At 59.7% G+C, this 230686-nt stretch carries 161 protein-coding genes, 4 pseudogenes and 1 riboswitch (2 of these 166 cut by a window edge); of the genes and pseudogenes, 69 read left to right on the top strand and 96 right to left on the bottom strand.

From position 1 onward, the window contains the following. A protein-coding gene (locus MUN80_RS09765; protein ID WP_244722921.1) for a RagB/SusD family nutrient uptake outer membrane protein crosses the window boundary here: on the bottom strand, positions 1 to 816 show its 5' portion. It extends 672 nt beyond the left edge of the window; only the first 816 of its 1488 coding nucleotides appear in the window; its start codon is at positions 814 to 816; its stop codon lies off the left edge, out of view. A gap of 18 nt (positions 817 to 834) precedes the next feature. Beyond that, entirely contained in the window at positions 835 to 4053 is a 3219-nt protein-coding gene (locus tag MUN80_RS09760; RefSeq protein WP_244722918.1) for a SusC/RagA family TonB-linked outer membrane protein, read from the bottom strand. Between the two features lie 375 nt (positions 4054 to 4428). On the opposite strand from MUN80_RS09760, the gene MUN80_RS09755 reads away from it, so the two are divergent. From MUN80_RS09755 to MUN80_RS09745, 3 genes are all read left to right on the top strand, one after another. After that, a complete protein-coding gene (locus MUN80_RS09755) occupies positions 4429 to 9963 on the top strand; it encodes an alpha-2-macroglobulin (protein WP_244722916.1) in 5535 nt (1844 codons plus the stop codon). 117 nt (positions 9964 to 10080) lie between these two features. Next, complete coding sequence (locus MUN80_RS09750; RefSeq protein ID WP_244722914.1) at positions 10081 to 10458, top strand: hypothetical protein; 378 nt, start codon at positions 10081 to 10083, stop codon at positions 10456 to 10458. A 147-nt stretch (positions 10459 to 10605) separates the two neighbouring features. Continuing rightward, on the top strand, positions 10606 to 11385 hold the full coding sequence (locus MUN80_RS09745) for a protease inhibitor I42 family protein (RefSeq protein WP_244722912.1): 780 nt from the start codon (positions 10606 to 10608) through the stop codon (positions 11383 to 11385). A gap of 82 nt (positions 11386 to 11467) precedes the next feature. On the opposite strand, the gene MUN80_RS09740 is transcribed toward MUN80_RS09745, so the two are convergent. The 4 genes and pseudogenes from MUN80_RS09740 to MUN80_RS09730 all read right to left on the bottom strand — a co-directional run bounded on the left by MUN80_RS09740 (position 11468) and on the right by MUN80_RS09730 (position 16588). After that, the gene (locus MUN80_RS09740) at positions 11468 to 11914 is read right to left on the bottom strand and encodes a hypothetical protein (protein WP_244722910.1); all 447 of its coding nucleotides are present in this window, start codon (positions 11912 to 11914) and stop codon (positions 11468 to 11470) included. 75 nt (positions 11915 to 11989) lie between these two features. Beyond that, complete coding sequence (locus tag MUN80_RS25970) at positions 11990 to 12565, bottom strand: SusD/RagB family nutrient-binding outer membrane lipoprotein (RefSeq protein WP_262922072.1); 576 nt, start codon at positions 12563 to 12565, stop codon at positions 11990 to 11992. Next, a pseudogene (locus MUN80_RS25965) lies at positions 12559 to 13446 on the bottom strand (SusD/RagB family nutrient-binding outer membrane lipoprotein); the annotation flags it as partial. The gene MUN80_RS25970 and the pseudogene MUN80_RS25965, both read right to left, overlap by 7 nt. 19 nt (positions 13447 to 13465) lie before the next feature. After that, positions 13466 to 16588, bottom strand: a complete 3123-nt coding sequence (locus MUN80_RS09730) for a SusC/RagA family TonB-linked outer membrane protein (protein WP_244722909.1) — start codon at positions 16586 to 16588, stop codon at positions 13466 to 13468. A gap of 536 nt (positions 16589 to 17124) precedes the next feature. Here MUN80_RS09730 and pbpC point away from each other — a divergent pair. The 10 genes from pbpC (at position 17125) to MUN80_RS09680 (ending at position 33386) form a co-directional block, all read left to right on the top strand. Beyond that, complete coding sequence (gene pbpC, locus MUN80_RS09725) at positions 17125 to 19434, top strand: penicillin-binding protein 1C (RefSeq protein ID WP_244722908.1); 2310 nt, start codon at positions 17125 to 17127, stop codon at positions 19432 to 19434. A 348-nt stretch (positions 19435 to 19782) separates the two neighbouring features. Further along, positions 19783 to 19873, top strand: a riboswitch (SAM riboswitch). 281 nt (positions 19874 to 20154) lie between these two features. Beyond that, entirely contained in the window at positions 20155 to 20916 is a 762-nt protein-coding gene (locus MUN80_RS09720) for a phosphoadenylyl-sulfate reductase (protein ID WP_244722904.1), read from the top strand. Between the two features lie 65 nt (positions 20917 to 20981). Beyond that, positions 20982 to 21893, top strand: coding sequence for a sulfate adenylyltransferase subunit CysD (gene cysD, locus MUN80_RS09715; RefSeq protein ID WP_244722902.1), 912 nt, complete (start codon positions 20982 to 20984; stop codon positions 21891 to 21893). A gap of 88 nt (positions 21894 to 21981) precedes the next feature. Further along, positions 21982 to 23259 (top strand): sulfate adenylyltransferase subunit 1, encoded by a 1278-nt coding sequence (locus MUN80_RS09710; protein ID WP_244722900.1) that lies wholly within the window; start codon positions 21982 to 21984, stop codon positions 23257 to 23259. Between the two features lie 70 nt (positions 23260 to 23329). Next, positions 23330 to 24124, top strand: a complete 795-nt coding sequence (gene cobA / locus MUN80_RS09705) for a uroporphyrinogen-III C-methyltransferase (protein ID WP_244722891.1) — start codon at positions 23330 to 23332, stop codon at positions 24122 to 24124. Positions 24125 to 24203: 79 nt separating this feature from the next. Further along, positions 24204 to 26042 (top strand): assimilatory sulfite reductase (NADPH) flavoprotein subunit, encoded by a 1839-nt coding sequence (locus tag MUN80_RS09700; protein ID WP_244722888.1) that lies wholly within the window; start codon positions 24204 to 24206, stop codon positions 26040 to 26042. Between the two features lie 214 nt (positions 26043 to 26256). Next, complete coding sequence (locus MUN80_RS09695) at positions 26257 to 29196, top strand: TonB-dependent receptor (RefSeq protein ID WP_244722885.1); 2940 nt, start codon at positions 26257 to 26259, stop codon at positions 29194 to 29196. A gap of 93 nt (positions 29197 to 29289) precedes the next feature. Next, positions 29290 to 30081 (top strand): DUF2490 domain-containing protein, encoded by a 792-nt coding sequence (locus tag MUN80_RS09690; protein WP_244722882.1) that lies wholly within the window; start codon positions 29290 to 29292, stop codon positions 30079 to 30081. Continuing rightward, complete coding sequence (gene cysI / locus MUN80_RS09685; RefSeq protein ID WP_244722879.1) at positions 30081 to 31796, top strand: assimilatory sulfite reductase (NADPH) hemoprotein subunit; 1716 nt, start codon at positions 30081 to 30083, stop codon at positions 31794 to 31796. The genes MUN80_RS09690 and cysI overlap by 1 nt, the downstream gene beginning before the upstream one ends. Positions 31797 to 31859: 63 nt before the next feature. Then, positions 31860 to 33386, top strand: a complete 1527-nt coding sequence (locus MUN80_RS09680) for a TSUP family transporter (protein ID WP_244722877.1) — start codon at positions 31860 to 31862, stop codon at positions 33384 to 33386. Positions 33387 to 33543: 157 nt separating this feature from the next. Here the strand turns inward: MUN80_RS09680 and MUN80_RS09675 are convergent, their stop codons facing one another. Beyond that, positions 33544 to 33975, bottom strand: a complete 432-nt coding sequence (locus MUN80_RS09675) for a hypothetical protein (protein WP_244722863.1) — start codon at positions 33973 to 33975, stop codon at positions 33544 to 33546. Between the two features lie 443 nt (positions 33976 to 34418). On the opposite strand from MUN80_RS09675, the gene MUN80_RS09670 reads away from it, so the two are divergent. The 4 genes from MUN80_RS09670 (at position 34419) to MUN80_RS09655 (ending at position 41195) form a co-directional block, all read left to right on the top strand. Beyond that, complete coding sequence (locus tag MUN80_RS09670; protein ID WP_244722861.1) at positions 34419 to 35768, top strand: TolC family protein; 1350 nt, start codon at positions 34419 to 34421, stop codon at positions 35766 to 35768. A gap of 128 nt (positions 35769 to 35896) precedes the next feature. Continuing rightward, positions 35897 to 37033: an efflux RND transporter periplasmic adaptor subunit gene (locus MUN80_RS09665; protein ID WP_244722859.1), complete on the top strand. Its 1137-nt coding sequence runs from the start codon at positions 35897 to 35899 to the stop codon at positions 37031 to 37033. Positions 37034 to 37292: 259 nt separating this feature from the next. Next, positions 37293 to 40526 carry an efflux RND transporter permease subunit gene (locus MUN80_RS09660; RefSeq protein WP_244722857.1) on the top strand — a complete coding sequence of 1078 codons (3234 nt, stop codon included), beginning with the start codon at positions 37293 to 37295 and terminating at the stop codon, positions 40524 to 40526. A 66-nt stretch (positions 40527 to 40592) separates the two neighbouring features. Continuing rightward, positions 40593 to 41195, top strand: a complete 603-nt coding sequence (locus MUN80_RS09655) for a nitroreductase family protein (protein WP_244722855.1) — start codon at positions 40593 to 40595, stop codon at positions 41193 to 41195. Between the two features lie 62 nt (positions 41196 to 41257). Here MUN80_RS09655 and MUN80_RS09650 read toward each other — a convergent pair whose 3' ends face one another. Further along, positions 41258 to 45052, bottom strand: a complete 3795-nt coding sequence (locus MUN80_RS09650; RefSeq protein ID WP_244722853.1) for an RCC1 domain-containing protein — start codon at positions 45050 to 45052, stop codon at positions 41258 to 41260. Positions 45053 to 45464: 412 nt separating this feature from the next. Here MUN80_RS09650 and MUN80_RS09645 point away from each other — a divergent pair, with 412 nt between their 5' ends. Then, positions 45465 to 46379, top strand: a complete 915-nt coding sequence (locus MUN80_RS09645; protein WP_244722851.1) for a DUF4249 domain-containing protein — start codon at positions 45465 to 45467, stop codon at positions 46377 to 46379. A 61-nt stretch (positions 46380 to 46440) separates the two neighbouring features. Then, positions 46441 to 48822, top strand: coding sequence for a TonB-dependent receptor (locus MUN80_RS09640; protein ID WP_244722849.1), 2382 nt, complete (start codon positions 46441 to 46443; stop codon positions 48820 to 48822). Positions 48823 to 48897: 75 nt separating this feature from the next. On the opposite strand, the gene MUN80_RS09635 is transcribed toward MUN80_RS09640, so the two are convergent. From MUN80_RS09635 to MUN80_RS09625, 3 genes are all read right to left on the bottom strand, one after another. Next, positions 48898 to 49956 (bottom strand): T9SS type A sorting domain-containing protein, encoded by a 1059-nt coding sequence (locus MUN80_RS09635; RefSeq protein WP_244722847.1) that lies wholly within the window; start codon positions 49954 to 49956, stop codon positions 48898 to 48900. Then, positions 49947 to 52892 (bottom strand): FG-GAP-like repeat-containing protein, encoded by a 2946-nt coding sequence (locus MUN80_RS09630; protein WP_244722845.1) that lies wholly within the window; start codon positions 52890 to 52892, stop codon positions 49947 to 49949. The genes MUN80_RS09635 and MUN80_RS09630 overlap by 10 nt, the downstream gene beginning before the upstream one ends. A gap of 346 nt (positions 52893 to 53238) precedes the next feature. Then, entirely contained in the window at positions 53239 to 54114 is an 876-nt protein-coding gene (locus tag MUN80_RS09625) for a manganese catalase family protein (protein ID WP_244722842.1), read from the bottom strand. Between the two features lie 555 nt (positions 54115 to 54669). On the opposite strand from MUN80_RS09625, the gene MUN80_RS09620 reads away from it, so the two are divergent. The 5 genes from MUN80_RS09620 (at position 54670) to MUN80_RS09600 (ending at position 61414) form a co-directional block, all read left to right on the top strand. Beyond that, positions 54670 to 56016, top strand: a complete 1347-nt coding sequence (locus MUN80_RS09620) for an SWIM zinc finger family protein (protein ID WP_244722839.1) — start codon at positions 54670 to 54672, stop codon at positions 56014 to 56016. Positions 56017 to 56091: 75 nt separating this feature from the next. Continuing rightward, positions 56092 to 59175, top strand: coding sequence for a DUF6493 family protein (locus MUN80_RS09615; RefSeq protein WP_244722836.1), 3084 nt, complete (start codon positions 56092 to 56094; stop codon positions 59173 to 59175). A 97-nt stretch (positions 59176 to 59272) separates the two neighbouring features. Beyond that, a complete protein-coding gene (locus tag MUN80_RS09610) occupies positions 59273 to 60142 on the top strand; it encodes an alpha/beta hydrolase (RefSeq protein ID WP_244722834.1) in 870 nt (289 codons plus the stop codon). A gap of 165 nt (positions 60143 to 60307) precedes the next feature. Continuing rightward, positions 60308 to 60853: a YMGG-like glycine zipper-containing protein gene (locus MUN80_RS09605; protein WP_244722832.1), complete on the top strand. Its 546-nt coding sequence runs from the start codon at positions 60308 to 60310 to the stop codon at positions 60851 to 60853. A gap of 93 nt (positions 60854 to 60946) precedes the next feature. Continuing rightward, complete coding sequence (locus MUN80_RS09600) at positions 60947 to 61414, top strand: YybH family protein (RefSeq protein ID WP_244722830.1); 468 nt, start codon at positions 60947 to 60949, stop codon at positions 61412 to 61414. 79 nt (positions 61415 to 61493) lie between these two features. Here the strand turns inward: MUN80_RS09600 and MUN80_RS09595 are convergent, their stop codons facing one another. Further along, complete coding sequence (locus tag MUN80_RS09595) at positions 61494 to 61895, bottom strand: DUF779 domain-containing protein (RefSeq protein WP_244722828.1); 402 nt, start codon at positions 61893 to 61895, stop codon at positions 61494 to 61496. A 90-nt stretch (positions 61896 to 61985) separates the two neighbouring features. Here MUN80_RS09595 and MUN80_RS09590 point away from each other — a divergent pair, with 90 nt between their 5' ends. Continuing rightward, positions 61986 to 62720, top strand: a complete 735-nt coding sequence (locus tag MUN80_RS09590; protein ID WP_244722826.1) for a DUF3239 domain-containing protein — start codon at positions 61986 to 61988, stop codon at positions 62718 to 62720. Positions 62721 to 62828: 108 nt separating this feature from the next. On the opposite strand, the gene MUN80_RS09585 is transcribed toward MUN80_RS09590, so the two are convergent. Beyond that, a complete protein-coding gene (locus tag MUN80_RS09585; protein WP_244722824.1) occupies positions 62829 to 64355 on the bottom strand; it encodes an aldehyde dehydrogenase family protein in 1527 nt (508 codons plus the stop codon). A 130-nt stretch (positions 64356 to 64485) separates the two neighbouring features. Between MUN80_RS09585 and MUN80_RS09580 the strand changes: the two genes are divergently transcribed. Continuing rightward, positions 64486 to 65412, top strand: coding sequence for an AraC family transcriptional regulator (locus tag MUN80_RS09580; RefSeq protein WP_244722822.1), 927 nt, complete (start codon positions 64486 to 64488; stop codon positions 65410 to 65412). A gap of 79 nt (positions 65413 to 65491) precedes the next feature. After that, a complete protein-coding gene (locus MUN80_RS09575) occupies positions 65492 to 67981 on the top strand; it encodes a M1 family metallopeptidase (protein WP_244722819.1) in 2490 nt (829 codons plus the stop codon). Between the two features lie 123 nt (positions 67982 to 68104). Here MUN80_RS09575 and MUN80_RS09570 read toward each other — a convergent pair whose 3' ends face one another. Beyond that, positions 68105 to 68626, bottom strand: coding sequence for a GreA/GreB family elongation factor (locus tag MUN80_RS09570; protein ID WP_244722817.1), 522 nt, complete (start codon positions 68624 to 68626; stop codon positions 68105 to 68107). 74 nt (positions 68627 to 68700) lie between these two features. Continuing rightward, entirely contained in the window at positions 68701 to 71685 is a 2985-nt protein-coding gene (locus MUN80_RS09565) for a glycosyltransferase family 117 protein (protein WP_244722814.1), read from the bottom strand. Between the two features lie 152 nt (positions 71686 to 71837). Here MUN80_RS09565 and MUN80_RS09560 point away from each other — a divergent pair, with 152 nt between their 5' ends. Next, entirely contained in the window at positions 71838 to 73046 is a 1209-nt protein-coding gene (locus MUN80_RS09560) for an MFS transporter (protein ID WP_244722811.1), read from the top strand. Between the two features lie 106 nt (positions 73047 to 73152). Here the strand turns inward: MUN80_RS09560 and rfbD are convergent, their stop codons facing one another. The 5 genes from rfbD to MUN80_RS09535 form a co-directional block, all read right to left on the bottom strand. Further along, positions 73153 to 74019 (bottom strand): dTDP-4-dehydrorhamnose reductase, encoded by an 867-nt coding sequence (gene rfbD / locus MUN80_RS09555; protein WP_244722809.1) that lies wholly within the window; start codon positions 74017 to 74019, stop codon positions 73153 to 73155. A 111-nt stretch (positions 74020 to 74130) separates the two neighbouring features. Next, positions 74131 to 75036, bottom strand: coding sequence for a TIGR03915 family putative DNA repair protein (locus MUN80_RS09550; RefSeq protein ID WP_244722806.1), 906 nt, complete (start codon positions 75034 to 75036; stop codon positions 74131 to 74133). 23 nt (positions 75037 to 75059) lie between these two features. Further along, positions 75060 to 75941 carry an alpha/beta fold hydrolase gene (locus MUN80_RS09545; RefSeq protein WP_244722803.1) on the bottom strand — a complete coding sequence of 294 codons (882 nt, stop codon included), beginning with the start codon at positions 75939 to 75941 and terminating at the stop codon, positions 75060 to 75062. Positions 75942 to 75963: 22 nt separating this feature from the next. After that, on the bottom strand, positions 75964 to 76146 hold the full coding sequence (locus MUN80_RS09540) for a hypothetical protein (RefSeq protein ID WP_244722800.1): 183 nt from the start codon (positions 76144 to 76146) through the stop codon (positions 75964 to 75966). 115 nt (positions 76147 to 76261) lie between these two features. Next, positions 76262 to 77527: a putative DNA modification/repair radical SAM protein gene (locus MUN80_RS09535; protein ID WP_244722797.1), complete on the bottom strand. Its 1266-nt coding sequence runs from the start codon at positions 77525 to 77527 to the stop codon at positions 76262 to 76264. Between the two features lie 284 nt (positions 77528 to 77811). Between MUN80_RS09535 and MUN80_RS09530 the strand changes: the two genes are divergently transcribed. The 5 genes from MUN80_RS09530 (at position 77812) to MUN80_RS09510 (ending at position 83834) form a co-directional block, all read left to right on the top strand. Next, a complete protein-coding gene (locus MUN80_RS09530) occupies positions 77812 to 79716 on the top strand; it encodes a BamA/TamA family outer membrane protein (RefSeq protein ID WP_244722795.1) in 1905 nt (634 codons plus the stop codon). Positions 79717 to 79922: 206 nt separating this feature from the next. Further along, the gene (locus MUN80_RS09525; RefSeq protein WP_244722792.1) at positions 79923 to 80759 is read left to right on the top strand and encodes a CvfB family protein; all 837 of its coding nucleotides are present in this window, start codon (positions 79923 to 79925) and stop codon (positions 80757 to 80759) included. Between the two features lie 95 nt (positions 80760 to 80854). Next, positions 80855 to 81529, top strand: a complete 675-nt coding sequence (locus tag MUN80_RS09520; RefSeq protein WP_244722789.1) for an NAD-dependent epimerase/dehydratase family protein — start codon at positions 80855 to 80857, stop codon at positions 81527 to 81529. A gap of 53 nt (positions 81530 to 81582) precedes the next feature. After that, positions 81583 to 82167: a hypothetical protein gene (locus tag MUN80_RS09515; protein ID WP_244722786.1), complete on the top strand. Its 585-nt coding sequence runs from the start codon at positions 81583 to 81585 to the stop codon at positions 82165 to 82167. A gap of 230 nt (positions 82168 to 82397) precedes the next feature. After that, a complete protein-coding gene (locus MUN80_RS09510; protein WP_244722785.1) occupies positions 82398 to 83834 on the top strand; it encodes a T9SS type A sorting domain-containing protein in 1437 nt (478 codons plus the stop codon). A gap of 120 nt (positions 83835 to 83954) precedes the next feature. Here MUN80_RS09510 and MUN80_RS09505 read toward each other — a convergent pair whose 3' ends face one another. From MUN80_RS09505 to MUN80_RS09465, 9 genes are all read right to left on the bottom strand, one after another. Next, positions 83955 to 84971: a DUF4249 domain-containing protein gene (locus MUN80_RS09505; RefSeq protein WP_244722783.1), complete on the bottom strand. Its 1017-nt coding sequence runs from the start codon at positions 84969 to 84971 to the stop codon at positions 83955 to 83957. A 12-nt stretch (positions 84972 to 84983) separates the two neighbouring features. Next, entirely contained in the window at positions 84984 to 87371 is a 2388-nt protein-coding gene (locus MUN80_RS09500; protein ID WP_244722781.1) for a TonB-dependent receptor, read from the bottom strand. 191 nt (positions 87372 to 87562) lie between these two features. Beyond that, positions 87563 to 88225, bottom strand: a complete 663-nt coding sequence (locus MUN80_RS09495; protein ID WP_244722779.1) for an OmpH/Skp family outer membrane protein — start codon at positions 88223 to 88225, stop codon at positions 87563 to 87565. Between the two features lie 99 nt (positions 88226 to 88324). Further along, positions 88325 to 88876, bottom strand: coding sequence for a GNAT family N-acetyltransferase (locus MUN80_RS09490; RefSeq protein WP_244722778.1), 552 nt, complete (start codon positions 88874 to 88876; stop codon positions 88325 to 88327). A gap of 41 nt (positions 88877 to 88917) precedes the next feature. Beyond that, positions 88918 to 89973 carry a succinylglutamate desuccinylase/aspartoacylase family protein gene (locus MUN80_RS09485; RefSeq protein WP_311136280.1) on the bottom strand — a complete coding sequence of 352 codons (1056 nt, stop codon included), beginning with the start codon at positions 89971 to 89973 and terminating at the stop codon, positions 88918 to 88920. A 195-nt stretch (positions 89974 to 90168) separates the two neighbouring features. Next, a complete protein-coding gene (locus MUN80_RS09480) occupies positions 90169 to 90594 on the bottom strand; it encodes a GNAT family N-acetyltransferase (RefSeq protein WP_244722777.1) in 426 nt (141 codons plus the stop codon). Positions 90595 to 90620: 26 nt separating this feature from the next. Further along, positions 90621 to 91577 (bottom strand): 30S ribosomal protein S6--L-glutamate ligase, encoded by a 957-nt coding sequence (gene rimK / locus MUN80_RS09475; RefSeq protein ID WP_244722767.1) that lies wholly within the window; start codon positions 91575 to 91577, stop codon positions 90621 to 90623. A gap of 70 nt (positions 91578 to 91647) precedes the next feature. Beyond that, positions 91648 to 92124, bottom strand: coding sequence for an ATP-dependent zinc protease family protein (locus MUN80_RS09470; RefSeq protein ID WP_244722764.1), 477 nt, complete (start codon positions 92122 to 92124; stop codon positions 91648 to 91650). 212 nt (positions 92125 to 92336) lie between these two features. After that, positions 92337 to 93458, bottom strand: a complete 1122-nt coding sequence (locus MUN80_RS09465) for a PQQ-dependent sugar dehydrogenase (protein ID WP_244722762.1) — start codon at positions 93456 to 93458, stop codon at positions 92337 to 92339. A 136-nt stretch (positions 93459 to 93594) separates the two neighbouring features. On the opposite strand from MUN80_RS09465, the gene MUN80_RS09460 reads away from it, so the two are divergent. After that, positions 93595 to 94731 carry an MBL fold metallo-hydrolase gene (locus MUN80_RS09460; RefSeq protein ID WP_244722759.1) on the top strand — a complete coding sequence of 379 codons (1137 nt, stop codon included), beginning with the start codon at positions 93595 to 93597 and terminating at the stop codon, positions 94729 to 94731. 17 nt (positions 94732 to 94748) lie between these two features. On the opposite strand, the gene MUN80_RS09455 is transcribed toward MUN80_RS09460, so the two are convergent. Further along, positions 94749 to 95051, bottom strand: coding sequence for a 2TM domain-containing protein (locus MUN80_RS09455; protein WP_244722756.1), 303 nt, complete (start codon positions 95049 to 95051; stop codon positions 94749 to 94751). 187 nt (positions 95052 to 95238) lie between these two features. Here MUN80_RS09455 and MUN80_RS09450 point away from each other — a divergent pair, with 187 nt between their 5' ends. After that, a complete protein-coding gene (locus MUN80_RS09450) occupies positions 95239 to 95811 on the top strand; it encodes an O-acetyl-ADP-ribose deacetylase (protein ID WP_244722754.1) in 573 nt (190 codons plus the stop codon). 181 nt (positions 95812 to 95992) lie between these two features. Here the strand turns inward: MUN80_RS09450 and MUN80_RS09445 are convergent, their stop codons facing one another. The 6 genes from MUN80_RS09445 to MUN80_RS09420 form a co-directional block, all read right to left on the bottom strand. Further along, on the bottom strand, positions 95993 to 96787 hold the full coding sequence (locus MUN80_RS09445; RefSeq protein WP_244722751.1) for an alpha/beta fold hydrolase: 795 nt from the start codon (positions 96785 to 96787) through the stop codon (positions 95993 to 95995). 132 nt (positions 96788 to 96919) lie between these two features. Continuing rightward, complete coding sequence (locus tag MUN80_RS09440; RefSeq protein WP_244722748.1) at positions 96920 to 97477, bottom strand: DUF502 domain-containing protein; 558 nt, start codon at positions 97475 to 97477, stop codon at positions 96920 to 96922. Positions 97478 to 97574: 97 nt separating this feature from the next. Further along, positions 97575 to 98462 (bottom strand): 4-hydroxy-3-methylbut-2-enyl diphosphate reductase, encoded by an 888-nt coding sequence (locus tag MUN80_RS09435; protein ID WP_244722746.1) that lies wholly within the window; start codon positions 98460 to 98462, stop codon positions 97575 to 97577. Between the two features lie 58 nt (positions 98463 to 98520). Then, positions 98521 to 99258 (bottom strand): (d)CMP kinase, encoded by a 738-nt coding sequence (cmk, locus tag MUN80_RS09430; RefSeq protein WP_244722743.1) that lies wholly within the window; start codon positions 99256 to 99258, stop codon positions 98521 to 98523. 35 nt (positions 99259 to 99293) lie between these two features. Next, positions 99294 to 99686: a hypothetical protein gene (locus MUN80_RS09425; RefSeq protein WP_244722737.1), complete on the bottom strand. Its 393-nt coding sequence runs from the start codon at positions 99684 to 99686 to the stop codon at positions 99294 to 99296. A gap of 10 nt (positions 99687 to 99696) precedes the next feature. Beyond that, complete coding sequence (locus MUN80_RS09420; RefSeq protein ID WP_244722735.1) at positions 99697 to 100398, bottom strand: hypothetical protein; 702 nt, start codon at positions 100396 to 100398, stop codon at positions 99697 to 99699. Between the two features lie 307 nt (positions 100399 to 100705). Between MUN80_RS09420 and ade the strand changes: the two genes are divergently transcribed. Continuing rightward, positions 100706 to 102358 carry an adenine deaminase gene (gene ade / locus MUN80_RS09415; RefSeq protein WP_244722732.1) on the top strand — a complete coding sequence of 551 codons (1653 nt, stop codon included), beginning with the start codon at positions 100706 to 100708 and terminating at the stop codon, positions 102356 to 102358. A 94-nt stretch (positions 102359 to 102452) separates the two neighbouring features. Here ade and MUN80_RS09410 read toward each other — a convergent pair whose 3' ends face one another. Beyond that, the gene (locus tag MUN80_RS09410; protein ID WP_244722730.1) at positions 102453 to 102878 is read right to left on the bottom strand and encodes a response regulator; all 426 of its coding nucleotides are present in this window, start codon (positions 102876 to 102878) and stop codon (positions 102453 to 102455) included. 56 nt (positions 102879 to 102934) lie between these two features. Beyond that, positions 102935 to 103909: pseudogene (locus MUN80_RS09405) on the bottom strand (PLP-dependent cysteine synthase family protein); the annotation flags it as partial. A 360-nt stretch (positions 103910 to 104269) separates the two neighbouring features. On the opposite strand from MUN80_RS09405, the gene sucD reads away from it, so the two are divergent. From sucD to MUN80_RS09390, 3 genes and pseudogenes are all read left to right on the top strand, one after another. Next, the gene (sucD, locus tag MUN80_RS09400) at positions 104270 to 105151 is read left to right on the top strand and encodes a succinate--CoA ligase subunit alpha (protein ID WP_244722727.1); all 882 of its coding nucleotides are present in this window, start codon (positions 104270 to 104272) and stop codon (positions 105149 to 105151) included. Positions 105152 to 105260: 109 nt separating this feature from the next. Beyond that, positions 105261 to 106391 carry a hypothetical protein gene (locus tag MUN80_RS09395; protein WP_244722724.1) on the top strand — a complete coding sequence of 377 codons (1131 nt, stop codon included), beginning with the start codon at positions 105261 to 105263 and terminating at the stop codon, positions 106389 to 106391. Between the two features lie 78 nt (positions 106392 to 106469). After that, positions 106470 to 106721: pseudogene (locus MUN80_RS09390) on the top strand (succinate--CoA ligase subunit alpha); the annotation flags it as partial. A gap of 98 nt (positions 106722 to 106819) precedes the next feature. On the opposite strand, the gene MUN80_RS09385 reads toward MUN80_RS09390, so the two are convergent. Further along, a complete protein-coding gene (locus MUN80_RS09385; protein ID WP_244722722.1) occupies positions 106820 to 107578 on the bottom strand; it encodes a hypothetical protein in 759 nt (252 codons plus the stop codon). Between the two features lie 151 nt (positions 107579 to 107729). Between MUN80_RS09385 and MUN80_RS09380 the strand changes: the two genes are divergently transcribed. Then, a complete protein-coding gene (locus tag MUN80_RS09380) occupies positions 107730 to 109127 on the top strand; it encodes a mercuric reductase (protein ID WP_244722719.1) in 1398 nt (465 codons plus the stop codon). Here MUN80_RS09380 and MUN80_RS09375 read toward each other — a convergent pair. After that, positions 109117 to 109809: a hypothetical protein gene (locus tag MUN80_RS09375; protein ID WP_244722716.1), complete on the bottom strand. Its 693-nt coding sequence runs from the start codon at positions 109807 to 109809 to the stop codon at positions 109117 to 109119. The genes MUN80_RS09380 and MUN80_RS09375 overlap by 11 nt on opposite strands. A 215-nt stretch (positions 109810 to 110024) precedes the next feature. Here MUN80_RS09375 and MUN80_RS09370 point away from each other — a divergent pair, with 215 nt between their 5' ends. Together MUN80_RS09370 and MUN80_RS09365 are read left to right on the top strand one after the other, a co-directional pair. Then, positions 110025 to 110429 (top strand): hypothetical protein, encoded by a 405-nt coding sequence (locus MUN80_RS09370; RefSeq protein ID WP_244722713.1) that lies wholly within the window; start codon positions 110025 to 110027, stop codon positions 110427 to 110429. A gap of 62 nt (positions 110430 to 110491) precedes the next feature. Next, the gene (locus MUN80_RS09365) at positions 110492 to 110941 is read left to right on the top strand and encodes a hypothetical protein (protein ID WP_244722711.1); all 450 of its coding nucleotides are present in this window, start codon (positions 110492 to 110494) and stop codon (positions 110939 to 110941) included. 190 nt (positions 110942 to 111131) lie between these two features. On the opposite strand, the gene rny is transcribed toward MUN80_RS09365, so the two are convergent. The 5 genes from rny to MUN80_RS09340 form a co-directional block, all read right to left on the bottom strand. After that, positions 111132 to 112829: a ribonuclease Y gene (gene rny, locus MUN80_RS09360; RefSeq protein WP_244722709.1), complete on the bottom strand. Its 1698-nt coding sequence runs from the start codon at positions 112827 to 112829 to the stop codon at positions 111132 to 111134. A 124-nt stretch (positions 112830 to 112953) separates the two neighbouring features. Continuing rightward, a complete protein-coding gene (locus tag MUN80_RS09355) occupies positions 112954 to 113244 on the bottom strand; it encodes a cell division protein ZapA (protein WP_100334524.1) in 291 nt (96 codons plus the stop codon). 31 nt (positions 113245 to 113275) lie between these two features. Further along, positions 113276 to 113572, bottom strand: coding sequence for a hypothetical protein (locus MUN80_RS09350; protein ID WP_100334523.1), 297 nt, complete (start codon positions 113570 to 113572; stop codon positions 113276 to 113278). A 280-nt stretch (positions 113573 to 113852) separates the two neighbouring features. Beyond that, positions 113853 to 116288, bottom strand: a complete 2436-nt coding sequence (gene pheT / locus MUN80_RS09345; protein ID WP_244722706.1) for a phenylalanine--tRNA ligase subunit beta — start codon at positions 116286 to 116288, stop codon at positions 113853 to 113855. A 91-nt stretch (positions 116289 to 116379) separates the two neighbouring features. Next, on the bottom strand, positions 116380 to 117021 hold the full coding sequence (locus MUN80_RS09340; RefSeq protein ID WP_244722703.1) for a DUF1684 domain-containing protein: 642 nt from the start codon (positions 117019 to 117021) through the stop codon (positions 116380 to 116382). Between the two features lie 140 nt (positions 117022 to 117161). On the opposite strand from MUN80_RS09340, the gene MUN80_RS09335 reads away from it, so the two are divergent. Then, positions 117162 to 117518, top strand: coding sequence for a hypothetical protein (locus MUN80_RS09335; RefSeq protein WP_244722700.1), 357 nt, complete (start codon positions 117162 to 117164; stop codon positions 117516 to 117518). Between the two features lie 41 nt (positions 117519 to 117559). Further along, entirely contained in the window at positions 117560 to 118732 is a 1173-nt protein-coding gene (locus MUN80_RS09330; RefSeq protein ID WP_244722698.1) for a hypothetical protein, read from the top strand. Between the two features lie 7 nt (positions 118733 to 118739). Here the strand turns inward: MUN80_RS09330 and radC are convergent. Continuing rightward, positions 118740 to 119368, bottom strand: a pseudogene (radC, locus tag MUN80_RS09325) (RadC family protein). Positions 119369 to 119616: 248 nt separating this feature from the next. Here radC and MUN80_RS09320 point away from each other — a divergent pair. The 5 genes from MUN80_RS09320 (at position 119617) to MUN80_RS09300 (ending at position 124220) form a co-directional block, all read left to right on the top strand. Further along, complete coding sequence (locus MUN80_RS09320; protein ID WP_244722695.1) at positions 119617 to 120861, top strand: metallophosphoesterase; 1245 nt, start codon at positions 119617 to 119619, stop codon at positions 120859 to 120861. 155 nt (positions 120862 to 121016) lie between these two features. Continuing rightward, positions 121017 to 121688 carry a hypothetical protein gene (locus MUN80_RS09315; RefSeq protein WP_244722692.1) on the top strand — a complete coding sequence of 224 codons (672 nt, stop codon included), beginning with the start codon at positions 121017 to 121019 and terminating at the stop codon, positions 121686 to 121688. A gap of 285 nt (positions 121689 to 121973) precedes the next feature. Beyond that, a complete protein-coding gene (locus MUN80_RS09310; RefSeq protein WP_244722689.1) occupies positions 121974 to 122612 on the top strand; it encodes a carboxypeptidase-like regulatory domain-containing protein in 639 nt (212 codons plus the stop codon). Between the two features lie 301 nt (positions 122613 to 122913). After that, complete coding sequence (gene uvsE, locus MUN80_RS09305) at positions 122914 to 123828, top strand: UV DNA damage repair endonuclease UvsE (protein WP_244722687.1); 915 nt, start codon at positions 122914 to 122916, stop codon at positions 123826 to 123828. Between the two features lie 35 nt (positions 123829 to 123863). Then, a complete protein-coding gene (locus MUN80_RS09300; RefSeq protein ID WP_244722684.1) occupies positions 123864 to 124220 on the top strand; it encodes a hypothetical protein in 357 nt (118 codons plus the stop codon). 100 nt (positions 124221 to 124320) lie between these two features. Here MUN80_RS09300 and MUN80_RS09295 read toward each other — a convergent pair whose 3' ends face one another. The 21 genes from MUN80_RS09295 to MUN80_RS09195 form a co-directional block, all read right to left on the bottom strand. After that, a complete protein-coding gene (locus MUN80_RS09295; RefSeq protein ID WP_244722681.1) occupies positions 124321 to 124554 on the bottom strand; it encodes a hypothetical protein in 234 nt (77 codons plus the stop codon). Between the two features lie 156 nt (positions 124555 to 124710). Further along, the gene (locus MUN80_RS09290; RefSeq protein WP_244722679.1) at positions 124711 to 125847 is read right to left on the bottom strand and encodes an acyltransferase family protein; all 1137 of its coding nucleotides are present in this window, start codon (positions 125845 to 125847) and stop codon (positions 124711 to 124713) included. Positions 125848 to 125877: 30 nt separating this feature from the next. Next, on the bottom strand, positions 125878 to 126918 hold the full coding sequence (locus MUN80_RS09285; RefSeq protein ID WP_244722676.1) for a hypothetical protein: 1041 nt from the start codon (positions 126916 to 126918) through the stop codon (positions 125878 to 125880). 175 nt (positions 126919 to 127093) lie between these two features. Further along, positions 127094 to 127813, bottom strand: coding sequence for an SDR family NAD(P)-dependent oxidoreductase (locus MUN80_RS09280; RefSeq protein ID WP_244722673.1), 720 nt, complete (start codon positions 127811 to 127813; stop codon positions 127094 to 127096). A gap of 105 nt (positions 127814 to 127918) precedes the next feature. Further along, the gene (locus tag MUN80_RS09275) at positions 127919 to 128494 is read right to left on the bottom strand and encodes a Crp/Fnr family transcriptional regulator (RefSeq protein WP_244722670.1); all 576 of its coding nucleotides are present in this window, start codon (positions 128492 to 128494) and stop codon (positions 127919 to 127921) included. Positions 128495 to 128823: 329 nt separating this feature from the next. Continuing rightward, entirely contained in the window at positions 128824 to 129333 is a 510-nt protein-coding gene (locus MUN80_RS09270) for a hypothetical protein (protein WP_244722668.1), read from the bottom strand. A gap of 209 nt (positions 129334 to 129542) precedes the next feature. Further along, on the bottom strand, positions 129543 to 130778 hold the full coding sequence (locus MUN80_RS09265; protein WP_244722665.1) for an aldose epimerase family protein: 1236 nt from the start codon (positions 130776 to 130778) through the stop codon (positions 129543 to 129545). Positions 130779 to 130848: 70 nt separating this feature from the next. Beyond that, positions 130849 to 132762: a DUF294 nucleotidyltransferase-like domain-containing protein gene (locus MUN80_RS09260; protein WP_244722664.1), complete on the bottom strand. Its 1914-nt coding sequence runs from the start codon at positions 132760 to 132762 to the stop codon at positions 130849 to 130851. 2 nt (positions 132763 to 132764) lie between these two features. After that, positions 132765 to 133469 carry a 3'-5' exonuclease gene (locus MUN80_RS09255; RefSeq protein WP_244722663.1) on the bottom strand — a complete coding sequence of 235 codons (705 nt, stop codon included), beginning with the start codon at positions 133467 to 133469 and terminating at the stop codon, positions 132765 to 132767. 89 nt (positions 133470 to 133558) lie between these two features. Next, positions 133559 to 136630 (bottom strand): glycoside hydrolase family 2 protein, encoded by a 3072-nt coding sequence (locus MUN80_RS09250; protein ID WP_244722662.1) that lies wholly within the window; start codon positions 136628 to 136630, stop codon positions 133559 to 133561. Between the two features lie 61 nt (positions 136631 to 136691). After that, positions 136692 to 137711, bottom strand: coding sequence for a pectinesterase family protein (locus MUN80_RS09245; protein WP_244722655.1), 1020 nt, complete (start codon positions 137709 to 137711; stop codon positions 136692 to 136694). A 270-nt stretch (positions 137712 to 137981) separates the two neighbouring features. Beyond that, positions 137982 to 138866 carry a pectinesterase family protein gene (locus MUN80_RS09240; RefSeq protein WP_244724870.1) on the bottom strand — a complete coding sequence of 295 codons (885 nt, stop codon included), beginning with the start codon at positions 138864 to 138866 and terminating at the stop codon, positions 137982 to 137984. Further along, positions 138754 to 139752, bottom strand: a complete 999-nt coding sequence (locus MUN80_RS09235; protein WP_244722652.1) for a rhamnogalacturonan acetylesterase — start codon at positions 139750 to 139752, stop codon at positions 138754 to 138756. Before MUN80_RS09235 ends, MUN80_RS09240 begins: the two co-directional genes overlap by 113 nt. Before the next feature lie 186 nt (positions 139753 to 139938). Beyond that, positions 139939 to 140724 (bottom strand): rhamnogalacturonan acetylesterase, encoded by a 786-nt coding sequence (locus tag MUN80_RS09230; RefSeq protein WP_244722650.1) that lies wholly within the window; start codon positions 140722 to 140724, stop codon positions 139939 to 139941. A gap of 298 nt (positions 140725 to 141022) precedes the next feature. Further along, entirely contained in the window at positions 141023 to 142705 is a 1683-nt protein-coding gene (locus MUN80_RS09225) for a sodium:solute symporter family transporter (RefSeq protein WP_244722647.1), read from the bottom strand. Positions 142706 to 142928: 223 nt separating this feature from the next. Then, positions 142929 to 144923, bottom strand: coding sequence for an alpha/beta hydrolase family protein (locus MUN80_RS09220; protein WP_244722644.1), 1995 nt, complete (start codon positions 144921 to 144923; stop codon positions 142929 to 142931). A gap of 99 nt (positions 144924 to 145022) precedes the next feature. Continuing rightward, a complete protein-coding gene (locus tag MUN80_RS09215) occupies positions 145023 to 146540 on the bottom strand; it encodes a tagaturonate reductase (protein ID WP_244722641.1) in 1518 nt (505 codons plus the stop codon). 140 nt (positions 146541 to 146680) lie between these two features. Beyond that, entirely contained in the window at positions 146681 to 148504 is a 1824-nt protein-coding gene (locus tag MUN80_RS09210) for a RagB/SusD family nutrient uptake outer membrane protein (protein ID WP_244722638.1), read from the bottom strand. A 19-nt stretch (positions 148505 to 148523) separates the two neighbouring features. Beyond that, the gene (locus MUN80_RS09205; RefSeq protein WP_244722636.1) at positions 148524 to 151835 is read right to left on the bottom strand and encodes a SusC/RagA family TonB-linked outer membrane protein; all 3312 of its coding nucleotides are present in this window, start codon (positions 151833 to 151835) and stop codon (positions 148524 to 148526) included. Between the two features lie 553 nt (positions 151836 to 152388). Next, on the bottom strand, positions 152389 to 154023 hold the full coding sequence (locus MUN80_RS09200) for a glycoside hydrolase family 43 protein (protein ID WP_244722634.1): 1635 nt from the start codon (positions 154021 to 154023) through the stop codon (positions 152389 to 152391). A gap of 89 nt (positions 154024 to 154112) precedes the next feature. Continuing rightward, on the bottom strand, positions 154113 to 156752 hold the full coding sequence (locus MUN80_RS09195; RefSeq protein ID WP_244722633.1) for a pectinesterase family protein: 2640 nt from the start codon (positions 156750 to 156752) through the stop codon (positions 154113 to 154115). 362 nt (positions 156753 to 157114) lie between these two features. On the opposite strand from MUN80_RS09195, the gene MUN80_RS09190 reads away from it, so the two are divergent. The 3 genes from MUN80_RS09190 to MUN80_RS09175 all read left to right on the top strand — a co-directional run bounded on the left by MUN80_RS09190 (position 157115) and on the right by MUN80_RS09175 (position 161673). Next, complete coding sequence (locus MUN80_RS09190; protein WP_244722632.1) at positions 157115 to 158869, top strand: T9SS type A sorting domain-containing protein; 1755 nt, start codon at positions 157115 to 157117, stop codon at positions 158867 to 158869. Positions 158870 to 159202: 333 nt separating this feature from the next. Continuing rightward, the gene (locus MUN80_RS26095) at positions 159203 to 160501 is read left to right on the top strand and encodes a glycoside hydrolase family 11 protein (protein WP_311136279.1); all 1299 of its coding nucleotides are present in this window, start codon (positions 159203 to 159205) and stop codon (positions 160499 to 160501) included. A gap of 377 nt (positions 160502 to 160878) precedes the next feature. Next, positions 160879 to 161673, top strand: a complete 795-nt coding sequence (locus MUN80_RS09175; protein ID WP_244722631.1) for an oxygenase MpaB family protein — start codon at positions 160879 to 160881, stop codon at positions 161671 to 161673. A gap of 56 nt (positions 161674 to 161729) precedes the next feature. Here MUN80_RS09175 and MUN80_RS09170 read toward each other — a convergent pair whose 3' ends face one another. The 9 genes from MUN80_RS09170 to MUN80_RS09130 all read right to left on the bottom strand — a co-directional run bounded on the left by MUN80_RS09170 (position 161730) and on the right by MUN80_RS09130 (position 172685). Further along, positions 161730 to 162677, bottom strand: a complete 948-nt coding sequence (locus tag MUN80_RS09170) for a Rossmann-fold NAD(P)-binding domain-containing protein (protein ID WP_244722630.1) — start codon at positions 162675 to 162677, stop codon at positions 161730 to 161732. Positions 162678 to 162717: 40 nt separating this feature from the next. Then, positions 162718 to 163269: a hypothetical protein gene (locus MUN80_RS09165; RefSeq protein WP_244722629.1), complete on the bottom strand. Its 552-nt coding sequence runs from the start codon at positions 163267 to 163269 to the stop codon at positions 162718 to 162720. A gap of 82 nt (positions 163270 to 163351) precedes the next feature. Beyond that, on the bottom strand, positions 163352 to 166582 hold the full coding sequence (carB, locus tag MUN80_RS09160) for a carbamoyl-phosphate synthase (glutamine-hydrolyzing) large subunit (RefSeq protein ID WP_244722628.1): 3231 nt from the start codon (positions 166580 to 166582) through the stop codon (positions 163352 to 163354). A 116-nt stretch (positions 166583 to 166698) separates the two neighbouring features. Then, positions 166699 to 167082, bottom strand: coding sequence for a hypothetical protein (locus MUN80_RS09155; RefSeq protein WP_244722626.1), 384 nt, complete (start codon positions 167080 to 167082; stop codon positions 166699 to 166701). A 103-nt stretch (positions 167083 to 167185) separates the two neighbouring features. Continuing rightward, positions 167186 to 168271, bottom strand: coding sequence for a glutamine-hydrolyzing carbamoyl-phosphate synthase small subunit (carA, locus tag MUN80_RS09150; RefSeq protein WP_244722624.1), 1086 nt, complete (start codon positions 168269 to 168271; stop codon positions 167186 to 167188). Positions 168272 to 168807: 536 nt separating this feature from the next. After that, complete coding sequence (locus MUN80_RS09145) at positions 168808 to 169947, bottom strand: aspartate aminotransferase family protein (protein WP_244722621.1); 1140 nt, start codon at positions 169945 to 169947, stop codon at positions 168808 to 168810. Continuing rightward, on the bottom strand, positions 169947 to 170927 hold the full coding sequence (gene argC, locus MUN80_RS09140) for an N-acetyl-gamma-glutamyl-phosphate reductase (RefSeq protein WP_244722619.1): 981 nt from the start codon (positions 170925 to 170927) through the stop codon (positions 169947 to 169949). Before argC ends, MUN80_RS09145 begins: the two co-directional genes overlap by 1 nt. Further along, a complete protein-coding gene (gene argG, locus MUN80_RS09135) occupies positions 170917 to 172104 on the bottom strand; it encodes an argininosuccinate synthase (RefSeq protein WP_244722616.1) in 1188 nt (395 codons plus the stop codon). Before argG ends, argC begins: the two co-directional genes overlap by 11 nt. Next, positions 172104 to 172685 carry a GNAT family N-acetyltransferase gene (locus tag MUN80_RS09130; RefSeq protein WP_244722613.1) on the bottom strand — a complete coding sequence of 194 codons (582 nt, stop codon included), beginning with the start codon at positions 172683 to 172685 and terminating at the stop codon, positions 172104 to 172106. The genes argG and MUN80_RS09130 overlap by 1 nt, the downstream gene beginning before the upstream one ends. An 863-nt stretch (positions 172686 to 173548) precedes the next feature. Between MUN80_RS09130 and argB the strand changes: the two genes are divergently transcribed. Beyond that, entirely contained in the window at positions 173549 to 174331 is a 783-nt protein-coding gene (argB, locus tag MUN80_RS09125; protein WP_244722610.1) for an acetylglutamate kinase, read from the top strand. Beyond that, positions 174319 to 175395 (top strand): M20 family metallo-hydrolase, encoded by a 1077-nt coding sequence (locus MUN80_RS09120; RefSeq protein ID WP_244722609.1) that lies wholly within the window; start codon positions 174319 to 174321, stop codon positions 175393 to 175395. Before argB ends, MUN80_RS09120 begins: the two co-directional genes overlap by 13 nt. 8 nt (positions 175396 to 175403) lie before the next feature. Here MUN80_RS09120 and MUN80_RS09115 read toward each other — a convergent pair whose 3' ends face one another. Next, positions 175404 to 175868, bottom strand: a complete 465-nt coding sequence (locus tag MUN80_RS09115) for a VOC family protein (protein WP_244722608.1) — start codon at positions 175866 to 175868, stop codon at positions 175404 to 175406. A gap of 176 nt (positions 175869 to 176044) precedes the next feature. Here MUN80_RS09115 and argH point away from each other — a divergent pair, with 176 nt between their 5' ends. The 9 genes from argH to MUN80_RS09070 all read left to right on the top strand — a co-directional run bounded on the left by argH (position 176045) and on the right by MUN80_RS09070 (position 185531). Next, the gene (gene argH, locus MUN80_RS09110) at positions 176045 to 177343 is read left to right on the top strand and encodes an argininosuccinate lyase (protein WP_244722607.1); all 1299 of its coding nucleotides are present in this window, start codon (positions 176045 to 176047) and stop codon (positions 177341 to 177343) included. 73 nt (positions 177344 to 177416) lie between these two features. Beyond that, positions 177417 to 177830, top strand: a complete 414-nt coding sequence (locus MUN80_RS09105; RefSeq protein WP_244722606.1) for an Imm50 family immunity protein — start codon at positions 177417 to 177419, stop codon at positions 177828 to 177830. Positions 177831 to 178060: 230 nt separating this feature from the next. Then, positions 178061 to 179005 carry a UTP--glucose-1-phosphate uridylyltransferase gene (locus tag MUN80_RS09100; protein WP_244722605.1) on the top strand — a complete coding sequence of 315 codons (945 nt, stop codon included), beginning with the start codon at positions 178061 to 178063 and terminating at the stop codon, positions 179003 to 179005. Positions 179006 to 179009: 4 nt separating this feature from the next. Further along, entirely contained in the window at positions 179010 to 179630 is a 621-nt protein-coding gene (locus MUN80_RS09095) for a hypothetical protein (protein WP_244722604.1), read from the top strand. Further along, positions 179627 to 182344, top strand: coding sequence for a UTP--glucose-1-phosphate uridylyltransferase (locus MUN80_RS09090; protein ID WP_244722603.1), 2718 nt, complete (start codon positions 179627 to 179629; stop codon positions 182342 to 182344). The genes MUN80_RS09095 and MUN80_RS09090 overlap by 4 nt, the downstream gene beginning before the upstream one ends. 138 nt (positions 182345 to 182482) lie before the next feature. Further along, positions 182483 to 183007 (top strand): acyl-CoA thioesterase, encoded by a 525-nt coding sequence (locus MUN80_RS09085; protein WP_244722601.1) that lies wholly within the window; start codon positions 182483 to 182485, stop codon positions 183005 to 183007. A gap of 81 nt (positions 183008 to 183088) precedes the next feature. Beyond that, a complete protein-coding gene (locus MUN80_RS09080; protein WP_244722598.1) occupies positions 183089 to 184165 on the top strand; it encodes a hypothetical protein in 1077 nt (358 codons plus the stop codon). 131 nt (positions 184166 to 184296) lie between these two features. Next, entirely contained in the window at positions 184297 to 184863 is a 567-nt protein-coding gene (locus MUN80_RS09075) for a sugar O-acetyltransferase (protein ID WP_244722596.1), read from the top strand. Positions 184864 to 184901: 38 nt separating this feature from the next. Beyond that, the gene (locus tag MUN80_RS09070; RefSeq protein WP_244722593.1) at positions 184902 to 185531 is read left to right on the top strand and encodes a DUF1349 domain-containing protein; all 630 of its coding nucleotides are present in this window, start codon (positions 184902 to 184904) and stop codon (positions 185529 to 185531) included. Positions 185532 to 185653: 122 nt separating this feature from the next. Here MUN80_RS09070 and MUN80_RS09065 read toward each other — a convergent pair whose 3' ends face one another. From MUN80_RS09065 to MUN80_RS09040, 6 genes are all read right to left on the bottom strand, one after another. Then, on the bottom strand, positions 185654 to 188314 hold the full coding sequence (locus tag MUN80_RS09065; protein WP_244722590.1) for a glycosyl hydrolase 115 family protein: 2661 nt from the start codon (positions 188312 to 188314) through the stop codon (positions 185654 to 185656). 61 nt (positions 188315 to 188375) lie between these two features. After that, positions 188376 to 189467: an endo-1,4-beta-xylanase gene (locus MUN80_RS09060; RefSeq protein WP_244722587.1), complete on the bottom strand. Its 1092-nt coding sequence runs from the start codon at positions 189465 to 189467 to the stop codon at positions 188376 to 188378. Between the two features lie 273 nt (positions 189468 to 189740). Beyond that, on the bottom strand, positions 189741 to 191300 hold the full coding sequence (locus MUN80_RS09055; protein WP_244722584.1) for an alpha-N-arabinofuranosidase: 1560 nt from the start codon (positions 191298 to 191300) through the stop codon (positions 189741 to 189743). A 95-nt stretch (positions 191301 to 191395) separates the two neighbouring features. Continuing rightward, on the bottom strand, positions 191396 to 194239 hold the full coding sequence (locus MUN80_RS09050) for a bifunctional transaldolase/phosoglucose isomerase (protein WP_244722581.1): 2844 nt from the start codon (positions 194237 to 194239) through the stop codon (positions 191396 to 191398). 480 nt (positions 194240 to 194719) lie between these two features. Then, positions 194720 to 196051: a xylose isomerase gene (xylA, locus tag MUN80_RS09045; protein WP_244722579.1), complete on the bottom strand. Its 1332-nt coding sequence runs from the start codon at positions 196049 to 196051 to the stop codon at positions 194720 to 194722. Further along, the gene (locus tag MUN80_RS09040; RefSeq protein WP_244722576.1) at positions 196029 to 197552 is read right to left on the bottom strand and encodes a xylulokinase; all 1524 of its coding nucleotides are present in this window, start codon (positions 197550 to 197552) and stop codon (positions 196029 to 196031) included. Before MUN80_RS09040 ends, xylA begins: the two co-directional genes overlap by 23 nt. A gap of 518 nt (positions 197553 to 198070) precedes the next feature. Here MUN80_RS09040 and MUN80_RS09035 point away from each other — a divergent pair. Beyond that, entirely contained in the window at positions 198071 to 198643 is a 573-nt protein-coding gene (locus MUN80_RS09035) for a Crp/Fnr family transcriptional regulator (protein WP_244722573.1), read from the top strand. A 226-nt stretch (positions 198644 to 198869) separates the two neighbouring features. Beyond that, entirely contained in the window at positions 198870 to 199628 is a 759-nt protein-coding gene (locus MUN80_RS09030) for an SDR family oxidoreductase (protein WP_244722569.1), read from the top strand. An 80-nt stretch (positions 199629 to 199708) separates the two neighbouring features. Here MUN80_RS09030 and MUN80_RS09025 read toward each other — a convergent pair whose 3' ends face one another. The 7 genes from MUN80_RS09025 to uxuA all read right to left on the bottom strand — a co-directional run bounded on the left by MUN80_RS09025 (position 199709) and on the right by uxuA (position 214133). Further along, positions 199709 to 202420, bottom strand: coding sequence for a glycoside hydrolase family 3 C-terminal domain-containing protein (locus tag MUN80_RS09025; protein WP_244722566.1), 2712 nt, complete (start codon positions 202418 to 202420; stop codon positions 199709 to 199711). A 50-nt stretch (positions 202421 to 202470) separates the two neighbouring features. Beyond that, positions 202471 to 204393 (bottom strand): sialate O-acetylesterase, encoded by a 1923-nt coding sequence (locus MUN80_RS09020; RefSeq protein WP_244722563.1) that lies wholly within the window; start codon positions 204391 to 204393, stop codon positions 202471 to 202473. Positions 204394 to 204775: 382 nt separating this feature from the next. Then, positions 204776 to 206680, bottom strand: coding sequence for a RagB/SusD family nutrient uptake outer membrane protein (locus tag MUN80_RS09015; protein ID WP_244724866.1), 1905 nt, complete (start codon positions 206678 to 206680; stop codon positions 204776 to 204778). A 59-nt stretch (positions 206681 to 206739) separates the two neighbouring features. After that, the gene (locus MUN80_RS09010; protein WP_244722562.1) at positions 206740 to 209838 is read right to left on the bottom strand and encodes a SusC/RagA family TonB-linked outer membrane protein; all 3099 of its coding nucleotides are present in this window, start codon (positions 209836 to 209838) and stop codon (positions 206740 to 206742) included. Between the two features lie 40 nt (positions 209839 to 209878). Next, entirely contained in the window at positions 209879 to 210682 is an 804-nt protein-coding gene (locus MUN80_RS09005; RefSeq protein WP_244724864.1) for an SDR family NAD(P)-dependent oxidoreductase, read from the bottom strand. 38 nt (positions 210683 to 210720) lie between these two features. Continuing rightward, positions 210721 to 212841: an alpha-glucuronidase family glycosyl hydrolase gene (locus MUN80_RS09000; protein WP_244722559.1), complete on the bottom strand. Its 2121-nt coding sequence runs from the start codon at positions 212839 to 212841 to the stop codon at positions 210721 to 210723. A gap of 41 nt (positions 212842 to 212882) precedes the next feature. Next, positions 212883 to 214133 carry a mannonate dehydratase gene (uxuA, locus tag MUN80_RS08995; protein WP_244722556.1) on the bottom strand — a complete coding sequence of 417 codons (1251 nt, stop codon included), beginning with the start codon at positions 214131 to 214133 and terminating at the stop codon, positions 212883 to 212885. Positions 214134 to 214459: 326 nt separating this feature from the next. On the opposite strand from uxuA, the gene MUN80_RS08990 reads away from it, so the two are divergent. After that, positions 214460 to 215638, top strand: coding sequence for a LacI family DNA-binding transcriptional regulator (locus MUN80_RS08990; protein WP_244722551.1), 1179 nt, complete (start codon positions 214460 to 214462; stop codon positions 215636 to 215638). 186 nt (positions 215639 to 215824) lie between these two features. Here the strand turns inward: MUN80_RS08990 and MUN80_RS08985 are convergent, their stop codons facing one another. The 4 genes from MUN80_RS08985 to MUN80_RS08970 all read right to left on the bottom strand — a co-directional run bounded on the left by MUN80_RS08985 (position 215825) and on the right by MUN80_RS08970 (position 221403). Next, positions 215825 to 218302: a TonB-dependent receptor gene (locus tag MUN80_RS08985; protein ID WP_244722547.1), complete on the bottom strand. Its 2478-nt coding sequence runs from the start codon at positions 218300 to 218302 to the stop codon at positions 215825 to 215827. 200 nt (positions 218303 to 218502) lie between these two features. Beyond that, on the bottom strand, positions 218503 to 219744 hold the full coding sequence (locus tag MUN80_RS08980; protein WP_244722539.1) for a sensor histidine kinase: 1242 nt from the start codon (positions 219742 to 219744) through the stop codon (positions 218503 to 218505). Then, positions 219741 to 220418: a response regulator transcription factor gene (locus MUN80_RS08975; RefSeq protein ID WP_244722536.1), complete on the bottom strand. Its 678-nt coding sequence runs from the start codon at positions 220416 to 220418 to the stop codon at positions 219741 to 219743. The genes MUN80_RS08980 and MUN80_RS08975 overlap by 4 nt, the downstream gene beginning before the upstream one ends. Positions 220419 to 220560: 142 nt before the next feature. Beyond that, on the bottom strand, positions 220561 to 221403 hold the full coding sequence (locus MUN80_RS08970) for a phosphatase PAP2 family protein (protein ID WP_244722533.1): 843 nt from the start codon (positions 221401 to 221403) through the stop codon (positions 220561 to 220563). Between the two features lie 253 nt (positions 221404 to 221656). On the opposite strand from MUN80_RS08970, the gene MUN80_RS08965 reads away from it, so the two are divergent. Beyond that, a complete protein-coding gene (locus MUN80_RS08965; RefSeq protein WP_244722530.1) occupies positions 221657 to 222523 on the top strand; it encodes an SdiA-regulated domain-containing protein in 867 nt (288 codons plus the stop codon). 132 nt (positions 222524 to 222655) lie between these two features. Here MUN80_RS08965 and bglX read toward each other — a convergent pair whose 3' ends face one another. Further along, positions 222656 to 224989: a beta-glucosidase BglX gene (gene bglX / locus MUN80_RS08960; RefSeq protein WP_244722528.1), complete on the bottom strand. Its 2334-nt coding sequence runs from the start codon at positions 224987 to 224989 to the stop codon at positions 222656 to 222658. Between the two features lie 937 nt (positions 224990 to 225926). After that, positions 225927 to 226943 (bottom strand): LacI family DNA-binding transcriptional regulator, encoded by a 1017-nt coding sequence (locus MUN80_RS08955; protein ID WP_244722525.1) that lies wholly within the window; start codon positions 226941 to 226943, stop codon positions 225927 to 225929. A gap of 328 nt (positions 226944 to 227271) precedes the next feature. On the opposite strand from MUN80_RS08955, the gene MUN80_RS08950 reads away from it, so the two are divergent. Together MUN80_RS08950 and MUN80_RS08945 are read left to right on the top strand one after the other, a co-directional pair. After that, the gene (locus MUN80_RS08950) at positions 227272 to 230319 is read left to right on the top strand and encodes a SusC/RagA family TonB-linked outer membrane protein (protein ID WP_244722522.1); all 3048 of its coding nucleotides are present in this window, start codon (positions 227272 to 227274) and stop codon (positions 230317 to 230319) included. A 28-nt stretch (positions 230320 to 230347) separates the two neighbouring features. Then, positions 230348 to 230686 carry the start of a RagB/SusD family nutrient uptake outer membrane protein gene (locus tag MUN80_RS08945; RefSeq protein ID WP_244722514.1) on the top strand. Its footprint extends 1092 nt past the window's final position, so the window shows 339 of its 1431 coding nt (coding positions 1–339); it begins with the start codon at positions 230348 to 230350; the stop codon falls past the right edge of the window.

Here is a 230686-nt window from a genome sequence, read left to right as displayed (position 1 = left end):
CGGCGCGGTAGCCGACACAATCTTATCGGCTTCCCGGATAACATCTGCGTAGCGGCCCATGCTCAGGTACACCCGCGTTTTCAGAGCAATAGCCGTGTTACGGTGGGCACGGGTCACGTTCAGCAACGCACTGGTCTGGCTCAGCGGCAGGTTTTGCTCCGCGAAGTCCAGGTCTTTCAGAATCTGAGCGTATACCTCGGCCACGCTGCTGCGGGCCAGGTCGTTATTGCCAAAGTCCATTTCGGCCTGCAGGCGTAGCGGCAGGCCGGGCTTGCTGCCCGCTCCATCAGTGAAAGGCCGGGCGTACAGCTGCAGCAGCGAGTAGTACGTCAGGGCCCGCAGCAACTGCCCCTCGGCCCGGTACTGAGTTACAGTAGCCGTATAATCGGCCGGGAAGGGCGTGGTCGTGAACTTGGCGGCATTTTCGTCGAGCCGGGCCAAAAACACGTTGATCTGGTTGATAGCGGCGTAGCCGGCAACCCAGGTGTTGACTACGTCGTTCTGCGAGGTTTCCGTCAGCGTGTGGTTCCATACTGCCAGGCCGGTTACCCCGTTGGAGGTCCGGTTCAGGAAGTCGTTGGCCCGGATGTCGCTAAAAATCTGGTAGCGGCCACCCAGGAATTGACCGGCCTTTACCCAGGAGTACATATTGTTGACCTGCAGCAGTACCCGGCTTGGGTTATCAAACGCCACGTCGGCCGGAGTCAGCGTAGTGGGAATGGGGGAAAGCTTTTCTTTGTCGCACGAAGTTGTGCCCAGAGCCAGCAGCGCGGCGCAAAGGCCGAGGGCGGTTTTATAAGAAAAAAGAGTCTTCATCAGACGAGAGTACTTGCGTTAGAAACCAATGTTGAAGCCCACCGTGTAGGTGCGCGCCTGCCCGACGGAGTTGCGGTCTACACCTGCACCAGTATTGCTGGCGCCGTTGGTGGAGATTTCCGGGTCGATACCCGAGTACTTTGTCAGCAGCAGCGCGTTCTGTACCTGCGCATAGAAACGGAGGCTGCTCACCCCAAAGCGGGTAATGGCAGTGGTAGGCACCGCGTAGCCCAGCACCACGTTGCGCAGGCGCACAAAGTCGCCCTTCTCCACATTCGACGACATTACCAGAGCCGAGCCGTTGGAAACGTTGTCGCCGTATACGACGCGCGGCCACTCAGCATTGCCCGGGTTTTCGGGGGTCCAGCGGTTGAGGATGTCCACGTCGTTGTTCCAGAAGCGCTGGTCGTGCAGGCCTGATTTGGTGCCGTTATAGATGTAGTTGCCACCGGAGTACTGCACGAACACGCCCAGGTCGAAACCCTTGTAGGTAAAGGTATTATCAACCCCACCGTACCACTTTGGCAGTACTGGCCCATAGAACTGGCCGTCGCCAAGCTGCGTGGGCGAGGGCACGCCCACACCGTCAAGGGTAGTCCAGCCAGTACCGCCGCCCTGGTGGTTGTACTGCACAATAGAGCCATCGGCGCGGCGCAGCATACGACGACCGTTCGCCGGGTTTACACCCTCCGAGGGCACGGCCAGTATTTCGCCTACCGAACGGCCTACTTCCGTGAAGTTTACCGTTTCCAGGCCGGAGGTAGAGGTGGCAATGCGCTGCCCTTCGGTAGCCAGCGCCAGCACCTCGTTTTTCAGGGTCGAGAAGTTGCCGCCCACGGTCCAGGTAAAGCTCGGTTTCCGTATAGCCTGAAACTTCAGGTTTACTTCTACGCCGGTGTTACGCATTTTGCCCACGTTATCCGGAATGGAGTTATTGAGCGAGTTGGCCGGGTCGCCGGGGGCTACGGTGCCGGGAATACCCTTGGAAGGCGCCTGCGGCACGCGCAGAATCAGCCCGTCCACCAAGTTGTTGTAGTAGCTGAAGTCACCGGTGAAGCGGTCTTCCAGCAGGCCGAAGGCAAAGCCTACGTCAGACTTCTTACTGGTTTCCCAGGTCAGGTTTGGGCTGCCGGGGCTGCTGAAGTAAAGCGTGGCGGGGTCGCCGTAGAAGCTATTATCGTAGTAGCGCAGGTAAGCATAGTCGTCGATGCCCTGGCTGTTGCCCACTTCGCCGTAGCTGCCGGTCAGCTTAAAGAAGCTTACGGCTTTGGAGAGGCCGGCATTGTTTTTCCAGAAGCTTTCCTCCGACAGCACATAGCCCGCCGAAGCTCCGTAGAAGATGCCCCACTTGTCGGCCCAGGCCGAATACCCGTCGCGGCGCACGTTGATGGAGAGCAGGTACTTTTTAGCGAAGTCATAGTTCAGGCGGCCGAAAAACGACACCAGATAGTTTTCGCCCTGGAAGTTACCGGCAGCGGCAATGTTGGTAAACAAGCCCTGGTAGTTGCTCAGAAAAGCATCGGCAATGCCGGTCCGGTTGGCGCCCCACCGCTCGGTGCTCGTCTGCTGCTGCTCGTTGCCCAGCAGCAACGACAGGTTATGCCGTTCGCCGAAGAGCCGGTCGTACTGAGCGGTGTTCTGCCAGTTCCAGCGCTTGTTGGTGCGGTAGTAGTTGATGGCCTGCCCGCCTGGGGAGGCTCCGTCGCCAGCCAACGGGGTATAAAAGGCCTTGTCTTCGAAGCTCAGGTTGTTGATGCCGTAGAGCGTACGTATGTTCAGGCCCGGCACCACTTCCCAGTTGGCGTATACACTGCCCTCTATCTGGTTGCTTTCCGAGCGGAAGTAGTTGTTTTCCAGATCTACCAGCGGGTTGTAGTAGCCCGGCAGCAGCGGGGCGTTGTTGGTACCGGTGGGGTTAATATTCGCTCCCGGCCCGATGCCCGAGCCGCTGAGGTTGTAGGTCCCGTCGGGGTTGCGGGCTGGCACGTTGGGCGGCAGCACCAGCGGCAGGCGGCCCAGACCACCGGTTCCGAAGGCTCCGTCGCCTACCGAGCCGGAGTTGGGCGACTGGTTGCGGCTGTTGGAATAGCCCACCCGGGTGCCTACCGTGAACGTTTTGAATACCTTATGATCCAAGTTCAGGCGGGCCGATATACGCTTGAACGTGTTGCCCTCCAGCATGCCTTTCTGGTCGCTGTAGCCCACCGAAGTGAAGTACGTGGTCTTGTCGGTACCGCCCGAAAAATTTACGGTGTTGGCAGTGGAGAAGCCCGTGCGGTAGATGTAGTCATACCAGCGCGTGTCCACGGGGTTACCACTACCATCGAGCGTGGGGCGGAAGCCTTCCACGTTGGTAGCGGGCTGGCCAATGGCGGCGCGGTTGGCGTTCAGGTTGCGTACCGCCTCATTCTTGATATTAATATACTGCTCGGCATTGAGCAGATCGTAGAGCCGCACCGGCTCCGACCAGCCCGCCCAGGAGTCTACCGAAATCTTGCTGGAGCCCCGCTTGCCTTTCTTGGTCGTAACCAGAATTACGCCGCCCGCCGCCCGCGAACCGTAAATGGCCGCCGCCGACGCATCTTTCAGCACCTCAATGCTTTCAATATCGGCCGGGTTGATATTGGCCAGTGGGTTATTGGGTACCGAGCCTACAGCCGAGGTATTGCCACTAAAAGCCGGAATACCGTCGATAACGAACAGCGGCTGCGAACTAAGACTCAGCGAGTTTACACCCCGTACCCGGATAACAGGGGCATTGTTGAGCACGCCGTTGGGCGTGGTGATGTTGACGCCGGTAGCGCGGCCCTGCAAGGCCTGGTCGAAGCTCTGCACCGGAGCCGCGGCTATTTCCTTACCGCTGATAGAAGCCACGGAGCCTGTCAGGTCCCGGCGGGCCTGGGTGCCGTAGCCCACCACGACTACTTCACTCAGCTGCTTGGTGTCTTCTGCCAGGCGAACAGTGAACTTGGATTCGGTGCCAATAACCTGTTCCTGGTTCAGATAGCCCACCGAGCTGATAATGAGGGTACCGCCGCCCTCGGGTACGCTCAGCGTGAATGTCCCGTCTGAGTTGGTCGAGACGCCCGTGGTTGTTCCCTTTACAATAACAGTGGCCCCAGGCAGGCCATTGCCCGACTGATCAACCACCTGGCCTGAAACACTCCTATTCTGCGCCGCTACATGGTGTAGCATGGTCACCGCAAAGAGAGGTGTTATGAGTAAAGCTTTTCTCATGTAAAATGGAGTTAAGAGAGAAGTGAAAGTGAAAGAGCGAACCCCAATCTACATAGTAGTATTCTAATTTTGTTGATTTTAATATTGATTTAATTTTCAATCATATTACTAATTAGCAGCTATAGTTTTATTTTATTATTATTTTTATTGAAATAATATTACATATAAATTCTATTATACTTTCCATAATACATTGGTTAATGACTGAGGATTATGTGCCCTATGCTACCTCCTGCTATTGCTTGTCAAACGCATTGAAAGTCAGCTAATATTTCGCATCCGGAGCCCTAGCTTAGTCTGGTTTCAATTTTTACCTCCTCTGTATATCCTCCTTTTTCTATACCTTCCCGCGTCCATTTTCTTCTCCCTATCCTTATGCTTACCCGCCGCTTATCCCGCCTGCCTTTGCTGGTGTTGCTGCTATTGCTATACGCCTGCTCTAAGTCGGGCACTACCGCTGATTCCAGCCCCGAGGGCGAGGAAATCAGCCCCTATCAGAACATCGTTTTCACTTTCGACGAGCCCGTGGGCGAAGGCCGCGTCAGCCGCTGGGATACCCTGCAGTACGTCGAGTTTGAGCCCGCCGTGCGCGGCAAATTCAAGTGGACCAGTGACCGGGAGCTGACCTTCTCCCCGTCCGAGCCCTTCCGGCCCGCTACGGCCTTTGAGGCCCAATGGAAGCCAGTAGCGCTGGAAGCCCTGAAGCTCAAGAAAGAGCCGCCGCTGAGCAAGCGCAAGTTTCACACCCCCGCCCTACAAATGCACGAGCCCCAGCTGTTCTGGAGCCAGAGCCGGCGGGTGGCGGGCACGGCCGAAATGCGCGCCAACCTGCTCTTCAACTACGCCGTGAAGCCGGCCGACATTCAGCCCCTGCTCAAAGTAACTCAGGATGGCAAGCCCGTAGCTTTCGAAGTCGTGTCGGCTGAAGCCGACAGCATCGTGGGCGTGGCTCTGACCCAGGACGTGCGCCCGGGTTCCCCCGTCACGCTGGAGCTGGCCCCCGGCCTGCACCCGATGGGCTCGGACCGGGCCACCACCCAGCCGTTAACGGCGCAAGTAGCCGTGCCCGACCAGCAAACCTTGCTCGTGCGCGAAGTGGTGGCCTCCATCGTGGAAGGTGACCCGGTTATTACCGTATTGACAAACCAGCCCGTATCGGCGGCGGAAGTACCGGCCCTGCTGAGCGTGGAGCCCGCCGTGGACTACTCCGTGGAGGCCCTGGAAAGTGGTTTTACCCTGAAAGGCGGCTTCGACGTGGATAAGACCTACCAGATCAGCTTGCGTAGCGGGTTGCGCGGGGCCCTGGGCGGACAGCTACCGGAGCCTTTCACCCAAACCGCTTCGTTCGTGGATGAGCGGCCCAGTCTGAGCTTTGCCAACGGCGACAAGGCCATGTACCTCGATGCGCTGGGTACCCGCAACCTGGGCGTGCGCATTGCCGAAATCAAGCAGGTGCAGGTCACCATTGCCAAGGTCTACGCTAACAACATTCAGCAGCTCTTGCGCAACGGCCCGCAGTACGGCTACGACTACGACGAGGACGGCGGCGGGGAAGAAGGCGACGGTGGCGAAGGCGGCTACGAAGACAAGTCGTACAACTACTACGACGTGGAGCAGCTGGGCAACGTGCTGACCGAGCGCACCTACACCGTGGCGGCCATGCCCAAGGAAAACGGCATGCGCCTGCTCAACCTGAGCTTCAAGGACCTGGAATTTACCGGCCCCATGAAGGGCCTCTACGTGGTGAAAGTGCAGGACACCGAGCGGCAGTGGCTGCAGGTGAGCAAGCTCGTATCGGTGTCGGATATCGGCCTGATTGTGAAGCAGGGCAAGGCCGGCCGCACGCTGGTATTCGCCAACTCCATCCGCAACGCCACGGCCCTGAGCGGCGTGAACGTGCGCTTTGTGAGCTCCAACAACCAAGTGATTAGCAGCGCTACTACCAACAGCGCGGGCGTGGCCGTCTTCGACAGCACTGCCGCCACCAGCCGCTTCCGCCTGACGATGGTCACGGCCCAGCGCGAGTCGGACTTCACTTTCCTGAATTTGCCCAGCAGCCGGGTCGAAACCTCGCGCTTTGACGTAGGTGGCCTGCAAAGCAACGCGGCCCGCTACCAGGCCTTCCTATACGGCGACCGGGACCTGTACCGCCCCGGCGACACGATTCAAACCAACACCGTGGTTCGCACCGAGGGCTGGCAGGCCCCACCGGCCAACCTGCCGGTGAAAATCCGTCTGCTGCTACCCACGGGTAAGGAGTACGCCAGTCTGCGCAAAAAGCTCTCGGCCGACGGCTCGTTTGAGTCGCGCTTTATCCTGCCCGCCGGCATCATGACCGGCCTCTACACCCTGGAAGTCCTGACTGGCAACGACGTGCTGCTGACTTCGCGCACCATTTCGGTGGAAGAGTTCATTCCCGACCGGCTGAAGGTGACGGTGAAAGCCGCGCCAGCCGCCGTAGGTCCGGGCCAGGCGGTGAATGCCAACATCACGGCCATGAACCTGTTTGGCCCGCCTGCGTCCGACCGGAAGTTTGAAGTGGAATTCTCGCTCAAGGAAAAGCCCTTCAACCCTAAGAAGTACGCCGACTACAACTTCTACATCTATACCGGCGAAGCGCGCCGCCGCTACTTCGGCCAGCAGGAAAACAGCTCCATTTCCGACCGGTTTGAGAAAACCGTGCGCGAAGGCACCACCGACGCCAGCGGCAACGGCACAGCCACCTACGACGTGCCCGACTACCAGGACCTGGGCACCTTGGAAGGCTCGGCCTTTGCCACGGTGTTCGACGAAAGCGGCCGGCCCGTGAACCGCCTGGCTACCTTCGAAGTGCAGACCCAGCCAGTGATGTTCGGCATTCAGTACCTGCCCGAGCTGGTCAGCACCCGAGAGGCCCAGACCTTGCGCTTCGTGGCCCTGACGCCCAAAACGGCCGAGCCCACGCGGGCCGAGGCCCAGATTAAGATTGTGCGCATGCTGTGGGAAACGGTGGTTGAGCGCCAGGGTGGACGCTACCGCTACACGTCCCAGCGGCGCGAGGTGCCCATCCTGACCCAGAACCGCACCATTGACGGCATGTTCACGCTCGATTTCACCCCGGCTTCGTCGGGCGAGTACGAGGTGCGCATTTCCCGGCCGGGCGCAGCTACGAGCGTAACCAGCCACCTCTACGCCTACGGCTACGGCGACACCCAGAGCAATTCCTTCGAAGTCAACAACGAGGGCGAGGTGACCATTGAAGCCGACAAGGAGAAGTACCAGCCGGGCGAAACGGCCAAGCTCCTGCTCAAAACGCCCTTCGCCGGCCGGGTGCTCATCACCGTGGAGCGCGACAAGGTGCTCGACCATTTCTACGTCAACACCGATGAGAAGTCGGCCCGGGTGAGCATCCCGATTCACGGCAACCACGTGCCCAACATCTACGTGACGGCCACCGCCATCCGCGAAATTACCGACAACCGCCTGCCGCTCACGGTGGCCCGGGGCTTCGTGCCGCTGACGGTGGAAAAGCCCGGCGCCAAGCTGCCCGTAACGCTGACCGTAGCCGAGCAGAGCCGCTCCCAGACCTGGCAGACCCTGGAGGCCAGCACCGCGCCGGGCGCGGCTGTGACCTTTGCCGTCGTGGATGAGGGCATCCTGCAGATGAAGGACTACCGCACGCCCGACCCCTACGGCTACTTCTACCAGAAGCGCGCCCTGGAGGTGAATGCCTACGACGTGTACCCTTTCCTGCTGCCCGAGCTGGGCACTAGCTCCTCCGGCGGCGACGGGGCCGACCTTTCGCGCCGCACCACGCCCGTGCCCTCGCGCCGGGTGAAGCTGCTGGCCAAGTGGAGCGGGGTGCTGCGGGCCGATGCCAACGGCAAAGTGCGCTACAAGCTGCGCATCCCGCAGTTCAGCGGGGCCGTGCGCGTCATGGCCGTGGCCTACAAGGGCGACGCCTTCGGCTCGGCCGAGCAAACCATGCGCATCGCAGACCCGGTGGTTATCAGCACCAGCCTCCCCCGCTTCCTCAGCCCCGGCGACACGATTGACGTGCCCGTCACGCTGACGAATACGACGAAGAGAAAGGTAAGATTGGATGTGATGCCGTTGGTTGACGGGCCTTTGGAGCCAATTGTTAAGACAATTATAGCAGGAGGCCATACCGCCGGACTTACTCCCACAGTAACTCTTAGTCCGAATACCGAAGGGCGGATTCAATTACGTTTTAGGGCTAAACAGCAAATAGGAAATGCTACTGTAAACGTTAAAGTTGCTGCTTTTAATCCGGCAGATGCAGGTAGCCAGGCTTTCGAAACCTTCACTGAAACCATCGAAATACCCGTCCGTCCGGCTTCCCCACTGGAAAAGGTATCCGGTTCGGGCGTGGTGAAGGGTGGCAGCAACCAGGCGCTGAACCTGAAAACAGCCTTTATTCCCTCCACCCTGCGCAGTCAGCTGGTGGTGAGCCGCTCGCCGATGACGGAGTTTGCCAAGGACTTGCGCTACCTGTTGCAGTACCCCTACGGCTGTTTGGAGCAAACCGTGTCAGCTGCCTTCCCCCAGCTCTACTACGGTGATTTGACCGCCACGCTCAGCCAGAAAACCGGCAAGCAGGCCAAGGGCACGCGCTTCAACCCGAACTACAACGTGCAGGAAGCCATCCGCAAAATCGAGTCCCAGCAGCTCTACAACGGCAGCCTGAGCTACTGGCCCGGCGGCGACTACGACAACTGGTGGGCCACCACCTACGCCGCTCACTTCCTGCTCGAAGCCCAGCGTGCCGGCTTTGAGGTGAACAAGAGCCACCTCGACAAGGTGCTGCAATACCTGCAGGCCCGCACCCGCAAGCGCGAAACCGAGGAGTACGACTACTTCGACGTAAGCAGCATTGCCCGCCGCAAGGTCATTGCCAAGAAGGAAATTCCCTACAGCATTTACGTGCTGGCCCTGGCCGGCCGTCAGGATGCCGTGGCGCTGAACTACTACAAGTCGAATAAACAGTTGCTGGCCCAGGACTCGCGCTTCCTGCTGGCGGCAGCCCAGGCCGTGGGCGGCAACCAGAAAGCCTACCGCGACCTGCTGCCCACCACCTTCACCGAAACTGCCGCCCACCGCGCCTTCGACGGCTCGTTCTACTCTCCCATCCGCGACGAGGCCCTGGTACTCAACTCCCTGCTCGAAGTGGACCCCGGCAACGCCCTGGTGCCCAAGCTCACCCGTCAGCTCAGCCGGCAGGTGAAGCAAGCCACGTGGCTGAACACCCAGGAACGGGCCTTCTCCCTGCTGGCCTTAGGCAAAGTAGCCCGGCAAAACGCCAAGAGCACGGCCACAGCTTCCTTATTGGCCGACGCCAAGGAAATCGGCAAGTTCACGGGCACCGATTTGACCGTAAACAACGTGGCCAACCGTCAGGTAGCCCTGCGTACCACCGGCACCGGCAGCCTGTACTACTTCTGGGAAACCGAGGGCGTGTCGCCGCTGAACACCGTGCGTCAGGAGGATTCCTTCCTCAAAGTGCGCCGCGAGTTCCTGGACCGTAACGGCAAGCCCGTCAGCAGCACCACCTTCCGGCAAAACGACCTGGTCGTGGTGCGCATCACGATTCAGTCGGCCGACGCGGCTGGGGAAGTGCCCAACGTAGCCATTACCGACCTGCTGCCCGCCGGCCTGGAAATCGAGAACCCGCGCATCGGGGCCGTGCGCGACATCGACTGGGCCACGGACGCCGCCACGCCCGACTACCTGGACATGCGCGACGACCGGCTCAACCTGTTCACGACCGTTTCGACTTCACCAAAGTCGTTCTACTACGTGGCTCGGGCCGTATCAAAGGGCACTTTCCGCCTGGGCCCGGTCAGCGCCGACGCCATGTACAACGCCGAGTACCATAGCTACAACGGGGCCGGCGTGGTGCGGGTACGGTAAGATTCGAATCACACTGAACACGTCATGCGGCGCAGCAGCGAAGCCTCTTAACCAACTTCGCTGCGCCAGAGAAACCGTCCTGTCTCCCACTGGTCGACAGGATGGTTTCTCTGGTTAATGTATCCCAACCTACCTTCTTTCCTCACACCTAACTACTTCCTCTCGATGGTCAACCTGCGCGTTGTCTTGATTTCTTCGCTTGTCATGCTGCTGGGCATGATACTCTGGATGGGCTACTTCTTCTATTTCCGCACCGACGGCCGCGGCCATTTGTTGCAGGAAGCCGAAAGTCCTGAAGCCGCCGCCCGGGGTCAGCAGCTGCTAGCCCGGGCAGATGCCCTGACCAACCAGCAGCAGTACGACCAGGCCAAAGCCTTGCTCGACTCCCTGCGCGACGCTGATGCCAATCCAGCTATGTTTATCAGCACCGACGAGCTGATGCAGCGCTTCGACACGCTGCGGGTGCGCCGCGCCCGGCAAAAGCAGGCTGAATAAACCCGCTGCCCGTAGCTCAACCGCAGCTTTTTACCGGCGCTACCCGTACGTATTCCTGTCACCAGCCCACAGCCGGCCGCCGTTGCGGTCGGCTGTGGCGTTTGGGGCAACTACGTATAGTCCAGCTACTCTCCATCCGGTATTCTCATGCGCATTCGACGCTACGTTGGGGCTCGGCTCCATTCTATTCTGCTTCGCTTAGTACTCCTGCTTATTGGGGTACTGGCCTACACTTCCCTGCAAGCCCAGGGCATTGTTACGCTCACTGCCGCCGACAACGGCAAAGAAACCCAGCTCAACATCGGCGACCAGCTGATCATCCGCCTGCCCACGGCCCAGCCGCGCTTTGGTTGGCGGCTGGCCCAAGCCTACCCCGGGCAACTAAGCGTGACTAGCAGCCATACCCTGCCGGGACTGAGCAGCGGCGTGCCCGGCGCTCCGGCCACCCACGAGATTCACCTGCAGGCCATTGGCGCCGGGGGCTTTGATCTGACCTTTATTTCGGCTACTCCGGGCTCGGGCTATTCCCCGCTGGGCAACTACTTCCATACCTACGTCACGATAAACCAGCCGGGCGTCGCCAAAAACGTGAACATTTCCGAGTATGGCAACCACGGGCGGGTAACGGTCAACCAGGGCGACCAGCTGCTGATTAAGCTGGGCACTACCGTCGGGTCGGAGTACGCTTGGGAAGCAATTCCCAACGATGCCAGCATCGTGAAGCTGGTTGGTCAGAAGAAGGATGAACCGAAGAAAAACCGTAAGAAACCCAAGCCTGGCAGCTCTGAAGAGGTTACCTACCAGTTTCAGGCCCTAAACCCGGGTCAAACCACCGTGCGGTTTATCTACCGCAATACCGTCAACAACGAAGCTCCTCCCTCCCGCGATTTTGAGCTCGACGTAACTGTGCCGCAGCCGCCCAGGTAAGCCAAGGAACGAAATGCTGCCACAAAAAAAGCTCCGACCTGCCGGCCGGAGCTTTTTTTGTGGCATAACGCACTGAAGCAGCTTATTGCACCACTACGGCCGTAAAGTAGCGCCGGTCGGAACCGCCCTCTGGGTTGATGGCGTCCACGGCCAGCGTAAAGGTGTTGGCGGGCCGGGTCGTGGCATTGGTGGTGGCACCTACTATTGGGGTATCCGACAGCGCAGCCGTCGGGACACTCACAGAAGCCACGCCATCACTAACGGGGAAGGTGCCGACCAGCTTGGTCTTGGCAGCTCCAGCTACGGTGTAGCTGCTCTCAATGCGCACGCTGGTGGCACTGCCCACAATACCCACTTTGAGTGTGAGATTGTTTGCCTTCTTGTAGTCGGCCGTGACCTTGTCGATGTTGTCGTCGAAGATGATTTGCGACTTGGGAGCTACCGTGTATTCGGGGTCATCCTTCTTGCACCCGGCCAGCAGCACCAGGGCTACGAACAGCAGCAGAAAATGAGGAAATATCTTTTTCATGAAATCAAGCTAAAACAAGGCGGTGAAAGCAGGCCGGCAGCATTGTAACGCCGCCAGCCCGCGTAAAACGTCAGGCTATTTGCCCGGGTCCCAGAACACGCTGGGCGTAATCAGGCTGGTGCGTGCCGGCGTGTTGGTCGGGTTAGCAGCGCGGTCGGCATCCGAGTAAGGCAAAATCCGCAGGATGGCCGTCGTCTGGGCCTGAGCCGGCAAAGCCAGTTGCGGGAAGCCGGTGCGGCGGTAGTCGGTCCAGGGCTCGGCCACGACGCCGAAGTTGGCCACGTACTTTTCCTCGATGATTTGCTGAATGGCGTTGGTGGCCGTTAGGGCCGGGCGAGCCGCAATGTAGGCCGTGCGCGCAGCCGCTGGCACCTCTGCCATGGTCATGGAAGCCGTAATACCCGCGTCAAAAGCTGTTTTAGCCTTAGTCAGGTCACTGGTGCGGGCATAGTGTTCAGCCAGAATAAACTGGTATTCGGCATACGTCACCATCCGGATAGGAGCCGAGCCGGCATAGTCCTGCAAACCCGTGCCCGTGCGGGGCCCGCGCAGGTAGGTGTGCATTCGCGAGAAGTCGGTGCTGACCGTGGCGCCAGCCCCGTTGGCGGCACCAGTGTACTGGCCTGCCCCCCGAACTCGGTGAAGTAGGATGCGCGCCGGGGGTCAGCTTTGGTGTTCATGATGCCAACCAGCGTGGTGCTGGGAAAAAACTGGTTGGCCCGGGATGACCGTTCAAACTGGTCAATAGGGTTGGTTTTGCCCACTGCTGACTCGAAACTCAGCTGGAAGTTGTCGGCCACGCTGGTCATCACCGGAGCTTGAGCCGTCAGCAAATCATTAATACCCTTAGTAGCTTCTGCCGAAAATTTGGGGTAGTAATGTACGTAGAGCCGCATTTTCAGCGTGTTGGCAAACTTCTCCCACTTTACCACGTCACCACCGTAGATCAGGTCTTCTGCCGCAGGCTTCAGGGCGCTGGGCTTTTTCAGATCGGCAATACCCGCGTCGAGCAGGGCCAGAATGCCGTTGTACACCTCTCTCGAGTCGTCGTACTTGGGCGCTCCATTGGCCGCAAACTTCAGGGCATCCGTGAAGGGAATATCCCCGAAGCAGTCGGTGGTGATGCCGTACAGGTAGGCCTGCATAATCTTGGCAATACCAGCGTATACCGGGCTGCTTTCCTGAGTTGTATTGATCAGCTGCTGCATGTCGGCCAACGCCGTGGCGTAGATGGCGAAACGGAACGTGTTGTTCACGTCGCTGCCCGTAATCACGCCCCGGTCGTACTGCACAGGCTGCTGGGCGCCCCCACCCTGTCCGGCAAACTGCTGGACAATAAGGGAAGTAAAGCGGTGCAGGTCGGAGCCGGCCATGAAGCCCAGCTGGGTTTGGGCTGCCACCAGCACGTTGCCGGCCGGTGCCACTACCACCGCGTTGGGATTGTCGTTCACGTCCAGGAAACTGTCGCAGGAGCCCAAAGCGCCCACTGCACCAGCCAGAACGATATATTTTGCGAAACGAAACGTCTTCATTCAGATTGGAAGCTAGAAGTTAGAAAGTAAGGCGAATAGAGCCGCCGTACATCTTCGACTGGGGCAGGGAGTTGAACTCGAAACCCTGGGAGTTGCTCACACCGGTCGTGTTTACTTCCGGGTCGATGTGGGGAATGTTGGGAGCGTAGAGGAACAGGTTGCGAGCATTCAAGCTCAGCTCCACGCCGCCCAAGAAGGTTTTGTCGGTCAGGCTGCGGGGCAGCGCGTACGACAAAGCCACTTCCCGCAGACGCAGCCACGAGCCATCGAATACGGCAAACTCGTAGGGGCCCGAGCCCCACAGGTCGGTGAAGTACTGCTCAGCCGTTACCTGCACGTTGTTCTTCGTGAAGGTACCATCAGCCTGCTTGATTACGCCGTCGATGATGTAGGTCTGGTCGCGGTTAGCCGTTTCCTCGCCTACGCCGTTGCGGCGGATGTCGAATACGTTACGCGAAACCACGTCGCCACCCACCCGGATATCAAGCAGGGTATTCAGCGTCAAGCCTTTGTAGGTAAAGGTGTTGGTGATACCACCCGTCCAGTCGGGGTTCGGGTCGCCAATTACACCGTTGTCGAGCTGCTGCTGGGTACGGCCCTGGGCGTTGAGCACCAGCGGGCCGGTGTCGCCGTCCTGACGCAGGAACTTGGAGCCGAAAATAACGCCGTAGGGCTGGCCGGCAATCAGGCGGGTACCAGGCGTGGTGAAGCCGCCCAACTGAATGAAAGTTACGCCGGGAGCCAGTTCCAATACCTTGTTGCGTACCCGCGAGTAGTTGAACGAGTTGCTGTAGGTGAAGTCGCCGATTTTAACCGGAGTGGTGCTGATCATCAACTCGACACCGCGGGCTTCCGAGGTACCGATGTTGCGGTTGACGCTGCTGAAGCCCGAGGTAGCCGAGAAGGGTACGGCGAAGACAATGTCCTTGCTTTGCTGCACGTAGTACGTGGCTTCCAGGGCTACGCGGCCTTTGAAGAAGCGCAGGTCGGTGCCGACCTCGTAGCTGGTCGTAAACTCGGGACCCAGGTCTACGTTGCCACCGGTGTTGTTGTAGGTCAGACCTACTTGACCGAGGAAAGGATAGTTAATAGCTGGACCGAAACCATCGGTTACGCTCGTCGTCTGGTAGGTCGTGTTAGTACTGTATGCAGTTGCCTCACGGCCTACCTGAGCTGCGGCAGCCCGGATTTTGAACTGGTCGAGCACGCTGTTGTCCTTGAGCATCGGCACGGCGTCGCTCACGACGATGCTGGCCGAAGCGCCGGGGTAGAAGTAGCTGCGCTTGTTGGCGCTGAACGTCGAGGACCAGTCATTACGGCCCGACAAGCCCAGGAAGACGAAGTCTTTGAAGCCCAGTTGCAGGTCGCCGTAGAAGCCGACCAGACGACGAGTCGTCTTCTCAAAGAAGGGCGTGTAGTTCTTCGTGTTGGAGATGTTGTTGAAGCCCCGTACCTGAATATCGGAGCCTACAATTGCCAGGTTATCGGTGCGGCGCTGGTTGATTTCGTTACCCAGCAGCAGGCGCGCCGTGAAATTCTCGCTGAAATTGCGCCGAATGTTCAGCGTCAGGTAGGAGCTCAGTTCGCGACGGTTGTAAGTCTCGTCCTGGATGTTGCCCACGGCGGAGCCGCCCCCGGACGAAGTCGTGGTAATACCGCGGCTGTCACGGGCATTCACGTACTTATACTGCTGCGAGTAGGTGTCGGTGCCCAGCTTGTAATCCAACGACAGCCAATCGGTGAAGTCGTAGCCGATGCTCACGTTACCTACAATACGGTTTACCTCGTCGTCGTAGGTGTTGTTTTTGATGGTCCACAGCGGGTTGTCGCTGGTGCCGAAGAACGTGTTGTTGGGCGTGAAGGTACCCACCACAGCGGCGTTCTGCTGGCCGCCGGTCGGCTGCTCAAACGGATACCGATTCACGTCGTACGAGCGGGGCAGTACCCAGGAGTGGAAGAAGGGGTTGGCCAGCTGGTTGCCCTGGGGCGTGCGCTTCGACACGCTGTTGGAGAAAATAATGTTGGTGCCGGTGCGCAGCTTGTTGGTCAGCTGAGCATTACCGTTGAAGGTCACGGTATTGCGCTTCAGGTCGTTGTTGTCCAGAATACCTACTTCGTGCAGGTTGCCGTAGGAGGCGTAGTAGCGCGTACGCTCCGTTGCGCCCGACAAGGCCACGTTGTTCTGGAAGTTGGAGCCGGTCTTGAAAAGGTCCGACACGTTGTCCGGGTTGATGGTCAGCGTTTCGTCCTCGCCGCGGAAGTTCTGCACCGTCTGGCCCGTAACACGCGGCCCCCACGACATCTGGCTGATGCGGTTGAAGTTGCCGTTGATGCCCTGACCGTAGGTGTTCTGGTAGTCGGGCAGGCGGCCCACCTTCACGATGTTGTAGTTAGAAGTAAGCGTTACCGACTGCTTTTTGGTGCCCAGCGTCGCGCCTTTCTTGGTGGTGATAATGATGGCGCCTGAAGCGGCCCGGGAGCCGTAGAGTACGGCTGCAGCAGGACCTTTCAGGATGGACACGCTTTCAATATCGTCCTGGTTGATGTCGATGGCGCGGTTGGAGTTAGCTACCCCACTCTGCAAAGTGTTAGTGCCACCGCCGTTGTCAATCGGAATACCATCTACCACGAACAGCGGCTGGTTGCTGCCCGTAAACGTGGTCATACCGCGGATAAAGATGTTGGAGGAAGCGCCCACCATGCCGCTGGAGCCCTGTACCCGCACACCGGCCACTTTGGCCGTCAGCGAGTTGACTACGTTGGTAGAGCGGGCCTGCACCAGCTCCTGGGACTTTACTTCGGAAACCGAAAAGCCCAGGGCCTTTTTCTCCTGCTCCCGCCCGAAAGCCGTTACCACAACTTCGGTCAGTTGCTTAGAATCAACGGCCAGGCCGATGTTGAGCTGAGTTTCGGTGCCAATGGGCCGCTCGGAACTAACGTAGCCGACGGAGCTGAAAACGATGGTGCCGCCCTCGGTCGGCACGCTCAAGGTATAAGTACCATCCGAGTTGGTCGATACGCCGTTGGTGGTTCCTTTCAACAAAACCGTTACCCCGGGCAGACCTTCCCCCGACGCGCGGTCTGTAACCCGGCCGGACAGGTTCCGGCTCTGGGCAGTCACTTGCTGCAGCAGTGTGAGCATAAGCAAAAAGCTTATGAGTAAAGTTTTTTTCATGCAGAAAAAAGGGTTGGTGAGTGATGGATTGGTGAGTACTGACTTAATGTTCTTCTTTTTTTACTACTGATCTTGCAAAAGCGAAACTCGGTTTTTTTACAAAAAATTGGCAATCAATTTCCGAAATATAGTTCATGACTGCTCAGGTACGAAAGCCTAACATAAGGCAAATACATTATCAAAATTTCAAATAACAAAGTTTTACACCTACTTACTTCCATACTAGTGCCCTAAACTTAACGAAAAGAACTTCATCCATCATCACCTGTTGAGCTATCATTAAGTACAAAATGAATTATTTGTGAGGCAGAGCCAAATTACCCAAACCCCTTAGTCGTAACCCATCGAGTGGCTGGTGCTGGCATTGCGGGGCGGCCAAGCGTATTTGCAACCCTTCCCTAACCGCATGGTCTTTGACAGTTTCGCGGTGCGGTGTATGGGCTGCGGGTGTATCTTGAGCCACCTTTTTTTATGCCAGGCTTAACTTGGTAGCTACTCAACGAATGAAACGCGCGGTCCGGGCTCTGCTCTTCCTCCTCCTGCTCCTAGGCTTGCTCGGGGTCCTCGACGCCGCGTTTCCCCTGCCTTCCGCACCACAGTACTCGCCCCTGGTTCTGGCGGCCGACGGCTCGGTGCTGCACGCCTTTCTGAACCCGACCCAGAAGTGGCGGATGAAAACCGAGCTGCGCGAAATCACGCCGGCCTTGCGTGCCACCATTATTGAGAAGGAAGACCGGTATTTCTATTACCATCCGGGTGTCAATCCACTGGCCCTGCTGCAGGCTGCTGGACGCAACGTGTTTGGCCGGGGCCGCACCACTGGGGCCAGCACCATCACCATGCAGGTGGCCCGCCTGCTGGAACCCAAGGAGCGGACGGTGGGCAATAAGCTGCTGGAAATGCTGCGGGCTCTGCAGCTCGAAGCGCATTACAGCAAGGCCGAGATTCTGCAGCTTTACCTGAACCTGGTGCCCTACGGTGGCAACATCGAAGGCGTGAAGTCGGCGGCCCTGCTCTACTTTCAGCAGCCGCCCGATTACCTGTCTTTGGCCCAAACCGTGACGCTGGCTATCATCCCTAACCGCCCGCGCGGCCTGGTACTGGGCCGGCATAACGACGCCATCCGGCAGGAGCGGAACCGGTGGCTGCGCCGCTTTCAGCAGCAGGGCTTATTTCCTAAACAGGATATTGAGGATGCCCTGCTAGAACCCCTGGACGTGCAGCGCCACGCCGCTCCTACGCTGGCTCCGCACCTGGCCTGGCGGTTGGTGCGGCAGTTTCCGGGCCAGCCCAGCGTAGCTTCTACATTGCAGCGCAGCAAGCAGGCCAAAGCCGAGGATCTGACCCGCAACTACGTGCGCCGCCTGCACGAGCTGGGCATTACCAACGCCGCCGCCCTGGTTATCAACAACCGCACCCGGGCCGTGGAAGCTTACGTGGGCTCCGCCGATTTTCGGGATGCCTTCAACAAAGGCCAGAACGACGGGGTGCAGGCCGTCCGCTCGCCGGGCAGCACGCTCAAGCCCTTTCTCTACGCCCTGGCCCTCGATAAAGGCCTCGTGACGCCCAAGCTGCTGCTGCCCGACGTGCCCACCAACTTTCAAGGCTACCAACCCGAAAACTTCGACAAGCGCTGCAGCGGCGAAGTACCCCTGGACCGGGCCCTGGCGTATTCGCTTAACATTCCGGCCGTGCGCACCCTCTCCGAGCTGGGCGTGCCCACCTTTACCACCCAGCTGCGCGCGGCGGGCTTCCGAACCGTAGCCAAACGGGCGCCCCACCTGGGCCTGAGCACCATTCTGGGCGGCTGCGGGGCTACACTGGAAGAGCTGACCAACCTCTACGTGACCTTGGCCAACGGCGGCCAGTACGCGCCCGTGCAGTGGATTCAGCCGCCCGCTGCTCCGGTAAAAACCACGCCCGGCACGGCCCTTTTCTCAGAAGCATCGGCCTTCCTCATTACCGATATTCTGGCCCAGCTCACCCGCCCCGACTTGCCCGTGGGTTACGAAACCAGCGTCCGGCTGCCCAAAATTGCCTGGAAAACCGGCACCAGCTACGGCCGCCGCGACGCCTGGAGCATTGGCTATAATAAAGAGTACACCATCGGGGTGTGGGTCGGCAACTTCAGCGGGCAGGGCAGCCCGGCCCTTACGGGCTCCGATATTGCCACGCCCCTACTCTTCGACCTGTTCAACGCTGTGGCCTACAATTCACCCAACAACTGGTTTCAGCCCCCGGCCAGCCTCGACTTCCGGCTAGTATGCGCCGAAACCGGCCGCCCGCCCGGCGAGAATTGCCCCAACCAAATTATCGACTACTTCCTACCGGGCGTGTCGGCTAGCCTGCGCTGCCAGCATCAGAAAGAGGTGCTGCTCTCCGCCGATGGCCAATACACTTACTGCCGGGCCTGCGCGCCGGCGGCTGGCTTCCGGCGTGAGTTATACCCGAATCTGCTGCCCGAAGTAGCGGCGTTTAAAGAAGCCCAGGGTATTCCTTACCGCCGCCTGCCACCCCACAATCCCGGCTGCCAGCTTGTGCGCGGGGGCCGGGAAAAGGCGCCCAGCATCACTTCGCCCCTGGCCAATACCGAGTACGTACTTAACAAAGGTGAGCAGCAGCAACTCTTGCTCAGCTGCGCCACCGACAACGAGGTGCGCCAGGTGTCGTGGTACATCAACGACCAATTTTTGCGTACGGCGGCGGCTACCGAGCGGGTGTTTTTCCGGCCGTCAGCCGGCGTACTGAAAATTTCCTGCGCCGATGACCACGGCCGCAACACTAATATTCAGATTGTGGTGAATGAGCTGTAGCGCTCCAGCCACACATCCGGCAGCAGACTTTCTTGTCGGTTGACAATTCTGCCCCACCTACTTTTTGGCAGTGTGTCAGTCTACCAACCGATGCCGAATATGGCCCTATCCCTATTTAAACACATAAAACCAGTCAAAAATCATAGCCGAATGGCATTCGCATTATTACCTAAAGTTATAATGTAAGTTTATAGCACTATCCCCTGCTTTCGCTATTCAACGTTCTAGTATACAAATTGATGCATAGCAATTCACACAAACATTATTACTTCCTTTCACTATAACTTGCAATTATAAAACTCCTGCTATTACCTTTGCAGAGTCAATTCTTTACCCATCAAAGGATTGTTTTTATACAGAGGCGTGGAGAGACAGGCTCGACGAAGCGCCGGCAACCACCGCAAATGCGGAACGGTGCCAAGTCCTGACCATATAAAAACAACAACGTCGTGAAAACCTTGTCCAACGCCCGCACACTCTCTCCCACCTCCGCTGCTCTACAGCCTGGATGTTGTGGCATGATGTGCTGTCGGTGTTGCTAGCAGGTCACGCCCCCTTTTTCTTCCTGCCCGTGCCGACGTTCAGCCCGCTAAGCTGACTTCGCACCACCCTTTCCCGACTACCGCAGGATAGTCTGCCTGATTTCGCACAACTCCGCTGCGCCCAGGCTCTCCACGCCGCCGGCTTTTCCTCCCGGAAAAACCACATCCTCTTCGAAACATGCAAGTAGCCTCTGAGGCGCTGGTTACGCGCCTGCGCCAACAGCTCGCCGGGCTTTCCGCCGCGGAAATACTCGCGGAAGTAGCCGCCCAGTTTCCCGGCACCGCCATTTTCTCGACTTCCTTCGGCCTTGAAGACCAGATTATTACCCACCTGATTTTCGAGCATAACCTGCCTATCAAGGTTTTCACGCTGGATACGGCCCGCAACTTCCAGGAGACCTACTCCACCTGGAATAAAACCTTGCTGCGCTACGGCAAATCCATTGAGCCTTACTTTCCGCAGCAGTCGGCCGTCGAACAGCTTTTGCTCGAAAAAGGCCCAAACAGCTTCTACGAAAGCGTGGGAAACCGCAAGGAATGCTGCGGTATCCGGAAGGTAGAGCCCCTGCGCCGGGCCTTGCTGGGGCAGCAGGCCTGGTTTACGGGCATCCGGGCCGAGCAGTCGGCCAACCGCCAGGATATGCACGCGGTGGAGTGGGACGCGGGCCACCAGCTCATCAAGTTTCATCCGCTTTTCGACTGGACTTTCGAGCAGTGCTGGGACTTTGTGCATGCCCACAGCATCCCCTTTAACCCGCTGCACCAGCAAGGCTTCGTGAGTATCGGCTGCGCGCCCTGCACCCGGGCTATCAAAGCTGGCGAGGATTTCCGGGCCGGACGCTGGTGGTGGGAAGACCAATCGGCCAAGGAATGTGGCCTGCACAGCACCCACAACGGCCCCGACCCGGTGGTGGAGCCCGTCAACGCTTCGACTCTGTAAGCAGCATCCAATTTATACATCAGCGGGCAATCGGGCCTGCCGCGGCACTTAAGATTTACCTGAGCATGAGTACCCCTCACTTCGATTACCTCGACCGGCTGGAAGCCGAAGCCATTCATATTCTGCGGGAAGTTGCGGGCCAGTTTGAGCGCCCGGCCCTACTGTTTTCGGGGGGCAAAGACTCGATTGTGCTAACGCGCCTGGCCGAAAAGGCCTTTCGTCCCGGCCGCTTTCCCTTCCCGCTGGTGCACGTGGATACCGGCCACAACTTTCCCGAAGTACTCCAGTTCCGCGACGAGCTGGCGGCTCAATTGGGCGAAAAGCTCATCGTACGTAGCGTGGAAGACACCATCAAGCGGCAGCGCCTACGCGAGCCGGGCGGCAAGTTTCCCAGCCGCAACCCGCTGCAAACCTACACCCTGCTCGAAACCATCGAGGAATTCCAGTTTGATGCCTGCATTGGCGGGGCCCGGCGCGACGAGGAAAAGGCCCGGGCCAAGGAGCGCATCTTCTCGGTGCGCGACGAGTTCGGCCAGTGGGACCCCAAGCGCCAGCGCCCCGAGCTTTGGAACGTGTACAACGGCCGGATTCAGCGCGGCGAAAACGTGCGCGTGTTCCCGATTTCCAACTGGACCGAGCTGGACGTGTGGCGCTACATTCAGCGCGAAAACATTGCCCTGCCCAGCATCTACTTCGGCCACCCGCGCACCTGTGTGGTGCTGCCCAGCGGGCAGCTGCTCGGCCTCAACGAGCACCTGCGCCTCGACGAAACCGACGAAATCGTGGAGCGCCAAGTGCGCTTCCGCACCGTCGGCGACTCGACCTGCACCGCCGCCGTGGAAAGTGATGCGGCCACTATCGACGATATCATCGAAGACCTGCTCAGCGCCAAAGTCAGTGAGCGGGGCGCCACCCGCCTCGACGACAACATCTCCGAAGCCGGCATGGAAGACCGCAAACGCAACGGCTATTTCTAAGATAGAACGCAGAAGTTAGAGCTTAGAACTGAGAGTGTTCTAGCGCCTGCTTCTAAGTTCTGAGCTCTAACTTCTCAGTTCTACCCTCATGGACCTTCTCCGATTTATTACCTGCGGCAGCGTCGACGACGGCAAAAGCACGCTGATTGGCCGCCTTTTATACGATTCCGACTCGGTTTCCCTGGACGTCTTGGCGGCTCTGGAAAACCGGCCGACTGTGCACGGTACCGTAGACCTGGCTTTGCTAACCGACGGCCTGCGCGCCGAGCGCGAACAGGGAATCACCATCGACGTGGCCTATAAGTACTTCACTACGCCGCGCCGCAAGTTCATCATTACCGATGCGCCAGGCCACGTGCAGTACACCCGCAACATGGTCACGGGCGCTTCTACCGCCGATTTGGCCATCGTGCTGGTCGATGCCCGGCAGGGCGTGGTGGAGCAAACCCGCCGCCACTCGCTGATTGCCTCTCTGGTAGGCATTCGGCACTTTGTGCTGGCTGTGAATAAAATGGATCTGGTAGGCAATGAGCAAGCCGTATTCGACCAGATTGTGGCCGACTACGCCGCCGTGGCCGACCAGCTCAAGCTGCCCCAGGTGACGGCTATTCCCATCAGCGCTTTGCTCGGCGACAACATTGTGACCCGCTCCAAAAACCTGAGCTGGTACACCGGCCCGAGTTTGCTGGAGCACCTGGAAAGCGTGCCGGCCTTTGAGGAAGCCACCATGGGCGAGCCGCGCTTTCAGGTGCAATTCGTGATTCGGCCCCAAACCGACGATTACCCCGACTACCGGGGCTACGCCGGCCGCATCCAGAGCGGAGAGTACCGCCGCGGCGACCGGGTCTATATTCTGCCCAGCGGCCAGGAGTCGGTGATTGAGGCCATCGAGGTAGACCAACGGGAAGTGGAAAGCGCCGCCGCGCCCCAGGCCGTGGTGCTGCGCCTGACCGATGACGTGGACATCAGCCGTGGCGACTCCATCGTGCCGGTGGGCAGCCAGATTCACGTGGCCAAAGAGGTGGAAGCTACTATCTGCTGGATGGACGAGCGTCCGTTGTGGCCCGGCCGCAAGCTGCTGGTACAGCACCATTCGGCCGTGGTCAAGGCAGTGGTGGCGGCTATTACTTATAAGGTGAACGTGCGCACGTTTGGCCGGGCGGCCACAGAATCGGCCCAGCTCAACGACATCGTGGGCATCCGCCTCAAAACCGCTGCCCCGCTCGTGGTGGATTCCTACCAGCACAACCGCGCCACCGGTGCCTTTATCCTGGTTGATGAGCTCAGCGGTGACACGCTGGCCGCCGGCATGGTCGAGGCCATGCAGAACAGCTTCGTGCCCGAGCCCCTGGGCTTCACGATTTAAAGCAGCCCTCAGAATGTCATGTCTCCCGCTGGCCGACATGACAACCAACATCTTTCCTTTTCACCGTACCATGTCCAACTTCCCTTCTCCTCTGCTGCCCCGGCTGACCGTGCTTGGCGCGGGCCCCGGCGACCCGGAGCTCTTCACGCTGAAAGGTGTGCGGGTGCTGGGCGAGGCCGACGTGGTGCTCTACGACGCGCTGGCCAACAACGACCTGCTCCGCTACGTGCGGCCCGGGGCCCCACAAGTTTTCGTGGGCAAGCGCCGTGGTATGCGCAGCTATGGGCAAGATGAAATCAACGCCCTCATCGTGGACAGCGCCCGGCGATACGGCCACGTGGTGCGGCTCAAGGGTGGCGACCCATTTGTGTTTGGCCGGGGCCGGGAGGAAATGCTCTACGCCGAGCAGCACGGCCTGCTCACCGACTACGTGCCCGGCATCAGCAGCGCCGTAGCAGCGGCGGGCAGCGTGGGCATCCCCGTCACGCACCGCGGCGCTAGTGAAGGGTTCCAAGTAATCACAGCTACGACGGCCACCGGCGAGCTGTCGGCGGCCGTAACGGAGGCAGCCCGCTCACGCACCACGTCCGTTATTCTGATGGGTCTGAGTCAACTGGAGCGCATCGTGGAAATATTCAGCCAGAACGGGCAAAGCGAGGTTCCGGCGGCCATTGTGCAGAACGGTACCCTCGCCACGGCCCGCCTCGTGACAGGCCCGGTGGCGCAGCTGCCGGAGCGGGCTGCCGCAGCCGGCCTTGGGGCGCCGGCCATCATTATCATCGGCGAAGTAGCCCGGCTGGCCAAGGCTGATGCAGGAGTGCCGACCGTGTTTTCCGAACTGCTTTCCTACGCCGAAGTGGCCTGATCATAAAAAAACGTCAGGTCGAGCCTTAAGTAATAACGCCCGCCTAGCCTACTCTTTCCGCATTCTATTCCCGCTAGCCATGAGCCTTCTTTCCCAAGACCAGACGCTGCCCCTGGGCCTCGACGATACCACGTTGCAGCGCCTGACCACGGGCCTCTCCGACCAGCAGCTAATCTGGCTGAGCGGTTATTTCTACGGCCGCACTTCGGCGGGCCGCAGTGAGGTGCAGAACGCCCTGCAGGTACAGGCAGCACCGCAAACGGCCGCCGTACCCCCAACAGCTGCCTCCAAGCTCACGATTCTCTACGGCTCCCAGACCGGCAACAGCAAGAAAGTAGCCCAGCAGACGGCCGAAAAAGCCAAGCAGCGCGGCGTAGAAGTAACGGTACAGGACGTGAACGACTATGCCACTCGCACCCTTAAAACTGAGCAGCAGCTCTTGCTCGTGGTCAGTACTCAGGGTGAGGGTGAGCCGCCGGTGGCGGCCGAGGAGCTACACCAGTTTCTGCTCAGCAGCCGCGCCCCTAAACTGCCCGATTTGCGCTACTCGGTGCTGGCCCTGGGCGACAAAAGCTACGTGCAGTTCTGCCAGACCGGCCGGGAATTCGATGAGCGCCTGGCCGAACTCGGGGCCCGGCGCCTGCTGGAGCGGGTCGAGTGCGACGTGGACTACCAGGAAACCGCCCAGCAGTGGGCCGACCGGGTGCTCAACGTCATTGCCGCCGAAACCTCAGCAGCCAATGGTGGGCACGTAAGTGGCAACGGCCACGTAACCGCCACCGAAATACTGACGGCCCCGGAGCAGTATTCCCACCACAACCCGTTTGAGGCTACGGTGCTGGAAAAGATTCAGCTTAACGGCCGTGGCTCCAGCAAAGAAACCTACCACATCGAGTTGTCCTTAGTCGACTCGGGTCTGCACTACGAGCCCGGCGACGCCCTGTCAGTGGTGCCGCGCAACGGCGAAGCGCTGGTGGAGGAAGTCTTGAAAACGGCCCGGCTGGACGGCGCAGCCCCCATTCAGCTCTCGGGCGTGGAGTTTGAGCTGGGCACGGCCCTGACGCAGAAGCTGGAGCTCTCGGTGCTGACCCGCGACGTGCTGGAGCGCTACGCCGCCATAGCTCCGCAGCACAAGCCGCTGGCCGGCATTGTCACCGATATTCCGCAGCTCCAACAGTACGTCTACGGCCGCGACGTGGCCGATCTGCTGCGCGAATTTCCGGCCGAATTGTCGGCCGAGCAACTAGCGGCGGTGCTGCGGCCCTTACCGGCCCGGGCCTACTCTATTGCCAGCAGCTTGCTGGTACACCCGGAGGAAGTACACCTGACGGTGGGCGCGGTGCGCTACGCTGCCCACGGCCGCACCAAGCACGGCGTGTGCTCCTCGCACCTGGCCGACCGGCTGGAAATTGACCATACGGCCCGGGTCTTCGTGGAGCGCAACGAGTACTTCAAGCTGCCCCAGGACGCGGCTACCGACATCATTATGGTGGGCGCGGGCACGGGCGTGGCTCCGTTCCGGGCCTTTGTGGAGGAGCGCGTGGAGCTGGGGGCCGAGGGCCGCAACTGGCTGTTTTTTGGCAACCCCAACTTCACCACCGACTTCCTGTACCAGACCGAGTGGCTGCAGCACCTCAAGCGCGGCACCTTGCGCCACCTCGACGTGGCATTTAGCCGCGACCAGGCCGAGAAAATCTACGTACAGCACCGCCTGCTGGAAAAATCCCGGGACGTGTATGGCTGGCTCGAAAACGGGGCCCACTTCTACGTCTGTGGCGACAAGGCCCGCCTGGGCTCGGCCATTCAGGAGGCCCTCAAGCAAGTGGTGCAGCGCGAAGCCGACTGCTCGGCCGAAGACGCCGCTGACTACCTGCGGGTGCTCAAAAAGCAGCGCCGCTACCTGGAGGATGTGTATTAACCCCAAACAGTTGTCGAGACGCGGCCCGAAGGGTAGGATTTCGACCTGCTCAAAAAGTCACTCCTACTGCCTGCCTCGCTTCCTTTCGGCCAGCCTGCCTGCTCTGGTTTGCCCGAACCGATGTTGTTGTAGCCGCGCCTGAAAACCGGGCGGCCTACCAGCCGTGGCCGACCCGCGCCGCCTGCCTCTTCCTTTCAATCCTGCTTTCCAGATCATGAGAAAAATAGTTACTACTTCTATTGTGGCCCCGCTGCTAGTGGCGGCCAGCCTGGCCCCGGCCCACGCCCAGGACGATATTATTGCCATCAGCGGCGTGGTGCGCGAAAACGGCACCCAGCTGCCCCTGCCCGGCGTGAGCATCAGCGTGAAGAACGGCACGACCGGTGTGCTGAGCGACGCCAACGGCAAGTTTTCCCTGAAGTCGAAGCTGAAGTTTCCGTTTACCCTCGTCTTCAACATGCTGGGCTACGAGGCCAAGGAAGTGGAAATTGTGAGTGCAACCAGCCCGCTGTCGGTGGCCCTGGAGTCGCGGGCGGTGCTGACCAATGAGGTGGTGGTATCGGCTTCGCGGGTGGAGGAAAGCCGGCTTCGCTCCCCGGTAGCCATTGAGAAGCTCGACATCCGGGCTATTAAGGAAACGCCCGCCCCGAGCTTTTACGACGCGCTGGAAAACGTGAAGGGCGTACAGATGACCACGTCGAGCCTCACCTTTAAGGTACCCAACACCCGGGGCTTTAATATCCCCAACAACTTCCGCTTCATGCAGCTCGTCGATGGCGTGGATATGCAGGCGGCCACCCTAGGCGTGCCGCTGGGCAACGCCATTGGGCCCACGGAGCTCGATATTGCCAGCGTGGAAATCACGCCCGGCGCGGCCTCGGCCCTGTATGGCATGAACGCCATCAACGGCATGGCTAACCTAACGACCAAGAGCCCCTTTACCTACCAGGGCCTGAGCGTATACCAAAAAGTGGGCGTAAACCACGTGGATGGCATCGACCGGGACCCGAGCGTGCTGACCGAAACGGCCGTGCGCTGGGCCCAGGTGCTGGGCGCGTCGCAGCGCTGGGCTTACAAAGTGAACGGCAGCTTTCTGCGCGGCACCGACTGGCTGGCCAACACGCAGATTGACCAGAATCCGCAAACGGCCTCGTCGGCCAACCCGCGCTTTGCCGAGCTCAGCGGCGAGCAGAACCCCGCCGCCGACCTTTGGAACCGCTACGGCGACGACAACGCCGGCAACGTGGCCATCACCATTCCCTACAACGGCCGCACCGAAACCTTCAACGTGCGTCGCACCGGCTACTACGAGCGGGATTTGACCAACCCCATCGTGCGCAACGCCAAGGTGGATGCCAGTTTGCACTACAAGCTCACCGACAAGCTGGAGCTAAGCTACGGCTACCGCTACGGGCTGATGGACGGCGTGTTTCAGCGCGGCAACAAGATTCAGCTCGACGGCGTGACGGTGCAGAATCACAAGGTGGAGCTCAAGGGCCAGGACTTCACGGCCCGGGCCTATATGCTCATCGAGGACACCGGCGACTCCTACAACCTCAACCCGCTGGCGCTGAACCTGGATTTGCAGAACGGCGCGACCAGCACCACCAACGTGGCCGGCACCGGCACGGGCTGGGGCGACAAGTTCCGCGCCGCGCTGCTCAGTCAGCTCAACGCGGGAGCATCCCTGCCCGACGCTATGCAGCAGGCCCGCGTGGCCGCCGATGCCGGCCGCGCCGTGCCCGGCACCGCGGCCTTCAACGAGCTGAAAAACCAGATTGTGAAAACCAATAACTGGGACAGCGGCGTGAACGTGAAAGGTGCGCCCGTGCCCGGCGGCGCGGCCCTCACCCAGCGCAGCCACACCTACCACACCGAGGCCATCTGGAACCTGGGGCCGCGCGTCAAGTTTGCCGACGTGCTCATCGGGGCCGACTCCCGGCTCTACGAGGTGATTCCCGACGGCAACAACTTCGTGGATTTCAGCAAGCCCCTGGCCGAGCGCACCCAGGCCGGCGGCCAGAACCAGTACTACAAGAAAGTGGGCGGCTTCGTGCAGGCCAGCCGGGAGTTCTTCAGCAACCGCCTCAAGCTGACCGCCTCGCTCCGGGCCGACTACAACCCCGAGTTCAACCCCAAGCTCAACCCGCGGGTGGCGGCCGTATACACCTTGGCAGCCAAGCACAACTTCCGGGCGTCGTACCAAAACGGCTGGCGCTTCCCGTCGTTGTTTGAGGCCCTGTCGTTCGTCAACAACGGCAACGTGCGCCGCGTGGGCGGCCTGGCCCGCGTGAATGAAGGCCTGAACTACCTCGACAACTCCTACACCCTGGCTTCCATTTCGACCTTCAACGCGGCCGTGAACCAGGCCGTGGCCGCCGACAACGGCACCGGCACCACCGACCAGAAACGCACCCGCGCCGCGCTGGCCAACCGCGCCCTGCTGCAAGTCGGCAACCTGCCCACCGAGCAGCCCGAGCAGATTAATGCCTACGAAGTGGGTTACCGCAGCGTGCTGTTCGACAACCGCGTGTCCGTCGATGCCGACGCTTACTATAATGTGTACTCCGGTTTCCTGGGCCAGGTGGAGGTGAGCGTGCCGAAAAATGCCGCCGGGGAACAGGTGCAGGTCGGCACCGACGAAGCCGTGCTGGCCGCCCTGACCAGCAACCGCGGTGCCCGCCAGGACCGGTACCGCGTGTACACCAACGCCCTGAACAAGTACCGCAGCTACGGCTCCACGCTAGGCCTGACCTACAACTTCTTCCAGAAGTTTACCGTGGGCGGCAACGTGAGCTACAACGACATCCGCACCAACGAGCAGTCTGACATCTTCGTGACGGGCTTCAACACGCCCAAGTGGGCCACCAACCTCAACTTCGGCAACCGCGAAGTAGTGCGCAACCTGGGCTTCAACGTGGTGTGGCGCCGCCAGAGCTCCTTCCTCTGGGAAAGTCCGCTGGCCAACGGCCAGGTGCCCGCCTACCAGACCGTGGATGCCCAGGTAAACGTGCGGATTCCGGCCGTGAAAGCCACCATCAAAGTAGGCGGCGCCAACCTGCTCAACAACCGCTACATCCAGTACGCCGCCGGCCCCACCATTGGCGGCCTCTACTACGTGGCCCTGACGTTTGACAACACGGTAATCCGGTAACGAAGAAACAACAGAAAAAGAACGTCCTGTCGTCCAGCAGGAGACATGACAACGATTTAGCCTCGGTCTTCAAGCTTTTAACCCATTTCTGCCATGAAACGCCTGCCACTGCTTACCATCCTGCTGTTCCTACTGGCCGCCGCTCCGCTGCATGCCCAAAAGGAGTACGTGCGCGAGCAGCAGACCTGGCTGGGCGTGTTCAACCAGACCCGCTTCTCCCAGCACTGGGGCTCCTGGACCGATTTGCACCTGCGCCTGCACGACCATTTTGTGGAGTCGGCTTTCCAAAGCGTGGCCCGCTTCGGGCTGACCTACTACCTCACCGACGACGTGCGCCTAACCGGGGGCTACGCCTACGTGCACCACTTCCCCGACGGGGCCCGCACCATCGGGCAGGCCGAGCACCGGCCCTGGCAGCAGGTGCAGTGGTTTACTAAATTCCCGAAGGCCCGGCTGATGCAGTGGGTGCGGCTGGAAGAACGGTTTCGGCGCACGATTCGCAGCAACGAGCGGCTCGACGAGTTCGACTTCAACTACCGCACCCGCTACAACGCGGCCCTGTTTCTGCCTCTTTCTAAGCGTGGCTTCGAGCCGGGCGGGGTACAGTTTCTCCTGAACAACGAGGTGATGATGAATTTCGGCAAGGAAATCCGCCTCAACTACTTCGACCAGAACCGCTTGTTTGCGGGCCTGGTGTATCAGGTCAACAAGCACGCCCAGCTGCAGGGCGGCTACATGCACCTGTTTCAGCAGCTGCCGGCCGGCAATGTGTACCGTAACCAACACACCATCCGGCTTTTCTACTTCCACAATTTCGATTTGCGGCCCGCCGTAGCCACGGCGCCTACGCCTGCTTCTCCTTCCCCCGTAACTCCCCAACCGTAATGGCTGAGACTATAAAGCTTTCCGAAGTCGAGCACGTCAAGGACGCTAGCAACTACCTACGCGGTACCATCGACGAGAGCCTGCAGAACCGGGTGACGGGTGCTCTGAACCCCGACGACACCCACCTGATTAAGTTTCACGGCTCCTACCAGCAAACCGACCGGGACCTGGAAAGTGAGCGGAAACGCCAGAAACTGGAGCCGCTCTACTCCTTCATGATTCGGGTGCGGGTGCCCGGCGGCGTGGCCTCGGCCGACCAGTGGCAGCGCATGGACGCCCTGAGCGACGCCTACGCCAACGGCACGATCAAGCTCACCACCCGCCAGACCTTCCAGCTCCACGGCGTACTCAAGCGCGACTTACAGCAGACCATTGCCGGCTTCAACCAGGTGCTGATGGACAGCATAGCGGGCTGCGGCGACGTGAACCGCAACGTGATGTGCAGCTCCAATCCCCAGGAATCCGAATTGCACCGGCAGGTGTACGAAACCTCGGTGGCCATCAGCAACCACCTCACGCCCCGCACCACGGCCTACTGGGATTTGTGGCTGAACGGCGAATCGACCTACTCCAGCGCCATCAATGAGGGCGAGCAGGAAGACTTCGAGCCGATTTACGGCAAGACGTATTTGCCCCGCAAGTTCAAGATTGCCCTGGCCGTGCCGCCGACCAACGACGCCGACGTGTTTGCCAACGACATTGGCCTGATTGCCATTGAGCACAAAGGCCAGCTGCTGGGCTTCAACGTGGCCATCGGCGGCGGTATGGGCATGACCTTCGGGATGCCCGAAACGTACCCGCGCCTGGCCGACCTTATCGGCTTCGTACCGGCCGATAAAGTGGTGGACGTGTGCGAGAAAGTACTGACGATTCAGCGCGACTGGGGCAACCGCGAAAACCGCAAGTTTAGCCGCCTCAAGTACACCATCGACAAATTCGGCCTCGACGCCTTCGTGGCTGAACTGCACCAGCGCCTGGGCTACGCGCTAACTCCGGCCCGCCCTTACCGCTTCGAAACCTCGGGGGATGCTTTCGGCTGGAGCGGCGGTAAGGACGGACAGGCCCACGTGACGCTGCACATCGAGGGCGGCCGGGTGTACGACAAGCCGGGCTACCTACTCAAAACCGCCCTGCGTGAAATTGCCGGTTTCCACACCGGCGAGTTTCGCCTGACCGGCAACCAGAACCTGACCATTGCCAACGTAAGTCCCAAGCACCGGGCCCGGCTGCAGACTATTCTGGAGGAAAACGGGGTGTGGAGCAAGACCGAAAAGCAAACTACGCTACGGCTTAACGCCCTGGCCTGCGTTGCGTTAAACACTTGCTCCCTGGCCTTTGCGGAAGCTGAGCGTTACCTTCCGCAGCTGCTCGACCGGATTGACCAGGTCATCCGGGCCAACAACCTGACCGACGACGGCATCCTGATTCGGATGACGGGGTGCCCCAATGGCTGCGCCCGGCCATACCTGGGCGAAATCGGCCTGGTGGGCCGCGCAATTGGCCGATATAACTTATACTTAGGGGCTAACCACGCCGGGGAGCGGCTCAACAAGCTCTACCGCGAGATGCTCGACGAGGACGGAATCCTGCAGGAACTCACGCCCCTGCTCGAAGCCTACGCCGCCGAGCGGCAGCCCGCCGAACGGTTCGGCGACTTCGTGGTGCGCCGCGGCGTCGTGGCCACTACCACCCACGGACAGAACTTCCACGCCTAGCGCCGGGTTCTGTCTGCTCCGCTCCTTTCTGCTCCTATTCTTTCGTTTGCCAATCACCTTTCCATGACCTTGCCTCTTCCTTCCGAAGTAGCCTTGCCTCCGCTGGCCCCGCCCGCCACGGCTGCCCCGGCTGGCAACAACCTGTTTCCGGTGTTCCTGAAGCTGGAGAAGTTTCGGGTGCTGGTGGTGGGCGGCGGCGCCGTAGGCCTGGAAAAGCTGGCCGCCATTCTGGGCAACAGCCCGGCCACGGCCGTTACGGTGGTCAGTGAGACGTTTCTGCCCGGCATCCTGCTGCTCTCCGAGCAGCACCCGCAGCTGCAACTGCGTCACCACGCCTACACCCATGTCGATTTGGTAGGCCACGATATCATCTTCGTGGCCACCGACAACCCGGTGCTCAACCGCGGCATCAAGGCCCACGCCGCCGACCTGGGTCTGCTCTGCAACGTGGCCGACACGCCCGACGAGTGCGACTTTTACCTGGGCTCCATCGTACAGAAAGGCGACCTGAAAATTGCCATTTCTACCAACGGCAAGTCACCCACGGTGGCCAAGCGCCTGCGCACGGTGCTGGCCGATGCCCTGCCCAACGAGCTGCAGGAAGTCTTGCAGCACATGACCATCATCCGGGGCAAGCTGGCCGGCGACTTTGCTAACAAGGTCAAGTCGCTAAACGCCGTGACGGCCGAGCTGGCCGGTGGGCCAGCGTATGAGTCGCCGGCGGCGGCGCGCTGGCGCAAGATTGCCACGGCCTCTCTGCTGGCCTTCGCCGGCATGCTGGTCTTTAATATCCTCTCGTATTACGTCACCTGGGACCAGGTCTGGGGCGTAGCTTCCAATGCCCGGATGTTCTACATCTTCGTGGCCATTGGCTTCGGGGCCCAGATTGTGGATGGGCTGCTGGGCATGGGCTACGGCGTCGTGACAGCCATTAGTCTGATGAGCATTAACATTGCGCCGGCGGCCGTGAGTGCCAGCATTCATACCGCCGAAATGTTTGCCAGCGGGGCCTCGGGCTACCACCACTACCGCTTCGGCAACGTGAATAAGAAGCTGTTCAAGGTGCTGCTGATTCCGGGTGTGCTTGGGGCCATTACGGGTGCTTATCTGCTGTCCCGCTTCGGCGAAACCTATGGGGCCTACGTCAAGCCCTTGCTGGCCCTGTACCTGCTGCTGCTCGGGACTCGTATCCTGACCAAAGCCTTCAGCAAGCCCGGTAAAGCCCGCACCAAGCACAAGAAACTCGGGCTGCTGGCCGCGGCCGGCGGCTTTCTCGACTCCTTCGGCGGCGGGGGCTGGGGTCCATTGGTTACTAGCACCCTTATTGCCGGGGGCCGCACGCCGCAGTACGTCATCGGCTCGGTCAGCGTCACGGAGTTCTTTGTGACCTTTGCCAGCGCCGTTACTTTTTTTGCCACCATCGGCATCACTCACTGGCAGATTATCCTGGGCCTGGTGGTAGGCGGTATTGCCGCTGCGCCATTTGCCGCCCGCCTGACCGGCCGCATTCCCACGCGCTGGATGTTCGTGGGCGTGGGCCTGATGGTGATTGTGTGGAGCCTGTGGGCCCTGCGCAAGCTGTTTATGTAAGGCCTTATTAGCTGCCAGCACTTTAGTTTTAACAGCAGCGACCTACCAGCCCAGGGCTAGTAGGTCGCTGCTGTTAAAACTATTTTATACTCCATTACCGAAGTGGATGGACGAGCCAGGAAAAGCTTACTCTTCTGGCCCAAGGGCCTTTAGGGTGCTATTGGGCCGTCGGCACGGTCTGGGCCTGTACCAGCCACTGCGTGGCGGTGCCTTCATCGGTGGCGTAGTGCAGGCGGTAGGGCAAGGCCGCCCGGTGGGGTGTTACGTGGGTACGCAAGAACTCCTGGGCGCCCGCCAAGTGCTCCGGCGACACGAGGTAGCTAAAGTGCAGGGGGCCCCCGAAGCGGCCGACTACGTTGGGTGCCAGCTCCTCGAAAACCCACTGGGTAACGGTGGCATTGAAGCTGGGCCGGCGGCGGGCGTCAATCAACCAAAACCGACACTCCTGGTCTTCGGCGGTTACTTCCACAGCTTGGTAGATACGCTTGGCCTCGGCTTCTTCCACCGTGTTCAGCCAGCGCATTACCAGAATATGCAAATCGGGACGGTAGGATAAATCGACCAGCGGGGATGGGGACAATAGTTGCATAGGGGTGGAAAGGTCGGCTCTTGGAGCCGCATACGAAAGCTCGGCCCGCCGGGATACAGTCCTGAAAAATGTAGGTCGCGTGCAACCCCCACTCCCCGCCCCGACTTTGAAGCCGTTGCAAAGGCCGGCCCGGTACCGCGCGGAAAAGAGAGCTGAGCGGCATAACTTTTCTTGAGCACTCCGGTTTAACAGGCTTCTGGTCGCCTCCGCCCGCGGTGGGCGGCCGGCAGCGGCAAAACGTGCCAGCTGCTTTCTTATTCCGCAGCACCACGCGCCCGGGCCCCAGACCGCCGCGTAGGCTGCATGCCGACCTATCCTACCGCCGCGCCGGGCTCCCACCCTCTCCCGCGCCCGGCACACTACGTTTATTCTCCGTGCCCCCTGCCTGCGCAGGGACCAACACCCGTGTGCGGCTCCTGTCGGAGCCGTTTAGTTTGCCCGCTATGAAAAAAAATCAACAAGCTGTCTGGTCACTGTTTGGCCTTTTTCTGCTTGCCCCCTTCCTGGCTTTGGCGCAGCCCACCGCGCCGCCAACCACCAGCCAGTACACCCTGGAACAGTGCCTCCAGTTTGCCCTTCAGAATCAGCCCCTACTGCGTCAGGCCCGCATCGATGAGGAAGCCAACGAGGCCACCATCCGCATCGGGCTGGCCGGCTGGCTGCCCCAGGTAAACCTTAACGCCACCGGCCAGCATTATTTCCAGCTGCCCTACACGGTGTTTCCCAACGCTGAGGGCGTAAACGTGCCGCGCCAGATTGGTTTGCGCAACACGTCCACTATTGGTATAGGCGCCACCCAAGCTATTTACAACAATGACGTGCAGCTGGCCTTGCGCAGCGCCCGGCCGTCGCGGCAGTTCTACCAACAGAATTCTACCAACGTCCGCATCAACGTGGTGTCGGACGTGAGCAAGGCGTTCTACGACGTGCTGCTTTCCCAGCGCCAGCTCGACGTGCTCAGCGAGGACATCGTGCGGCTCCAGCGCAGCCTAAAGGACGCCAAGGCCCGCTACGACGTGGGCATCGTGGATAAAATCGACTATAAGCAGGCCGAAATTTCGCTGAATAACTCCATCGTAGCCCGAAAGCAGGCAGTGGAGGCTATCAAGGCTAAGTCGGCCTACCTGAAGGAACTCATGGGCCTAGCCGGCGCCCAGCCCCTGGCTCTGCAGTACGACACCCTGCGGCTGACGCAAGACGCGGTGGTAGACACGGCAGTGGCCCTGGACGCGGCTAACCGCATCGAAATACAGCAGCTCCAAACCCAGAAAGTGCTGCAGCAGGCCCAGATCAGCTATTACCGCTGGGGCTTTCTGCCGGCGCTGTCGGCCTTTGGCAACTACAACTCGGTGTTCCAGAACAACAACTTCGGTGACCTCTACAGCCAGCGCTTCCCCAGTTCCTACGCTGGCCTGCAGCTGAGCCTACCGATTTTCCAGGGCGGGCGGCGCCTGCAGAATCTGCGCCGCGAGCGGCTCACCGACCAGCGCCTCGACCAGGACATCGTAGCTACCCGCAACCGCATCAACACCGAGTTTGAGCAGGCCCTGGCTACCTACAAGGGCTACTATGCCGACTACCTCATCGGGCAGCGCAACCTGGCCTTGTCTAAGGAAGTGTATTCGGTGGTGGATTTGCAGTACCGCGAGGGTATCAAGACCTACCTCGACGTGATTGTGGCCCAAACCACGCTGCGCACGGCCCAGCTCAACTACTACAGCGCCCTGTTCCAGGTGCTCAGCAGCAAAGTCGACCTGCTGCGTGCCCAGGGCAGCCTGCCCGTTGCTTATTAGAACTCAGAGCCGAGAAGTTAGGGCTTAGACTGTATTGGCAGTCTGACCGAAACTCGCGGCACTCCGCTTCTGCCTTTCCTGCTTCTAAGCTCTGAGTTCTGACCTCTGAGCTCTACGCAAACCTGAATATGAAAAAAACGATTCTTGCCCTCTCCTACGCATCCGGCCTGCTGTTTATGGCCAGCTGCGGCAACAAAGAGGCCGACAAGCCCGCCGGTCCGCCGCCAGCTACGCCCGTAACCCTGGTAGACGCCCGCACCACCGACGCGGTGTATTACGACGAGTATCCGGCTACCGTGGTGGCCATCAATAACGTGGAGCTGCGCAGCCAGGTGGCGGGCTTCATTACCGGCATCTTCTTCAAGGAAGGCGACGTGGTGACGAAGGGCAAAACGCTCTATGAAATCGACCGGCGCAAGTACGAGGCCGCCTATCAGCAGGCCCTGGCGGGCCTGCGCAGCACCCAGGCCGTGGTGCAAAACGCTAAAGTGAACCTGGACCGCTACCAGCGCCTGGCCCAGCAAGACGCCATTGCCCGCCAGATCGTCGATAACGCCCAGACCTCCTACGCCACGGCCCAGAGCCAGGTAGCAGTGGCCCAGGCCGGCGTGGCCGCGGCCCGCACCGACCTCAGCTACTCCCTGATTACAGCCCCGTTCTCGGGCCGTATCGGTATTTCGCAGGTGCGCCTGGGTTCCCAGGTTAGTCCGGGCTCGACGCTGCTCAACACCATCAGCGGGGAGGACCCGATGGGCGTGGATTTCGTGATTACCGAGTCGGATTTGGCTCGTTTCGTAGACTTGCAGCGCACCGCTGGCGGCCGGGGCGACTCGACCTTCCGCCTAGTGCTGCCCGACGGTACCCGCTACACTGAGCCGGGCAAGATCCTGGCCATCGACCGGGGCGTCAACCAGCAAACGGGGACTGTGCAGATTCGAGTGCAGTTCAGCAACCCCAAGCGCCAGCTCAAGGACGGCATGAGCGCCGTGCTGCGAGTGCTCAACCGGCAGTCGGGCCGCCGCCTCGTTATTCCCTTCAAGGCTGTGGTGGAGCAGATGGGTGAAAACTTCGTCTTCATTGCCGGCGACTCCAGCAAGGCCCGCCAGCGCAAGGTACAGCTCGGCCCCCGCCTGCGCGACCAGATCGTGATTATGGAAGGCATCAAGGAAGGCGACAAAGTCGTGACCGAGGGCCTGAACCGCCTGCGCGACGGGGGCCAGATTACGACCGCCGCCCCGGCCGCAGCGCCCACCGCCGCTAAGTAACCCCCATGCCTCTCCTTAGATGAGGGGATGCCTGAAGGGCGGGGTGGTTGACCTTGCCAAAACGACCGTTTCGACGATTTCAATCACCGAAACACCGATCCGAATCACTGTTTTGGTCATACGGATCACCAAAATGGTCTTAGCTAGGACCAAAACAGCCTTAGCTAATGCCCAAATGGTCTTCGCTAAGACCGAAATAGCCTTAGGTATCACTAAAACAGCCTTAGCGAAGACCTAAACAGCCTTAAGAGCAGCACTAATGATTGCAGAAACCTTTATTCGGCGCCCCGTTACGGCCATTGTCACCTCGCTGGTGATTGTGCTGGTCGGGGTGCTGGCCATCCTGAGCTTGCCCGTGGGGCAGTATCCGGAAATCACGCCGCCCACGGTATCAGTGAGTGGTACCTATACCGGCGCCGACGCCCAAACCGTGGAGCAAACCGTGGCTACGCCCGTGGAAGTGCAGGTAAACGGGACGCCGGGCATGACCTACCTGCAAAGCAATAGCACCAGCAACGGGCAGATGAGCATGACGGTGAACTTCGAGGTGGGCACCGACATCAACATCGCCGCCCTCGACGTGCAAAACCGCGTGGGCATTGCCCAGCCGACCTTGCCGCAGGAAGTGCAGCGCCTGGGCCTGGTGGTGCGCAAGCGGAACCCCAGCATTCTGATGCTGGTAGCTATGTACGCCCCCAAAGGCTCGCACAATACCACCTTCCTCGACAACTACGCCAACGTCTTTATCAAGGACGCTTTGCTGCGCACCAAGGGCGTGGGCGACATCGTGAGCCGGGCCGACGACTTCTCGATGCGGGTGTGGCTTAACCCCGATAAGCTCAGCCAACTGGGCGTGACGGCCCAGGAAGTGACGGCGGCCATTCAGGAGCAGAACGCCCAGATTGCGGCCGGCTCCATCGGGGCCCCGCCCGCCCAGACCGGGCAGACGTTTGAGTACATCGTCTTCGTGAAAGGCCGCCTGACGAGTACCGCAGAGTTTGGCGACATCGTGGTCAAGACCCGGCCCGACGACGGCTCGGTGGTCTACCTCAAGGACGTGGCCCGCTTGGAGCTGGGCAAGTTCAACTACGCCTCCAATTCCTTCGTGGACGGCAAGCGCGCCGCCTACCTGCTCGTGTATCAGGCTCCCGGCGCCAACGCCCTCGATACCTACGAGAACGTGGTAACGACCATGAACCAGCTCAAAAAGCAGTTCCCCACCGACCTCGACTACGTGATTCCCTTCGAGTCGGCCTCGGTGGTGAAAGTGTCCATCAACGAGGTGCTGCACACGCTGGTCGAGGCCCTGGTGCTGGTCATCATCGTGGTGTACCTGTTCCTGCAAAGCTGGCGCTCCACGCTGATTCCGGTACTGGCTATTCCGGTGTCCATCATCGGCACTTTTATCTTCTTTATTCCCCTGGGCTTCACCATTAACACGCTGACCATGTTCGGCTTCGTGCTAGCCATCGGGATTGTGGTCGACGACGCCATTGTGGTGGTCGAAGCCGTGGAACACAACATGAACGAGCGGGGCCTCTCGCCCCTGGACGCCACGCTGGCGGCCATGCGCGAGATTTCCGCTCCCGTTATTGCCATTGCCCTGATTCTGGCGGCGGTGTTCGTGCCCGTGGGCTTTATTCCCGGCATCACCGGCCGCCTCTATCAGCAGTTTGCCATTACCATTGCCATTTCGGTGATTATCTCAGCCTTCGTGGCTTTGTCGCTCACGCCGGCGTTGTGCGTGCTGCTGCTCAAGCCCCACAAGCGCGACGAAAATTCGCGGGGCCTCGACAAGTTTTTCTACAAGTTCAACACCTGGTTTGACAAGGTGACGGGCAAGTACGGCAACGGCGTGCAGCGCGGCATCAAGAATTCGCGCCTGGTGGTCATCATTCTGGTCTGCATTGTGGCCGGCACGGGGCTTTTGTTCAAGAACAAGGCCGGCGGCTTTATCCCGACCGAAGATGAAGGCCGTCTCATCGTGACCTTCAACCTACCCGAAGCTTCCTCGACCGAGCGCACCGTAAACACGCTGAACGAGGTGATGAAGGAGCTCGGCCAGATCAAAGGCATCCGGCACTACGCCGGTCTGGGTGGTCTGAACGCGGTAAACTTCTCGTCCAAGTCGAACAGCGGCACCGTGTTTTGCCAGCTCGAACCCTGGGAAGACCGCAAAGACAAAGAAGTGCAGCTCCAGGGTCTGATTGCGACGGTCACCCAGCGCCTGAGTCGTCTCAAGGAAGCCAACGTGGTGGTTATTTCCCCGCCCGCTATTCCGGGCCTGGGCAACACCGGCGGCTTTAGCTTCGTGCTCCAGGAGCGCGAGGCCGGCGGCGACATCAAGAACTTCGACGCCACGCTCCAGAACTTTCTAGGTGCCTTGCGCAAACGGCCCGAAATTGCGGCGCCCTTCTCCTTCTTCACTGCCAACACGCCCGGCTACCAGCTCACGATTGATAGAGAAAAAGCCAAGAAGCTCGGCGTATCCATCTCCGACATTGGCACGGCCCTGCGCACCTACCTGGGCTCGGCCTACGTGAACGACTTTACCGTGTACGGCCGCAACTTCCGCGTCGTGACCCAGGCCGACAGCATGTACCGCGCCGACATCTCGAACCTGGGTCAGTACTACGTGCGCAACTCCTCGGGTGGCATGGTGCCCCTGAGCACGCTCACCAGCTATAAGCGCACCGAGTCGGCCCCGCTGATTTCGCACTACAACCTGTTCCGCTCGGCCGAAATCAACGGTAACGCCGCCCCGGGCTATTCTTCCGGCGACGCTATCAACGCCCTCAAAGAGGTAGCGGCCCAGTCATTGCCCCAGGGTTACGGCTACGAATTCTCAGGCCTGACGCGGGAAGAGCAGCTGGCCAGCGGCCAAACCGTCTACATCTTCGCCCTGTCCATTGCCTTCGTGTTTCTGTTCCTGGCGGCCTTGTACGAAAGCTGGTCGGTGCCTTTCTCGGTGCTGCTGGCCGTGCCCCTGGGCGCTTTCGGCGCTATCCTGGCCCTCACGTTTTTGCCCAAGCTCACCAACAACGTCTACGCCCAGATTGGTCTGATTACGCTGATCGGCTTGTCGGCCAAAAATGCCATCCTGATTATCGAGTTTGCCAAGGAGCGGGTAGATAAGGGCATGCCGCTGGTCGATGCCACGCTCGAAGCCGTGCGTCTGCGGCTGCGTCCCATCGTCATGACCTCGTTGGCCTTTATCTTGGGCGTGCTGCCGCTGGTGTTTGCCTCCGGCGCCGGGGCCCAGAGCCGGCAGACCATCGGCTGGACGGTGCTCGGCGGCATGCTCTCGGCTACGATTCTGGCCATTTTTATCGTGCCGGTGCTCTACGTGCTTATCACTCGCCTGGCCTACGGCAAAGCCAAGCTGGCCGAAATGGAAGCCAACTACAAGCCCGACGACGAGCACGGTGGCCACCACGACCAGGACCGCCTCAACCCTGGTCCTGACGACCCCAAGCTGCTGCCGGCCCACTAAGTCAAACCCCACTTTCTCTTGAAGAAGGTGGGGTTTAGTGTTTTCTTCCCAAACTTTCCTTTCCCGATGTCCGATACTTCCCAAACCGCCTTACCTACTCCCGCCCAGTTCGACGCCCTTGTTCGGGCCCGGCGCAGCATCCAAACGGTGCAGTTCGAGCCCGGCCACGTCGTACCCGACAACATTGTGCAGCAGATGCTGGAGAATGCCAACTGGGCCCCCACCCACAAGCGCACCGAGCCCTGGCGCTTCGTGGTGTTCAAGGGCGCTGGGCTGGCGAAGCTGGCCGAGTTTCAGGCCAACCTGTACCGGCAGCAGGCTGGGGAGTTTGTGGATGAGAAGAAAGCCCAGAAGCTGGCGCAGAATCCGCTGCTGGCTTCCCACGTCATTGCCATCGGCCTGAAGCGCCACCACGTGCTGCCCGAAATCGAGGAAGTGGAAGCCGTGGCCTGCGCCGTGCAAAACCTGCACCTGACGGCCGTGGCCCACGGCCTGGGCGGCTACTGGGGCTCGGGCGGCATCACCTACCTGGAAGAAGCCAAGCCTTTTTTCGGCCTCGGCCCCGAGGATAAGCTGCTCGGCTTTTTCTACCTGGGCTACGTAGCCCAGCAGCCCGGCCGCAACCTGCGCAAGCCCATTGAGGAGAAAGTAACCTGGGTGACGGAGTAAGGCACCACAAAAAAAGCCCGCTGCACGCAGCGGGCTTTTTTATTGCAGCTAGTTTTCTGTGCCTATTCGACTATAAGGCGGGCCACCTGCTGACCGCAGCGCACCAAGTAAAGCCCGGCTGGCAACCCCTGTAGCTCCAACTGCGTGGCACCAGCGGCAAAATGGCGTACCACCTTCCCTTGCAGGTTCAGCAATTGCACTTCAGTCCCAGCGGCGGCACCCAGCAGTTGCACGCTCGTGGTAGCCGGGTTAGGCAGCAGCTGCAACACAGCCGCCTCGCCCCCGCCGGCTACGCGGCGCACGGGCGAGTTGGTTTCGGCCTGGTCGGTGTCGCGCTGCACGAGGCGGTAGTAGGCCGCGTTGGTTTCCGGGTCACGGAAGCGGTACTGGTGGGCGGTCGTGCTGGTGCCGTGGCCGGGCACGAAGGTCAGGGCCTGCCACTGCCGGCCATCGTAGCTTTTTTCCACGGTAAAGCCGGCATTCTTCCACTCCTGGGCCGTGGTCCAGGTCAGCGTTACTTGGTGCGGACCGCTGCGCTGGGCAGTGAAAGTCGTTAGCTCGACGGGCAGCGGCTGCACCGACAGCAACGGGCTAACCCGGTCGAAACGGGTGCTCAGGGTGGTGGTGGCGTCGCCGAGCTGGCCGGCACTATTGAGGCCCGTGCTCAAAAAGCCAAAGGCCTGCGGGGTACGCCCCAGGGTGTGAAACTGACCCGCGGCTACCTGCCGCCAGTCGGTGCGCAGGGTAACTTCCTGCACGGGGCTGGTTTTGCTCACGGTGGTACCGTCGCCGAGCTGGCCGGTGCCGTCATTATAGCCCCAGGTCCACAGCGTACCGTCGGACTTCAGGGCGGCGGTGTGAAAGAAGCCCGCGCTAACCTGCGTCCAGGTGCCGGTGCCGATTTGCGTGGGCACGGTACGCTGGGTGCTGGCGCTGCTGCCATCGCCGAGTTGGCCACTACCGTTGCTGCCCCAGGTCCAGAGCGTGCCGTCGGCGCGCACGGCCGTGCTATGCGTGTTGCCGGCGCTGATGCTGGCCCAGCTGGTGGCCGTGCCGATCTGAACGGGGCTGCTGCGCCGGCTGGTGGTGCCGTCGCCGAGCTGGTAGGCTCCGTTGTTGCCCCAGCCCCATAAGCTACCATTGTCCTGCACGGCCAAATTGTGGTTGTTGCCGGCGCTAATCTGCACCCAGTTGGTACCCGTACCAATTCGTACCGGGCTAAGGCGTTGGGTCAGGGTACCGTCGCCAAGCTGGCCGTCGACGTTGTAGCCCCAGGTCCAGAGCGTCCCGTTGGCCTTCAAGGCTACGCTGTGGTACTCGCCGGCACTCACCTGGGTCCAGTTGGTTTCAGTGCCAATCTGCACCGGGCTGGCTTGGTCGTTCTGGGTACCGTCGCCGAGGCGGCCCTGGCTGTTGCTGCCCCAGGCCCAGAGCGTGCCATCGGCGCGCACGGCCAGCGTGTGGCTGCTGCCGGTGCTGACCTGTACCCAGCTGGTGGCGGTGCCTACCGGCATGGGCCGGCTGTTGGCGGTAAAGGAGGTGGTCCCATTGCCGAGCTGACCGCGGCTGTTCTCGCCCCACATAACCAGCACCCCGTTGGGGCGGATACCGGCACTAAAGGAGCTGCGGGAAGCCGCCAAGCTGAGCGTAACAAGGGCCGCATCGGCCTGGCGGGGGGTGAGAATGTAGGTAGCTGTGTAGTCTGTAGTGCCCAACTGGCTGTTTTCATTGTTTCCCCAGGCCCAGAGCGTGCCGTCTACTTTTATCCCTACGCTGTGGTGGGTGCCCGCGCTAACGCTTTGCCACGTGGTGGCGGTCCCGATTTGCGTGGGCGTCCTACTCGGGGTAGTGGTGCCGTCACCTAGCTGGCCTACCTCATTGCGCCCCCAGGCCCAGAGCGTGCCGTCCGCTTTTATCCCTAGGGTGTGGTAGTTGTCCGCGCTAACGCTTTGCCACGTCGTGGCGGTCCCGATTTGCGTGGGCACCATACGCCGGGTAGTCGTACCGTCGCCGAGCTGGCCGTCGGAGTTGTCGCCCCAGGCCCACAATGTGCCATCCGTGCGCATCGCTACACTGTGTCTGTCGCCCGCGTTAACGCTTTGCCACGTGGTGGCGGTGCCGATTTGCGTAGGCACCGTACGCCGGGTAGTGGTGCCATCGCCAAGTTGGCCGTTGAAGTTGTAGCCCCAGGTCCACAACGTACCGTCCGCTTTTATCGCTAAGGTGTGGAAGCCGCCCACGCTGATGCTTTGCCACGTCGTGGCGGTGCCGATTTGCGTGGGCACCGTACGACGAGTAGTGGTGCCATCGCCGAGCTGGCTGTCGGAGTTGTTACCCCAGGCCCACAATGTGCCATCGGTCTTCAGCGCCACCGTGTGGCCGTAACCCACGCCAACGCTTTGCCACGTAGTACCGGTGCCGATTTGCGTAGGCACCGTACGCCCAGTGGTGGTGCCGTCGCCGAGCTGGCCGTTAGTATTATCGCCCCAGGCCCACAACGTGCCGTCCGCTTTTATCGCTAGGGTATGGCCGTAGCTCACGCTGACGCTTTGCCACGTGGTGGCGGTGCCGATTTGCGTAGGCACCGTACGACGGGTAGTGGTGCCATCGCCGAGCTGACCATCTGAGTTGCTGCCCCAGGCCCACAACGTGCCATCCGCTTTTATCGCTAGAGTGTGCCTATCGCCCGCGCTAATGGTTCGCCACGTGGTAACTGTTGGCTCAATAGGATATGGAGTAGCTATATAAGTACGGGAGTTACTCTCCGTACCGAGTTGGCCAAAGGCATTTTGGCCCCAGGTCCACAGGGTACCGTCGGCTCGCAGGGCCACGGTGTGGCTGCCACTGGCCACGGCGCTGACCCACGTACTAGAGGCACTTATTTGCATAGGGGTACTTACATGGCCGGAAGTAAAGCCCACACCTACTTGGCCGAAGGTGTTCGACCCCCAGGCCCACAGGCTGCCGTCGGCTTGGGTAGCTACACTATGGCTGCCGCCCGCTTCCACCGTTGTCCACCTGCCAACACTACTGATACGCACCGGACTGGTGCGGCTGATCAGGGTAGCATCGCCCAATTCGCTGTTCACATTGGACCCCCAGCCCCACAACGTGCCGTCGGCCCGGATGGCCAGGGTGTAATTACCGCCAGCGTCCACGCTTTTCCACGTGGCAAAATCAGTTCGCGTCGGGGAAGATATGTTGGTGGTGGATCCGTTACCGAGCTGGCCGTGGCTGTTGGAGCCCCAGGCCCACAGCGTGCCGTCGGCTTGTAGGGCCACGGTATGGCTGCCGCCGGCGCTGACGCTTTGCCAGGTAGCAACAGTGCTGATTTGCACCGGAGTAGTAAAATTAGTGCCATTGGTAGAGCTGTTACCTACTCTGCCTTGAGCGCCGTTGCCCCAGGCCCAGAGCGTGCCATCCGCTCGGATGGCCACCGTGTGGCTGTCGCCGGCGCTGACACTTTTCCACGTAGCGTTCCCCCCGATTTTTACCGGACTGGTACGAGTGGTCAGAGTACCATCGCCTAATTGACCGTTGCTATTGCTGCCCCAGGCCCACAAGGTGCCGTCGGCCTGAAGGGCCACGGTGTAATTGCTGCCAGCGGCCACGCTTTTCCACGTCGTGGCGGTGCCGACCTGTACCGGGCTGAAGCGTTGGGTCAGGGTACCGTCGCCGAGCTGACCGTTGTCATTGCTGCCCCAGGCCCAGAGCGTACCATCAGGGTGGATAGAAACCGAATGGCTGTAACCAGCATCAAAAGTGCCGCTTAGCACCTGGGCGGAAGCCAGCCGAGTAAAGAGCAGTAACGAGCAGCAGAGGCTGAGAACCAGCCGCCAAGAGAAGAAGTGTTTCATGCAATAGGATAAGAAGCGCGTAAGTCAGATAAGCCGGTAAAGGTCTGGCAAAGAATATTGCTATCCTACGAACGGCTGCCGTTGTAGCATCGCGCATTTCTTCTCATATTCCCGCTGCTTACTGCTACCCTATCTACTTGGCTCGGCGCCTTTTACACAGCGCGCTTACCCGCTGCCCCGGTCCCTGGTTTTATCCTATTATCTCTTCCCTTACCCCGTCCTGTACGACGAACCGTACGACAACCATTGCCGCCACCTGCAAGCCTCACGCGACATGCTGGCCGCCTCGCTCGGTTTAGGCAATACCACCGGGCAGGGAGGAAGCCAGACTCAGCAATTTGCCGCCCGGGCTACACTACGCCGATTCTTCTCCGCGTTATGGGGCTGTCTAGCGTAGTATAGCCCAATTCTTATGCGAGTTTTAAGTAAGTGTGTCATTATTCTGCTTGCGGGTGGAGCCGTCGTATTGCCCGGCTGCATCGACCAGATTGATGCCGATTTGCCCGAGCCGCCGAAGAAGCTGGTTCTCAATTCCATTCTGACGCCCGACAGCGTATTTCGGGTGCAGGTCAGCCGCGTCACGAGCACCTTGGATTCGTCGTCGCGGGTGCTTTCCACGGCGAAGGTGTATTTGCTGCAGCCGGGCCGGCCCGCCGAGCTGTTGGCAAGTGAGGGTAAGGGCCTGTACTCCTTGCCCAGCAAGCCCGCCAGCCTAGCCCCTTACACCCTGCAAGCCGATCTGGAGGGCTACCCCACCGCGCAGGCTTCCGACACGATACCCACCCGGGTGCCTATCGACGAGGCCTGGTACTCCTTCCCGACCGGCACCGACCGCAACAACGAGCTACTCGGCACCATTGTCGTACGATTCACGGACCCGGCTGCCCAGACCAATTTCTACGAAATCAGCTGCTACCAGGAAAACCAGGGCCTCACGCTCGATGTGCGGGGCAACGCGGCGCTGGCTGCCGAAGATGATAAGGAGTTTGAGCCCCAGTCGCTGGTCTTTTCGGATCGGCTTTTCAACGGACAGGCGTTCGAATTACGTGGCTCCTTTTTAACCCACGGCCACACTGGCGGCGGCTCATCCGGCCCGCCCACCACCCGCGACCCGCTCCTGGTGCTGCGCACGGTGAGCCGGGCCTACTATCAGTATCGCAAAAGCTGGACCCGGCACCTCTACAACCAGGGCACCAAAGGCGACACCTACAACTTAAATCAGTTGCTGTTTTTGGGCGACCCCAGCACCATGTACTCCAATGTAGCCGGCGGCTACGGGGTGGTGGCGGGCTATTCCCAGAACACCCAACGCCTACGCCCCCGCTAAGATGGCGCTCTACTGTTACTGTATCTGCCACAGCCGGCTTCTGCGGGCTGGAGGCCTTGTTTTGCTGCTTCTGCTGGTCGGCCGCTGCCCTAGCCTGGCCCAAAGCCGCATCACGCTCAGTGGTACCGTGCGCGACGCCCGGACCGGCGAAAAGCTGCTGGGCGCGGCCGTATTTGTGGCCGGTAGTGCTACGGGCACCACCACCAACGCGGCCGGCTTTTACTCTCTGACCTTGCCCAGCCAGGACTCGGTGCGGCTCACGGCCGGCTACCTGGGGTATCAGCGGCAAACCGTTACCCTTTCGGGCCGCCAGACAGCCACCCGGGCCTTCGCCCTGACGGCCGACAATGAGCTGGCGGAAGTGCGAATTCGGGCTTCGCAGGAAGCTCCGCTGGAGCGCCGGGTGGAAATGAGCACCCTGCAGATTCCGGTGGCCCAGCTACGGAAGCTGCCGGCCTTGCTGGGCGAGCCCGACGTGCTGCGGGCCTTTCAGCTCATGCCGGGCGTGCAGGCCGGCCGCGAAGGCAGCGGGGCCCTGTACGTGCGCGGCGGCTCCCCCGACCAGAACCTGACCCTGCTCGACGACGTGCCGATTTACTACGTGAGCCATATCGGAGGCTTCCTGTCGGTATTCGATGCCAACGCCATCAGCGACATTCGCCTGATTAAGGGCGGCTTTCCGGCCCGCTACGGCGGCCGGCTTTCCTCGGTGCTGGACGTGCGCCTCAAGGAAGGCAACAAGCAAAAGCTGAGCGGCTCGGCCGGGGTGGGCGTGCTGGCGACGCACTTCTCGCTGGAAGGGCCTCTGAACAAAGGCAAGACTACCTTTCTTGTCTCGGGCCGGCGCGGCAACCTGGACCTGTTTTCGCGGCTGGCCAGCGCCCGGTCCTCCGGCGGCAACAGCGTGGTGGGCTATTCCTTCTATGATGCCAGTGCCAAGGTCAGCCACCAGCTTACTCCCCGCGACCAGGTCTTTGCCGCGCTCTACCTGGGCGGCGACCGGCTCTTCATCACCCAAAAGCCCCAAACCATACCCAGCCCCCAGGGCAGCTACACCTACCAGGGCGGCAGCGACCTGCGCTTCGGCAATGCCCTAGCCTCGGTGCGCTGGAACCGGGAACTGACGCCCCGCCTGTTTGGTAATGCCACCCTGGCCTTTACCCGCTTCCACTACGAAAACGGCCAGTATTACCATTTGGAGAGCAGTACGCCGGGGAGCACCCGCAACGAGGACAGTGAGGCCGAATTCACGTCGGGGGTGCAGGACGCGCAGTTCAAAGCCGACTTCGACTATTACCCCAGCCCCTGGCACCAGGTGCGGTTCGGGAGCAGCATTATCCGCCACGGCTTCACGCCCGGCGTCAACTACTTCACTACCCGCACCACCCAGGCCGCCCGGGATACAACCTTTGGCTCCAGCAAGGTGGCGGCCCGGGAGCTGAGCGTGTACGCCGAGGATGAAATCAGGCTGGGTGCGCGGCTGTCGGCCAACGTGGGGGTGCGGGCCGTGCGCTACGCCGTGGCGGGCCGCTCGTTTGGCAGTGTGCAGCCGCGGGTGCTGGCCACCTGGCTAGTGGGCGAGCATACGGCCCTGAAAGCGTCTTACGCCTCGATGCAGCAGTATCTGCACTTGCTTTCTAACAACGGCGCGGGCCTGCCCACCGACTTGTGGGTGCCGGCCACAGCCCGTGTGGCGCCCCAACGGGCCCGGCAGGTAGCCCTGGGCGTGGCCCACACGCTTACCAAATGGGGGCTGGAAATCAGCGTGGAAGCCTTTGCCAAGCAGCTACGCAACCTGATTGAGTTTCGGGAGGGCGCCACCTTTTACAACAGCTCCCAGGATTGGCAGGACAAGGTGGTGACAGGCGGCCGGGGGCGGGTACAGGGCCTGGAAGTGCTGGTACAGCGCAAAACCGGCCGCCTGACCGGCTGGGTGGGCTATACCCTGGCCCGCAACGAGCGGCGCTTCGACCAGCTTAACGGCCAGCAGTGGTACCCCTACAAGTACGACCGGCGCCACGATGCTTCCATCGTGGGTATCTACGCCCTGAGTGCGCGCATTACGCTGTCGGCTACCTGGGTGTACGGCACTGGTAATGCCCTGACCCTAGCCCAGGGTAACTACAGCGTTATCAGCCAGAGCTACGGGTCCACACCGAAATCGTACATCCCCATAAACCGCTACGACTATCTGGCGGCGGAACTCTACGGGCCTAAAAACAGCTTCCGCATGCGGGCCTATCACCGGTTGGATATAGGAGCCACCTTTACCAAGCCTGTGCGGCATGGGGAGCGAATCTGGCGCCTGGGCGCTTACAACGTCTACAGCCGCCACAACCCCTACTACATCTATTATAACCAAACCCCGGAAGGCACCAAGCAGCTCAAGCAGCTGAGCCTCTTCCCGTTTTTGCCCGCTATTAGCTACGAGCGTAGCTTCTAAGCCTTCCGGCCTCAATACAAAAGCCCCGCCGGCCAACTGCCGATGGGGCTTTTTTCAAGTAGGGAGTAGGCAAGCTTATTCGACTACAAGGCGGGCCACCTGCTGACCGCAGCGCACCAAGTACAGTCCGGCTGGCAACCCCTGCAGCTCCAGCTGCGTGGTACCGGCTGGCAGGCGGCGCAGCACCTGGCCCTGCAGATTCAGCAGCTGCACTTCGACCGTGGCGTCGGAGCCAAGCAGTTGCACCGCAGCCGTGGCTGGGTTGGGGAAGAGTTGTAGCGCTGGGGTCTTGCCGCCAGCTACGTAGCGCACCGGGGATGCTGTTTCATTGCCGTCCTGGTCCTGCTGCACGAGGCGGTAGTAAGCCGCGCCGGCTTCGGCATCCTGGTAGCTGTACTGGTGGGCCGTAGTGCTGCTGCCCTGGCCGGACACAAAGCCCAGCGGCTGCCAGCGGCGGCCGTCGCGGCTCTTTTCCACCTGGAAACCGGCGTTGTGCAGTTCCTGGGCCGTGGCCCAGCGCAGCTGCACCTGCCGCGCGTCCTGACGCTGGGCCGTGAACCAAGTCAGTTCCACCGGCAAGGGGCCGGCGTTATTGCCACCGTCGATGTTGAAACGGATGCTCACTGAGTTGCCACTGCTGTTGACTATGGCTAGGTCCAAGTCACCGTCGCCATCTACATCGGCTGCGGCCACGCTGCTGGGGCTAAGGCCTACGCTCACGTCGGTGGTGCCGGTAAACGAGCCGCCGCCCGCGCCCAGGCGGATGCTCACTGAGTTGCCATTGGCGTTAGCCACTGCCAAGTCGGGCTTGCCGTCGGCGTTGAAGTCGGCTACCACCACACTGCTGGGATTAGTACCTACCGCCACGTCGGCGGCGCTGGTGAACGTGCCGTTAGCCGCGCCCAGGCGGATGCTCACTGTGTTGCTGCCGCCGTTAGCCACGGCCAGGTCAGGGCGGCCGTCAGCATTGAAGTCGCCCACGGTCACACTGCTAGGATTAGTACCTACCGCCACATCGGCGGCGCTGGTGAACGTGCCATTGGCCGCACCCAGGCGGATGCTCACCGTGGCACTACTGTTATTGGCTACGGCCAGGTCGGGCTTGCCGTCGGCGTTGAAGTCGGCTACCACCACACTTTGGGGCTATTACCCACCGCCAGGTCGGCGGCGCTGGTGAACGAGCCGCCGGCCGCGCCCAGGCGGATGCTCACCGAACTGCTGTGGCTGTTGGCCACAGCCAGGTCGGGACGACCGTCGCCGTTGAAGTCGGCCACCGCCACGCTAAAGGGTTTATTGCGCACAAACAGCTCGTCGGCAGTAGTGAAGGTACCGTTGCCCGTGCCTGAGAGGATGCTCACTATACTGCTGCTGCCGTTGGTCACAGCCAGGTCGAGGCGGCTGTCGCCGTTGAAGTCGCCCACGGCCACACCGAAGGGATTCGTGCCCACCGCCACATCGGCAGCGTTGGTGAACGTACCATTGGCCGCGCCCAGGCGGATACTCACCGTGGCACTACTGTTATTGACCACGGCCAGGTCCAGGTAGCCGTCGGCGTTGAAGTCGCCCACGGCCACGCTCTGGGGGTTATTCCCCACGGTCATGGCTACGTCGGTGGTACCAGAGAACGAGCCGCTGGCTGTGCCCAAGCGGATACTCACCGTGTTGCTGCTGGCGTTGGCCACCGCCAAGTCGGGGCGGCCGTCGCCGTTCAGGTCGGCCACGGCCACGCTGTTGGGGCTGTTGCCCACGGCCATGTCGGTGGTGCCGGTAAAAGTGCCGTTGCCTGCACCCAGGCGAAGGCTCACTGTGTTGCTGTTGCCGTTGGCCACCGCCAAGTCGGGGTAGCCGTCGCCATTCAGGTCAGCCACGGCCACTCTGCGGGGAGTAGAGCCCACAGCTACTTCGGTGGTGCCGGTGAAGGTGCCGGTGCCTGCACCCAGGCGAATGCTCACTGTGTTGTTGCCGCCGTTAGCTACCGCCAAGTCGAGGCGGCCGTCAGCGTTCAGGTCGGCTACGGTCACACTCTGGGGGATATTGCCTAGGGCCACGTCGGCGGCACTCGTAAAGGTGCCGTCGCCCACGCCCAGGCGGATGCTCACCGCTCTGCCGTTGACGCTCACGGCCAGGTCGGGCTTACCGTCGGCGTTGAAATCAGCCACCGCCACGCTGCTGGGACTCGTACCCACGGCCACGTCGGCGGCGCTGATAAAGGTACTGTTGCCTGCACCCAGGCGAATGCTCACCGTATTGCTGCTGGCGTTGGCAACCGCCAAGTCGGGGTAGCCGTCGCCATTTAGGTCGGCCACGGCCACACTCTGGGGATTAATGCCCACGGCCACGTCGGCAGCGCTGGTGAAGGTACCATCGCCCACGCCCAGGCGGATACTTATCGTTCTGCTGTTTTGGTTGACCACAGCCAGATCGGGCTTACCATCAGCGTTGAAGTCGCCCACGGCCACATTCAGGGGACTATTGCCCACGGCCACGTTGGGGGCGGCGATAAACGAGCCGTTGCCCGCGCCCAGGCGGATGCTCACCGTGTTGCTGCTGATGTTGGCCGTGGCCAGGTCTACGTTACCGTCGCCGTTGATGTCGGCCACGGCCACACTGTAGGGGTTAAAGCCTACGCCCACGTCGCCGGGGAAGGTACTGCCGCCGTTGAAGCAGATGTTTATCGTATTGCTGCTGGTGTTGGCTACGGCCAAGTCGGGGCGGCCATCGGCGTTGAAGTCGGCCACGGCCACACTCTGGGGGTTATTGCCCACGGCCACGTCGGTGGTACCGGTAAAGGTGCCGTCGGCCGCACCCAGACGGATGCTCACCGTTCTGCTCGTGCCGTTAGTCACGGCCAGGTCGGGGCGGCCGTCGCCGTTGAAGTCGGTCACCGCCACGCTGTAGGGGCCAAGGGCCACGGCCACGTTGGGGGCGGCGGTGAACGAGCCGTTGCCTGCGCCCAGGCGAATGCTCACCGTCCTGCTGCCGTTATTGGTCACGGCCAAATCTACGTTACCGTCGGCGTTGAAGTCGGCCACGGCCACGCTGCTGGGGCCAAGGTTCACGGGTACGTCGGTGGCGCTGGTAAAGGTGCCGTCGGCCGCACCCATGCGGATGCTTACGGTGCTGCTACCATTATTAGCCACAACTAGGTCGGGCTTGCCGTCGGCGTTCAGATCGGCCACGGTCACGTTCTGGGGGCTAGTGCCCACAGTCACGTCGGCGGGGCTGGCAGCGGCAGTGGTGAAGGTACCATCGGCCGCGCCCAGGCGGATGCTCACCGTGTTGCTGCCATTGTTGGCCGTAGCCAAGTCGGGCTTGCCATCAGCGTTAAAGTCGGCTACGACCACGCTGTAGGGGGTAGCGCCTGTAGCTACATCGGGGGCGGCGGTGAACGAGCCGTTACCCGCGCCCAGACGGATGCTGACTGTGTTGCTGCCAGTGTTGGCCACGGCCAAGTCTACGTTACCGTCGGCGTTCAGGTCGGCCACGGCCACACTACGTGGCGCAGAGCCCACGGGTACATCGGCAGCACCGGTGAAGATGCCGGCCCCCGCGCCCAAGCGGATGCTTACTGTATTGCTGCCGTTGTTAGCCGTGGCCAAGTCGGGCTTGCCATCAGCGTTAAAGTCGGCTACGGCCACGCTGTAGGGGGTAGCGCCCACGCTCACGGATTCGAACTCGGCGCCGAAGCGGCCACTGCCAGCGGGAGCCTGGGCGGCAAACTGGTACTGGCTGGGCACGGCGATGGTGCTCGTGGCTCGGCTGGTGGCCCGCGTAGTTACGCCCACCGTCATTGGCTCGCCGGGCAGCAGCAGCTTATTGGGCTGGAAGCGGATGGTATTGGTGCCCCCGCCGGAGTAAGTACCCGGCAGCAGTCCGCGCCACTGGCTGACCACGCGCACCGCGTCGGGGGCGGCGGTTTGGGTGCTCATGGCTTCGGAGAAAGTTAGGGCCACCTCGGTGTCGCGCGCGACGGCCGGGGCGTTAGCGGCAGGCAGGCGCGTGACCAAAGTAGGCGCCTGCGCCAAGGCGGCCGTAGGCAGCAGCAGGCCCAATAAGTAAAAGTGTTTCATGCACTAGGTATAGCGAGAAGTACGAGGCGAATAACCCCGCAAAACTCCATCTAAATAAATTACTAACCTATGCTACGCGCCTCTTGTACGGCCCCGCTTTTATGCTAATACCTCAAGCGCTTATTCACAGCATATCTACCTGAACCGTAGCCTACTACACAACAACCTTGCCCCCAGCCCCTGGTTTTATCCTTTTATTTTTCCCCCTACCCCTACGTTATTGGGCACCAGTGCCTAACGTGTACTATGGGCTCAGCAGGCCTCGGGCAGCGGGTGCCGGTCCCAAAAAAGCCCCGCCGGCCAAGTGCCGACGGGGCTTTTCAATGCCGCAAGCGGCAGTTAGCTTTTAGCTGAGCGTATCCTTAATGTTGCCGATGATGGTATCGGTTAGGGTCATCTGCTCGGTTTGGGCGTGGCCTTCCGGTACCGGCGGAGCAAGCTTGGGCTCCCCACCCAGGGGCTGGGCTTTTTTGATGTGAAACTCGCCCTTGCCGTCGATAGACTGACCTTCCGTCCAGCGGCCGGCGGGCGTGCTGCCATCGCCCGAGTTGATGTAGGTACTCACGAAGGCGTAGTTGAAATCCTGCACTTCCTGGCTTTGCGGGAAGGAGTTGGGGATGGGGTGGATGCCCTGCACGCCGCCCAGCTCTTCGAGCACGGCCAGCCACTGGTTCTGGTGCATCGTGTCGCGGGCAATGAGGAAGCTGAGCATGTCTTTCATGCCGGGGTCATCGGTCATTTCCCAGAGGCGGGTCGCCAGTACGCGGCCGGTGCTTTCGGCCATAACGTTGGCGTACATATCGGCGGCCGTGTTGCCGCTGCCTACCACCCAGGAGCCGTTAAACGGAACTCCGTTGGCGTCTACAGCCATAGCGGCCAGACCCGAGGAAAGGAAGTGGCGGGGGTCCATGCCGCCGAGCACGGCGCCAATCATCTTGTCCTTGGCCATCTCATCCTTAAGGCTCGTCGGAGCGCCTTCCAGGTTCAGGGCCACAGCCGTTGCCAGCATCTCGATGTGGGCCATTTCCTCGGTGCCGGTTTCGAGCAGCATGTCGCGGTACTTTACTGGGCCGCGGTTGCCCCAGGCCTGAAACAGGTACTGCAAACACACGCGAATCTCGCCCTCGATGCCCCCAATGGCCTGCTGCAGCATGCGCGCAAATGTGGCGTTAGGCTTCTCAACCCGGACTTTGTACTGGAGTTCTCTATCGTGATAGAACATAATGGTGAAATGGTTAGGTAGGTGGAGCGAATTCCCCGAACAGCCGGGGCTAGCCTTGCTTACGAGGCATTTGGGCTAGGTAATACCTGACAAATACGGGTTTTGCCCTTGCCAACTACGGAATTGACTCCGTATAAAGAACCATTATTAACTTTTGGCTATATAAAGTCTGCCTAGCACCCAACCTTTTCTTCTCTTACCTGTTCTGCATCGTTTGCCCACAGCTCAACCATATCGTAAAGGCCATCCGGCTCACCCCAGACTTCAGGCCAGCCTGCCAACCAGCGGGCAACATCTCGCTGCGGATGCTACAGAGCTAATCATATAGTATTGCCGGCCGGATGTCTCCTGCCGGTCGACAGGACGGGCACAATAGGCATCTACCCCTGAATGCGGCGCGTTGCGCTCCTTCTACTAATTTCCACTAACGAACCCACCCCACCCCGACTAACCTAACTAGCAAAACCTGGGGGCACCAGATTGAGTATATACTAAAAAAGTTAGCAATTGTAACCCAAAGCTCTTACCTTAGAGTCCGAAAACAACGCCTTTGCCATGTCTGACTTTGCGTATGCCTATGCCCGCCCTTCCACCCTGGAAACCCGTCCGGAAGGCAACTCTCTGCTGCTATCGGCTTTTGCCGAGGAGCAAGCCACTACCACTACTGGTTCTGCCTGCTTCTTCTGGGGCCGCCTCCGCGACTCCTGGCTGGCGGCTCGCGGCCTAAGCACTTTAGCAAAAGTGGTGGCCTCCCGCTTCGTGCCCCAGAGCGCCGCCCTGCGCGACCCTATCGTGACGGCCGGGGCCGGGCAGCTCCGCTTCGAGGCCTTCTCGTCCTGCAATGGTGTCTACGCCCGCCTTGACCTGAACTCCGAAGCCCTCGACGGAGAGTTCCTCAGCAGTGGCACCACCAACGTGGACTTCAACGAGCCCATGGTGAATGCCCTGGCCCGCATTGCCCGCACCGAGCCGGTTATCCTGTCCGTCGGCGACAAAGAAGTGACTCTGGAGCGGGCTGCCGGCAAGGTAGTGGAGCGTAAAGTAGCCTTGCCCGAGCGGTGGATCAAGGGCCTAACCAGCGTGCAGGCCTACCTGGCGGTGATGGAGGAAAAGCTGCGTCTAACCCGGGTTCAGGCTCTGCAGTTGGTACAGGGCCTGCCCGCTGGCACGGCCAAGACCGACTTTTTCCTGGTCTTGCGTGGGCCCCGGCCCAGCTTCTCACCGGTGGGCAGCCCCGGGGCCGTGCGGGTAGGCGGCGTGCACCGGCTGCGGCTGCTGGAGGGCTTGCTTCCGCTCTGCGAGGCCCTGCGCGTATACGCCACACCCGACGGGCAGGCTGCGGCCTTCGTGCTGGAGCTGGGTGGCGGGCAGCGGTTTATGCTGGCCTTGTCGGCCGATGTGTGGCGGGGCTTTTCGGGGGAAGGCAACCAACTCGACACCCTGATGGAAGAACTGCCGGCCGAGTGGGTGGCCGGCGCTAACCGCCTGTTCCGGGGCAACGAGGTGTTTAACCCCAGTGTGTTTGCCCTGGAAAATGACCTGGCTCCCAACACCGTTGACCGGCTCTGCGCCAGCCTCTCGGCCATGGGCCTGCTGGGCTTTGACCTGGCCGACAACCAGCATTTCTATCGGCGTTTGCCCTTCAAGCTGGGCCGTATTCTAAGCTTGAATCCGCGCCTGAAAAACGCCCGGGCCCTGCTCGAAGCCGCCGACGACGTGCAGCTCGTGGGCGTGGGCGCCGGGGGGCGCACCGAGGCCCGGGTCCGCGGTACCGACGTGTGGCACACTGTGCTGGTGGGCGGCAACGAGCCGGCCCGCTGCACCTGCCCGTGGTTTAGTGGCCTGCAAGGTCAGCGGGGCCCCTGCAAGCACATTCTGGCCGCTCAGATGCGCTTTGCTTAACTATTTCGGCCCTGGCCTCGCCAAGCGGCCGGCGCGTTACTGCTTATTATCTACCTGTTACCTGACTTTCTAACTATGTCTGCTGTCGAAACATTTGAGTATATCATCCGGCATCAAAGCGCCCGGGAGCTGGTGCCCTTTCTGCTGGCCCTGCCCAAAACCGACATTATCCCCGTGCGCAAGCATACTGTGAAGCTCAAGAAAGAGCTGGAGGCGGTGGTGCAACTCAAGCCCAACACCTGGGGCAGCCGCATCACCCGGAAGCAGAGCATGATGCTGTTTCTCAGCGGCCTGCGCACCTACTCCCGCAAGGAGGCCCTGGCCAATAACTTTATGGGCTGGTGGTCCGACCTGACCAACGAGCCCTACTTCTGGCAGATCCTGGAGCACACTCGCCCCGATTGGGTGTCCGACTGGCTGCAGCGCTGGTCGAGTAGCAATCAGTGGTATAAGCCCAGCTACCGCCTATTGCGCCAGCTCGAGGACCGGCAGATTATTGCCTACGAGGCCCGCCTCTTCAGTGGCTCGGTGCCCGGCCTGCTTTCCGACTTGTGCCAACCGCTGTGCGAAACCGCTCCGGTGCCGGCTCAGGCCGAAAAACTAGTGGCCCAGCAACTGAGCACCGATACGGTGCTGCTCACCCGGGATTTGCCGCTCGTATTCGACTTCGACTCCGCCATCGACTCGCACAATGCCAGCGTGCAGCTGAGGATGGACAAGAAGTGGTGGCAGTCGAAAGAGCCCCTTACGTGGCAGAACTGGAGCGAAAAGCATCCGCCCCAGTTTATCACCTGGCTCGATATTATCCGTGACTTGGCCGCCGCGGGTCACCTCGACCGAGCCGATTTGCTTACCCGCAGCTTGCTGGCCCTGCGCCGCGACTTCCGCCGGCCCCTGCTGACGTGGTTTAAAAACCTATTTGTAGCCCTGCAGCCCATGGCCGCCGAGCGGCTGGCCCGGCAAAGCGAGCTGGTTGAGCTACTGGCTCATCCCCTGCCGCTGGTCGTCAACTTTGCCCTGGACCAGCTCAAGGACCTGTGGGCCAACCCAGGCTTCGAACCGGCGCCCTTGCTGCTTTACGCCGAGGGCTTGCTGACGCGCCAGGACCTAAAAACGGCGCTGCGGGCCTTATTGGGCGCCTTCGAGAAGCTCGTAAAGCGGGAACCCAACCTGGCCCCGACCGTAGCCCGTCTCACTTCCTCAGCCCTGGCCAATGGCGATGCCGGGGTGCAGGAGCGGGCCGCCAAGCTGCTGGCCGGCTTGCTGAGAGCCAAAAATCCGGTACTCAGCTCCGAAGAAGCCGAAGAAGTGACGGCCACTATTAGCCTCTACGCCGACCTGCTCACGGCCGCCGCCCGCACCATCCTGGCTAGCTTTCTGGTGGCCGCCCCCGATTCGGCAGCCACGGCAGCGGTGGCTTATGCTCCGGTGGCCGAATTCGCGCCCGATATTTCGGCTGCTACGGCCATTGCCCCGGTAGCTGACTGGCACGAGCTGCTCTTTTTAACCGGGCAGATGGTACAGCAAAACGAGCCGGCGGCAGCGGAACGATGGCTGGACGGGCTGCTACGCCTGCGTGGGCAGTACCCGGCCGGGTATGCTCAACAGCTGCGGCCTTACCTGCTCCAGATTCTACCCTGGGGCCTGAAAGGCAAAACAGAAGAAGAAACCACCACTTTTCTGCGCGAAACAACCTTTAAAGAAGGTCGCAATGGGCAAAAAGAGCTGCTGTCGGCCTTGCTTATCAGTTGGTATCTGGGCTTTACGCAGGCCAAAGTGCCGTACGTAGGCATCCGGGACCAGCAGTACAGCAACCCTGACCCGCTGTTGCAAGTCGAGCAGCAGCGGCTGGCAGCCGTCGAAGCCCGTCTGCAAGCTGCTGGTGCTCCTTTGCCGCTGCTGAGTACACCCAGCCACGCGCCGCACTGGGTGGCACCCTCGGTGCTGGTGCAAAAGCTGCTGGCTTACCAAGCGGCCGGCCATACGCCCGATACCGCCGATTTAGCCATTGCCCTGGCCCGCACCGCTTTCCAGGCAGAAACCGATACGGCCGTAGCCCGGCAACGCTTACCCGAACTGGAGCACTCCGAGCTGCGTGCTTTGCTTGGCTGGTTCCTGGCTCCGGCCGATGCTGAGCAAGCCCTGCCCATGCCGACGCCAGCCGGCCGGGAGTTGACGTCGGTTGTGCAGACGGTGGCCAAAAAATTCGGGCAGCTCAACCCTTTCCGCCAGACTCCGGCGGCTATGCCCCCTGTTGCGCTGGCTGAAGCCCTACCCTGGCTCTGGGCCGTGGCGGGCCGTACCCGCCGCCCCACGGCTCAGTTGCCGGAGTTGTTGCCGCTAACGACCTGCCCAGGCGTGGCCGAGCCCTGGAGCCCGGAGTGGAAGTTTGAGCAGAAGTCCAACACTTACAAACAAAGCTGGAACAAGGAAAAGCCGGAGGTAACCACCGTCTGGCAGGAACTCAACGTCATTACCAAGCTCCCCGGCAAACGTCCGCCGTCCCCGCTGCTGCTCTATTCACTGCACGCTAGCCTGCCGCACACCAACCACTATTATTTGTGGTTATTAAAGCCCGATTTGCCGTTTCTGCTCACCCTGCTGCCCAATAATCCAGCGCCGCTGCACTGGCACTTGCTGCACACAGCCTGCCACACCGACAGTCAGGGCCCGGAAGGCCGCGACGTAGTGCAGCATTTCCTCAATTCCCTGCTGGTTCCGGGTCCACGATTTGATGACAGCACCTCGGTCCTGCTGGCTATGGGCATCGTGCACAACGCCCCGGTGTGCCGCGCTCTGGCCCTGGAAGTCCTGCTCTCGGCCATTGCCGCCGGCCGCCTGCAGCCCACCTTGCTGGGTGAAGCGCTGGGCAAAATCCTGGCCGTGGAATTTGCTCCCCTGCAGCGCCTGACCGACGTACTGGCCCAGACCCGCGCCATCGACCCACTCACCGACGATGCGGTGCGCCAGCTGCTGGACACGCTGCTACCCATGCTGCCCGCCGCGCCCCTGCGCAACACCCGCAAGCTCATCGAAACCTACGCCGACTTGCAAAGCCGCACCGGCCAGCCCGTGCCCGCAGCGGTGCAGAGCCGCCTGCGCGAGTGGAGCAGCTCGGCCACGCTAAAAAAGGCCGCTGCGGGTCTTGTTATGGCGTAGCAATGCCCGGCGCATCTCGTACTTTCGGTTTTCACCTCCCGGTTTGTCTATGAAAGCACTGGTTTTAGCTGCCCTACTCGGGTTTTCTGCCCATTCTATGTCTGCCCAAAGCATTGTTTCACTCTATTCGGGCACCATTCCCAACTCCATTGCCACCAACTTGCAGGAATCGACCACCACGCTGGCCAACGGCGGAGTGCGGGTTTCCAACGTGGTGCAGCCCACGCTGCAGGTGTTCCGGCCGGCCAAGGAAAAAGCCAACGGCACGGCTGTCATCATCTGCCCCGGCGGCGGCTACGTGCGCCTGTCCATGGACCACGAGGGCACCGACGTAGCCAAGCGCCTCAACGAAATGGGCGTCACGGCCTTCGTGCTCAAGTACCGCCTGCCCAACGACCAGAGCCAGCCTGACAAGACTACTGCGCCCCTGATGGACGCTCAGCAGGCCCTGCGCCTAGTGCGGCAGCAGGCCACGGTGTACGGCATCAACCCCAACCGGGTGGGAATAATGGGCTTTTCGGCGGGCGGCCACCTGGCGGCTACGGCCGGCACTCACTTCACCACCCCCGTCGGCGACCCCAAAGACAACACGTCCGTGCGGCCCGACTTTCTGGTGCTGCTCTACCCCGTTATCAGCTTCACCGACAGCTTGGCCCACGCAGGCTCCCGCAAGAGCCTGCTCGGCGACACGCCCCCGGCCGCCCAAATTAATCTCTATTCCAATGAGCAGCAGGTTACGGCCCAAACTCCCCCGACCTTCTTAGTGCACGCAGCCGACGACAAAACCGTGAAAGTGCAGAACAGCCTACGCTTCTACGAGGCTTGTTTGCGGGCTAACGTGCCGGTCGAGATGCACCTTTACCCGAAGGGCGGCCACGGTTTCGGCATGAACAACAAAACCACGAAGGACAACTGGACCGAGCGGCTGCAAAACTGGCTCGACGCCAACGGCTGGTTGGTAAAATAGCTCTGGCTGCCGCTTTGCTGAGGCGCAAAGGCAGTAAATCCTGACGAGCTTCTCATCCGTATAGGTTTTGGCACTGGGCCGGAGCGGTATCCGTACTGGCACGGTGCTTGCAAAACACCTCATCACAACTGAAGAAGTGTTCTGAAACCGTAAAGAACTTAAGTCATGAAAAAGGTCAGTTTGATTCTCGCCCTGGTAATGTTCTTCACTGCTGTGTATAGCAACATGGCCCAGGCCCAAACTGGAAAATGGAGCCCGCAGGCGAAAGGTGCCGTCATTGGTGGTCTTGGTGGCGCGGCTGCCGGTGCCATCATTCATAAGCGCAACCGCGCCGTGGGTGGCGTAGTAGGTGGCGTAGCAGGTGCCGGCGTAGGTTACGCCATTGGTAAACGCACCGACAACAAGCGTAAGGAAGCCGCCCGCGTGGCTGCTGCCAACCAGGCTGCCGCCAACCGCGCCGCCGAAGCCCGCGCCGAGCGCGCCGCTCTGGCCCGCCGCGTAGCCGCCGCCGAAAAGAAAGCCGATTTGGCCGCTCAGGCCCAGAAACAACAGCAGCAGTATCCCGTAATGGCCAATGGCTTCGCCGCCAACACGCCCATGATGCTGAACGCTGCTAACGGCCCGGTAGCCGCTGGTTACCTCCCGAACGAGTCGTACGGTGACCGTAACACGCCCTACTCGACCTCGGAAGTACGTCGCAAGAGCTGGTAACTCCGGACTTTGCTTAGCTTAGTTTCGCCGACTCCAGCCCCTGTGCCGGAGTCGGCGAAATTGTTTCCATCCCCCATCAAACCCCTAGACTGTATGAAGTCCCTTCTTTGGATGATGCCCTTGACGGTAGTTCTGGCCTCTTCCTGCACCAAAACCGCGGAAACGCCCGCCACCACGGTTACTGCCCAGGCCCTCGACCAGCAGTTTATCAGCGCCTGGAACAGCAAAAACGCCATCCAGCTCGACACCCTGTTTGCTGACGACGTGCACTTTCTGCAGGGTGAAACCCACTTCCAGGGAAAATCGGAAGTATCGAACCGCTGGGTGCGCGAAACGATGGGCACAATTTCTAACCTGCGCCTCAATGTAGCCTCCTCCGGCACCGACGCCCAAACGGCCTACGAAGGCGGCACCTACCAGGTCGACGTAATTCCGACCACGCCGGGCACGCCGATGGGTGTGGGCGAGGGCAACTTTATCCTGCTCTGGAAAAAGAACCCCAAGGGCGCCTGGAAACTCAGCTACGCTCAGTTGGAAGGCTTGCCAGTGCGGGTTCGGTAGAGTACCTAGTAAGCATAAAACAGGAAAAGCTCCGGCAGCAGTTGCCGGGGCTTTTTTCTGTTTTCACCAGAGCCCAAACTCATGCTTCCATGGGCCGCGTCAGGTACTCCTCGCCATCATATATCGGGGTCATATCCTGCTCTTCCTCCTGAGTAAATAAGCGGGAGCGAATCAGGAAGCGGACGCCCAGAGGAATTTCCAGCGAGAAGCTGGCACCCCGGCCCTTCACCACGTCTACCGTGAGCTGGGTGTGCTTCCAGTACTCAAACTGGGCGGCGCTCATGAAAAAGTCGCAGCCGTGAATCTGCCCCAGCCACACGTCGTTGGTGCCCACGCGGAATTCACCTTTGGCAAAGCACATGGGTGAGGAGCCGTCGCAGCAGCCGCCGCTTTGGTGAAACATCAGCGGGCCGTGCTCTTGGCGGAGCTGGTCAATAACGGCTTCGGCGGCGGGCGTTACCAGGACGCGGGCAGTAGACATAAGCAGGCAAGGGAAGAAGGTAAAATGCGTGGCAGGCAGTAACCCGGCAGTAGCCCAGGCCGTTGCGGGAGAAACTACTTTTACGCATATATGGAAAGAGCTATTGGCGACCCGGGCGAATTTCTGAACAACTCCGTGGCCTCACGAGCTGTGAACATTGAGCCTGACATGCGCCTAGTGCGCCGCTACGACATCTACCACCACCGCTACCGTAGCCTGTTGCAGGGCTGGGGGTCGGCAGGTCTGGCGCTGCTGGCCCTGGGCATCGGGCTGTGCTGGTGGCAGCACCCGGTGTGGGGTGGCATTCTTATCGTGCTGTCGTTGCCGGTGCTGTTCATTGCCAGCCGCCTGCCCCAGACCCTGAAGGGCGACGCGTACCGCAACGGCCTGCTGATTCCGGGCATTATCACCAACCTGAATCCCCTCACCCTGACCTGCGTGGCCGACGTGCGCCCCGGCGGCGAGGACGACGAAGAACCCGGCACCATCGTCTGGGGCGTGAAGGAGGTGATCATCAAGGAGCTGCCAGGGCAGGCGGCCGAGCTGGGAATGCAGGCACCCTGCGTGTCCTTGTTTGGCGATACTGATGAGGAGCACCGGTTCTACACCAACTTTGAGCCCCGGCCGCTGGCTTGGGGAACCAAGGAAGCCGGCATCATCGAGCAGGCGCGCCGCGTGATTGACGACGAGGAATGGCTGCTGCTGCCCGTCCTGGCCCGCGCCTACGCCGCCGCGGAGAAAAACGACGAAGGCATTGCCTACTTCGACGCCGAGCTTACTCCAGTGAGCTTGCCCAAAGCCGAGGCGACGGAGCCGGCTTCCTAGTTATCCATCAACTTCAGCGCTGGAAATACCGGTAGCAAAGGGAGCCTGGCGGCCTATTAGTGCAGCTGCCAGGCCCCCTTTGTGCCAGGTCACTCAGTCACTTTTGGCCTAGAAGAAGCCCAGCGGCTTCTGGCTGTAGCTGATGAGCATGTTCTTGTTCTGCCGGTAGTGGGCCAGCATCATCTTGTGATTTTCACGGCCGAAGCCCGAGGCCTTATAGCCCCCGAAAGGCGCGCCGGCGGGGTAGTCGTGGTAGCAGTTGACCCAGACGCGGCCAGCTTCGATGGCGCGGGGCACGGTGTAGAGCTCATGCGCGTCGCGGGTCCAGACGCCGGCACCGAGGCCGTAGAGCGTGTCGTTGGCAATTTCAATGGCTTCCTCCGTTGTTTTGAAGGTCGTCACGGACACTACCGGGCCGAAAATTTCCTCCTGGAAGATGCGCATCTTGTTGTGGCCCCGGAACACAGTGGGCTGAATGTAGTAGCCTTCCGATAAGGCCCCGTCTTCCTGGTGGTAGGCATCGCCGCCGCACAGCACCTCGGCCCCTTCGGCCTTGCCAATTTCGAGGTAGCTCAGAATTTTCTCGAACTGGTCGTTGCTGGCCTGGGCACCCATCATGGTTTCCATGTCCAGCGGGTTGCCGAGCTTAATGGCCTTTACGCGGGCAATGACGCGCTCCATAAACTCGTCGTAAATGTCTTCATGCACCAACATCCGCGAAGGACAGGTGCAGATTTCGCCCTGATTCAGGGCAAACATCACGGCCCCTTCAATAGCCTTGTCGAGAAAGTCGTCGTCGGCATCCATCACCGATTTGAAGAATACGTTCGGCGACTTGCCGCCCAGCTCCATGGTCACCGGAATCAGGTTTTCGGCCGCGTACTGCATAATCAGGCGGCCGGTGGTGGTTTCGCCGGTAAAGGAGGCCTTCTGGATGCGGGGCGACGAGGCTAGGGGCTTGCCGGCTTCCAAGCCGAAGCCATTCACGACGTTGACCACGCCGGCGGGCAGCAAATCCTGAAGCAGCTCCATGAGCACCATAATGGAGGCGGGCGTCTGCTCGGCAGGCTTCATCACCACGGTGCAGCCGGCGGCCAGGGCCGGGGCCAGCTTCCAGGTGGCCATCAGCAGCGGGAAGTTCCAGGGAATAATCTGCCCGACCACGCCCAGGGGCTCCTGAATGTTCATCGAAACGGTGGTGCTGTTGAGCTCGGTCACGTTGCCTTCCTCGGCCCTGATTACGCTGGCGAAGTAGCGAAAATGGTCGATAACCAGGGGCAGGTCGGCGTAGGTGGTTTCGCGGATGGCCTTGCCGTTTTCTACCGTCTCGACGGCGGCCAGGAAGGCCAGGTTTTCCTCGATGCGGTTGGCAATTTTGTTGAGGATGTTGCTGCGCTCGGTGGCCGAGGTTTTGCCCCAGGTTTTGAATGCCTCGTGGGCCGCATCCAGGGCCAGCTCAATATCTTCCTTCGAACTGCGGGCTACTTTGCAGAAGGCCTTGCCGTCGATGGGCGACGGATTCTCGAAGTACTGACCCTTCACCGGCGCCACCCATTTGCCGCCGATAAAGTTGTCGTAGTGCGATTTGAACGGGGGACGGTCGACGAGGGTGACGGGTTTTTCTAACGTTTCCATGCGGCGGGTGTTTATGAGTGATGACTTACTCACAAGGTAGCGTTAGAAATTGCCGGAAAATATGTAGTATTCTCTCAACAAGCTCGGGAATAGTCGCAAGTTTCCCGACGGTGTTGTAGCCCCTGTTGCCATGGCCCTGAATCAACGACTCCTGCCCGCCCTGCACGCCCCCAGCGACCTGACGACCCTGGTCGAAAACCGCACGGTGTACTCGCTCGACGCCTTTGAGCTCAACATCTTCGAAACCCACCAAACGGCCCAGCGCGTGCCCCTGAGCATGGGCAGCCTGGTGCTAACCACGATGCTCCGGGGCAAAAAAGTAATGCACCTCTCGGGGCAGCCCGCCTTCGACTACCTGCCGGGCGAGTCGGTGATTGTAGGCGAGCAGCAACTGATGGAAATCGACTTCCCCGAAGCCACACTCGACAACCCCACGCAGTGCCTGGCTGTGGCCATTCCCGCCGATACCATCCGCAGCACCGTGGATTTGCTCAATGAGCGGTTTCCGCTGGCCGAAGACCATTCGCCCTGGCGCCTGGATGCCCATAACAACGCCCACCTGACCAACACGCCCGAACTGACCGGCACCCTGGAGCGCCTGATTCATTTGTCGCAGGAAACCCACGCGGCCAAGGACGTACTGGCCGGCTTCACCCTACAGGAACTCCTGATTCGGCTGATGCAAACCAACGCCCGCCAGCTGATTTTCAACCACTACGCCCAGCACCTGACTTCCCACCGCTTTGCCCAGGTGGTACAGTACATCAAGCGCCACTTCACCGAGCAGATTACCGTGGACAAACTCAGTGAGCTGGCCTGCATGAGCAAAGCCACGTTTTTCCGCCTGTTCAAGCGTGAATTCGGCCTCACGCCAGTCGAGTACATTATCCAAGAGCGGCTGGCCGAAGCCAAACGCCTCTTACGCAACCCCGTAGCCACGGTGGCCGACGTCTGCTTTCGGGCCGGCTTCAACAACCCAGCTTATTTTCAGACCATCTTTAAAAAGTACGAGGGCATCACGCCGGGCTTGTATAAAAAGCAGTGCGGGCTGGGGTAAAAGGAGGGCTGCAAGCAGCCATTAGAGCCCGAACGGTTACTTTCACGCCGGAACCACACTCTCCCCTTTCCTGCTCCCCGTGAAGAAAACCCTGATTCTAAGCGTCAGCTTATTGGCCGCTACGGCCAGCTGGGCCCAGCAAGCGCCCCGCCCAACGGCCGCTGCCGAACCCGAACTCCCCTACCGCGCCACTGACACGAAAATCAATGCGCTGGTGCACACCAAGCTGGATGTCGGCTTCGACTACGCCAAGCGCCACCTCAACGGCAAGGCCTGGCTTACGCTCAAGCCCTACGCCTACGCCACCGATTCCCTGCGCCTCGATGCCAAGGGCTTCGATATTAAGACGGTGGCTTTAGTAGACGGCACAACCCAGACCCCGCTCAAGTACGACTACGCCGACCAGAATAACCTGCGGATTCAGCTGGGCCGGACGATGCCGGTGGGCACGCCCTACACCGTGTATATCGAGTACACGGCCAAGCCCGACGAGCTCAAGGTGAAAGGCAGCGCGGCCATTACCGACGCTAAGGGCCTGTACTTCATCAACCCCGACAGCGCCACCAAGGGCAAGCCCGTGCAGATCTGGACCCAGGGCGAGACGGAAGCTTCCTCGGCCTGGTTTCCGACCATCGACCGGCCCAACCAGAAGACGACTTCCGAAATCAGCATGACGGTGCCCGCCAAGTATGTCACGCTCAGCAACGGGCGCATGACGGGTTCTACGCCGGCCGGCACCGGGCTGCGCACCGACACCTGGAAGATGGAAATGCCCCACGCCCCCTACCTGTTTATGATGGCCGTGGGCGACTTCAAAATCTACGAGGACAAGTGGCGCGACAAGCCGGTAACCTATTATCTGGAGCCCAAGTACGCGCCCTTCGCCAAGCAGATTTTCGGCGACACGCCCGAAATGATGGAGTTCTTTTCCAAGCGCCTCGGCGTGGATTTCCCTTGGAACAAGTACGCCCAGATTGTGGCCCGCGACTACGTTAGCGGGGCCATGGAAAACACCACGGCCACCCTGCACGGCGAATTTTTGCAGATGAATGCCCGCGAACTGCTCGACCGGGAGTACGCCAACAACCAGTCCGTCATTGCCCACGAGCTGTTTCACCAGTGGTTTGGCGACTACGTGACGGCCGAAAGCTGGAGCAACCTGACCGTGAACGAGTCGATGGCCGACATGAGCGAGGCACTGTGGGCCGAGCACAAGTACGGTAAGGAAGCCGCCGACGCCCACCGTGCCCAGTACATCCGCAACTACCTCAACAACCCCAATAATTACAGCAAAAACCTCGTGCGCTTCCATTATGGCGACAAAGAGGAAATGTTTGATGGAGTGACCTACCAGAAGGGCGGGGCCATTCAGGACATGCTGCGAACCTACCTCGGCGACGACGTGTACTTCGCCGGCCTGAATCAGTACCTGAAGCAAAACGCCCTCGGCAACGGCGAAGCCCACCAGCTGCGCCTGGCCATGGAAGCCGCCTCGGGCCGCGACCTGAACTGGTTTTTCAACCAGTGGTACTACGGTGCCGGCCACCCCGAAGTCACGATTGACTACAGCTGGGACGCGGCCAAAAAGGTGCAGAGCGTGACGCTGAAGCAAACCCAGGAAGGCCCCGTATTTCAGCTGCCCCTGGCCGTGGATGTGTACGTGAACGGCAAGCCCGAGCGCCACATGGTGATGATGCGCCAGGCCACCGAAACCTTTCAGTTTGCGGCCAGCGCCAAGCCCGATCTGGTTAACGTGGATGCCACCAAGCTCACGGTATGGCTCAAAAAGGACAATAAGCCGTTGTCGGAATACGTGTACCAGTACAGCCACGCCCCGCTGTTCTCGGACCGGCGCGAGGCTATTATGGCTGCCAAGGATAAGCAGGACGATGCCGCGGCCCGCACGTTGCTGGTGAAGGCTATGTCGGACAAGTTCTACAACCTGCGCTCCGTAGCCATTACGGCCCTAAACCTAGAAAACAAGGCCACAGCCAAAGCCGCAGCGCCGGCGCTACGCAAGCTGGCCGCCACCGACCCGCAGAACTCGGTGCGCGCCAACGCCCTGGATGCCCTGGCTAAGCTCAAGGATAAAAAGGACGCGAAGCTCTTTACCCAGCAGCTTAAAAATGAGTCGTATCAGGTGAGCGGAGCGGCCCTGAGCGGCCTGGCCGTCGTAGCTCCGGCCAAGGCTTTGGCCCAAGCTAAGAGCCTGGAAACGACGGAAAATCAGAATATGCTGGCCGCCGTTATCGGCGTGTACGCGGCCCAGGGCGGCGACGCCCAGTGGAATTTTGTGCGCGACAAGTTCGACGCGGCCCCGCTGCAAGGCCGTTTCGGCCTGCTCGAAGGCCTCTCCAACATGCTCGTACGCCTCGACGACCCGACTAACTTCAGCCAGGGTGTCGAGCGGGTAAAAGAACTGGCTATCCAGTTTAAGCCTCAGGGTGCTGCCGAGCCCCTGATTGGCTTGTTGCAAAGTGTAAAGCAGCGCAAAACTACTGGCCCCAACGTGCAGCAAGCCCAGCAGGCTATTGACAAAGCCGTGCAGGAAATTGAGCAGGCCAAGTAAGCTTTCTGCTTTGCCCTAATTCATAAAAGAGGCCCTTCACTGCGCAGTGAAGGGCCTCTTTTATTGAAACGTCATTCCTCGGCAAGCTCGAAATGGCGTTCTGGGGTTAATTACTGCCGCTATTTATCCTTCGTAGGAAATAGCCGCTACTTCCACCACTTCCTCTTTCGGCCCTAGCTTCAGGGTTACGGTTTTGCCCAGCTTGACCCCGATAACGGCGCGGGCAATGGGCGCGACGAAGGCAACTTTACCAGCCGCTACCGAGGCTTCGTCTACGCCGACGATGGTAAATTTGCGCTCAAATCCCACTTTACCACCGCTCTGGGTGCGCAGCGTAACGGTGGCACCGAAGCGCACTTCCTTGGGCGGCTGGGTTTTGGGGTCAACTACCTTGGCGCTGGCAATGCGGCTGGTCAGGTCGCTGATGCGGCCGTTGTAGACGGATAGCAGGCGGGTGCGGTCAGCGTCGTTGTCGCGGTTGGCTTCGGCCTGGGCCCGCTCGGCTTCCAATGTGGTGAGTTCCTGCCGCAGTAGTTCCAGGCCCTGGGGCGTGACGTAGTTGGGCGTATTGGGCGGCAAGGCGGCCCGGGGCGGAATGATGGTCGGCGCCTGAACGTCGTCCTCTTTGGTAAATGCGCGGCTCATAGAAGGCTAAACGCAAGGGCCGAAAACACGGTTGTTTTCGGCCCTTTTTAGGCAATAATTCTTGTCCCAGAGCTTCAGGACCGCGGATAATACTGCTCGGCCAGCGCCGCCACCCGGGCGGCCCGGACCCGGTCGTTGGTATCGGCGGCGGCTTGGTAGAGGTGCTGCAGCGTGATAATATTAACCCCAATTTCGCGCTCAAATAAGTCGGGCTCGTGCTGGCTGTAGTAGGCCAAGGACTGCTGGGTTCGGTCGGTGAGCAAATCGAACAGGGCGTGGGCGCGCTTTACTTCCCCGAGCTGCACCAAGGGCGCAATCAAGTCGGCGCTGTTGTAGTCGAAGGGAATCGTGTCGTCGGGCATCACGCGCAGGCAACGCTCCACCACCTGCCGGGCCTTGGCGGGCTCCCCGGCCTTGATATAGGCCTGCGACAACCGCGCAAACTGCTCCCGGTACTGGCTCGTGGTGCGCCGGATGGTTTCGTCGTAGTACACGTCGGGCCGGTTGAGGTTGCGGTAGGAAAACTTGCGCATGAGCGAGTCGAACAGCAACTCGGTAGATACCGCTCCGACTTCTCGAGCCTGCGCAGCCGGGTTTTGGGCGGGCAGCACGCGGTATGCCAAGCCTTCGAGCTGCATATAGTTGTCGAGGCCGGCGTAGTCCTGCTGTGGAATGCTGGTGGAAAGGTACACGGGCCGCTGCCAGTCGTTGTTGGCCAGCAAGTCCAGAATGACCAGCGCGTTTTTCTCCAGCGCCTCCTTACTGGCCTGCCAGCTCATGCGGGCCACCAACTGCTTGCTCCGCTCCTTCGGGATAATGCCCATGCGGCGCACCGCAGCCGTATCCACGTCGAGGTAAAAGTTGGTAGTTGGATAGGAAAGCAGGCTTTTGCCCGACTGGGTTTGGACTTGCAGCAGCGGGCTGTTTTGCTTTACCAGCTGCATGAATTCCTTCACGTTCAGCGCCGTCACGGCAGGGTTTTCCACGTAGGGCAGGTAGTCGTTGGTGCCCTGCGAATAATCCTTATGAGTCAACGACAAGGGCCAGGGCTGCGACCGGTTGGCTGGCTGCTTCATCTGGTCCACGTACCAGTCGGTGTTGAGGTAGCTGAGCACGGCCACGCGCACGTCGGGGCGGAAGTTTTCCACGTTCTGGGCGTACCACAGCGGAAACGTGTCGTTGTCGGCGTAGGTAATCAGGATGGCGTTAGGCGCCACGCTGCTAAGCATGTTCTTGGCCCAGTCCAGGGCGGCGTAGCGGTTCGAGCGGTTGTGGTCGTCCCAGCCCTGGGCGGCCATGATGGCCGGCACGGCCAAGGCCAGCAGCGGGGCCGCTACCAGCCGCAGCCGCTCGGGGCGCAGCACGTAGCGCAGCAGCTCGTGTAAGGCCAGCACGCCCAGCCCAATCCAGATGGCAAAGGCGTAGAACGAGCCGGCAAAGGTATAATCCCGCTCCCGGGGTTCGGTGGGCGGCTGATTCAGATACAGCACGATGGCCAGGCCGGTCAGCACGAACAGCAGGCCCACCACCAGCGCATTGCGCCCGTCGCGCTTCACCTGGTAAAACAAGCCCAACAACCCCAGCGCCAGCGGCAGAGCGTAAAAATTATTGCGGGCCCGGTTGTTAGCCAGCTCGGCCGGCAAGCCGTTTTTAGAGCTCCCCGGCCACAATACGCCGGCCTGCTGCACGTCACTTTCCCGGCCCACAAAGTTCCAGAGGAAGTAGCGCCAGTACATGTGGCCAATCTGGTACTTGACCAGAAACGCCAGGTTTTGGGCCATGGTTGGTTTCTGGTCGGGCTGCACGCCCACCCAGCTTTGGTAGGCCCGCACGTGGCCCGGCTGGTTGCTGTAGAGGCGGGGCAGCAGCATCTTGTCCTGGTCGCTATAGATGGTTTCCAGGCGCCGCTCGGCCACCACGTAGGTGTCGTGGCCCTGGGCGTCGTGGCTCCGCTCGTAGCGCGGGGCGCCCTGCTGCTGGTCGATGGGCTGGGCGTTGAACTGCGGACCGTAGAGCAAGGGCCGGGAACCGTACTGCTCCCGCTTGAGGTAGCTCACAAAGGACAGCACATCCTCGGGGTTATTTTCGTCGAGAGCGGGATTGAAGCCGGAGCGAATCGGCACAATCAGGTAGGTTGAGTAGCCAATCAGGATAAACACCAAGCTCAGCAGGGCCGTGTGCAGGCGCACCCGGCCAGTACGTCGGGCAAACCAGAAACCAGTACCAAGGACGCCGACCAGCAGCACCAGAAAAATAACCACGCCGCTGTTGAACGGCAGCCCGACAGAGTTGACAAAAAACACCTCAAAATCTCCCGCCAACGAGGGTAAACCCGGAATAATGCCCAGCAGGATAGCCAGCACCAAAGCCCCGCTCAAGCTCAGCGCGAGCAGGCCGCCGCGGGTTGTCGGCTGGCTGGTTTTGCGAAAATAGTAGAGCAAGCCCAGGGCCGGCAAGGCCAGCAGGTTGAGCAGGTGGACCCCGATGCTGAGGCCAATAACGTAGGCAATCAGAATCAGCCACTTGTCGGAATCGGGCTCGGCGGCGCGGCTTTCCCACTTCAGCATCAGCCACACCACCACGGCCGTGCACAAAGCCGACATGGCGTACACCTCGGCTTCCACGGCGTTAAACCAGAACGAGTCGGAGAAGGTGAAGGCCAGCGCCCCGACCACGCCGGCGCCCAGAATCTGTAGGGTTTGGCCGCCGGTGGGCTCCACAACACTGCCTGCGCCGCGCAATACGAGCTTTTTAGCCAGCATCGTGATGGTCCAGAACAGAAAGAGCACGGTCAGGGCGCTGCTCAGGGCCGAGAGGCCGTTAATCCAGGCCGCCACGTGGGTTGGGTCAATGGCCAGTAATGAAATCAGCCGCCCCAGCAGCAAAAAAGTAGGTGCGCCGGGCGGATGGGGAACCAGCAATTTGTTGGCGCTGGCAATGAATTCGCCGCAGTCCCAGAAGCTTACGGTGGGTTCCAGCGTGAGCAGGTAGGTCGTCAGGGCCAGGCCAAAAACCAGCACTCCGGCTAGATTATTGACCTTTTTGTAACTCTTCAACATGGCTGAGGGTTTAGCACTACGCGGTTTCATCCGGGCCTGTCGGGACCGGCTGTTGCCCCGACAGATGCCCCGCCGCGGACGACAGTTGCCCGGCGTTTTTATTTTACTAGCGTGCCTGCTCCGCCCCGGCGGTGGCTGGCTTCTTCCCAACCATGATTTCTTCTGCTCCCCAAGCAGCCGCTCCCACCAAGGCTCACACCCCTCTTACGCCCGGCCTGGTCTGGCTTATGGCCATTGCCTGCGGCCTGGTCGTGGCCAATATCTATTACAACCAGCCCCTGCTGGCCGACATTGGGCGCACGTTCCGCCTCACCGACAGTCAAGCTAGTCTGGTAGCTACGCTCACCCAGGTGGGGTACACGCTGGGCTTGTTTTTCGTGGTACCCCTGGGCGACAAGCTGGAGCGTAAGCGCCTGATTCTGCTGCTGCTGCTATTTTCGGCTGGCGCTATGGCCGCGGCGGCCCTGGCTCCCTCCTTCCTGCTGCTGATTGGGGCCAGCCTGCTGATTGGGATTTTCTCGGCCGTACCCCAGCTGCTGGTGCCCATGGCTGCCCACCTGGCCTCGGATGCCGAGCGAGGCCGGGTCGTGGGCAAAATCATGAGCGGTTTGCTGATTGGGATTCTGGCGTCCCGCACGCTCAGCGGCTACATCGGGGCCCACGGCGGCTGGCGGTTGGTATTCGGCATTGGCAGCGGCGTCATGCTGGCCCTGGCCGTGGTGCTGGCCGTGAAGCTGCCCAAAGACCAGCCCGACTTCGAAGGCACCTACGGCAGCCTGATGAAGTCCCTGGCCACACTCACCCGCACACTGCCGGTACTGCGCAAGTCGGCCCTGACGGGAGCCTTCCTGTTTGCCTCGTTCAGCGTGTTCTGGACTACGCTGGTGTTTTTCCTCGAAGGCAGCCCCTATTTCTACAAGAGCGACGTGGCCGGCTTTTTCGGCCTAATTGGTGCATTGGGGGCCCTGGCGGCGCCGTTGGCCGGTAAGTCGGCCGATACCCGCGGGCCGGCCTACGCCATCAACATTGGCATCCTGATGTCGTTGGTGGCGTACGGGGTGCTGGCCGTGGGGGGGTACCACTTGGTGGGGCTTATCGTGGGCGTTATCGTACTGGATATCGGTGTGCAGGCCACCCACATTTCCAACCAGTCCCGCATTTTTTCCCTGGTCCCGGAAGCCCGCAGTCGCCTCAACACCATTTACATGACCCTGTATTTTATCGGTGGTTCGGTAGGCTCGTTGGTCGGCGGCACGGCCTGGCACCACTACCAGTGGCCGGGTGTGTGCGGTGTGGGCTTGGCCTTCGTCACGGCAGCCTGGCTGGTCAACCGGTTTTACGGCAACTCGCAGCTGGCTTAAAACGACCTGCTTGCCGGATCAAAATTTTCGACTAAGCCTGGTATAAACAAGTGAGCCGCTCCCGGTTATGGGCAGCGGCTCACTTGTTCACAACGTATGTGGATAACTATGCCTCCACGGCCGCCAGCCGGCTAATGCACACCCGCAGACTTTCCTGCCAGTGTGGAATGGCTACGCCTAGCTGGGTTTTGGCTTTGGTTTTGTCCATCACCGAGTAAGCCGGGCGCGTGGCCTTTGTAGGATATTCGGCCGTGCGGATGGGCGTGGTTTTCACCGCCGTCTTGCTCAGCTCAAAGATGGTCGTGGCAAAATCGTACCACGAGGTAACGCCTTCGTTGCTATAGTGGTAAGTTCCGAACTGCTGATTACCGTCGGCAATAATGCTCAGGATGCAGCCGGCCAGGTCAATGGCGTAGGTAGGCGTGCCGAGCTGGTCCCAGATAACGCGCAGCTCGTCCCGCTCCCGGCCCAGCTTGAGCATGGTTTTGACGAAGTTGCCGGCATACTCGGAATACAGCCAGCTGGTACGCAGCACAAAATACCGGTCGGTAAACTCCGGAATTACCTGCTCGCCTTCCAGCTTGGTGAGGCCATACACGCTAATAGGAGCCGTTTCGTCGGTTTCCACCAGGGGCTGATTGCCGGTGCCGGCAAAAACGAAGTCGGTGGAAATGTGAATCAGCGTGGTGCCGTGCTCGGCGCAGAGTTTGCTCAGATTGGCCACTCCGTCGCGGTTCACTTTGCGGGCTATATCCACCTCATCCTCGGCCTTGTCCACGGCCGTGTAGGCGGCGCAGTTGATGGCGTAAGCCGGGCGGTGCTCCGCGAAAATAGCCTGCAGCCCAGCTGGGTCGAGGATATTGGCCTGCGCTTCGGGCAGAAAAACCAGCTCGGTCATGCTTCTTTCCCGGGCTACGTGCGCCAGGCACTGCCCTAATTGCCCGGAAGCCCCAAAAACCAATACGCTACCCATACACTACGCCGCTAAGGTGAATTTAAATGTGTTGTCCTGGCCCTGCCGCGCTGTAGAGCAGCGGCAGAGCCAGGACAAAGTAAAATGGTTTTATCCGAGCCGCAAGGTCAGCTAGGGCTGGGGCCGCTTATTTCGAATCGGCTCAAACCGAGTTTCCCGGGGCTGCTTTTCGCTCAAATACTTCCAGTAGCGCAACGGAATGTGCCGCCGGTGTAGCTTGATATTTTTGCGTTCCGGAATATTGACGTGGTCAAAATACGTCTGCCACAACACCTTAAACAGCGGCTCCCGCTCATCGAGCACCGTGGCCGATACCTCCGAACGGCGGGGCGCGGTGGTGTCAGGCTCAAACTGCACGATGTCGGTACGGTGCAGGTCGTAGTAGAGCCCGTAGTGCCGGCGCTGGTCGTAAATGAGCCAGCGCTGGTCGGCGTAGCGCTTGGTGAAGTGGGGGGCAATGAGCGGGAGCACGTCGAAATCGGGCTCGATGGTAGCGTGAAACAGCTCGTCGGCTGTTTTTTCGAAGCGCACGAAAGCCTCCATCCGGTGCTTTTCACGGCCCATCTGTTGGGAAAGGTGAGCCACCCGCCGCACGTTGTCGTCGGTGTAGTTTTCGGCAATGTCCTGGGCGGAGCGCATGGCCAAATCGGCGTAACGGAAGATAAGCAGCTCCCGGTCGGGCTGTTCACTTAGAAAGGCGTGAAACAGCCGCGTCCGGGCTTCCTCCCGCATGTGCAACAGCAGCCCCTCCCACACCCGCGCCGCCGCAGCTTCGTGGGTTTCGACCAGCAGCGGCTGGGTGAATAGCCCGCCCTGCACCGCGCCCTCCGGCTGAATGCTGTTGGGCGGGGCTTTGCGGTCATAAATCGTGAACAGCACCGTCATCAGCCCGTCAAACGAACCGTCGTAGGTGTAGTCCAGCGGTGGGGCCGTAAGAGCTGGCGCCGCGGGGCGCACCGTGGCCCGTGGCTTGCCAACTGCATTGGGTTGATTCAGTGGAGTCAGGGAGCGGCTCATAGTAGCGGAAAGGCAGGCTGGGTTCAAGCGTCAAAAAATCGGAGCAACAGCCCATTCACGGCTTCTGCCTCTTCGTGCTGCACCCAATGACTGGCCGGCAGATAGGTCAGCTGGGCCTGCTCACACAGCATCAGGCTTTTCTCGGCCATTTCGCGCTTCAGAAAGGCATCCTTCACGCCCCAGATAATGTGTACCGGCACCGTTACCCGACCCGCTGACTTCAGTTGCCGCGGAGTGCGCACCGCCGCCCGGTACCAGTTGATCATGCTGCGCATGGCCCGAGGCTGTTGCCAGGCAGCTACATACTCGGCCAAATCAGCGGTGCTGAACGTGCCGCGCCGACTGGTGCCCACCAATGCCTGCCGGCCAAAGGACCAGTTGCGGCGGCGCACCAGCCACTCAGGCAGCCCCGGTAACTGGAAAAAGAAGATGTACCAGCTTTTGCGCAGCTGCTCCAGGCTGCGGCCGAGCGTATGCAACATCACATCCGGGTGGGGCACGTTGAGCATGGCCGCCTTGCGCACCCGCGCCGGGTAGTGCGCCGCCAAGTGCCAGGCCACAGCCGCGCCCCAGTCGTGGCCCACGATGAAAGCTTGCTGCTCACCGGCCGCGTCGAGCAGGCCCAGCACGTCGCGGGCCAGCGTGTCGATGCGGTAGTCTGCTACGCGGCGGGGCTTTTCGCTCAGGTTGTAGCCGCGCTGGTCGGGAGCCCACACCCGGTAGCCTGCCGCGGCCAGCGTGTGCAGCTGCCGATGCCAGGCATACCAGAATTCGGGAAAGCCGTGCAGCAAAACCACGAGCGGGCCGTGCGCGGGGCCGCACTGCACCACGTGCAGGCGGACGCCGTTGGTATCGACGTAATGATGTTCGAGTTCGTAGTGCACCCTACGCTTTACCGCTAGCATAGCGCCGGGGTTGCAGTTGGGGTTAGGCTGCCTCCGGCCGATTGGCCGTTTGGGCGTGCTGGGCGCGGGATTTCTCGTGCAGCTGGCGCACGATGGGCAGCAGGTCGCTGAGCTTGCAGCAGCAAGCCAGGCGAGCTACTTTTTCGGGTTTGGGTTCCTGGATGGCGGCCGACGCGTCGGCACCGCGGTGAGTGATAGTCATCATCTTGGTAATTAAGCAGGTAAGCGTGGAGTCAGAAGAAAGATGTTGATTTACTGCGTACTAAAAAGTTGGTGTCGCCTTTTCACAATTCCTTTCTTCGGGCACCAAACCCAAGCCCTTAACCGGCCTGGGCAAACAAATCGAGCTGCTGGGTGACCAGCGCCGAGCGGACCGAACCCGAGCCAAACAAAATCTGGCGGCGGATGCTTTGCTCGTCGTAGTCGCGGGTTTCGAGGGCCTGGCCTTTGCAGGTAATGAAGTACTTGGCCCGCTTGAGCACCACCCCAAACTTGTGCAAATGGTCGAGGCTGAGCGGCGAGAAGCGGCGGGCGGCCACGATGCGCTTGGCCGAGCGGGCTCCCACCCCGGGAATGCGCAGGATCATCTCGTAGTCAGCCGTGTTGATGTCGACCGGAAACACGTGGCGGTTGCGCAGGGCCCAGGCCAGCTTGGGGTCAATTTCCAGGTCCAGGAAGGGATGCTCGGGGTCCAGAATTTCGTCGGCCTCAAAGCCGTAGAAGCGCATGAGCCAGTCGGTCTGGTAGAGCCGGTGCTCCCGAATCACGGGCGGCTGGGTCACTTGCGGCAGGCGGGCGTCGCCGCTCACCGGAATGTAGCCCGAGTAATACACCCGCTTCAAGCCGTAGCCCTTGTAGAGCGAGTCGGTGAGCTTGATGATCTGGTGGTCGTTTTCGGCTGAAGCGCCTACGATGAGTTGGGTGCTCTGGCCAGCGGCAGCAAAGTTGGGCACCTTCTTGAACAGGGCCTTTTCCTCCTTGTTCTGGGTAATACCGTCCCGAATCTGGCCCATCGGGGTCAGAATTTCCTGGTAGTTTTTCTCCGGAGCCAGCGTGGTGAGGCTTAGCTCCGAGGGCAGCTCGATATTGACGCTGAGGCGGTCGGCGTACAGGCCAGCTTCGGCAATGAGCTCGGGCGAGGCACCGGGAATGGTTTTGACGTGGATATAGCCGTTGAACTTATGCTCCGTGCGCAGCTTTTTGATGATGCGCACCAGCCGCTCCATCGTGTAATCTGAATCCTTGAAGATGCCGGAACTCAGGAACAGGCCTTCGATGTAGTTGCGGCGGTAGAAGTTCATGGTCAGGTCCACGACTTCATCCACGGTAAAGGCGGCGCGCTTCACGTCGTTGGAGCGGCGCGAGACGCAGTAGGCGCAGTCGAAGATGCAATAGTTGGTCAGCAGGATCTTGAGCAGGGACACGCAGCGGCCGTCCTCGGTGAAGGAGTGGCAGATGCCCATGCCCTCGGCGTTGCCCAGGCCTTTGTTCTCGTTCTTGCGCTTGCCGCCGCTGCTGGAGCACGATACGTCGTACTTCGCGGCATCTGCCAAAATACTTAGCTTTTCCTGAATCCGCTCGTTCATTAGGGGCTGTTTGAGGGCTTAAAAATAGCAGATTGATCTTTTCTGCGCAATACTATACTAAGCTAATTTTTTTGGGAAATGGTTCCCAGCCCGGCCGTGGCGTTGCCATTTTCGGTGCCCTCTCTTCTACTGGGGCCTTTAGCAGCCGGCCGGCCATGGCCAACCTTTTTTCGCTTATCCGGCTCAGCTGTTGCGGACCGCCCTTTCCGCTTCGTAACTTGCCGAGTAAGGCTTTGCCGACGGCCCCGGTGCCGGGCCGCAAGCCACCGTGTTGTTGCCGTTTCATGAACCGTTGCGTCTGGTCTGTTCCCGTATTGCTGCGCCGCCTGCCTGGGCTGCTGGCCTTGCTATTGGTGGCCGGCAGCGCCTGGGCTCAGCAGCCGACCAAGCCCGTAGTGACGGACTCGATGCGGACCCAGCCTGAAACCCGGCGCGACTCCCTGCGGCGGCGCTTCGACCAGGAACGCCTGCTCACGGGGCTAAAGGCCTATACCCGGCGCAAAACCATTGCTGGCAAGGCTGCTTCGGCTATTTTCAACTTCACTGAGCGCAAAGAAGACCAGGTTGGTATCGACGTGGAGCTGCTCGACCGGCAGTTTGACCAGCACAACTACAAAATCGTGCGGCGCATTGATATCCGGGCTCTTGATGCGTTTGGCTACAGCGTATCGGACCCCACGCGCCAGCCCCGCAACATCCTGGAGCGCACCGGCAACAGCCTGCACGTGACGACTTCCCGGGCCCGGGTGCGGCAGCTGCTGCTGTTTCGGGTGGGCGAAGAGCTGGCTCCCCAGGCCCTGACCGAGTCGGAGCGTCTCTTGCGCCAAACCGACGAGCTACTCGACGCCCGCGTGTTTGTGGATGAGGAAACCACCACCCAGGACAGCGTCGACATCCGCATTATTACCAAGGACGTGTTCAGCATCGGGGGCTCGTTTGAGCTGCGCGACGTGGGCGCGGGCGTTATTGCGGCCCGCGACGTAAACTTCCTGGGCCAGGGCCACCAGATTAATAACCGGTTTGAGTACGGCCGCACCGAGCCCCAGTCGTGGAGCTACGAGGGCAGCTACGTGGTACCGTTCCGCAACTTTATCAACGGGCAGGTGCGCTACCGCAACGAGTTTCAGTACGAGGAAAAGGCCATCGGCTTCTCCCGCGACTTTTACTCGCTCAACACCCGCTACGCCGGGGCCGTATCGTTGCGCAGCTCCCGCCAGGGCATTGCGGTAAACCTGCCCGACCGGCCCACCTTTTACCTGCCCTCCAACTACAGCATCCGGGACGCCTGGCTGGGCCGCTCGTTTCGGCTGCGCAGCTACGATTTGGGCTACGAAAACCCCGCCCGTCTCATCGTGTCGGGCCGGGTACTCAATACCGAATACACGGCCCGGCCCAACCCGGATTACTTCAACTCCACGGTGGTGCTGGGCACGGTGGGCTACAGCGTGCGACGCTATTATAAGGACAAGTACCTGTTCGGTTTTGGCCGCACCGAAGACATTCCGACCGGCACGCTGCTGAGCCTGACGGCGGGCTACGACTTCAACGACCAGGCCAACCGCCACTACTATGCCCTGCGCGCGGCCACCGGCGGCTTCAGCATGCGCAACGGCTACCTATACTTGAGCGGGGAATTTGGCTCCTATGTCCGGCAGCGCGACAAAGACTGGCAGCAGGGCCTGCTCAGTACCGAAGTGCTGTATTTCACCCGCCTCTACCACACTGGCAACTGGCAGTGGCGGCACTTTTTCTGGAACCGCTCGGCCCTGGGCTTCAACCGCCGCGCCGACGAGCAAGGCTTGCTCATCGACGGCAACCGCGGCCTGCGGGGCTTCGAGTCGGATATGCGGGGCACCAGCCGCTTCGTGCTCAACTATGAAACCACGGTGTTTACGCCTGTTTCGTTTCTGGGCTTCCGGGTGGCGGGCGTGGCCTTCGTGGATGCGGCCTGGCTGGCCACCAAGCCTGGCCAGGAACTGCCCTTCCGCAACACGCCCTACACCGGTTTCGGCCTGGGCCTGCGCCTACGCAACGAGTACATTGCCGTGCGCACCGTGCAGCTGCTGCTGGGCTTCTACCCCCGCGGCCAAACCAACCCCGGCGGCTTCCGCATCTTCGAAAATGCCCGCCCCTACTACGGCTTCAGCGACTTCAACTTCGCCCAGCCCAACACCGTGCGCTACGAATAGTGGTGAGATAATAAACTGGTGAAGTAGTGAGTTCCTGTTCAATCGGCATACAGGAGCTACTGCGCCGGCTGATTTTTGCGGCTATGCGAGGGGCATTTGCGTTTAATGGGCAGTACGCAGCAGGATACTCTACCTTTGTCAGGTGACTTCTCGTGCTGACACGAACTCACCATTTCACAATTTCACCATCTCACAATTTTTTCCGCATGCTTGCGCTAGGCGATTTTAACGAACTGGAAGTGGCCCGCGCGGTCGATTTTGGCTTGTACCTGACTTCCGACGACGGCGACCTGCTGATTCCGGGCAAGTACGTGCCCGAAGGCACCCAAGTAGGCGACTGGCTGCGCGTATTCGTGTACCGCGACTCCGAGGACCGGCTCATTGCCACCACCCTGGAGCCCTACGTGCGCGTCAATCAGTTTGCCGCCCTCACCGTGCGCGACGTAAGCAGCGTGGGCGCCTTCCTGGATTGGGGCCTGGAAAAAGACCTGTTTTTGCCCTACAGCAACCAGTGGCGCAACCTGCGCCCCGGCCAGCGCGTGACGGTGTACGTGTACCTCGACGAAACCACGGACCGCATCGTGGCCACGGCCAAGTGGGACCGGTTCCTGAGCGAGGAGCCTTTCCCCGGCCAGGCCGGCGACGCGGTAGAGCTCTTTATTGCGGCCGAAACCGACCTAGGCTATTCGGCCATCGTCAACGGTACGCACCAGGGCTTGCTCTATTACAACGAGGTGTTCAAGCCCCTGCGCCTCGGCGACACGCCCACCGGCTACGTGCGCCAGATCCGGCCCGACGGCAAGCTCGATATCAGCCTGCAAAAGCTGGGATACGCTGAAGCCCTCGACGCGGCCCAGGTGATTCTGGACGCCCTACGCAAGGGCAACGGCAGCCTGCCGCTGTCGGATAAAAGTGAGGCCGACGATATTTACCGCCGCCTGGGAATGAGCAAGAAAGTGTTCAAGAAAGCCCTGGGCTCCTTATATAAGCAGGGCCTGGTACAACTGTTGCCCGAGCAGACGCGTCTGGTAGAGGGAGAGTAGCCGGCATCGGGCTGTAGTCGTAGGGCGGTAATCCTGCGTATGGTAGGCCGGCCTTTCACTTCGCCGGTTGTTCCGCTTTCCGCTCCCTCTGCCCCATGAAACTTCAGAAAACTGCTCTTATTGCCGGCGCCAGCGGCCTCGTTGGCAGCCAGCTACTGCCCCTGCTCCTGGCCTCCGACCGCTACGCCAAAGTTATTGCCGTAGGTCGGCGGCCTGTACCGATGGTGCACCCCAAGCTGGAGCAGCGCGTGCTCGACATGGACCAACTGGAGCAGCACCGCCTTTCCCTCATTGCCGATGATGTGTTTTGCTGCCTGGGCACCACCATGCGGCAGGCCGGCTCAAAGGAAGCCTTCTACAAAGTCGATTACCTATACGTGGTGAAGCTGGCTGCCCTGACGGCCGCCAACTTCGCGGCCCAGTTCATGGTCGTCTCGGCCATGGGCGCCGATGCCGACTCGCGCTTCTACTATAACAAGGTGAAGGGCGAGATGGAAGATACGGTGCGGCAGGCCCCATTCCGGGCAATTCATATTTTCCGCCCATCGCTGCTGCTCGGGGAGCGGGCCGAAAAGCGGGCCGGCGAACAGGTAGGAGCCGTGCTGCTGCGCGTGCTGAACCCGCTGTTGGTGGGGCCGCTGCGCAAATATCGGGCGGTATCGGCCGCTACGGTAGCCCAGTCTATGCTACGAGCGGCCGAAGATGACGGAGGCGGGATTAAAGTGCACTTATCGGATGAAATTGCGGCGGGCCGTATCTGGCGCCGCTAAGTCCGGTTGGGCTGCTTACTTTTGTCCATATTTCCCAAGCAGTTCCAGAACGTATGAAGCGTATTTCCTCCCTCCTCCTGGTCGTGGTTTTGCTGTGCAGCACCACGCTGGCATCGGCCCAAAGCAAAAAGAAATCCTCGGGCGGCGGCTCCAGCTCCGGCTATAGCACGGGCATTGGTCTGCGCGGCGGCGGCTACTCGTCGGGCCTTACCATCAAGCACTTTTTGAGCGGCAAAAACGGTGTGGCATTAGAAGCCCTGGTCACGACCGAGTACAAGGCCCGCGGGGCCCGGCTCACGTTGCTGGGCGAAAAGCATAAGGCCATTTCCGACGTCAAAGGCTTGCAGTTCTACTATGGCGCGGGTTTTCACCTGGGCGCTTACCAGGGCCGCTACTACTTCGACGATGTGCGCTACTACCGCTACCACAAAAAGGATTCGTACGTAGTATACCGCCGTTACGTAGCCGACGACGCAACTTACGTAGCTTTCGGGGCCGACCTGATTCTGGGCCTGGAGTACAAGATGGAGGACCTGCCCTTCGTGGTGGGCGTCGACTACAAACCGTATTTCGAAGTATTCAACGGCTACACCGGCTTCTACAACGACGCGGCCGTGAGCTTGCGCTTTACCTTCTAATTCCTCACAGCGCATTACTTGCCTGTGTCCAGCCGGCTGCGGACTTCCGCAGCCGGCTTTTTTATATTATGCACTGCAACGTGTTGATAAATATCTTTGTCAGCAATTCACTCTGCCTTAAATGCCCCTCAGCTCATCTTTCTTTGGCTGCTGCCTGCTGGTCGCAAGCTAATGTGCCCAGCAGAACGGCACCGGCATAAAACGTTGTTGTATAATTCTTTAAAAGATTCATGAAAAAAATTTTACTCCTGGGCCTTATGGGCCTTGGCGGTGTGCCCCTTGCACACGCCCAGAATGCAAGCAACCTGGTAGCGTTGCAGCCAGCCGCGGCCGCCGATTTGTCGCCCATCGAAGCGCAGTTACGCAGTTCGGCCCCAGCAGCTCGCGCCAGCACGGTGCGTTACTATACCCGCTCAACGACCTACGCCTGGAACACGACAACTAATCAGTGGGCAACTGCGGCCAGCGCCACCAACCTCACTTATAACACGCAAGGACTCGTTACGCAGGAAGTCGTAACGGACTCAGCCACACAGGTTCCCAGTACCCGAGCTACTATTGCCTACACCGGGGCCAATCAGATTGCCAGCCGACTAGAGGAAACCTGGGCCGGCTCGCAGTGGCAAAACGCTACCCGCTACTTATACAGCTACGATGGCAACGGTCGCAATACGGAATTTCAAATAGATAACTGGGTTAATGGGGCCTGGGTGGGCCAGCGCCGCAGCGTATACACCTATGACGCAGCCGGCCGCCGCATCCGTACCCTTACCCAGCAATGGACGAACAATGCCTGGACGATAGCCTCCGGCACCCAAACTACCTACGTCCTGGATGCACAAAACCGCATAGCCGAACAAGTGGTGGAGAACTGGAGCCCCGCTACCCAGAGCTTTGCACCCAACAACCGTTACGTGTATACCTACTCTGGCTCCTCGCTTACCTATAGCGGCTACGTCAGCCAGGCCTGGGTCAGCCAGGCCTGGAGAAACACTAGCCAAGTAGTAAACATCGTGTATAACACGAAAGAGCAGCCCCTTTCTTACCAGACACAAACCTGGGACGGGGCCGCGTGGCAGCCCTACGAGCGCACTAGCGTTGAGTATCTGGCTACGAATACGGTTACTACTTCCCAACGCTTCAGCAACGGGACCTGGGTGAACTCATCTCGTATAGACCAGAAATACGATGCCAATGGCAAGGGCTACGGCTACACGGTTGAATCCTGGGCGAATGCCGCCTGGCAACTAGACATAGGTTTCCGCTATTTCGACGTCTTCAACTCGACCAACGACATGGTACGGCGCCTGCAGCAAACCGTTGACTTTCAGTCGCACGCGTTTGTCAACCAGTACAAGTACTATTACTACGATTTCCAGGCCTTCGTACTGGCCTCTCGCCCAGCGATGCTGGCGGTCCAGCCCCAGCTCTATCCTAACCCCACAACTCACCAAGCTACGCTAGAGCTGAGTGGCCTGCGTGCTCAGCAGCCGGTGCAAGTAGAACTGCTCAACCCACTGGGCCAGATAGTCCGCAAGTTCGCGCTCCAGCCTCAGGCCGGAGTTATTCGGGAAGAACTAAATCTGAGCGGATTGCCCGCCGGGGTTTATTCAGTGCGTCTGCTCACCGCCGATGGCACGGCCATCAAACGCCTAGTTAAAGAGTAAGCCTCGGCGCAGTTGCTGGGCAACAGGCAGTGCTACCAACTCGGCAATACAGGCCTACTCAGCAAAAATCCCTCGTTACGTGCCGTAACGAGGGATTTTTTTTGGCCAGAATTAGCCGCTCTAGCGCAGCTTGATGCGGTACACGGCGTCGGTCATGCCGCCAAACAGACCGTAGCCGGGCCGGATGTTGGAGGGCAGCGGGGCGGGCTCGGCAAAGGGGTTGCCCTCACTGTCGTTGTAGCGCCGCCGGGCCAGGAAGAAGTTGTAGGTGTCCTGGGTCATGCTCGTCACGTACACTTCCATGTAGTCGGGGCGCTGGCAGTTGCTGGGCTGCTGGCAGTAGCCGTCATAGAAGCGCACGTTGGTGGTCAGGGAGAAGCGCTTGCCGTTCACGTTGGTATCGGCGAAAGGAAACAGGCCGTAGCTGTAGCCCTGAAACGAGTAAACCGTGGACAGCTGAAACTGGCCCAAATCCACTTCTACGTCACTTTCGTCCTCGGCTACATCCACCTGCGACCACCCCTGGTACTGGTTGTTCTGCGAATTGACGACGCGGGCAAAAGCCACGTAGTAGTTGGCCGCACCCGGGTCGTCGGCTACCGTCAGGGAGAGCTGGCCGAAGACGCTACTGTTTTCGCTTTTGCTCTCATTTTTGACGAAAGTGGCACTTTCAATTACTGGCACGGCGGGCAGAGTCAGCTTGCTTTCTACTGTTTCGAAACCCGGCAGGGAAGCGCGCAGCGTGTAGGTACGGCCGGGCTCCCCTTTCAGGTTGCGTGTGGGCTCGTAGGAGCCGATGTTGAACGTGTCGTAGGGTGAGCTGGGCAGCACAGGCCGGAACCGCTCCACCTCGGCCCCGTTTTCGTCCAGAATAACGACTGTAGCATCTTTGCGGCCCCGGGCCTCCTTGTTGGAAAAGATCCGCTGGCTGTTGCTCACAAACAGCTTCCGGGTATTGGCCAGCTCGTCGGTCTGGCGCTGGGGCTCGTAGTTGCTCAGAATGTATTTGAGGGCAATGCGCGGCGTGTGCTCGGGCTCGGGCAGGTCAATAACCGTTTCGCAGCTGCTCAGCAGGCCGGTACTCAGCACGGCCAGCACCGCACTCCGCCGCAGATTCAGGGTAAATAGCGTACGCATAAGGATGGCGGGTTAGAATTTAAAGCTCTTGCTGAAGGACGGGATGATGGGGAACAGCGAAATCTGCTTGTATACCGACTTGTTCTGGCCGGTCTGGTAGTCGTAGTCGCTGGAGAGGTACATGTAGTAGGGGTTGCGGCGGCTGTAGGCATTGTAAAGACTAAAGCTGTTTACCACTTCGCCCCACTTCTTTTTCTTGGTCTTGCTCAGGTCCAGGTCGAGGCGGTGGTAGGCCCGCATCCGGTAGCTGTTGCGCGGACCATACTCCTCGTACAGCTCGTTGGGCGACAACCGGAACCGGCCTTCCGACAGCGTCGTGGCGTTGCCGGTGCCGTACACCCAGGTACCCGACAGCGTAAAGGTGGGGCTGAACTTGTGCACCACCACCAGCGAAGCGTCGTGGCGCCGGTCGTACTTATACGGGTACAGACGGCCCTGATTCAGCTCCGCGAATTTACGGTTGCTCCAGGCCAGCGTGTAGCCAATCCAGCCGGTGGTACGGCCCGATTTCTTCTGCAGAAATACTTCCGCTCCGTAGGCCCAACCCTGGCCGCTGGTTACTTTATCTTCCCACTTGCTGTCGGTAGTACCCAGGAAGCTAGCACCTTCCTTGTACTCAATCAGGTTCTGCATGGGCTTGTAATAGGTTTCCAGGCTGAGTTCGTACTCCTCGCCCTTGTGCTGCAGGCTGCGGGCCGCGCCCAAGCTGATTTGCTGGGCCCGTTGGGGCTTAACCTTGGCCGTAGCCGGCACCCACAGGTCGGTGGGCAAGCCAATGCCGCTGTTGGTGAGCAGGTGAATGTACTGCGTGGTGCGGGCGTACGACGCCTTCAAGGCCCATTTTTCGGTAAGCAGGAAGCGGGCTGCCAGGCGGGGCTCCACCGACGGATACAGCTTCTGATCTACCAGGAAGCTGTTCAGGCGCAGGCCGCCGTTTACCTTCAGCCGGTCCGTCACACGGTAGTCGTCCTCGGCGTAGAGGCTGGCTTCACTGGCCAGCGTCTGCACCCCCGACTCAACATCAGCCGAGCCCTCCCCTTTCACCTGCAAGGCACCGGGACGGAACGAGTGCAGAATGTACTGGCCCCCGAAGCGGATGTAATGGTCGGGGTTGGGCACGTAGTCCAGGTCGGTTTTGAGGCTTAAGTCCCGGATGTTGGACAGGTACTTCAGGGAAAACTTGTTGACCTCGGGCTGACCGTTGTTAATAACCTTGTTTTCCTGCAGGATGCCGACGTTGAACTGGTACTTGCTATAGGTGAAGTGCGTGTTCATGAACAGCTGGTCGTTGAGCACGCGGTTCCAGCGCAGAGCGGCCGTAAGGTTGCCCCAGCCCAGGCCGTCGTTTTCCTTGTAGTAGGACCCATCGTCGTCTTTGTCGTTGTAGCGGCCGTAGAACTTATCGTAGCCGGTGTAGGCGCTCAGGTAGAGCCGGTCGCGGCGGCTGACTTTCCAGTTAAGCTTGCCGTTCAAATCGTGAAAGAAATACCCCACCGTGGGCCGCTCATCGGCCGGAATACCCTCACTGGCCAGGGCCATATTGATCAGCGGACGGGCCAGCAGGTCGATGTAGGTGCGGCGGGCTGAGATGATGAACGAGGCCGTGTCTTTCTTAATGGGCCCTTCGAGGGTCAGCTTGGAGGCCACGATGCCGATGGCGCCCTCGCCGTGAAATTCCTGCATGTTGCCTTCCTTCATCGAAATATCGAGTACCGAGGAAAGCCGGCCGCCGTAGCGGGCCGGAAAGCCACCCTTGATGAGCTCCACATTGTTCAGTGCATCGGCATTGAACACGGAGAAGAAGCCGAACAAGTGCGCTGCGTTGTAGACCGGCGTACCGTCGAGCAGCACTAGGTTCTGGTCGGGGGAGCCGCCGCGCACGTAGAGGCCGCTCTGCCCCTCGCCCCCGCTCTGCACGCCAGGCAGCAGCTGCAGGACCTTGAGCACGTCGGTTTCGCCAAACAGGGCCGGCAAAGCCTTAATCTGGGCAATGGGCACGTTGATAGTGCCCATGCGAGTGCTTTGAGCAATCTTTTCCTCCTTGGTGCCCACCACTTCCACGCCGGCTATTTCGGCCGACAAGGGCCGCAGCCGAAAGTCGTGGCTTACGTTGCGTTCCGCCTTCACGGCGAAGCGCCCCTTTTCGTAACCCAGATACGACACGAACAGCCGCAGGGAGTCGGCCGAAACGGGCAGCGTCAGCGAGTAGAAGCCGTAGTTGTTGGTGGCCGTGCCCTGGCCGGTAGTGGGGTTCATCACGGCCACGCCGATGAGGTTTTCCCCCGTGGCCTGGTCCCGGACGTAGCCACTGATGGTGAGTTTGCCGGATTGTTGGGCCCGGGCCGCAGTGGCCCCCATCAGCAGGCCGCCGAGCAGTACGAGTGAGCGAAAATGGCTCATAAAAAAGAGTAAATAAGGACTATAGGGAGGTGGCTAAGAGAAGGATATACCCGAAAAGGGCTGGTGCGGCAACCTGCCGGCGTACCCGTGAGGATGTAAAATCGTGCCAAAAGGTTGGCTGGGGCGGATAGTAAAAATGCCTGACGCTTCACTAAACGTCAGGCATTTCCAGAGTCATATATAAGGATCCCTTATTTTTTACCGCTGTATTCCTGATTCAGGTGTTTGAGCACCTGGTCGGTAATGTCGATATCCTTGCGGCCGTAGGCAATGGTGCCGCTGGGCGCGGCAATGAGAATCAGCTTGTAGCCGTTGTCTTTGCCGTATTTTTCAATCTGCTTGTTGATGCGGCCCAGCACCTGCTGGGTCATCTTGGCTTCTTCTTCCTGGGCCTGGCGCTGCAGCTTTTCCTGGGCCATACCGGCCTGCTGCTGCTGGGCCTGCAGCTTCTGCTCGGTGGCGGCGCGCTGCTCGGGCGTTAGGCTTTCGGCCTGCTTCTGGTACTGCTGCACGGCGGTCTGGAAGCCGGTTACCAACGCCTGGTTCTGGCGCTCCCAGCCCCGGGCCTTGGCCTCGAAGCTGCGGCGGGCGTCCTGCATGCCTTTGTAGCCCTCCAACAGCTTGCCAGATTCCACGTAGGCTACTTTATCGGTCTCGGCTACGGGCACGACGGTCGTGGCGGCAGCCGTAGCAGTGGTGTCGTCATCGTCTTTGTCGGCAGGCTGCACGACGGCCGCAGCAGGCGCAGCCGCCGCAGGAGCCGCGGTGGGCTTGGAAGAGAAGTGCAGGTAAAACAGCACGATTACGGCTACTACCAGCACGGCGTCGATTATCAGGCGCAGGGGATTGTTCATTCGAGGAAAAAGAAAAAAAGGAAAAAGCCCGTCAATGGCTGACCAAAGAAACACAAAAAGCGGCAAGCTACCTGCGGGCCAGGACCTTTATCCGTGGTTTTACTGCCATTCCTGCTCTAGCAGGGCATACACGTATTCGTCGCCCCAAATGCCCTTAAACCAGAAGTGCTGCCGAAAATGAGCTTCCCGCCGCATTCCGACCCGGGCCAGCAACGCTACCGAATTGTGGTTGAGACAATCCGTTACAGCCACCACACGGTGCAGGTGCAGCACCCGAAAGCAGTATTCCAGCAGAGCCCGCAGGGCTTCAGTGGCGTAGCCTTGCCCCTGGTGGGCCGGAGCTATTGTAATGCCGATTTCGGCCAGTCGAGGGTCGTCGGCCTGCAAGCACAGGGCACAATCACCCAGCAGCTCGTCGGTGCCACTGTGGGCAATGGCAATCTGGACCCAGGTGCCGGGCGGGCCTGGGATGGTGGCGCCAGTCTGGCTGGCTACGAAAGCCTCGGCCTGGGCCAGGGTGTAGGGCTCCCAGCTTTGGAAGCGCGCTACGGCAGGGTCGGCGCGGTAGGCGGCAAAAGCGGGCAGGTCAGCAGCCTGAAAAGGCCGGAGGTACAAGCGGGCCGTGCGCGGTAGGGCGGGAACAGTACTCATGGTGCAAAGAAAAAAGCGGCCCTTCGGGCTAACGGCAGCAGTTATTCGACTTCTATTTCTTCCGACTCTTCCGGGTCGCCGGGCTTTTCGTTGAAGGGCGGGTTGCGGGCCAGTCGGGCAGCTTCAGCCTCGTCGACTAAGCCCACGTGCAGCAGGGCGTCGCCCTGGTTGACGACCGGCATGTGGTTGAGCCCAATGATGTAACCCGACACCGGCGACTCCAGGCGCACGGCCTGCTCGCCGTAGGGGTCGGCCACGCTGCCGTAGGTCTGGCCTTTTTCCAGGTACTGCCCGTTCTGCACATGGCTCCGAAACAGGCCCGCAAACTTGGCCCGCAGCCAGGTATGGCGCAAGCACACGATGCTGGGCTGGGCCGGCGGCGCGGCCTCGGGCGCCATGCCCAAGTGGTGCAACACCCGAAACGTGCCGGCAATGGCCATGTCGATGCCGGCCTCATCGAGCCGCAAGGATTCGCCGGCCTCGTACACGATAATGGATTTGCCCTGCTTAAAAGCCGCCTCCCGCAAGGAGCCCGGCCGCAGGGACGAGTGCAATGTGAAAGGTGCGGCAAAGGCCTGGGCCAGGGCGTCGCCGTCCGGGGAGCCGAGCTGGCAGCGCACCTGGGGGAAGTTGCTACGGGCCGCCCCGCCGGTGTGAAAGTCGATGCCGCAGTCGACCAGGGGCATGATTTCGCGCATGAAGCGGTGGGCTACGCGGCTGGCCAAGGAGCCCCGTGGGTGGCCGGGAAAGCTGCGGTTCACGTCCTTGCCATCGGGCACTTCCCGGCTAAAGTTCAGAAACCCGTAGATGTTGAGGATGGGAATGGCAATGATAGTGCCCCGCAAGGGATGCAGCAGGTCGCGCCGGATCAGGCGGCGGATGGTTTCGATGCCGTTTACCTCGTCGCCGTGCATGCCAGCCATGAGCAGCACCGTGGGACCAGGCTTTTCGGAGCGGTACACATGCACCGGCACATCGATGACAGTGCCCGAGGGCAGGCGCGAAATGACCAGCCGCGTCAGGACCTGTTCGCCCGGCCGGATGGTAAGGCCGTTGATGAGCATGTTCTCGGGGGCGGCAAACGGGTCTTCCAGCACGGGCGGGCAATAGTAAGGCTGCGTAACGGCCGGACGCAGGACGGGAGCCGGCCCTTTGCCCGCTCAGAAAGCCCGCAAGTTTCAAAAAATATCAGACAACCACCGCGGCGGCAGTGGCTTCACGCGTGGAGCATCCCTGCGCTATTCCCGAAAAATAACCCGCCCCCACTCCTGCTTTTCCCGCGGCGTCGGGAGTTACTGCAGCGCCAGCAGAAAATACGGGCCCTCGGCACTGTCGCCGGCTTCAGTAATAACCCAGCCTTGGCGCTCATAAAACCTTAGGGCTGGATCGTTGGCTTGCAGGCATTTGAGCGTGGCAGGACGGCCCACCCGGGCCAGGCAAGCCTGCAGCAATGCTTTCCCAATGCCTTGTCCGGCTTGTTCGGGCGCCACAAACAGCGAGTGCACAAAGTTGTCGGGCGGCCACCAAGCCACGAAACCCACAGGCTTTTCCTGGTCTAAGGCCACTAGGATGGTTTCGCCCTGGGTAGCCGCGTCGAAGTCCGCCAAGGCAAACTGCGTTGAGTCAAGCCAGGTAAAAGCCTGCTGCCGGGCCCGCAAATACAACTGCCGCAACGGTTCCGCGTGGTGGGCCGCATACTCGACCAGTAGTCGACTCATGGATTGCGGTTCTTACTGCGGCAGCTTTACCGCGCTGGCGTGTCCGACTGCGAATCGGGCAGGGGCTCGGGAGTCGGCTTCTTGGCCGCGCTTTCCTTTTTCACCTTGCGCTGGGTTAGTTCCTCGGTGTACTCGATGATTTTGCCGGCAATGTTCAGGCCAGTGGCTTTTTCGATACCCTCCAGGCCCGGCGAGGAGTTTACTTCCAGCACCAGCGGACCGCGCTTGCTTTGCAGCATATCCACGCCGGCTATGCCCAGGCCTAGGGCTTTAGTGGCCAGCAGGGCAGCAGCTTTTTCGGCCCGGGTGAGTTTGACGAGCGTGCCGGTGCCACCGCGGTGCAGGTTGGAGCGGAACTCGCCCTCCTTGCCCTGCCGCTTCATGGCCCCTACTACCTCGCCGTTCACGACAAAGGCGCGCAGGTCGGCACCCTTGCTTTCGGCAATATACTCCTGCACGATGATGCGGGCCTTGAGGTTGTGAAAGGCCTCAATCACTGACTGAGCCGCCTTTTCCGACTCAGCCAGCACTACCCCCAGGCCCTGGGTGCCTTCGAGCAGCTTGATGATAACGGGCGCGCCGCCCACCAGCCCGATCAGCTCGGATACTTCGTTGGAATAGTTGGTAAAGGCCGTCTTGGGCATGCCCACGCCCGCGCGAGACAAGATCTGCATGGAGCGCAGCTTGTCGCGGGAGCGGATGATGGCCTGGCTTTCGACGGCCGTCTTGACCTTCATCATCTCGAACTGCCGCACCACGGCCGTGCCGTAGAAGGTGGCCGAGGCCCCGATGCGGGGAATGATGGCGTCGAATTTTTCGAGTTTATTGTCGAGATATACAATGCCGGGGGCCCCTTTTTCGAGCACCAGGTTGCACTTCATATGGTCGATAACCGCCACGTCGTGGCCACGCTGCTGCGCGGCTTCTACCAGACGAGTCGTGGAATACAGCTTCGGCTCACGCGACAGAATCGCAAGTTTCATCGGAAAGGGTGTCTTGGAGGATAGTGAGAGAAGAGCAGAAGCGGGCTTGCAAAGTAACTACCCAAAGCGCTTATGGCCGCGCTTGGTTCGCGGCGTGCTGAAATTTAGCCGAAACATTACGCCGGGCCACGTCCACCACAAACCGCCCGCGGCGCAACAGTAGCCGCCCGATCAGGACGGGATATTTCATGTCACTGCGGTCGGAAAGGGAGAATTCGGTGGCGTAATCTTCGTTGAAAAGACGGATAATGGTTTGAATAACGTAGCGCTCCTGCACGTCGCCGTTGGAGCTTTTGATTTCCCGTAAGCCAAAGTCGGGGAAGTACATGGCCCGGCCGTTGAAGTTGGGGTGGGAGTCGTCGAGGAGCTGCACGCGCAGAATTTCGCGGCCGTCGGGCAGCTGCTCCACGTGGATGTTGGAACAGTGAATAGCGCCGGTATAGGCGCCCGTGTCCACCTTGGCCTCGACGCCCTGGATATCAAACTGCGGAAAGTCGACCAACTCCCGGCGGCCCACCACGCGCTTCGGAACTCGCTGTTTTTTCATCGGCAGGCAAGATAGGTGTAATGTGCTAATGTGTTGGAATGTGGGCAGTGTGAAGAATGTGCCCTTGCTAGGACGAAGCCATTCGTCCTCTGAAAGGACCTGATTGTTCTAAAGTAAAAAGCCCTAACGCCTGAGTAGACGTTAGGGCTTTCTGGTAAAAGGTCCGGTCGTACTGCGCAGAGGACGGATGGCTTCGTCCTCGCAAGGACACATTATCCTTTGTAGCTAATGCGGTAGACGGCGTCGTTCTGGTCGTCGGAGAGCAGCAGGGAGCCGTCGGGCATCTGGAGCAGGCAGACAGGGCGGCCCCAGCTGGTTTTGCCCTGCAGCCAGCCTTCGGCAAAGGTTTCGTAGCTGGTAGCCTGCTTGCCGGTGGCGTCGAGCTTGACGAGGCTGATGCGGTAGCCGATTTTGGAGCTGCGGTTCCAAGAGCCGTGCTCAGGAATGAAAATCTGGTTGCGGTACTGGGCCGGGAATTGCTTGCCGGTGTAGAATTTCATGCCCAGGGCCGCCACGTGGGGGCCGAGCTTGCGGGCGGGCTTGGTGTAGGTAGCAGCCGAGCGGCCCTGGCTGAACTCGGGGTCGGGCACGTCGCCGGCAAAGAAGTAGGGGAAGCCGAAGTGTAGGCCAGGCGCGGCAGCGCGGTTGAGTTCATCGGCGGGCAGGTTGTCGCCGAGCTGGTCGCGGCCGTTGTCGGTAAACCACAGGGCCTTATCGACCGGGCTCCAGTCGAAGCCCACGGTGTTGCGCACGCCCTTGGCCACGGTTTCAAAAGCCGTTCCGTCGGGGTTCATGCGGTTGATGGTGGCGTAAATGGCTTCTTCCTGCTCACAGGAGTTGCAGGGGGCACCTACCGGCACGTACAGCTTGCCATCGGGGCCGAAAGCAATGTACTTGTAGCCGTGCCAGTCCTTGTTGGGCAGCTGGTTGTAAACCACTACCGGCTTGGGCTTTTGCTTAAGGGTTTTGGCAATATTGTCGTAGCGCACGATGCGGTTGATTTCGCCCACGTAGAGCGAGCCGTTGCGCACGGCCACGCCGTTGGGCGCGTTCAGGCCACTGGCTACCGTCACGACTTCATCGGCGCGGCCGTCCTTGTTGCGGTCGGGCAAGGCATATACTTTGTCGTCCTTGGTGCCCACGTACACGGTGCCGTCGGGCCCCACGGCCAGCTCCCGGGCGCTTTTTACACCTTGAGCAAAGTAGCTGATGGTAAAGCCCGCAGGCAGTTTGATTTTACTCAGGTTGGCGTCGGCCGCAGCGGTGGGCTTTTCGGCGGTGAAGCCCAGGGCTAGAGGCGCGAACAGGGCGAGGGGAAGAAGGCGGCGAATCATAGGCTTAAAACACCAAGCCCCACCCGAAGGTTGCAGCGTATGGGCGTCCCGTTGCTGTCAGTTTACAGTATTTGCCGTACCAATTCGTCAGCGCAGGTAGCAAACTCGCTTCTCCCCTGTTCCCAATTCTTTCCTGATGTCCAGATTTTCGCGCTTCCTCGGCCGCCTCATTGCCAGTTTGCTGGCCATTCTGCTGGTAGCCGGCGTGGCCTTTGCTAACTTGAGTCCCGAAATGGGCGGCAAACCCACCAAGGCCGAGCGGGCCGCCTACGCCAAAACCGGCCGCTATAAGGACGGCGAATTTCAGAACCTGATCCCGACCAACGTCAGCACCGGCGGCAGTATGCTGGGCATGCTGTGGAAGTTTTTGTTCGACAAGTCGCCCAACTCCATGCCGCCCGCCCCCCTGCCCACGCGGCCCCTCGACTCGGTTAGCATCACCCGTAAAACGCCCGAAATGCTGCGCGCCACCTGGTTTGGGCACTCGGCCAGCCTGGTCGAAATAGCGGGCTACAACGTGCTATTCGACCCGATGCTCAGCGTGAAGATGGGCCCCTTGAGCTGGGTTACGCCCAAGCGCTATAATTCCTCCCTGGCCATTACCGCCGAGCAATTGCCCGCCATCGAGGCCGTGCTGATTTCTCACGACCACTATGACCACCTCGACTACCAGACCATCCGGCGGCTCAAGGACAAGACCCGGCGCTTCTACGTGCCCCTGGGCGTGGGGGCCCACCTGCGGGCCTGGGGCGTGGCGCCCGACAAAATCCGGGAGCTGGATTGGAACGACTCGGTACAGCTGCCGAACCTGACCATCGTGAGCACGCCGGCCCGGCACTTCTCGGGCCGGGGCCTCACCAACCGCAACTCTACCTCGTGGAGCTCCTGGGTGCTGAAGTCGGCCACGAAGCGCGTGTTCTACAGCGGCGACGGGGGCTATGGCCCTCACTTTCGGAGTATCGGCCAGCAGCACGGCCCCTTCGACCTAGCTTTGCTGGAGTGCGGGCAGTACGACCAGCAGTGGAGCCAGATTCACATGACACCCGAGCAAAGCGTGCTGGCCGGCCTGGATGTGCGGGCCCGCGTGATGCTGCCCGTGCACTGGGGTGCTTTCAGCGAAGCTTTCCACGACTGGAACGACCCTATCCTGCGGGCCACCACGGAAGCCATCCGCCTGAAGCTGCCCATTACTACGCCCGAACTAGGCCAGCCCGTGATGCCAGGTGCTGGCCCGCTGCCGCAGCTGCCCTGGTGGCAGCAGGTAGGACAGTAGCGCTGCTTACGGGCGGCTTATTGCGCGTCGCGCTGGCGCACCAGCCGCTCATATTCCCGCTCCGACTGCTGCCCGCCAAAGCCGCTGTAGGTTCGGATGCCCTGCATCAGCACGCCAAAACCCCAGAACACCGTCGACCACACCGGCCAGGGAATAAAGCCGAAATGACGACCAACCCGGTGCCCACTGGTGAAGTCAGTCAGCAGCCAGATAGCCCAGAGCAAAGCATTTACGACCAGGTAGGTGAAAAGGTGGGATTTGAATTTGGCGCGGGACTTGGCCATGCGCCAGAGTTGGGGGTCACGGTTGGTAGCTTCCATGGTGGGTTGAGCGGTTGGTGAATGATGATGCAGCGAACCTATTCATTCGCCGCTACATAGGCAACCACTAATATACCGAATCGTGGCTGGAACGGGGTTGAAACAGCGAAATTCCGGGATGAAGCGTAAGGATAGAAAGACGCCTAGCAGCCCTGATCCGCTTTTTCACCGAACGTATTCCGCCATTATGCCAACTACCGCTTCCTCCACCGACTGGCGCGCCCAGGCCCAAGCCTTCGGCCGCATCCTGGTTTACCAGGGCGGCATTACCAAAATCGATACGGAAGCTATTGTCAACGCGGCCAACTCCTCCCTACTCGGTGGTGGCGGCGTCGACGGGGCCATCCACCGGGCTGGAGGTCCCGAAATCCTCGAAGCTTGTCGGCAGTTGCGGGCCGGCCACCTGGGCAAAGGCTTGCCTACGGGCCAGGCCGTTATTACCACGGCCGGCAAGCTGCCAGCAGCGAAAGTCATTCATACCGTGGGACCGGTCTGGAACGGTGGGCAGAAGGGTGAGCCGGCAAAACTGGCCGACTGTTACCGCAACTGCCTGCGCCTAGCAGTTGACAACCACCTCAACAGCGTGGCTTTTTCCGCCATCAGCACCGGCGTCTATGGCTACCCCAAGCCCGAAGCTACCGCCATTGCCGTGCGGGAAGTCCGGGAATTTCTGGCAAGCCACGAGCTGCCCCAGCAGGTCGTCTTCGTCACCTTCGACGACGAAAGCACCCGGCTATATGAGCAGGAGCTAGGAAGGTAATGTGCTGATGTGCTAATCGTATGTCATTGCGAGGACGCAGGACGAAGCAATCCGTCCTCTGAGAAGTGCGGAGTCTTCTGAAGTGAAAAGCCCTCAATCGTTGCTACGGTTGAGGGCTTTCTAGCAAAAGAACGTGCTGTTCGCAAAGGGTGGATTGCTTCGCGCTACTCGCAAGGACACATTACCACCTCACCTCTTCCGGGTGGCGGCGCACGTAGCTCCCTACGTCGTAGATCAGGCCGGCGTGGCCGGCTTCCAGGAGCACGGTGTGGGCATTTTTGAGGGAGGCAATGAATTCCTGCAGGCCGGCGTGGGGAATTACCCGGTCGTATTTGCCCAGGAAAAACGTGATGGGCGTAGGCCGCTGATTTAGCAGGAAGGCCAGCCGCTTGGTGTCAAAGACAAGGTGGCGAAACCCGACCCAGCTGCGGTACACGCGCAGGCGTTTCTCCCGGCTTTCGAGCTGCCACTCGGCGAAGCGCACCAGACCCGAATCGACAAGGCGGCGCTGGGCCAGCGTGTTGATAAAGCGCAGTAACCGCTCGGGGCGCAGCACGGCCCGGCCCAGCACGCCTCGCATCCAGGGCGGATATGTAGCCAGGGCGTACCAGAACTGGGTCTTGATACCGTCGGGCGCAATCAGCCAGAGTTTTTCCACTTTGTCCGGGAACTGCTCCACGGCGGTCAGGGCAAATTTGGCCCCCATGCTGAAGGCCAGCAGGCCGAAGGAATTAATGTTGTGCTCGGCCAGGAATTGACCCAGCAACTCGCCTAGCCGTTTTTTGCGTAGGGGCGCGTCGGCCTTGGCCAACTTGCTTTGGCCGTGGTAAAATAAGTCGAAGGCGTAGAGCGTCACGTCGGGGCCTAGCATGGTGGCCATGCCGCGCCAGTGGCCCTCGTTTTGGCCGTAGCCGTGAAACGCCAGCACCACCCGCGGCCCGGCCCCGTACTTGCGAAAGTGCAGCGTGGTTTTCATGTACTAGTCAACAGGTAACAACAAGCAGCTAGGGTCTACGGTAAAACCAGCCTTGCGCAGGTTACTGTTGACTCGTAAATGCTACTTGCAGACCGTGGCGCGTTGCCTACCACATGCAGACCGGTGCCTGAATCAGAGCCGACTGACGCCGCCCGAGACGATGAATTTCATAACGTCGCTGCTGGGCAAATCGAGGTAGGTCACGTTGTCGGCGGGCACCAACACTAGCTCCCCGGAGAAGTTGTAGGAGTGCGGGAAGTACACGGCCATCAGCGCCTCGCGGTGAATAACGGTCATGCTGGTTTGGGTTACAAAACCCATTTTATAGCACTGGGTAGCCTTATTCATGAGTACCAGCACGGGCTGATTAAACTTCTGGTTGTCGCCCACGAAGGCGTCGAATAAGTCCTTGAGGCTGGAATAAATGATGCTGACCAGCGGGGTGCGGTGCAGGATTCGCTCGGCCAGCACCAGGAAAGGTCGCACCATAAACGACTTGGCAATAAAACCCACCGCCGTAATCATGCCGATGATTAGCAGCAAACCCAGGCCGGGAATGTGACTGCCATCCCAGCTCAAGTCGAAGGTGTGGTCGAGCCAGCTAAAGATGGAAAACAGAATGTAAATCGTCAGGCCGATGGGCGCCACAATCAGGAACCCGTTCAGAAAGTAGTTGAAAAACCTGCTCATAGTGCGAAGAAGGCAAAAAAATACCCGGCCAAAACCGGCCGGGCAAATAACGAAGTTTGCGAGTAGCAATTCCGGGTTTTTAGCGCCCGTCTGCCCGCTACACTGGTAGGCTCTCGGCAATCTGCGTGACCCGGTCGGCCACGCGCTGCATCAGCCACATCGGGGTGCTGGTAGCCCCGCAGATACCCACGTTGTGGGCACCCTGCAGCCAGGCCTCGTCCAGTTCCTGCTCGTTTTCGATAAAGTAGCTGCGCGGATTCGTCTGGTTTACCACGCTAAACAGAGCCTTACCGTTGGAACTCTTGCGGCCACTCACGAACAGCACCACGTCGTAGTCCACGGCGAACTTGCGCAGGGCAGGCTCCCGGTTGCTGACCTGCCGGCAGATACTGTCATTGGCGTCAAACGACTCCAGGCTGCCCCCGGCGGCGGCAATGCGCTGCTCGATAAGCTCCTTCATGTGGTAGAAGCCCGCGGTGCTCTTAGTCGTCTGGCTAAACAGCGTCACGGGCCGGGCGAAGTCAATCTGATCGAGGTCGGCTTCGGTCATCACGATGATGGACTGGTTGCCGGTTTGTCCATTGAGGCCGGTTACCTCGGCGTGCCCGGGCTGCCCGTAGATAACTACCTGTCCATTCTGGCGGGTGGTGCTGTCGAAGGCGTGCTTGACGCGGTTTTGCAGCTTAAGCACCACCGGACACGAGGCGTCGATGAGCTCCAGGTTGTTGCGCAGAGCCAGCTCGTAGGTTTCTGGCGGCTCGCCGTGGGCCCGGATCAGCACCTTGCAGTCGTGCAGGTTCTGAAGCTGTTCCCGCTCAATGATGCGCAGGCCCTGCTGGTGCAGGCGCTCCACTTCCATGCGGTTGTGCACAATATCGCCCAGGCAGTACAGGGTCGGCTCGTGGGCCAGCTCGTCTTCCGCCATTTGAATAGCGAATTCTACCCCGAAACAATACCCCGAATTTTTATCTATCGTTACATTCATGACTCTTCCTTCAGTAGCAAACATGCGGCGCTGCTTACAACATTCGCGCCCTTATTTCTTATAGACCAGCTCCGGGAGCATTCCGTTCCTGCTCGCCGGTCATGGCCAGAACGCTGCGCTCAAACAGCCGCGCCGACACCCGCTCCAGCACGAAATCGACTTGTTCGTCAATCATCATGTGGGTCGTGTCGAGCAGCACGGCGTCGGAAGCGCGGCGCAAGGGGCTTTCGGTGCGGGTCGAGTCAATGTAGTCACGCTTGCGCAGGTTTTCCACAATTTCTTCGAGCTCGACGTGCTCATTTTTATCGGCCAGCTCTTCTTGCCGGCGGCGGGCCCGGGTTTCCACGTCGGCGGTCATAAAGATCTTGACCTCGGCATCAGGGAAAACGGTGGTGCCGATGTCGCGCCCGTCCATGACCACGCCCCGCTTGCGGCCCATGCGCTGCTGCTGGGCTACCAGGGTGTGACGCACGGCCGGAATGACGGAAACCTCGCTCACGGAGTTGGAAATACGCATTTGCCGGATTTCATCCTCCCGAATCACGCCGTCGAGGCAGAGCTCATTGCGGCCGGTTTTGCGGTTGCGCTTGAAGGCAATGTGAATGTCGTGCAGAGCCTGCTCCACGCGGGGCAGGTCGTCGAAGGCAATACCGCGCTCCAGCAGGTAGAGCGTCACGGCCCGGTACATGGCCCCGGTATCAATGTAGGCGTAGCCCAGCTCGGCCGCTACGGCTTTGGCCGTGGTGCTCTTGCCGCAGGAAGAGTAGCCGTCGATGGCAATGACGATTTTTCTCATGGCAAAGTCGGTGGGCTGAGGGCTAGGAGTAGTCACTAAATCCAATTTTTACGACGGGGCACGACGGCCAGGCGTTCAGGTATACCCGCGAAGAATACGGCAACAGACTCTTTTTGGCCATGAGCCAGCTGCTGCGAGACGCGGTAGAAGGGGTTGAAAAAATGCTGGCCGGCAATGCCGACGCCAGTGGATTTGTCGGGCCCCAGGGCCCACTCGCCCTGGTAGGTGCTTACCAGGCACTGGCCCAGAAAGCAACCCAGGGCCGAAATTACGCCTTCGCGCTCGGCATCCTTGATGCTGGCACGTTGCTCATTGATGAAGGTATCGAGGCGCTGCACGCCTGCGGCATCAAATTCATTGACCTGGAGCTGCTGGCGCACGGCTTCAGCGGCTTTACGCAAGGCAATCAGAGGATTTTCGGAAGACATAGGCTACAGGCTAAGGACGCGGCTGAGCAGCCGTTTGCAAAAATTGCGTGGTTCGAAAATCAGCATACTCGGTTAGTAGGCGTTGCACCTGCCAGCGGCCCACACGCTTGGCCTGCAGCCTCGCCACCAGCGCGGGGTCGTCGGCCAGCAAGGTGAGCAGCAGGGGCTGCAGCACAGCTTTTTGTTTGGGCAGCAAGATCCAGTCGCCAGCATTTTTGCGCAGCAACAGCTTGTGGGGTCGGATAAATACGCTGATAAGCGAGGTGACAGGGTCGGTCACGTCGACGAGCTGCATGCCCGCGCCGCGGAACAGCTGCTGGCCGAAAGCGGTGTGCAGCTGCCCTAACTTGCCAGGCGCTACGCCCGCTACTGTTATTACCGTGTCGGAATTGCTGAGCACGAAGGCCGTCATTTCCTCCGGCGAGTAGGCCCGGTAGTAATTGCCACTCTCGTTCAGATATACCCGGTCAGGCAGCCAGTCGGCTATCTGTACCGGGTGCCAGGCGCCATCGAGACCCCGAAACGAGCCGGGCCGGCCGCCGGGCTCGTAGCGCAGCGTAGGGTTGCGGGTGCGCTCGTCGTAGGACGTGGGCGGAATAAAGGCCGCGTGGGGCCGCCGCTGCGCCCACCCGACGAAGTGCCCGACTACTACCAGCAGGGTTGCCAGCAGGTATTTGGAAGACACAAAAGTCAGGGTGCGGAAGTAGTTCACAGAGGTAGACGCAGAAGCGGGGCGGAAAGCAGGCGAGGCACACAACGAGTGGGCCTCCCCGGTTTAGTGACTATCGCAGGGACAGGGAGTTTTGCCGAATTTGGCTTTGCGCTTAAAGGAAGCCGTTTTTTTCTGCTGCGTGGTGCGGCGGGCGCAGCTCGTCGTAGCAAGGCCAGACCCAGCAATCAGGGCAGCCAACAGCAAAGTCACAATCTTTCTCACCGGCACGGATTTTCGGCAAATATACGGTTCTTTACCCGTTCGCCTTTGCTCTAGCTCAACTTTCCCCCTTCTTCCCTCCTGCCCTATGCCCGCCGATTTCAGCCTGCGCGCCAACGTTATCAACCTGTTTTCGAACACCATACTGCCTGGTACTATTCATGTGAGCGAGGGCAAGGTCCGGGCCATTGACCTGGATTCGGCCGCTGGGCCCGATGCGGCCTTGCCCTACGCCCTACCCGGCTTTGTGGACGCACATGTGCACGTGGAAAGTTCCCTGCTGGTACCCGCCGAATTTGCCCGCCTGGCCGTTACGCACGGCACGGTAGCTACTGTATCCGACCCCCACGAAATTGGCAACGTGCTGGGCGTGGCTGGGGTGGAATACATGCTGGAAAGTGGCCGCGCCGTCCCATTCAAATTTTGCTTCGGAGCTCCGTCGTGTGTGCCCGCCACGCCATTTGAAACGGCCGGAGCCGAAATAACGGCCCAGGACATCGAGCAGTTATTTCAAAACCCAGAAATCGGCTACCTGGCCGAAATGATGAACTGGCCCGGCGTATTGCACCGCGACGCGGGCGTGATGGAGAAAATTGCCTTGGCCCAGCGCTACGGCCGCCCCGTGGATGGGCACGCGCCCGGCCTGCGCGGCGACGATGCCCGCCGCTACGCCGAAGCCGGCATCAGCACCGACCACGAATGCTTCACGGCTGAAGAAGCCCTCGACAAGCTGGCCGCGGGCATGAAAATCCTGATTCGGGAAGGCTCGGCAGCCCGCAACTTTGACGCCCTGATTGACTTATTGCCGGAGCACTACGAGAATATGATGTTCTGCTCCGACGACAAACACCCCGATACGCTGGTGCTGGGCCACATCAACCAGTTGGTGCAGCGGGCCGTGGCCCGGGGCCAGGACGTGCTTAGCGTACTGCGCGTGGCTTGCCTCAACCCCGTGCTGCACTATAAATTGCCGGTTGGACTACTCCGGGAAGGCGACCCGGCCGACTTCATCGTGGTCGACAATCTGCGGGATTTCCTGGTGCGCCAGACCTATCTGGATGGCGAACTGGTGGCCGAAAATGGCGAAACCCGCATTGCCGCCGGGCCCGTGGCCGTCGTCAACAACTTCCACGTCCAGCCCGTCACGGCCCAGGATTTTGCGTTGCCGGCTCCCGCCCCCACGGCAATAGTACGCGTCATCGAGTGCTTCGACGGCCAGCTTATCACCGCCCGCCACGACCTAGCTGCCAAGGTGGAAAACGGCTTGGTTGTGCCCGACGTGGAGAATGACATTTTGAAGCTGACCGTAGTAAACCGCTACCAGCCCGCCGCACCGGCCGTGTCCTTCATCACCGGTTTTGGCCTGAAGGGTGGCGCTTTGGCCTCGAGCGTGGGCCACGACTCCCACAACATCACCGCCGTGGGCTGCGACGACGAAAGCCTGGCCCGGGCCGTTACGCTGGTTATGGAGGCCAAAGGGGGCCTGGCTGCCGTGGGCCCCAATGGCGAAGAACTCCTGCTGCCCCTGCCCGTAGCTGGCCTGATGTCGGACCAGCCGGGCTACTACGTAGCCGAAGCCTACGCTGCTGTTGATGCTTTGTCCAAACGCCTGGGCAGCCCGCTAGGGGCACCGTTTATGACCTTGTCGTTTATGGCGCTGCTGGTGATTCCTAGCCTCAAGCTCAGCGACAAAGGCCTGTTTGACGGCGAAGCCTTCCGTTTTGTGGAGGCGGTGGTGTAGGCGGATGACTGACCACATTTTTAACACAAAAAGGCCGCTGCAAGTACTTGCAGCGGCCTTTTATATAACTCAGCTTTTTGAGCTTAAGCTAAGATTAGTTCGTTACGAAGCGCTTGTCGAGCAGCTTACGCATCTTTTCTTCGGTCAGGGGCTTGGCCAGATATTCCACGCCCTCGTACTTGGCCACTCGGGCCGTATCGGCCGAGTGCATGGAGGTAGTCAGCACGGCCATTACCGTCTTCTCCTTGATGTCGGCGGGCAGTTGGCTGTACTGCTCCAAGAACTCGAAGCCATCCATGCCGGGCATTTTCAAATCCACGAATACCAACTGAGGAGCATCGGGCTCCATGGAGCTAGCCCGGTCCGTGCCATTGCCCCAGAGGAAATCGTAAGCCTGCTCGGCGCGGGAAAAGGTGTAGACCTTATCGGCCACGTCGAGGCGGCTGAGCAGACGGTTATTAAGGAAGCTGGTCGTCTCGTTATCGTCGACTAGCACCACATTGCGCAGTTTCTTAGGCATAGCATTGTCCGTTGAAAGCGTAAGCCCTGCCTAACGCAAACAGGGGTATTCTGTTACAACCAGCCCTGCTCGCGCATCCAGTCGTCGTTGTAGATTTTGCCGAGGTAGCGCGTGCCGTGGTCTGGGAGAATAATGACCATCACGTCTTCCTCTTTCAAGTGCTCTTTGGCGTATTCCAAAGCGCCGTGCACCGCCGAGCCACACGACCAGCCCACAAACAGGCCTTCTTCCTTGGCCAGCCGTCGAGTCATGACAGCCGCGTCCTGGTCGGTGACTTTGATGAACAAGTCAATCAGGTCAAAGTTAACATTTTTAGGAAGAATATCTTCCCCAATGCCTTCGGTCTTATAAGGATAGATTTCGTTTTCGTCGAAAATCCCGGTTTCCTTGTACTTCTTAAATACGGAGCCGTAGGTGTCCAGGCCCACGGTTACCAGCTCGGGCTTCTGCTCCTTGATGTACTTGGCCGTGCCGCAAATAGTGCCGCCCGTGCCTACACCGCAAGCCAGGTGCGTGATGGTGCCTTCCGTCTGCTTCCAGATTTCGGGGCCCGTGCTTTCGTAGTGGGCCGCCGTGTTCGACATATTGTCGTACTGGTTGGGGTAGAATGAGTTAGGCGTTTCCTGACTCAGGCGCTTGGCCACCGAATAGTACGAACGGGGGTCTTCCGGAGCCACATCGACGGGGCAAACGACCACCTCGGCGCCCACAGCCCGCAGGATGTCCTGCTTCTCCTTGCTTTGCTTGTCGCTCATCACGAAGATGCACTTGTAGCCTTTGGCAATAGCGCCCAAGGCCAAGCCCATGCCCGTGTTGCCACTGGTGCCTTCGATAATGGTGCCGCCGGGCTTTAGAATACCGGCTTTTTCGGCGTCCTCAATCATTTTCAGGGCCATCCGGTCTTTCACCGAGTTGCCAGGATTGAAGTACTCCACCTTCGCCAGGACCGTCCCTTTGATGCCGTCGGTGACTTTGTTGAGCTTCACCAGAGGCGTGTTGCCGATGGCCTCAACGATGTGATTCAAATACATTATGAGAGAGGTAAGCGTTTTTTTGAGTGAGAGGACGGCAAAGGTACGCATTTGCCAACGGAGCCCTAAGCCCCGCCTTGCTTTTCCGGCCAAGCCAGCGGCCGGCGCGACCCCAGGCTCCGGCAACAACTTCGTAGGCTCGACTGGTTCTAGTTGAGTCCAAAAACCCGATCAATGCCTTTCTAACCTGCTACGGCTGATCGTTGAAAGGACGTCCCTACCGGCTTCGGGCTTTCTGACTGACAACCGATTGTGCGGGTGGCTTGCTGCACCCCCAAAAAAGGCTACTTTTGCACACCGGTAGCCGGCAGGCCGCTGGCTCCCACCCCAAATTGATAGTAGCCTTTAACACTTCTCCGAATGAGCGTTCTGGTCAACAAGGATTCCAAAGTGATTGTGCAGGGTTTTACGGGCTCCGAAGGCTCGTTTCACGCCCAGCAGATGATTGAGTACGGCACCAACGTGGTTGGCGGCGTAACGCCCGGCAAAGGCGGTAGCACCCACCTCGACCGTCCCGTGTTCAACACCGTGGCTGAAGCCGTTGAGAAAGCCGGTGCCGACACCAGCATCATCTTTGTGCCCCCGGCTTTCGCCGCCGACGCCATCATGGAAGCCGCCGACGCTGGCATCAAGGTTATCGTGACCATCACCGAAGGCATCCCCACCAAGGACATGATTGCGGTGAAGGAATACCTCAAAGGCCGCGAAGGTCTGCGTATGATCGGGCCTAACTGCCCTGGCGTAATGACCGCCGGTGAGTGCAAAGTAGGCATCATGCCCGGCTTTATCTTCCAGAAAGGCCGCGTGGGCATCGTTTCTAAGTCGGGCACGCTGACCTACGAAGCTGTAGACCAGCTGACCAAAGCTGGCCTGGGCCAGACCACGGCCATCGGCATCGGCGGTGACCCCATCATTGGCACCACCACCAAGGAAGCCGTAGAGCTGCTCATGAACGACCCCGAAACTGAGGGCATCGTGATGATCGGTGAAATCGGCGGTGGCATGGAGGCTGAGGCCGCTCGTTGGATCAAAGAAACCGGCAACAAGAAGCCCGTAGTAGGCTTTATTGCCGGCCAGACGGCCCCTCCCGGCCGCCGCATGGGCCACGCCGGGGCTATCGTAGGCGGTGCCGACGACACGGCCGCCGCCAAAATGGCCATCATGCGCGAGTGCGGTATCCACGTGGTGGATTCGCCCGCCGAAATTGGCGACACGATGCTGCGCGTCCTGAGCGGTAAGTAGTCGGTTGCTGACAGTTGATTTTATGAAAAGAGCCCCGACGCGCGTCGGGGCTCTTTTTTTGGCGGTTTATTCCTTTATTTGGAATATTCTATACCTCCTAAATTTTAATATGCGCATCACTATTGGGAAAGTCTTGTCAGCTATCAGCCTACTGACAACCGTTGCCTGCACCAAAGAAGTCGAAAAGATTGTCGTGCAGGAAAAAGTGTACAGCTGGGCGGAGGTGAAGCAGCTTGCCGGCAGCCAGAAGAATATCGTTCAGATAACCCAGGATGAGGCTTCGCTGTATCTGCAGCAATTAGGGTACCTAGGACGGCTCATGCCGCTATCCGGCGCAACGCAGCCCAACCGGCCGCTCTATTACTCGGCGTTCAGGCAGCCCTTCCAACCGCTGCCGTATGATCTGACAAACCGCATTCCAATGAATGGGCGGTTTTATCTGAAGCCGGTTGGCGAGGACAATATGATCCTGCGGGCCTTCCCAACTACCCACATCCCGCCCGACAACATGCCTGCCGACATCAGCCTGCGCCGCCTCGATCCTACGGCGGTAGGGTTCGTCAACAATCGGGCAAGCCCCTATTTTGCGCTAGGCGCAATTACCTCTAACAACATTTCGCTGGTCGGCTACTCGGTAGCGCCCAACGACCGAGCCCTGCACTTTGTGCTGAGCCGACTGAGCCTAGAGTCGGGCGTGCCGACGGGCCCCGTGACTGTCAGCTCGCGGACTATAACCCTACCCCTCCCGCAGGTCCTGCCGTATACCATTGTGGCCGTTGACGATTATTTCCTGGTCAACGTCATTTCATATGGCTTATATAAAATCAGTGAAAGCGGCCAGATACAGCAAGTTCTAATGTCGCCAAACACGGCCATTACCTCCTTCTACAAGCATAAGGGCGTGCTGTACGCCATCAACAATTCCGGGCAGAAGGGAGTGTTCACCTCGTCGGATGATGGACAAAGCTGGCAGCTACGCAATGGCATCCCCGATTACTTCGTGCTCAGCACCTTTCACGCAGTCGGCGACAGCATCGTGGGCATCACATACGGCATTGAGAACAACAGTCTGTACACGCTTCGCTGGCAGGGCAACACCCCGCGCGTGCGCGCGTTGAAGAACGACGGTCTGAACCGAGCCGATTTTACGGATCTGGCTCAACTCGGCGATACTGTGTATCTGAGCACAACGAGCGGCTTGTTTAAGCGGCCCCTCAGCTCATTTTTTGAAAACCGCTAGCCAGCATTTTGAGTATTTGCGGGTGGCTCACGTTCACTACAATACTCAGTAGGGACACGGAGATGGTAGCCTTCGCGTATTTGCGGCGGTATGGAAGCTGAGGCTGCCCGCTAGATTAAGGAAACCGGCAACAAGAAGCCCGTAGTAGGCTTTATTGCCGGCCAGACGGCCCCTCCCGGCCGCCGCATGGGCCACGCCGGGGCTATCGTAGGCGGTGCCGACGACACGGCCGCCGCCAAAATGGCCATCATGCGCGAGTGCGGTATCCACGTGGTAGATTCGCCCGCCGAAATCGGCGACACGATGCTGCGCGTCCTGAGCGGTAAGTAGTCGGTTGCCCCTCTTAAGAGAATTAAAAAGCCCTGGCGCACGCCAGGGCTTTTTTGTTGACAGTAGCATGGTATCCACCTCGTGCTTTCCATGAATTGCTACCGTGGGCCCGCCTGCCCGCCCAGGTTCACGATGATGCCCAACTGAAACACCGAGTTGGCCGCCTTCAGATACTTGCGGCTACGCAGGCCGAAGTTGCTGCCGCTAATCATCTGAAACTGGATGGGGCCCAGCACGGTGATACGGGTGAAGCTGATAGGCTCCAGGAAGATGTTATCCTCCATTTCCTGGGGCTTGCCGTCGATGGTAAAATCGTGCAGCTGTACGTAGCTGGCGCGCAAAGCCATGCCGTAGGACACGGGCCAGTCGCGGTCAAAAAAGTGCCAGGTTTTGCTTTCCTTCTTACTAAAATTGGCTTGCAGGTAGTATTTAGACAAGTTGCCGTCGAAGGTCTTGGTGACGCCCTCACTACGCTCCGTGCGCTTGCCGTGCCCGAAGCCGTAGCCGCCGTAGAACTCCAGCACCCGCTCGTCGCGCAGGCGGGTGAAGTAGCCGAGCCCAAGCTCGCCGAAGTCGTGTTCTTCGTATTTGCGGTTGTTTTTGCTGCCGAAAAACGACTGTTTCTTATCTGAGCGCAGAAAGGAGGCACTGCCCTGCACCCCGATATGGTCGCCGAGGGCGTAAGCGCCCTGCAGGGCCGTGTTCTGGCTGAAGTTGGTGTGAATACCACCGCTAAACTCGCCCTTTTGGGTGAGCAGCGGAGCCTGGGGCGGGGGCGGAAAGTACAACGACGAGCAACTGCTCAACCCCACCAGAACACTCAGCAGCCGGAGCCGCGCCAAAACTGTTATAGCCACAAGAAAGGCAGAATAGTAGAAGAAAACAGAAAAAGCCTGGCTCGGGGCGGCTACTCCGGTAGGCCCCGCGTATAGTGCTTATCCTTTAAGCTCAACAGGAGCCGGGCCAGCCGTGTACGGAACCCGTTTCCTCCGCCAATTTCCGCTTTTTATGCCTACTTCATACGATGTTTTAATTATCGGCTCTGGTCAGGCCGGCAACCCGCTGGCTACGGCCTTTGCAGAAGCTGGCCGGACCGTGGCTCTGGTCGAGGAAAATCACCTGGGCGGCTCCTGCATCAACTACGGCTGCTCGCCGACTAAAGCCCTGCTGGCGGCGGCCGAACGGGCCCACCAGATTCGCACCGCCGCCGACTACGGTATCCGCAGCAGCGCACCTGAAGTGGATTTTCCGGCCGTTATTGCCCGCAAGAATGCCATTATCCAACGCTCCCGTACAGGAGTGCGCGAGAACCTAACCAAGGAGCACGAGGGCATTACGGTACTGCACGGCCACGCGGCTTTCACAGCGCCCCGCACGCTGCAGGTGAAGTTAGCTGATAACACCGCCCAGGAGCTTACCGCGCCACTTATTTTCATCAATACCGGAACCCGGGCGGCGGTGCCCGATTTGCCCGGCTTGGCCGACGTCCCTTACCTGACCACCACCGAACTGCTGAATTTGCAGGAGCTACCCGAACATCTGCTGATTTTGGGCGGGGGCTATATCGGACTGGAATTTGGGCAGATGTTCCGCCGGTTTGGCAGCAAGGTCACCATCATAGAGTCGGGGGCGCACCTGCTGGAGCACGAAGACGCGGACGTGTGCGGGGCCATGGAGGAAATGCTGACGGCCGAAGGCATTGAGTTTGTGCTAGGCGCGCAGGCCCACCATGTGTCGCAGAATGCGGAAGGGGTTGTTACGCTCTCGGCCCGTACTCGTGAGGGAGAAAGGCGGCTGCGCGGTACCCACCTGCTGATTGCTACGGGCCGGGTGCCCAACTCAGATAAGCTAGGCCTAGACGTTATTGGGGTCAAAAGCGACGAGAAAGGCTACATCCAAGTCAATAACCGGCTGGAAACGGCGGCCAAGGGCGTGTATGCCCTGGGCGACGTGCACGGCGGCCCGCAGTTTACCCACATCAGCTACGACGACTACCGGGTGGTGCGCGACGGACTATTGCACCGCAAATGGCGCTCGGCCAGGCAGCGGCCCCTGCCCTACACCGTATTTACGGACCCGCAGCTGGGGCGCATTGGCCTAAACGAGGACCAGGCCCGGGAGCAGGGCATCCGGTACCGGGTGGGCAAGATGCCAGTACGCACCATCGGGCGGGCCCGCGAAACGGGCCGGATATTAGGCTTCTGGAAAGTACTCGTGGACGCCCAAGACCGAGTAATTGGCGCAGCTATTCTGGGGGCGGAAGGCGGTGAAATTATGACCATGTTTCAACTGATAATGATGGGCAAGCTGAAATATCAGCAGCTGCAGAACATGGTTATTGCCCACCCGACCTGGGCCGAGGGGCTTAATAATGTGTTTAGTAAGCTGGAAGAGCCTACGGTTTAGGCTGAGCCAGGCGGTGCGGATAGAAGACGAGACTAAGGGCAGTGAATACCTGTGCTTCGCGTAGCCGGCGATACTCAAACTCGTGGGGGTCGTTGTTATCGACGGTGTAGGTGCCGAGCGGCACGCCGGTGATGCCGCCCGAGATTTGTACGTTGAGCCAATGCAGGACGCCTTGCTCAGTCCCGAACCGCATGAACAGCATGGGGTCGAGGCGAGTCATGCGCAGGCGGGCCAGGGGCTGGTCGTTGTAAAGCAAGGAGGTGAAGCGGACGTGGGAGGTGCGCACGGCCGTGCCGATGGTGCCCCAGGGGTTGTGGTAGGAAAGGGCCAGCTCGCCGAAATACTTATTGTAGCGGGTGTTGAAATCGACGTTGTAGGGCTCTCCGATGAAGAACTGGGGCTGCACGTAGCCGCGGCGGCTAACGGCCTGACCAAAGCCGCCGAGGCCACTCACGAGCCAGTGCTGGCCCAGGGGATAGTAGCCGCCGAGCCCGACTTCGTATTGCCGGCCCCGGAAGTAGGTGGTGTCGCCGGAGTCATTTTTGAAGCCCCCACCGGCCCGCACCAGCACGTGTTTGAGGGGTGAATAGGTGGCGGCTCCTTCCCAGCGGCCGTTGAGAAAGGTAGTGCCCTGGACTTCGGCCTGGCCTTTGTCGGTGAGCTGCGGTGCGGCGGGCAGCATAGGGGCGTATACGGAGCAGCTAGGTAGCCCTAAAGACAATAACAGCCCTAGTAGTGACAGACGTAGCGGTAGAGTCATACGGCAAGGCGTGGAATACTTAGGAGTAGATATAAATAAGGCTAACCGCTCGTTATGGACAATCAGCGGCTTTTGCAGAGTCCAAACTAGTTAATTTGCAGATTACAAACCAGTTAATATTACTTGTCACTATCCCCATGACCCAAAAAGAATTTACTGACTACGTAATCCCCCGTCTACTTGACTCTTTTCCGCAACTTATATCTATCGGCATCAGCACATCTGAAATAGTGCTATCAACCCAAAGTAAGCAGGGCCGACTAGTGCTGCAGATAACTACGCAGGCCAAGGAACTCACCATTGGATTTGCAACTACTGCTGGTCCGTTTGGGTGGCACGTACACATGAGTCAGCTTGGTGCTATTACATTGGACAAAAAAACACAAGCTGCCACGCAGCTGCTGCGCGGAATTTTCACCGACAATGAGTTAATCGTCTATTCAACCACTTTGGGATACTTTCTTACCGATGACTTAGCCAATGTCTATCAATACCAACAACCAGATGAATCTATCGACGCCTTTTATTGGAGTGAGTTATAGGCCTACTTTCACCGTAGCTTACCTCAGTAGAAGTATATTCTTGCAATAAGTTTTTCTGTGTAATGACCCAAGAGTGTAAAATAGAAATAGCGTTTGGAATACCAGAGCATGGCTGGCTACCAATAACCTTTCACTGGCAGGATTTTCACTTAGCTATTGACGCCTCTGATGTACCTGTTGACCCTGTTCAACAACTAGTTACTATGCTGATACAACTAAATAAAGGGATTCAAAGGCCAGATGAAATACTCTGGAATTTAGAGCCAGAATGCTATTATCTTCAAATAGAGAATATATCACACCAATATCATGTACAGCTATTTCATGCCACTGATTTCAGCAGCAGTAGAACGCTCATAAAAGAATTCACTGGCAACTACAGTCAGATCATCTTGCCATTCTACAGAGAACTGAAGAAGTTTAACTCGTATGCTTACAAAGCACCCCATTGGGACAAAATTGATCCAGGTAGAATAGATTTATTGACAACGTTAGTCAGCAAAAATAAATAGCGCCAGGAATTCTGCTGCGGGCTTATCTGCCGGCTTAGCAAAGACTCTAATGCAAGTTTTGCAGCTTGTACGGCAGAAAGATTGCAATGGCGTGGGCTACATAAACTATGGGGTTCGCGTCACTACTTTAACGCAAAAGCCCCCGCAACTCTTGTCGCGGGGGCTTTTCGTTTGCTTTAATATGGGCAGCCTACTTGGCGTAGGCTACGGCGCGCATCTCCCGGATTACAGTAATCTTGATCTGACCGGGGTACTGCATTTCCTTCTCGATCTTCTGCGAGATTTCGTAGCTCAGCTCCTGGGCACGCTCGTCAGTGACGTTGTCGGCGTTGACCATCACGCGCAACTCGCGGCCGGCCTGAATGGCGTAGCACTGCAGCACACCGTCGAATGACACAGCAGTTTCTTCGAGCTGCTTGAGGCGCTTGATGTAGCTTTCCATCATCTCGCGACGGGCGCCGGGGCGGGAGCCGCTAATGGCGTCGCAGGCCTGCACGAGGGGCGAAATCATGGCCGTCATCTCGATTTCGTCGTGGTGGGCGCCAATGGCGTTGACTACGTCGGGATGCTCCTTGTATTTCTTGGCCATCTCCATGCCCAGGATGGCGTGGGGCAGTTCGGGCTCCTCCGTGCTTACTTTGCCGATGTCGTGGAGCAGGCCGGCACGCTTGGCGTGCTTCACGTTCAGGCCCAGCTCGGCAGCCATCGTGGCGCAGAGGTTAGCTACTTCGCGCGAGTGCTGGAGTAGGTTTTGCCCATAGGACGAGCGGAAGCGCATGCGGCCCACCATCTTAATGAGCTCGGGGTGCAGGCCGTGAATGCCCAGGTCGATGATGGTCCGCTCGCCGATTTCAACGATTTCCTCGTCGATGTTCTTGCGGGTCTTAGCCACGATTTCCTCGATGCGAGCCGGGTGAATCCGGCCGTCTTTCACCAGCAAGTGCAGCGAGAGGCGGGCTACTTCGCGGCGCACCGGGTCGAAGCCAGAGATGATGATGGCCTCGGGCGTATCGTCGACGATAATTTCGACGCCAGTAGCGGCTTCCAGGGCGCGGATGTTGCGGCCCTCGCGGCCGATGATTTTCCCTTTAACATCGTCCGACTCGATGTTGAAGATGGACACGCAGTTTTCAATGGCATGCTCGGCGGCGGTGCGCTGAATAGTTTCGAGCACGACTTTCTTGGCGTCTTTGGTGGCCGAAAGCTTGGCCTGGGCCACCACATCCTTGATGTAGGAGCTGGCCTGAATCTGGGCTTCGTTCTTGAGCGACTCCACTAGCTGCTCACGGGCTTCGGCGGCGGTCAGGCCCGAAATCGTTTCCAGCTGGTGCTGCACTTGCGTGAGCTGGGCGTTGAGCGACTCACGGGTGCTTTCCAGCTCCTCCTCGATTTCCTGCTCACGCTGCTGGAGCTTGGCCAGTTGGTTTTCCACGATAGTCCGGCGCTTTTCCTCCTGGGCTTCCAGCCGTTCGCGCTGCTGCTGCGAATCGTTCTGGAGCTTTTCGCGCAGGGCGTCCATGTCCTGCTCTTTCTTCTGAATCTGCTCGAGCTGGCGCTGGGTGGTAAGGGTAAGCTGCTTAATGCTTTGCTCCTGCTCTACTACACCTTGGCGGCGCTGGGTCAATTCGGATTCGAGCTCCTGCTTCTGGCGCTTGCTTTCCTGTTCGAATTCGTTCTTAAGCTGGCGGAATTTGTCTTTCGACTGCTGAATCCGCTCGTCGCGGGTGCGGGTGGCCTGGGCTTCGGCCTCCTGGATGATCTGTTGGGCGCGGGCTTTGGCGTCGGCCTCGTGGTCCAGGCGGGCCTTGCCGGCCAGCTGCCTGCCGACCACAATGCCGACCCCAAGGGCAAGCACGGCGGCCAGGATGATATACAAAATGTCGGGCATTGAGCTATGGTTTTAGGGGGGTGGGGAAAAACCATAACACGGAAAATACTGCCGACGACGAACGAATGGCGGAGCCGCTTGCCCCACCCGATTCGAGTCTGAAACTATGCCGGCGCCAGTGCGTTTAGCCCAGCACCACTCCCGAAAGCAGTTCATCCAAACGCGCCAGGCGCTCGGTGAGGGCTGCATCGGTGCCGTCCTTTTCCTTGCTGACCTTCAAGCTGTCAGCCATGGTGGACAAGGCAATCATGGCCAGCAGATCCTGCTTGTCCTGAATGCCGTACTGCTCACGAAATTCCTTGATTCGCTCACCCAAGAGGCGGCCTGCCATGCGCAGACGCTCCTCTTCCTGGGGGGCTACCCGCATAGGGTAATCCCGGTCGGCAATGCGGATTTTGATGGAAAGTTCGCTCATCGGGAGCAGCAGTCGTGGGGTGGTAAGGTGGTTACTCTCTCAAGTAGGCAAGGCACTTATCTATTTCGCGGATATATTCGTTGAGGCGAAGTTTCAGCTCGTTTGCGTTGGCAGGTTCCCCTGCTATGGTATTGACAAGTTTAGCGATATTCTCTTGATTCTGGAAATCCTTCAACTGCCGCTCCCGGTCGCGCACGTCAGCCCGGAGCTGTTGAATGGTGGTCTGGGCATCGGCCAAGTCCTCGCGCAAGCCCTGATAGGCAGCCACTAAAGACGTCACCTGACGCTCTAAGCGGTCTAGTTGGGCAAGTTGCTTGGAAGAGGCCATCGAACAGAAATTTTTACTGGCTAATGTAAGACGAAGTTACGGGCTCTGGTACTTTGCAGTTAAAGTTGTGCTTTAAGTCTCTTCAGCCAACGGTCCTTAACACCAAAAAGGACTAGGGAGTTTACTTGTATGGGGTTGCAACAAGCGTAACCGTAAACGGTCATGTCGAGCACCGGCAGACATCTCGCGTGCTGTGGTAATCAGATTACTCTGGCGACTTCAGCACGCGAGATGTCTCCCAATGGTCGACATGACGTTTTTTTTGCTTCGACTCTACCCTTTACTTTCGGATCAGGGCGCCGGCCTGCTTTTCGAACTGGCCGATGAGGCGCTGCATCACGCCGTCGATGGCTTGGTCGGTAAGGGTTTGGGTGGGGTCCTGCAGGGTGAAGCTCACCGAGTACGACTTCTTGCCTGCGCCTAGATTTTCGCCCTCGTACGTATCAAACACGTTCACGCTCTGCAGCAGCTTTTTCTCGGTGCGCTGGGCAATCTGGCGGAGCTGGTCGAAGGTCACGGTCCGGTCGACTACTACCGACAAGTCGCGGCGCACCTCGGGGAACTTGGCCAGTTCCTTGGCCGTGAGCGTGTTCTTGTACTTCTTCATCAGCCAATCCCAGTCGAGCTCGGCGTACCACACGGCCTGGTTGACGTCGAGGCGCTTGAGGATGGCGGGTGACACGGCCCCGAGGTGGGCTACCGGCTGGTTCTGAGTCAGCAAGGTCAGCCCTCCGGCCAGGTAGGGATGCTGCACCGGCTGGGAAGCGGGCTGGGCGAAACCGAACGAAGCCAGTACCTGCTGCACGGCCCCGGCCAGCTGGTGGAAGGTTGTTTTGTCGGACTTCTGCTGCCAAGTTTCAGCGGCGGTGTTACCGGTCAGAAAGATGACGAGCTTGTTGCGTTCGGTGTACTTGCCCTCGGCCTCGCGGTGGTAGGTTTTACCGAACTCGTAGAGCTTCAGGTCGCGCTGGCGGCGGTTGACGTTGTAGCGGATGATTTCCAGGCCCGAGTGCAGTACCGTGGGGCGCATCACGTTCAGATCGGCGCTGTTGAAGTTGAGCACTGGCACTAGCGTCTCATCCTTCTCCCCTTCCTTCTCGAAGTAGAGCGAGTTGGTTAGCGAGTTGGTAATGATTTCCGAGAAGCCCTGGCCGCTGAGCAGGCGGGCCGTGTTTTGGCGCAGTACTTCGGGGTCGGGGTTGGGGAACTTGGCCAGGTAAGAAGCCGAGTTGTGGGGCCGCAGCGCCACGTGGTTGTAGCCGTAGATGCGCAGGATTTCCTCGATAACGTCGGCTTCCCGGGTCACGTCCACCTTGTGCGGGGGCACAGAGAGTATCCATTCGGCGTGGCCGGCGGCATCGGTGCTTTCCTCGGCAATCAGGATGTCGAGGTCGGTGAGGATTTGGCGGATTCGCTCGGGCGCAATGAACTGGCCCACCAGCCGCTCGACGCGGGGCAGGCGCAGGCGCACGGGCGTGTGGCTGATGGGCTGGGGGTACTCATCCACGATGGGCGCGGCAATGGTAGCCCCGGCCACTTCCTGGAGCAGCAACGCCGCGCGCTTCAGGGCCACGGGCACCATGTGCGGGTCGGTGCCCCGCTCGAAACGGAAGGAGGCGTCGGTTTTGAGCTGGTGCACCTGGGAGGTTTTGCGCACGGCGGCGGGCTGGAAATAGGCGCTTTCCAGGAACACGCGGGTCGTAGCGTCGGACACGCCTGAGGTTTTGCCCCCGAAAACCCCAGCTAGAGCCATGGGCGCCCCGTTGGCATCGGCAATAACCAGGTCGGCGGCTTTCAGCGTCCGTTCTGCAGAATCCAGCGTTACGAACTTCTCCCTTTCGGCAGCCCGCTTCACAATGATTTTATTGCCCGTAATCTGGTCGGCATCAAAGGCGTGCAGGGGCTGGCCCAGCTCGTGGAGCACGAAGTTGGTCACGTCCACCACGTTGTTGATGGGCGAAAGGCCGATGCTGCGCAGGCGGCGCTGCAGCCACTCGGGCGAAGGGCCAACCTTGATATTCTCCAGCAGCAGACCAGCGTAGCGCGGGCTGGCCTCGGTATCCTGAATTTCTACGCTGATGTTGTTTTCCGCCGAAGTCGGAGCGTGAAACTGGCTGATGTCGGGCAGTTGGCAGGGCTGGCGCAGCAGAGCGCGCAGCTCCCGGGCCACGCCGTAGTGTGAGGCGGCATCGGCGCGGTTGGGCGTCAGGCCGATTTCGTAGACCGAGTCGGAGCCCAGGCCGAAGTAGTCGGCGGCGGGCGTGCCGTTGGGCAGCTCGGTTTCCAACACCATGATACCGGCGTGCGACTGGCCCAGACCGATTTCATCCTCGGCGCAAATCATGCCTTCGGAGGCCGCACCGCGAATCTTGGACTTCTTGATTTTGAACGGCTCCCCGGCGGCTGGATAGAGCATAGCACCTTCCAATGCCACTACCACGCGCTGGCCGGCGGCCACGTTGGGGGCACCGCACACAATCTGGCGGGGCGTGGCGTCGCCCACGTCCACGGTGGTTAGGCTAAGCTTGTCGGCGTCGGGGTGCCGCTCACAGGTGAGCACCGTGCCCAGCACCACGCCGCGCAGGCCGCCGGGGATGCTTTCAAGCTCCTCGATTCCCTCTACTTCCAGGCCGGAGCCGGTGAGCAGCTGGCCGATTTCCACGGCGGGTTTGTCGGTCGGAATCAGGGTACGGAGCCAGTCGAGGGATATTTTCATCGGAAATAGTCGGTTGTCAGGGGCCAGCCGGCCGGCACAAAACCGGCCGCCAGCTCAGCAAAGGTACGGATTCGGGAAAAGCGGCGAAAAGCTAGTGCGAATGGCCGGTGTGGTCTTCTTCGGGAAAGCTTTTCTCCCCGGCCGGCACGGGCACGGCCAGACGGTTGTCGGCCGGCGGCACGGGGCAGGAATACTCGTTGTTGTAGGCGCAAAACGGGTTGTAGGCCGCATTGAAGTCGAGCACGATCTGCTTGTCTTGCTCGGCCGGCAGCGGCACGTCGAGGTAGCGGCCCCCGCCGTAGGTATCGAAGCCGTTGGTTTTGTCGGTGAAGGGCACGAACAGCTCAGGCTTGTCGTCGTTCACTTTCAGAAACAAGACCAGTTGCTGAGCCTGCTGATTCATCTCAAACGTGGCTTTGCCCCAGCGCAAGTACTTATCGGCCTTACCATCCGTGAGCGGCATGGCCACGGTATCGGGCGCGGCAAACCGCTCGAGCTGGGCCGTCACGCGGAAGGCTTTGTCGGGCGCATAGTAGCGTAGCGAGTCGAAATGGTCCCGTTGCTCGGCGTTGAGCGGCGAGTCCTTCATCCGCCGGAAGGAGTTGTTTTTCTCGGTCCGGGCTTTCTGAATGCCGGTGGCGTACTGGTCGTGGCCCAGCACGAGGTCTTGCAGGAAATAAGCAAAGACCACCAGCAGGCCCAGGCCGATGAGGAGTTTGGGGTTGATGCGCATAGCCCGCCAAAGATACTAGGTGCATCCCAAGCAGCCCTCATTGCCAGCAGCGCCGCTTTCAGCGGCTGAGCTTGGTTCAGCAAGGCAAAGTATATATCTTACAACCAATATATTAATCCTTACTTTGCCGGCATATCCCCATGGCCAAGATCATCTTTCAAACCTACCGTCTGGCTGCCGATGCTGCGGAGGTAGAGCTTTCGGCCCTGGTGGGCTTTGGACAGCGGGCCCTGACCCGCCTATCCATTCGGGACCAATCCATCGGCACGGTCTGGCAGGATACGTTTGGCCCCGTCGGGTTGGGGCCAGCGGCCGACCTGCGCAACCGGCAGCTGCTGGCCACTATCACCGTGTTCGACGTGAATCCGGCTACCAACGACATCTTCGTGGAAGTTTCGCTCACCGGGGGCGCCAACCCGCTGCTAATTCCGATTACCGATAAGGTGCAGACCGATTGGGATAGTCTCAACATCGTGCTCATTATCGACTTTGTGTAAACCGAATTTCCTTCGGCTTCCGCCCTGCCTACTTCCTTGCTATGAAACCAACTGTAGTGCTAAGCACGGCCGTGGCCTTGCTTTTCCGGGCCGGTCTGGCCGCCGCCCAAACCACGGAAGAGGCGCCCAAGCTCAACCTGCTGGCGGCGCCTTCGGCCCCGGCCTTCGTGTTGATGGGCATTGAGCCCGCCACCATTGAAAAGCCCACCAACCTGACCGATTTGTCGTTGGTTATCAACAACGCCACCAAGGGCTTTACGGCGTTGCCCCAGAACTTTGCGGTGCAGTTTAGCCCCTACTGGATGCTGCGCGATAATGGCAAGCGCATGTCCTACCAGGAGTATAATTCCAACAAGGTAGCCGACATTATGCCCCAGACTCTGCAGTTTTCGCTCGGAGTGGCCCAGCCGGAAGTAGCCGGGGCCGGAGTTGGCTCCACCAAGCTCGGGGCGGGCCTGAAGGTTTCAGTGCTGCGCGGTCAGCTGGATACGGCTGTTACCAACGCCATTGAAGCCCGCAAGCGGGCCGCCGAGCTGGAAAACCGCGGGTTCGACCTTCGGCTACGTGAATTGATGCGCACCAAATACCCCAGCGGCGTGCCCAACCCGGCTACGAAGCCCACTGAGTTTGCGGCCTACACCCAGGACGTCAACAGGATTGAGCGCCAGATTCGGGAGGACGACGTGAAGATTCGCGAGGCCCGCACCAAGGCTATGCAACGGCTGTCGAACGTGGCCTTTACCCGCTCCGGCTGGAAACTCGACGTGGCTGGCGGCGTGGCCCTCGACTTCCCGGACCAGCGCTTCAACAACAGCCGCGTCGACAAGTGGGGCGTGTGGCTTACCGGAGGCTACGAGGTGCCCAACCGGCCCTGGTCGGTGCTGGGGGTGGCCCGCCTGCTGACCACGCCCAGCACCGCGGAGGCCTTCGCCCAAACCAGCTTCGACGCTGGCGGACGCCTCATTTACAACAAGGTACTGCGGCAGAAAGGCTCCTTGTCGGTGGAATATGCCCACCGCGAAGTCCTGGAGCGGGGCCGGCTCTCGTCGAATCGGTACGTGTTCAATGTGGAGTACCCGTTTTTGCCCAACCAGCTGCTGACCCTGAGCCTAGGCCGCAATTTCGACGGCACCACCATCCAGGAAGGCAACCTGATTGCGGCCCTCAACCTCGTGTTTGGCCTGGGCTCCCGTCGCAACATTGAGGCGCCCTAAAGCGGGCCTACAGAATTCCCTCGTCGGCGAAGCTGTAGTAGCCGTGGTCGGTGTAAATGAGGTGGTCGAGTACGGGCAGATCCAGAAACTGCCCGCCTTCCTTGAGCTTGCGGGTCAGGGCAATGTCGGCGGCGGAAGGCTGCCGGTTGCCGCTGGGGTGGTTGTGGACCAAGATAATGCTGCTGGCCAGCTGCTCCAGGGCTTCCTTGAATATCATCTTCGGGTCGGCCACGGTGCCGGCCACTCCCCGCTGCTGACGCTGGTTTTGCGCATTACCACGTTGGCCCGGTTCAGCAAAATCACCCAGAACTCCTCGTGGGGCAGGTCCTGCAGGTTGGGCCGCACCAGGTTGTAGATGTCGAGGGAGCAGGTGATGGTGGTGCGGGCCGCGGCGGCCGTTTCCTTGCGCCGCCGACCCAGCTCCAGGGCCGCTACGATGGTAATGGCCTTGGCCTCGCCGATACCTTTGTGGCGCATCAGCTCCTTGACCGACAGCCGGGCCAACTCGTTTAAATCATTTTTCACGGCCGCCAGAATCAGCTTGGCTACGTCGACGGCCGAGAGCTTAGCCGTACCCGAGCCCAGCAAAATGGCCATTAGCTCGGCGTCAGAAAGGGCTGTGCGGCCCTTCTGCATCAGTTTTTCCCGGGGCCGGTCTTCCTCAGCCCAGCTCTTGATACTGAAGCTTGCGGGAGTTTGGTAATACACCGGATTGGCAGCCTCGGCGGCCGTTTCGGATAGATTTCTAGTCAGATTGTCAAACTCTTGCATAAGGTATACTTGTTGTAGTGACCGGAAAATAAAGTAAAAACCCGACTCCATCGTCTTCGTTGATACGCCGGGCCCCGCACCTGTGGGCCCGCCACGGAGTTTTTATCCTCACTATGTCTCGTTCCCTTTCTGGTATTTTCTTTCTGCTGCTGATTCTGGTGGCCGAATGGTATGGCTTTCAGGCCGTACGCACCGCGCTGCAAAGCGCTACTCCCGTCACCCGCAAGGTGGCCGGCACTGCTTACTGGCTGCTCACACTGGGCATCTGGGGTCTAGGTTTCTGGGCCCTAATGAACCGCACCCAGCACGCCTCGTTCCGCTCCTACTTCGGCGGCCTGCTACTGGCCATGATTGCCGCCAAAATCGTGATTCTGCTGCCCTTGCTGATTGAAGATGTAGTTCGAATTGGGCGCTGGGCGTATCAGAAAATGGTCCAATCTGACGGCACCGCTACCGGGCCGGCTATTTCCCGCAGCGAGTTTATCAGCAAGCTGGCCCTGGTGCTGGGCGCCATTCCCTTCGTGTCGCTGATCTGGGGCATGGTCAAGGGTGGCACCGACTATACCGTCAAGCGCGTGGTGCTGCGCTTCCCGAACCTGCCGGCCTCGTTCGACGGCTTTACCTTGCTGCAGATTTCGGACTTGCACACCGGCTCGTTCCAGTCGAAGGAGCCTTTGCAGCGCGCCGTAGCCATGATTAACAAGCAGAACGCCGACCTGGTCTTTATGACCGGCGACCTGGTGAATAACTACGCCCACGAGGTGGAGGAGCACATCGAAACCCTGGCTGGTATTCAGTCCAAGCTGCCGATTCTGTCGGTGCTGGGCAACCACGACTACGCCGACTACATCAACTGGGCTGAGCAGGGTGGACGGGCAGCCAAGGAGGCCAACCTGGCCCGCCTGAAGCAAAACCACGCCAAAATTGGGTGGCGCCTAATGCTCGACGAAGCCGAACACATTGAGCGCAACGGCGAGAAAATTGCGGTTATCGGGGTGCAAAACTGGGGCGCACGAATGGGCTTCCCCAAGTACGGCGACTTGGCCAAAGCCCACGCCCAGGCCGATGCGCCCTTCAAAATCCTGCTTTCCCACGACCCCTCGCACTGGGACGGTGAAGTGCACCAGTACGAGGACATTGACCTCACGCTTTCGGGCCACACCCACGGCATGCAGTTTGGCGTCAACCTGTCGTTTCTGAAGTGGAGCCCGGTGCAGTACGCCTACAAGCAATGGGCTGGCCTCTACCAGCGCGGCAAGCAATACTTGTACGTGAATGCCGGGCTGGGCTTTATCGGCTACCCGGGCCGGGTGGGCTTCCTGCCCGAAATTACCGTGTTTGAGCTGCGCCGGGCCTAAGTCCGACAAGTAATTCCTCTGAAAAAATCGGCTAGGATTATTCCTAGTCGCTTTTTTTATTTTCTAATCCAAGCTGAAGTAACCGCGCATTTTACTGCCGCGTATATGCCCTCATTCATTTTTGCTTTCTCTCACAACTCTCGACCTCTCTTCATATGAAAAAGACACTCTTGCTCTTGTCGTGTGCTGGTGCACTCACAATGGCGGCCTGCTCGCAGGAAAAGACTACCGATACTGCCACGACCACAACCACCACCGACGCTGCTGGTGGCACAGCCATGAACACCAGCGACATGGATACCCAGTACCGCACCCGGGCCAATACTATTGCCACCCGCATGGCCTCGGACATGAAAATCCAGGACACGGCCACAGTGTCGCGCGTGCGGATGGCCTACTACAACCGCGCCCGTCGCCTAGGTGAGCTGCGTAACCAATACACGACCGATACCACGGGTATGGCTGCTGCCATGCGCGAGGCCAACACGCAGACAGATACCGAGTTCAAGTCGATTTTCACCGAGCCGACCCAGTATCAGGCTTACGAAACCAACCGTGCGACCTACGACGAGTCGAACTACATGGACGACAACTCAGCCATGTCGTCGAACACGGATGACTCGAACATGAGCACCACCGAGATGAGCACGACCACCACGACGACTGACAACGCGTCGACGAGTGGCTCGACCAGCGGCTCAATGCAGGGCGGTACCCAGCTGGAGAAGCTCAAGGCCAAAGACGCTGAAGGCAACAAGCTCAAGGTGAAAGACAACGGCAAGGTGAAAACCAAGGATGCCGACGGCACCAAAACCAAAACGGAGTAAGAAGCTGCTAAACTTCCGCCCCAGTAGATAAAAAGCCCGGTCTGGTCGATCGGGCTTTTTTTACGGCCATTGGGTTGGGTTCTTTACTAGCCCAGGAACTGCGAAGCCAGCGGCGGGAATCATTCGGCGCGGCCGGATCTGCACCTTTGCGGGATTTTTTTCGTTGTTTCGACACCGTTACCTGCAACGGTACCCGGTAGTTTGGGCTCCATTGGTGACTACCTTGCCCATAGTTTGCATTCTTATCCGTTTTGTGAAGGGTTTCGCTCAAGTACTAAAACACGTATGCTCCGCCCGGGCCCTGCACCTACTGGCCGGCCTGCTCGTGTGGGCCACTGTGGCTACGGCCCAGGTCCGGGTGACAGGTACCGTTTCGGGGCCAAAGACCGTAAAGCCATTCCTGGCGCGGCCGTTTTTGTGCAGGGCACCAACAAGGGCACGGTAGCCAATAATGAAGGCGACTTCAGCATTACCGTGGCCAATACCGACACGCTGTTGTTCCGGGCGGTGGGTTTCAAGCCCCAGCGCCTCCCGCTGGACCGCACGGGCCTGTCGCAGATTATCGTGCAGATTTACCTGGTGCGCGACAGTATTCAGCTCGGCGAGGTACGCATTCAGGAAGGCCGCCCCGACCGGGCCGTTATCAACCGGGCCTTGCGCAATGTGCGCCGGCCTACGCCCCCGGCCAACGCCGTACGCCGCCCGCCCCCACCCAAGCCCCTGTTCCCGGTGGATACCATTGCCCCCCGCGCCCCGGTTCCGACGCTAGCCAGCCCCATCAGCTTGATTTACGACCAGTTTTCCCGCGCGGGCCAGGAACGGCGCAAAATGGAGGCCATCCAGGCCCAGGAAAAAGCCGAAGCCGCCGAAAAAGCTCGCCAGAAATACAACCGCAACTTCAAAGACAACCGCGGGTATGAGTAGGGTTGTTTTTACTGTGTGAATGTGGAGAAGGAGCTGAGGCGCTAATACGTCATGTGTCCTTACGAGCACAGCGCATAATCTGTCCTCGGCGAAGGTAGTTACGTCCTTTGCTCAGAAAGCCCTTTATCGAACCACCGATAAAGGGCTTTTCAGTGAAGGTAGCTCCGCACATTTCAGCGGCCGGAATAGCTTCGCTCTGCTCCCAAGGACAGGCTCTTTTTATTTCTCCCATTCTCCCACATTCGCACAGTCCCCCGCATTAAAAAACAACCTCCGTTTTCGGCCCGCGTACACCCGGCGTATGAGAATCGGGTATCCTTGCGTAAATGAATCGTTGGACTGCACCTCGTCGGCCACGTTTCGGCTGGCGTCGTATTCGGCGGAACGGGTAGAATTGGCCGTGGCCAGCAACTTGCTGTGCCTGCAGCGGATTCTGGAGTACAACGTAGCCAATGAGCTGCGCTTTTTCCGCATCAGCTCGGGCATCGTGCCCTTTGGCTCCCACCCCATCAACACGTTTCCGTGGCAAACGCGCTTTGCCAGTGAGTTTCGGGCCATCGGCGACTACGTTAAGGCCCAGCGCATGCGTATCTCGTTTCACCCCGACCAGTTTGTGGTGCTCAACTCACCCAGTGCCGACATTGTGGAGCGTAGCATTGCCGAACTGGTGTACCAGGGCTCGATGCTCGATTTGATGGGCCTCGACAGCACGGCCAAACTTCAGATCCACGTCGGCGGCCTTTACGGCGACCGGGACCTGGCCATCAGCCGGTTTATTGCCACCTACCGGGAGCTGCCGGTGGCAGTGCAGCGCCGCCTGGTTATTGAAAATGACGACCGGCTTTTCAGTCTGCGCGACTGCCTGCGGGTGCATGAGGCCGTGGGCATTCCGATTCTGTTCGACAACTTCCACCACGAGTGCCTCAACCACGGTGAGCCCATGGCCGAGGCCCTGCAACTGGCCGCTGGCACTTGGCACCCCGAGCGCGACGGAGTGCTGATGATGGACTACAGCTCCCAGCAGGTGGGCGAACGAAAAGGCAAACACACCAGCACGCTGGAAGAAGAGCTGTTCCGCGAATTCCTAACCCACTTGCACGGCCTCGACGTGGATATCATGCTCGAAATAAAGGACAAGGAAGCCAGTGCCTGCCGGGCCGTGAGCGTACTGCGCGAGCTGCAACTGGTAGCCGCCGAAGCCGGGTCCGTTTCCTGATTTATCTTTCCTTTTTCCTTATTCCTTTCTGCCTCATGGCTAACGACACCCTGCCCCAAAACCACCTTGCCAATACCATTGCGGCCCTCAAACAAGGCCTGACCAGCATTCCCATCAGCGCCGCCATGGACAACACGGAAGCCTGGCAGCAGGAATTTCTGCAGAGCGGCATTCCAGCCCTGCAGGACATTGCCCGGGAGCTGGGCAACCTGCAGTCGATGCTGACGGCACCCAAGCTCGACGGGGCTGCCATTGGCCGCGCCCTGAGCCTACTGGGTTCCCAGACTACGCAGTACGCCTTCCAGGCCAGCCCCGAGCAGCAGGCCGACGTGCGTGCCATCGGCGACTTGCTGCTGCGCCTTGGCTCCGACTTGCAGGGCCAACGCTCCTAAGGACAGCCGCTTACAAATACCCAAAAAAGCCCGCCGGAACTGCTTCCGGCGGGCTTTTTTGGGTATCATTCAAACGTGGCTTAGCAGCCAGGCCAGCTTCTTACAAGCCTTTACGCTCGGTGGTTTTTTTGTGCGTAGTTGTGGTACGCCGCGTGGCAGTTGGGGCGGGCTTGCGGCGCGTCGTGACAGTGCGCTTCGCCTGGGTGGCTTGAGTGGTTTGGGGAGCGGCTGTCGTGGTGGAGGTCTGGGTAGTAGCGGTTTGCGTCGGGGCTGTTTGGGCGTTACTGAATCCTGCGGCAGCCAGCAGCACGAGAAGGCAGAGGGTAGTTTTCATAATTCAAACAGGGCTAGGAAACAAAAAGTCTATAGCCGTGTACGGTCCAGCTTATTATTTGGCCATTCTGGTACTCAACCCGCGGCTGTTATCTAGCTTAAAGTGTGCTCTACTAACCCATTGCCAAAAAGCTCCGCTGCCGAACAGAGAATCAGCTTACTGCTTGTCCAGGGCCTGGGTCTGCGCTTTTCCATACGGAAAAAAGCGCTGCAAACGCAGGAAGGGCTGTTCGATAACCTGCCAGGAGAAGAGCGCCAGAGCCAGTAACATTAGCGCCATGACGGCCCCGGCCCAACCGGTAGTTTCCCAGGCCAGGAAAGCTTGATAGTAACGCCCCTGCGCAACTAAACCGCCCAGGTGATGCAGCCCCCGGTGCAGGATGACGGGCATAAACAGATGATACAGATACAGTCCGTAGCTTAGCCGCCCGATAGTCACGAGAAGGGGTTGCCGCAGCAGCCACCGGGTGGGCTGGGAAGCAGTAGTAAGAGCCAGGGCAATGCCGGCAGCCGCGGCCAGAGCCATACAGGAAGGCCCTAGGAAGGCAAACCACGCGGCAAATTTATTGGCACTCAGCATGCAATACAGGCCGACGCTGAACAACGCCACTCCCAGCCAGAAGCGGGTTGAGAGAGGCCGTTTTTCCAGCACCAGGCTAAGGCCAGCGCCCAGCGCGAAGAGGTCGAGGCAGGCGGGCGTAAGAATGAGCGCGAAAGTGGTGCCGGTGCGCTGCAACAGCCACCAGCGGATCAGAGGACCCGTAACCACGAGTAGCGTAAGCCCCACTCCTAGCCAGCAGCGCGGTAGCAACAGGATAACTGCGGGCCAGAAAAGGTAAAACTGCTCCTCTACTGCCAAGGACCAGAAATGGCCCATGCCTTCACCCCACTGCTGCTGCCGAAACAGAAATATATTGGCCCCGTGCAGCACAAACCACTGCCAGGCTCCCTGCATATAGGGCAACTTCAGTCCCCAGGCCAGCAGCAAAGCAAAATAGTAGGCAGGCAACAGGCGCAAAACCCGCCGGACAAAGAACGAGAAGGCAACCCGGCCTTTGCCAGTACCTGTAGCCTGGGGCGCCGCCCGCCGCAGAACCGAGGTGATGAGAAAGCCGCTGAGCACGAAAAAGGCCGTTACCCCCACTCCGCCCAGATCCAGCCAGGAGTTAGTGGCCGGAAACCAGTGCGAAACCAGCACCAGCAGAATGGCAACTGCCCGAAAAACATCCAGCTCCGGCCGGTAAGTGGGTTTGGTTGAAGTCTCATCAACGGGCGCGGACGGGTACAGCGGCATCAGGCGAGGGGAGCAAGGAACGGTAAGTGGCTAGTTGGCCAGCGGGGTCGGCAGCAGGCGGCGCAGCTCCGTGAACAACGGGTGTCGGTCTATAATCAAGGCCACGGCGGTGCTCACCACGGGTGCCGCCAGCAGCAGCATCCGACTCATCTCGCCCGAAAGCAGCATGTGTACCAGCACAATGGCCAGCACAAAGCCAGCCAGCGGCAGCCGGAGCTGGGCCAGCCACTGTTGCCGGGCCTGCTTCCCGCCCCAGAACCCAGCCAGCAGCACCAGATTGAAGAGCCCATACACCCCACTGCAGATAAATAAGCCTCGGGCAGAAAACAGCCAGCGCAGGTTGCTGAGCATATTATTGCCGTGTTTCAGTGCATTGACTACGCTGCCTAAGGCAGTGGGCGGGGCCAGGGCATCTACCACGGCGTGCAGCCCTGCTACTAGGGCGGCAGCGCCCAGCAGAGCCAGCAGCCGCTGCCACAGCGGCACAAAGCCACCGTATAGCAGTACCAGGGGCAGAAATAGAATGAAAGATTCCTTCAGCACCGGAGCCAGCACGGTCACGGCCAGCAGCAGTGGGCCCGAGCGCACGGTCAGGGCATAGTACAGAAGCACTACCATCAGTACCACGGCGCTGTCCACTAGCACGAAGCCCGTCACGTAGGCCGCCGCGCCGCACGTAATGACGGCAGCCATGCCGATTAGCGCCGGGCCGGCTGCGGCCCCGTGGGCGCGGGCCAGACGGAAGAGGTAGAGCCCGGCTGCGGCCAGTACCAGCGTATTGATGACAAAAAAGCTGGCCTTCAACGGGGAGGGGCCGGCCCCGTTGGTAGTTAAGTCAGTTGGCCCGGCTAGTATTCGGGTAATCGAGCCCGCCGCCAGCGGCAGAAGTACCCGGTAGCGGTGCGTGACGTTGACGTCGAAATTGCCCTGCGCCATCTGCAGGTAGCTGTGCTCATCAATGGTATAGCTGGCCGAGTGGTTGACCAGCATCCGGTAAGAATTGCCCCACAGCAGGGCCAGGGCTACCAAGTAGACAGGCCAAAACGATTTCCAGAACCCAGTTAGAGACATAACACGCGCAAACTGCTGGCAATATAAGCCTTGGTTAAAGGTTTAGTCCAACAGTCGCATGTAGAGCGGTAGGTTCTTAGCCTTCAGTGGCTTCGCACTGGTGAGCAATTTATAGGTCTTGCTTCTGCGTCTGATGCGTACATCTTAAGCTTACCCCGCTTTTTTATGCTCTCCATTAGATGTTAGCAACCATGCGACTAGCCGCATGTGGTGCAATCCGCAGCAGCGTTGGCAACAGCTTCATGGGTCCCGGCAATGCCATAGGCTGCCGCTGCGCTAGCGCCCTAAGTGTGACTGCTGCCACTTCCTCTACGGTCATTTTCTTCCGCGTTTCGTGAGCGGTGCTGGGAGTGTCCGTAGTGGTCGGTAGCAGTTCCAGCACGTGAGTTCCCTTCGGCGCAAGCTGTCGGCGCAGCCCTTCGGCAAAGCCATGCAGGCCAGCCTTTACCGCCCCGTAGGTCGGTGCCCGCGTAGGAGATACTAATGCAAAGCCGGAGGTGACGAACACGAGTGCCGTAAGGGCGGGCCAGCGGACGAGGACTTCACTGGTCAATTGGATGGGGGCCGTCAGATTAAGCGCAACCTCCTGTTCCAGGTCTGCTGTCGGGTCAACCCCGGTCGTAAAGTCCCGCTCGATGAAACGGCCGGCATTATTGACCAGCACATCGAGCTGCCCAAACCGCTCCGCTACCCGGTTCAGCATGGCGGCCCGCTCCGCCGCATTGGTCACATCGGCTTGGATTGCCAGCGCATTCGGGTAGGTCCGGGAAAAGTTTTCGAGGGCTTCCTTAGACCGGCCACAGACTGCGACAGCCGCACCCTGTGCCAGGAAGGCTTTCGCTAAACCAAGACCAATCCCCATCGTGCCACCCGTAATAAGAACAACCTGTGCCATGAAAGATGCTGAGTTTACAAAATGAAAAAAGCCTTGTTAAATCACCTATCCGAACGCTGGGACCGCACCGGCCAGATTGCCCAGACTATCAGAGAGGCATACCCATCAGCTACCTGTGCTTTTGCGGATGCGGCTGAGCGACTGTGGGGTAATACCCAGATAAGACGCTATGTAGTGTTGCGGCACACTCAGGACCAGGTCGGGGTAGCGCTTAACGAACTCCTGATATTTTTGCTTAGCCGTCCCGAAATGCAGAAAATCACTATCCTTCAGGTTGTTGAGCAGAGCCACTTCCGTTAGCAGCTTACTGAGGATGAATAGCTTAGGGCTTTCCACCACGAGTTGCTGCCAAGTACGCCGGTCAAGCAGCAGCAGCTCGCACGCCGTGAGGGCCTGAATGCCGACCTGCGTAGGCTGGTTGCTATGAAAGCTCTCTAGGTCCAGGATAAACTGGTGGGGCCGAATGAAGCACCGGGTGGCTTCTTCTTCCGGCTCCCGGCCCACCAGGTAGAGCCGACATACCCCGGTGCTGACGAAGCCTAGCTGGTTGGGGTAGTCGCCCGGGGCAAAGAAATGCTCGCCTGCCCGCAAATGCTGCGGTACAAACTGGCCGGTTACATGGGCAATTTCGTCGGCACTCAGCACGCCCCCGAACCCGAATGCCTTGCGTAGATTTTCCATGGGACTACTTACGCTGCCAGTATGAGCCTGAGGCAAAGCAGCCTACCAGCTATGGTATAGCCGGTCTCCGCTAGGGTGATGGTGGCACGCGTCCCCAGAAAACGGCTACGGCCAGTCAGTACTGTATTGCCTTTCATCATCGTGGAATTACACTGCAAAGGTCGAAGTGCTCCGGCGGTACCCACGTTACCAATTGGTAAGAAATAGAACGGCTAGCTAAAATAGCCCCTGGCACTTGGCCGGAGTGCTATGGCAAGGCCAGGATACCCACAAGCAAACAGCCCCCGCTACCAGAGGTAACGGGGGCTGTTGTCAGAATTCCGGGGGAATTACATGCCGGGCTTGGTCTTAGCCTTAGCCTTCATGCTGTCATCCTTGGTCTTCATTTTGCCTTTTTTGTTGGCTTTGTTTTTCACTTTGGTGCCGTCAGCTTCCATAGCGCCCGTGCTCATAGTCGAACCCGAGGTGGTGCCGGTGTCCATCGAGCCCGAGCCCGAGGTGGTGCTCATCGTGCCAGACGTGGTGCCGGTGCCCATCGAGCCCGAGCCCGACGTAGTGCCGGTGTTCATCGTGCCGCTGGTCGTGCCAGTGTTGTAAGTACCGCTGGTGGTACCGGTGCCCATGGTGCCGCTGGTGGTACCCATCGTACCGCTAGTCGTGCCGGTGTTCATCGTGCCGGACGTCGAGGCACCGCTGGTCATCGAACCGCTCGTCATCGAGCCGGATGTGGACGTGCCCGATGTCGAAGCACCGGCGGTGGTAGAACCCGAAGTCGTTTGGGCCGAAGCCGAAGTGATACCAGCAGCAAAAAGGGCAGCGAGAGCGAATGCAGTTTTCATAGTCGTGAGAGTTTTATGAAGTAGAGAGAAGGAACCGCGGTGGTTACCCACGGTAGAGCCTCTTACGGAGAAACTCCTCCGGTGTTGGAAAAAAATACTAATCTGCTTTCCGTTGCTTCCCTTTGCCCTGACTTCTTACCCCACAAAAAACCGCCTGGGATAAGCTTCCCAGGCGGTTTTTACCAATATCTAAAAGTTGACCAAGTAGGTTACGCCTCGGGGTTGGCCGGCTGAATACCAAACTTGTAAATAGTCGTCGACTGCAGGGTGGTGCTGGGCTGCAGGGTGGTGCTGGGAAACTTGGGCTGGTTGGGCGAGTCGGGGAAGTGCTGGGTTTCGAGGCAGAAGCCCGCGTGCTTGCCATAGGCCGTACCGCCCTTGCCCGTGAGGCTACCGTCGAGGAAGTTGCCGGTGTAGAACTGGATGCCGGGCTCGGTGGTGAGCACCTGCAGGGTGCGGCCCGAGGCGGGCTCCACCACCATGGCCACCGGGCGCAGCTTGCCCGTGTCGTTGAGTACCCAGTTGTGGTCATAGCCGCCGGGTACCTGGGCTATCCGCTCCCCAATAGCATGGGGTGTAGTGAAGTCGAAGGGTGTGCCTGTCACGGCGCGCAGCTCTCCGGTCGGAATCAGGTCGGCAGCTACCACCGTGTACTTATCGGCCGACAGCTGCACCTGGTGGCTTAGCACGTCTTTGCTCTGGCCCGCCCCGAGGTTGAAGTAGCTGTGGTTGGTCAGGTTGACGGGCGTGGCTTTGTCGGTGGTGGCCGTGTAGTCGATGCGCAGCTCGTCGGTGTCGGTGAGCGTGTAAGTGGCTGTCACGGTCAGGTTGCCGGGGTAGCCCTCCTCCCCGTCTTTGCTCACATAGGTCAGCTTCAGGGACTGACCCGCCTCGCCGCGGCCCGGCTCGGCCTGCCAGATCACCTTATCAAAGCCCTTGAGGCCACCGTGCAAATGGTTGGGCCCGTTGTTTTTGGCCAGGGTGTACTCTTTGCCATCAAGGGTGAACTGGCCTTTGGCAATGCGGTTGCCGTAGCGGCCAATCAGGGCCCCGAAATAAGGACCAGACTTCTGGTACTCCGGGCTCTGGTAGCCGCTCACGTTGTCGAAGCCCAGCACGATGTCGCCGAGCTGGCCGGCTTTATCGGGCACCTGTAGGCTGGTCACGATGCCGCCGTAGTTGGTGATGGTGGCCTTCAGCCCGTGGGCGTTGGTGAGCGTGTAGAGCTGGACTTCGGTACCATCTGTGGTTTTACCGAATGAAGCGGAAGTGGGCATGTTCTTGAGTGAGTCGGTTGCGGATGAGGCCGCGGCACCGGGTGAGGCGGCCGTTTGCTCGGGCTTTTTGGCTTGCTCGCAGCCCGCCAGGAGCAGTGCGGCCGAGAGGCTGCCGGTCAGCAGGGACGAGCGGAAAGGAAGTAGCGAAGTAGGGTTTGGCAGTAGCATAGAACGTAGGTGGGGTTGAAAAGGCGACGTAAGGAAGCCAAAAACGAGCATTTTCCGACTAGGCCCCACCTTATAAGGTTTTGGCGAAGCCAACTTTAATCTTGAGCTGGAAGTCGCCGATAACCTTGAAGATTTCCTTCAGGCTAACCTCCTCTACCCGGGTCAGGGTCTTGGGGTCAATGTAATTATCGGGCCGGCGTTTGTCGCTGATGATCTGCACGGCCTGCTTCTTGAGGCGCATACCCATCAGGTAGTAGTACGACTGCAGCAGCTCGTGGTACTCTTTATCGGAGAACACGCCCTGCTCCTGGAGGGCCGCCAGCCGCTCGCCGGTATTGGTCAGAAAGATGCGGTGCTTGAGGGCGTAGATGCGGGCCAGATCTACGATGGGCGTCATGGTTTTCTTCAGGTTGAACACCTGTTGGGAGCCTACGGTAAAGGTGCGGATGTTGCGGAAAAACGTCAGCGGGGGCTCAAACTGCAGGGCATTAATAGCCATGTAATAGAAAAACCGGTCGTGGGGTACCTGTAGCTGCTCGCTCAGAAAGGCCTGCAGCTCTTCCATGATGGTGGCGTCGCCGTAGAGGTAGCGGCAGTCGAAGAAGGCGGCGAACTGCATCACGGCCTCGGGGTTCGACTCGCTGATCCATTCGGTGTAGTTGCGCTTCCAGTGCGACAAGGAATGGGTCCACTTCGGGTTTTTGGCCATGAAGCCGCCTTCACAGAAGCTAAACCCGATGTCGTTGAGCTGGTCGGATACGCGGGTGGCAAATTGCTTGAAGTAGGCCCGCACGGCCTCGCGCTGCTCGTTGGCCTTGTCTTCGTAAATAATGGCGTTGTCTTGGTCGGTGAGTAGGGTTTGCTCCTTGCGGCCCTCGCTGCCCAGCACCATAAACACGAACTTGGCCGGCGGCGGCCCTAGTTCCTGAATCACGCCCTCAATGACTTTGAGGGCAATGGTGTCGGAAATGCTGGTGATGAGCTGGTTCACAATTTCGGGCTTGACGCCGCGGTCCAGGAGCTGATAGACCATGTCGGGCACCTGCTCCCAGCGCCGCCGCAGCTCTTGGCCCGACACGGCCTGCTTCACCGACTGGATGAAGATAAACGGCGACTGGGCCTGGTCGCTGAGCAGCTTGTTGCGGCTCACAAACCCGACGTACGTCCCGGCCTCGCCCTGCACCAGTAAGTAGCGGGTCTTGGTCTGAAACATCAGCAGAATGGCCTCATACACGTAGGCCTGGGCGCTAATACTGACCACGGGCGCATCCATGACGGCACTCACCGGCTGGCGGGCGTCGATGAGGCCGGCTACTACTTTGTCGCGCAGGGTGATGTCGGTGACGTAGCCCGTAACGGTGCCGGTCGTGTCGTCGGTGATGAAGTAGCAGCTGGTGCGGGCCTCAGCCATGCGGCGGGCCACTTCGTGAATGGGTGTGGTGCCGGGGCAGGCCAGTAACTCGCGCAGCTCTACGGCTTCGAGACGGCGCGAGTAGAGCTGGTCGGAGGCCAGGTAGTTCTGGGCGATGCTGCCGGTTTGGTTGAGCTTGACGAAGTGGGCATACTCGTCGTCGAGCATACGCTGCCCATACTTGGTGGTGAAGTGCTCAAAGAAGCCCGCATAGGCCTGGCACAGCGCCTTAAAGTCGCGGCGGTGCAGGAAGTAGACCCGGGTGCCGCGCTTGGCCAGCACCGTGCGCAAGGAGCGTTTCTTGTTGAGCAGCACCGAAATACCACCGTAGCAGCAGCCCGGCCCACAGTGCTCCACCAGGCGCTTGTTTTGCTGGCTGTCGTAAAAAAACGTTTCGTACTCCCCTTCCACTACAATATCGAGGCCGCGCAGCTTGCTCACGTCCTGCATGTAGATAACGGCCTCGCGCGGGTGGGTCACTTCTTCCAGCAGCTCGGCAATTTCGCGCAGCACGTCGTCGGGCAGCAGGTCAAAGGGCTTGACAGTGCGCAGGAAATCTATCCGGTCGGTCATGGTTAGAGAAATAAAAAGTAAACGCCCAGCAGAAGCAGAGCCAACAGCAGCAGTCCGGCAAGTATAGCCGAATAACTGGGCTCCGCCGCGACCGTGGGCCGCCGGAAAGGCGCCTGGGCCGCAATGGTTTTTTCGGTGACGTCGCCCTGCCGCCACAGCTCGAAAAAGCAGCGGGCCGTGGCCTGGGCGTCCACCAGCGCGTCGTGCTGCCGCTCCAGGGGCTCCTTAAACAGCCGCTCGTACAGCTCACCCAGGCGCAGGTAGCGCTGGGCCCCGTTGCGCACGAAGCTGCTGGTGGGCAGCATGGTGCAGAAGGTGGGTAGCACTTCCAAGGGGTTTTCCAGACCGGCCCGGTAGAAGCCCACGCCCAGCATGTGAAAATCGAGCTTCATGAAGTGGGCCACCACCAGGGGCTCGTAGCGCAGCAGGTCCTGAAACAGGCGGTGCATCACCTCGTGCCGGGACTGGCCATGCTCCTGCAAAAACTCCCGGGTCAGGCCGTGCACGCTCACCGAGGCGGGGCTCACGTCGTAGTCGCTGGGCAGAATGTAATGGTTTTCGGCCTTGATTTCCTCGCCTGCTTTGGTGTATACCACCCAGGCCAGCTGGGCAATGTGGGGCCAGTTGCCCAGCACCGAATACGGCTGCGTCCAGTCCTGCGGAATGCCGGAGGTTTCGGTATCGACGAACAGCACGTACTCTCTCACGGCAAAGGCAGGGCGGTTATGGGCGCGGGGGCGCGGCCCCAAGATACAGAACCAGCGGCGTTGCTGCCCGGTTTGGCGCAGGTAGGCTCTTACTCCGCTTTATTGGCGAAGCGTAGCATGTTGAGCAAGAGCTGCTGGCCCACCAGATTGGCCTTGTTTTTCTGGGACGTGTTGAAGGTTTTCATGGCCTCGTTTTCCCCGTCGCCCTCGGCCCGCTTGCCCACCGCTACTTCCTTGAGGCAGGCGGCCATGTCCAGGGCCGAGAGGATGATGCGGCCCCGGCCGTGGGGCACGATACTCAGGGCCGAGTACACTTCCTTCTTGTGGTCGGAGACGCAGCCCACCACGGTTTCGCCGTTGAACAGGCGCAAGCCCAGGCGGCTGCGGTTGTAGGTAGCAAAGCACTGGTATTCCCAGTTGAAGACGCAATTCTGGGGCAGGCCCTCAAACAGCGGGTGGCTTTTGACGAAGTAGTTGCCACCGTACCAGCTGGTGCCCAGCTCCTTGAGGCCGCGGTAATCCACGACTTCCTTGCGGCCCAAATGCGTGGCCCACTTGTCGATGTTGCCCACCACAATCAGCGTGTTGCCCTCGTTCACCCACTCCAGGATTTCGGTTACCAGCGGGTTGCCGGTTTGCTGCGGGTTGAAAGCCCCGACGAGCAGATACTTACCCTCCGGCCGCCCCGACTTAAATTCCCGGAACCCCGCCACGCCCACCGATTTGAGGTACTTGCCCAGCACCCCGCTGGTATCAGCTACCATGCCCTGGGCCGGAATTCCGGCCGTGTTGAGGCGTAGGGCCAGCATGGAGTCATTACCGGTGGCTACCGTTTTGCCGCCACTAAGCAGCTCGGCCGTCACGTGGGTGTAGCCTGCCGTGCGGGGCACTACTTTCAGGCCGGCTTTCAGCAGCTCGCCGTAGGTGGTGCCCCCACTCACGCGCACGGGCAGCTTGCGGCTGAACACGACGGCGCCTTTTTCGTCGGTAGCTTTTACCAGCAGCGTGAGCTTGCCCTTGAGGTTAGCTTCGTTGACGATAAACAAGTCCACCGTAGTCGTGTCGCCGACGCCCAAGACCTTGCGGTTCAGTTTCACGGCCACGTAAAGCGGGCGGTTGTAGTGGGCAATAAGCTCGACGTCACCTTTGGGGTTGCGGTAGTTGTCGACGATGCCGGAGTGGTTTTCCAGCATCATGCTTTCCCAGCCGTTCACGGCGTAGCCGTCGGTGGTGTTGTTGAGGCGAATGTTTTCGATGGTGCGGCCCTGGTAATAATAGGCCACGTTGCCCATAGCCTTGGTCAGCGCATCCACCGTCGGGAAGGCCGCCCGAAAGCCAGGCGTGTTGGTCAGGAACTGGTCGTAGGCGTCGTACCACTGCAGGTAGCTGGCCGTTTCCCAGCCCTGGTCCCGGCCGGTTTTCAGGATTTCGTTGCGAATCAGCTCCAACCGCGGCGGCGTGCCGATGGCGCCTTCCTCACCGTAGTAAATGATTTCGTCCTGGTGGTCGGTGTAGCGCAGGTAGCTGGTGGGGTTGGTGTAGAGGTTGTCGTGGTAGGTACCCGGGCCGCCGGCGTGGTGCTGGTCAAACCAGCCGTAGTCGTGAAATTCGTTGCTGTAGGGTAGCAGGTGCAGCTTAAAGCGCGGGTTGGGCTTGAGCGTCGGGTCGCCGTTGGAGGAGTTGTACGTCAGCAGCCGGGAATTGTCCAGGGCGTGGGCGGCCAGCATCTGCTGCCGGTCCTGGTCCTGGGGTGGGGCGCCCCGCTCGTTGTGGAAGTTGTAAATAACCAACGAGGGGTGGTTCCGGTCGCGCCGGATCATGCGCAGCACTTTCTCGGTGCGGGTGGCAAAGTAAAAGTCGGTCTGCCGCCGGCCCAGCAAGTCGGTGGGGTTGAACTTGTCGACCGGGTAGGAGTTGCCGCCGGGCTCTTCGAAGTACAACAGGCCCAGCTCGTCGGCGTAGTCGAGCACGTTGGTTTGGCCGATGGTGCGGTGAAAGTTGAGCATGTTCAGCCCCAGGGCCTTGGCCGTTTCGACCTGCTTGCGGGCCAGCGCATTACTGGGCGCAATACCATTCACCGGCCAGAAACCCCAGGAAATAGAGGTGCGCAGCACGATGCGCCGGCCGTTCAAGAAGAACTGCCGGTCATGGCCCGCCACGTCCCGGATTTCAAACCACCGGAAGCCAAAGCGCTGGGCGTAGCTGTCGGTGCGCTCGTCGCTGCCCTGCCAGGTGGCAGTCAGCACGTACAGGTTCGGGTTGTCCACGCTCCACAGCTGAGCCTCGGGCACCGTCACGCTCACCGCCTTGACAGTAAGACCCGTCGGCAATTCGCTCAGTGGGTAGCGCTGGCTGAACACCGTTTTGCCTCCAGTCTTGCGCTCCTGAATTTGGAGCAGCAGCGTGCCGGCTGCGGGCTGGCCGCTGCGGTTGTCGGCGGTTACTTCCACCTCAATCTTGCGCGGGTCGGGCTGGTTTTTCACGAACACGTCGTGGATAAACACCGGCTCGGTGGCCCGCAGCCGCACGCCGCCAGTGATGCCGCCGAAGCCGTGGGTCGGAATCGTGCGGTAGCTGCCCCACATGAAGTTCTGGGAGTCGCGCCAGTCGAAGTTACCGTTGGGGTCGGTGATGCGGATGGCCAGGTCGTTGTCCTGTCCGTACTGCACGAAGTCGGTGATGTCGACTTCAAACGGCGTGCTGTTGACCAGGTCGTAGCCCACCAGCTTTTGGTTGATGAAGATTTCGGCCCGAAACCGTACGCTCTCAAACTGCAACGTGAGGCGCTTACCGCGCAGCCCGGCGGCTACGGGCAGCTTGGTGCTAAACCACGATACGCCGAGGTAATTGCCGCTGAGCCCAAACGCGTTACCGTTCTGGCCCCAGTAGTACTGTTCCACCGTAGCTGGCAGGTGCACCGTCTTGGTGTCGCCGGTATTCAGCGCTGCCCAGCCGCCAGTAGGTTGGGGCTGGGGCAGCGTGCGCACGTCCACCGGTGGCACCAGTAGGCGGTCCTCAATCCAGCGGGCCTTGGGGTCGAGCCACAGCTTCCAGTCCTGGGTCGAAAGGTCCTGCTCTATTCGGCCTGGCTGCGCCCGCACAGACAGTGGCAGGCTACCCAGCCAGATCAGGACGAATAGAAGCGTAGTTCGTAGGGGCATGTGGTAGGATTGAAGCAAAACAGGCGTCGTAACGACCTGATAATCTCGAGTAGGCTTTCTCCTACTTGCGGGCCGGGTCCCAGCCTTCGCCGCCGGCGAAGATGTTTTTCAGCGTGTATTGTTTGGCCTCCTTAGCCGTGAGCTGGCGGGCCCACTTTACGCGCTCCTTGGGGTTGGCGCCGGGGCCGCTAGAGTTGTATTCGGCGTAGTACACCGTCTTTTCGTTGTCGGGGTTGCGCCAGTTGTCCCAGCCGGCGGGCGTAATGTGGGCACCCAACTCACAGTTGATAAACACCGTTTTGGCATTGGGACGCCAGGGCCGGCCCAGGTACACTTTCTTGGCCTCGTCGTTGGCCGTGAGCTTGCAGCCGAGCAATACGTAGCCGTACTTCTGATGGGCCGTGGTAGAAGCGGCCGTGACGTAGGAGTTGCGCTTGCTACGCAGCTCACAGCCCTCGAAGACCACCGTGGCGGTGCCGAACAGAAAGTCGGTGGTGCCCTCGATGTAGCAGTTCTGGTAATACTGCCGGCTGTTTTCGACGGCCATATACAGCGTGTCCTGGTTGCCCAGCATGCGGCAGTTGCGGAACGTGGCCCGGTCGCCTTCCACGTGCAGGGCTACGGCCTGTCCCACGGGGCCAGCGGAGTTTTCGAAGGTGATGTTCTCGGCCGTAAAGTCGTTGGCCTGCACCAGCACCGTGTGCGAGGTATACGTACTATGCTTCTGCGCATCGCCGGAATAATCGCCGAAGCTGATGATAACGCCGGTGTTGCTTTCGCCCAGCAGCGTGACGTGCGTCTTGTGCGAGGGCACCACCAGCTTCTCGCGATAGGTGCCGTTCTTGATGAATATCGTTACCGTGACTTGCGACAAATCCCGGGAGTCATTCACTGCTTCCTGCACGGTGCGGTAGTCGCCGGAGCCATCCTGGGCCACGGTCATGCGCGTAACTTGTGGTGGGGCGGGCGTTGGGGCCGGTTTGGCGGCCGGTGGAATGGGAGCCGGTGTCGTTATTTGGGCGTGGAGCTGAGTGGCAGCTACGACAAGGCCGGCAGTCAGCAAGAATCGGGGCAAGAGCATGATGGAGCAGTCAGGGCGGAAGGAAAAAAGGCTTGTTCCCTTATTCCTTCCTTGCAGAAATAAGGAGACAACTAATCTGTTGACAAGAAAACATCAGAACGTCATTCCGAGCCCCGCGAAGAATCCCGCGTGCTGGCGCTGTTAGAAAAAGAACGTCATGCTAAACGAAGTCGAAGCATGACAACACCGCTGCACGCGAGATGCCTCCTATCTGCTAGAAGCGCAGCATGTTCGACATGACAGGCTGTTAGGCTATTGGCGGGTTCTCGCTTAGTCCTTGGTCGGGTCCCAGTTGCGGAAGACCTTCTCGCGGGTGTAGTTCTTGGCTTCTTCGTCGGTAAGTTGGTGGCTCCAGGCCACGCGCTGCTTGGGCTGAGCGCCTTTGCCCTTGCTCTGGTACTCGGCGTAGTAAGCGGTTTGCTTGTTGGTTTCCTTGCCCCAGTGGTCCCAGCCCACAGTGCTGATTTGCTCGCCCAGCTCGCACCGGATGTAGACCGTTTTGGCGTAGGGCCGCCAGGGTCGGCCCAGCATAAAGCTGCCCGCCGGGGCGTCGCCAGTGATTTTGCAGTTCTGAAACACGTAGCCGTAGCGGGTGCTGTCGGGGGTGGAAGCAGCCGTGACGTAGCCCCCACCCTTCTTGCAGAAGATGGTGCAGTCCTCGAAGAAGGCGGTGCTGGAGCCGAAGATGAAGTCCACGGTGCCCTCGATATAGCAGTCCTTGTAGTACTGCCGGCTGCCGTAGCCGTAGGTGTAGAGCGTGTCCTGGAAGCCCAGGAAGCGGCAGTTCTTGAAGCGGGCTTTGTCGCCGGCCACCCACACCGCCACGGCCTGGCCCACGGGCCCCGAGGAATTCTGGAAGGTGATGTTCTCGGCCGAGAAGTCGGAGCCGTAAACGTAGATGCTCGACGAGCCCGAGGTGCCCTTGTCCTCGCCGAAGATGTTTTTCTTCTGGTTGTAGTCGTCGTAGCTCAGCACGGTTTTCTCCCGGTCCTCGCCAATGATTTTGACCAGGTTCTTGGAGCCGGCCAGAATGAGCTTCTCCTTATACACCCCCTTCTTGATGAAGATGGTGGTGACTTTCTTGCGGAAGTCGGGCACGGCGTTGAAGGCCTCCTGCACGGTGCGGTACTGGCCCGAGCCATCCTGGGCTACCACGAAGTCGTAGCCCAGGGCGCGGCCCGCCACGAGCAAGAGCAGGCCGAATAAACTCAGTAGTTTTCTCATGGCGCGGTGGGTTGGTCGTCTTTACCAGGAGTCTTAGCGGGCGGCACGGCGTTCTTGGCCGTGGGCTTACCAATTCGCTCCGACAGCAGGGGAGCTTCTGGGCTATTACCTGGCTCACCACGAGCTGAGCCATCTTGCGGGCGCCTAGCTCGCTGAAGTGGGTGTTGTCGTTGCGGCCGTAAGGGTAGTTGGGATGGTCGCCGGGTTCGAGCTGCAGAAAGAGCTGCTTCGACTGCTCGGCTCCGTACTTCTGCAGCAGTTCCCGGCTCATCTTGTCGAGGTCAATCAGCGGCACTTTCAGCTCCCGGGCCACATCCATCGTGGCGGCTGAATAGGCCACGTGGGTTTCCATAATCTTCCCTTCCTTGTCGAATTTGCGGCGGGTGACGGGCGTAATCAGCACGGGGTAGCCTTTCTTGCTGCGCGTCTCGGTTACGAACTTCGTCAGGTTCTTGCGGTAGTCGGCCGGTGAAGTGTAGCGGTCGGGGTGCGCTTCCGATTCGTCGTTGTGACCGAACTGAATGAAGACGTAGTCGCCTTCCTGCAAGGCATCCACAATGGGCTGCCAGCGGTTCTCGGCCAGGAAGGTGCGGGTGCTGCGCCCGTTCTGGGCCCGGTTATCGACGACGACCGTGGAGTCGAAGTAGGTGGGCAGCGGCATGCCCCAGCCGGTTTCGGGAAAGGTCTGCTTGATTTTCTGGGCAATGGTAGAGTCGCCGACGAGGTAGAGCTTGATCTTCTTCGGCGGCGGGCTGGTGAAGGCTAGTAGCAGCAGCATGGCCAGGGGCCCGAGGCGTTTGAGCCAGTTGGTTTGCATAGCGGGTGGGTTGGAAACGTTATACACGAGCAATGAAAGCAACAGAAACACTTGTCATGTCGACCAGCAGGAGACATCTCGCGTGTTTCGTTGAGTATACTAACCCAACAGCAGCACGTGAGATGTCTCGCAATGCTCGACATGATGTTCTGGTAGGGTTGCTTGATGTGTTCAAGCAGTAGCGGTTTACCGGGCCTGCGCGTCCACGGTCTTCTTGACTTCGCGCTTCACGATACGGTCGGCGAGGTCGAGTTTGAGGGTGCGGATGTCGGCAAGAACGAGTTGGGCCATCTTGCGGGCTCCCAACTCGCTGAAGTGGGTGTTGTCGTCGCGGCCGGCGGGGTAGTTGGGGTGCTCACCCGGAGCCAGGTGGTTGAAGAGCAGCTTGGAGTTTTCCGGGCCGAACTGCTGGAGCAGGGCCAGGCTGGTGGCATCCAGGTCAATGAGGGCAACTTTCTGCTCTTGGGCCACGGCGCGCACCAGGGCCGCGTACACGGCGTGGGTTTCCTCGACTTTACCAGCCGCGTCGAACTTGCGGCGGGCCACGGGCGTGAGCAGGACCGGCGTGGCTTTTTTAGCCCGGGTTTCGGTGATAAAGCGGATCAGGTTGGCACGGAAGTCGGCCTCGGGCGTGTAGTTGGCCTTGGTGGGCACCTCGTCGTTGTGGCCGAACTGGATGAAGACGTAATCAACGGGCTTGAGGTCAGCGGCCACCGGCTGCCAGCGGTTCTCGGCCAGGAACGACTTGGTGCTGCGCCCGTTCATGGCCCGGTTGTCGACCGTGACGGTTTCGTCGAAAAAGTACTTGAAGGGCATGCCCCAGCCGGTTTCGGGAAAGGCTTTTTCCTCCTTGTTGGCCATCGTGGAGTCGCCGATGAGGTAGACTTTGATGGCCGCGGGCGGGGCGCCGGTGAAGGCCAGCAGCGCGAGCAGGCAGCACGCGGCGGCCACGGAAAGCACACGGTGAACCATGCAGATCGGGTGAAGGGTGGGAAGAGGCAAGTTCGTCTGCGTGTCCCATCCGGGGTGGCCGCCGGCCTATCAGCCCGCTTGTACCCCGAACCGGGTTGCGCGTTTCGGCAAGTAAGACCAATTCCAGGCCGGAAAAGAGGAGCTCCGGGAGTTTATTTGCGCAAACGTTGCCGGGAACGTTGCCACGGAACGGCGGCACAGCAGTGGCGCTACGAAGACGCACTACTAAAAAAGGCGGCTGCACTCTCGTGCAGCCGCCTTTCTCAACGTTACGGAAGGGCTTCCCTCCTACTCTGGCTTACCAATAAATGGTGTAGAGCGCCGTCAGAATGACGGCAATAACCATGGCACCGATGGTGAAGCTGCGCTGGGGCTTGAACATGCTGGCATCTACTTCCAGGCCTTTGGCTACTACGCCACGGCTGGTTTCGAGCAGGCTGATGATGACCATCACGATGATGCAGATGACGAACACGAAGCCCATCCGGTCAAGAAACGGAATTTCGTAGACGCCGGCCTGGCTTTTCACCGCGAAGCCCAGCGGGGCCAGGAAGGAGAGGTCCACGAGGCCGGGCAGGAACTTGAACATGATGGAGAGCAAAAAGCCGCCGATGGTAGCAAACAGGGCCGCATTGGAGGTTGTTTTCTTCCAGAAGAAGCCCAGGATGAACATGGCGAAAATACCGGGCGACACGAAGCCGGTGTACTCCTGAATGTACTGGAAGCCACCTTTCTTGTCGATGCCCAGGTGGGGCGCAATCAGCACGCCCAGAATCATGGCGACTACCACAGCAATCTTACCGACGGCTACGAGCTTCTTCTCCGAGGCACCTTCGTTGAGGACTTTCTTGTAGATGTCGAGCGTGAAGATGGTGGCAATGGAGTTGGCCTTACCCGCCAGCGAGGCTACTACGGCGGCTGTCAGAGCGGCGAAAGACAAGCCTTTCAGGCCCACGGGCAGAATGTTGAGCAGCACGGGGTAGGCACGGTCGGGGTTTACTTCGCCGTCCTGCATCATCTCCGGGCCGAAGATATCCTGCTTGAAGAGTACGTAAGCCGCAATGCCGGGCAGCACCACGATGATGGGCATGAGCAGCTTGAGGAAGGCAGCAAACAACAGACCCGAGCGGGCTGTGGGCAGGTCGGCACCAAGGGCGCGCTGGGTGATATACTGGTTGCAACCCCAGTAGTTCAGGTTCACAATCCACATACCGCCGAGCAGCACGGTCAGGCCCGGCAGGTCGATGAAGTTGGGATTGTCCTGCTTGAAAATCATCTGGAAGTGGTCAGCAGCCTGGTCCTGCATCAGCTTGAAGCCGCTGATAACGCCCGACTGGCCGTAGTGGTCGGCCACCATGTCGAGGGCCAGGTAGGTCGTAGCCAAGCCGCCCAGAATCAGGAAGAATACCTGAATCACGTCGGTGAAGCCGATTACCTTCATACCACCCAGCGTGATAATCACGGCAAATACGGCCAGGGCGTACATGCAGAAGGTCAGATTCAGGCCGGCAATACTGCTGATGGCAATGGCGCCCAGGTAGAGAATCGAGGTCAGGTTGACGACGACGTAGAGCATCAGCCAGAAAATGGCCATAATCATGGCCACCGTGCCGTTGTAGCGCTGGTGCAGAAACTGGGGCATCGTGAAGATGTGGTTCTTCAGATACACCGGAATAAAGAACACGGCCACGATAATCAGCGTCAGGGCGGCCATCCATTCGTAGGTGGCAATAGCCAGACCCATCTTAAAGCCCGAGCCCGACATGCCCACGAATTGCTCAGCCGAGATATTCGAGGCAATGAGCGAGGAGCCAATGGCCCACCAGGTCAGGGAGCCTTCGGCCAGGAAGTAGTCCTTGGAGTCGCCTTCGGCAGTGCCGTCGTGGCCGGTTTTGCGGCGGTAGATCCAGATGCCGTATCCTGACACTATCAGGAAGTAGACAAAGAATACAATGTAATCTAGGGTGGCGAGTTGATTCATTGAAACAGTGAAAGAGTAGGGAATTCAAGGTGGAGCAGGGAGGCAGGCTCAGCCGTGCGCCCGGAAAGGTTGGCTAAAGCTAAGTTTCTGCGTCCTGAGTTCCACCCTTGGAACCCTAAATAAAGCGGTTAATCCTGGCTTTATCCTTCCTAAACCGTCACGTGAACTACCGCAACCGTTTGCATAGACCAGCTTCCGCCCCCCTTCTTCTCTCCCACTCCACTCACGGATTCGTCGGCATCAGGCGCTGTTGCTGGCTCAAAACCGCTGTTAAATCGGGCAGGTCGTAGCGGCGCAGCACGCCGGGCAGCACCAGTGAGTACCAGTCCTTGCCGGTGGGCTGGGCCAGCACTTGCTGGAAGGAGGTAATCGTAGCGCCGGCCCAGACTTTCGCAATCTTGGGCGTCAGGACGGCCGCGTGCAGGGCTACCGGCGCGGCGCGGCCAGTGGCGTACAGTTCCACAGCGGCGGGCTGCAGCCGCGGCTCCTGCCCGATGAAGCTCAGCAGCATAAACACGTCGACTACGCGCTGGCCCAGTAAAGATTGACCGACGTGCAGGGCTGTCAGGGCGTTGCGGTACTCGCGGTTGTAGAACTTCTTGTCGTTAAGCGTCTCCGGGTCGGTAGACTCGCCCAGGCCGCGCAGGTCAGCCAGCAGCACCGCGTAGTTTTGCCGCAGATAGCCTTGGAGCAGAGCCGTGCTGTCGGCTACGGTCCGCTTGCCCCGCTCGGGCAGCCACAGTATTACCTTGCTAACCGGCGCTTCGCCGGCGGGCAAGGCCAGCAGGGCCGGCAAGGGAACCTCGCCTTCGCGCCGAATGATAAGTTTGCGTAGCGGGGTGTTGTCTTTGGCCGCCACGGTTTCTTTCCACTCCACGGCCACCGGCGCATTGAGCTGGGCCGGGAGCTGTAGCTGCTGCCGAATAGCAGCGGGCAGGTTCTGGGGCGTGCCGGTTTTCTGGCGCTGCCGGGCCAGCTCGGCGGCTAGGTTCAGGTTGCGCTGGGGCAGCAGTACTTCGTCTTTGAAAGCCGTGGCAACCTGCCCGGTTTTCGTGCACCACAGTTCCTCCGGCTTCAGCGTAGCCAGGCTTTCTTCCCGAATGGGTTGGTTGTCCTGGTAGAGCCAGCGGCGGAACCACTGCACGGCGGCTTCACGCTTGGGCAAGGAAATACCGTGGCCGTCGTCGTAAGTAAACAGGCTGACTTTCTCGGGCTGCCCCAGCCGCTGGTACACTTGCTGCAGTTCGGCGTGGGTTTCCTGGATGATGTTGTAATCGACGAAATCGAAGCGGCCAGCCAGGATTTGCAAAGGCTGAGGGGCAAACATGATGGGCCAGTCGGCCACGTCGAGGCGGGCCTGGCCCAGGCCGGGTACCATCACGCAGCCGTCGGAAGGACCGGTCAGCTCCAGTACCCGTTCCCCGGTGGCTACGTAGCTGCACAGCGAGGCCACTTTCACCCGCTCGTCAAAGCCGATAAAGTAAGCCGTTTGGGTAGCGCCGCCCGAGTTACCCAAGGCCCCGATTCGCTCAGCGTCAACTTCCGGGCGGGTGAGCAGGTAGTCGAGCCCGCGCACGTTGTCCCAGAGCTCATCGGCCACGCTACTGGTGCCGAGCAGGTTGGATTCGCTGTTGAGCAAGGTGTGCTCGGTAGTACCCCCGCGGGTCAGGGGTTTGCCGGCTGCATCCACCAGCTGGTACCGCTCGCCCTGCGAAATCGGGTCAATGACGAATACTAAAAACCCGTTTTTGGCAAATAGAATGGCCGTCTTTTGGTAGGACTCGGTGGCTTTCGACTCGGCCTCGTGCCCGCAAAACAGCAGCACGCCCGGCCGCTTGCCTTTAGGTCCGTCGGGCAGGTAGAGGTTGGCCGTGACGTGGTGGCGCGGGGTGCTTTCGTAGATTACCTTCTCGATGCGGTACCCGTCGTGGGCCAGCTTACCGGTAATGGTGGCCTTGAGCGGCGTTTTGGCTGGCATCGGGCCCAGTACCCGGCGAAAGCGCGCCCGGGCACTGTCGCGGTAAGCGCGCACCCCAGCTGCCGAACCCAGCGCCTGCACGAAATCAGTGCGGCGAGCGGCGTATTGCTGGTGCATTTGCTGCACCAGGCCCGTATTGAGCGACACGTTGGCCTTCCAGTCGAGTACGTCATACGGCTTCTGGGCCTGGACCACCCGCAGGCTTAACAGGCCTAGCAAAGTCAGCAAAAGGTTTTTCATACGGGGCGGCGGCATGGCGAATAGTAAAGGTATGCGGACCGAAAAAAGCCCGGGCAGAAGATTCTACCCAGGCTTTTTGGTTTGCTCAGCGGGTTAGGCTTAGGCCGAAACCGGCGCGTTGAGCTGACTGGCCACCGTGGCGTACACACCCTGCTCCACCATCTGTTGTAGGCAGCCGGTTATCTGGGCGGCAAAGCCCGGCAATTGGGTCAAATCCTGCTGCCACAGGCTCTGGTTACGCAGTACTGTGCCTACCAGCTCGGTGGGCGTCAGGCGCTGCCAGAGGTCGGCAAAGTAACCGGCTTTTTCGTCCTGAATCGGGTATTCCTGGCCGTTCAGCTCCCCGTACCAGGTGTGGTCCTGCTGGCGGGTGCCGCGCATAAAGAGCAGGTAGGCGGCAAAGCCCAGGGCCGCGTAGCGCGGGGTTTGCCTTGTCCGCTCGGCGTAGCAGGCCAGCGTGGCCACGGCCCGCATCTGCAGCTTGGCCGAGTAGTTCAGGGTAATGCCCAGCCAGCGGTGCTCGATGTAAGGGTTGCGGAACCGGTCCAGCACTTGCCGGCCAAACTCGCGCGACACGTCCTCGGCTACCGGATACGGGATACCAGCCCGTAAGTCGTCCTGCATTAGATGACTGATAAGGCCGCTCAGCACCTCGTCTTCCATGGCCCCGCGCACCGTGTCGAAGCCGCTCAGGAAAGCCAGGCCGCAGCTCAGCGTGTGCGTGCCATTGAGCAAACGCAGCTTAAGCTCCCGAAATAGGTTGATGTCGGGCTGAATAACCACGCCTTTATCGACTTGCCCGAAGGAAAGCACCTGACGCACGTTTTCGTCGCCCTCAATGGCCCAGAGCCGGTAAACTTCCGACATCGTGAGCAGGTCGTCGGAGTAGCCCAGCTCGGCTTCCAAGGCCGCCTGCATGGCTGCGTCGGGCCGGCCCGGCACGATACGGTCCACGAGCGAATTACAGCAGGTGTTGGCCGTTTCGAGCCAGTCGATAAACTCGGCTTCCAACTCATTGCGGTGGGCCAGCTCCAGCAGAATGGCTTCGAGCTTGCTGCCATTGTCAGAAATCAGCTCGGTGGGCACCATCACCAGGCCCTTGCTTTTGTCGCCGCCGAAGGCTTGCCAGCGGGTGTAAAGCACGGCCAGCAGCTTGCCCGGAAACGACACGGGTGGCATTTGCCGCACGTCGTCTGCCATGAGCTGAATGCCGACCTCGGTCGTGTTGGAAATCACCACCTGCAACTCAGGGCTCTTGGCAAACTCCAGCACCTCGGCCCACTGGCTTTTGGCCGACAAAACGCGGCTGATGGCCGAGCAGACTACGTTTTTCTCGACTTGCTGCCCATCCTCGATGCCCCGTATGCCCAGGGTGTAGAGGCCGCTTTGGCGGGTAAAGGCGTTGATATCGCCGCCGTCGGTGGATTTGACCACCACGATACGACCGTTGAAAACGCCCTGGCGGTTGGCTTTATCAATCAGGTAATCGGGCAGGCCGCGCAGCAGCACGCCAGTGCCGAACTGCAGCACTTTTTCGGGCAGGGTCAGCAGCTCAGCGGCGGGCATGGCGACGGCCGCAGTGGGCTGCCGGGTAATTGTTGGGGAGAGGTAGGTCATCGGATCAGCGGCTGGTCGTCATCGGGAGAGAAATGCACGCTTGGCCGGCCAAAACTGGGCGGCTAAAACCACAAGCCACGGCCTTCTCGCAAGAAGACCGTGGCCCGGGCATTAGCTTTCCGCGTTCAGGCCGGTCATGGTTAATAGCTGACGTTCTGCGTGAGCTGGTTGTTGGTGTTGCGCGCCTCGGCCGGGATAGGGAGCAGCTGCCGGGCTGGCTGATAACCGGAGGCAATGTCGGCGATGCGGGCCTCGGTCACGCTGCGGCGCCAAGCCACGGCTGTGGTGTTGGCCGGTGGCGTTTCCAGGGCGGGCGAAGGCCGGTAGAGCGAGCGGGCCAGCACATAAGGGCTGATTGGCGGAGTACCACTGGCTGGGCGCAGGTTGTAGAAGATGTTCAGGGGAATGTTGGCGTACTGCCCACCCCCGGTCTGGTCGGCAATCCAGCCGCGCAGCGTGGTTTTAATCTCCTGGAAAGTGCTACCCAGCTTGTTCCAGCGAATCAGGTCATACTTGCGCATACCTTCCCCGCCAAACTCCAGGTGACGCTCCTTCATGATGGCCGCTTGAAACTCGGCGTAGCCCATCGGAACCGCGGGAGCTGTGCCGGGCCGGTAGCCCCGGTCGCGCACTTCTTTCAGGGCCGCGCGGGCAGCCGCCGTGGGTGCGCCGGTCGCTTCGTTTTCAGCTTCGGCAAACATCAGCAGCACGTCGGAGAAGCGGATCAGGGGCCAGTTATAACCCAGAGCCTGGGCCGAGCCGCTCCGGATGGTGGGGTTGGTGCTCCACTCCCGCCGGAACTTGCCGTCGTAGGCCGTAATCATGTTGGTCGGAATCTTGGCCGGAGAGGAGTTAACATTCCGTATCTCGTATGGCGCAATGGTCACGTCGCGCCGTGTGTCGGTCGAGTCGAAGGCGTAGAAGTAGGTAGGCTGCAGTACGATAGCCCCGCTAGTCAAACCCAGGTTAGTTGAAGCTTCCCTGATACGCGGGCCATTGTAGTAGCCCAGCTTGCTGTCAGTCGTAGCGCCGTTGACGGTACCACCCATAGCCACTTCAAACATTATTTCGTGCTTAATGTCTGCTTGGCGGCTCAACTCGCAGATGCTACGGAAGGTTTGCTCGAAGCTAGAGTTCATGTCGTGCTCCCCGCGCTTGGCCATCAGCTCGGCGCATTCCTTACGCACGATGTCGTAGAACTGCTTATAGTCGGAGGCACGCTCGGCAGTGCCAGTCTTCGAGCTGGTGTAATACCCGGCACGGTATAGGGCCAGACGAGCACGCAGGGCCTTCACAGCACCTTTAGTGATGCGCTCATCAGCGGCTACTTCCGAGCGCCAGGGCACCAGCGTAGCTGCCAGCTCCAGGTCGGCCAGCATCTTGTCCAGGATTTCGTTGCGGTCGGTGCGCGGAATGTTAAAGTCCTGGCCAGTCACGGTGGGCTCATAAGGTGCCGGTACGTCGCCCCAGTTGCGGATCAGCTCGAAGTAGTACTGGGCGCGCAGCGTGAGGGCCTCGCCGTGCAGGCGCTGAATTACCTTCTGGTCGGCACCGCCGTTGTACTGCGTCATCGTCGGGATGTACTTGATGCAGATGTTGGCGCGCTCAATGCCTTTGTACAACGCGTTCCAGGCGTTGCGCACGTCGGCGTTGGTTACGTTCGAGTTGTAGCGGGCAATACCACGGCGGCCTTCACCGGCGTCGTCGCCGGTGGGCACGTTCAGGAAGTCCTCCGAATCGTAAGGGAAATAGCAGCTGATGCGGTTGCCGTAGGCCGCGTCGCCGGCCATGGGCGCGTAGGCCCCGATTACGGCGCTGTAGGCCCCGCTGACGGTGCTGAAAACGGCCTCAGACGTATCAATTGCAGTAGGCTCTACTTCCAGGAAATCTTTGCAGGCGGTCATTAAGCCCGACAGGCAAACAATACCCAGGGCAGCCATGGTGGAGCGAAATATGCGTTTCATCGGATGGGTGAGTCAGGTATTAGAAAGTAAGGTTGAGGCCAGCCAGGAAGGCGCGGCTACGCGGGTAGGCGGCGTAGTCTACCCCGGGCGTCAGCGGGGATGAGCGGCGTGTGTTCACCTCCGGGTCGTAGCCCGTGTATTTGGTGAAGGTGTAGAGGTTGTTGACCGTCACGTAGAAGCGGGCCTGACTCAGCTTGGCGTAGCCGCTGATGGACTTAGGCAGGGTGTAGCCCACGGTCAGGTTGTTGATGCGCAGGAACGAGCCGTCCTCGATGGCCCACGAGTGCGGGAACAGCGTGCGCGTCGGCGACCAGATACTAGCGTTCTGGTTCACGCGGCGGGTAGTTTCGAGGTCGGTAATCAGCACGCCGTTTTCGTCGATCTGGCGGTAGCGGTCCTTCATGATGCCCAGGCCGTTGCTGAGCTGGGAGTTGGGCAGGTAAGAAGTCAGCTCAATCTTGTTGGCGTTGTACACATCGTTGCCGTACACAAAGTTCAGGAAGATACTGGCGTCGAACTGCTTGTAGTTGAACTGCTGGTTCAAGCCACCGGTAAACTTGGGGTTGGCGTTGCCGATAACCTGACGGTCGTTGGCGTCTACCACACCGTCGTTGTTGATGTCCTTGAGGCGAATGGTGCCAGGAGTTACCTGCTGGCCTTGTCCCGAGAAGCCGGTAATACCCCGGTCCGAAACCACACCCTGCTTAAGCACCCACTGGCCGTTCACGTAGCCCGAGAAGTCGTCGGCGTCGTAGAAACCTTTGCCGTTGCCGCTTTCAAAGTCGGTTACGTAGCCGTACATCAAGCCCACAGGCTGACCAACGCCCACGAAGTAGTCGGCGGCAATGGCCGTGCTGGCCCAGCCAGAGTACTGCAGTGGCAGCGCCTCGCCGCCCCCGATGCTTTCCACGCGGTTGCGGTTAAACGAGAGGTTGGCGTTGGCCGTCCAGGTGAAATCCGTGGTTTGCAGGGCAGTGCCGCTCAGCTGCAGTTCCACGCCGCGGTTCGACGTCGAGCCCACGTTGATCAGCTGGGTGGTGTAGCCGGTGGTAGCCGGAATAGCCAGGTTCAGCAGCAGGTCGCTGGTTTTGTTGTAATAAGCGTCGGCCGTGAACTGCACCCGGTTGTTGAACAAGCTCAGGTCGATACCCACGTTGGTCGAGGCAGTGGTTTCCCACTTCAGGTTGGGGTTAGCCAGCGAAATAGCGGCGGCACCGGGTACAATCTGGTCGTTCAAGGCGTAGTTGCTGCCGTTGCCGCCGGTCAAGAACAGTGGGTCGTAGAGGAAGTCGTTAATGCGGTTGTTACCCGACAAGCCGTAGCTCAAACGCAGCTTCAGGTCGGAAACCGTGGCGGCGTAGGGCTGCATAAAGTCTTCCTGCGAAATGCGCCAGGCCAGCGACACGGCCGGGAAATAGCCCACTTTGTTCGGGCTCTTAAACTTCGAGGAACCGTCGGCGCGGAAGGTGGCCGTCAGCAGGTAACGCTCATTATAGGAGTAGTTCAGGCGGCCAAAGCCGGAGAGCAGGCGGGAGTTTTCGCCAATGCCGGTAGTGGGAGCCGGCTGGGGCGTGCTCGGGGCGCTGGGGTCGCGCTGGGTAATGTTGTCCAGGGCGCGCTGGTACCCAATGGCCTTGGGCAGGTAGTAGCTGGTTACGTTCAGGAAGGTATTCTTCCGGGTGTAGATTTCCTGGCCAATCAGCGCGTCAAAAGAGTGCCGGTCCTTCTTGAAGTTGTAGGCCAGCGTGTTCGACTGGTTGATGGTAATGTTCTGGCCCGTGCCAATCTGCACGTAGGGCAGGCTGGCGAAGTTGCGGGTGTTGGGCGAGTACTGGCCGTAGAACAGCTCCCCGCGGGTGTAGGTGTTGTCGAAGCCCAGTACCGAGCGCAGGGTCAGGTTCTTCAGGATGTTGTAGGACGCGTTACCGCTGAAGTTGAACACGCGGCGCAGGTCCCGGCGGTACTCGTTGTTAATAGTCAGCACGGGGTTCGACAAGGAGCCCGACGCGTTGAAAAAGTCTTCCGTATCGGGGTTGTCATCGATGCTCACGCCGTCGGGCACCTGGCCAGGAATCACCAGGGGCTGGTACACCAGCGTGTTGCGCAGGCGGGAGTTGGTAGTCGAGCCGGTGCCCGCAGCCGAGGTGCCGGCGCCGGTTACGGCCTGGTCGGTCAGGCGGGTGCTGAAGCCCACGCGGAACTTGTCGTTGGCTTTGTGGTCGAAGCGGAAGTTGACCAGGTTACGGGTAAAGCCCGAGTTGAGCTGAATGCCGTCCTCGTCGTTGCGGGTCACGCTCAGCGAGTAGGTCGTGCCCTTGGCGCCGCCGGATACCGACAGGTTGTGGGTTTGCTGGAAAGCGTCGCGGCCAAATACCCGATCCTGCCAGTTGATAAACTCTGAATTGCGCAGGCCGCCCAGCGTATCGTAACCAGCAATGGTCGAATAGTCGCGGGTGTCGCGGAAGGTGGAGCTGCCGAAGCGGTTACGGAAGCTGCGGATCTGGTCGGCGCCCGAAATGCGCGACTTCTCGTAGGCGTAGTCGATGTAGTCGGCGGGCTGCAGTACGTCCAGGGTCTTGGTGATGCGGCGGAAACCGGCGAAGCCCGTGTAGGCCACCGTCGTTTTGCCTTCGCGGCCCCCTTTGGTCGTGATAATAACCACGCCGTTGGCACCGCGGGCACCGTAAATAGCGGTAGCGGCGGCGTCCTTCAGAACGTCAACCGACTGAATATCCTGGGGCGAAATCACCGACAGGGCATTTTCCAGCTGCACACCATCTACTACGTACAGCGGAGAGTTGTCTTGGGTAATGGAGCCCCCACCACGCACCCGGATGCGGACGTCCGAACCGGGCTGGCCTTCCGAGGCCGTAACCTGCACCCCGGCCAAACGGCCCGACAGGGCTTCGGCAGCGGAGTTAACCGGTACGTCTTTGATCTGCTGGGCGCTTACCGACGATACCGAGCCGGTTACGTCGCGGCGGTTCACGGCGGCGTAGCCAATTACCACCACATCTTCCATCACCTTCGTGTCGGGGCTGAGCTGCACCGTCACGTTGTTGTTGCTGCCCACCGGCACGTCTTTCGAAACGAAGCCGATGTAGCTCAGACGCAACACGACGTCCTGGGTCGAAGCGGGAATAGTGATGGAGAACTTGCCGTCCATATCCGTGGAGGCGCCGTTGGTAGTACCTTTCACGACTACCGTCACCCCGGGCAATGGCTCGTCTTTCTCAGTGGATCGAACGACCCCCTGAATGCTGCGCTGCTGGGCAACTGCATGCAGCGCAACGCTCAGCAGCAGCCAGAGGAACAGTAGGTGCTTTCTCATTTGAAGTAGGTGTGGGAATTTGAAAATGACAATTGTAAAACCCCGGCAGGTCAGCAAACGGCGAGTGTGGAGAAACTCACCTTGGGAACTATCTACTGGCACGAACGGGGTGAAATGCTTTTTGCACTCCTACCTGTTCGACCAGCACGTTTTGGATTGTTGACCGGTTGAATGGTTCTATAAGTTTACACCAACCCCTACCAACTGGGAAGAATGCGGGGGTTTTTATTTGTGCAAACGTTCCCGGCAACGTTGCCGCTACCCAGTTTCTATCTAATTAATCCAATAAATTTGCATATAAAGTTATATTTGCAAGGCTTTATGTTCCTACTATACGATTCTCGCCCCAACGGCACCAATTGCATTTTTCCAATCTAATGAGTAATTACTCACTCCCATTTTTACTTTGGCAGCCGGGAGCCTTGCAAATGCACTTGGCCTAGTAGTCAGTTCCCGTAAGAGTAGAATTTCCAGTAATGGGCCAGCCCACCCGGCAAGACACAAAAAAAGCCTTCCGCAAAAGCGGAAGGCTTTCTGAAGCTGAGGCCGTCGGCTACTCAATCCGGAACCAATCCACGTCGGCAGCACCGGCATCGTTGGTTTTGCCGGCCCGGGTGCAGAACAGACCCACTTTGGCGCCAATCCACTTTCCCTCCCGGGCCTGAAACGAATTGCCCACGAGCTGAAACGTTTGCCCATCGAGGCTGTAGCTGAACTGGCACTTGGCACCCGACGTCACGGCCACGCGCAGGTACACGGGCTGCTTGGCGGGCACTTCGGCCACGGGTGCGCCAGTGGCTTCGGCGCCACCCTTATCGGCGTTCTGGCAGGTAGTCTGGCTAAGTTGCAGCTTGCCGCCCTGGTTGGTTACGGAGAGGTAGGCGTAGTCCATGCCCATCATAATCAGGCCGGTTTTCTCGCCTTCGAAGCGGGGCGTAAACGTCAGCTTGGTTGTGACGGTGAACACCTCGGCGGGCAACTTTTGCAGCAGCAGGTTGGGCACCTGCCAGAAGTTTTTGAAACCTTCGGGCAAGGGCACTGAGTACAGGCGCAAATAGCCGGCCCCGGTCGGGAAAACCCAACCTACCTGCGGATTGGCATGCCACTGCCACTGCAGACCCAGTTGGTTCGAGTCAAACTCGTCGGAAGTGGCGGGCGTGGCAATAGTCGTTTTACCCTTGCTGGCGGGCTTGCGGAAGGTGAGTACCGGCTCACCCTTGCCGTCGCCGTCGGTATCGGTGCCGATGACGGGCCAGTCGTTTTTCCAGGTCATGGGCTGCAGGTGCACCACGCGGCCGTAGGGTCCCTGGTCCTGGAAGTGCATAAACCAGTCTTCGCCCGAGGGCGTGTCAATCCAGGCGCCTTGGTGCGGGCCATTGGTGGGCGTCTTGCCCTGGTCCATCACAATCCGGTCTTCGTAGGGCCCAAACACGTTTTTGGAACGCATCACCACCTGCCAGCCGGTGGGTACGCCGCCACCCGGCGCCATAATATAGTAGTAGCCCTTGCGCTTATAAAACTTCGGCCCTTCGATGGTCGGGTGCTTTTCGTGGCCATCGAACACCAGTACGTCGTCGCCGAGCAAGCTCAGGCCGTCGGGGCTCATGCGGCTCACGGCCAGCACGCTCTTGAAGCCGGCCCGGCTGCCAGCAAAGCCGTGCACGAGGTAGGCCTTGCCGTCTTCGTCCCAGAGCGGGCAGGGGTCAATCCAGCCCTTGGCGGCCTTCACCAGAATCGGGGCTTCCCAGGGCCCGGCCGGGTTGTCGGCCCGCGTGACGTAGATGCCCAAATCCGGGTCGGGGTAGTAGATGTAGAACTTCTTCTTGTGGTAGCGGATGGCCGGCGCCCACACCCCGTTGCCGTGCTGGGGCAGGTCGTAGCGGGCCTGGGGCGGCTGCTGGGTGAATGCCGCCCCGATTATCGTCCAGTTGACCAAGTCGGTGGAGTGCAGCACCTGCAGGCCCGGCACGGCGTTGAAGCTGGAGGAAGTCAGGTAATAATCGTTGCCCACGCGCACCACGTCGGGGTCGGAATAGTCGGCATAAAGCACCGGGTTTTTGTAGGTGCCGTTGCCCAGGTCAGGCACCCACACCTTGGATAAGGAAGCTTGTTGGGCCGCCGCAAAACGGGGTAGGCAGGACAGGACGACCAACGCGGCCAGCAAAAGGATTCGGGCGGATTTTACCATTCAAAACAGATTTTCGACGGAAAGGAAACAGGTTCTATTAAAACGCAAAAAGGCCCCGGAGTTACTTCCGGGGCCTTTTTTCAGAAGGGTTAGTTTCGAACAAACTTGGTCATCAGGCTCTGGGTGCCACTGCTAAAACGCAGCAGGTAAGTGCCTTTGGTCAACCCATCCAGCTTCAGCGGCGTCTGCTCGACTCCGGGCTTGGGGCTGAACGTGGCCACCTTGCGGCCATCGAATGAGTACACGGCGACGACAGCGTCGGCCCCGGCTTTGGGGTGGGTCAGGGTCAGCTCCTGCTGGGCCGGGTTAGGATAGGCGCTCAGGCCAGCAGCCAGGGCGGCAGCGCTGTGGGTGCCAGTGATGATGAGGGCCTCCCCTTTCACCTGCACGTCGCGCAGCAGGCCATAGCGGCCCGCGCTGCCGCTGCCGCAGCTCCAGTACAGACGGATGGTCAGGGTCTGTCCGTTTTCCAGGCGCACGCCACTGGCACCGGCCAGGGCCAGGCGGTAGTTCTGGTTGGGGCCCGTATTCTGGTTATTAAGCACGATGGGCGTGATAAAGCCCCCGTTGGCGGTACTGTTCAGCGCACCAGCCGGACCCATTCCACCCGATACATCGGTAGAGTCGGCGGTGGTGAAGCCGGTTTTGGAATACACCACGGCCAGCTTGGTATTGCTGTTGGTGTTGTAGAAGGCTGACCACAGCAGCAGGGAATCGACGCGGACGGCTACACCCTGGGCCTTAACGGTGAACTGCTCGTAGAAGCGGCGGTTCAGGTTGCCGCCCGGACCACCTACGGCCGTGCCCCACGAACCGTCGCCGTTGGCCGTAGCCCCAAAGGCCTGGCCGTACGTGGGCGAGTAAGCCGGCACGCTGGCTACCGTGGTGCCGTTGGACAGGTACAGATTGCGCAGCGTAGGCGTGCTGGCAGCTACCCACGGCGACCGAACAGCGGCGTCATCCTGGGCATTGACTTGCAAAGGCCACATCTGCAGCCGCTGCGATACGGGCGCAGTAGTGTTCACCTTGTTGCCGCTTACTGGCACTGATACAGAACCCGCGCCAGGGCTGCTGTGCACGATGTTGCCGACGTAGGAGCCCGCCGCAGTGGCGTTGAGCCGCACGCTGATGGTCGTGTTCGGAATGACGTTATCGGTTGGCACCAGCACCAGCGGTGAGGTCGAGGTAAACCAATTAGTGCCGTTGTTGGGCGACACCTCATAGCCCGCCGGGGGCGTCACGGTCAGGTTGCTGGTCAGGTTCACGGCCGACAGCTGGTAGGTACGCACGGCCGAAGCGCCGGTAGCGTACTGAGCAAACGTGCCCAGGCTGCCGGTGGTGGTGATGGTAGGCACCCGCGAAACTTCCACCGTATCGGTGATTTGCGTGGCCAAACCGGCTTTCGAGGCCCGGATGTAGTAGAAGTAGGCGGCGCCGGCGGCGGGCAGCGCGTCGGAGGTCTGAAAGTTGTAGGTCGTGTCGTTTGGCACCACGATATCGGAGCCGATTTTCGAGTACGTACCCTTGCGTGTGGTGGCGCGGAACACTTCAAACTTGGCCTGATTAACGGCCCAAGCCAGGTTCCAGGTAAAGGTAGCGGTAGTAGAGCCTTTGGTGCCGCGTAGGTTAGTCACGGCAATGTCGGGGGTGAAGCTAGTGCAGACGCTGGCAGCCACCGAGCAGGGGTTCCAGGTGCCAAACAGGTTGGCCACCGAGTACTGGGCGGTATCAGCCGGAGTCAGCTGTTTCGACCAGCTTACACGCTGGCTTACGTTGATGGGGCGGCCGTCGAACTTGCGGCTGCTGTATTCGGCGTAGGTAATCAGGCTGGTGTTGGTGCCCGCATCCCACACCTGCCAGCCCTCGGGCTTGATGATGCCGGTAGCCATGGTGGTTTTAAGCCACACTACTTTGTTTTCGGCCAGCGGGGAGCTGCCGGTCGAGTTCTGCCAGGGGCGGCCCAGCACGTAGCTAGTCGTGCCGCGGTTGGCCGGAATGGTGCAGCTGCGGAACACGTAGCCGTAGGCCTGGCCGGGCTGCGTGTTAGCAGCCGTAATGTAGCTGCCGCTCAGGCCGTCCTGCCGGGTTTTGGCGTACACGATGCAGCGCTCAAATACGGCGCGGGAGCTACCGAAGATAAAGTCCACGGTGCCGTCGATGTAACAGTCGCGGAAGTACTGGCGCAGGCCGTTGCCGTTGGCTAGCACCGTATCCTGCCCGCCCAGGAAGCGGCAGTTCTTGAACACGGCCCGGTCGGCATTCACGTTGATGGCCAGGGCCTGGGGCGCGTCGCCGGTAGTGTTTTCGAAGGTGATATTCAAGGCCGAGAAGTCGGCGGCGTTGACCGTGACCGAAGCGGAGTTGGAGGTACCAAATGTGCCGCCGGCCGGGTTGGGCTTGCCCGAGAAGTCGTCGTAAGTCAGCACGGTGTTGGCCACACTCTGCCCGATCAGCTGCAGAAAGGGCTTGTTGCTGGGTACGTTGATTTTCTCCTTGTACTTGCCGTTCTTGATGTAGATGGTGTACACCGCCGTGCGGCCCGTGGGGGCGGCGTCAATGGCAGCCTGCACCGTTTTATGGGTACCGGTGCCGTCCCAGGCCACGACGGCGTTGTAGGTCTGGGCCTGGGTGGCGCTGCTGAGCAGGACGGCGGCCAGTAAAAAGCACAACGCCAGCCAGTAGCGGAAGGCCGGCGCGGCAGCGCCGGAGTGCGTATGAGTTGAATGCATGAGAACTGGGTTTGGTGGGAACAACTAGAGCTTAATAGTAAGGCTATTGCGGAGCACTAACAGGTTGGCAGCGACGCTTTATTTGCGCAAACGTTGTCGGGAACGTTGCCGGAACCGCTCACTGGGCCTGATAAAAAGCCGGGGGCCGCCAAAATGGTCGTACTACCAAGTGAGTACCCACCTACCGCCGCCTGTCGAAGGCTCAACTGTTGGCAACGTTCCCGGCAACGTTTGCGCGAATAAAGTCCGGCAGCCTTCTTAATCGGGCGTCGCTTATTGAGTAATATCAGCTTCAGTTTCCCGAAATCTGTCGGGGGCGCAGCCTGGTGCTCCTCCCCTTTCGCTTCCTTCCCAGTAGCAATATGCGCTTGAAAACTACTCCGCAACGTTCCGCGTCCCGTTGGCTCGGTCTTTCCCTGACGCTTGTTCTGGCAGCCTCGGCTTCCCTGGCTCAGGCCCAGCTGATTTCCTTTCCCGGCGCCGAGGGAGCGGGTAAATTTACCAAGGGCGGCCGGGGCACGGCCACGGTGCCAACTACCGTATTCGAGGTGACTTCGCTGGCCGATACCAACACGCCCGGCACGCTGCGCTGGGCCATCAACCAGGCCGCTACCCACCGCACCATCGTGTTCCGGGTGTGTGGCACCATTCGCCTGACTTCCGCCCTGAGCTTCAACAAAGCCAACACGACTATTGCGGGGCAGACCGCGCCCGGCGAAGGCATCTGCCTGGCCGATTACCCCGTCACCATCGGGGCCGATAACGTCATCGTGCGCTTCATGCGCTTCCGCATGGGCGACCGGTACCAGAACAAGGGCATGGTGAACGGCGCCGGTGCCGACGATGCCTTTGGCGGCACGGGGCGCAAAAACATCATCATCGACCACTGCACCATGAGCTGGAGCACCGATGAGGCCCTGAGCGTGTACCGCGGCGACAGCACCACGCTGCAATGGAACCTGATGAGCGAGCCGCTCGACTACTCCTACCACTTCGAAACCGGCGATACCGACTTTGAGCGCCACGGCTATGGCGGCATCTGGGGCGGGCGCAATGCCTCGTTCCACCACAACCTGTTTGCCCACTGCCGGGGCCGCAACCCCCGCTTCGAGGGCAGCCGCAACCTGCCGCCCTACACCGCGGGGCAGGAAAACGGCGACTTCCGCAACAACGTTATCTACAACTGGGCCAGCTACAGCACCAACGGCGGCGAGGGCGGCAACTACAACGTGGTTAATAACTACTACAAGTACGGCCCCAGCACCAACACGAATAACTCCTCGGGCGTACCGGTGCGCTCCATGATTATGAACCCGGGCAAGCAAACCTCGGCCCCAGTGCTGCCCTACCCCAAGGTGTATATGACTGGCAACTACGTGGATGGCTACCCTGCCGTAACCAACCGCAACTGGCTGGGCGTGGTCATGGCTGGTGGCGTCCGCACCGACACGGCCCAGTCGAAGGTCACGGAGCCCTTTACCATTCTGCCCATGCCCACGCAGTCGGCCCAGGATGCCTACAACGCGGTGCTGGCTAATGTGGGCGCCGTGCTACCGGCCCGCGATACGCTCGACCAGCGCATTATCCGCAACGTGCAGGAGCGCAAAGGCCGCCTCATCGATGTGCAGGGCGGCTACGCCCATGGCACGGCCTTCAGCATTTCGCAGAGTGCCTGGCCGGTGCTCACCTGTGGCCCCGCCCCTGCCGACACCGACCACGACGGCATGACCGATGCTTTTGAGCAAGCCAACGGCCTGAATCCCAACGACCCGGCCGACCGCAACCTGCGCGGTGCCAACGGCTACACCATGCTGGAAAACTACCTCAACGGCATTGCGGCGGTAGTAATGGGCACCAAAGCCGACAAAGCTGCAAAAGCCGGCCTGAGCGTATACCCCAACCCCGCCGGCGAGCAGCTGACCGTAAATCACCCCGTAGCAGGCAAAACGGCTACCGTAACCGTGTTCAGCGCGGCCGGCCGACAGGTGGCCCAATTTTCGGTGGTGCCCGGCACCGTTGCTACGGCCGTAGAAGCCAGTAAGCTGGCCGGCGGCATGTATCTGGTGCGTTACCAGGATGCCAAAATCCAGCTCACATCCAAGTTTGTGAAGCAGTAAGCAGTTATTGTCAGTAACAGAAAGCCCGTAGGAGCCATCCTGCGGGCTTTCTGTGTTTCAAAACCAGCCTTTGCTCCGAGTCTTGGGCGGCTTCAATGCTGCGGAAGTACATCTTTCCGGCATTTCACGTGCAGCCTTGCTATCTAAACGATTGTGCAAACGAATCCGATACTATTCCTTTGACAATCAAAGGTATATGTCTATACATCTATTGCACTTAGCCCGGCCGATTGCCTATTGTTACGACGGAATTCCGACCTGCTTACCTACCACAACCCAAATTCCCATCCCATGCCCAAAACCTACTTACCGCTTTTAGCGGGCCGGCATACTATGTCCCTCCTGCTGGTATGCATGTTGGCGCTGTTCGGCGCCGCGCAGTCTACCGCCCAAACCATAACCGCCAACCAGATTGGCAACCAGGGAGGCTACACCTACGAGTACTGGAAAGACAGCGGCACCGGCAGCATGACGCTGGGCTCCGGCGGGGCCTTCAGCGTCACGTGGAGCAACATTGGCAACCTGCTGGCCCGCAAAGGCCTGCGCCCCGGCGCTAAAAACCAGACCGTAACCTACGCCGCTACTTACAACCCCAACGGCAACTCCTACCTCTGCGTCTACGGCTGGTTTACTAGCCCCATGGTCGAGTATTACATTGTGGATAGCTGGGGCAGCTGGCGGCCTCCGGGAGGTACGGCGGTCGGCACCGTCACCTCCGACGGCGGCACGTATGACCTCTACCGGACCCAGCGCGTCAACCAGCCTTCCATTCAGGGACAAGCCACCTTTTACCAGTACTGGAGCGTGCGTACTTCGAAGCGCACGAGCGGCACCATCACCGTAGCCAACCATTTCAACGCCTGGCAGAGCCGGGGCTGGACGGTCGGCAGCATGTACGAAGTTTCGCTCACCGTAGAAGGCTACCAGAGCAGCGGCACGGCCAACGTCACCAGCATGTCGATGGGCACCAGCGGCACGACCACTCCCCCACCCACGGGCGGCGGCTCGAACAACATTGTCGTGCGGGCCCGGGGTACCAACGGCACCGAAAACATTCGGCTGACGGTGGGCGGCACCCAGGTCGGCACCTGGACCCTGGGCACGGCCATGCAGAACTACTCGGCAACGACCAGCGCTACGGGCGGCATCAACGTGGAATACACCAACGATGCCACCAACCGCGACGTGCAGGTCGACTATATCACCGTTAACGGCTCGACTCGGCAGGCGGAAAACCAGAGCACCAATACCGGGGTTTACCTGAATGGTGCTTGCGGCGGGGCCAACAGCGAATGGCTGAACTGTAACGGCTACATCGGCTTTGGCAACGCGGCTCCCACCGCCGGCCGGCTCGGCACGGGGAGCTTAGCCCCGGAAGCCGCTACGCAAAAGACGCAGGTTGGCCAGACCCAGGTATTTCCCAACCCCAGCCCTTCCGGCAGCTTCCTGGTGCAGCTGCCCGCCGGCCCCGCGCAGCTCACTGTCCGCAACAGCAAGGGCCGTATCGTCCGGCAACTCGCCGCGGCCGGGCCCGCCGCTGTTCCCGTGCAGCTCGACCAGCAACCGGGTTTGTACTACTTACAGGTTACGAGCGACGCCGAGTCAACGGTGACTCGCCTGGCAGTAGAGTAGTCCCGCCGCTATTGACCTGCTATCAACTCCCGCTGCAGCTCCACCCAGAGTTGCAGCGGGAGTTTTACGTTGCGGCAGGCTGCGTCTGGTGGCTGCTTGGCGGAGCATTTCTCGTGCAGCAGTAACCAATTTTACCACTGCGACGGGGGGGCTTCGACTTTGCTTAGCAGGATGGCCACCGAACAATAGGTGCGTTTTCAGATGTAGCCTGGTCTCCTGGTCTTGTCTTCAAGCTACGTCACACCCGGCACGTTAATCAGGAATTTTCTCTGACTTTGTATTTCAAAGTACTTTCGTATATTTGAGAAACTAACACTACTTGCCGGGAATCATCAGGCAGCCCTGGTGTTGAGTTACAGACCTTCTTCATCCCGATTATGACGCAGCACCAGGATTATTTTGTGGCCCCCGGCTCGGTTGTGCGCACCATCTGGGGCAAAGCTGATACCGTCCTGTTCATTTTCGCCGGCGCCGCCGCCGAGTTTGCCCTCAACAAAGCCGTGGACTGGCTTTACTTCACCGGCCGCCTGCCCGCCGACCCGTTGGCCCGCCTGTTCTCTACCGTGGAGTACGCCCGCCAGATTGTTTTTGCCGAGCGAAGCGCCGCCGAGCAGGCCATCCACACCATCACCGCCATCCATGCGGCCGTGGAAGCCAAGCGCGGCATGGCCATTCCGGCCTGGGCTTACCGCGACGTGCTCTTCATGCTCATCGACTACTCCATCCGGGCCTACGAAGCTTTGGAACGCCCCATGAGCTCCGCCGAGCAAGCCGAAGTATTCGAGGTATTTACCCGCGTGGGCCAGCGCATGGGCATTCCCGACCTGCCGACGTCGCATGCCCGGTGGCTGGAAACCCGGCAGCAACACCTAGCCGACCACATGGAGTACAGCCGCTTCACTGCCGACCTCTACCAGCAGTACGCCCGCCATCTGGGCCCGATTCGCTACCTGCTGCTGCTGCAGGCGCAGCGGGTGGTAGTGCCGCACCCGGTCCGCCAGCTGCTACGCTTGGGCCGCACCCCGTGGCTGCGGCCGGTGCTGCTGGTGTACCGCTACGCCCAGCATCTGTCCATCAGCAAGTGGGCCCGCACCAGCCTGCTTCCCGACGACTACAAGGAGAAAATTCTGCGCCTCGACGTGGTACCTCCCTCTCTTTCCGCAGCTCACTAAACAGTAAAAGGCCGCTCCCTCAGAGAGCGGCCTTTTACTGTTGGGCTAGTGGCTTTCTACAAACTCAGCAGCTCGTGCAGCACCGTTTGCATGGAAAATACCCGGTTGCCAGCTTCCTGAATAATCAACGAATTAGGCGAGTCGAGGATGGCGTCGGAGACTTCCACGTTGCGGCGCACGGGCAGGCAGTGCAGGAACTTGGCGTCGTTGGAGCCGGTCAGGTGCTCGGGCGTGAGCATCCAGTTCGGGTCGTTGCTGATGACTTGGCCATAGTCTTTGTAGCTGCTCCAGTTCTTGGCCTGCACGAAGTCGGCACCTTCCAGGGCCTTGCGCTGGTCGTACTCGATACGGGCGCCTTTCGTGAATTTGGGGTCCAGCTCGTAGCCTTCGGGGTGGGTAATAACGAAGTCAATCCAGTCGATTTCCGAAAACCAGTCGCAGAACGAGTTGGGCACGCACTGGGGCAGGGCACGGACGTGCGGAGCCCAGGTCAGCACCACTTTCACCCGCTCCTTCTGCTTGGTTTCAGCCACCGTAATCAGGTCGGCAAACGACTGCAGCGGGTGTAGCGTGGCGCTTTCCAGGCTGATAACCGGCACCGTGGCGTACTGCATGATCTTCTTGAACACGACTTCCTGGTAGTCCTCGTCGCGGTCCTTGAGCGTGGGGAAGGTGCGCACGCCTAGCACGTCGCAGTATTGGCTCATCACGGCAATGGCCTCCTTGATGTGCTCCTGGGTGCCACCGTTCATCACCGCGCCGTCGGCCATTTCCAGCGTCCAGGAATCGGCCCCGGCGTTGAGCACCCAAGCCTGCGCGCCCAGGTTGTAGGCGGCTTTAATGGAGCTGAGCCGGGTGCGCAAACTGGGGTTGAAGAAAATCAAGCCGACGGTTTTGTTCTTGCCAATGTGCTGGTAACCGAACGGGTCGGCTTTGATTTCCAGGGCTTTATTGAGCAAAACCCGGTAGTCATCGACGTCGGCGAAGGAGGTGAAGTTTTTCATGTGGGGTGGTGTAGGAGAAGTGGCTATCGACGAAAATGTGTCAACCTCTCTTTTTAATTAAAAACAATTTCTGTTCAGCAGGAACCCATACATAAACGAAATTACCGACTGGGTAAGCCGAGAAGAAAGCGTAGTAGTTACCAGAGCTTTTGAGGTAATTATTTAGCGCAAATTGTTTGCCACAACTATACTCATCAAGATTATCAAACTCAGTTACAGTCATGTAGCCCGCATCTTCTGAACGTACTGGTGTAGATTGCCACGAAGAAGATTTAACATTTTGCAAAATTCTTGATTGTTGATCGTAAAGACCATTCTCAAAATTTGGCAAGGAAGGGTTGGATTCCACTTTTATTCCATCCGACTTATAAACAGTGTATTGGTAGAATTCAAATACTTCGCCGTGATTCGTAAGTCCAAGAAAGTCAGTGCTGCATTCGAGCTCTAACCGAGTCCCGGGCGAATTGAATAAAGCTTTACCAGCCGTTGCTTTTAGCGGCCGTTCAAACCAAGTATTGTCGAAAGCAAATATGAAAATTACAAAGCAGCCTATTACTACAATTAAGGCTTTAAATAATTTCTTTTTAGTCATAAAGTTTTAATCGAATACTAGTCATTAAAAAAGTGGAGCAACTCAAACTACCTTGAGTTGCTCCACTTTTTCACCAGAGGCCTTACATCGCCTTATACTCGTTCCAACTCTTAATCTTGAGGTCCTTCATTTCCAGCTTGCAGAAGGCTTGGATAAATGCTTTTGCCAGGCGAGCGTTGGTTAGCAGCGGAACGCCGAAGTCAACGGCGGTGCGGCGGATTTTGTAGTCGTTGTCCAGCTCACCCTTCGAGAGGTTCTTTGGGATGTTGATGACCAGGTCAATCTTCTTCTCCTTGAGATAAGTCAGCACGTTGGGCTCCTGCATTTCGTCGGGCCAGTAGAGCAGGCTGCTCGGCACGCCGTTTTCGGCGAAGAAGCGGTGCGTGCCCTGGGTGGCGTAAATCTGGTAACCCTTTTTCACGAGCAGCTCCACGGCCGAGAGCAAAGCCACTTTCGACTTAATAGGGCCGCCGGAAATTAGCACCGACTTCTGGGGAATCTTGTAGCCCACGCTCAGCATCGACTTGAGCAAAGCCTCCTCGGCCGTATCGCCGAGGCAGCCTACTTCGCCGGTACTTACCATATCCACGCGCATCACCGGGTCGGCGCCGGGCAGGCGGGTGAAGGAGAACTGCGGAGCTTTCACGCCCACGTAGGGCAGGTCGTAGACCCGCTCGCTCTCATCGCGCTCCACTTTCACGCCCAGCAGGACTTGGGTGGCCTTTTTGATGAGGTTGTTGCCCGAAATCTTCGACACGAAGGGGTAGCTCCGCGAGGCGCGGATGTTGCACTCAATCACCCGGATTTCGCCGTTTTTATCCAGGAACTGGATGTTGAAGGGCCCGCTGATTTCGTAGCGCTTGGCAATCTTTTCGGCAATGACTTTGAGCTTGCGGATGGTGCGCACGTACACCTTCTGGGGCGGGTAGTACATGGTGGCGTCGCCGGAGTGCACGCCGGCAAACTCCACGTGCTCGGAAATGGCGTAACTCACGATTTCGCCCTTGTCGGCCACCGCGTCGAGCTCAATTTCCTTGGCATCCTGAATAAACTCGGACACTACCACCGGATATTCCGCGCTGACTTCCTGGGCCGTGGCCAGGAAGTTTTCCAGCTCAAACGGGTTGGACACCACATTCATGGCCGCGCCCGACAGCACGTACGAAGGCCGGATCAGCACCGGGAAGCCCACTTCCTGCACAAACTGGAGCATGGCTTCCAGCGAAGTCAGCTCTTTCCAGCGGGGCTGAGCAATACCCAGCTCGTCCATGATGCTGGAGAACTTATGGCGGTTTTCGGCCTCGTCGATGCGGGCCGGAGCGGTACCCAGAATGGGGGCCTGCGCATCGGCCAGGCGGGTGGCGAGGTTGTTGGGAATCTGCCCGCCGGTGCTTAGAATCACGCCCTGGGGCTGCTCGAAGTCCAGAATATCCATCACCCGCTCGAAGCTCAGCTCCTCGAAGTACAGCCGGTCCGACACGTCGTAGTCGGTCGATACGGTTTCGGGGTTGTAGTTGATGATGATGGTTTTGTAGCCTTCCGCGGCGGCCGTCTGCACGGCATTCACGCCGCACCAGTCGAACTCTACCGAGGAGCCGATACGGTACACGCCTGAGCCCAGTACCACGATGGACTTGCTGGTTTCCGGGGCCAGGTCGTTTTCGGTGCCGTGGTAGGTGCTATAGAGGTAGTTGGTCTTGGCCGGAAATTCCGCGGCCAGCGTGTCAATCTGCTTGATGACGGGCAGCACGCCCAAGGCCTTGCGGCGGGCCCGCACCAGCAGCTCATCAGCCTTCACGTCGCCTTCGCCGAGCAGCTTCACAGCAATCTGCTGATCCGAGAAACCAGCTTTCTTGGCTTCGCGCAGCAGCAGGGTTTCCAGCCCGTCGAGGCCAGTGGCGCGACCTTCGGCCAACTGGTTGCCCAGCTGGAAAATAGTCAGCAGGCGCTGCAAAAACCAGTGGTCAATCTTGGTCAGATCGTGCACCTGGTCGAGCGTGTAGCCGGCCTCAAACGCCAGGTTGATGGCGAAGATACGCTCTTCGTTCGGCTCGCTCAGCAGCTGGTCGATGGTAGCCGTATCGACCTGCTCGGGCTTGTTGGCCACGAAGCCGCGCTTGCCGGTATCGAGCATACGCAAACCCTTCTGAATGGCTTCCTCGAAGGATTTGCCAATAGCCATCACCTCGCCTACGCTCTTCATGGCCGAGCCGATCTGGCGGTTGACGCCCTCGAACTTGCCCAAATCCCAGCGCGGCAGCTTTACCACCACGTAGTCCAGGGCCGGCTCGAAGAAGGCTGAGGTGGTCTGGGTCACGCTGTTTTTCAGCTCCGACAGCGAGTAGCCCAGGCTCAGCTTGGCCGCCACAAACGCCAGCGGATAGCCCGTAGCCTTGGAAGCCAGGGCCGAGGAGCGCGACAAGCGGGCATTTACCTCAATCACGCGGTAGTCTTCCGACACGGGGTCGAGGGCGTACTGAATGTTGCATTCGCCCACGATGCCCAGGTGGCGGATGGTCTTGATGCCGATGCTGCGCAGCTTGTGGTACTCACGGTTGCTCAGGGTCTGCGAAGGGGCCACCACGATGCTTTCCCCGGTGTGAATGCCGATGGGGTCGAAGTTCTCCATATTGCAGACCGTGATGCAGTTGTCATACTGGTCGCGCACCACTTCGTACTCCACTTCCTTCCAGCCTTTCAGCGACTCTTCCACCAGAATCTGGTCGGAAGTCGTGAAGGATTTTTGGGCCAGGGCCCGTAGCTCTTCCATGTTGTTGGCGAAGCCGCTGCCCAGGCCGCCCAAGGCAAAAGCCGCCCGCACGATAATCGGGAAGCCGATTTTCTCGCCAGCCGCCAGGGCATCTTCCATCGTCGTGACGGCCACGCTGCGGGCCGTGAACACGCCAATCTGGTCGAGTTTCTCCTTGAAAATATCCCGGTCCTCGGTGTCGATAATGCTTTGCACGGGCGTACCAAGCACTTTCACATTGTACTTCTCAAACACCCCGGCGCGGTATAGGGCCACGGCGCAGTTCAGGGCCGTCTGGCCACCGAAAGCTACCAGAATACCGTCGGGCTTTTCCTTTTTGATGACTTCCTCCACGAAGAAGGGCGTCACGGGCAGGAAATACACGTCGTCGGCAATGTTGTCCGACGTCTGCACGGTGGCAATGTTGGGGTTGATGAGGATGGTGCGGATACCTTCCTCTTTCAGGGCCTTCAGGGCCTGGGAGCCGGAGTAATCGAACTCACCGGCCTCGCCGATTTTCAAAGCGCCAGAACCGAGGACGAGAACTTTCTGTGGTTTGTTCATTCTAAGGGTTGGTAACAGACCGTGGAGTAGGTCGTGTTAAAAGGCTGTCGGGTTTCGTTGTTAGTTAGAATGCGTCGCTTACCATTCTCATGGCAAACAAAAATTTATTTGGCAGATCATTTCAATCGATTAATATACCCTTGAATTTCTTCGATTAAATCATTTGAACTATCTGTTCTTAACACGATACCTTTTACAGTATTCAGAAACCTAATAGTGAATGAAGTATCAACTAAAAATATGCCCTTCTCATTACCAAGATCATAAGACACTTCATAAGAGGCATCTACGCCTCTCTGTGATGCACCAACTTGGTTAACAACCTTCATATAGCAGCCGAGCTCTTCAAAAGAAATTTGATTAACTACATACGCAAATTCGTGACTATTCCGCTCTAAAGCAGATCTACTTATCACGACAGGAAATATGGGTTTATCTTCTAAACCACCGATATATTCGAGCCTGATAAACTCTGGTTTTTTTGCTTGTGAATAACACATGAATGAAACCAAGAACAAAACAACTATTAGGCATATCCTGCTCATGGATTCATATTTTTCATATGCTTCGGCAAGCTCAGCATGACATTCTTTTCAGGTATTTCTACTTAGCGGCTTTATACTCCGCTACGGCCTGCAGGAAGTCGTCGAACAGGTACTCCGTATCCTCGGGGCCGCCGGCGGCTTCGGGGTGAAACTGGGTGGAGAAAAAGGGCTTGGTTTTGTGCTTGATGCCTTCGCAGGTGCCGTCGTTGAGGTTCTCAAACAGCATGTCCCACTCGGCGGGCAGCGTGGCCGTGTCGACGGCAAAGCCGTGGTTCTGGCTGGTGATGTAGCTGCGCTTGGTGCCGGTGAGCAGCACGGGCTGGTTGTGGCTGCGGTGGCCGTACTTGAGCTTGAACGTGTCGCCGCCCGCGGCCAGGCCCATGAGCTGGGAGCCCAGGCAGATACCGAAGATGGGCTTGTCTTGGCCCAGCGCCGTTTGCAGGTGTTGGATAGTCGGCTCGCACATTTTCGGGTCGCCGGGTCCGTTGCTCAGGAACAGGCCGTCGTAGTCGAGGGTGGTGAAGTCGTAGTCCCAAGGCACGCGGATGAGCTCCACGTCGCGCTCCAGAAAGCAGCGGATGATGTTGGTCTTGGTCCCGCAGTCGACGAGCACAATTTTGTGCTGCCCCGTACCGTAGCGCTTTACCTCCGTGGGGCTCACCTGGGCCACTAGGTTGTCCTGGTTGGGGTCGTGCAGCTCCACGTCCTGCTCGGCCACGATTTTGCCCAGCATGGCGCCTTTCTCCCGCAGGATTTTGGTCAGCATGCGGGTATCCACGCCGAAGATGCCAGGGATGTTGTACTCCTTAAGCCAGTCGCCGAGGCTTTTGGCGGCGTTCCAGTGGCTGTGCTCCTCGGAGTAGTAATTCACCACCAGGCCGGCAATGTGAATCTTGTCCGACTCGAAAATCTTGGAAATCGACTCGTACAGCTCCTCGCCGGGCACGCCGTAGTTGCCCACCATGGGGTAGGTGAGCACCAGGATCTGGCCGGCGAAAGACGGGTCGGTGAGGTTTTCGGGGTAGCCGGTCATGGCCGTGCTGAACACTACCTCGCCCGCGGCGGAGGTAAATGCGCCAAAAGATTGGCCCTCGATTTCGGTGCCGTCTTCGAGGATGAGTTTTACCGATTTAGCGTTTTCCACTCTGTTATGCGAAAAATGGTTTACTCTGTTGTTGATTTTCTGCAGTAGTCAGGCACGCTGCTTCCTTTCTCGTCAATGGGGAGAAAGTAGCGGGTACGCCCATTGGCCCAACCAATGTTAGTCGGAACCTTACCATGGAAGGGAATGCGGCGATTCGTAGAGCCCCTGTGTCGGGCGTATTGCGGGTGCTAGGCGTAGCCTCAGCCAGCTTTCTGAACCGCCCGGATACAATTTCGGCTGGAACAGAACCAAACATCAGAGGTCTATTCCAGCCGAACGAGGACTTAAGCCAAACGGGAGCGAAAGAGGATATATCAATCGGTCCCGCACCCTGCCGCTCCCAAATGTCAGGCATCGGGGAGTCGGGCGGGCACGACTGCTGAAAGGAAAAGATGGTGGCCGTTCTTTCACGGAAAGAACCAGCCGGTTGCTGCGCAATAGAAACCAATGGCAGCGTGCAGCTAATCAGAAGGTGAGCCTGGCTCATAAACCTCGTCGTGCTACTCATTGGGGCTGCAAGTTAGGCCACAGGTCGCTTACTTTTTTACCTCGGCCGGAATAATTGCATACAGCGCCTGCAAAAACCGGTCGACTTCATCCTTGGTGATGTTGAGCGGGGGCAGCAGGCGGAGCACCCCAGGGTCGGAGGCATTGCCGACGAAAATGTGGTACTCGCTCAGCAGCTTGTCGCGCACGTCCTTGATGGGGAAATCGTACTTGATGCCGACCATCAGTCCCCGGCCCCGGATTTCCTCGGCCCCGGCGTTGGCTTCGAGCTCCTGCCGCAAATACGCACCCAGCTCCGTGGCGTGGCTCAGCAGGCTTTCCTGCTCAATAACTTCCAGCACGGCCAGAGCCGCGGCGCAGGCCAGGTGGTTGCCGCCAAACGTGGTGCCCAACAGACCGTACGAAGCCTTGAGCTCGGGCGCAATCAGGATGCCGCCGATGGGAAAGCCGTTGCCCATGCCCTTGGCGACCGAAATAACGTCGGGCTGAATACCGGCGTGCTGGTGGGCGAAGAACTTACCGCTACGGCCGTAGCCGCTCTGCACCTCGTCGGCAATGAGCAGGGCACCGTACTGCTTGCACAGGGCGGACAGGCTTTGCAAAAACTCGTCGGCAGGCATGATAATGCCACCCACGCCCTGAATGGGCTCAATAATGGCCGCGCAAACGTCACCGCCCTGCAGCACCTGCTCTACCGCTGCCAGGTCGTACTCCAGGAAGGAAATAGCGTGGTCGGCGTTGAAGGGCGCGACAATCTTGGGGTTATCAGTAGCAGCTACGGCACCCGAGGTACGGCCGTGGAAAGCGCCTTTGAAGGCAATGACCCGCTTTTTGCCGGTGTGGAAGGAAGCCAGCTTCAGCGCGTTTTCGTTGGCTTCAGCGCCCGAGTTGCACAGAAACAGCGAGTAGCTTTCGTAGCCCGACACCTGCCCGAGCTTACTAGCCAGTTGCTGCTGAATTGGAATCTGCACCGAGTTGGAGTAGAAGCCAATGTTCTGCAGCTGCTCGGTGAGGCGCTGCACGTAGTGCGGGTGGCTGTGGCCGATGGAAATAACGGCGTGCCCGCCGTAAAAATCCAGGTACTCCTGGCCCTGGTCGTCCCAGAGTTTCGCCCCTAGCGCCTTCACCGGCGTGATGTTGACGAGCGGATAAACGTTGAAAAGCTCCATTAGAAAAGCACCGATTTGAGGTTGAGTCCCGTCGTTTCCGGCAGGCCAAAAAGCAGATTCATATTCTGGACGGCCTGGCCCGAGGCGCCCTTCACCAAATTGTCAATAACCGAGGTGATGAGCAGCTGCTTGCCTAGCTTCTGCACGTGCAGCAGGCACTTGTTGGTATTCACCACCTGCTTTAGATGCACTTCCTTATCCGACACGGTGGTAAACGGCGCATCGGCGTAGAACTTCTTATACAGCGCCCGGGCCTCGTCCTGAGTCAGATCCGAAGGCGTATAGACGCTGGCGAAAATGCCCCGGGCAAAGTTGCCGCGGTAGGGCACGAAGTAGATTTCCCCCCCGGGCTGGCTTTGCAGCTGGGCCAGGCTCTCCCCTATTTCGCCGAGGTGCTGGTGGGTAAAGGGCTTGTAGATGGAAACGTTATTCGTGCGCCACGAGAAGTGCACCGTCTCTGACAGGCTCTGCCCCGCGCCTGTAGAACCCGTTATGGCCGACACGTGCACGTCCTCGGTCAGCTTGCCGGCATGAGCCAGCGGCAGCAAGGCCAACTGAATAGCGGTGGCAAAGCAGCCGGGGTTGGCAATGCTCTGGGCCTGCTGAATCCGGCCTTTGTTGAGCTCGGGCAAGCCGTAGACAAACTCCCGGTCGGCAAACTCAGCGTCGGCCTCCAAGCGGAAATCGTTGCTTAGGTCAATGACGTGGGTCGTATCGGGCAGGGCATTTTTCTCCAGCCAGGCCTTCGAGTTGCCGTGGCCCAGGCACAGAAACACCACGTCTTCGTCGCCGGCCAGCTCGGCGGCAAATACCAGGTCGGTGTCGCCTATCAGGTCGTCGTGCACCTGATGCACGGGGTTGCCTGCATTAGACGAGCTGACGATACCGCCCAGCTCCACAAACTCGTGGTGGAGCAGGATGCGGATGAGCTCCCCGGCCGTGTAGCCGGCCCCGCCCACAATGCCCGCCTTAATTTTCATCGTTGAAAGAGGAGTGAATGCGCAGTTGGTTGCTGAAAATCTTGATGAAGCCCTTGGCGTCGCGGCCGTCCCAGGCGTCGTTTTCCTCGCCGTAGGTGGCCACCTTGGAGCGCATCATATCGTACTTCGACTCGATGCCCTGCAGCTCAAACTGGTAAGGCTTCAGGGTCACGAACACCTTGCCCGACACCCGCTCCTGCGAGGACGTCAGCAGGGCTTCGAAGTCGCGCATCACCGGGTCGAGGTACTGGGCCTCGTGCAACAGCGTGCCGTACCAATTGGCCACGTAGTCCTTGTGCAGCAGCTGCCAGCGGCTCGACGTATGCTTTTCCAGCAAGTGGTGGGCCTTGAGCAGAATCAGCGGGGCGGGTGCCTCGAAGCCCACGCGGCCTTTGATGCCCAGAATCGTGTCGCCCACGTGGGTGTCGCGGCCAATGGCGTAGGTGCCGGCCAGTTCGTTCAGGGCCTGAATCAAAGCCACCGGGTTCATAGTTTCGCCGTTCAGCGCCACCGGCTCGCCTTTCTCGAAGGTAATTTCGATGCTGGCAGGCTCGGTAGCGCTCAGCTGCGTGGGATATGCCGACTCGGGCAGCGCCTGGTGTGAGGTCAGCGTTTCAACGCCGCCCACGCTGGTGCCCCAGATACCCTTGTTGATGGAGTATTTGGCTTTTTCCCAGCTCATCTCAAAGCCGTGCTGATTGAGAAAGTCGATTTCAGCCTGGCGGGAGAGTTTCAAATCCCGGATGGGCGTAATGATTTCCGTGTTGGGCGCAATGACGGAGAAAGCCACGTCGAAACGAACCTGGTCGTTGCCAGCACCGGTGCTGCCGTGGGCAATGTAGTCGGCCTTATGCTCGCGGGCATACTCAGCCAGCGCCAACGACTGAAACATGCGCTCCGCACTGACGCTCAGCGGGTACGTATCGTTCTTGAGGATGTTACCAAAGATCAGGTAGCGCAAACAGTCCTGGTAGAATCGCTGGGTTACGTCGATGACCTCGTGCTTGGTCGAACCCAGCTCGTAGGCCCGCTTCTCAATGGCCGTCAGCTCCTCATCTGAGAAGCCGCCGGAGTTGACGATAACCGTGTGAACCTCCAGACCCAGTTCGCGGGTCAGATATACAACGCAGTAGGACGTATCCAAGCCGCCGCTGTACGCTAAAACTACCTTTTTCATTAGTGACCTTGGGGTGTTAAAATCTCAATGGTTTCCTGTACGGGCTGGCCATACTGGTCGTCGAGCTTGTCGTAGACCATGCCGGTGCACAGGCACATTTTGCGCTGGTTTTCCTGCAGAATCGGATAGTTCTTGCAGCCCATGCAGCCTTTCCAGAAGTCGTCGCTCTGGGTCAGTTCAGTGAACGTGACGGGGCGGTAGCCCAGCTCGGAGTTGATCTTCATGACCGGCCCGCTGGTGGTAATACCGAAGATTTTGGCGCCGGGGTATTTGGTGCGCGACAACTCAAACACGCGGTGCTTGATGGCGCGGCCCAGCCCTTCCTTGCGGAGCTCGGTGTTGACAATCAGGCCGGAATTGACGACAAACTTGTTGTCCTCGAAGGTTTCGATATAGCAGAAACCAGCCAGCTCATTGTCGACGAAGGCAATAATGGCGTCGCCCCGCTCCATCTTCTTTTTCAGATAGTTAGGGTCACGCTTGGCGATACCTACGCCGCGCGTTCTGGCAGATTCCTCATACCATTGACAAAGGGTTTCCACATACTGCGCATCGGCAGCATAGGCGACTCGTAATACCATGGTCAAAGCTCGGTTAGCTGCCTGCTCTCAGGCAACGGACTCGGAAAGACGAAAAGGGAGAAAAGCAGGCACAACCAGAACGTTGTGCGGCAACCGAGCACGAGGCCGGTATCAGGGAAAAGTGCCAGAATGAGTAATCGACCAGGGAAGGCGGCTGTTTGTCTTGCCGCATTGGTGAGCCTTAAAACGTGGCTCGCCATCAGTACCTATACTGCGTCCTACACTCGCTCGGTCGATTAGTCGTTAGAAACCCTGTTTACGGGTGGCATCGTCGGACAAAGCCACCTCTGAAATTTTTTGCAAACATAAAACCCAGATGTCAGATTGCAAGCTTCTGCAAAAAAGTAAGGCGGTATTGCCTTGGTCATGCGGCTCTGTAGCACACGAAGCGGCCGGTTAGGCTGCTCCATTACACCTGACTGTAGCCAAGTGCGCCTCAGAAAAGTGACATACGCAGGATTTGTCCTTACGTTCACCACGAGCTTCGCGGGCAAGGGCCCGGAGCTATCAAATCGTGGGTGACGGTCGTCGCGACGACCCGGCTCCACACGGTCGTGCCGGCCACTGAGGGGCGGGCAGGAGGGCGAATGACGGTCGTCGGGACATGGCTGGGTAGAAAGCGGAATTGGTTTCTGCCGCTTTAAACACAAACGTAGTAAAAACGTTTCAAAAAACTACTGCCTATTTTTTCGGGCTTTCCAGCCTAGGCAGCCATAAAAAGCCGGTTTAAACGCAATAGCCCCCGTTTTGCCAAAGAATAAACCGTGCATTACCCGGCCCTAGCCTCTACCTTTGCGCCTCGCGGTCCTCTCCCACCCGATTTGTTCACCCGGCAGTTTTCTGTGGCTGCCCTACCTATCTGCATGCAAGAGGTTCTGAAGATTTTCAAGATTGGCGGCGGCATTATCGACGACGCGGCCCAGCTCCAACAGTTTCTCAGTGAGCTGGCCAAACTTGACAATAAGATAATGTTAGTGCACGGCGGCGGCAAGGGTGCCAGCCAGATGCTGCAGGACTTGGGTATCGAGCCCAAGATGGTACAGGGCCGCCGCATCACCGACGCAGCCACGCTCGACATCGTGACCATGTTCTACGCCGGTAAAACAAATAAGCAGGTAGTAGCCGGGCTGCAAGCCTATGGCCTCAACGCCCTGGGTTTGTCAGGGGCCGACGGCAACGTAATCCGCGCCTCAAAGCGGCCAGTCAAGGAAATTGATTACGGCTTTGTGGGGGATATTGACGAGCACAGTGTGAATGCCGATCTGCTCCAAGCCCTACTGACGGCGGACCTAACACCGGTTTTCTGCGCTATTACCCATGACGGGCAAGGTCAACTGCTCAATACCAACGCCGATACCATTGCCAGTTCCCTGGCCCGGGCCTTGGCACCGTTTTATCAGGTGGAGCTGCACTTCTGCTTCGAAAAAGACGGAGTGCTGGCTGATGTGAACGACGAGCACTCCGTCATTCCGCAAATAACGCCCGGACAGTACCAGGAGCTCAAAGCCAGCGGCGTAATTGCGGCGGGCATGGTGCCTAAGCTCGATAACGCCTTTGCGGCCTTGGAGGCTGGCGTGGAGCGGGTTGTCATTGAAAACGCGCTAAAAATCAACGAGCCCGTAAAAACCATCCTATGCCGGAGCTAACCGACCAGCTAGCTGAAGAAGCTATTCAGCTGTTGATTCGCCTGATTCAAACTCAGTCGTTTTCCCGGGAAGAAGGCCCCACGGCCGAGCTGATTTTCGAGTTTTTGCAGCGCCACGGCGCTGAGCCCCGGCGGGCGTTACACAACGTATGGGCCGTAAACCAGCATTTCAACCCGGCTAAACCCACCGTGCTGCTCAACTCCCACCACGACACGGTGAAGCCCGGCGCCACCTGGACCTACGACCCGTTTGGCGGCCTGGTGGAAGAAGCCGAAGACAAGCTTATTGGGCTGGGTTCCAACGACGCGGGCGGCTGCGCGGTAAGCTTGCTGGCCACGTTTCTGCACTTTCACCAGCGTGAGGACCTGCCTTTCAACCTGATTTGTGCCATTACGGCCGAGGAGGAAATTTCGGGTGCCAACGGCATCAGTAGCCTACTGCCGAAACTGGGCAAAATCGACGTCGGCATCGTGGGTGAGCCGACCCAGATGGACATGGCAATTGCTGAAAAAGGCTTGGTGGTCCTCGACTGCACCGCCTACGGGCAAACCGGCCACGCGGCCCGCAACGAAGGCGAAAATGCGCTATACAAGGCCGTAACCGACATCCAATGGCTGCAGCAGTACCGGTTCCCGAACGTGTCGGAGCTGCTGGGGCCCGTGAAAATGACGGTAACCCAGATTCAGGCCGGCACCCAGCACAACGTGGTGCCCGACGTGTGCCGCTTCGTCGTGGACGTGCGCACCAACGAGTTTTATTCCAACGAGGAAGTCGTGCACACCGTGCAGGAGCATTTACAATCGGAAGTGGTGCCCCGCTCAGTACGGCTCAACTCCTCGCGCATCGACCCGGACCACGTGCTGGTGCGCAAGGGCGTGGCGCTGGGCCGCAAAACCTACGGCTCGGCTACCATGTCGGACCAGGCTCTGATGCCGTTTCCGACGGTGAAGATGGGCCCCGGCGACTCGGCCCGCTCCCACACCCCCGACGAATACATTTACCGCTACGAAATCCGGGGCGGCATCCGGGCCTATATCGAGTTGCTGGAGGGACTGCAGCTGTAAGGGCGAAGCTAGGCGTTTTCCAGGGTGGCAATGTCAATTTTGCTCATCTGCATCATGGCGGCCATTTTGCGCTGCATTCGGGCCGGGTCAGGACTGCTTATCAACTGAGCCATGTTGGCGGGCGTAACTTGCCAGGATACGCCGAACCGGTCTTTCAACCAGCCACAGTCCCCCGGCTCTCCGCCGGCGGCCGTAAGCTGGTTCCACACGGCATCAATTTCGGCCTGATCCTGACAGCTTACCGACAAAGAAATGCCGGTGGTGAACGTAAAATGCGGTCCGCCGTTCAAGGCCACATACTTTTGCCCGGCCAACTCAAACTCCACGGTCATCACGCTGCCGACGGGCATGTAAGTACCTTGTGGATAGCGGGTGATGCGGCGAATGGCGGAATCAGGAAAAATACTGGTATATAGTTTTGCCGCTTCCTCGGCTTGGTCGTTGAAAGTCAGAAACGTAGTAATCTTCTGCATAATGCCGGGGGCTTGAAGTAGATGAGAATATAAATGTAAAGCCTCTCCTGTCGGATCAGGGCGTATAAATCCGACAAATACCGGGCAATTTGCGACACACTCAGCTTCGGCTGAAGCAGCCCACAACACGTAGTACCGGAAAGCCCCATCAGCCGGGCTTTCCTAGATAATTGACCATGAAGATTTGGGACAAGGGCATTGCCGTTGACAAGAAGATTGAGCAGTTCACCGTGGGCAAAGACCGGGAGCTGGATATGTACCTGGCGCAGTTCGACGTGCAGGCCTCCCAGGCCCAGGCCACGATGCTCACCCAAGCTGGGTTGATTTCCGAAGAGGAAAACGAGCAGCTTCAGCAGGGCCTCGGGGAACTGGCTCAGCAGATTACCGAGGGCCGCTTCACCATTGAGGCCGAGTTTGAGGATGTGCACTCCAAGATTGAGTATTACCTGACCGAGAAGTTCGGCGACGCGGGCAAGAAAATCCACACGGCCCGCTCCCGCAACGACCAGGTTCTGACAGCCATTCAGCTCTTCCTGAAAGACTATACCGAGCGGGTGGCAACCAAGACGCTGGAGCTGGTAAACGTGCTGCTGCACAAAGCCGACGCGCACCAGGCCGATTTGATGCCGGGCTACACCCACTTCCAGGCCGCCATGCCCAGTTCATTCGGGCTCTGGTTTTCGGCTTATGCTGAGCATTTGTTGCTGGATCTGGCCCTGTTCGAAGCCGCCCACACCGTGGCCGACCAGAACCCGCTGGGCTCGGGCGCCGGCTTTGGCTCCTCCTTCCCCATCGATAGGCAGCTGACGACCCGGCAAATGGGCTTCGGCAACGTGGCCGTGAGCAGCGTGGGCGCCCAAATGCTGCGGGGCAAGACCGAGAAAACCGTGGCTTTTGCCGTGGCCGGCATGGCTGCCACCCTGGCCAAAATGGCCTACGACCTGGTGCTGTACAACGGGCAGGATATGGCTTTCGTGGAGCTGCCTAAGGAGTTTACCACGGGCTCCAGCATCATGCCCCACAAGAAAAACCCGGACGTGTTTGAGCTCATCCGGGCGCGCTGCAACTCCCTACAGGCGCTGCCCAACACGATTACGCTCACCATCAGCAACCTGCCCAGCGGCTACCACCGCGACTTTCAGATTCTGAAGGAGCTGCTATTCGAGCCCCTCACCCAGTTTCTGGACATCCTGGACATTGTGCTCTTCGCGTTGCCCCAACTGAAAATCAAACCCGACCTGCTCAACCAGGCGAAGTACGACGCGACCTTCACGGTGGAAAACATCAACCAGCTGATTCAAAGCGGTACGCCGTTTCGCACGGCCTACAAACAGGTGGGCCTGGCCGTAGAAGACGGCTCCTACGTGCCCCACAAGGAGTTTCAGACCACGCACTTAGGCAGCATTCACAACTTGGGCCTGGAGGAAATTCGGGCAAAGGTGGAGCGGCTGAAGCAAGGTAGCAAGCTATTTTAGTAAGCCTGTACTAGCACGTCATGCTGAGCTTGCCGAAGCATCTCTACCCGCTTCGACTGACATTCCCGAGCCTATGCCTGTAGCCGAAAATCCTGCAACCAATCGAATAAGTAACCATGAAATTGTTCGGGAGTATTTCGGCTATTGGCCAAGCTTTCATGACGCTGAAATCACGAAAGCAGCTTTTGAAGCCAACCCTGGATATTGGCCTTCCGCAACGTTTACAATAGCTGCATTTGAGCTGACAGCGGAAGTCGACCCCAAAGGCCATTACCAGCAAACCAAGCAGTGTACTATAGAGCTTCTATTCACTGGCATTCGGGAAATGGAGCTTGAAGGCTTTAGTCACCAAAACGTTATCCTCAGTTTAGAAATCGAAGAAAGCGGTAGTCATATTCAATGCACGATTAACCCCTCAGTTGGGTTGGATGCATTCCTAATTGCTGAGAAAGTATCGGTGTTAAGCCTTACTCCAACGAAGCGGTAGCGATGCTTCGCCTGCGCGGACGTCAGATCAAGCATGACAGCTACTTTGGCAACGTCGGCACGCGAGATTCCTCGACTTCGCTCGGAATGACGGTCTGTTAGCACAAACGATACATCACCAATACCATCTTTCCGGAAGCTGACTTGTAACCACTTCTGAATTGATGTTTTTCTTTTTTCCAACCCGCCTCTCTCCCGGCATTTTCCTGAGTGAATCCCCAACCAATTCCCATGAAGATCAAAAAAGCAGTAATTACTGCCGCCGCCCGCGGCCAGCGGTTGTACCCGGTGGCCGATACCATTCAGAAGGCCATGCTGCCGGTGGTAGATGTGGACGGGTTGCACAAGCCCACCATCCAGATTATTGCCGAGGAGGCCTTTGGCAGCGGCATCGAGGAGCTGTGCGTCGTGTGCGCTCCCGGCGACGGAGCGCGCTACGTAGCCGCCTTCACCTCCCTGCGCGACAACCTGATTAAAACCTATCAGAATGTGGACTGGGCCCGGCAGCAGGCCGAGAAAATTGACCACCTGCTCAGCCGCCTGCAGTTTGCCGAGCAGACTGAAGCTCTAGGCTACGGCCACGCCGTGTACTGCGCCCGGGAGTTCGTGGGTAATGAGCCGTTCCTGCTCCTGCTCGGCGACTACCTCTACGTTTCGAACATGGCTGGCAAGCGTTGCGCGGCCCAAGTGCTGGAGTTGGCTACGCAACAAGACTGCGCCGTGGCGGCCGTCAACCCCACCATTGAGCACCAGATCAGCCGTTACGGTACGCTCACGGGCAAGCACGTGGCGGGCCAGGCCGGCGTGTACCAGATTGACCATATCATTGAAAAGCCTTCGTTGAGCACGGCCGAACTAGAACTGCAAACGCCAGGCTTGCGGGCGGGCTATTACTTGTGCTTTTTCGGCATGCACGTCCTGACGCCGGGCATCTTCGGTATTCTGCAGAAGCAACTCGATGCCGGCTCGACCAACGTGCTGCTCACGCCCGCCTTGCAGGAGCTGGCCGCCACGGAAAAGTACCTGGCCCTGGAAGTGCGCGGCAACCGCTACGACCTAAGCCGGCCCCACGGTCTGCTGCGGGCCCAGCTGGCCCTGGGCCTGGCAGGCGAGGCCCACGACGAAACCCTGACGACCATGGTCGAGCTGCTGGCCGAAGCCAATACCCGCAAGTAGAGCCATGAATATTTTCGTCGAAACCATTACCGCTACCGAGCCCGAGAAGCGGAACCGGGACTTTTACGCTCTCAGCCGCGGCCTTTCGGCCCGGGAGCTGCTGCGCAGCCTGCGGGAGCTGGACGAGTTCCGCAAGGCCACGCCCAACCTCTACGACAAGGTGCGGGCCATCCTGTTCTTGTACGCCGGCTTTCGGTTTTTTCTGCAGGAAACGCCCGACGTGCCGGCCGTGGGCAAGATTCCCTACCACGGCTTTGAGGACCTCTTGAGCCGGCGCTTTGAGCAGGCCATCAGCACGTTTTTGCGCGAGCTGGACCAGCACGGGCCCAACGCCACGCTCTTTAGCGCCCTGGCTGACAGCTACCACCACCTCTCCTTCCAGATTCTGGCCGACCAGGTCCGTAAAAGCGTGCGCTCCAGCAAGGGCAACCAGTGGATGTTCCGCGTAGGCCACCAGGACGAGCACCCCATCCGGATTCACCCGGCTTTGCTGCAACGCAATGACTCGTCGTTGTTCTACCCCGTGCTGCACGAGCACACCTCCGTGCGCATGGACCTTACGCACAGCGGCTGGTCGGATATCTTCTTTCTGGGCATGGACTACCCGAGGGCGCGCGGGTCGTGAACCTGTCGATTGACCTGGGTATGTTCGGGCGCGACAAGGACATCCGCCCCCCGCTGCACAGTTACGTGCGCGTCATTCCGGAGCCGGTATTGCGCCTGACCAGCATCGACCTGAACACGACCAAGGACGTCACGGACCTGGCCGACCTGTTCAACTTCGGCAACGACTACCTAAGCCTGGTCAAGGCTGGCGTTATTGCTTCCGGCCTGATTCCGCCTTCCTTTGAAGGCACCAACCAGAACCTCACGGAAATCCTGGCGCGCATAGTGGCCCCGGGCATGGGCATCGAGCTAGTGACTAAGGTGAACGACATTCCCAAAGGCTCCCGTTTCGCCGTTTCGACCAACCTGCTGGGCTCCATTATTAGCTTGCTGATGCGGGCCACGGGGCAAACCAAGAACCTAACTGGCGGCCTCGACGAGAACGAACGGCGCCTAGTGGCGTCGCGGGCCATTCTGGGCGAGTGGATTGGCGGCTCGGGCGGGGGCTGGCAGGATTCGGGCGGCGTGTGGCCTGGTATCAAGGCCATTCAGGGCACCTTTGCCCAGCCCGGCGACCCGGAATACGACATCAGTCGGGGCACGCTGCTGCCGCGGCACCGGGTGCTGGAAGGCGAGGATGTGCACCCCGAAATTGGGGAGAAAATCATGAAGTCCCTGGTGCTGATGCACGGCGGTATGGCCTCCAACGTGGGCCCGATTCTGGAGATGGTGACCGAGAAGTATCTGCTCCGCGGGGCCCAGGAAACGGCTGCCCGGCAGCAGACCAACGAGATTTTCGACAACATCCTGGCTTCCATCAAGGAAGGCGACATTCAGAAGCTGGGCGCCAACACGGCCCGCAACTTTGAGGGGCCCATCAAAACCATCATTCCCTGGGCCTCGACTTACTTCACCGAGCAGATTATTGCCAAGGCCAAGCAGGAATTCGGGGCCGACTACTACGGCTTTTTGATGCTGGGCGGCATGTCGGGCGGCGGCATGGGCATGTTCGTGAACCCCGACAAGTACGAGGATTACAAGGTGCGCGTGCTGGACCTCTTGCGCACGACCAAGCAGGAACTTTCGGCCGCTTTGCCGTTTGCCATGGAGCCGGTGGTCTATAACTGGAGCATCAACCGACGCGGCACCTGGAGCACCTTGCACGAAGGCAACGAGGCCCTGATGCCGGAGCAGTATTACGCCATTCACGTGTCGGGGCTGGTGAAGCGCGACCCGGAATCCATTTCCTACCTGCGCCGGGCTGAAATCGACTACTTCACGACCTACTGCGAGCAAAACAACCTGGCCTACCCCCTGCTGCGCACCATTGTGAGCAATTTGTTCAAGGTCTCGGACCCCACAAGCCAGGGCAACCGCAGCGTGGAGAATGATAAGGCCGAGCAGATCAAGCGCGAGAATGGCTTCGACTACATTCAGCACGAAGACATCCGGGAAGAGCTGCAAAAGGGCCGCATCGGCCTCTCTCGCAACCGCCTGCCTGCCGAAACGGCCATCGACGACGTGCAGCCGACGGACGTGGTACAGTTTGCCGACTTGCAGGACGTGACCCAGCTGGGCGAGGACGCCATTCGGGCCGGCAAGGTGGCCGTGCTCAGCCTCGCGGCCGGCGTGGGCAGCCGCTGGACCAAGGGCGCGGGTGTTATCAAGGCCCTGAACCCCTTCGTGGAAATAGGCGGGCGGCACCGCAGCTTCCTGGAAATTCACCTGGCCAAAACCCGCCGCGTGGCCCGGCAGTACGGGGCCAAAATCCCGCACATCGTGGCGACCAGCTACCTCACCCACGCCCCGATCCGGCAGACCCTGGAGCAGACCCAGAACTACGGCTACGACGGGGCCGTGTACCTCTCGGAAGGTCGCTCGATTGGGCAGCGTTTTGTGCCCATGGAGCGGGATTTACGGTTTATGTGGGAGGAAATGCCCCAGGAAACCCTCGACGAAAACAAGCAGAAAGTGCGCGACGCGGTGCGCAACACGATGATTGGCTGGGCCAAAAGCAAGGGTGAGGGCACCGACTACATCGACAACATTGCCGCCCAGCGCTTCTCCCCGCTCGGCCACTGGTACGAGGTGTCGAACCTGCTGCGCAACGGCACCCTGGCCCGCCTGCTGCGCGAAAACCCCGCGGTGGAAACCATTATGCTCCACAACATCGACACGCTGGGCGCCGACGTGCACGCGGCGGCCCTGGGCTACCACCGGGCCTCCGGCAACGCCCTGACCTTCGAAGTCATTCCGCGCCGCATCGAGGACCGGGGCGGCGGACTGGCCCGCGTGAACGGGCAGGTGCGCCTGCTCGAAGGCCTGGCCCAACCCCGGGAAGAAGATGAGCTGGCCTTGAGCTATTACAACTCGATGACCACCTGGATTGAAGTCGACCCGCTACTCCAGCTCTTCGGCCTCACCCGCACCGAGCTGCAAACGGCCGACGACGCCCAGCTGGCCCGGGCCGTGCGCGCCGTGGCTCAGCGCATCCCGACCTACGTGACGACCAAGGAAGTAAAATTCCGCTGGGGCCACGGCCAGGAAGATATCTACCCCGTGGCCCAGATTGAGAAGCTGTGGAGCGACATGTCGGCCCTGCCGGATGTGCAGTGCGGCTATATCGTGGTACCCCGCAGCCGCGGCCAGCAGATGAAGGACCCCGCCCAGCTCGACGCCTGGGTGACGGATGGCAGCAAGGCCCACGTAGCCTCGTTGGGCGTGTTTGAGTAGAGACGTCTGGTTGAGAAAGAAATTAAATAAAATTATTCTCAACCAGGTTCGGCTAGGTCCCTCACCAGTATCATTTTTCGTTTAACCCCAAGGCCCCGGCTGGTGTACTTACCGGCCGGGGCCTTTTCCTTTACTGCTATGAAACTCTACTTCCGCCTGCTCTGGCTTGTGCTCACGGCCCGCTTCCAACCCAAGGTGCCGGTAATGGGCCCCTGCCGGACCAAGTTTCGGGTGTGGCCGACCGACCTGGACATCATGCGCCACGTGAATAACGGGCAGTATCTGACGCTGTGCGACGTGGCCCGGACGGACCTGCTCATCCGCTCGGGGCTGCTGAGCAAAACCAAGGACTTCGCCCCGCTGGCCGTGGTAGTGGCCGAAACTATTCAGTTCAGCCGCTCTTTGGAGCCGTTTCAGACGTTTGAAATCGAAACTCGGCCCCTGGGCTGGGACGAGCGGCTGCTCTACATCCAGCAGCAATTCATCCGGCAAGGTCAGGTGGTGGCCACGGCCGTGGTGAGTTTGCGCTTCGTGAAGCGCAAGGGCGGCACCGCCGACCCAGCCGAGGTGCTGGCCCATGCTGGCGAGCCGACCGAGTCGCCGGAGTTGCCGGACTGGGTGCGGGCCTGGAGCCAGAACATGCGGGAGCTGCGGGCGGCGTAGGCGCGAAAACTCTGCCGTAGCCGCCGCGTATGGTTTCAAGAGAAGATGCTTGTCGTCTTCCCCTCCAAAACCCACTGCATCATGGCTACTCCGCAAGATACTACCGAAAATACCGACGATAAAAAGCACCAGGCCAACTCCCCCGGCACTTCCAGCCAGTCCTTGGCCGACTCGGAAATGAGCGTGGGCAAAGGGGCCCTCGACACCGAGCCCGGCGACGAACAGGAAAACAAGGAAGCCGACCGCAACGCTGTGCAGCCCGGCTCTGCCCCGAGCAACGAAGCGCCCAAAGCTGACTGGGGCGGACAATTCGGCAACAGCGTAGAACCCATCTACCGCGACGCGGACCGGCTCGAAAACCAGCAGGCTAGCCCTGGCCGTGGCGAATTCGGACCTCAGGGAACCGGGGGCACTCAGGGTGGCTACGGCAACCAATACCGGGCCGACGACGTGTACGGCGGCCAACTGGGCACGCAGCCGGTAAGCTCCGGTGGCTATACCGGCGGGCGGCCCGAAAACAACACCGGCACCGACGAGTACAACCCCCAGGGCAGCACCTTCGGCCATGAGCCCGCTACGCCCCTGGCCGGCACCACCGTCGACCCACACTACCGCAACGACAACGCCTCCCCTACGGCCCCGAATTCGGGCTTTAGCGAGGACTACGGCCACTCTTCCCTGGTGGGCGGTGCTACCAACGGCCATGAAGTAGGCAACGGCCGGGAACGGAACCAAAGCGCCGACTACGACTATATCCCGTCCCAGCACGACAAGCGCGACGAGCAGCAGGGTACGACCTACAACCCCCAGCCCACGGTGCACGGTCGTACCGGCGAGCTGAACGGTGCCAATGAGCCCGGCCCGAACCAGGAAGCGGCCACGCCCACCGGCTCCGACTCCCGCACCGGCTACACCCGCCCCGATGGGGAGGCCAGCTACCAGGGCAACAGCGCCGAAGGCATTGGCTCGAAAGGCGGCTCTTACAACGACCCCAACGACTCGTCGAACCCCGCCGCGGCCGACGGAGGCGCCGTGCAGCAAGAGTACAGCCGCGATGCCCAGAACGACGCGCCCGTGCCGCCCCACGACAACGGCTCGGACTACGGCACCATGCCCCGCCGCAACGCCGGCCGCGACAACGACGCCGACCGGAGCTAGAACCTACACCACTCTATCTTCTCAAAAGGCCGAAAACAAACCGTAACCGGGGCGTTTTCGGCCTTTTGTGTATTGTAGCGCCTTCTAACGCGGCCTGCCGCCCGCCCGGGCCCAGAACCTACAACCATGCTATGAAAACCGAAAAAGAAAAGATGCTAGCCGGGGAGCTCTACGATGCTCTCGACGCGCAGCTCACCCAGGAACGAACCCAGGCCCGGCTGTTGCTCAAGCAGCTCAACGAATCCCGCGAAGACCAGACTGCTGAACGCACCCAATTGCTCCAGCAGCTGCTGCCCCACGCCGGCGCTGGCCTCTGGATTCAGCCGCCCTTCTACTGCGACTATGGCAGCAATATGTACCTCGGGGAGAAGGTGTTTTTCAACTTCAACTGCGTGGTGCTCGACGTAGCCCCGGTCACCATCGGCCACCGGACTTTGTTTGGGCCCAACGTGCAGATTTACACCGCCACCCACCCCATGGACCACCAGATCCGGGCCTCGGGGCTGGAGTTTGCCAAGCCTATTACCATCGGCGACGACGTGTGGGTAGGCGGCAGCGCCGTTATTTGTCCGGGTGTAAGCATTGGGGCCCGTAGCGTGATTGGGGCGGGCAGCGTGGTCACGAAAGACATACCGGCCGACGTGTTTGTCGCCGGCAACCCTTGCAAGGTCATCCGCCCGTTGGGAGAGGAAGCTTAACTTCGTCCCATTCTACGGCTGAGCTTATTATTCCCTACATGAAAAAATTATTCTTCTCCGCGGCCCTTTTGCTGGGCGTATTCACGGCTTCGGCCCAAACTTTTACCACCATGCGCTGGCTAAATGCTCCCAAGAAGTCGACCGTGACGGCCAACAAAGTGCAGGTGCAGGTCGACGGCGGCACCGACTTCTGGCGCGTGACGCACTACGGCTTCATCCGCGACAATGGCCACTTTTTCTACCAGGAGCAGGAAGGTGACTTTCTAGCTAAGGTCAAAATTGTAGGGCAGTACAAAGAGCTCTACGACCAGGCCGGCCTGATGATTCGGCTCGATGAGAAGAACTGGATTAAGACTGGCATCGAGTACGTCAAGGGGGTGCAAAACGTCAGCGCCGTCGTCACGCGGGAAGTGTCCGACTGGTCGGTGGTGCCGCGGCAGGACAGTCCCAAGGCCGTGTGGCTGACGCTGCTGCGCAAGGGCGACTACGTAGAAATTCAGTACTCCTTCGACAACAAGGACTTCAAGATGCTGCGCCTGGCCTACTTCCCGCCTACGCCCGGTAAAAAGGTCCAGATCGGACTCATGTGCGCCGCCCCCGATGGCAAAGGCTTCCCGGTCGAGTTTGAGGATTTCTCTATCGGCCCGGTACCAGCCGGCACGAAGTAAGCTCCGCAAAAAAGGCGCCCGACACGGCGCCTTTTTTAGGTAACCCAACGGCTTCTTTCCAGTTTTAAGGCGCCTTAAAACTGGAAAGAAGCCGTTGGGTTGTTTTACGGGTAAAAGCTGTTCTAGCGTTGGCCTACGCTGCCTTTGGTTTCGGCGGCTTTTGGTGCTGCCGTACCCGAGGCGCTTTCCGGCGGGCCGAGGTAGCTAGACGGCAAACCACCAAGGTCTACGACCAGCTTTTCGAGTACTACGCCGGGGTCCACGCGCCAGAATTTGAGCACGTGGGCGCCGGGCTTGGCCAACGTGTGCTTAGACTCTTTAATGAGGATATTTTCGGCCACCGCTTTTTCCCAGGGCCGGTTGCCATTGTCCGCCACCATGCCCGTGTGTAGGTTGATAATCTGCGGGGCTTCGTCGTCGAAGGATACGGCGTAGCGCAAACCCTCCCCCCCAATAAAGTTCAGCGTGGGGGCCAAGTAGGTCCGCACCGTTACCGGACCGGTACCGGTGAGCTGCACCTGATACTCTAGGCGCGGCGAGTCACCGGTCGGCGGCTGGCCGGGCGCGGTAGTCGGGAACGTGGTGACGCCGGAAAGCGTGCGGCCCAGGTCGGGAATGGTTTGCCACTTTACCCCGCCCCCATCCACGGCTTTGGCATAGTGCCCGGCTTCGATGGAAACGTAGCCGTCGGTTTCAACAAATCCTGCGCCTTTCGGTACCGACTGGGGCTTTTTCGCCGGCACGGGCTGAGCTGGAGCCGCGGTAGTTGGCTGCGCCACGGTCTGCACGGCGGGCATGGCGTTCTGCTCGGGCTGCTGCCAGTAGGTGTAGCCGATGTGAGTCTGGTCCATCATATGGTTCCACTTGCCGCCGGCCAGCGCGTGGTAGCGCTTCGTGATTTCGGCGTCTTTGGCGTAGAGCGCCTTGGCTTTTTCAGCCAAGGCGTTGGCCGTAGCCTGGCCGTTTTTGGCTGCCTCCCGGTTCTGCGCCACGGTGTAGTATAGCTCGTTGAGGTTGGCACAGGCCTGCACCGGGTGCAGCACCAGTTGATAATAAGCGTCGCGGTACTCAGCGGGCAGCTGCTGGCTGACTTTCTCGGCCTTGGCTAGCAGCTGGTTATAATCGGCAACCACCGTAGCCCACTCGCCGGTAGCCAGGCTGTAGGTGTTGGCGTCGAGCAGCTCGGGTTTGCGGCGGCTGTTGTACTTGGCGTATTTGGCCAGGATGTCGGCAATATCAGCGGCGTACTTTGGGCCGAACTGCCGGGCGGCCCAGTCCCGCGAGTAGTCGTCGATTTGGTCGGCGCTGATTCGGTCGGGGTTCCAGGCGTAGTCCAGAAAGAAGCTGATGGGGAATTCCATGGGCTTCAAATCTCCCACGTTTACAATCCAGATCTGGTTGGCGCCGTACTCGTGGGCCAGGTGCATTTGCTCCCAGATGCGGGGTAGCGGATTCGTATTGAGCCACTTGTAGTTGCGCGGACCACCCACGTAGTCGAAGTGGTAGTAAATGCCGTAGCCGCCGGCGCGGGGCTTTTCCGTAGGCTTGGGCAGCTTGCGGAGGTTGCCCCAGTTGTCGTCGCACAAGAGCAGAGTCACATCGTCGGGCACGCGCATGCCTTTGTCGTAGTAGTCCTGCACTTCCTTGTAGAGAGCCCAGAGCTGGGGCGTCTGTTCGGCGGGCTTGCCGGTTTCCTCGGCAATAATCTTGCGCTGGTCGGCCACGATTTTTTCCAGCAGGGTAATGTTGCTGCCCTCACTCATGGGCTCGTCGCCGTCGCCGCGCATGGCCAGCGTCACGATGCTTTCCTTGGTGCCCATATTCTTGATGCCCTGGCGCCAGAAATCCTGGAGCGTCTTTTCGTTGGTCTGGTAGTTCCAGGGGCCGGAGCCGAAGCGCTTCCATTCCTGCTGCGACCGAACCATGGGCTCGTGGTGCGAGGTGCCCATTACAATGCCGTACTCATCGGCCAGCACGGGGCTTTGCTTGTCGTCGTCGTTGAAGGCGTTGCCCCACATAGCAGGCCACAGGTAATTGCCCTTGAGCCGCAAAATCAGCTCAAACACGTGCACGTACATCTTCGAGTTGATACCGCCGAACTTTTCCTTGGCCCAACCCGACAGCGCCGGCGCTTCGTCGTTGAGGAAAATGCCCCGATACTTTACCTGCGGCGTGCCCTGCGAATGGCGGCCCGGCGCTACGTACAGAGCCGTCTGCGGCTTGGTTGGTACATCGGCCCACCAGTACCACGGCGACACCCCGATTTGCTGCGACAGGTCGTAAATGCCGTAAATGGTGCCGCGCTTGTCACTGCCGGCAATAACCAACGCCCGCTCAACACCCGGCATCGGCTTTTCCACCACCTGTAGCACGAAGGTTTCCCACTTGCCCGCCACCTGCGACACGTCCAGCTTTTTGCTGGCCACCAGCCCATCAATCAGCGGGCTTTTGCCGATGGTGCCAATCAGCACGACTTCCTTGCCGTTTGGGGCTTTATCCGTAGTAAGCGGCGGCGTAAGCTTAGTCACCCGGTTGATATCGGCCTGCAAGTCCTTAGCGGCGCGCAACACGCCCGGCCAGTCGGCTTGGCTAGCGTATAGCGCCGCCGTTTTGCCACCGGCCGCTAACGGAAAGCCGTTTTTCCCCTTATCGGCCGAAACGTAGGTAGGCGTCAATTGCGCGGCCGTTTTCTGAGCCTGGGCCCCGAAAGAAACAAGCAGCGCCAGCAGTACCAGCCAGAATCGGTCGGCTGCACGGGCAGTGTAGAAAGGCAGGGTTATCATTGGATTTAGGTGGAAAAGCAGGCAGTAGGGCAGACTTATAGGGCAACTAGCTTCTTAGCTTTTAGAATTTTACGACTTCCCAGTAAGCCTTCTTCGGCTTCTGATTCTGGTCGAAAAGCAGGGGGTAGTTTTTGCGGCCGGCTACGGGGTAAGTATCAAGCCAGGTATACTTGTCGGAAATATTCCAGAACGTGACGCCGGTCATGACTTTCTTGTAGTCGCGGAAGACTTTGAAGAACATCTTATACTGCTCAGCCTGCTTCTGCTCCAGCTCGGGCGTGTAGGCATCCGATTCGCCGGGACGCTTTTCGCGCCGGTCCTTTTCCCACGGGTAAATCGACACGTCAAGCTCGGTAATCTGCACCTTTAGTCCCAGCGCCGAGTACTGGTCCAGGGCCTGGCGCAGCTCGGTCTCCGTGGGTTCCTGCAACGACCAGTGCCCCTGCAAGCCTACCGCATCTATCGGCACTTTGGCGTCCTTGAGCTTCTTGAGCAGCTTGAGGATTCGCTCCCGCTTTTCGGGCCGCTCGGTATTGTAGTCGTTGTAGAAGAGCACCGCCTTAGGGTCAGCCTCGTGGGCGTATTCAAAGGCTTTGGCGATGAAATCTTCGCCGCAGATCTTATACCATTCCGAATTGCGCAGAAACTCCTGGGGGTTGTCACTGATGGCTTCATTGACCACGTCCCACGCGTATATCTTGCCCTTGTAGCGCTTCACCACCGTGAAAATATGGTCGTGCAGGCGCTTGAGCAGCACTTCCTTGCTGACCTGCTTACCGTTGGCGTCCTTGAAGAGCCACTTGGGTGTCTGCTCGTGCCAGAGCAGGTTGTGGCCCCGCACCCGCAGCTTGTTGTCCTGGGCAAACTGGACAATTTCGTCGGAATCCTTCCACTCGTAGCGGTTTTCCTCCGGATGAATCGGGCCCATCTTCATAGAGTTCTCCGGCGTGATGCTGTTGAAGTGCTGCTTAATCAGCTCCCCTTCCGCACCCTTCAGCCCCGCCGGCGAGACGGCCACGCCCACCGGAAAATAGTCTTTGTAATAATCTTTCAGCCCCTTTTCCGGGGCCGAACGCTGGCTGCTGAATACGGTCAGGCCAACTAATAGTAAGCCAGCCGTGGAGAGTTTGCGGAAAGGAGCGGTGGGTTTCATCGGGTTGAGTTGATCTTTATAATCTGAGGCGTCAGGTTGAGCACAGCGAGACATCTCGCGTGCTGACGTTAGGCAAGCAGTTTGCGTAAAAAGAACGTCATGCTGAGCCTGCCGAAGCATCTCTACCGCTTCGTTGTACAAACGGCATGAATTACCATTGTAGTAGAGATGCTTCGACAAGCTCAGCATGACAGTCACCATTGCCCGCGAGATGTCTCCTCTCTGCTTGACGCGCAGAATGATCGACATGACGAGCTGGTGTACTCGTGCCTTCTACTTCACTTCCAGCACGACCACCGACTGCGGCGGCAGCTCCACGGCCAGATTTCCGCCGCGCTTTTTAGCCCCGTTAAAAGTGGCCAGCTTTACCTTGCTGGGCTTGTCGAAGGTGTTGTAATCGTTGACGTTGCTTGAGGTCAGAATGCGGCCCGACACGGTTTTCCAGGTCACGCCGGACAGTGCAGTTTCCAGCTGCAAAGCCTTTTTGGTGTCGAGGTTGACCAGGGAAATATGCACCGCGCCGCTGGCGTCCTTAGAGGCCGAGGCATTTAGCGCCGGCAGCTTGTCACCGTTCAACGTGTACTCGGGGCTCTGGAATTGCAGGGGCAGATACTGCGCGTTCTGGTGGACCTGGTAGAGGTCAAACACGTGGTAGGTGGGCGTGAGCAGCATCTTCTCCTTGTCGGTCAGGATCAGGGCCTGCAGCACGTTCACAGCCTGGGCCAGGTTGGCCCCGCGCACCCGGTCGCAGTGGTTGTTGAAGATGTTGAGCGTGGTACCGGCCACTAGCGCGTCGCGCAGGGAGTTTTGCTGGTACAAAAAGCCGGGGTTGGTGCCGGGCTCCACGTCGGTCCATACGCCCCACTCATCCACGAGCAAGGCTACCTTTTTATCCTTGTCGTACTTGTCCATGATGGCCGCGTGTTTGGTCACCACGGCTTCCATCTTCAGGCAGTTCTTCATCGTGTTGAAGTACTGGGCCTCGTCGAAGCCGGTGGCGGCACCCTTGCTGCCGGTCCAGCTGCCGGTGGGCAGCGTGTACTGGTGCAGCGTCAGGCCCCACATCTGGTCGAGCGGAATCTTCTTCATGCACGTTTCGGTCCAGTTGGCGTCGTCGCCGTTGGCCCCGCTCACGATGCGCTTTAGCTTCGGGCTGCCCGGATAGTTGTGGGCAAAGGTGGCGTAACGCTTATAGACGTCGGTGTAATAATCGACGGTCATGTTGCCGCCGCAGCCCCAGCTTTCGTTGCCGATGCCCCACATGGTCACGCCGTAGGGCTCGGGGTGGCCGTTTTGCTTGCGCTGCTGGGTCAGCGGCGTGTCAGCGTTGGAGTTCAAATACTCCATCCAGTTGGCCATTTCCTGCACCGTCCCGCTGCCGACGTTGGCCGCCAAATACGGCTCGGTGCCCAGCAGCTTACAGAGCTCCAGAAACTCGTGGGTACCGAAGGAGTTGTCTTCCACCGCGTCGCCCCACCAGGTGTTGATGGTGTGGGGACGTTGGGCAGTGGGCCCTACTCCGTCGCGCCAGTGGTAGGCGTCGGCGTAGCAGCCGCCGGGCCAGCGCAGGTTGGCCACTTTGATCTTGCGCAGGGCCTCCACGATATCCATGCGGATGCGGCCCTGCTTGGGCACGTTCAAGCCGGGGTCAGCCCAGAAACCGTCGTAGACGCAACGGCCCAGGTGCTCGGCGAAGTGCCCGTAAATGTCTTTGCTGATTTGCAGCTTCGGGTCTCCGGGCTGCACGGTCAGGCGTACCGTTTGGGCAAAAGTCAGGTTAGCCGCGGCCAGCGTGAGGCCAGCTGCCGCCATGAGGCGCTTTAAGTTGAGCATCGAGAGGATTGAGGGAATTTTCGATGGGGAAAGGTCAGAAAGCGCAGAAACTACCAGGGCGGCCGGCCTCCCAACCGACCGCCCTGGCAGCATTCTTACGCTTGGGTAGCGGTCAGCGGAGCCGACTGCAGCGCCGTCAGTACCGTGCGCAAACCTTGCTCAGCATTGTCGCCGAGGTGGATGCGCAGCGTGCGGCGGTTGTAGTCGTGCAGGGCTTGCAAGTCGCCGGCGGCCTGGGCATTTTTGAACGTGCCGAAGGAGTACGAACGGCCCGGCAGCGCCAGATCCTGCGGATGGTCGACGGTGAACTGCACAAACAAGCCCTTGTCGGGGCCACCCTTGTGGTACTGGCCCGTGGAGTGCAGGAAGCGCGGTCCGTAGCCCGAGGTGGTAGCCAGATGCAACTGCTCCTGCACCTGGGTGCGCAACTCGGCCAGGCCCTTATTCAGCTCGTCCGATTCGGTCAAATACGCCTGAATGTTGAGGAAGTCACCGTCCTTGGCCTGGGCGAAGAAGTTCTGGATAACCTCGGCCGCACTGCCGCCCGATACGGCGGAGAAGTATGACACGCCGTTTTCCGTCACCTTGGCTTCGTCGCCGGCTGGTAGGCTGCCCTGCTCCTGCACCACCTTCATCAGGCGGTCGGTAGCGGTTTTGGCGGCCTGCACGTTGGGCTGGTCGAAGGGGTTGATTTCGAGCACGGCGCTGGCTACGGCCGTAGCTACTTCCCAACGGAAGAACTCGGCACCCAGGTCCAGAGCATCCTGCATCCGCACGCTGATGACGGGGTGACCCGCGGCTTGGAGAGCTTCGAGCTTGGCGGTGTTGTCGGCATCGGTGTCGTTTTCGTAGCCCACGTACACAAATACGCGGTCCTGGCCGTAGACTTCCGGCTCCCGGGCCGGCTCACCAGCCACGGGCAGAATGCCTTTGCCTTCCTTGCCGGTGCTTTCGGCAATGAGCTGCTCCAGCCACAAGCCCAGATCATCCAGGGAATGAGGCACAATCAGGGTGAGCTTGTCGCGGCCCTGCTGAGCCAGTATGCCCAAAGCTACACCCAGCTCCAAACCGGGGTTTTGCTCTACCGCGCCGTAGGCTCCGTTGGCCCGCATCATGCGGATGGCCCGCTCCAGAATTTCGCCAATGGGCAGACCGTACAAGGCAGCCGGCACCAGCCCGAAGTACGACAAAGCCGAGAAACGGCCGCCTACTTCGGCGAAGTTGAGGAAGATGCGGCGGTAGCCCTGCTCGGTGGCCGACGTCACGAACTTGGAGCCCGGGTCGGTAATGGCTACAAAGTTCTCGCCGGCCTTATCGCCCTTGATTTGCTTGAGACGGTCGTAGAAATAGTCGCCGAAAGCCAGGGGCTCGGCCGTCGTACCCGACTTGCTGGCTACAATGAACAGCGTTTCGGCCAGCGGCACCGACTCTTCGATCTGGCGCACCGTGCCGGGGTCCGTAGTATCGAGTACCGACATGGGCAGGCCGTTCTCGCCCATTGGGAAGGAGGACTTGAACACAATCGGGGCCATCGTGCTACCACCCATGCCCATCACCACCACGTGCTTGAAGCCCGCGGCCTTTACGTCGTTGACGAACTGCTCAATTTCGGGCACGGCAGCTACCATCGTTTCGGCCACGCGCAGCCAGCCCATAAAGGAGCGGATGCTGTGCTGGCCGGCTTCGTCCTGCACCCACAAATCGGCCTTCTTATCCCAGAACCCCTGGGTGAAGTTCTTGGCGTTGAATTCCTGCACCTTGGCATCTACGGCGGCCTGGTACTGGCCCAGCTGCATGGTAGCAGGAGCCACGGCAGTGTCAAGGGAAGTCAGGCGCTTTTTCTCGATGGAGTCCATCAGCTTGCCGAAGGGCTCGGTGAACTTCTTGGCCCCGTCGACTTCCAGGAAGTTGGTTTGCTCTTCCAGGTTGATGCCCAGCTCGGGCAAGCGGCGCAGCACTTCAGCAGCCTTGTCGAGACCTTCTTCCAGGCGGTTGGCGGGTTGCCCCTTGGCGCGGAAAATGTCGAGGGTTTCGACCGGCACGGTATTCACCGTTTTCGGGCCGATGAGGTTTTCTACGTACTTCAGGTCGTCGTACTTGGGGTTCTTGTTGCCGGTGCTGGCCCACAGCAGGCGCTGGGTGTCGGCACCTTTGGCAGCCAGGGCTTCCCAGCGCGGACCGGCGAAAATTTCTTTGTAGATCTGGTAGGCCTGCTTGGCGCTGGCCAGGGCCACTTCGCCCACCATCGATTGTGCAAGCTCGCCTTTCTCACCGCCTTCGGCGGCAATTTTCTCCAGCATCGGGTCAATTAGCACGTCGATGCGCGAGAGGAAGAAGCTGGCTACCGAGTCGATGTTCTCGATAGGCAGACCGGCTTGCAGACGGTCTTCGAGGCCCGCAATAAAGGCCTCAGCTACTAGGCGGTAGCGCTCCAGGCCGAAAATCAGCGTCACGTTGACGTTGATGCCCTCGGCAATAAGGCGGCGGATGGCGGGCAGACCTTCCAGCGTAGCTGGCACCTTAATCATGACGTTGGGGCGGTTTACCGTTTTCCAGAAACGGATGCCTTCCTCAATCGTGCCCTCGGTGTCATTCACCAGCTCCGGCGACACTTCCAGGCTTACGTAGCCGTCGGAGGCGTTGTCGTGGCTGTCGTAGAGCGGGCGAAACAGGTCGCAGGCGTGTTGCACGTCGGCCACAGCCAGGGCGGTGTAGATTTCGTCGGTGGTTTTGCCCTGCAGCGCCAGGCTGCGAATGGCCGCGTCGTAGTCGTCGGAGCCGCCGATTGCCTTCTCGAAAATGGCCGGGTTCGACGTCACACCGCGCAGGGCTTCGTCGGTGATGCGCCGCTGCAATTCCCCGTTGATCAGGATCTTGCGACGGATAAAGTCCAGCCAGATGCTTTGGTCGAATTGACGGATGTCAACTAATGGATTCATAGGGTTTCTGTTTGAAGTCGTTCCAAAGATGAGGAAACTCCTTCTTTAGGCTTTCACCGGGCCCACTTATTTTGCTATAAATCCCTGATTTCCTACCAGATATTTTCCGGCAGGCAGTAGCCAGAGGACTGTAATAGAGGTACTAACCAGGCAGTAGCACAGGGCCAGAAAGCAAACAGTGAGGCGTGCCAGCCGGCGGATGTAGCCGCCAACGTAGTCCGAAAAGCTCTCCCTCGATTCGAACTACGCGCTGGTACGCCTCTTTCTGCTCCCCTCTCCCACGCTGCTGTCAGTTGGGTTTCGCCCCCAGACTTACAGTAAAATTTGGTTGGTGGATAAGAGTCCGGTTGGCCGGCGGGTGTTGCAGCACCCGCCCGGCCGACGTTTCTCACTCACCTTGTTGATACTCGTGAATGCCTGTCAACTAGGCCGCCATGTCTTGCCAAGGCTCGGAATGACGTTCTACTACAGCAGACGAGCTTAGATGTACTGGTTGATGATGCTTTCCAGCCACTCCTGCTTGCCGCTTTTCGGCGTAGGCTCACCCGACTCGTGGGCGATTTTGCGCAGGTCTTCCAGGGTCAGTTGGCCTTTCTCGAAAGCAGCACCGGCCCCGGAGTCGAAAGAGGCGTAGCGCTCTTGGCGGAACTTGCGGTAGGCCGACTTCTCCAGAATGGCATCGGCTGTCACCAGGGCGCGGGCGAAGGTGTCCATACCGCTGATGTGGGCAATGAAGATATCCTCCAGATCCGTTGAGTTACGGCGGGTTTTGGCGTCGAAGTTGATGCCACCGTGCTTAAAGCCACCGGCTTCGAGGATGATGAGCATGGACTCGGTCAACTCATTGATGTTGTTGGGGAACTGGTCGGTGTCCCAGCCGTTCTGATAGTCGCCGCGGTTGGCGTCCATCGAGCCCAGCATGTTGGCGTCGGCCGCCACTTGCAGCTCGTGCTCGAAGGTGTGGCCAGCCAACGTGGCGTGGTTTACTTCCAGGTTGAGCATGAAGTCGTTTTCCAGACCGTACTGCTTCAGGAAGCCGATTACGGTGGCTGCGTCGAAGTCGTACTGGTGCTTGGTGGGCTCGGCGGGCTTGGGCTCGATGAAGAACTTGCCGGTGAAGCCCTGCTGGCGGGCATAGTCGCGGGCCATGGTCAGGAAGCGGGCCATGTGCTCCTGCTCGCGCTTCATGTTGGTGTTCAAGAGGGTCATGTAGCCTTCGCGGCCACCCCAGAACACGTAGTTCTCACCACCCAGGGCAATGGTAGCATCCAGGGCATTTTTCACCTGGGTAGCGGCGTGGGCTACTACCTGGAAATCGGGGTTGGTGCTGGCCCCGTTCATGTAGCGCGGGTTCGAAAACACGTTGGCCGTGCCCCAGAGCAGCTTGACGCCGCTGGCCTGCTGGTGCTCCTTGGCGTAGTCGACAATGGCGGCCAGGTTACGCTCGTACTCGGCCAGCGAGTTGCCTTCGTCTACGAGGTCAATGTCGTGGAAGCAGTAGTAGGGCGTACCGAGCTTGGTGAAGAACTCGAAAGCAGCGTCCATCTTGTCTTTGGCGCGGCCTACGGCTTCGTGGTGGGCGTCCCAGGCAAACTGCTTGGTGCCGGGACCGAACGGGTCGCCGCCGGTGCCGGTGAAGGTGTGCCAGTAGGAAACCGCGAAGCGCAGGTGCTCCTTCATGGTTTTGCCGGCCACAATGCGGTTTTCGTCGTACCACTTAAAGGCCAACGGGTTGTCCGACTCGCGTCCTTCAAAGCGGATGGTGTCGATGCCGGTGAAATACTCGGTTTTAGAAAGCGTGTTGGATGACATGCCGAGGGGTGGTTGGTAAGGGTACGATTTGATTGAGAATGGACTGCCAGCGGGTGTAGGCAGCCTGATATTGTTCCTGCAGCTCAGCTGTAGGCTCCAGGGTTAGAATGCGCTCCAGGCCGTTGAAAGCCTCAGCAGTGCTGGCGTAAATACCGGCCCCGACGCCTGCGCCGCGGGCCGCGCCCTGGGCGGCATCGGTGTTGAGCAGCTCCAGTTCCACGCCGGCGCTATTCACGAAAGCTTCGCGGAAAATCGGGCTCAAGAACATGTTGGCGTTGCCGGCCCGCACCTTGCGCACCTGCACCCCAGACTCGCGCATGATGTCCACGCCATAGTTCAGGGCGAAGACAATGCCTTCCTGGGCGGCGCGGGCCACGTGCACGCGGCCGTGCTGGTTGAAGTTGAGGCCCCGCAGCTCGGCTTCAAGCTGGCGGTTTTCCAGGATTCGCTCGGCTCCGTTGCCGAAGGGCAGAAACGTGAGGCCATCGGAGCCAATTGGGGCTTGAGCGGCCAGCTGGTTCATGTCCTCGTAGCTGATGTCGCCGAGGACTTTGCGCAGCCAGCTGTTCAGAATGCCCGTGCCATTCATGCACATCAAGACCCCGTTTTTGGGCTGCTCCGGCGTGCTGTTGACGTGCACGAAGGAGTTGACCCGGGAGCGGGAATCCGAAGTCATGGTTTCGTTGATGCCGTAGACTACGCCGCTGGTGCCGGCCGTGGCCGCTATTTCGCCGGCCTGCAGCACATTCAGCGAAAAGGCGTTGTTGGGCTGGTCGCCGGCCCGGTAGCTAATGGGCGTGCCGGCCGTGAGGCCCAGCTCCTGGGCGGCTTCAGCAGTAAGGTGACCTTGTACCGAGAAGGTGTCGACTACCTCGGGCAGCAGGGCAGAACTGATGCCGTAATAGTCGAGCAACTCCTGGGCAATGGCCTGCTGCTTGAAATTCCAGAACACTCCTTCGGACAAACCCGAAACGGTGGTCTGGAGCTGGTTGGTGAGTTTAAAGGCAATGTAGTCGCCGGGGAGCTGGATCTTGTGAATCCGGGCGTAAATCTCAGGCTCGTTTTCGCGCACCCACTTCAGCTTGGAAGCGGTGAAGTTGCCGGGCGAGTTGAGCAGGTTTTCCAGGCAGTATTCCTGGCCCAGGTCCTGAAATGCCTGGTTACCGAGGTCCACGGCGCGGCTGTCGCACCAGATAATGGCGGGGCGCAGCACCTCGCCGTCCTTGTCGACGAGCACGAGGCCGTGCATTTGGTAGGTGATGCCGATGGCGGCAATGAGCGCCGTGTCGAAGTCGTGGTCGGCACGCAGCTGCAGGGTAGCATTCACGACTTCCTGCCACCACCGTTCGGGGCGCTGCTCAGCCCAGTCGGGCTGGAGCGCGGTTATTTCCATCTCCTTCTTGGGCGAGGTGACCGAGGCCACGCACCGGCCGGTTTCGATGTTGAGCAGCGAGGCCTTGATAGACGAGCTGCCGATGTCGTAGCCGAGGAGGTATTTCATGGGGTTGGATACGGCCTGTGCTGCTCCTACAGAAGCAGTTAGACCGGGTGGGATTTTATGGAGGAAAAGGCAAGCGCAAGCGTCGTTGGCGACCAACTTGCCAGGGGTAGTATTCAGAGCGGCGTCCGACCTATCTACCGGACTTGTTGTTCGAAGATAGATAGCTCAGAGATAGGAAAGCCAATCTAAAAACCTCGTTTCGAGGCTAATTTCGAATATAAAATACCGAAACCGTTTCCGGAAACGGTTTCGGTAGGTAAGCGTGACAAATTATTTTTTCGGGAAATAGTGGCCGCTCAATCCCTGAATAGTGAAAGCCGCTTACCCCTTGCACAACAAATCCTTTTCTGGCTGGCCCAGGGTTCTACCTATTCCAGTGCACAACCCATGGACCCTATCTACCAGCTTCCTCCGCCCATCAGCTAGGTGGAGGGCTACTCAGCCGACGGATGTTCCTTATGAGGTTGCCCACAAAAGCCCTTTTCTTTGTCTTACCCCGGCTTTTATTTGCCCAACCTATGTTCGAGTTATTTGCAAACTATCTGCGCAGCAAGGCGACTTTCACGGCCGAAGAAATAGCGCAGATTGAAGCCGTGACAACCATTAAGCGGTTGCGGAAGCGCCAGTTTCTGCTACAGGAAGGAGAGGTATGGAACTACAACGCCTTCGTGGCCGACGGCTGCCTACGCACTTACAGCGTGGATACCAAAGGTGCCGAGCATATTCTGACCTTCGCTGTGGAAAACTGGTGGATAGGCGACCTGCAAAGCCTGGCGTCGGGCCTGCCGGCACGCTTCAACATCGACGCCATTGAGGACTCGGTGGTGCTGCTGATCCGGAAAGAGGAGTTTGACCGCCTCTGCCAGGCTATTCCGGCGCTGCAGCAGCTCGTTAATGCCTTGCTACACCGCAGCTTCCTGGCCCAGCAGAACCGAATTCACACTACCATCAGTTACTCCGCCGAAGAGAAGTACCGAATCTTTCTGCAGGAGTTTCCGGTGTTTGCCCGGCGCATTCCCCAGCATATGGTAGCCTCGTATCTGGGCATGACCACCGAAACCCTGAGCCGCATCCGCCGCAACTTGGTGTAGAGCCGCTCCTGACGCCTTATTATTGTTCCCATAAGCTGTTATAATTTGCTTACACAGCTAAAAATCAATTCAATACCTTCACAAGGTTGATATTTGTCAAGTCGTTTTTTTGATAAATGTCAATGGAGACGGGAGCAGCGGGAAGCAACCTTTGTGCTGTCAACCAAGGCGCGCTACATGGCCGCCGGGACTTTTCCGTTTTACCCTCCATTTTCCTCTTTTAGGTATGAGTACTTCCCTGAAATTAGCCAACAAAGTAGCCCTCATTACGGGCGGTACCACGGGCATCGGCCTGGGCGCGGCCCAGCGCTTCGTGGCCGAAGGTGCCTTCGTTTATATCACCGGGCGGCGGCAGACCGAGCTGGATGCGGCCGTGCAGCAGCTTGGGCCCAACGCCCGCGGCATCCGCAGCGACGTGACCAGCCAAACCGACCTCGACCAGCTCTTTGCTACCATCCAGGCCGAAAAAGGTCACCTCGACGTGGTCTTCACCAATGCTGGCGGCGGGGATTTTGCCCCGCTGGGCGGCATCACCGAAGAGCACTACGCCATGACGTTCGACCGCAACGTGAAAGCCACCCTCTTCACCGTACAAAAGGCTCTGCCCCTGCTGCGCGACGGTTCCTCCATTATCCTGATGGCCTCCACGGCTGGTTCCATGGGTGATGCCAACTTCAGCGTGTACAGCGCTTCCAAAGCCGCCGTGCGCTCCTTCGCCCGAACCTGGACGGCCGACCTGAAAGACCGTAAAATCCGGGTCAATGCCCTCAGCCCCGGTCCTATCGACACGCCCGGCCTGAGCGGCTTGGGCGCCGATGAAACCCAGGCCGAGGAAATCAAATCTTTCTTGGCCAGCACCGTGCCGCTGGGTCGCCTGGGCTCCCCCGACGAAGTAGCCAAAGCCCTGGTATTCCTGGCCTCCGACGACAGCAGTTTCGTAACCGGCACCGAGCTGTTCGTGGACGGTGGCTTAGCCCAGCTGTAGCCTTGCACCTTACTTGGCCAAACACAAAGAAGCCGGTTCGTTTGAACCGGCTTCTTTGTGTTTGGCTAGCTGGTATGGGTTTAGTCAATAGCCACAGGGCTGCCGGTTAGCGTCAGGTTGGCCTGCACGACGCTTTTCTTGGCTACGGCTTGACTTAAGGGCTGGCCCCCGCCGGCAAATAACTGCACCTTGCCCGGCTGCTGGGCGCGCTGGCCTTGGGTATTGAGCACAGAGAGTTGGCGGGGCGTGAGGGTGAACTGCACGGTTTGCTTTTCCCCGGCCTGCAGCGGCACCCGGTGAAAGCCTTCCAGGGCGTGCAGGGCTACCCGGCCTTTGGCGTCGGGGTGGCGCACATAGAGCTGCACCACTTCGTCGCCGGCCCGCTTGCCGGTGTTCTGCACCTCTACGCTGACGGTTACGGGCTGACCGGTGGCGGTGGCGGCAGGCACTTTCAGGTTGCTGTACTGGAACGTGGTGAAGCTCAGGCCGTGGCCGAAGGGAAATAGCGGCGTGCCCTGGAAGTAGCGGTAGGTGCGGCCAGCCATGTCGTAGTTGTCGAAGGGCGGCAACTGGCTTTCCGACTTGTAGAACGTGACTGGCAGACGGCCGGCGGGGTTGTAGTCACCGAAAAGCACGTCGGCCAGAGCCGTGCCAGTGGCTTGCCCACCGTACCAGCTGTTGATGATGGCCGGCACGTTCTGAGCTTCCCAGGGGCAGCCGATAGCGCTGCCGGTCATCATCACAAACACGACCGGCTTGCCCGTGGCGTGCAGCACCTTCAACAACTCGGTCTGCACCTTGGGCAGGGCAATGCTGGTTCGGTCGCCGCCGCTGAAGCCTTCCACGTTCACCTTCATTTCCTCGCCTTCGAGGCGGGGCGAAATGCCACCTACAAACACCACGGCGTCGGCATCCTTCACCTGGGCCCGGATGTTCTGGGCGTTCATGGGCACGACGTGGGCACCGGTAAACTTGAGAATAGTGCGGCGGTCGGTTTGGAGGTATTCCAGGCGCAGGTCGAGCTTTTGGCCGGCAGTTACCCGCATGACGTGCTGGGTGGTCGAGACGCCGCGGCTTTTCCAGTTGTCGAGCACCAGCTTATTGTTCACAAACAGCCGGTAGCCGTCGTCGCCGGTGATTTGCAGGGCCAGCTCTTCGGTTTTCGTCGGAGTAAAAGTGGTTTGGTAGCGGGCCGAAATATTCTCCGACGGTAGGCCCGGCACGATTTCCTGCTTCACGTTGGCCAGGTACCGGTCGAGGCCAGCTTCCTGCTGAGTAGCTACGGGCTGACCTTCCAGGTTGGTGCCTTTATAGTACTCGGCCTTAAAGCCCGGCTGCCCATTGTAAGCCAGGCTTTTATTGATGTCGAAGGCTTGGTAGACGATGTTGCTGGCGTAGTCGACGCCCTGGATGTACGTGACCTGGGTGCCGGGACCCACCTTGGCCCGGATGCCTTCCAGTGGGGTCACGTTGTTGGTCGGGAAGCCGTTGTAGTTGCCCAGCTGCACCGCGTCATTGTCGGCGTTGGGACCCAGCACCACCAGCTTCTTCAGGTTCTTGCGCAGCGGCAGGGTGTTCCGCTCGTTTTTGAGCAGTACCACCGATTCGCGGGCCATCTTCAGGGCATGGGCCTGGTGCGGGGCGCTTTCCACCACGCTCATCGGAATCTGGGCGTACTTCACTTGCTCCACCGGGTCGAACATGCCCAGCTGGAAGCGGATTTTGTAGAGCCGCTTTACCGAGACGTCGAGCTGCTTCTCGGTTATCAGGCCCTTCTGCACCGATTCGAGCAGGGAGTTGTAGGTAAACAGCTTGCCGGTGGCGCACTCGATGTCGGTGCCGTGGAGCACGGCGTTGGCGGCGGCCGTAGCCGCGTCGGGGTCGGTTTTGTGGTGCTGCCAGAAGTCGTTGAGCCCGTCGCAGTCGGAGGTGACGTAGCCCTGGAATTTCCACTTGTCGTAGAGAATTTCGTTCATGAGCTTATCACTGCCGCAGCAGGGCTGGCCGGCGTAGGCATTGTAGGCACACATTACGCCCGCCACCTTGGCGTCCACAATCAGGTCTCGGAAGGCCGGCAGGTAGGTATCCCACAAGTCGTAGTTACTGATCTGAGCGTTGAACTCGTGGCGGGAGGGCTCGGGGCCGCTGTGCACGGCAAAGTGCTTGGCGCAGGCCGTAATCTTGAGGTACTTCGGGTCGTCGCCCTGAAAGCCTTTGACCAGCGCCTGGCCCATCTGCCCGGTCAGGTACGGATCTTCCCCATAGGTTTCCTGTCCCCTCCCCCACCGCGGGTCCCGGAAGATGTTGATGTTGGGCGTCCAGAACGTGAGGCCCTGGTAAATGCCCCGCTCCCCGCGGCGGGCGTACTCGTGATGCACGGCCCGGGCCTCGTCGGAGGTAATGGTAGCCATGCGCAGCATGGCATCCTGGTCGAAGGTGGCGGCCAGAGCAATGGCCTGCGGAAATACCGTCGTTTTCATGCTGGTGCGGGCCACGCCGTGCAGGGCTTCGTTCCACCAGTTGTAGGCCGGAATGCCCAGCCGGTCGATGGCCGGCGAAGCATTCAGCATCTGCGACACCTTTTCGGGCAAGGTCAATCGGCTTACGAGGTCATCCACGCGCTGGTCGATGGGCAGCTCAGAGTTGCGGAAGGGCAGTTCGGCCGGATTAGCGGTGGCCGTGGTGGGTGGGGCGTCGGCAGCAGGAGCCGCAGCCGTGCTGCTTGGCTGGCGCTGACTGGAGGCGCAGCCCATCAGCAGGGCCAGCCCTAGAAAAAGGAAAGGGGTTTTCATCCGTGGAGGGAGTTGGGTGGTACGGATTGGACGTGAGGGCTGCTCTTGCTTTACTCCGCCTGAAAAGACGAGGCGGGCAGCCCCTCTTTGTTGCTGAGGTTGGCGCCTTCCGGGTTGTCGGCCCAGGCGTAGCGCACGGCCACAGGGTTGGGCACCTGGTCGTTCCAGACCACTACTTTGTTGCCTTCAATCCGGGCCTGAGCCCACACAAATTTTTTGTCGGGCCCGGCAATAGCGAAGTAGCGCAGGGGCTTGCCGTCTTTGGCCATCAGACCGCTCCCGGTACTGGTAAAGCTGAGTGTAGCCTTGTTGCCAGCTACCTGCATGCTTTGGTACAGCGGACCTGAGGCTACTACTTTTTTGTCGCCGTAGGCTACTTTTTGGGCAGCCAACGCCAAGCGCTTGCCCACGTCTTCCTTATTGAGCGGGTGAATGTCGTTCCACTCGCCCAGGTCCAGGGCCACGGCCATGCCGGTGTTGGGCACGGTCAGGGTGCGGCGCTGGCCTTCGCGCACGCCGGCCCAGTTGCTTTCCGCGGGTTGGTCTTTAGTTGCCATGAAGTTGGCCAGCTGAACGTACAAGAACGGCAAGGCGGGCTGCTGCCAGTGCTTACGCCAATCGGAAATCAGGGCCGTGAGCAGGGGTTGGTATTCCTCGGGCTTCACAGTATTGGATTCGCCCTGGTACCACAGCACACCCTTGATGGCGTAGGGCAGCAACGGCGCTATCATGCCGTTATACAAGCCCCCGGGTTGGTTTTGAAAAGAAACAGAGCCGGGAGTAGGCGGCGTGGCGGCCCCTAGCTTGTATTGCCAGTCGCCGCGCAAATCCAGGGTTTCGCCGCCCGCCGTGAGCCGGTACTGCTTGTCGAGCGTGAAGCCGCCGCGCCCGCCGTTGTTGATGACGCGTATCACCAGCACGTTGCGGCCGGGCTTGAGCAGCGTCGCGGGCAGGTCGTATTTGCGGGGCGGGTATTGGTAGCCCGTAGTGCCAGCAAATTGCCCGTTGAGGTACACCGAGTCGCTGTCGACGATGGTGCCCAGCTCCAGCCGGGCCGGCTTGCCCACCATGCTGGCCGGCACTTCCACTTCTTTGCGAAACCACACCACGCCATTCACGGGCCCCAGGCCCTGGTCGGCCCAGTAGCCGGGGATTTTCATGGTTTTCCAATCGGCGGCGTTGTATGCCGGGGCATACCAAGGCGTCGAGCCCTTGGCTACTCCTTGGTCGGCCTGCCGCAGCGCGGTGTACCAGGCGCGGGAGGCGGCTTGGCCCTGCGCAATGGTGCGGGCCACGTAGGTGCTGTCCTTTACTTTCTCGGCGGCTTGCTGATAATGCGGGAAAGCCTTCAGCGCCTCGGCGCTCAGCCAGGCCTCGGCCGGTGAGCCACCCACGGCCGACCGGATCAGGCCGATGGGCACGTGGTATTTGTCGAAGAGCGTCTTGGCAAAAAAGTACGCCACGCCGCTAAAAGCCAGCACATTTTGGGGCGTCGTCGTCACCCACTTGCCGCCCGCCACATCGGCTTTGGGCCCATTGAAGGCATAGCGCAAATCGACGTTGAACTGCCGGATCTGGGGGTTATTGGCCTGGGCAATGACCTCGGGGTACTTGTCGCGCAGCCGCGACATGGGCGTTTCCATGTTCGACTGCCCCGAGCACACCCACACGTCGCCGATGAGCACATCTTTAATCGTAATGCGGTTGGTGCCGGCCACGGTCATTTCGTAGGGGCCGCCGGCTTTTAGTTGAGCCAAGCTGGTTCGCCACTTGCCGTCGGGACCAGTAGTGGTGGTGGCTGTTTTGCCGGCCAGCATCACGGTTACTTTCTCGCCGGGCTTGGCCCAGCCCCACACGCCCACGGGCACGTCGCGCTGCAGCACCATCCCGTCGCTGACGAGCTTGGGCAGGCGCACCTGGGCAACGGCTGGCTGCACGGCGACTATGGCCAACAGCAGAGAAGCCTTTAACATATTGTTTATCATGAGATTATTAAAGCCATTGCCTTGAGTAGGCCGGTGTGCAGTGCCCTTCATAGGTACGCCGTAGTTTCAGCGTGAAATCACGGCGCACCTATGAAGGGCACTAAGGCTCTGCGGTAGCTTCCTACCCGCGCGGCCAGTTTCTCGCGGCGGCATGGACCGCACAGTGTGGTAAGTCCACCTACCGATAGCCGCCTTGAAACCGTTGTAGCTGGTGCCATCGGCAAGCACAACCGACGCTACAGAAGCCGCAAAGGCAGCGCGTACCCATGCGGCTTTTACTTTTTAGTGCAGACCGTACATCAAAAAAAGGGGTAAAAAGAGTGGGTGCTCAACTACGAGCACCCACTCTTTTTACCCCTTTTTCATCAGACTATAGGTAGCCTGGATTTTGGTAAGCCGCTTTTTCCGCTGCTGACACATCCATCCGGTCAAGCTGAACCTGCGGAATAGGACGCAGGTAGTCAGTTGGCTTAATGGTACGCGTAACGGTTTGGGGCGTATGGTCTCCGTAGTTGGTTCCGCCAATACGGTAGGTAGAAGCCAACTCATTCCATTTTTGGGTACGTACCAGATCATACCAGCGGTACCCTTCGGCGTAGTACTCACGTGAGCGTTCGGCCAGGATGTAGTTGATGTCGATAGTGGTCGGGGTGGCCGCTACCATGGCAGCGCTATTATCCTGCACCTTGGCCGTGTTGCCGTTCTGGTCGAACCGCCACTTACCGGCCCGGGCCCGAATAACATTAATCAATTCTCTGGCACCCTGACCACCCTTGGGAGTTGCTCCTTTTACAACTGCTTCTGCGGCTACAAAGTACAGTTCCGAGAATTTGGCAATGTTGAACGGACGCGTACTGGCCGCATTCGGTTGGCCTAAGCCAGTACCATTATCGGTCCGGTAAGGCCCAAGCTTCCACAAGCCCGGATACACAATTCGGCTTATACCACGCGGTGAAATCACATAATCTGCGCGGCCGGGCAGCGTTCCGGCGCCTATGTTGCTCGCACCTCCTCCAGTGGGATACGTTATAGCAGTAGCAGGTTCGGCATCCAGGAAGGTCAGGATTGGGGCACCTGGGGTAACGGGCAGATTGTTGGCATTGTACAGGGTTGCGTTGGCGACCCCGCCTTTCGGCCAGTTGCCACGGTACACGGTGGTAAAGGTCCCATCGTACCGAGAATCGTTTGTCTTGTCGGCAAAGGTGGTTTCCACTGCGTTAATGGTAGGAGCCATTCGGTTCCAGGGGCGACCCAACTGCTGAACTGCTTCCCGCTGAACAGACGATACAGGATTAGTCCCGTCTGCATTGGTGGCGCTTCTGATGTTGGTATAATTCCAGGTCATCATCCAGCCGGCAAAGTTATCCGGGGCCCCGCCGCTACCGAAGGTCAGGCTGCCGCCGTTGTACAATTCGCTGGACTCGGTGTGGTCAGCAAACAGCAGCATTTCAGCGTTGCGGTCATTCGTGGCCACATGTACATCGTAGTACGTGGGCTGCAAGCGGAATGGACCGGGGCTCTCAATACCCGCCATTGCTACATCATAGGCCTGCTGATAGTAATATTGGGCGTTACGACCGGCAGGGTCTGTTCTGGTAGTCGCTGGGTAGGTGGGAATATTGTTCGGGTTTTCCAGCCACCAAGCATAGGTCAGGTAGGCCTTGGCCAGGTACAGGCGGGCCACCGTTTTGGTGGCGCCCCCTATCACCCGCGGAGTTGCCGGCAAGTCAGCAACTGCCTGCAGCAGATCAGGAAAAATTGCTTTCGTATACACCTCAGGTACCGTATTGCGGGCCGAGGCTCTAAAAGCATTGGTGTTGAACTGCAGCTCTCCCGCACCCAAATCCAACGGCACCCCACCGAAGGTTTGAACCAGCATGAAGTAATCGAAGGCGCGGAAAAACCGTGCTTCGGCAACCAGGGCTGGCGAAATGGTTCCTACGGCGGTGGCATTCTTGATGATACCATTAGCCGTGTTGATGTTTGGGAAGGCCGCCGTCCATAATCTATCCGCCCGGCTGTTATTAGCGTTTAGCGCCGCCCGGCCGGAGAAGTCCATGGCCAGAAAGTTCTCGTCGGCGTCCCGGCCATAGGTCACCTCATCGGTACCTGTAAGGGTGGCGTTGTAGTAGTAAGCGTCCCCGTAGATGTAGCGCAGGTGAGCGTACATGGAGGTCAACCCACCGTTCACGCCTCTTTCAGTCTGAAAGAATTCGGGCGTGTAAACACTCCTAGGCTCTTCGTCCAAAAGGTCGTTGCAACCCGGCGCAGCCATCGATATTAGGGCCGCCCCGATAAAGAATTTTATGTTGAAGCTTTTCATTTTGCTCTTTCTTAGAAGGTAAAGTTCAGGCCCACCAGGTAGGTGCGGGTTGCAGGCGAGTTCGTACCTATGGTCAACAGACGGGCTGGAACGCCGGTCGTTACGGCCACGTTCTGGTCGGCGTACGAGTTGGTCTCAGGGTCCATGCCCGATTCCTTCTTGTAGGGCGAGAAGAACACAAATGGGTTTTGAGCCGTGGCGTACACCCGTAGTCGGCTAACGCCGGCGCTTTTCAGCCAGGCGTTGTTATCGAAGTTATAGCCCAGCGAAATGGTGCGGACCTTCAGATAGGAGGCATCGAAATACCCTAGCGTGCTGCCATACTTGGGGTTGTCGCCGCTGGCCAGGCCACCGGGCTTAGGATATTTGGCACCCGTGTTTTCCGGAGTCCAGTAATCCACTTTCACGTTGCCTCGACGACCGTTCATCAGGTTCAGGTAGCCCGAGGCGCCATACAGCGTGCTGTTGAGGATGCCGCCGTTCTGGAAAGCACCTACTACACTCAGATCAAATCCTTTATAGGCCACACGGGTGTTTAAACCGCCTTGGAATTTCGGGGTAACATCTATGACCTGACGGTCTTGCGGGCCAATGGCGCGGGTAGGGGTACCATCTGAGTTATAATCGCCGGTGTACTTCACCTTGATCATGCCCACGTTCCCGCCGGGCTCCAGAATGTTCCGGTAGGGGTCTCCTTCCTGCCACAGTCCCACTTTCTCGTAATCATAGATTACGTTAATCGGCTGGCCAACAAACCACCAGTTTCCTTCGTCCCGCTGTTGTTCACCGGCTAGCGCGGTAATCTTGTTGCGGTTGGCGTACATGTTCACACCCACATCCCAGGTCCAACCATTGAGGTTCTCAATGATTACCCCATTCAAGGACAGCTCCACCCCTTTGTTTTGGGTAGATCCAATGTTGGCCGTATAGCTATCTACGCCCGAAGTGGCAGGCAAGGGCAAGGGCAGTAGCACATCCTCGGTGTTGGTGAGGTAGTACTCAACGGTGCCCGAAAGACGGTTTTTCAGGAGGGCAAAATCCAACCCGTAGTTCCAGGTTTTAGAGAATTCCCATCCTAAATCAGCGTTTGGCAGCTGGCTTACGAACAGGCCCGTCTGGTAATTGGTTGGACCGAAATTGTAGGGCCGGGTAGCCAACAGGCCCAGGGTAGCATAGGGGTTAATCGCCTGGTTTGACGTAATGCCGTAACCAGCCCGCAGTTTCAGCATGTTTATAGCAGAGATACCCTGCATAAACGACTCTTTGGCCACGTTCCAGCCTACCGACACGGCCGGGTAGGTTTTCCATTTATTGCCAGGGGAAAGTCTGGAAGAGCCGTCCGCCCGGACCGTGGCCGATACCAGATACCGGTCGTCGTAGGAGTACATCACGCGCCCCATGTAGGACAGCAGACCGAATTTCCGGTAGGGTTGTTCGTTGGGGTTTACGGTGATTTCGCCGGCCGCAAAACCCAGATTATAGTACTGGAAGTCGTCGGAAGGAATATCCCGGGCGGCAAGTCTGGTCTGGTTGAAAACGTTATCCGAGGCAGAATATAAGGCAAGCGCATTTATATTATGCTTCTCGGCAAAGGTGCGGTCGTAAGACAGAATATTTTCAATAGTCCAGTCTCTGGTAGCCTGGTTACTAACGGATGCCGTAGAAACGGTCGTGGGGTTCACCGCGTTGATTCCCTGTCCGGTGTAAGCGCCGCCCTGGCTTTGCCGATAGTTTGCCCCGAGGTTGACCCGATACTTCAAGCCCTCTACGCCGGGCATTTTAACTTCCGCAAATAGGGTGTTGTAGGTGGCTATAGATCTGGTTTCACTTAACCATTTATCGCTCAAACTTTCTACTATGTCCCGGGTATACACCCATTGCTCATCCAAGGGCATTCTAATGGTTCTTTTTAAGCTACCATCAGCATTGTAAGGATTGGCGATTGGCGAGGAGTTCAGGATGCCATAGATACCCACGTTGGAACCCTCGGATAGGTTATAGGTATTATTGGTAGTGAAACCCAACCGGATGTATTTACCAACGCCCTGGTCAAGCGTTCCACGCATGGAATAACGGGTGTATTGCTGTGTAGGAATTACCCCTTCTTCCTGATAATAACCCGCATTGAAATTATAACGCCCGTTTTCAGTGCCCCCGGAAACGCCTAGGTTATGGTTGGATTGGATACCGGTTTTATACAACAAATCCTGCCAATCGGTATCTACGTCGTCGGCTTCATCCAAGGCGTTCTTATACAGGCCAGCTGCTTTGCGAAGCGCAACAAACTCCGGCCCATTCATCATGGGGTATTTGGCGAAAAGCGTTTTGGCGCCAACAAAGCTGTCGTAGGTTATTTGTGGTTTTTGCCCTTTTTTACCTGCTTTAGTGGTTATCAAGACAACTCCGTTTGCCCCACGTGACCCGTAAATAGCCGTGGCCGACGCATCTTTCAGGATATCTACACTCTGAATATCATTGGGGTTGATGTCGCCAATCGAACCCGGGAAAGGAATACCATCCAATACAATCAACGGGTCGTTGCTGGCACCGAGTGAGCGGGTACCACGTATCCGGATTTGGGTGGCAGCACCCGGCTGGGAGGAGGATTGGGCAAACTCTACACCGGGCAAACGGCCTTGCAAGGCCTGAGAGATGTTAGCCGAGGGTACTTCGCGTAAGGTTTCTCCATTGATAGAAGCAACCGAACCAGTTACCGCTTCTGCTCTCTGAGTGCCATAGCCAACTACTACCACTTCACTCAGGGCCTTCACGTCGGCGCCCAGCGTAACGTTCACCGTGGGGTCGGTTACGGTTACTTCTCTGCTTACGTAGCCTACGGCACTGAACACCAGGGTGCTACCCAGGGGCGCCTGCAGGGTAAAGGAACCGTCGGAGTTGGAGGAAACACCGTTGGTCGTGCCTTTTTGCAGCACCGTTACGCCGGGCAGCGTTTCGCCGTTGTCGGAGCTGGTAATCTTGCCCGAAATGGTTTGGGGAGCTTGGGCCCGGGCCTGAGTAGGCATTAGCACCGCCCCAGCCAGGGGTAGCCCGGAGGCCACAAACAGCGGCCAGCTCAGGCAGAAGGCCGTTTTGCGTATTGGTTGATACATTGGGTGTGGGAGTTTTATGGGTTTTTGAAATGTCTTGGAATCAGAATCCGATAGAGTTGCCCCCGTCGACAGGCAGGGAGGCCCCGGTGATGTAGCGGGCCGCGTCGGAAGCCAAGAACACGGCGGCATTGCCGATATCCTGGGGCTGGCCAAACTTGCCCATGGGGGTGCGGCGCATAGCCCGGTCGCGGCGGTCGGGGTCGTTGTTCATGGCTTTGCGGCTCATTTCCGTTTCGATAAAGCCTGGGGCAATGGCGTTGACGCGCACGTTGGCACCCGAAAACTCCGAAGCCAACACCTTCACCATGCCTTCCACGGCCGACTTCGAGGCCGCGTAAGCCACTACCCGGTCGATGCCGTAGTAAGCGGCCATGGATGAAATCATCAGAATCACGCCGCGCTGCCGCTCCACCATGCGCCGGGCGCAGGCGCGGGTCAGGGCAAATACCGAGTTCAGGTTGGTGTGCAGGATGTTGTTAAATTCTTCGTCCGTTACCTGCAAAGCGGGCTTTTTCAGGTTGATACCGGCATTATTGACCACGATATCCAGGGGCCCGTAGGAGGCTTCGAGTTCGGCAACCATGTCCTCGATAGAAGCAAGGTCGCAAATATCGTTGACCATGTAGTGCGCAGCTTCGCCCAGCGATTCCACGGCTTCCTTCAGCACTTCCTCGCGGCGGCCGGTGATGATAACCGTGGCGCCAGCGTGCACCATGCAGCTGGCAATAGCCAGGCCGATGCCACTACCACCGCCGGTAATTAAAGCCAGCTGCCCTTCCAGGGAAAAGCTGTTCTGGTGCGTAATCGTACTGGTGTGCACGGCGTGGCCGTTCACGTGCGGCATGTTGTTCATGACGGGTATGTATTTGGTATTCAATTCAGTTAGCGCAGCTGGTAAATCATAACCAGGCGTTTGATGTCGTCGAGGGTGCGCGTGGGTGGCGCAAAAGGCGCCGGAATCGGCTGCTTGGCGTGGGTCTGGAAGTAGAGCACGCAGGCGTCGCGCCACCAGAGGGCTTCCTTGTGCTGGGTCTGGAGGCGGCCGGTTACGTCGGCGTGCAGCTCCGGGTCAATTTGGGGTTTCACGGCGGCCCACTGCTGCTGCATCCAGGTCACGGAGTCGACGCCGGTGTAGTAGCGGGTGCAGAGCTCGTTCCACAGGGTGCGGCCGGTGCTCAGCTCCTGATTCCAGCCCACGTGGTGAAACCAGAGCAGGTAGTCAGGCGGGCAGGTTTTGGGGTCGTTCCAGAGTTGCTGCGCTTCGGGCTTATATAAGCTCAAGGCGTTGCTGCCCTTGGCGGTCCGGTCGAAGCCCAGACCCGCGGCGTCGGCCTTATGGTAGTACACCGAGGTCCAGTCGGGCCGGGCGCTGCTCGCCAGCCAGGGCTCAGGGCCGTAGTGAATGCTCTGGCCCATGATGTGGTGCAAACCCAGCGGCGTGGTGTAGCGCACGTAGATGTCGCGGGACTTGACCATCACGTCGGCAATGGTACGCACGGCCGGTGCGTCGTTGGTCAAGCTCATACGGGTCCATTCCTCGGCAATGGCCTGGGAAGAAAGCGTGTGGTCCCAGGCCAGGCGGCCGAAAGCGTACCAGTTGGCCTGCCCCATCGGGTGGCCGGTCCAGTTGCGGTCCGAGCCGATGTTGGCCACGCCGGCAATGCCGCTGATGGAGTGGTTATCCACACTGCCATCCACCACCTTGGCTACCGTCGAGCCTTTGCCATTGGCGTAGGTGTCGCCGTCCAGGGTTTCCTTGAACATGGGCGCCAGGTACACCATGTGGGTCGCGAAGCCCAAGTATTCCTGCGTCAGCTGCACTTCCAGCACCAGCGGGGTGCGCGGCATGGCCCCGAACAGGGGGTGAAACGGCTCCCGGCTCTGAAAATCAATCGGGCCGTTCTTAACCTGCACCAGGGTTTTGGGCTTGAAGCGGCCGTCGAGGGGCTTAAACTCGGCGTAAGCTTCCTTGAACCGGTCCCCGTTGGAGTTGGCTTTATACACAAAGGCCCGCCACATGACCAGCCCGTCGTGCTGACCCAGGGCGTCGGCCAGCATGTTGGCCCCGTCGGCATGGTCGCGGCCGTAATCCTGGGGGCCGGGCTCCCCTTCCGAATTAGCCTTCACCAGAAAGCCGCCGAAGTCGGGAATGGCCTTGTAGATTTCGTTGGTGCGGTCGGTCCACCACTGCTTGACTTTAGGATCGAGCGGGTCGGACGTGCTCAGCCCGCCGATAACCTTGGGCGCGGCCCACAGCACCGACATATACACCCGAATACCATAGGGCCGCATGACGCCGGCCAGGGCAGCTACTTTTTCAATGTATTCGGGCGTGAGGTAGCGGGCACTGGCATTTACGTTGTTGATTACCACACCATTAATACCAATAGAAGCATTAGCGCGGGCGTAATCCTGGTAGCGCGGGTCGAGGCGCTCGGGCAGCTCGTACCATTTCCAAATGCTGGAACCCGCGTAGCCCCGCTCCACGGTGCCGTTGGGATTGTCCCAGTGGTTGAGCAGGCGGTACTGAATCCGGGGGGTACTGGTCAGCTCTAAGTTCTTGATTGACTGCCGCGTCTGGAGCTGGCGCAGCAGGGCAAACACCCCGTACAGCACCCCCGCGTCGGTTTTACCAGTAATGACCAGGTTGCCGTTTTGGGCCGCAATATGGTAGCCATCCTTGCCCAGCGGCTGTCCGGAAACGTTTGCGGTAGCATCCACGGAAAAAAGGATGCCGCCTTTTTTCTTTTCGGCCCCAGTTACAACCGGCACATTCTTCCCCAATAAGCCCTGTAAACCCTGCTGAAGTTCAGTGGCAGCCGTTTGCAGGATAGGCGAATTGCCGGAACCAGCAATAAAGCCGGCCGCCTTCTGGTAGTCCTTGCGCAACCCGTTGTCCTGCACCAAGTCGTACTTCAGCCACAGCCGGTAGCCGTCGTCGGCCACGCTGCGGTGAGCAGCCACGACGAAAAACAGCAGGAACAGAAGGGAGCGAAGCAACATGGGACTGGGTGGAAAAGGCAGGGAGCGGAGGAGAAAGGGCTCTAGCTGTTGGCTAGCGAGAAATTGGTGGTAAGCCGGGCGGCTAGGTGGGCTTCGGCGGCCAGGGCATGGCGGATGCCGTGTTCGAGGCCCCGGAGCTCGGCCAGCCCGCGGAGGCGGCCAATGGCGGAGTAGCCGGGGTAGGTTTTCTTCTTCAGGTCGTCGAGCATCTGGTGGCCGTGGTCGGGGCGCATCGGCAGGGAGGCATTGACTTCCCCAGTCTGGGCCCGGCGCTGCTCTTCCAGCACCAGTTCGCGCACCACGCTGTACATATCCACGTCGCCGGTAAGGTGGTCGGCCTCGTGGAAGTTTCGCGGATTCTCTTCCCGCTTGGTAGCCCGCAGGTGCACAAAATGGATGCGGGAGCCAAAGCGGCGCACCACGCCGGCCAGGTCATTATCGGGGCGTACGCCCAGGGAGCCGGTGCAGAACGTGAGGCCGTTGGCGGGCTCATCGTAGGCGGCCAGTAGCTCAGCCAGGTCTGCCTCGGTGCTTACTACCCGGGGCAAACCCAGCAGTGGATACGGCGGGTCGTCGGGGTGAATGCAGAGGTTGATGCCCACTTCCTGGGCTACGGGACCAACTTCCCGGATAAAGTAGTACAGGTTCTGGCGCAGGGCCTGGCTGTCGATGCTGGCGTACTCATCGAGCAGGGCCTGGAAACCAGCCAGCTCAAAGGCTTCTTCCGAGCCGGGCAAGCCCAGTAGCACGGTGTTGGTCAGCTCGGCCAGCTGCTCGGGCGTCATCTGGGCAAACTGGGCGCGGGCCGCCGTAGCTACTTCGGCCTCGTAGTCGGCCTCGGCGCCGGGACGCTTTAGAATGCAAAGGTCGAATAAAGCGAAGTCCTGCCACACGAAGCGCAGCGCCAACGAGCCGTCGGGCATCTGGTAGCTTAAGTTGGTGCGTGACCAGTCGAGCACGGGCATAAAATTGTAGCACACCGTGCGGATACCGCAGGCAGCCAGGTTGCGCAGGCTCTCTTTGTAGTTCTCTAGGTAGGTAGCGCGCGAGGCGCGGCCTTTCTTGATATCTTCGTGCACGGGCAGGCTTTCCACCACGGCCCAGTGCAGGGACGAGTAGCTGGCGTTATCGGCTTCGATAAGCTGCTGGCGGCGCTGGATTTCTTCGACGGGCCATACAGCACCTACTGGCAACTGGTGCAGAGCCGTTACCACGCCGGCACAACCGGCCTGGCGAATGTCGAAGAGGGAAACCGGGTCGTGGGGGCCGAACCAGCGCATGGTGTGAAGCATAGCAGAGCGGGGCAAAAAATGCAATTTCCTGTATACTCCCTACTTTTTCTGGCTTTGGAGCAATACAAGCCGGAAAGAGGTAGATAGGCCTATCCAGTCCTTAAAGATAAGCTAGGTAGACCTATCAAAAACAAGTCAAAAACGGCCATAACTCTCTGATTTCGAAATAAAAATATCGAAAACGTTTCCGGAAACGTTTTCGATAGGTATCTTTGCCGGGGCATAGCACAAAAAATATTTAGTACATTATCTTCGAATAATGAAACGGTAAGCCACCCGCTCTGCTACCATCCCACCCGGCTTATTGTTAAAAAATACCATTTACCATGATAAAGTGCGTTAAATGCAAGCTGGCCGACGATGTCATGAAGGCCGGCTTCATCCGCGGCCGCCAACGGTTCTTCTGCAAAGCCTGCGACTACCACTTCACGGAAGAAAAATCGGCGCAGGTGCCGGAGCGCAAGCGCCACCAGACCACCATCAGCGACGTGGCCAAGGCCCTGGGCGTGGCATCTTCCACGGTTTCCCGGGCCCTGAACGGGCACAGCGACATTAGCCCCAACACGCGCCAAGCCATTCTGGAAGTGGCCCGCCAGCTTGATTACCAACCCAATCTGCTGGCCCAAAGCCTTAAAAGCAGCGAAACCTATACCATCGGGGTCCTCATTCCCGACATTGAGCGGCCCTTCTTTGCTACGGCCGTCAGCGGCATTCAGCAAGTGGCGGCCGAATCGGGCTACCGCGTGATGATTTGCCAGTCGAAGGAGTCGTATCAGACAGAGGTGAGCAACGTGCAGGCCCTGATTGCCAGCCGCGTCGACGGGCTGCTGATCTGCCACTCCCGCGAAACCGAGAACTTCGACCATGTACGAGCTGATGCCTGCCGCGGCATCCCGGTGGTGCACTTCGACCGGGTCTGCAACGAAGTAAATAGCGCCCAGGTGATGCTTGATGACTGGGGCGGGGCCTTTGCCGTAACCGAGCATCTGATTCTGGAAGGTTGTGAGCGTATTGCCATCCTGGCCGGCCCCGACGCGCTGCTGATCAGCAAGCAGCGTATTGGCGGCTACCTCAACGCCCTGCACCACTACGGCATTGAGCCCCGGGAAGAGCTACGTATCAATACCGACTTCCGGACGGAGTCGGCGGTGGCGGCCCTGGACCGGTGGCTGGCCTTGCCCGAGCCGCCCGATGCCATTTTCGCGGTGAACTACACCAACGCCCTGGATGTGATTCAGGCCCTGAAGCAGCGCGGCATCCGGATTCCGGAAGATATTGCCGTGGTCGGCTACGGTGACGAGTTCCTGGCTTCGATGATAGAGCCGGCGCTGACTACGGTGGACCTTCACCCCTACCGCATCGGACAGCAGGCCGCCCGCCTGTTTCTGGACCAGGTGCGACTCAAGGAGAATTTTAAGCCCCGCACCTACGTGCTGTCCGGCGACCTAGTGATTCGGCAGTCGTCGTTGAAAGGCAAAGGTCCGCTGTTCCGATTGAGTATTTAAGGCAGTACGAAGCAGAATAAAGCGTCAGGCCAAGCGCCGCCAAGCATCTCGCAGGAGTGGCTTGTACCGTTGCAACGTCAGCACGCAAGACGCTGCGCTCTGCCTACCATCAAACCAACTAGACGCAGAAAAGGCGCCTGCAATGCTGGAGGCGCCTTTTCTGCGTCTGGCCGACAGCGTAAATTACTACTCAAACCCGCTGCTATCCGGACTAGCCTCGTGGTGCTTGCGGGCGGGCTCATGCTTGGTATTGCCGAAGCGGTAGGTGAAGCCCAGAAAGGCAATGCGCGACTCCCGCTTATTGCGGCTCACCGCGTCGAGGCCGGGGCCGTAGGCGTCGAAGTTGAAGCGCAGAGTATTGAACACGTCCGACACGCGCAGGGAAATGGTGCCCCGGTCGTTGAGCACAGTTTGCTTGGCGGCGAAGTCGGTGTTAAAAGCCGTCTGGCGCCGTCCCTGGGCCGTCACGACCGGGGAACGGTAATTGACTGACACCTGGAAATCTAGCTTTTTGGTCGCCGAGACGGTAGTATTCACCCGGGCCGTATACACGAAGTTGCTGTTGTTGATATCGGTGCTGGGCCCGGTGCCCTTGATGATGCGGCGGAAGCCCGAGGCATTGGCATTCAGCTTCCAGATTGGCGTCAGGCTGGTGCTACCTACCAGCTCCAGGCCGTAGTTGGTTTCGTCGCCCAGGTTAAGGCGGGTAGTGCTGGTGACCTGGCTGCCGGTGAGCGGGTCGGTGATTACCTGGCGAAAATCCTTGATAGTGGCCGTTTCGAGGCTGTAAAAGGCGGTGGCCGTCACGGAGCTGGTGGCTCCGAAGAAGCGTTGGTTGCCCAGCTCCAGGGAGTGAATGTATTCGGGCAGGAGCAGCGGGTTGCCGGTCCGCAGGTTGAGTTGGTCCGACCGGTCGGTGAAGGGGTTCAGCTCGCCCTGGTCGGGGCGCTGCACCCGGCGCGAGTAGCTAAGGCGCACCTGTTGCTCCTTGCTTAGGTCGTAGGAAAGCACGGCACTGGGAAACAGATTGAGGTAGCTGCGCCGGAACTGTTCCCCGGTGGAGAGCTGGTTGCCGTGGGTGTTGGTTTGCTCGACCCGCAGGCCGGCCTGGTACGAGAGGTTGCCGCTGGCATTGGCGTAGTTGGCGTAAGCGGCCTGAATGTATTCCTGGTAAAGAAAATGGTTGGAAGGGTCGAACTTCAGCGGCGCGGAGCTGTGGAAGGTGTAGGTGTTGTCGTACTGGCGCAGTACACTTTTGGCCCCGGTTTCCAGCCGGCCTTTCTCGCCAAACGGCCGCACGTAATCTGCTTGGCCCGAAGCCTGATCTACGTGGTTGTCGAATACTTGCTGCTGCGCGGTGGTGCTGCCGTCGGTAAGGTAATACAGGCGGGAGCTGATGGTATTGTGGCTGCTGATGGGCGTATACACGGCGCTGGCCGTCAGCTCCCGACCTTTCTGCCCCTCCCAGGTGCGGCGGTAGTCCAGGCTCAGGTCGGCGGAGCGGTTGCGGCCGGCGCCGTTGTTATAACGGTTGTTCGTACCCAGTTGCACCGCGGAATTGTCGGCCAGATTGGTTTGGCGCGACAATAGGTCGTCGATGGAGGAGCTACTATTCAGGCGGGGTTGTACTGAAAGGGTAAGCGTTTGGGTGGGCGTCAGGTTGTACTCCAGACCGAGGCGCACTGCGTGGGAGGTGTTGTAGCCCACACCGCTGCGGTTCTGAAGCAGCTGCAGGGTTTGTTGCTGGCCCGTGGTGGCGCTGGTAGTCGTGGTTTTCTGATCCAGAGAGCCGTAACCAGTGCGCCGATCCTGGCGGAAGTCGTAGCTGCTGAACACGTTGAGCTTGCCTTTGTGGTAGTTCAGGCTCAGGGAAGTATTGTACTTGTCCTTGGTGCCCACATTGGCCGTGGCTACGCCATTCCAACCTTCCTTACGCTCCTTTTTGAGCACGATGTTGATAATACCAGTGGCCCCTTCCGCGTCGTAGCGGGCCGAGGGGTTGGTAATGACTTCCACGCTTTCAATCTGGCTGGCCGGAATCTGGTCCAGCGACGTGGCCCGGCCCCCGCCCGCCGCTCCGCTGGGCTTGCCGTCGATGTAGATGGTCACGTTGCTGGAACCGCGCACACTCACCGCCCCGCTTTGGTCGACGGTCACGGAAGGCACGTTCTGGAGTACGTCGGAGGCGGTGCCACCCACGCTGGTCAGGTCTTTCGCCACGTTGATAACCTTCTTGTCGAGGTTGTTGACAACCACATGCCGTTCGCCCTGCACGACCACATCCTGCAGCTGAGTGGTGGTGGGCCGCAGCCGCAGCATGCCCAGCTGCACCGTGGGCGCGGCGGCCGTTACGGCTACTGGCTTGCGGCCGGCCCGGTAGCCCAGCACCGTGGCGCGCAGGGTGTAGTTGCCGACAGCTACTTTTTCAAGCACAAAATTTCCCGCCTCGGTGGTTTGCGCCCCGGCCACAAAGCTGGAATCCTGGGCCCGGAGCAGTACCACGTTGGCAAAGGGCACGGGCTGGCTGCTCACGGCGTCGAGCAGGGTGCCGCGCACCGTCCCGCCGCCCGACTGCGCCCAGGCCCCGCCTGCCTTACCCAGCGCTACTACCCACAGCAGCGCTACCAGCGCCAGCCGAAACGAACGTATCAGACTCTTGAACATTTACTATGAACACTGCCAGAATCGTCCAGCACGAATAAGCAGGCGACAACCTGCTGTTACAAACTTCTGGTTGGGGCGAAGCGCTGCTAACCCGCGCCGCTTCGCCCCGACCAGTACTTTTCCCAAAGCTAGAAGTGGAATCTGTCCTGATTCTGAGCCAACCCGGAAGCCGGGCCGCATACGTAGCCACCACCGAGCTTTCAGTGACCAAATTCTACGCGCAGGGTGTGTGTTGAATCGGGAGCAGAAAACGTGTAGCGCACCGAGTAGCCGTAGTAGCGGCAGATTTGCTGCACGATGGAGAGTCCCAGCCCCGGCGACTCCGACGACGGGTTGAGTTTGCGAAAACGCTCGAAAAAGCGGGTAGGCTCCCCGGCCACGGCCGGCCCGGTGTTGCTCACACTCAGGTATTCGGCCGTCAGAGTCCAGTGCAGGGTGCCGCCGCGGTGGTTATGCTTGATGGCGTTCTGCAGCAAGTTGCCGACCAGCGAGTCGGCCAGGGCCGGGTGCATCTGCCGGGCCGGGCCGCCCTGCACCTGCTTGGTCACGACCAGCTCCTTATCGTCGATAAAGTCCTGGAGCATCCGCAGCCGGTTTTCCACGACCTGTTCCAGCTGCAGCGGCACGGCCTGGGGAAACTGCCGGTTTTCAATTTTGCTCAGCAACGTCAGGGCATGGTGCAGGCGGGCCAGGCGCACGGTGGCGCTATACAAGTCGCCGACCAGGGCGGCGGTGGCGGGCCGCAGCTCTTCGGCCTGCAGCAGTTGTTCGAGCTTGGCCTGCATGATGGCCAGAGGCGTACGGGTTTCGTGGGCAGCGTTTTCGGTGAAATCCTTTAGGGACTGGTAGTCGGCCACGAGGCGCTGGCTCATGTGCAGCAAAGCCTGGTTGAGCTCCGTGAATTCGTCGATGGGCGTATGCACGGGCAGGGCCAACTCCGATTGATGCTGCAAGTCGTAGCGGCGCAATGCGGCCAGCGTGTGCTCAAACGGGCGCCAGATGCGGCGGGAAAGCCAGCGGTTGAGCCAGCCCAGGCTCAGCAGCAGCAGCCCCAGCACCGTGAGCATCACCGTAAGCACCAAGCCCACCATGTCTTCGGTTTCGAGCAGCGACTTGCGCAGCGTCACCCATTGTGGCATACCGTCCCCTTCAACCCGGAAGCTGAGCTGCCGGTACGGCACCAGCACGTTTTCGGTGGGGTCGAGCAGCATGGTGTCGCGCAGGCCGGCGGGCTGGGGCTCTGTGCTCAGGGCTACCACATCAAGCAAACCGGCCTTCAGTCGGCTGCCGCGCATGATTTCGCGCTGCTGATTTTGCAGCTGCTCGTCTACTTCGATGCGCAGGGCCAGACTAATACCGAAATAAAGCACCACGCTGCCCACAGCAAACACCAGCGTGGCTAGCAGCAGGTAGTAGCGGTTGGTGGTTGTGAGCAGCTTCACTCGGTGCTCAGCTTATAGCCCATGCCGTACATGGTGCGGATGTAGTTATCTACCCCCTTTTCCTGCATTTTCTTGCGCAGGTTTTTCAGGTGGGTATAAATAAAGTCGAAGGAGTCGGCCGTGTCGGCATCGTCGCCCCAGAGGTGCTCGGCAATGCTTTCTTTGGTGAGCACCCGGTTGGGGTTGGCCAGAAAAAACAGCAGCAAATCGTACTCCATGCGCGTGAGTGGGAGCGGCTCGTCGCGCACACTTACCAGCCCTTGGTCGGGAAACACGCACAGGTCGCGGAACTGTAGCTGCCGCTGCCCCTGAAACTGCCGCCGCCGGATAATGGCTTTGAGGCGGGCGTTCAGCTCGGCCAGGTGAAAGGGCTTGGCCAAGTAATCATCGGCTCCCAGCTCCAGGCCCAGCACTTTATCGTCGAGCGAGTCGCGGGCTGAGAGAATAAGCACGCCGGCCCGGGAGCTGTCGGCCTTCAGGGTGCGCACCAGGTCCAGGCCGTTGCCGTCGGGCAGGGTCAGATCGAGCAGGATGCAGTCGTAGGTATAGAGCTTGATTTTCTCGTGCGCCGCCCGGTAGTTCTCCGCCGCTTCACAGACGTAGCCATCCTGGCGCAGGTATTCTACCAAGGAGCTGCGCAGGGCCGGCTCGTCTTCCACAATCAGAATCTTCATACGCTACGCTTCTGCCTCAGAGGCTACTAAAGGAGTATTCAGCCCCAAACATCGGGCGCGATTATGAAGCTCGGCTGAGTTTTATGGAAAACGGCCGGCACGGGCCAGGCGGAAGATTAATAAGCAGGGCTCCTAAACCAGCTTAGTGCAGCTGCCAGGTGAAGCGCAGGCCTGCGCCCCCGGCCAGGTTGCCGGCAGGCGTGTAGCCCGTTTGCCAGGTGGGCGAAAAGCTCATGCCTTCGCGCAGCAGCGGCTTGCGGCCCCAGCGGTTGCGGTGGGTAAGGTAGCCCAGGTGAGCCGAGAGAATGCCGAAACCCGCGCCGGCTACTACGTCGCTCTGCCAGTGCTTACTGTTAATCATGCGCAGGGCTGCTACGCTGGTAGCAATGGTATACGCGCCTATGCCATACCACTGGCTTTTGTCGCGAAACTCGGTGTGCACGATGCTGGCTGCCAAAAAGGCCTGCGCCGTATGGCCCGACGGGAAGGACAGGTTATCCGAGCCATCAGGCCGGGGTTCGCGCACCAGGTTTTTTACCGCGAAGACCGTGGTTAGCATAATAGCCTCGCTTTTGAGCACCACCAAGAAGGTATTGAGCCGGTCGTCGCGCGACTCGACGCCGGCCAATGCCACGAGGCCCAGCTCGGCGTAGGGCGCAAAAATCAGGATGTCGTCGAGGCGGGTGCGGTAAGTTGGAAACAGCTTGTGAATGTCGCGGTTGGCCTGCTCGTTGGTATAAAAACCCCGGTTGTTGGCGTGCAGCGCCCCGTACGTAATCAGGACGGCCGGTACGATAGTGGCTTTCACTAGTTTGCCCTTGTACCAGGGCCTGGTCACGGCAGGCGACACGCCAGCGGGATTTTCGAACTTGTGGGTGGTATCGGCCGGTGCCGCTACCGGGGGCACAACTTGGGAGAAAGCCGGAAAAATGGAAGCGGCCCATACCGCTACCAGGGCGACACTGCGGGCAATGGAACTAGGCATAGGGGTAGGAAAGCGGGAAGAAATGGGGGGGATGAGGCGGGAATGAAAGTGCTAAAAAACGTCTTTCTGCGGCATACGCAGGGAGTCTGAAGAAATTCTGAGCAAAGTCGGCGGTTTGCGGTAAAGCCGGGACAGAGGCGTGCTTACGCATAGCGGTGGAACTACGTTTGCTGTCAGACAGGCTTTTACGCCAACCTGCCCGCCCCGGCTACGTTGAATGAATTGTGCTCTTTCCGCCTCTTTTCTCCGTGCTATGAAACCAGTAACTCTCTCACTAGCAGGCGCCCTGACCGCTGTTTTCCTTACCGGCAGCCCGGTCCTGGCGCAGTCGGCAGCCCAGGCCTACGACTGGCAGCAGCCCACAGCCACCTATTCGCTGCCCAAGGAGCTGCAGGAAGTCTCGGGTATTGCCCTGCTCTCCGGGCAGCGCCTGGGCTGCATTGAGGACCAAACCGGGACTATCTACATCTATAACCTGGCAAGCAAGAGCGTAGAATCAACGCTGAAATTCGGCAAGAAAGGCGACTACGAGGATCTGGCCCGTCTGCCGGGAGCCTGGCTGGTGCTCCGCTCCGACGGGACGCTGTTCAAATACAAGGACGACGGTACTACCAGCTCCTACCCCACCGGCCTGACGGCGGCCAACAACCCCGAAGGCCTGGCCTACGATGCCAGCTCCAAAACGCTGCTGATAGCCTGCAAAGGCGCCGCAGGCGTGGGCCAGCCTGACCAGAGGCGCGCCATTTACCGCCTCGACGCCAAAACCTACCAGGCCCAAACTAAGCCCGCTTTTGTGCTGGACGTAGCCGAAATTATAGCCCTGGACCGCCGCCAGAGTCCGGGTTCGGCCATCAACCGATTTGCGCCCTCAGCCGTGGCTGTGCACCCGCTTACCCGCCACATCTTTGTGCTGGCCGCCAGTGGCAACGCTCTGGTAGAAATGGACGCACAAGGCACCCCGCTAGCCGTGCAGAAATTGCCTCGCAAGCTGTTTCCCCAACCCGAAGGCCTGACTTTTGCGCCCAACGGCGACCTGTACATTTCCAGTGAAATGGGCGACAATGGCAAGGCCGGCACCATCCAGTTTTTCCGGGCCTCACCTATTGCGGCCAACAAGTAAACTTAGGCTTAAGTCATAACAAGTCGGGCCCGCTACGTGAGTAACGGGCCCGACTTGTTATTCAGTCATGGTTCTAACGGAACGTCATTCAGCAAGCTCGAAACGGCGTTCTGCAAGGCCTTGCGGCCTGGCTTAGTTGGCCGCCGAGCCGCTGGTCAGCGTGAAGCTGGCTTCCTGGGTGTCGCGGGAGTTGGGGCCCACAAATATCTGGAAGGCGCCGGGCTCGGCCACCCACTGCAAGTCGTTGTTGTAGAACTTGAGGTCGTCGGTAGTAAGATGGAAGGTGAGCGTGCGGCTCTCGCCCTTTTTGAGCATCACCTTCTGAAAGCCTTTGAGCTCCCGCACCGGCCGCGACACCGAGCCGACCACGTCGCGCAGGTAGAGCTGGGCTACTTCCTCCCCGTCGTAGTTGCCGGTGTTTTTCACGGTTACTTTCACGTCGAGCGTGCCGCCCAGATTCATGCTAGTGGCGCTCAGCTCGGGCTTAGAGTAGCTGAACGTGGTGTAGCTCAGGCCATAGCCGAAGGGATACAGCGGCTCGTTGGAGATGTCCAAGTAGCGCGACTTGTACTTATCGAGCGGCTGGTCGTTGAAGGGCCGGCCAGTGCTTTTGTGGTTGTAGTACAGCGGCACCTGGCCTACGCTCTGCGGGAACGTGATGGTGAGCTTGCCCGAGGGGTTGTAGGCCCCGAACAGCACGTCGGCAATGGCGTTGCCGCCCTGGGTGCCGGCAAACCAGGTTTCGAGGATGGCGTCGGCGTTCTGGTTTTCCCAGTTCAGCGTCAGAGGCCGCCCGTTCATGAGCACCACCACCAGGGGCTTGCCGGTTTTCTTCAGGGCCTTGAGCAGCTCCAGCTGCTGGCCAGGCAGGCCGATATCCGAGCGGCTGGCGGCCTCCCCCGACATGCCCTGGGCCTCGCCTACCACGGCCACCACCACGTCGGCACCCTGCGCTGCTTTCACAGCTTCCTGAATCATTTCCTCCGCGCTGCGCTTGTCCACGTTCAGCGCGCCTCCAAAGGCGTTGAGGCGGTCAATCAGCAGCTGGTCGTCGGTGATGTTGGCACCCTGAGCCGTCACGATTTTCACGCCGCTACCAGCCACGTTGCGGATACCCTGCTCTACCGAAACAGCCTGTTTCCAGTCGCCGGCGGCGCTCCAGTTGCCGAGCAGGTCGTGTTGCCGGGTGGCCAGCGGGCCAACCAAGGCAATGGTGCCCGACTTTTTCAGGGGCAAGGCATTTTTATCATTCTTGAGCAGCACGAAGCTTTTGCGGGCCACGTCGCGGGCGTCGTCCAGGAATTCCTTTTTCATCAGCGTGGCCTTGGCCCGCTTCTCGCTCACGCCGCGGTACGGGTCCTGAAACAGGCCGAGCTTGTACTTGCCCTCCAGGATGCGGCGGCACGAGAGGTCAATAACTTCCTGCTTCACGGTGCCGTCCTTGAGGTTTTGAGCTAGGTTGCGTAGGTACACCTCGCCTACCATGTCCTGGTCGGCACCGGCGTTCAGGGCCATAGCCGAGACCTGGGCCTCGTTGCCCACGCCGTGGTTTATCATCTCCGGAATGGCGGTATAGTCGGTGGCCACAAAGCCCTTGAAGCCCCACTGCTTGCGCAACAGGTCGGTCAGCAGCCACTTGTTGCCGGTGGCCGGGATGCCGTTGATGTCGTTGAAGGAAGACATTACCGAACCCACCCCGGCCTCAATGGCGGCTTTGTAAGGGGGCAGGTACTCGTTGTACATACGTGGCAGACTCATGTCGGTGGTGTTGTAGTCGCGCCCGGCTTCTGCCGCCCCGTAGAGGGCAAAGTGCTTGAGGCAGGCCATCACCGTGTTGTTCTTGCTCAGGTCGGTGCCCTGGTAGCCACGCACCATGGCCCTAGCAATCTGGGAGCCCAGGTACGGGTCTTCCCCACCGCCTTCCGCTACCCGGCCCCAGCGTGGGTCGCGGGCAATATCCACCATGGGCGAAAACACCCAGTGCAGCCCATCCGCCGCCGATTCTTCGGCCGCTACCCGGGCACTGCGCTCAATGGCCGTCATATCCCAGGAAGCCGAGAGGCCCAGCGGAATCGGGAAAATGGTGCGGTGGCCGTGAATTACGTCGTAGCCAAACATGAGCGGAATCCGCAGGCGCGACTCCTTAAGGGCCATGTCCTGAAGCTTGCGCGCGGCCACCGGCGTGTAGGTATTGAATACGCCACCAACCAGGCCCTTGCGGATGTTGGCGTCCACATCCTTGCTCACCACCGGCCCGGTCACGTCGAAGCCCACGGTTATCAGATTCAGCTGGCCGATTTTTTCCTCCAGCGTCATCTTGCTCATCAGGTCGTCAATAAACCGCTGCATTTTCTGCTCATCGGTGGCGGTGGAAGCAGCGGTGCGGGCAGCTTTCTGGGCGTGCAGCGTGGGGCTCAGCAGAAGGCCCAACGACAATAGCACGGCGGTACGAAAAGTACGTTTCATGGAAAAAGAAAGGAGTAGGGAATTGAAAACACCACCAGCACAGCTACTAGGCTCCAGCTGACGGAGCTTTTCGTTGTTATCTATCCGTCAGGCCTACCCAGCCCGGCTCCAGTCGTCAGGACACGCCCGGTCTACCAGCCATACAGGGACCGGACCGGGGTCAACAATCTGGGAAAATGATTCAAAGGAGATGGAGCCCGCCCGCCTAGCTGCTGGCAAGTCTGGGGTAGGTCCCCCATATAGGCTGGCGGTAGCAGTGGGCGGCGGGTGCCTCAGCAGGGGCTGCCGGCAGCTTTCGGGCCTTTTTTCGGGCCGGCTACTAGCCCACCGACGACCTGCTTACAGGTGGCAGGACCGCCATTTGGTCAGGCGACACGACCTGGAGCCCGGGCGTTTCCTAATAGTAAGTAACAGCTTTTCAACAGCTCAGGCAAGGGGTTGACCCCGGATAATCTGCGTACCTGGCCCTGGGACTTGGCAATCAGGACGTTCTACTCCGGAGGGGCTGCATTTGGAAAAAACAACCCACACGGTTTAGCGCTTTCCGCCTCACGCCCTCCCTATATATAGGCTCTAATCATGGCCCGAGTGTCTGTGTCTTGCCGCTGCTCCTCTTCCCCGAAAAGGCCATACCTGTATCCCGTTAGTCTGCTGCTGCCTCCTTAGGAAAACGGACTTTCTCCTGCGCCTTCAGCTAGCTTTACCCCCAGCCACCTGGTACTACTTATTGGTCATTGCGGCTTTGATAGGCAGCAATTATGACGCAAGACTTAGGTAGGCCTGGGCAAGAGCTTAAGAGGAAAAAACTGCTTCAGAATCCTTGAAAGCCGTGTTACAGAATCAAATGCCCGCCTGAATCACGTGTTACGTAAGTGTATAACGCGTGAAATTCTGCCGATGGCCGAAGTGGGCAGCCTGCTTCGGTGGCGGGCACCGGTTAGCCTCCTAAAGTTGAGGCGCGCACTACCAGCTCCGACTTCAGCACCAGACTTTGGGCCGGTGAGATGACCCGATTTTTGCTGATGGCCTGAAAGAGAATTTTGGCCGCTTCCTTACCAATTGAGTAAGCGGGTTGGGTAATGGTCGTAAGAGCTGGCTGCAGCAGGGAAGCAATTTCCAGGTTCGAAAATCCGATAATCTTAATGTCGCCGGGAATGGTGCGGCCCAGGTTGCGGCAAGCCTCGTAGCTGTTGGTAGCCTGACTTTCAACGGAGGCAAAAATCCCGTCGACTTCCGGCCGCTCAGTCAGCAGTTGCTGAATCCGGCTGATGTCCTGGGCCTTGGTTTCCTGGGCCAGCAGCACCAGGCTTTCGTCGTAGGTGATGCCCCGGTCGGTCAGGGCCTGAATGTAGCCTTCCTTGCGGCGGCGGCCAATGGAGAGGTTCTGCGACACGGTGAGGTGAGCAACAGTGCGGCAGCCGGCTTCAAGCAGGTGCTCGGTGGCACGGTAGCCGCTTTCGTAGTCGTCGGTGGTGACCTTGGCCGTGGGCATCTCGTCGTAGACTCTATCGAAAAACACGATGGGAATGCCCCGCTCCCGCAGAAACTCCAGGTGGCCGAAGTCCTCGCTCTCGCTGGCCACTGACAGCAGCACGCCATCTACGCGGCCGCTGGCCAGCAGGCGGGCCATAGCCAGTTCGCGCTGGTAATCCTCGTGGGTCAGGTAAATCAGCACATGGTAATTGTTGTGGCGGGCCACTTCCTCAATGCCGTTGATGGCTAAGGAAAAGAAGTGGTTGGCCACTTCCGGGATTACGACACCAATGGTTTTGCTTTTCTGGCGTCGCAGACTGCTGGCGTACGGGTTGGGCTCATAGTTGAGCTTGTTGGCCAAGGCCCGCACCCGGTCTTTGGTGGGCTGCGAGATGTCGTACCGGTCGTTGAGTGCCCGCGAAACGGTAGCCACCGACAGGTTCAACTCCTGGGCAAGCTTCTTCAGATTGATGGGTTTCATGGCTCAATCTAGGCAGGTTGTTTTTGGGAACGAAACGACTGGAGTGGGTCAACACTCACCTAGGTGGGAGTTACGTAACTTTTTCGGTTCCTCGACCCGCGTACGGCTCCTGTACAGTGCTGCCCCGGGCTCTCTTTGCTTCACTTATCATTCTGGTAATCAACAGCATTTAACCCTATAGTATATAGCGCTATTCCTACACTTTTTAAAGCTGCACTGGCTGAAAGCTCCGTAAACGTTTACGTAAATAAACCTACCGGTCGGGCATTTTAAGCACGCGGACTTTGCAGAGATTACCGCTCTGATTCCCCCCAAAGCCGCACCCATCATGCAAAAACTCCTACCCATTCTGGTGCCGCTGGCCGTGGCCGTAACCGTGCCGGCCTTCGCCCAAAACCGCCAAGTAACCGGCCAGGTGCTCAACGCTACCGACCGCACGCCGCTGCCCGGCGTGTCAGTCGTTATCAAGGGCACCACCACCGGCACGGCCACCGACCCCGACGGCCGCTTTAGCCTGCCCCTGCCCGCTGACGGCAACCCTACACTGGTTTTTTCCTTTGTCGGCTTTGAGCCGTTTGAAGCTCGCGTGGGCGACAACGGCACGGTGCCGACGGTGCAACTGCGCGAGAAAACCACCGAGCTCAACGACGTGGTAGTAGTGGGCTACGGCACCCAGCGCAAGCGCGACATCACCGGTTCGGTGGCCTCCATTTCGGCCGAGCAGGTGGCCGAAACGCCTATTGCCCGCGCCGACCAGATTCTGCAGGGCCGAGTGAGTGGCGTGCAGGTTACGCAAACGAATTCGGAGCCGGGCGGAAACGTTTCCATTCGCATCCGGGGCACCAACTCCATCAACACCGGCAACGAGCCGCTGTTCGTGGTCGACGGCTTTCCTGGCGCTGGAGATTTGAACTCCATCAACCCCAGTGACATCGAGAGCATCGAGGTGCTCAAGGACGCTTCGGCCACGGCCATTTACGGCTCCCGCGGCGCCAATGGCGTGGTGCTCATCACCACCAAGAAGGGCAAGGTCGGTAAGGGTACCATCAACGTTGAGGCTTACACCGGCGTGCAGATCGTGCGCCACAAGTACGAGCTGATGAATGCCCGGGAGTTTGCCAGCTACCTCAATGATGTGAATGCCGGCTCCCAGACCCTCCCCCAGCCCTACACCCAGGAGCAGATTGATGCTCTGGGCGAAGGCACCGACTGGCAGGACGCCATTCTGCGCCCGGCCCGCCTGAGCAACTATCAGCTCGGCTTCAACGGCGGCACGGAGGAAACGCGCTACAACCTAAGCTTCAACTTTTTCGACCAGGAAGGCATCATCCTTAACTCGGGCTTCAAGCGCGGCACGGTGCGCCTGAATCTGGACAAGAAAATCAGCCAGAAGCTCAGCTTCAACTTTTCGAGCCAAGTGGCTGGCACCTTCGAGAAGCGGGCCTTCGTGAACTCCCAAGGCGGCTCCTTCGGCGGGGCCCTGCTCGACGCCCTGCGCTTCAACCCCATCAACCCGGTGCGCGACGAAAACGGCAACTATACCTATTCCAACACGCCCCTGCCCTACGTGGAAGATGTGGGCAACCCGGTAGCCTTTGCCGAAAAGGTGAAAGACCAGCGCACTACGGCCCGGGGTCTGTTTAACGTGGCGGCCAACTACGAGCTGCTGCCCGGCCTGACCCTGCGCATCAGTGGCGGCCTGGATTACAACAATCTGCAAATCGACGGGTACCGCCCCTCGGACGTGTTTTTGGGCCGCCTCACCGGTGGTTCGGCCAACCGCACGCAGCAGAACCGCTACAGCTGGCTGAACGAAAATACGCTGACCTACGACAAGAAGCTCAACCCCGACAACGCTCTGAACGTGGTAGTAGGCCTCTCGGAGCAGCAGTTCTACGGCAACGACTTCAACTCTGCCGTTAACAACTTCTTTACCAACACGCTGGGCTCCGACAACCTGGCGTTGGGCGCCAACATTCAGACGCCCAACTCGGGCCGCTACACCAACACGCTAGCCTCGTACTTTGGCCGCGTCAATTACCGCCTGTTCGAGAAATACCTGTTTACCGTGACCATGCGGGCTGATGGGTCCTCGCGCTTCGGCAAAAACAACAAGTGGGGCTACTTCCCCTCGGCGGCCTTTGCCTACCGGCTTATCGACGAGCCTTTCATGAAGGACTTCACCGCCCTGAGCGACCTGAAGCTGCGCGTGGGCTACGGCGTGACTGGCAACCAGGAAATCAACAACTACCAGAGCCTGGCCCGCTACGACGTGGGTTCCTACGCCGCCGGCACGACCCGCCTGGTGGGCCTGGTGCCGGCCAACATCCGTAACCCCGACCTGCGCTGGGAATCGACGGCGGCCTCTAACGTAGGCATCGATGTAGCCTTCCTGGAAAACCGCATTTCCATTACAGCCGACGCGTATTACAAGAAAACCACCGACCTGCTCTTGCGTGTGGCCACGCCCCGCACCACCGGCTACGGCGACATCCTGCTCAACGCGGGCAGCGTGGAAAACAAGGGTTTCGAGTTTGCTTTAAACACGACCAACTTCGACACCAAGGCCTTTGGCTGGAAAACCAACCTGAACTTCTCGCTCAACCGCAACAAGGTGCTCGACCTCTACAGCGTGACCGAACTGCCGGTGGGCGCCTCCAGCTCCAGCCTGTTTGTGGGCGCGGGCCTGGGCAACACCAGCATTCTGCGGGAAGGTGAGCCCATCGGCTCGTTCTACGGCTACCAGTTCGACGGCCTGTGGCAGACGGAAGATGAAATCAAGGCGGCCGGCCGCACCGGGGTGCGCCCCGGCGACCCGCGCTACGTGGATCAGAACGGCGACAAGGCCATTACCGCCGCCGACCGAGTGATTATCGGCCGCGCCCAGCCCGACTTTATTTACGGCGTAACCAACACCTTCAGCACGGGCGGCTTTAGCCTCAACATCTTCATCCAGGGCGTGCAGGGCTCCAACGTACTGAACCTGAACCGCTACGAACTCGAATCGGGCATCACGACCACCAACAAACTTAAAACCGTGGTGGACCGCTGGACGCCCGAGAACACCGATACCAACATTCCGCGGGCCGGCAGCACCATCCGCCGCAGCACCGGCATCGTGAGCGACGTGCTGGAAGACGGCAGCTTCGTGCGCCTCAAAACCGTGACCCTGAGCTACGCCCTGCCCAAATTCAGCAAGGTGCTCAAGCAGGCCAGCGTGTACGTGACGGCCCAGAACCTGGTGACCATCACCAACTACACCGGCTACGACCCCGAAGTAAACTCCTTCGGCCGCGACAACCTGAGCCTGAACACCGACTACAACGCCTTCCCGAGCACCCGCAGCTTCACGGCCGGCCTTAAGATTGGCTTCTAAACCACCCACTGCAGCACTCCCACCTGAGATGAAAAAGTCTATCCTGCTTATAAGCCTGCTTTCCCTGGGTCTGGGCCTCGCCTCGTGCGAGAAGTTCCTGGAGGAAAAGCCCTACGACTTTCTGTCGAGCGAAAATTTCTACCAAAATGAGGGCGACGCCGTAGCCGGCCTCAACGGCGTGTTCAACGCCTTGCTGCCCCAAACCTACTTCGGCCGCACCGGCTGGCAAATAACCGAGCTGCCCGCCGACCTGATCCGCGTGGGCTCGGCCACCGACGAGCGGGCCCAACTCTCGCGCTTTACCTTCACGCCGACCAACACGGAAATCAACAGCTGGTGGACCAACACCTACCGCATGATTAACCGG

The organism is Hymenobacter cellulosivorans (genome assembly GCF_022919135.1).
Lineage (GTDB): Bacteria > Bacteroidota > Bacteroidia > Cytophagales > Hymenobacteraceae > Hymenobacter > Hymenobacter cellulosivorans.
Note: the sequence above shows the minus strand (reverse complement) of the source record. Positions and strands in the feature narration are given on the sequence as shown.

Coding starts and splice junctions, on each gene's coding strand:
- MUN80_RS09340 (WP_244722703.1), bottom strand. CDS start 117,021: ATGCGCATCAACCCCAAACTCCTCATCGGCCTGGGCCTGCTGGTGGTC.
- MUN80_RS09435 (WP_244722746.1), bottom strand. CDS start 98,462: ATGAATGTAACGATAGATAAAAATTCGGGGTATTGTTTCGGGGTAGAA.
- MUN80_RS09460 (WP_244722759.1), top strand. CDS start 93,595: ATGTCCAGATTTTCGCGCTTCCTCGGCCGCCTCATTGCCAGTTTGCTG.
- cmk (WP_244722743.1), bottom strand. CDS start 99,258: ATGAGAAAAATCGTCATTGCCATCGACGGCTACTCTTCCTGCGGCAAG.
- MUN80_RS08990 (WP_244722551.1), top strand. CDS start 214,460: ATGATAAAGTGCGTTAAATGCAAGCTGGCCGACGATGTCATGAAGGCC.
- MUN80_RS09450 (WP_244722754.1), top strand. CDS start 95,239: ATGCCAACTACCGCTTCCTCCACCGACTGGCGCGCCCAGGCCCAAGCC.
- MUN80_RS09115 (WP_244722608.1), bottom strand. CDS start 175,868: ATGCAGAAGATTACTACGTTTCTGACTTTCAACGACCAAGCCGAGGAA.
- MUN80_RS09030 (WP_244722569.1), top strand. CDS start 198,870: ATGAGTACTTCCCTGAAATTAGCCAACAAAGTAGCCCTCATTACGGGC.
- MUN80_RS09490 (WP_244722778.1), bottom strand. CDS start 88,876: ATGAGTACTGTTCCCGCCCTACCGCGCACGGCCCGCTTGTACCTCCGG.
- MUN80_RS09380 (WP_244722719.1), top strand. CDS start 107,730: ATGCCTACTTCATACGATGTTTTAATTATCGGCTCTGGTCAGGCCGGC.
- argB (WP_244722610.1), top strand. CDS start 173,549: ATGCAAGAGGTTCTGAAGATTTTCAAGATTGGCGGCGGCATTATCGAC.
- MUN80_RS09065 (WP_244722590.1), bottom strand. CDS start 188,314: ATGATAACCCTGCCTTTCTACACTGCCCGTGCAGCCGACCGATTCTGG.
- MUN80_RS09545 (WP_244722803.1), bottom strand. CDS start 75,941: ATGCTAGCGGTAAAGCGTAGGGTGCACTACGAACTCGAACATCATTAC.
- MUN80_RS09315 (WP_244722692.1), top strand. CDS start 121,017: ATGAAAAAGACACTCTTGCTCTTGTCGTGTGCTGGTGCACTCACAATG.
- MUN80_RS09410 (WP_244722730.1), bottom strand. CDS start 102,878: ATGCCTAAGAAACTGCGCAATGTGGTGCTAGTCGACGATAACGAGACG.
- MUN80_RS09515 (WP_244722786.1), top strand. CDS start 81,583: ATGAAGCGTATTTCCTCCCTCCTCCTGGTCGTGGTTTTGCTGTGCAGC.
- MUN80_RS09335 (WP_244722700.1), top strand. CDS start 117,162: ATGGCCAAGATCATCTTTCAAACCTACCGTCTGGCTGCCGATGCTGCG.
- MUN80_RS09000 (WP_244722559.1), bottom strand. CDS start 212,841: ATGTTGCTTCGCTCCCTTCTGTTCCTGCTGTTTTTCGTCGTGGCTGCT.
- MUN80_RS09690 (WP_244722882.1), top strand. CDS start 29,290: ATGAAACGCCTGCCACTGCTTACCATCCTGCTGTTCCTACTGGCCGCC.
- uxuA (WP_244722556.1), bottom strand. CDS start 214,133: ATGCTTCACACCATGCGCTGGTTCGGCCCCCACGACCCGGTTTCCCTC.
- MUN80_RS09230 (WP_244722650.1), bottom strand. CDS start 140,724: ATGGTTCACCGTGTGCTTTCCGTGGCCGCCGCGTGCTGCCTGCTCGCG.
- MUN80_RS09170 (WP_244722630.1), bottom strand. CDS start 162,677: ATGAAAAACTTCACCTCCTTCGCCGACGTCGATGACTACCGGGTTTTG.
- MUN80_RS09355 (WP_100334524.1), bottom strand. CDS start 113,244: ATGAGCGAACTTTCCATCAAAATCCGCATTGCCGACCGGGATTACCCT.
- MUN80_RS09290 (WP_244722679.1), bottom strand. CDS start 125,847: ATGCCGCTGTACCCGTCCGCGCCCGTTGATGAGACTTCAACCAAACCC.
- MUN80_RS09050 (WP_244722581.1), bottom strand. CDS start 194,239: ATGAATCCATTAGTTGACATCCGTCAATTCGACCAAAGCATCTGGCTG.
- cobA (WP_244722891.1), top strand. CDS start 23,330: ATGTCCAACTTCCCTTCTCCTCTGCTGCCCCGGCTGACCGTGCTTGGC.
- MUN80_RS09440 (WP_244722748.1), bottom strand. CDS start 97,477: ATGAGCAGGTTTTTCAACTACTTTCTGAACGGGTTCCTGATTGTGGCG.
- MUN80_RS09120 (WP_244722609.1), top strand. CDS start 174,319: ATGCCGGAGCTAACCGACCAGCTAGCTGAAGAAGCTATTCAGCTGTTG.
- MUN80_RS09070 (WP_244722593.1), top strand. CDS start 184,902: ATGAAAAAATTATTCTTCTCCGCGGCCCTTTTGCTGGGCGTATTCACG.
- MUN80_RS09175 (WP_244722631.1), top strand. CDS start 160,879: ATGACGCAGCACCAGGATTATTTTGTGGCCCCCGGCTCGGTTGTGCGC.
- MUN80_RS09155 (WP_244722626.1), bottom strand. CDS start 167,082: ATGTGTTATTCACAAGCAAAAAAACCAGAGTTTATCAGGCTCGAATAT.
- MUN80_RS09680 (WP_244722877.1), top strand. CDS start 31,860: ATGACCTTGCCTCTTCCTTCCGAAGTAGCCTTGCCTCCGCTGGCCCCG.
- MUN80_RS09610 (WP_244722834.1), top strand. CDS start 59,273: ATGTCTGCCCAAAGCATTGTTTCACTCTATTCGGGCACCATTCCCAAC.
- rimK (WP_244722767.1), bottom strand. CDS start 91,577: ATGAAACTTGCGATTCTGTCGCGTGAGCCGAAGCTGTATTCCACGACT.
- cysI (WP_244722879.1), top strand. CDS start 30,081: ATGGCTGAGACTATAAAGCTTTCCGAAGTCGAGCACGTCAAGGACGCT.
- MUN80_RS09015 (WP_244724866.1), bottom strand. CDS start 206,680: ATGGCTGCGCCGGGTTGCAACGACCTTTTGGACGAAGAGCCTAGGAGT.
- MUN80_RS09760 (WP_244722918.1), bottom strand. CDS start 4,053: ATGAGAAAAGCTTTACTCATAACACCTCTCTTTGCGGTGACCATGCTA.
- MUN80_RS09200 (WP_244722634.1), bottom strand. CDS start 154,023: ATGGTAAAATCCGCCCGAATCCTTTTGCTGGCCGCGTTGGTCGTCCTG.
- MUN80_RS09630 (WP_244722845.1), bottom strand. CDS start 52,892: ATGAAACACTTTTACTTATTGGGCCTGCTGCTGCCTACGGCCGCCTTG.
- MUN80_RS09455 (WP_244722756.1), bottom strand. CDS start 95,051: ATGGAAGCTACCAACCGTGACCCCCAACTCTGGCGCATGGCCAAGTCC.
- sucD (WP_244722727.1), top strand. CDS start 104,270: ATGAGCGTTCTGGTCAACAAGGATTCCAAAGTGATTGTGCAGGGTTTT.
- MUN80_RS09480 (WP_244722777.1), bottom strand. CDS start 90,594: ATGAGTCGACTACTGGTCGAGTATGCGGCCCACCACGCGGAACCGTTG.
- MUN80_RS09330 (WP_244722698.1), top strand. CDS start 117,560: ATGAAACCAACTGTAGTGCTAAGCACGGCCGTGGCCTTGCTTTTCCGG.
- MUN80_RS09080 (WP_244722598.1), top strand. CDS start 183,089: ATGGCTACTCCGCAAGATACTACCGAAAATACCGACGATAAAAAGCAC.
- MUN80_RS09375 (WP_244722716.1), bottom strand. CDS start 109,809: ATGCTGCCCGCCGCACCGCAGCTCACCGACAAAGGCCAGGCCGAAGTC.
- MUN80_RS09300 (WP_244722684.1), top strand. CDS start 123,864: ATGGCTAACGACACCCTGCCCCAAAACCACCTTGCCAATACCATTGCG.
- MUN80_RS09085 (WP_244722601.1), top strand. CDS start 182,483: ATGAAACTCTACTTCCGCCTGCTCTGGCTTGTGCTCACGGCCCGCTTC.
- MUN80_RS09750 (WP_244722914.1), top strand. CDS start 10,081: ATGTATCCCAACCTACCTTCTTTCCTCACACCTAACTACTTCCTCTCG.
- MUN80_RS09025 (WP_244722566.1), bottom strand. CDS start 202,420: ATGAAAACCCCTTTCCTTTTTCTAGGGCTGGCCCTGCTGATGGGCTGC.
- MUN80_RS08985 (WP_244722547.1), bottom strand. CDS start 218,302: ATGTTCAAGAGTCTGATACGTTCGTTTCGGCTGGCGCTGGTAGCGCTG.
- MUN80_RS09625 (WP_244722842.1), bottom strand. CDS start 54,114: ATGTTCTATCACGATAGAGAACTCCAGTACAAAGTCCGGGTTGAGAAG.
- pheT (WP_244722706.1), bottom strand. CDS start 116,288: ATGAAAATATCCCTCGACTGGCTCCGTACCCTGATTCCGACCGACAAA.
- MUN80_RS09260 (WP_244722664.1), bottom strand. CDS start 132,762: ATGACCGACCGGATAGATTTCCTGCGCACTGTCAAGCCCTTTGACCTG.
- MUN80_RS09280 (WP_244722673.1), bottom strand. CDS start 127,813: ATGGCACAGGTTGTTCTTATTACGGGTGGCACGATGGGGATTGGTCTT.
- MUN80_RS09590 (WP_244722826.1), top strand. CDS start 61,986: ATGGAAAGAGCTATTGGCGACCCGGGCGAATTTCTGAACAACTCCGTG.
- MUN80_RS09145 (WP_244722621.1), bottom strand. CDS start 169,947: ATGGAGCTTTTCAACGTTTATCCGCTCGTCAACATCACGCCGGTGAAG.
- MUN80_RS09225 (WP_244722647.1), bottom strand. CDS start 142,705: ATGAATCAACTCGCCACCCTAGATTACATTGTATTCTTTGTCTACTTC.
- MUN80_RS09595 (WP_244722828.1), bottom strand. CDS start 61,895: ATGTCTACTGCCCGCGTCCTGGTAACGCCCGCCGCCGAAGCCGTTATT.
- rfbD (WP_244722809.1), bottom strand. CDS start 74,019: ATGGGTAGCGTATTGGTTTTTGGGGCTTCCGGGCAATTAGGGCAGTGC.
- MUN80_RS09650 (WP_244722853.1), bottom strand. CDS start 45,052: ATGAAACACTTCTTCTCTTGGCGGCTGGTTCTCAGCCTCTGCTGCTCG.
- MUN80_RS09565 (WP_244722814.1), bottom strand. CDS start 71,685: ATGTTGAAGAGTTACAAAAAGGTCAATAATCTAGCCGGAGTGCTGGTT.
- MUN80_RS09510 (WP_244722785.1), top strand. CDS start 82,398: ATGAAAAAAATTTTACTCCTGGGCCTTATGGGCCTTGGCGGTGTGCCC.
- MUN80_RS09570 (WP_244722817.1), bottom strand. CDS start 68,626: ATGAGCCGCGCATTTACCAAAGAGGACGACGTTCAGGCGCCGACCATC.
- MUN80_RS09265 (WP_244722665.1), bottom strand. CDS start 130,778: ATGCTACTGCCAAACCCTACTTCGCTACTTCCTTTCCGCTCGTCCCTG.
- MUN80_RS09675 (WP_244722863.1), bottom strand. CDS start 33,975: ATGCAACTATTGTCCCCATCCCCGCTGGTCGATTTATCCTACCGTCCC.
- MUN80_RS09535 (WP_244722797.1), bottom strand. CDS start 77,527: ATGAACGAGCGGATTCAGGAAAAGCTAAGTATTTTGGCAGATGCCGCG.
- MUN80_RS09235 (WP_244722652.1), bottom strand. CDS start 139,752: ATGCAAACCAACTGGCTCAAACGCCTCGGGCCCCTGGCCATGCTGCTG.
- ade (WP_244722732.1), top strand. CDS start 100,706: ATGCCCGCCGATTTCAGCCTGCGCGCCAACGTTATCAACCTGTTTTCG.
- MUN80_RS09740 (WP_244722910.1), bottom strand. CDS start 11,914: ATGAAAAAGATATTTCCTCATTTTCTGCTGCTGTTCGTAGCCCTGGTG.
- MUN80_RS09130 (WP_244722613.1), bottom strand. CDS start 172,685: ATGGTATTACGAGTCGCCTATGCTGCCGATGCGCAGTATGTGGAAACC.
- MUN80_RS09055 (WP_244722584.1), bottom strand. CDS start 191,300: ATGCTCAACTTAAAGCGCCTCATGGCGGCAGCTGGCCTCACGCTGGCC.
- MUN80_RS09620 (WP_244722839.1), top strand. CDS start 54,670: ATGTCTGACTTTGCGTATGCCTATGCCCGCCCTTCCACCCTGGAAACC.
- MUN80_RS09605 (WP_244722832.1), top strand. CDS start 60,308: ATGAAAAAGGTCAGTTTGATTCTCGCCCTGGTAATGTTCTTCACTGCT.
- MUN80_RS09425 (WP_244722737.1), bottom strand. CDS start 99,686: ATGTCTTCCGAAAATCCTCTGATTGCCTTGCGTAAAGCCGCTGAAGCC.
- MUN80_RS08950 (WP_244722522.1), top strand. CDS start 227,272: ATGCAAAAACTCCTACCCATTCTGGTGCCGCTGGCCGTGGCCGTAACC.
- MUN80_RS09550 (WP_244722806.1), bottom strand. CDS start 75,036: ATGAGCCGCTCCCTGACTCCACTGAATCAACCCAATGCAGTTGGCAAG.
- MUN80_RS09275 (WP_244722670.1), bottom strand. CDS start 128,494: ATGGAAAATCTACGCAAGGCATTCGGGTTCGGGGGCGTGCTGAGTGCC.
- MUN80_RS09615 (WP_244722836.1), top strand. CDS start 56,092: ATGTCTGCTGTCGAAACATTTGAGTATATCATCCGGCATCAAAGCGCC.
- MUN80_RS09530 (WP_244722795.1), top strand. CDS start 77,812: ATGAACCGTTGCGTCTGGTCTGTTCCCGTATTGCTGCGCCGCCTGCCT.
- MUN80_RS09540 (WP_244722800.1), bottom strand. CDS start 76,146: ATGATGACTATCACTCACCGCGGTGCCGACGCGTCGGCCGCCATCCAG.
- MUN80_RS09165 (WP_244722629.1), bottom strand. CDS start 163,269: ATGACTAAAAAGAAATTATTTAAAGCCTTAATTGTAGTAATAGGCTGC.
- MUN80_RS09020 (WP_244722563.1), bottom strand. CDS start 204,393: ATGTTAAAGGCTTCTCTGCTGTTGGCCATAGTCGCCGTGCAGCCAGCC.
- MUN80_RS09035 (WP_244722573.1), top strand. CDS start 198,071: ATGTTCGAGTTATTTGCAAACTATCTGCGCAGCAAGGCGACTTTCACG.
- MUN80_RS09655 (WP_244722855.1), top strand. CDS start 40,593: ATGTCCGATACTTCCCAAACCGCCTTACCTACTCCCGCCCAGTTCGAC.
- MUN80_RS09190 (WP_244722632.1), top strand. CDS start 157,115: ATGCGCTTGAAAACTACTCCGCAACGTTCCGCGTCCCGTTGGCTCGGT.
- MUN80_RS09695 (WP_244722885.1), top strand. CDS start 26,257: ATGAGAAAAATAGTTACTACTTCTATTGTGGCCCCGCTGCTAGTGGCG.
- MUN80_RS09600 (WP_244722830.1), top strand. CDS start 60,947: ATGAAGTCCCTTCTTTGGATGATGCCCTTGACGGTAGTTCTGGCCTCT.
- MUN80_RS09580 (WP_244722822.1), top strand. CDS start 64,486: ATGGCCCTGAATCAACGACTCCTGCCCGCCCTGCACGCCCCCAGCGAC.
- MUN80_RS09285 (WP_244722676.1), bottom strand. CDS start 126,918: ATGTCTCTAACTGGGTTCTGGAAATCGTTTTGGCCTGTCTACTTGGTA.
- MUN80_RS09560 (WP_244722811.1), top strand. CDS start 71,838: ATGATTTCTTCTGCTCCCCAAGCAGCCGCTCCCACCAAGGCTCACACC.
- argH (WP_244722607.1), top strand. CDS start 176,045: ATGAAGATTTGGGACAAGGGCATTGCCGTTGACAAGAAGATTGAGCAG.
- MUN80_RS09105 (WP_244722606.1), top strand. CDS start 177,417: ATGCCTGTAGCCGAAAATCCTGCAACCAATCGAATAAGTAACCATGAA.
- MUN80_RS09720 (WP_244722904.1), top strand. CDS start 20,155: ATGCAAGTAGCCTCTGAGGCGCTGGTTACGCGCCTGCGCCAACAGCTC.
- MUN80_RS09585 (WP_244722824.1), bottom strand. CDS start 64,355: ATGGAAACGTTAGAAAAACCCGTCACCCTCGTCGACCGTCCCCCGTTC.
- MUN80_RS09095 (WP_244722604.1), top strand. CDS start 179,010: ATGAATATTTTCGTCGAAACCATTACCGCTACCGAGCCCGAGAAGCGG.
- MUN80_RS09295 (WP_244722681.1), bottom strand. CDS start 124,554: ATGAAAACTACCCTCTGCCTTCTCGTGCTGCTGGCTGCCGCAGGATTC.
- argG (WP_244722616.1), bottom strand. CDS start 172,104: ATGAAAAAGGTAGTTTTAGCGTACAGCGGCGGCTTGGATACGTCCTAC.
- MUN80_RS09670 (WP_244722861.1), top strand. CDS start 34,419: ATGAAAAAAAATCAACAAGCTGTCTGGTCACTGTTTGGCCTTTTTCTG.
- MUN80_RS09525 (WP_244722792.1), top strand. CDS start 79,923: ATGCTTGCGCTAGGCGATTTTAACGAACTGGAAGTGGCCCGCGCGGTC.
- MUN80_RS09745 (WP_244722912.1), top strand. CDS start 10,606: ATGCGCATTCGACGCTACGTTGGGGCTCGGCTCCATTCTATTCTGCTT.
- MUN80_RS08975 (WP_244722536.1), bottom strand. CDS start 220,418: ATGAAGATTCTGATTGTGGAAGACGAGCCGGCCCTGCGCAGCTCCTTG.
- MUN80_RS09210 (WP_244722638.1), bottom strand. CDS start 148,504: ATGAAACGCATATTTCGCTCCACCATGGCTGCCCTGGGTATTGTTTGC.
- MUN80_RS26095 (WP_311136279.1), top strand. CDS start 159,203: ATGTCCCTCCTGCTGGTATGCATGTTGGCGCTGTTCGGCGCCGCGCAG.
- MUN80_RS09010 (WP_244722562.1), bottom strand. CDS start 209,838: ATGTATCAACCAATACGCAAAACGGCCTTCTGCCTGAGCTGGCCGCTG.
- MUN80_RS09660 (WP_244722857.1), top strand. CDS start 37,293: ATGATTGCAGAAACCTTTATTCGGCGCCCCGTTACGGCCATTGTCACC.
- MUN80_RS09100 (WP_244722605.1), top strand. CDS start 178,061: ATGAAGATCAAAAAAGCAGTAATTACTGCCGCCGCCCGCGGCCAGCGG.
- MUN80_RS08965 (WP_244722530.1), top strand. CDS start 221,657: ATGAAACCAGTAACTCTCTCACTAGCAGGCGCCCTGACCGCTGTTTTC.
- MUN80_RS09665 (WP_244722859.1), top strand. CDS start 35,897: ATGAAAAAAACGATTCTTGCCCTCTCCTACGCATCCGGCCTGCTGTTT.
- MUN80_RS09350 (WP_100334523.1), bottom strand. CDS start 113,572: ATGGCCTCTTCCAAGCAACTTGCCCAACTAGACCGCTTAGAGCGTCAG.
- MUN80_RS09060 (WP_244722587.1), bottom strand. CDS start 189,467: ATGAAACCCACCGCTCCTTTCCGCAAACTCTCCACGGCTGGCTTACTA.
- MUN80_RS09395 (WP_244722724.1), top strand. CDS start 105,261: ATGCGCATCACTATTGGGAAAGTCTTGTCAGCTATCAGCCTACTGACA.
- MUN80_RS09005 (WP_244724864.1), bottom strand. CDS start 210,682: ATGCCGCACGTGAACGGCCACGCCGTGCACACCAGTACGATTACGCAC.
- xylA (WP_244722579.1), bottom strand. CDS start 196,051: ATGTCATCCAACACGCTTTCTAAAACCGAGTATTTCACCGGCATCGAC.
- uvsE (WP_244722687.1), top strand. CDS start 122,914: ATGAGAATCGGGTATCCTTGCGTAAATGAATCGTTGGACTGCACCTCG.
- rny (WP_244722709.1), bottom strand. CDS start 112,829: ATGCCCGACATTTTGTATATCATCCTGGCCGCCGTGCTTGCCCTTGGG.
- MUN80_RS09215 (WP_244722641.1), bottom strand. CDS start 146,540: ATGACCTACCTCTCCCCAACAATTACCCGGCAGCCCACTGCGGCCGTC.
- MUN80_RS09710 (WP_244722900.1), top strand. CDS start 21,982: ATGGACCTTCTCCGATTTATTACCTGCGGCAGCGTCGACGACGGCAAA.
- MUN80_RS09310 (WP_244722689.1), top strand. CDS start 121,974: ATGCTCCGCCCGGGCCCTGCACCTACTGGCCGGCCTGCTCGTGTGGGC.
- MUN80_RS09505 (WP_244722783.1), bottom strand. CDS start 84,971: ATGCGTACGCTATTTACCCTGAATCTGCGGCGGAGTGCGGTGCTGGCC.
- MUN80_RS09495 (WP_244722779.1), bottom strand. CDS start 88,225: ATGAACAATCCCCTGCGCCTGATAATCGACGCCGTGCTGGTAGTAGCC.
- argC (WP_244722619.1), bottom strand. CDS start 170,927: ATGAAAATTAAGGCGGGCATTGTGGGCGGGGCCGGCTACACGGCCGGG.
- MUN80_RS09320 (WP_244722695.1), top strand. CDS start 119,617: ATGTCTCGTTCCCTTTCTGGTATTTTCTTTCTGCTGCTGATTCTGGTG.
- MUN80_RS09445 (WP_244722751.1), bottom strand. CDS start 96,787: ATGAAAACCACGCTGCACTTTCGCAAGTACGGGGCCGGGCCGCGGGTG.
- MUN80_RS09075 (WP_244722596.1), top strand. CDS start 184,297: ATGAAAACCGAAAAAGAAAAGATGCTAGCCGGGGAGCTCTACGATGCT.
- MUN80_RS09040 (WP_244722576.1), bottom strand. CDS start 197,552: ATGAAATACCTCCTCGGCTACGACATCGGCAGCTCGTCTATCAAGGCC.
- MUN80_RS09205 (WP_244722636.1), bottom strand. CDS start 151,835: ATGAGAAAGCACCTACTGTTCCTCTGGCTGCTGCTGAGCGTTGCGCTG.
- carB (WP_244722628.1), bottom strand. CDS start 166,582: ATGAACAAACCACAGAAAGTTCTCGTCCTCGGTTCTGGCGCTTTGAAA.
- MUN80_RS08970 (WP_244722533.1), bottom strand. CDS start 221,403: ATGCCTAGTTCCATTGCCCGCAGTGTCGCCCTGGTAGCGGTATGGGCC.
- MUN80_RS09755 (WP_244722916.1), top strand. CDS start 4,429: ATGCTTACCCGCCGCTTATCCCGCCTGCCTTTGCTGGTGTTGCTGCTA.
- bglX (WP_244722528.1), bottom strand. CDS start 224,989: ATGAAACGTACTTTTCGTACCGCCGTGCTATTGTCGTTGGGCCTTCTG.
- MUN80_RS09250 (WP_244722662.1), bottom strand. CDS start 136,630: ATGCCCCTACGAACTACGCTTCTATTCGTCCTGATCTGGCTGGGTAGC.
- MUN80_RS09700 (WP_244722888.1), top strand. CDS start 24,204: ATGAGCCTTCTTTCCCAAGACCAGACGCTGCCCCTGGGCCTCGACGAT.
- MUN80_RS09470 (WP_244722764.1), bottom strand. CDS start 92,124: ATGAAAAAACAGCGAGTTCCGAAGCGCGTGGTGGGCCGCCGGGAGTTG.
- MUN80_RS09730 (WP_244722909.1), bottom strand. CDS start 16,588: ATGCTCACACTGCTGCAGCAAGTGACTGCCCAGAGCCGGAACCTGTCC.
- MUN80_RS09195 (WP_244722633.1), bottom strand. CDS start 156,752: ATGCATTCAACTCATACGCACTCCGGCGCTGCCGCGCCGGCCTTCCGC.
- MUN80_RS09365 (WP_244722711.1), top strand. CDS start 110,492: ATGACCCAAGAGTGTAAAATAGAAATAGCGTTTGGAATACCAGAGCAT.
- MUN80_RS09465 (WP_244722762.1), bottom strand. CDS start 93,458: ATGATTCGCCGCCTTCTTCCCCTCGCCCTGTTCGCGCCTCTAGCCCTG.
- MUN80_RS08955 (WP_244722525.1), bottom strand. CDS start 226,943: ATGAAACCCATCAATCTGAAGAAGCTTGCCCAGGAGTTGAACCTGTCG.
- MUN80_RS09500 (WP_244722781.1), bottom strand. CDS start 87,371: ATGAGCCATTTTCGCTCACTCGTACTGCTCGGCGGCCTGCTGATGGGG.
- MUN80_RS09220 (WP_244722644.1), bottom strand. CDS start 144,923: ATGAAAAACCTTTTGCTGACTTTGCTAGGCCTGTTAAGCCTGCGGGTG.
- MUN80_RS09370 (WP_244722713.1), top strand. CDS start 110,025: ATGACCCAAAAAGAATTTACTGACTACGTAATCCCCCGTCTACTTGAC.
- MUN80_RS09245 (WP_244722655.1), bottom strand. CDS start 137,711: ATGCTCTTGCCCCGATTCTTGCTGACTGCCGGCCTTGTCGTAGCTGCC.
- pbpC (WP_244722908.1), top strand. CDS start 17,125: ATGAAACGCGCGGTCCGGGCTCTGCTCTTCCTCCTCCTGCTCCTAGGC.
- cysD (WP_244722902.1), top strand. CDS start 20,982: ATGAGTACCCCTCACTTCGATTACCTCGACCGGCTGGAAGCCGAAGCC.
- MUN80_RS09645 (WP_244722851.1), top strand. CDS start 45,465: ATGCGAGTTTTAAGTAAGTGTGTCATTATTCTGCTTGCGGGTGGAGCC.
- MUN80_RS09270 (WP_244722668.1), bottom strand. CDS start 129,333: ATGAAAACTGCATTCGCTCTCGCTGCCCTTTTTGCTGCTGGTATCACT.
- MUN80_RS09520 (WP_244722789.1), top strand. CDS start 80,855: ATGAAACTTCAGAAAACTGCTCTTATTGCCGGCGCCAGCGGCCTCGTT.